Below are 230,686 nucleotides of genomic sequence, written 5' to 3'. Positions count from 1 at the left end.
ATCTGGACGGTCGCTTTAATTAGTGCTGCAACCATTGACGTATTATTTGTTTTTATTTGTTCAGTCTTATTTGAAATTACGCACCTTTAGGCATGTTGCGGTTTTTTTTTGCTGCTATTGCTGTCCAAATCAAAGAGTCGCAACTACGGGCGGCCTCTTCACTGGATATCTTTCAGGTAATTAGAAAGTGCAATAAGCGGCGTATCAAGCTGCTCCAACGTCCTTGCATTGCTGAAATCACCTGCCACCCGAAGCAGCTCCCGACCCAACGGTGTATCAAAACCGCCGATAGCGCCCAACGCCAAACCCACACAATGCGCCACTCGAAACTGAATCCCCTCAACATCTCCCTTGCGCACCAGCAACCCAAACACCTCCCTCTCATAATCACTCATGATCGGATCATCCCGAAGAATCGGACTCGACCCTTCCGTCTCATAAGCCAGCTTGAGACAGAACAAAGCAACAGTTTCCAGCAGCAGTTCCATGGGGTGAATCCTTGAGAATTGTCGTACCCGCCGAAACAAGCGAGGAGATCAAAAGCATCGCCAGCAAGCCGGCTCCTACAGGACGGCGGGGCGTCAGCCACTTTATCGCAGACGAAAAAAAAGGCCTTGCCAAAGCAAGACCTTTCTTAATTTTGGTGCCCCGAGGGAGACTCGAACTCCCACTCCTTTCGAAAACGGATTTTGAATCCGCCGCGTCTACCAATTCCGCCATCAGGGCTCAATGGCGGCGAAGTATAGAGATGAGATTACCGTCGGTCAATCAGGGACATAGAGAATTTTCACTATTTCGGCTAGACTTCCGGCCCCTGCTAGACGAACCCCATCATGCGCGTTGCTGACTTTACTTTCGAACTCCCTGATTCGCTGATTGCTCGCCACCCTTTGGCCGAGCGTCGCAACAGTCGCCTGTTGACCCTTGATGGGGTCAGCGGCGCCCTGGCGCACCGTCAATTCACTGATTTGCTCGAGCATTTGCGCCCGGGCGATTTGATGGTGTTCAACAATACCCGGGTGATTCCGGCGCGGCTGTTTGGCCAGAAGGCTTCCGGCGGCAAGCTGGAAATCCTGGTGGAGCGGGTGCTCGACAGTCATCGCGTGCTGGCCCATGTGCGGTCCAGCAAGTCGCCGAAGCCGGGGTCGAAGATCCTGATCGACGGCGGTGGCGAAGCCGAGATGCTGGCGCGTCACGATGCGTTGTTCGAGTTGGGGTTTGCCGAAGAGGTGTTGCCGCTGCTCGATCGCGTCGGGCACATGCCGTTGCCTCCTTATATAGATCGCCCGGACGAAGGCTCGGACCGCGAGCGATATCAGACGGTGTACGCCGAGCGCCTGGGCGCGGTGGCGGCGCCGACGGCGGGGCTGCATTTCGATCAGCCGCTGATGGAGGCGATTGCAGCCAAGGGCGTCGAGACGGCGTTCGTGACCTTGCACGTCGGCGCGGGTACGTTCCAGCCGGTGCGGGTCGAGAAGATCGAAGATCACCACATGCACAGCGAATGGCTGGAAGTCGGCCAGGACGTGGTGGATGCCGTCGCGGCTTGCCGCGCTCGCGGTGGTCGGGTGATCGCTGTGGGGACCACCAGCGTGCGTTCCCTCGAAAGTGCCGCGCGCGATGGCGTGCTCAAGCCGTTCAGTGGCGATACAGACATCTTTATCTACCCGGGCCGGCCGTTTCATGTGGTCGATGCCCTGGTCACCAACTTTCATTTACCCGAATCCACGCTGTTGATGCTGGTTTCGGCGTTCGCCGGTTATCCCGAAGCCATGGCCGCTTATAAAGCCGCCGTCGAGCATCAATACCGCTTTTTCAGCTACGGTGATGCGATGTTTATCACCCGTAACCCCGCACCACGTGGCCCTGAGGACAAAGAATGAGTCGCCAAAGTCGTATGTCGTTTGAGTTGCTTGCTACTGACGGCAAGGCTCGTCGCGGTCGTTTGACCTTCCCGCGCGGTACCGTCGAGACCCCGGCGTTCATGCCGGTCGGTACTTACGGCACCGTGAAAGGCATGCTGCCGCGGGACATCACCGCGACCGGCGCGGAAATCATTCTGGGTAACACCTTCCACTTGTGGCTGCGCCCTGGCACCGAAGTGATCAAGAAGCACGGCGACCTGCACGATTTCATGCAGTGGAAAGGCCCGATTCTGACCGACTCCGGCGGTTTTCAGGTGTTCAGCCTGGGCGCGATGCGCAAGATCAAGGAGGAGGGCGTGACCTTCGCTTCTCCGGTTGATGGCGCCAAAGTGTTCATGGGCCCGGAAGAGTCGATGCAGGTCCAGCGTGACCTGGGCTCGGACATCGTGATGATTTTCGACGAATGCACGCCGTACCCGGCTGATGAAGACGTCGCGCGGATTTCCATGGAGCTGTCATTGCGTTGGGCCAAGCGTTCGAAAGAAGCCCATGGCGACAACACGGCGGCGCTGTTCGGTATCGTTCAGGGCGGCATGCACCAGGATCTGCGCATGCGCTCCCTGGAAGGCCTCGACAATATCGGCTTTGATGGCCTGGCCATTGGCGGTCTGTCGGTGGGCGAGCCGAAGCACGAGATGATCAAGGTGCTGGATTACCTGCCAGGCCAGATGCCGGCTGACAAACCTCGTTACCTTATGGGCGTTGGCAAACCGGAAGATCTGGTTGAGGGTGTGCGCCGCGGTGTGGACATGTTCGATTGCGTGATGCCAACCCGTAATGCCCGCAATGGGCATCTGTTCATTGATACAGGCGTGCTGAAGATCCGAAACGCGTTCCATCGCCATGATGATTCGCCGCTCGATCCAACCTGCGATTGCTACACCTGCCAGAACTTTTCCCGCGCTTATCTGCATCACCTGGACAAGTGCGGCGAAATGCTGGGGAGCATGCTCAATACCATCCATAACTTGCGTCATTATCAAGTGCTTATGGCTGGTTTGCGCGAGGCTATTCAACAGGGTACATTGGCCGCCTTTGTCGATGCCTTCTACGCCAAACGCGGGTTACCTGTTCCGCCTTTGGACTGAGTTTTCTGACCCCAAGATTCAACATTTGCAACTGGAGTGCTAAATGAGCTTTTTTATCTCTAATGCCATGGCTGACGCTGCTGCACCGGCTGCTGCCGGCCCAATGGGTGGCGGTTTTGAGTGGATTTTCCTGGTCGGTTTCCTGGTCATCTTCTACCTGATGATCTGGCGTCCACAGGCCAAGCGCGCCAAAGAGCAGAAAACCCTGCTGGGCAGCCTGCAAAAAGGCGATGAAGTTGTGACCACCGGCGGCATCGCCGGCAAGATCACTAAAGTGGCTGATGATTTCGTGGTGCTGGAAGTCTCCGATACCGTCGAAATGAAGTTCCAGAAAGGCGCCATTGCCGCCACGCTGCCAAAAGGCACGCTCAAAGCGATCTAAGTTTCAACTTCTACTCAATCGACGGGGCGCGCAAGGCGCCCCGCGTCATAAGCGGGCGGCGTGATGCTGAACAAATACCCTCTGTGGAAATACATTCTGATCCTGGCGGTGCTGGCGGTCGGTCTGATTTATTCCGCTCCCAATTTATATCCTGATGACCCGGCCATTCAGGTCAGCGGTGCAAGCACTGCGCTGCAAGTCAATCAGGCTGATCTGGATCGTGTGAGCACTGCGCTCAAGGAGTCCGGGATCAACGTCAAGGCGGCCACTCTGGCTGCGAATGGCAAGGGCGGCCTGATACGTCTGACCAAGGCTGAAGATCAGCTGCCGGCCAAAGACGTCGTGCGCAAGGCATTGGGTGATGACTACGTCGTCGCGCTGAACCTGGCGCAAACCACCCCGCAATGGCTGCGCAACCTCGCCGCGCACCCGATGAAGCTGGGCCTGGACTTGTCCGGTGGTGTGCACTTTCTGCTCGAAGTGGACATGGACAAAGCTCTCGACGCACGCTTGAAAGTGTACGAAGGCGATGTGAAGAGCCTGTTGCGTAAAGAGAAACTGCGCTATCGCAGCCTGCCGCAAATCGACGGTGCCATTCAGTTGGGCTTCACCGATGAGGCCGCTCGCGAGCAAGCCCGCACGCTGATCCGCAAGAACTTCAACGATTTCGACATTGTTCCGGCCGACCTCAATGGTCAACCGGTGCTTCGTCTGGCGATGACCCCGGCCAAGCTGGCGGAAATCCGCGAATACTCCATCAAGCAGAACTTGACCACGGTACGTAACCGCGTCAACGAGCTGGGTGTTGCCGAACCGATCGTTCAGCGTCAGGGCGCCAACCGCATTGTGGTCGAGCTGCCGGGCGTGCAGGACACCGCAGAAGCCAAGCGTATCCTCGGCAAGACGGCCAACCTTGAGTTCCGTCTGGCGGCTGAGCCTGGTGCGTCGAAAGCTACCTCGGAAAGCTTCGAATTTCGTGAAGGCAATCGTCCGCCGGCACAGATCGAGCGCGGTCTGATCATCACCGGTGACCAGGTTACCGATGCCAAAGCTGGCTTCGGTGAGCAAGGCACGCCGGAAGTGAACATCCGTCTGGATGGCCACGGTGGCGAGCTGATGAGTCGTGCGACTCGCAGCAACGTCGGTCGCAGCATGGCGGTGATCTTCATCGAGCAACGTCCGGTCACCACTTACGTCAAGCAAATGGTTAACGGCGTCGAGAAAGACGTTCCGGTTCAAACCTTCAAAGAAGAGAAGAAGATCATCAGTCTGGCGACCATTCAGTCGCCGCTGGGTGCTCAATTCCGCATCACTGGCCTGAACGGTCAGGGCGAGTCGTCCGAACTGGCGCTGCTGTTGCGTGCCGGTGGTCTGGCTGCACCGATGTACTTCGCTGAAGAGCGCACCATTGGCCCGAGCCTGGGTGCGGACAACATCGTCAAAGGTATCGATGCATCGCTGTGGGGCATGCTGTTTGTCTCGCTGTTCATCATCGCCATCTACCGCTTCTTCGGCATCATTGCCACCGTCGCGCTGACCGTGAACATGGTGTTGCTGCTGGCCCTGATGTCGCTGCTGGGTGCAACGCTGACCCTGCCGGGTATCGCCGGTATCGTATTGACCATGGGTATGGCGGTCGACGCCAACGTACTGATCTTCTCGCGGATTCGTGAAGAGATCGCGGCGGGCATGACCGTACAGCGGGCAATCAACGAAGGCTTCGGCCGGGCATTCACCGCGATTCTCGACGCCAACCTGACTACGTTGCTGGTCGGCGGGATTCTCTTTGCGATGGGCACCGGTCCCGTCAAAGGTTTCGCAGTGACCATGTCCCTCGGGATCTTTACCTCGATGTTCACGGCCATCATGGTGACCCGCGCGATGGTCAACCTGATCTTCGGCGGTCGTGACTTCAAGAAGTTGTGGATTTAAGGGGCTGCCATGTTACGTACAATCAACTTCATGGGCGTTCGCAACTTTGCGTTCGGCGTCACATTGTTCCTTACTGCGCTGGCATTGTTCAGTGTTGCCACCAAAGGCATGAACTGGGGTCTGGACTTCACCGGCGGTACGCTCATCGAGCTGACCTACGAGCGTCCGGCCGATGTCACCAAGGTGCGTGAGCAACTGGCCACCTCGGGTTATCACGACGCCATCGTGCAGAGCTTCGGTGCGACTACCGATTTGCTGGTGCGCATGCCGGGTGAAGATCCGCAGTTGGGTCATCAAGTGGCAGAAGCGCTGCTGAAAGTCGGCGGAGACAACCCGGCGACGGTCAAGCGCGTCGAGTTCGTCGGCCCGCAGGTCGGTGAAGAACTGCGCGACCAGGGCGGCCTCGGCATGCTGATGGCGCTTGGCGGTATCCTGATCTACCTGGCTTTCCGCTTTCAGTGGAAGTTCGCGGTCGGTGCCATCGTTTCGCTGATCCACGACGTGATCGTGACCATCGGAATCCTGTCGTTCTTCCAGATCACCTTCGACCTGACGGTGCTGGCGGCGGTACTGGCGATCATTGGTTACTCGCTCAACGACACCATCGTGGTATTCGACCGGGTTCGTGAGAACTTCCGTGTGCTGCGCAAGGCCAGCCTGATCGAGAACATCAACATCTCGACCACGCAAACCCTGCTGCGGACCATGGCAACGTCGATCTCCACCTTGCTGGCGATCGCGGCCCTGCTGTTCTTTGGTGGCGACAACCTGTTCGGCTTCTCCATTGCCCTGTTTATCGGTGTTCTGGCGGGTACTTACTCGTCGATCTACATCGCGAACGTGGTGCTGATCTGGCTGAACCTGAGCACTGAGGATCTGATTCCTACAGTGGCTACCGATAAGGAAGTCGACGACCGTCCATAACGGCCATCGTTTTTCCAGCAGTCAGCCGAAAAAGGCGCGAGTTGAACTCGCGCCTTTTTTTATGCTCCAAGGCTGGGAGAAGCGCGGACATGTTTCGCGGGTGATGGTCAGGAGGTTCATGTGAACAAGTCGTTGCTGGTTGGTGCGGTATTGGGTGCTGTCGGTGTAACTGCCGGGGGTGCTGTTGCCACCTACAGCCTGGTTAAAAGCGGCCCTGAGTATGCGCAAGTGCTAGCCGTTGAACCGGTCAAGACACAAATCAAGACGCCACGTGAAGTGTGCAAGGATGTAGCGGTGACCCGGCAGGCGCCGGTGAAAGATCAACACCAGATCGCCGGTACGGTGGTGGGTGCGCTGGCAGGCGGTCTGCTGGGTAACCAGATCGGCGGCGGCACCGGTAAGAAAATTGCCACGGTTGCAGGCGCGGTTGGCGGCGGATATGCCGGCAACAAGGTTCAGGAGGGCATGCAGGAGCGTGACACCTACACCACGACGCAAACTCGCTGTAACACGGTGAATGACATCAGCGACAAGGTCGTTGGCTATGACGTTCGTTATTCGCTGGATGGCAAAGAAGGCAAGGTGCGGATGGATCGCGATCCGGGTAACCAGATTCCGGTCGACAAGGAAGGCAAGCTGGTTCTGTCGCAGAATGAGCAGGCTCACTAAAAAGCTGAAATTCAGATTCAAAAAGAAGCACCCTGCGGGGTGCTTTTTTTATGCCTGGAATGCAGGCTCGAAGTCACCACGAGACCCTGTGGGAGCGGGCTTGCCCGCGATAGCGGAGTTGCAGTCGCCATTAATGGTGCAGTTGATGGCGCCATCGCGGGCAGCCCGCTCCCACAGGGGTATGCAGTGATCTGAAGGACGAATCCCAGGCATAAAAAAAAGCACCCCGAAGGGTGCTTTTTTGTGGCTGGTCGCTTAGCGTTTCAGCGAGGCTGGCAGGTGCGGCTGGATGGCCGTCAATACTGCTTTGAAGCACTTGGTGTTACCGGCAACGATGTGGCCTTTCTCAAGGAAGTCGTGCCCGCCGGTGAAGTCGCTCACCAAGCCACCAGCTTCCTGGATCAGCAGGGCGCCTGCCGCCATGTCCCACTCGGACAGGCCTGATTCCCAGAAAGCGTCGAAACGGCCGGCAGCCACGTAGGCCAGGTCCAGGCTCGCCGAACCTGCGCGGCGGATGCCGGCGGTCTGGCCCACCAGGGCGCGGAACATGCCCAGATAGTTGTCGAGGTTGTCCATCTGGTCATCACGGAACGGGAAGCCGGTACCCAACAGGGCGCCGTCGAGGCTGGTGCGGCCGCTGACGCGCAGGCGACGACCGTTCAGTTGAGCGCCGCGACCACGGCTGGCGGTGAATTCTTCCTGGCGAACCGGGTCCAGAACAACAGCGTGTTCCAGGCGACCGCGGTATTTGCAGGCGATGCTGACAGCGAAGTGAGGAATGCCGCGCAGGAAGTTGGTGGTGCCGTCCAGCGGATCGATGATCCACAGGTATTCTTCGCCTTCGATCCCGGTGCCGGCGTGCATGCCGGTTTCTTCACCCCTGATCGAGTGATTCGGGTAGGCCTTGCGCAACGCGTCGATGATTTTCTGTTCGGCAGCGCGATCAACCTCGGATACGTAATCCTTGGCGTCTTTTTCGTCGACCTTGATGGTATCCAAGCGCTCGATGGAGCGGAAGATCAATTCACTGGCGCTGCGGGCGGCGCGCAGCGCGATATTCAGCATGGGCTGCATGGATGTGTCACCTAAGGTTGTTAAAGAAAGCCGGGCATTCTATCAGAACTTTTCTACAGGTGAAGGTCGGTGTTCGCTTTCATAGCTTAACGGTGTGTCCCGCCTCGAAAATACGTTCACATTTTGACGAGTGGTCAATGTTGGCAGGCAAGGCGCCGCGCCGACTCATAGCTTGCTATGGGGAGAAGCGGCAACGCAGCATGCCAACATTGAACGCCGTCAAAAGTGAACAGTTATTTTTGAGGCGGGACACCCCGATGCTCTGTAAGATTCTGCCCCCTAATTCAGTGTTCGAGAGCGCCTACCTTGCTGCATAACATTCGTGTCGTCCTGGTCAATACCAGCCATCCCGGCAACATCGGCGGGGCTGCGCGTGCCATGAAGAACATGGGCCTGTCGCGGCTGGTGCTGGTTGAACCGCGGCTGTTCCCGCACCACGAGGCCGATGCTCGCGCTTCCGGCGCCGGGGACATCCTTGAAAACGCGCAAGTCGTCGCCACCTTGGAAGATGCCTTGGTCGGCTGCAATCTGGTGCTCGGCACCAGCGCCCGTGACCGTCGCATTCCCTGGCCGTTGCTTGATCCCCGCGAGTGCGGTGTGAAAGTGGTCGAGGAAGCCACGTCGGGCGCCGAGATTGCCTTGGTCTTTGGTCGTGAAGATTCCGGCCTGACCAATGAAGAGCTGCAGCGATGTCATTATCACGTGCACATCCCATCAGACCCTGAGTTCAGTTCGCTGAACCTCGGGGCAGCGGTGCAGGTGTTGAGCTATGAAGTGCGGATGTCCTGGCTCGCGGCCCAAGGCCAGCCGAGCAAGGTTGAGAAGGATGAAGTGGCGTCCACCAAGAGTGGTGAGCTGGCGACCATGGATGAGCTGGAGCGATTCTATGAACACCTGGAGCAAACCCTGGTGGCCATCGAATTCCTCGATCCGGAAAAGCCTCGGCACTTGATGGCGCGCCTGCGCCGGTTGTACGGTCGAAGCTCGGTCAGCCGGGCGGAAATGAATATATTGCGTGGCATCCTCACGGAAACCCAGAAAGCGGCCCGTGGCGAGCTTCTAAAGCGGAAGGATTAAAAATGTTCGAGCGTTTGCGTGAAGATATCCAGAGTGTTTTCCATCGTGACCCGGCTGCGCGCAACGCCTTTGAAGTTCTGACCTGCTACCCGGGCATGCACGCCATCTGGATCCATCGCCTGTCGTCGGCCCTGTGGGGTATGGGCTGGAAATGGCTGGCGCGGCTGGTGTCGAACTTCGGTCGCTGGTTGACCGGGATCGAAATCCATCCTGGCGCCAAGGTCGGTCGTCGCTTCTTTATTGACCATGGAATGGGCATTGTCATCGGTGAAACTGCCGAGATCGGCAATGACGTCACCCTTTATCAGGGTGTGACCCTTGGCGGTACCAGCTGGAACAAGGGCAAGCGGCACCCGACATTGGAAGATGGCGTGGTGGTAGGCGCAGGCGCCAAGGTGCTCGGTCCTTTCACGGTGGGCGCGGGTGCCAAGGTCGGTTCCAATGCTGTCGTCACCAAGGCTGTACCGGCCGGGGCGACAGTGGTCGGCATTCCGGGGCGGATCATCGTCAAATCCGATGAAGAGCAGGACGCCAAGCGCAAGGCCATGGCCGAGAAGATCGGCTTCGATGCCTACGGTGTCGGTGAAGACATGCCCGACCCAGTGGCGCGTGCCATTAACCAATTGCTGGATCACTTGCAGGCGGTCGATGGTCGTCTGGAGGGGATGTGCGGGGCGTTGAAGGATCTGGGCAGTAATTACTGTGCGAAAGATCTGCCTGAGCTGCGTGAAGAAGACTTTGCCTGTGTAAAGGACAAGGATCAGAGTCAGGCCAGCTAGACCGAGTCGACTTCAATCGCGGGCAAGCCCGCTCCCACATGAATTGCGCCATGCATGCCATCGAAGGCAGACAAAGGCCCCTGTGGGAGCGGGCTTGCCCGCGATGAACGATAACGCGCAATTGCTGGCTGTAACCGGTCGGCTTTTGCTATAATGCGGCCGCTCTTTTGCGGGTAATCCTGACTAAAGTACTAGGTCTTATAGTTGACTTAAATACTCGGGAATTGCATACTCGCCCCATTCCGAACTCCGTGGTAATTGTCCATGCGACTGACTACAAAAGGCCGATACGCCGTAACCGCCATGCTCGACCTGGCGTTGCACGCGCAGCACGGGCCGGTGTCCCTGGCCGATATCTCCGAGCGCCAAGGCATCTCCCTGTCCTACCTCGAACAGCTTTTCGCCAAATTGCGCCGCAGCAATCTGGTCTCCAGCGTTCGCGGTCCGGGCGGTGGCTACCAACTGTCCCGCGACATGCAGGGCATCCAGGTCGCCCAGGTGATCGATGCGGTAAACGAATCGGTCGATGCCACCAAATGCCAGGGCCAGGGTGATTGCCATCAAGGCGATACCTGCCTGACCCACCACTTGTGGTGCGATCTGAGCCTGCAGATTCACGAATTTCTGAGCGGTATCAGCTTGGCTGATCTTGTCACTCGCCGTGAGGTACAAGAAGTAGCCCAGCGTCAGGACCAGCGTCGTTGCAACAGCAAGACGCCACGCCTGGACAAGATTGAAGCGTCCGCCGTCGAATGACAGCCAAAGAGCTAGCGGCACGCCAGCCAGCCTGATTTAGGAGATAGTCCATGAAATTGCCGATTTACCTTGATTACTCTGCGACCACCCCGGTTGATCCGCGTGTTGCGCAAAAGATGAGTGAATGCCTGCTGGTCGACGGAAACTTCGGTAACCCGGCGTCCCGTTCCCACGTGTTTGGCTGGAAAGCTGAAGAGTCCGTCGAAAACGCTCGTCGTCAGGTCGCAGACCTGGTCAACGCCGATCCGCGTGAAATCGTCTGGACCTCCGGTGCCACCGAGTCCGACAACCTGGCAATCAAGGGTGCGGCGCATTTCTACGCCACTAAAGGCAAACACCTGATCACCACCAAGATTGAGCACAAGGCTGTCCTCGACACCATGCGCCAACTGGAGCGTGAAGGTTTCGAAGTGACCTACCTCGAGCCTCAGACCGATGGTCTGGTGACCCCGGCGATGATCGAAGCCGCCCTGCGCGACGACACCATCCTGGTCTCGGTCATGCACGTGAACAACGAAATCGGCACCATCAACGACATCGAAGCCATCGGCGAACTGACCCGCTCCAGGGGCATTCTGTTCCACGTTGACGCCGCTCAGTCCACCGGTAAGGTCGAGATCGACCTGTCGAAGCTGAAAGTCGACCTGATGTCGTTCTCCGCCCACAAAACCTACGGCCCTAAAGGCATCGGCGCACTGTACGTCAGCCGCAAGCCGCGTGTTCGCATCGAAGCGACCATGCATGGCGGCGGTCACGAACGTGGCATGCGTTCCGGCACCTTGGCGACCCACCAGATCGTCGGCATGGGCGAAGCGTTCCGCGTAGCCAAGGAAGACATGGCGGCCGAGAACATTCGCATCAAAGCCTTGAGCGACCGTTTCTTCAAGCAGGTCGAAGACCTGGAAGAGCTGTACATCAACGGCAGCATGACCGCCCGCGTACCGCACAACCTGAACCTGAGCTTTAACTACGTTGAGGGCGAGTCGCTGATCATGGCGCTCAAGGACCTGGCGGTTTCGTCCGGTTCGGCCTGCACCTCGGCATCGCTTGAGCCTTCGTACGTTCTGCGCGCCCTGGGCCGCAACGACGAACTGGCACACAGCTCGATTCGCTTCACCTTCGGCCGTTTCACCACCGAAGAAGAAATCGACTACGCCGCGCAGAAAGTCTGCGAGGCCGTTACCAAGCTGCGCACCTTGTCGCCGCTGTGGGACATGTACAAAGACGGTGTCGACATTTCGAAAATCGAGTGGGCGGCACACTGATTTCAAGTCGCCGCAAACCGGCCCTGCAGGACTTCGGTTCGCAGGGCTCAAGAGCGACTCTCTGATGAGTGAGGATTAAGAATCATGGCTTACAGCGAAAAGGTCATCGACCACTACGAGAACCCGCGCAACGTCGGCAAGATGGACGCGGAAGACCCTGATGTCGGCACCGGCATGGTCGGCGCTCCGGCGTGCGGCGACGTGATGCGCCTGCAGATCAAGGTCAACGAACAAGGCATCATCGAAGACGCCAAGTTCAAGACCTACGGTTGCGGTTCGGCGATCGCCTCCAGCTCCCTGGCGACCGAGTGGATGAAAGGCAAGACTCTGGATGAAGCAGAGACCATCAAGAACACTCAGCTGGCCGAAGAACTGGCCCTGCCGCCAGTAAAAATTCACTGCTCCGTACTTGCTGAAGACGCTATCAAAGCGGCCGTTCGCGACTACAAGCAGAAGAAAGGCTTGATCTAAGCATTAAGCGACGAGTAAGGAGTCAACGATGGCTATCAGCATGACAGAAGCGGCTGCTCGACACGTGCGACGCTCCCTTGACGGGCGCGGCAAAGGTGAGGGGATTCGTCTGGGTGTTCGCACCACGGGCTGTTCCGGCCTTGCCTACGTGCTGGAGTTTGTCGACGAGGTGGTTGCAGAGGATCAGGTGTTCGAAAGTCACGGCGAGAAAGTGATCATCGACCCGAAAAGCCTGTCCTACCTGGACGGCACCGAACTAGATTTCGTCAAGGAAGGGTTGAACGAAGGCTTCAAGTTCAACAACCCCAACGTACGCGGTGAATGTGGCTGCGGCGAAAGCTTCAACATCTGAGGCTGCTCGTGGGTACTCCTTGTCATTACGCTTTATTTGAACTGCAACCGAGCTTCCGTCTGGATCTCGATCAGTTGGCCACGCGCTATCGTGAGTTGGCGCGAGGTGTTCATCCGGACCGTTTTGCGGACGCTTCCGAGCGTGAGCAACGGCTGGCGCTAGAGCAATCCGCGAGCCTCAACGAGGCCTATCAGACGCTCAAAAGTCCCCCAAAGCGCGCGCGATACCTGCTCGCCATGGGTGGTCGCGAGCTGCCGCTGGAGGTCACGGTGCATGATCCGGAGTTTCTTCTGCAGCAGATGGAGCTGCGTGAAGAGCTCGAAGACCTGCAAGACAGCGCCGACCTGGCGGGTGTTGCAGTGTTCAAGCGTCGGCTGAAGACGGCCCAGGATGAACTGAACGAAAGCTTCGCAGCCTGTTGGGATGATGCCGCGCAACGTGAACAGGCCGAACGCCTGATGCGGCGCATGCAGTTCCTCGACAAGCTCACCTACGAAGTGCGCCAGTTAGAAGAGCGCCTCGACGATTAACCCAGTGCCGCTCCGGTCGCACGCCTGATATACAGATAAGTCCTGATAACGATGGCCCTACTGCAGATCGCCGAACCCGGCCAAAGTCCACAACCGCACCAGCGTCGTCTGGCTGTGGGGATCGACTTGGGCACTACCAATTCGCTGGTCGCTGCATTGCGCAGTGGTCTTTCCGAGCCTCTGGCCGACGCTGACGGGCAGGTCATCCTGCCGTCTGCCGTGCGCTACCACGCCGATCGCGTCGAAGTCGGCGAGTCGGCCAAGCTGGCGGCCGCGACCGATCCTTTGAACACCGTGCTGTCGGTCAAGCGCTTGATGGGTCGTGGTCTGTCCGACGTCAAGCAATTGGGCGATCAACTGCCGTACCGCTTTGTCGGCGGCGAGTCGCACATGCCGTTCATCGACACCATTCAGGGCCCGAAAAGCCCGGTCGAAGTCTCTGCCGATATCCTGAAAGTGCTGCGTCAGCGCGCTGAAGAGGCATTGGGCGGCGAACTGGTGGGCGCGGTGATCACCGTTCCGGCCTATTTCGACGATGCTCAGCGTCAAGCCACCAAGGATGCGGCCAAGCTGGCCGGTCTGAACGTGTTGCGTTTGCTCAATGAGCCGACCGCTGCCGCAGTGGCTTACGGTCTGGATCAACACGCCGAAGGCCTGGTCGCGATTTACGACCTGGGCGGTGGTACGTTCGATATTTCGATCCTGCGCCTGACCGGCGGTGTGTTCGAAGTGCTGGCCACCGGCGGCGACAGCGCCCTGGGTGGCGATGACTTCGATCACGCCATCGCTGGCTGGATCATCGAGAACGCCGGTTTGTCGGCTGACCTCGATCCGGGCGCGCAGCGCCATCTGCTGCAAACCGCTTGCGCTGCCAAAGAAGCGCTGACCAATGTCGCAGCTGTTGAAGTTGCTTGCGGTGACTGGAAAGCGCAACTGACTCGCGAAGCCTTCGACGCGCTGATCGAGCCAATGGTTGCTCGCAGCCTGAAAGCCTGCCGCCGCGCGGTGCGTGATTCAGGCATCGAGCTGGAAGAAGTGCACGCCGTGGTCATGGTCGGCGGCTCGACGCGCGTGCCTCGCGTTCGCGAAGCCGTCGCTGAAGCTTTCGGTCGTCAGCCGCTGACTGAAATCGATCCGGATCAAGTGGTGGCCATTGGTGCTGCGATCCAGGCCGATACGTTGGCTGGCAACAAGCGTGATGGCGGCGAATTGCTCTTGCTCGACGTGATTCCGTTGTCCCTGGGGCTGGAAACCATGGGCGGCCTGATGGAGAAGGTGATTCCGCGCAACACCACCATCCCCGTTGCCCGCGCCCAGGACTTCACCACTTACAAAGACGGCCAATCGGCCATGGCGATCCATGTGTTGCAGGGCGAGCGTGAGCTGATCAGCGACTGCCGTTCCCTGGCGCGCTTCGAATTGCGTGGCATACCGGCAATGGTCGCCGGTGCCGCGAAAATTCGCGTGACGTTCCAGGTCGATGCCGACGGTCTGCTCAGTGTTTCCGCCCGCGAACTGGGTTCGGGTGTCGAGGCCAGCATTCAGGTCAAGCCGTCCTACGGTCTGACCGACGGCGAAATCGCCAAGATGCTCAAGGAATCGTTCCAGCACGCCAGCGACGACAAGGTTGCCCGTGTGCTGCGTGAGCAGCAGGTCGATGCCCAGCGCCTGATCGAAGCGGTGCAGGCCGCCCTTGATGTCGACGGTGAGCGCTTGCTCGACGCCGAAGAGCGCACGGTGATCGAGCTGCAGATGCAGGAACTGACCGAACTGATGAAAGGTACTGATGGTTACGCCATCGAGCAGCAGACCAAGCGTCTGTCGCAAGTGACCGACGCTTTTGCTGCCCGCCGCCTTGATTCGACGGTGAAAGCCGCGCTGGCGGGGCGCAACCTGAATGAGATTGAGGAATAACGATGCCGCAGGTCATTTTTCTGCCACACGAAAAGTTTTGCCCGGAAGGCATGGTCGTGGAGGCTGAGACCGGTACGTCCATCCTCGAACTGGCGCATGAGCACCATATCGAGATGGAAAGTGCCTGTGGCGGCGTCTGCGCCTGCACCACCTGCCATTGCCTGATCCGTGAGGGCTTTGACTCGCTGGAAGAGGCTGATGAGCTGGAAGAAGACTATCTTGATAAGGCTTGGGGGCTGGAAGCTCAGTCGCGCCTGGCCTGTCAGGCAAAAGTCGGGACTGAAGACCTGACCGTCGAAATTCCGAAATACTCGCTCAACCATGCGGCCGAAGCGCCGCACTGATTCAAGGAAGCGTCATGAGTCTGAAATGGGTTGATGTGCTGGAAATCGCGATCCAACTGGCTGAATCCAAGCCGGATGTGGACCCGCGTTACGTGAACTTCGTCGATCTGCACAAATGGGTGCTGGCATTGCCGGAGTTCAGTGATGATCCGACCCGCGGTGGCGAGAAGGTGCTTGAAGCCATTCAGGCCGCCTGGATCGAAGAAGCAGACTGAGTCTGCGCCGTACGCAGTTAGGCAATACCAAAGAACCCGCGTATAATTCGCGGGTTTAATTTTTCGCAAATTACCGTTTCTGGAGTTACACCATGGCTGTTCAACGTACTTTCTCCATCATCAAGCCTGACGCTGTTGCAAAAAACGTCATCGGCGAGATCACCACTCGTTTCGAAAAAGCAGGCCTGCGCGTTGTAGCTTCGAAACTGAAGCAACTGTCCAAAGCTGAAGCTGAAGGCTTCTACGCTGAACACAGCGCTCGTGGTTTCTTCGGCGACCTGGTTGCTTTCATGATCTCCGGTCCGGTTGTCGTTCAGGTTCTGGAAGGCGAAAACGCTATCGCTCTGAACCGTGAGCTGATGGGCGCTACCAACCCTAAAGAAGCTGCTGCTGGCACCATCCGCGCTGACTTCGCTGATTCCATCGACGCCAACGCTGTACACGGTTCGGACTCCGAAGCCGCTGCTGCTCGCGAAATCTCGTACTTCTTCGCAGCTACTGAAGTAACCACTCGCTAAGCATTGGCTTATGAGTGAAGGTGAATCCATGACTACATCGACTGTAAAAACTAACCTGCTGGGTCTGACTCAGCAGGAAATGGAAAAATTCTTCGACTCAATCGGGGAGAAGCGTTTCCGTGCCGGTCAGGTAATGAAATGGATTCACCACCTTGGCGTCGATGATTTCGACGCCATGACGAACGTCAGCAAGGCCTTGCGCGACAAGCTCAAGGTCATTGCCGAAGTTCGCGGTCCTGAAGTGGTCAGCGAGGACATCTCCACCGACGGCACCCGTAAATGGGTGGTGCGCGTGGCGTCCGGCAGCTGCGTCGAGACCGTATACATTCCCCAAGGCAAACGCGGCACTCTGTGCGTTTCGTCCCAGGCAGGCTGTGCCCTGGATTGCAGTTTCTGCTCCACCGGCAAGCAAGGTTTCAACAGCAACCTCACCACCGCCGAAGTCATCGGTCAGGTGTGGATTGCCAATAAATCGTTCGGCAGCATCCCGGCGACCGCCGACCGTGCCATCACCAACGTGGTGATGATGGGCATGGGCGAGCCGCTGCTGAACTTCGACAACGTCGTGGCCGCCATGCATCTGATGATGGATGACCTGGGCTACGGGATCTCCAAGCGCCGCGTGACCCTGTCCACTTCGGGCGTGGTGCCGATGATCGATGAGCTGTCCAAGCACATTGACGTCTCCCTGGCGTTGTCGCTGCACGCACCAAACGACGCATTGCGTAACCAATTGGTGCCGATCAACAAGAAATATCCGCTTAAGATGCTGCTCGAGTCGTGCCAGCGCTACATGTCGTCCCTGGGCGAAAAGCGCGTGCTGACCATCGAGTACACCTTGCTCAAGGACATCAACGACAAGGTTGAACATGCCGTTGAGATGATCGAGTTGCTCAAGAACATTCCGTGCAAGATCAACCTGATTCCGTTCAACCCGTTCCCGCATTCCGGTTACGAGCGCCCGAGCAACAACGCGATTCGCCGTTTCCAGGATCAGCTTCACCATGCAGGCTTCAATGTCACCGTACGCACCACCCGCGGTGAAGACATCGATGCCGCGTGTGGCCAATTGGTAGGGCAGGTGCTGGATCGCACCCGTCGCAGCGAACGTTATATCGCCGTGCGCGAATTGAGCGCCGAGAACGATATGGCGCAAAACGCCGCGAAATAAATCAAGAGAGGATCTCTATGTCCCTGCGCTTCGCGCTGCTTTTGCTATTGGCCAGCCTGTGTGCTGGCTGCGTCCTGTCGGGCGATTTCAACCCGATGAAGACCAGCAAAGGGCGCGATGAAGCGCGTACGGCCTACGTGCAATTGGGCTTGGGATACTTGCAGCAAGGCATGACCGAACGGGCCAAAGTGCCGTTGAAGAAAGCCCTGGATCTGGATGAATCGGACCCGGATGCCAATGCGGCGCTCGGGCTGGTGTTTCAGGCTGAAATGGAGCCTGAGCTTGCCGACCAGCACTTTCGCAAGGCGCTGTCTTCCCGTCCCAACGATGCACGAATCCTGAATAACTACGGCAGCTTTCTTTTCGAAGAAAAACGTTACAAAGAGGCCTACGAGCGCTTTGAGCAGGCCGCCGCCGATACCCTGTATCCTGAACGTTCGCGGGTGTTCGAGAACCTGGGCATGACCGCTTCGAAGCTGGGTCAGCGTGATCTGGCGCAGCAGCAACTGGAAAAAGCCCTGCGTTTGAACCGCCAACAACCGCGTGCATTGCTGGAAATGGCTGAGTTGTCCTTCGAAGACAGGCATTATGTGCCCGCGCGTGACTATTACGACCGTTTTAGCCTGCTCACCGAGCAAAATGCACGTAGTCTATTGCTCGGCGTTCGGCTGGCAAAAGTGTTTGAAGATCGCGACAAGGCCGCCAGTTTTGGCCTGCAACTAAAACGACTCTATCCCGGTACGCCGGAATATCAGCAATACCTGTCGGAGCAATGATGAAAGCGGCGCATCCCGAAGTTGTAGCAGCGAATCGCGTTAACCCCGGTGAGACTTTGCGCCAGGCCCGCGAAAGCAATGGCTGGTCGCTGGCCGAAGTGGCCCTCAAGCTCAACCTCACCGTTAATTCCTTGAGCAATCTGGAAGCCGGCGCGTTCGACAAGCTGCCTGGGCATACCTTTGCTCGCGGTTATATTCGCGCGTACGCCAAGTTGTTGGGCATGGATCAGACCGTTCTGGTCCAGCAGTTCGACCAATCCACCGGCACCGACTCCCAGGGCAGCAATGTCCACAGCCTGGGTCGTATCGAAGAACCGGTTCGGGTTTCCCACACTATTTTGCGCATTGTCAGCCTGCTGTTGCTGATTGCCGTGATTGGCGGTGGTTTTATCTGGTGGCAGGATCAAACCTCCCTGCGTACCAAAGACCTGATCAGTCCGAGTCCGGAGCACGTCGAAGTCGAAGGCGCCGATGGCACCACTCAGATTCATCCGCTGGACGAGCCGGAAGACCAGGCCGTCGCGGAAGGTCAGACTGAAGGCGCAACCGCGCTTGCATTGCCGCAAGCCGAGACTTCGGCTGAAGCACCGTCCGAAGCTGAAGCGACCGCGCCTGCGGCTCCGACTGCACCGGCGCCTGCCTCGCCAGCCCCTGTTGCACCGACGCACAGCACCGCTCCGGTTGTCGCGACACCGGTCGCGCCAGCCCCGACGGCTCCTGTTGTGTCGACCCCGACTGCCAGCGCATCGGTCACTCCGACCATCCCCGCTCAAGCGGCAGCTGCTCCGGTGGCCGGCCAAGGCCAGGTTCAACTGCAGTTCACCGCCGATTGCTGGACCCAGGTGACCGATGGCACCGGCAAGGTGCTGTTGAGTGGCCTCAAGCGTAAAGGCGAAAATGTTTCCGTCAGCGGCAAACCGCCGTTTTCCGTACGTCTGGGCTTCGCCCGTGGCGCGCAGGTCAGCTACAACGGGCAGGCGGTCGATGTCGCTCCGTTCACCAGTGGCGAGACTGCTCGCCTGAAGTTGGGTCAATAAGTCATGCACGGCGAATCTCCAATCAAACGTCGCGAATCCCGCAAGATCTGGGTCGGTAACGTGCCTGTTGGCGGCGATGCGCCCATCGCTGTTCAGAGCATGACCAACAGCGACACCAATGACGTGGCCGCCACCGTGGCCCAGATCAATCGTCTGGAAGCGGCTGGCGTCGATATCGTGCGCATTTCCGTGCCGGACATGGACGCCGCCGAAGCCTTCGGCAAGATCAAGAAACTGGTCAAGGTGCCGTTGGTGGCCGACATCCACTTCGACTACAAGATTGCGCTGCGCGTAGCCGAACTGGGCGTTGATTGCCTGCGAATCAACCCGGGCAACATCGGTCGTGAAGACCGCGTGCGCGCGGTGGTCGATGCCGCCCGCGATCGCGGGATCCCGATCCGCATCGGCGTCAATGCCGGCTCCCTGGAAAAAGACCTGCAAAAGAAATACGGCGAGCCGACCCCGGCAGCGCTGGTCGAGTCTGCCTTGCGTCACGTCGAGCACCTCGAACGCCTGAATTTTCAGGACTTCAAAGTCAGCGTGAAGGCCTCCGACGTGTTCATGGCCGTCGCCGCCTACCGCCTGCTGGCCAAGGAAATCGTCCAGCCGCTGCATTTGGGCATCACCGAAGCCGGTGGTTTGCGCTCAGGCACAGTGAAATCCGCCGTGGGCCTCGGTATGCTGCTCGCCGAAGGGATTGGCGATACTATTCGCATCTCGTTGGCGGCTGACCCGGTCGAGGAAGTGAAAGTCGGCTACGACATTCTCAAATCCCTGCACCTGCGTTCCCGTGGCATCAACTTCATCGCCTGCCCGAGTTGCTCGCGGCAGAACTTCGATGTGGTCAAGACCATGAACGAGCTGGAAGGGCGCCTCGAAGATCTGCTGGTGCCGCTGGATGTCGCGGTCATCGGTTGCGTGGTCAACGGGCCGGGTGAAGCCAAGGAAGCCCATATCGGCTTGACCGGCGGCACGCCAAACCTGATTTACATCGACGGCAAGCCGGCGCAGAAACTGACGAATGACAATCTGGTGGATGAGCTTGAACGCTTGATCCGCCAGAAAGCGGCCGAAAAGGTCGAAGCCGACGCGGCAGTAATCGCCCGCGGCTGATCGAACGAATTTAAGGATTTATAGTGAGCAAGTCTCTGCAAGCCATACGTGGCATGAACGACATCCTGCCCGAGCAGACTCCTCTGTGGCGTCATTTCGAGGGTACCGTCTCGCGTCTGCTGGATAACTACGGTTACAAGCAGATCCGCATGCCGATCGTCGAGTTCACCGAGCTGTTCAAGCGCTCCATCGGTGAAGTGACCGACATCGTCGAAAAAGAGATGTACACCTTCGACGACCGCAACGGCGATTCCCTGACCCTGCGCCCTGAAGGCACAGCGGCCTGCGTGCGTGCGGTGCTCGAGCACGGCATCACCGGCGGTGGCCAAGTGCAGAAGCTTTGGTACATCGGCCCGATGTTCCGTCACGAACGTCCGCAGAAAGGCCGTTATCGCCAGTTCCACCAGATCGGTGTCGAGGTGTTCAACCTCGACGGTCCGGACATCGACGCCGAGCTGATCGTGCTGACCTGGCGCCTGTGGGGCGAGCTGGGCATCCGTGATGCGGTCAAGCTCGAACTCAACAGCCTGGGCACCAGCGAATCCCGTGGTCGTTACCGCGAAGCGCTGGTCGAGTTCCTGTCCGCTCACCTGGACAAGCTGGACGAAGACAGCCAACGCCGTCTGAAGACCAACCCTTTGCGGGTACTCGATACCAAGAACGCCGACACTCAAGCGGTCCTGGTCGACGCGCCGAAAATGGCCGACTACCTCGACGACGAATCCCGCGTGCACTTCGAGGGCCTGAAGGCTCGTCTGGACGCCGCCGGCATTCCTTACGTGATCAACCCGAAGCTGGTCCGCGGGCTGGATTACTACAGCAAGACCGTTTTCGAATGGGTCACCGACAAGTTGGGCGCCCAGGGCACCGTGTGTGCCGGCGGTCGTTACGACGGTCTGGTGGAGCAGATGGGCGGTAAGCCGACAACGGGCGTTGGTTTCGCCATGGGCATCGAGCGTCTGGTGCTGCTTCTGGAAACCCTGGAGCAGATCCCGGAAGAGATTTCCCGTCAGGTCGACGTCTACCTCTGCGCATTCGGTGAGGCCGCCGAACTGGCCGCCCTGACGTTGAGTGAGAAGGTTCGTGATCAATTGCCCAACCTGCGCCTGCAAGTCAATGCCGGCGCCGGCAGCTTCAAAAGCCAGTTCAAGAAGGCCGACAAGAGCGGTGCGCTGTATGCGCTGATCCTCGGTGACGATGAAATGGCCCAGCAAGTGGTAGGTTTCAAACCCCTGCGTGGCCAGGGCGAACAACAAAGCATTGCCTGGGATGCGCTTGCTGCACACCTGGCCACCTGCGTCGTGCAGGGTTGAAGCTGTCATAAACAGCCGATTTAGCGATTAAGGAGTATTGGGGTGTCGAGTACCGAAGACGAAAACCTGGCGGATTTGAAGGACTGGTGGACACGCAACGGCAAGCCGCTGGTCACTGGCGGCCTGTTGGCGCTGGTCATCGTGTTCGGCTGGCAGGCCTTTCACAAGTATCAGAGCAATCAGTCGCAAGGCGCCTCGATTCTCTACCAGCAACTGCTGGAAACCACGCTGACGCCTGACGGCAAGCCTGATGCCGCCCGTGTTTCGGACCTGGCCGGCAAGCTCAACAGCGAGTTCGGCGGTAGCGCTTATGCGCAGTACGGCAGCCTGTTCGTGGCGAAAGTCGCGGTCGACAGCGGCAAGCTGGACGACGCAGCCAGCGAGCTGAAAGCTATCGTCGACAAACCGGCCAACCCGGCGCTGGGCGAAATTGCCCGTCAGCGTCTGGCGCAGGTACTGGCCGCGCAGAACAAGGTCGAAGAAGCCCTGAAGCTGCTCGAAGGCGATGCCGACAAGGCGTTCCTGGCCACTCGCGAAGAGCTCAAGGGTGACCTGCTGGTGCAGTTGGGTCGTACCGACGAAGCGAACGCGGCGTATCAAAAAGCCAAGGCGGCACTGTCGGATGAAGCGGCGGTCGGTGGCCTACAAATCAAGCTGGACGACCTGGCCAAAGGGGATGCGTGACGTGATTCGTTGGAAACATGCAGCATTGCTGGCTCTGGCCGTTTTGGCCGCGGGTTGCAGCAGCAACAGCAAAAAAGAATTGCCACCGGCCGAGTTGACCGACTTCAAAGAAGAAGTGGTTCTGCAAAAGCAGTGGAGTCGTTCGATCGGTGACGGTCAGGGCGAAACCTACAACATGCTGGTGCCGGCGATCGATGGCGATACCATCTACGCCGCCGACGTCACGGGTGAAGTCGTGGCGATGGATCGCAGCAACGGCGACGTCAAATGGAAGAAGGACCTTGATCTGCCTGTTTCCGGCGCCGTTGGCGTAGGTTACGGTCTGCTCACGATCGGTACCATCAAGGGCGAAATCGTTGCCCTGGATGCGATCAACGGTGAAGAGAAATGGCGCGCTCGCGTGTCCAGCGAAGTCCTCGCACCGCCAGCCAACAACGGTGACGTAGTTGTGGTTCAGACTCAGGATGACCGTCTGATCGGTCTGGATGCCGCCACCGGCAACCAGCGCTGGTTGTATGACAGCACGCCTGCGGTCCTGACTCTGCGCGGCACGAGTGCACCGATCGTCACCAACCGCCTCGCGGTGGCTGGCCTGTCGACCGGTAAAGTGGTCGCTCTCGATATTTCCAACGGCGTGCCGGTGTGGGAACAACGTGTTGCGATTCCTCAAGGCCGTTCGGAACTGGAACGTGTGGTCGATATCGACGGCGGCTTGCTGCTGTCCGGCGGTACTCTGTATGTCGCCAGCTATCAGGGTCGCGTTGCGGCGCTGGACCTGGAAAGCGGTCGTCAACTCTGGCAGCGTGATGCTTCCAGCTATGCCGGCGTTGCTCAGGGTTTCGGCAGTGTTTACGTGAGCCTGTCTTCGGGCACAGTTGAAGGCGTCGACGAACGTTCCACCACGGCTTTGTGGAGCAACGATTCGCTGGCCCGTCGTCAACTGTCGGCTCCGGAAGTGTTCTCCAGCTATGTTGCAGTCGGTGATATGGAAGGCTACCTGCACCTGCTGAGTCAGGTGGACGGTCGTTTCGTCGGCCGCGAACGCATCGACAGCGACGGCCTGCGTGCCCGTCCGCTGGTGGTGGGTGACACGATTTATGTGTATGGCAACAGTGGCAAACTGGAAGCCCTGACCATCAAGTAAAGATTTGACTATGCTTGGGGTTTAACCCCCAAGCGGCTTCACCGTTTGTTGGACTGTAGGAGCGAGCCTGCTCGCGATGGACGTCAACGATTACGTTGGTGTCCTGAATAAACGCGGTGTATTGGCGTTTATCGCGAGCAGGCTCGCTCCCACAGACAAGCACACAGTGATTGCCCCGAGCACCAGCCGCTGCCTCGCAGCGGCTTTTGTATTTTCTGAAATAACGAAGTGGAGAGCCGCATGGTTCCCGTAATCGCCCTGGTGGGCCGACCGAACGTCGGCAAGTCCACCTTGTTCAACCGCCTGACCAGGACTCGCGACGCCATTGTCGGCGACTTGTCCGGTCTGACCCGTGATCGCCAATACGGTGAGGCCAAGTGGCAAGGGCGTTCCTACATTCTGGTCGACACCGGCGGTATCTCCGGTGACGAGCACGGTATGGACGAAAAAATGGCCGAGCAGTCGCTGCTGGCCATTGAAGAAGCCGATGTCGTTCTGTTCCTGGTAGATGCCAAGGCCGGTTTCACTGCCGCCGACCAGATGATCGCCGAGCATTTGCGCAAACGTAACAAGCGTTCTTACGTGGTTGCCAACAAGGTTGACAACATCGACCCTGAAATGGCCCGCGCCGAATTCGCCCCGTTGGGCATGGGCCACGCGATCCCGATCGCCGGTGCTCATGGTCGTGGCATCACCCAAATGCTGGAAATCGCCCTGAGCGACTTCCCGAAAGACGATGACGAGCTGGAAGAAGGCGAGGAAGAGATCGTTGCCGAAGGCGAGGAAGCCAAGCGCATTCCTGGCCCAAGCGAAAAAGACGGGATCAAGATCGCTATCATCGGCCGTCCAAACGTCGGCAAGTCGACCCTGGTCAACCGCATGCTCGGTGAAGACCGGGTAATCGTCTATGACGAGCCCGGCACCACCCGCGACAGTATCTACATCCCGTTCGAGCGTAACGACGAGAAGTACACGCTGATCGACACCGCCGGTGTACGCAAGCGCGGCAAGATCCACGAAGAAGTCGAAAAATTCTCCGTGGTCAAGACCCTGCAAGCGATCAAAGACGCCAACGTGGTGATCTTCGTGATGGACGCCCGCGAAGGCGTCGTGGACCACGACCTCAACCTGCTGGGCTTTGCCATTGAGTCGGGTCGTGCGCTGGTGATCGCGATCAACAAGTGGGACGGCATGACGCCGAGCGAGCGTGACTTCGTGAAGGTCGAGCTGCAACGTCGACTGTTCTTCGTTGACTACGCCGACATCCACTTCATCTCGGCCCTGCACGGCACGGGCGTGGGCAACCTCTACGCCTCCGTACAGAACTCGTTCAAGTCTGCGGTCACCCGCTGGCCGACCAACCGCCTGACCACGATTCTGGAAGATGCGGTGGGTGAGCACGCGCCACCGATGGTCAACAACCGTCGGATCAAGCTGCGTTATGCCCACTTGGGTGGTGCTAACCCGCCGATTATCGTGATCCACGGTAACCAGATCGAGAAAGTGCCGAAGTCGTATGTCCGTTACCTGGAAAACACTTACCGTCGTGTGCTCAAACTGGTCGGTACGCCGATCCGTATCGAGTTCAAGGGCGGCGAGAACCCGTACGAAGGCAACAAGACCTCGCTCACCGACCGTCAGGTCAACAAGAAGCGTCGCATGATGTCGCACCACAAGAAGGCCGACAAAAAGCGCCGCGACAAGCGCTGATTTGGTTTCCCACACCTTTGTGTATGGGGCTTTTGTGGCGAGGGGGCTTGCCCCCGTTCGGCTGCGGAGCAGTCGTAAAACCTACACCGCGGTTTATCTGACAGACCGCAGTGGATGATTTAGGGGCGGCTACGCCACCCAACGGGGGCAAGCCCCCTCGCCACAAGGTTATGTGTTGGTCATTAGAAGAGGGGCGCCAGCGGGCGCCCTTTTTTTATGGGCGCCGGATGGGCTATCCTCGGGCTCTCCCGCGCCGCCGTTAGAGCCGGGTGTAGAGCAGGGAATCACCGATGATCACCAGTAAGCTGCCGAATGTCGGCATCACTATCTTCACTCAGATGTCTCAGCTCGCGGCGCAAACCGGGGCGATCAACCTGTCCCAGGGTTTTCCCGATTTCGATGCCCCGCAAGCCCTGTGCGATGCGGTCGGTCGGCACATCGCCAGTGGCCACAACCAATATTCACCGATGACCGGCCTGCCGGCGCTGCGCCAGCAGATTTCGGCGAAGATCGCCCGCAGCTACGGCGTCAACGTGGATGCCGACCATGAAGTGACGGTCACACCCGGCGCCACTCAAGCAATCTTCTGTGCGATTCAGGCGGTTATCCACAGCGGCGACGAAGTGATCGTGTTCGATCCGTGCTACGACAGTTACGAGCCGTCGGTGGAACTGGCGGGTGGTCGTTGCGTGCATGTGCAACTCGGTCTGAATGACTTTGCCATCGACTTTGAAAAACTCGCCGAAGCGATTACGCCGCGCACCCGGATGATCGTTCTCAACTCCCCGCATAACCCGAGTGGCGCGCTGATAAATCGTGCCGAACTGGATCAGTTGGCGGCGTTGATTCGGGATCGCGACATCTACATCGTCAGCGACGAAGTCTACGAACATCTGGTCTTCGACGACGTGCCTCACGTCAGCGTACTGAACCACGAAGAGCTGTATCAACGCGCCTTCGTGGTCAGTTCCTTCGGCAAGACCTACCACGTCACCGGCTGGAAAACCGGCTACGTGGTCGCCCCGCCGGCGCTCACCGCCGAGCTACGCAAGGTTCACCAGTACGTCAGTTTCTGCGGCGTGACCCCACTGCAATACGCTTTGGCCGACTTCATGGCCGAGCATCCTGAGCACGTCGAAGAATTGCCGGGTTTCTACCAGACCAAGCGCGATCTGTTCTGCGATCTGCTGGCGCCGTCGCGTTTCAGCTTTCAGCGGGTGACCGGCACGTATTTCCAGTTGGTCGATTATTCGCAGATTCGCCCGGACCTCAATGACGTCGAGATGGCGCTGTGGATGACCCGTGAACATGGCGTGGCGAGCATCCCGATCTCGGTGTTCTACCAGACGCCACCCGAGGGCCAGCGTCTGGTGCGCCTGTGCTTCGCCAAACGCGAGGAGACGTTGCGTGAAGCAGCGGCAAAACTATGCGTGATCTGAGTGCACTGCCCAATCTGAATGTCGCGCTGATCCAGACCACCCTGGCCTGGCATGACCGCCAGGCCAACCTGGAGCATTTCGAGCAATTGCTTGAGCAGGCTCGCGGGGCTGACCTGATTATCCTGCCGGAAATGTTCACCACCGGTTTTTCCATGGAATCGGAAACCCTCGCCGAAGCGGAAAACGGTCCGACCAGCAAATGGCTGCGCGTCCAGGCGGCAAAACTCGACGCGGTGATTACCGGTAGCGTCATCGTCCAGGCCGCCGATGGCAGCCATCGCAATCGACTGCTGTGGGCGCGGCCGGACGGCGAAGTCTGGCACTACGACAAGCGTCATCTGTTTCGCATGGCCGGCGAGCACAACCACTACACGCCGGGCGAGCGCCAGGTGCAGTTCGAGCTCAAGGGCTGGCGAGTGCGGCCGCTGATTTGCTACGACCTGCGTTTCCCGGTCTGGAGCCGCGATGCCCAGGACACCGACTTGCTGCTCTACACCGCGAACTGGCCCGGAGCACGCCGCCAGCACTGGAACCGTTTGCTGCCGGCCCGGGCGATTGAAAACCTTTGCTACGTGGCTGCGGTGAATCGCATCGGTACTGACGGTAAAGGGTTTGCATACACCGGTGACAGCCAGGTGCTGGATTTCCAGGGTGAGACATTGCTCAGTGCCGGCGAAGCCGATGGCGTGTTTCAGGTCGTGCTGAATGCGGCGGATCTTCAGGCCTACCGCACGCGTTTCCCGGCCAATCTCGATGCCGATACGTTCGAATTCACCTGAGATTTCCGCTGCCTTACAGGACCTCATCGCGGGCAAGCCCGCTCCCACAAGGATTGGTGGTGTACATGAAAATCATGTTCACCCCGATCACTGTGGGAGCGGGCTTGCCCGCGATGAGGCCATGACGGGCGACACAAAAACCGAAGATCAAAAAAGGCCCCGAGGTTCGCACCTAGGGGCCTTTTGCATTGCCGCGAACGCTTACGCCGCTTTCGCTTCCGGCTGGCTCAGGGAGCGGTTCAGCGCGCTGAACAGGGCCTTGAAGCTCGCGGTGGTGATGTTTTCATCGATACCGACGCCATGCACCGCACGTTCACCATTCACGCGCAGTTCAATGTAGGCCGCAGCCTTGGCATTGGTGCCCGCGCCGATTGCGTGTTCGTTGTAGTCCATGATTTCCACCGGAATTGGCAGACCGGCGACCAGGGCTTCCAGCGCACCGTTGCCCTTGCCGCGCCAGTGCAGGTTGGTTTCGCCTTGGCCTTTGCCCGAGACTTCCACTTCCACGGCGCTGTGACCGTTTTCTTCCTGCAGGCGATGGCTGACCAGCGCATACGGGGTGTTGGCCTGCAGATACTCGCTGTGCAGCAAGGCGTGGATCTGTTGGGCGGTCATCTCAAGGCCCAGGCGATCGGTTTCACGCTGCACGACCTGGCTGAACTCGATCTGCATGCGACGCGGCAAGCTGATGCCGTATTCCTGTTCCAGCAGGTAAGCGATACCGCCCTTGCCCGACTGGCTGTTGACGCGGATCACTGCCTCGTAGCTGCGGCCGATGTCGGCCGGGTCGATCGGCAAGTACGGTACTTCCCACAATTCGTCCGGTTTCTGCTGGGCGAAGCCCTTGCGGATCGCATCCTGGTGCGAGCCGGAGAACGCGGTGTGAACCAGGTCGCCGACGTACGGGTGACGTGGGTGCACCTGGATCTGGTTGCACTCCTCGACGACTTTGCGCACGCCGTCGATGTCGGAGAAGTCCAGCTCAGGGTGAATGCCCTGGGTGTAGAGGTTCAGCGCCACGGTCACGAGGTCGACGTTACCGGTACGCTCGCCGTTGCCGAACAGGCAGCCTTCGACACGGTCGGCGCCGGCCATCAGGCCCAGTTCGGTAGCGGCAACGCCGGTGCCACGGTCATTGTGGGTATGCAGGCTGATGATCACGCTGTCACGGCGGTTGATGTGACGACCGAACCATTCGATCTGGTCGGCATAGATGTTCGGGGTCGCGCATTCGACGGTGGCTGGCAAGTTGAGAATCATCTTGTGCTCAGGCGTCGGGTTCCAGACTTCGATCACCGCGTCGCAGACTTCCTTGGCGAATTCGAGTTCGGTCGCGCTGAAGGTTTCCGGCGAGTATTCGAAGGTCCACTCGGTGTTCGGCTGCTGGGCCGCGTATTTGACGAACAGCTTGGCGGCGTTCACGGCGATGGCCATGACCCCTTCCTTGTCCTGATTGAAGACAATACGGCGGAAGGACGGGGAGGTCGCGTTGTACAGGTGAACGATGGCTTTCTTCGCCCCACGCAAGGATTCGAAGGTGCGCTCGATCAAGTCTTCACGGCCCTGGGTCAGCACCTGAATGGTGGTGTCGTCCGGGATGTGGTTGCCTTCGATCAGGGTACGCACAAAGTCGAAGTCGGTTTGCGAAGCGGCCGGGAACGAGGCTTCGATCTCTTTCACACCGACCTGCACCAGGGTTTTCCAGAAGCGCAGCTTCTTGACCGCGTCCATTGGCTCGATCAGCGACTGGTTGCCGTCACGAAGGTCGGAACTGCACCAGATCGGCGCTGCGGTGATGGTCTTCGATGGCCAAGTGCGGTCCGGGATATCGATGGTCGGGAACGCGCGGTATTTCGAAGACGGGTCTTTGAGCATGCTCATCGGGAAATCCTTATTGTGTGGGCCGAAAAAAGGCGGCCTGCCGGTGGATCAAATGTTCTTGGGGAAAAGCGTGGGGCGAGGCACCGCGATTCAGCCTGGCAGTCGTGCGCTGACGAGGCACAGGCTGCGGTGCTGGCGAAGCTGAATGAGGGTGTGCGAGGTTTTCATGCCCTCAACCCTAACCGCCGTGGTTGAGGATGGCAAGCAGTCGAAAAAAATTGAGAGGAATACTCGAAAAAGCGCTTATGCCGCGATTTTATTGCTTCGAATTGGCGTGATTGTTTTGATGTTTGCGCAAGGTTTGATCGTTGCGCAATTGAAAGTAGGCGGTCTTGTCTCGGTGGGCGCAGCTATTCTTAAAGCCTCAACCAGGCGACTGGAATGCAGGAGTCGGCAATGAACGAGTCGGATTGGAAGCTTTACAGCGCGCTGCGCCCGAAGGCGCATGAACGGATGTGTATCCGGATCATGGAGGAGGTCGAGCGTACGGTTCTCGACAGAAGCCAGGCGCCATATGATCGGATAGAAGCCAGCGAAGAACTGCTGAAGGCCGGGCAGAAAGAGCTGTATTGGGCGTTTGGCGTTTTCAGGTTTTCACGGCATGAGGCCCGATCTCACCTGCTGGGGTTGTGTGCCCGCGAGTTGATTACGGCGGAAGAGTTGGCTGGTTTCTCGGAAGAAACTCAAACCTGGATCAACCATTGTCTGGCAGACCGGGAAGTCCATGGGATTGAGGACCTGGATGCTGAATAAGCGGCGTCCTTGAGATCGCCTTCGCGGGCAAGCCTCGCTCCTACAGATTTGCGTCGTGCCCAAATTGTGTGATCAGGACATATCTGTAGGAGCGAGGCTTGCCCGCGAAGAGGCCGGCAGCCTCAACGACTATTTATGGCTGAAATGCCCCAATAAAGATGGCCGGATCCACCCGTGCATCATTCAGACTGACATTCCAGTGCATATGCGGCCCGGTCGCCCGGCCGGTGGCGCCAACCTTCCCGACCACTCCACCACGCGCCAGTTGCTGCCCCACCTTCACATCAATCTTCGACATATGGCAGAACATGCTGATAAAGCCCTGCCCATGGTCGACAAACACCGTATTGCCGTTGAAAAAGTAGTTGCCGATCAGAATCACCTTGCCCGCCGCCGGGGTCTTGATCGGTGTGCCGGCACCCACGGCAAAATCCAGGCCTGAGTGAGGATTGCGCTCTTCACCGTTAAAGAACCGGCGTACGCCGAACTTGCTCGACAGCGGCCCGTTGACCGGTTTGTCCAGCAGCAGGTTGCTTGGCGTGTTCGGGCTGAACGTGCGGTAGGCAGCGATCTGCTCGGCCAGTTCGCCTTCGATACGCTTCAGATTCTCCGGGTTCGGATTGACCTGCTGCGTGTTCTTCAGGGTGATGTGCTGTTCCGGGTACTTCTTGCTGCCGACCGTGAAACTCAGATTACGACCGCCGCTGCTGACCTGCTGCGTCCCCGGTTTAACCGTCAACGGCACGCCGACAATCGCCAGCCAATTGCTCTGTTCCTTGACCACCAGCACCGATTTGCCTTGATAACTGGCTTTTGGCGCCTGGGCGGAAGTGCCCAGATCCACCACGGCCACGCCCCCCGGCACCGGTTTGTTCAGCAGGCGGGTGATGTAACTGTCGGCGTGGGCATTGAAGGTCAGGCACAACAACAGCAGCGGAGCTAAAAAACGCGGCATGGATCAATCCAGTAAAGAAAGGGTGACAGGCGTCAGGTGATTGTCTTCGACCCGGACTTGCAGCTCGCCGTCGCCCAGTTTGGCTTTCAGCCGTTGACCGGTGTGGGTTTGCTCGGCGCTGCGAATCGCGTTGCCGCGTTCGTCCAGCAGAATGCTGTAGCCACGGGCCAGCGTCGCGAGTGGGCTGACCACCTGCAGCGTCTGCACCTGACTTTGCAGCTGCAGACGACGGGACTTGAGCCCTTCGCGCATGGCACGCGGCAGGCGTTCGGCAAAGCTGTCTAGGCGCTGACGAAGCATCGCCAGTTGCCGTCCCGGGTGTTGCCCGGCGAGGCGGGTTTCCAGACGAATCAGTCGTTCACGGCGGGTGGTGAGGTTGCGTTCGAAAGCGCGGCGCATGCGCATGTCCAGGTCGTCCAGACGTTGCGCTTGTTGGCGCAGGCGTTCTCCAGGATGACGCAGGCGGCGGGACATGCCTTCCAGGCGCAAGCGGTCGCGCATCAAGCGGTCACGGATGCGCATGACCAGACGTCGATGCAGGCTCTCCACCCGGCGCACCAGGTCGCTGGAATCCGGTGCGAGCAATTCGGCGGCAGCGGACGGCGTCGGGGCGCGGACGTCGGCCACGAAGTCACTGATCGAGACGTCGGTTTCATGGCCGACGGCGCTGACAATCGGCGTCACGCAGGCATCCACGGCGCGGGCCACGGCTTCTTCGTTGAAGCACCAGAGGTCTTCCAGCGAACCGCCGCCACGGGCGAGGATCAACGCATCGAAACCGCGGGCGTCCGCCAGTTTCAGTGCGCGGACGATCTGCGCAGTCGCTTCGCGGCCCTGCACAGCGGTCGGGATCAGCGTCAGCTGGATCTGCGGCGCGCGGCGGCGAAATACACTGATGATGTCGCGAATCACCGCGCCAGTCGGCGAACTGATAATACCGATGCGTTGCGGGTGCGCCGGCAACGGCACTTTGCGCTCGGCGCTGAACAGGCCTTCGGCGCTGAGTTTTTCCTTCAATGCATCGAAGGCCAGACGCAGGGCACCGTCACCGGCCGGCTCTACGGTGTCGAGGATCAACTGATAGTCGCCACGCCCCTCGAACAGCGAAACCTTGCCGCGCACCTTGACCGCCAGCCCGTCTTTCAACGCCTGGCGAACCCGCGCCGCGTTCTGCCGGAACAGCGCGCAACGCACCTGGGCGCCGCTGTCCTTGAGGGTGAAATACACGTGGCCGGACGCCGGCCGGGCGAGGTTGGATATTTCGCCTTCGACCCAGATGTTGCTGAACACGTCTTCGAGCAACACCCGCGCGCGGCCGTTGAGCTGGCTGACAGTCAGGACTTCACGGTCCAGGCCGAGTCTTGCAAAGGGATCTTTAATCATGGGGCGCAGTTTAAAGGCATTCGATGAGCAATCTCCATGACCCAGCGAAAATCCCCTTGTAGGAGTGAGCCTGCTCGCGATGGCGGTGTGTCAGTCGACATGGATGTTGAATGTTGGACCGCTATCGCGAGCAGGCTCGCTCCTACAGGGTTTTGTGCAGGTGTTGATGAAGTGTTGAACCAGCGCGGTGGGATTTTGCTTGCTGGCGAGGGCGACGGTGCTGTGGCAATCCGGATCGTTCAGGGGCAGGAAATGGATGTCGGGCGGCGCAATGTCTCGCATCGACTCCGGCAGCAGGGCGATGCCGAAACCGGCCTGTATCAGTTGCAGTTGCGTGGTTTTGCGCGACACCACCCGCGCCGCTTTCGGGAAGAATCCCTGACGCATGCACAACTCGGCGGACAAATAACTCAACCCGCCACGCTGAGGATGAGGAATGGAGATAAACGCCTCATCCTTCAGTTGCGCCAGATCGATGCCTTGAGCGGACTTATCCACAGCCAGCCGATGATTGGGGGGAACGGCCAGCAGCAATCGTTCGCTATACAAAGGAACAATCTGCACGCCTTCACGTTGGCGCAAGACCGGCAGGCGCAGCAGTCCGACATCCAGCCGACCGTCGGCCAACGCTTCAAGTTGCACTTCGGAAGACAGCTTGGCGATGTCCATGGACACGCCGACATGCTGATCCAGATAGTCGCTGATGCCTCGCAGCAGGCGGCCACTCATGGGCACGGTGCTGGAGTGGCTGAGGCGCAAGGTGCCGAGTTCGCCATTGCCGACCTGGGTGGCTATCTCGCTGGCTTTGGTCAGTTCGTTCAGCAGGTTTCTCGCCCGGGGCAGGAAGGCTTCACCGGCCGCCGTCAGTCGGGGCTGGCGTGCGGTGCGCTCGAACAATGGCGTTTGCAGGCGGGTTTCCATGTCCTTTATTTGCCGGCTCAGGGCCGACTGGGCAATGAACAGTCGTTCTGCGGCCGCGCTGAAACTCCCGCAGTCGGCGATTTCCACGAAGTAACGCAATTGGCGGGTTGAAAGCACCAGGCATGCCTTTTTGAGATGGGTGGATGGCTTTGAAGATATTAGTCGCAAGACTCGGTGCTGGCTAAAGTCATCCCAGGTATTCAAGGAAGCCGTGCAGATGAATGTGCTTGAGATGTTGAACCAATGGCCATTCGGCGCCACGGATTGGCTGGTGATTGGATTGGGCATTGCCCTGGCGTACATCGTGTTTGGCATCGCCGGGTTTGGTACCGCGTTGGTGGCGGGGCCGATTCTGATTCTGTTCATGCCGCTGTCGAAGATCGTGCCGTTGCTGGTGCTGCTGGATTTCGTCGCAGCCTTCGGCAATCTGCTGCCTTCGCGGCGGGAGGTGGCGAAACCCGAGTTGCTGTGGCTCCTGCCGTGCATGGCGGTGGGTTGCACGCTGGGGGTGATCTTTCTGCTGAACCTCAAATCCGATGTGTTGCTACTGCTGATGGGGCTGTTTATCAGCGCCTATGCGATTTACAGCTTGTGGGTCAAAACCCGGCCTGCGCAATTGTCCGCCGGTTGGGCCGTGCCGATGGGGACAGTGGGCGGAATGTTCGGGGCGTTGTTTGGCAGTGGCGGCTTTTTATATGCGATCTATTTGAACAGTCGGTTACCGAAAGAGGCGGCGCGGGCGACCCAGAGTGCGCTGATCAGCTGCAGCACCGTGGTGCGCCTGAGTCTGTTTGCCGTCGCGGGTGTCTATGCCGAGCTACCCTTGTTGGTATTGGCATTGTGTTTGTTGCCGGCCATGGCCTTGGGGCTGTGGATCGGGCGGCGGTTGACCATGAAATTGTCCCGCGAGGCGTTCGTGCGGCTGGTGACCTGGTTGGTGCTGGCGAGCGGGATTGCATTGATCGCGCGTTATTTGAGTACTTGACCGGATTTCGCCAGGGATTAAGCTGCCGGCCGCGCCGACGCCTTCGCGGGCAAGCCTCGCTCCTACAGTGGATTTATGTCGTTGACACCGGTCCTGTAGGAGCGAGGCTTGCCCGCGAAAGCGTCAGCCGGTACGCCGCAGAAACATCCATTTGACGCAGCAGGCTTGCACCATGAATTCGCAAAGCATCATCGTCCCGAAAATCTCCACGCTGCCGGTGCATGAACCTCGGGCCCGGGCGGTTGTGCGCTGGCTGGTGCGCAAGAACATCATCAAGGAAGAACTGACCACCTGTGGCCGCACGGGTAATCGCATGGCCCACGCCATCGCCGACGGTGCCCGCGCGGTGGTGTTGCATCCACAAGCGCTGCCGTTCAGTGAGCCGATCAATGGCCTGGAGATCATCACCAAGCGTTGCATCTATACGCCGGCCAAGGGATTCCTTGAGGAAGCGGGCTGCGCCGAGTGCCGCAAGGAAGTCGGCGAAGCGCTGTTCGACAGCCTGGAAGACTGGATGCCGGGGCGCACCGATAACTTCACCTGCCCGGAATGCGGGCATGAAGACGACATCAACGGCTTTCTTTTCCTGCAGGAATGCGGTTTTTCCAACCTGGGGTTCATCTTTAACAACTGGGCCGAGGCCGGGTTCAAGCAGAGCTTTATCGATGAGTTTGCCGAATGGCTGGATCAGCCTGTCAGCTGGGTGAAGGTCGAGTTGTAACCGAAACCGTAGGAGCGAGGCTTGCCCGCGAACCTTTTAGCGTCAGTGATGACGCCTTCGCGGGCAAGCCTCGCTCCTACAGGATTTGCGTTCCAGACCCCCGTCGATCACTGCATCGATAATAGACAGAGTTTTACATTGAACCCGAGGGGGTGTCTGACTATAATGGCGCGCTTCCATTTTCCCGCTCGGGAGCCCCCGCGATGCTGCGTATCAGCCAAGAAGCTCTGACATTCGACGACATTCTCCTAGTGCCTGGTTATTCCGAGGTGCTTCCTAACGAAGTCAGTCTCAAGACCCGCCTAACCCGTGGCATCGAGCTGAATATTCCTCTGGTTTCTGCTGCCATGGACACCGTCACTGAAGCCCGTCTGGCAATCGCCATGGCTCAGGAAGGTGGCATCGGCATCATCCACAAGAACATGACCATCGAGCAGCAAGCTGCCGAAGTTCGCAAGGTCAAGCGTTACGAAGCCGGCGTGGTCAAGGACCCGATCACTATCGAGGCCGACGCCACGGTTCGTGAGCTGTTCGAACTTACCCGCCAGCACAACATTTCCGGCGTTCCGGTTTTGCACAATGGCGACCTGGTCGGCATCGTCACTTCCCGTGACGTGCGTTTCGAAAATCGTCTGGAAGCCACTGTCCGCGAAGTGATGACGCCTAAAGAGCGTCTGGTCACGGTCAAGGAAGGCGCCGACAAGAACGACGTTCGCGAGTTGCTGCACAAGCACCGCATCGAACGCGTCCTGATCGTCGACGACAAATTTGCCCTCAAAGGCATGATGACCGTCAACGACATCGAAAAAGCCAAGGCTTACCCGCTGGCCAGCAAGGACGATCAAGGTCGTCTGCGCGTTGGCGCTGCAGTCGGTACCGGTAAAGACACCGGTGACCGCGTAGCCGCCCTGGTCAATGCCGGCGTTGACGTGGTGGTGGTCGACACCGCACACGGTCACTCCAAAGGCGTGATCGACCGCGTTCGCTGGGTCAAACAGAATTTCCCTGAAGTGCAGGTCATCGGCGGCAACATCGCCACCGGCGCTGCCGCCAAGGCTCTGGCCGAAGCCGGCGCTGACGCAGTCAAGGTCGGTATCGGCCCGGGTTCGATCTGCACCACCCGTATCGTCGCCGGTGTCGGCGTCCCGCAAATCAGTGCCATCGCCAACGTCGCCGCTGCCCTTGAAGGCACAGGCGTTCCGTTGATCGCCGACGGCGGCATCCGTTTCTCCGGTGACCTGTCCAAGGCCATCGTAGCCGGTGCTTCCTGCGTGATGATGGGCTCGATGTTCGCCGGTACTGAAGAAGCGCCAGGTGAGATCGAACTGTTCCAGGGTCGTTCGTACAAGGCTTACCGTGGGATGGGTTCGCTGGGCGCCATGTCCCAGGCTCAAGGTTCCTCCGACCGTTACTTCCAGGACTCCTCGGCAGGCGCCGAGAAACTGGTTCCGGAAGGCATCGAAGGGCGTGTTCCGTACAAGGGCAGCCTGAGCGCCATCATCCATCAACTGATGGGCGGCCTGCGTTCCTCGATGGGCTACACCGGCAGTGCCGACATCGAAGAAATGCGCACCAAGCCTGAGTTCGTGCGGATCACCGGCGCCGGTATGGCCGAGTCCCACGTCCACGACGTACAGATCACCAAAGAAGCGCCAAACTATCGGGTCGGCTGACGCCTCCAGCTACGAGCCACAAGCTATAAGCTGCAAGCGGTACTGCGTTCAAGCAGCTACCGCGCAGCTTCCGACTACTTGCAGCTTGCAGCTTGAAGCTTGCAACTGCTTTTCAGAGTTTCTCTCATGGCCCTCGACATTCACGCTCACCGCATCCTGATCCTCGATTTCGGTTCCCAGTACACCCAGCTGATTGCCCGCCGCGTGCGTGAAATCGGCGTGTACTGCGAACTGCATCCGTTCGATATGGATGAAGACGCGATTCGCGAATTCGCTCCAAAAGGCGTCATTCTCGCCGGCGGCCCCGAGTCCGTGCACGAAGCCAACAGCCCTCGCTGCCCGCAAGCAGTGTTCGACCTGGGCGTACCGGTCTTCGGTATTTGCTACGGCATGCAGACCATGGCTGAACAGCTGGGTGGCAAGGTTGAAGGTTCCGAACTGCGTGAGTTCGGTTACGCCCGTGTCGACGTGGTCGGCAAGAGCCGCCTGCTCGACGGCATCGAAGACCACATCGACGCCGACGGCCTGTTCGGCCTCGACGTGTGGATGAGCCACGGTGACAAGGTCACCAAGATGCCGCAGGAATTCCACATCCTGGCCAGCACCCCGAGCTGCCCGATCGCCGGCATGTTCGACGACGCTCGCGGTTACTACGGTGTGCAGTTCCACCCGGAAGTGACCCACACCAAGCAGGGCGGTCGGATCCTGTCGCGCTTCATCCTCGACATCTGCGGCTGTGAAGCGCTGTGGACGCCGTCGAAAATTGCTGAAGACGCCATCGCTCAGGTTCGCGCCCAGGTCGGCACCGACAACGTCTTGCTCGGCTTGTCCGGCGGCGTTGACTCCTCGGTGGTTGCCGCGCTGTTGCACAAAGCCATTGGCGACCAGTTGACCTGCGTCTTCGTCGACAACGGCCTGCTGCGTCTGCACGAAGGCGAGCAAGTGATGGCCATGTTCGCCGAGAACATGGGCGTCAAAGTGATCCGCGCTAATGCCGAAGATCAGTTCCTCGACAATCTGGCAGGCGAGTCCGACCCAGAGAAAAAACGCAAGATCATCGGCCGTACCTTCATCGACGTATTCGATGCCCAGTCCAACAAACTGGACAACATCAAGTACCTCGCCCAAGGCACCATCTACCCTGACGTGATCGAGTCTGCTGGCGCGAAAAGCGGCAAGGCTCACGTGATCAAGTCGCACCACAACGTGGGTGGCCTGCCGGAAGAAATGAACCTCAAGCTGGTTGAACCCCTGCGCGAGCTGTTCAAGGACGAAGTCCGTCGTCTGGGCCTGGAACTCGGCCTGCCGTACGACATGGTCTACCGTCACCCGTTCCCGGGCCCGGGCCTGGGCGTGCGGATCCTCGGTGAAGTGAAGAAGGAATACGCCGACCTGCTGCGTCGCGCCGATCACATCTTCATCGAAGAACTGCGCAAGGCCGACTGGTACCACAAAGTCAGTCAGGCATTCGTGGTGTTCCAGCCGGTGAAATCGGTTGGCGTGGTCGGCGATGGCCGTCGTTACGCCTGGGTGGTTGCCCTGCGTGCCGTGGAAACCATCGACTTCATGACTGCGCGTTGGGCACACCTGCCTTACGAACTGCTGGAAACCGTCAGCGGCCGGATCATCAACGAAATCGAAGGCATCTCCCGTGTCACCTACGACGTGTCGAGCAAGCCGCCAGCGACGATCGAGTGGGAGTGATCCCGGTTTCAACTGATCGTCCGTAGCACCTGAAAGGCCCCGTGAGCTTATGTTCACGGGGCCTTTTGCGTACCAGAGTCTGCTGGGTTACACCGGCAGACGCCCTTCAAGCGTCATGCCCATGCGATTGAGTGCTCGCGCAAGCAGGCCAATATTCTGGAAGTTGACCTGATGCACATCGGTCCAGGCAGGACGGTTGATCAGAACGCCGCCACCCTCTGTTCGCTCAATCATCGTCCGAACAATCTCGCCGGTCCTGCTGCGATGGATCAACGTCCAGAAGTCCTCTGATTGCTCGATGGTGAACATACCGGGACGGTACAGGAGCCGGAGGAGTGCTTCCTGTGTTCGTTGAATGACAGGAGTAGGCATTTCCAGGCTGACGTCCGCATACAAGGTGTCGAAGTCTCCGCTCATTTGCGGCTGTGGCGGCTGAACGTCGCGGCCCACCTCGATGCCATGGTCGATCTCGATGTGCAGATTCTGGTCAGGAGCAACCTCTTCGATCCGCAAACCGATACCTCCCTCCGTTTCGCTGATGCCGGCAATGCCCCTGAACGTGTTGGTGTTTTCCTGGTCGGTCAGCGCCACCCATTTTCCAGGGTTGTAGGCTTCGTTGGCCTGAATGATCGTGTGAGTGAGGTAGTTCTTGATGGATTGTTGAGACATCGTGCCAAAGGACGCGCCTTCGTATCGATAGCTTGCCAGGCAATCAGTGGCCTGGATTCGAATGCCGTACTGTTGGGCCGTACGGACAACTTCCAGTGGTGTGAACTGCCCGGCGGGATCGCTCTGAAGCTGTTTCAAATACAGTCCCAGCATGCCGTCCATTTTTCCTGTTTCGGCGAAATTGTTCAGGTCGACTTGACTGAAGTCGTTAAGCAAACGGTGCATGTAGATCGTCTTGACGCCTTGTTTCGACAGCGTCTCCATGTTTTCGATGAGGAACCGCATGCTGGCAATACGATCCTGACTTTCACCGACGACTAACCCGGGCGCGGCGTCGAATATTTTCTCGATAAGTTCCGGGACGGTCGTGGATGGGGTGATGACGGGCTGTACCGGACGTGCTGGCAATGAGGCGAAAAAGTTTCCTGGAGAGTGAAATGTGCGCGCATCTCTTACCAGGGCCGTGCGCCGTGCGGCGATGTATTCATCGTACGCAGTCACCCCTTTGAGGGTCCCATCGGGAAGGTTGACGATTTTGACGTGTGTTTCTTTTTCGCCCAGTGCAATTTGGTTCATTGAACGTCCATTGGGGGCATCGTATTTCGTCAGGTGTCGAAACAAATCAGCCGGTGGCCGGGCTTGGGTGGTTCCCGTGGAAGATCCGGGAACGGGTTCGACGAGGTCCTTGCCGCCGCCCTTTAATCCACTTTTCGGCGCCAGTTCCCATTCACCCTCGGCATTCAGGCGTACCGGCATTGATCCTGAAGTAGCGAGCGGTTTTTCCGGATCGATGATGGCCCACGTACCGCCGCCGTTGATGTCGGCTTCGTAGCGCACGAAGTAAGCCTGGTCGTTCATCAGAATAGCGGTGGAAGGGTTTGAGTCCAGCGAGTAGATGCCCTGGAATTTTCCGCTCGTGGCCAGGGGCGCTTGGCTTTCGAGGATTTCATTGCTCTGCCAGTGCTCGGGAACTTCTAATACTTGCCCGGAGTCTTTCGGCAGGGGAGTGAACTCCTCAAGTTGACGGATTATTCCCTGAGCATCATCGGACGCTTGTGTTGATTGCGCACCGACAGGTTCATCCGGATGACCGGCCGCTCTCAGGTCTGCCATCTCAGCCGCTTCGGCTGCGTCGACCGAAGCTCCTGCTTCCTCCAGCACGTCGACGTCCTTGAGCAGCGGGATATTGAACAGGGCATTGATGCCATCGAGCACCGCGCCAATCACGCCTGCCTTGCGTTCCGCCGCCGTTTTGCCATTGACCGCTTTGTCGATGTTCAAACCCATCGCCGCGACACTGGCCCCGATCACCGGCAACGCGATCGGCCAGCCCAGAACCGTCAATGGCCCAAATACATGCAGACCGGCAGTCAGGTAACCCAGCCAAAGCTGTTTGCGCATTTGCCCGTGGGTTACTAGCGTCAGGTCGGCCTCTTCCAGCATCGTGCTCTGGACCGCCCGGCTCTGCCAGGTGAAAGCATCGCCGTTGATGGTGATGTTTTTCTGATTGATCAAGTGGTGGTCGTATTGACCCCAGGTGCCGACCAGCTGGTTCATCAACGGGGTGATGTTGTCATGGACTTCTTTACGGACCGACAGCGGGAAATGGGTCATGAACTCGGTGCGTGGCTGCTCTTCGTTCATTTGCAGCAAGATCCACCAGTGCATGTCCGTCAGTGTCGGGTGCACCTGGAAGGGCTGTGCGGCGCCGGGGACGTAAGTGATCTGCCGATCTTTTTGGTCGACGATGCGCAGAATATCGGTGGCGACATGCCCTGCGACATCAAGGGCGCAGACACGAAGATCCGCAGGCGAAGCGGTTTGCGACTGCAGGGTCGCAAGGCTGATTGGCCAGGCCGCGCCACCGACGACGGCTCTTACGACGGTCTGAAAATCCTCCTCGTCCAGTTGACCGATTTGCCGTGCCTCGACGGCTTTGCTGAGGTAGTTACATTTGGCGAGGGCCCGGAAGTCATCGAAATGAGTCGTCCAGAAAGCGTTCAATTTATTCAGATAGCGTTCACTGAGGTTCATCTCCCACAGGTCCGTCAGGACCTTGCTGGGGTACATCCGCACTTCATTGGTTTCATTGAAAATACTGGCGTTTGCATCCGCAGTGTAAAACCCGCCATTACTGTTGAGTTCGAGGGCGTCGTCTTGATCGGTCACGCGGTACCCATGGATGACCAGTTGCGTCAGGGTCAATGATTCACAGGGTTTGGGGGCGTGCTCCCAACTCAGAAAAGCCTTGGTGCTGCTGGCCGAGACGTTGTCGAACCGATGCCACCAGACCTGATCCGGGTCCATATTGGTGATGCCGTGTTTTTTCAGGATTTCGCTGGCGACCGCGTGGGCTTCTTCTTTCAAGCCCGGGCAGGCTGTCACGACGACGGGGGCAATCGTTAACAGTTGCTCCTTGTCGGCGGCATTGGGTAACGCTTCAGTACTCTGATCAACGGGCATGCTCTCGCTCCTTGAGAAATGGGCCGTGAGGATTACCCATTTGCTCAAGGCAAGTGCACTACATAGTTATGCCCACATGCATTTCGTGACCGTGTAGGGTCAGCGCCGTGCCACATCCGAAAAGTAGAATTTGTCGAGGGTGTGCCGTGATTCGGTGTACTCGAACTGGCGACCGTCCTGCAGGAAAGTCTGGTTGCTGACCACGATCACATGGCTCTGGCCGTCGAGGTCCAGGTGGTGCTGGTCGTCCTTGCTCCGGGGTACCGCTTCGATGGTGCGCTGGGCGTAGGCGATTTGCAGTTGCAGGGTCTGCTCGATGAAGGCGTAGATCGACTGCTCGGCGATCTCGCGGGACAAGCCGGGAATCACGTCGCTGACAAAATGGTTGATGTCGAGGATCACGCGTTTGCCGTCGATCCGCCGAACTCGCTTGATCCGCGTGATCAGGCTGCCTTCTTCAGCCTTGATGTGTTCGAGCAGCGCGCCTTCGAGGGGGATTTGTGAGAATTCGACCACCTCGGTGCTGACGTCGTTGCCCAGTCGCGGGTAAGTCTCCTGGAAGCTGACGATGCCGCCCAACTGGAATTCGATCGGGTTGGTCGACAGCACGAAGGTGCCTTTACCGTGGACTTTCTGGGCGAAACCGCGCTCCTGCAATTGCTCGATGGCCTTGCGCACGGTGCCGCGGCTGGCTTGATAGCTGTCCATCAATTCGGTTTCGGAAGGCAACCGGGCGCCGCGTTCCAGACGTTCGGTCGTGATGCTGGCAAGCAGATCGCTGTAGATCTGGTTGTATTTACTCATGGGTATGGCTCTGTGCCGCGATGTGCTCAAGGTTTCGAACCTTAAGGGCAGGGTAGGGGTTTGTCCATGCGGGTTTAGGTTTCATCGTTCCGGGGTGTAGGAAAAGTCGCCGACTGTCGGGCTTTAGGTAAACAAAACCAAACTCGTCTGTACGAGTTGTTGCTTTAACTCGTACAGACGAGTACTTTTCGCTTCGGCGTGCTGCCAAAACAAAAAACTACAGCGGAAGAAAAGCATGAGCCACGACTATCCGAACATCGCCAGCGAGCTGCTGCAAAGCCTCGGCGGCAGCGACAACCTCGAGCAGGCCGCGCACTGCGTCACACGCCTGCGCCTGGCCCTCAAGGACCCGAGCCTGGTCGACAGCGCCACGCTGAACCAGATCGACCTGGTGAAAGGCTCGTTCTTCACCGGAGGCCTGTTCCAGGTGGTCATCGGCCCCGGCGAGGTTGAAAAGGTGTATGCCGAACTGCGCCGCCAAACCGGTCTCGCCGCATCAACCATCGCCGACGTTAAACAAAAAAGCGCCGACAAGATAAACGCCATGCAGCGTCTGGTGCGGGTGTTCTCCGACGTGTTCATGCCGATCCTGCCGGCGTTGATCATTGCGGGGTTGTTGATGGGTATCAACAACCTGATTGGCGCCAAAGGCATGTTCATCGAGGGCCAGACCCTGCTGGACGCCTACCCGAGACTCGACGGACTCTGGAGCCTGATCAACCTGATGGCCAACACTTCGTTTGTGTTCCTCCCGGCGCTGGTGGGCTGGTCGGCGGCCAAGCGGTTCGGTGGCAGCGAAATCCTTGGCATCGTGCTCGGCCTGATGCTGGTTCACCCCGATCTGCTCAATGCCTGGAACTACGGCAAGGCAGTCGCGGGTCTCGAAGGGCAGAGCCTGCCGTACTTCGACATCCTCGGGCTGTTCCAGATCGAGAAGGTCGGTTACCAGGGACAAATCCTGCCGATCCTGCTGGCGGCCTACGTGATGAGCGTCATCGAAAAATGGCTGCGGGCGCGGGTGCCGAACGCGGTGCAATTGCTGGTTGTGCCGATCACCACCATCGTCGTCACTGGCGTGCTGGCACTGGCCGTGATTGGCCCGGTGACCCGGCATCTGGGGATTCTCATCACCGAAGGCGTGGTGACCCTGTTTGACCTGGCTCCGATGGTCGGTGGCGCGATTTTCGGTTTGCTCTACGCGCCGCTGGTGATAACCGGCATGCACCACATGTTCCTCGCGGTCGACTTGCAGCTGATCTCCACCCAGGGCGGCACCTTCATTTGGCCGATGATCGTCATGTCCAACCTCGCCCAGGGCAGCGCGGCATTGGCGGTGTTCTACATGACCCGCAATGTGCGCGACAAAAGCATGGCCTCGACCTCGGCGATTTCCGCTTATTTCGGCATCACCGAGCCGGCGATGTTCGGGGTCAACCTGCGCTACAAGTTTCCGTTCTATGCGGCTCTGACCGGCTCGGCCCTAGGCTGCATCTTCCTGTCGCTGAACAAAGTCCAGGCCTCGGCCATCGGTGTCGGTGGCTTGCCCGGTTTCATCTCGATCATTCCGCAGTTCATTCCGATGTTCGTGATCGGGATGGTCATCGCCATGGTTGTGCCGTTTGTTTTGACCTGCGGGTTGAGTATGAAAATTGTTCGTCCCGGCTATCGGGTTGCCTGACGGTCGCCACATCAATTTGTTGAAGGAATAGCGCCATGCAAGACTGGCAACGTTCGGTGATCTACCAGATCTACCCGAAGAGTTTTCACAGCCACGCCGGCAACCCCACGGGTGATTTGCTCGGCGTCGTGGCCAAGCTCGATTACCTGCACTGGCTGGGTGTCGATAGCCTGTGGATTACGCCGTTCCTGCGTTCACCCCAGCGTGACAATGGTTACGACATCAGCGATTACTACGCCATCGATCCGAGCTACGGGACCATGGCCGACTGTGAGTTGCTGATCGCCGAGGCCGGCAAGCGCGGGATCAAGCTGATGCTCGACATTGTGGTCAACCACACCTCGATCGAACACACCTGGTTCCAGCAGGCCCGCAGTAGCCTCGACAACCCCTATCGCGACTTCTACATCTGGCGCGATCAGCCCAACAACTGGGAATCCAAGTTCGGCGGTTCGGCGTGGGAATATGAGGCGCAGACCGGTCAGTACTTCCTGCACCTGTTCGATCACACCCAGGCCGACCTGAATTGGGACAACCCAACGGTACGCGCCGAAGTCTTCAAAATGATGCGTTTCTGGCGCGATAAAGGCGTGGGCGGTTTCCGTCTGGATGTGATCAATCTGATCTCCAAACCGGCGGATTTCCCCGAGGACAACACCGACGGTCGACGCTTCTACACCGACGGCCCGAACGTGCATGAGTACTTGCATCAAATGCACCGCGAAGTCTTCGAAGGCCACGACCTGATCAACGTCGGCGAGATGTCCTCCACCAGCCTGGAGCACTGCATTCGCTACTCGAAACCGGATTCGAAAGAACTGTCGATGACCTTCAACTTCCACCACCTGAAGGTCGATTACCCGAACCTGCAGAAGTGGATTCGCGCCGACTTCGACTTCCTCCAGCTCAAGCGCATCCTGTCCGACTGGCAGACCGGCATGCAGGCTGGCGGCGGCTGGAACGCGCTGTTCTGGTGTAACCACGACCAGCCGCGCGTGGTCTCGCGTTTTGGCGATGACGGCGAACATCGCGTGGTGTCGGCGAAGATGCTCGGCACCGCGCTGCATTTCCTTCAGGGCACACCGTTTGTGTACCAGGGCGAAGAGTTGGGCATGACCAATCCGGGGTTTGATCACATTGATCAGTACCGCGATGTCGAGACGCTGAACATCTTCCGGCTCAAGCGCGAAGCCGGTGCGAGTGATGCCGACAACATGGCGGCGATCATGCAGAAGTCCCGGGACAACGGCCGTACGCCGATGCACTGGAACGCCGAGCCGAACGCCGGATTCAGTGCGGCAGAACCCTGGATTGGCGTGCCGGCCAACGCGACCCAGATCAACGTCGCCACTCAGTTCGACGACCCGGACTCCGTGCTGCATCACTACCGTCAGTTGATTGCCCTGCGCCGCAGTGAAGCGCTGATCTCCGATGGCGTCTATCGGCAATTGTTGCCGGAGCACACGCAAATCTGGGCGTATGTGCGTGAAGGAAATGGCGAGCGTTTGCTGGTACTGAACAACTTCTATGGCACGCCGTGCGAAATGGAACTGGCGGATGAAGTGATCAGCGACGCGATGGCTCAACGCGTGGTTATCAGCAATTACCCGGACTGTCCGCCGCGAAACCGACAGATTTTGTTAAGGCCCTATGAGTCATTCGTTTTGCACCTGACCGACTGACCGACCACTAAAAAAACACCGACTTAAAAAACACGCAGAACGCTGCGCGGAGGAGTTTTGCGCGCCGAATTTGCGGAACAACACAATAAAAATAATGGGGTGGTTCTTGAAAACAACAATAAATCGCAGCCTTGTCGCCGCGAGCGTGTGCCTGGCGTTGCCGTTGTCGGCCCAGGCCCTGGAATTCGGCGGTTACCTGCGCAGCGGCGTCGGGACATCGGTCAACAGTGGTAAACAGCAGTGTTTCCAGCTGCCTGGGGCGCAGACCAAATACCGCTTGGGCAACGAATGTGAGCAGTACGCCGAACTCGAACTACGTCAGGATTTGTACACCCTGGACGACGGTTCGGTGCTGAGCGTCGACGGCATGGCTTCGCTGTATAACCAGTACGACAAGGACCTGACGTTCAACGGCGATAACGGCTCGGTGCGTATGCCGCAGCTGTATGCGCAGTGGTCGAACATGCCCAGCCTCAACGGTGGTTCGCTGTGGGCCGGTCGGCGTTATTACAAGCGGAACGACATCCACATTTCCGACTTCTACTACTGGAACCAGAGTGCCACGGGCGGTGGTATCGAGGATGTGCGGATCGGCGGTCTGAAGTACAGCTACGCTTTTTCACGCAAAGACAACCTGTACCAGAAGGACTACATCAACCGTCACGATTTCAACGTCGCCGGCTTCGACACCAACCCCGGTGGTGAACTGGAACTCGGGCTGAGCTACATCGATAAACCCGACAGCCGAGAGGCTCATCGCGGTTGGGCAATCACCACCCAGCATGTGCAGAAAGGCTTTCTGGGCGGCAAGAACAAACTGGCCTTCCAATATGGCGAAGGCCCGGGCACCGGGTTGGGCTATACCGGTAACGTGAAGCTGGACGACAGCAACAAAAGTTACCGGGTCGTGGAGTTTTTCGACTGGCAAGTGACGCCACGGTTTGGCGGGCAAGTCGAGGCGGTTTACCAGAAAGACATTCGCCCGGACGGTGCCGATCAAAACTGGCTTTCTCTAGGGATTCGCCCGGCGTACGCGATCACCGAGCAGTTCAAACTGGTGTCCGAGCTGGGTCACGATCAGGTCGAAGCCACGGGCGGCACGCGCAAGCTGAGCAAGTTCACCTTCGCGCCGACGTGGTCGCCCAAAGGCCCGGAATTCTGGGCTCGGCCCGAGGTGCGTCTGTATTACACCTATGCCAGCTGGAACGAGGCGGCCAAACGGGCGGCCAATGAACTGGCGGCGGGTTCGGCGTTGTCCGATACCGGCGCCTTCGGCACGGCGCGCCACGGTTCGAATGTCGGATTGCAGGTCGAGTACTGGTGGAAATAAGCGATGCTGTCGGAGCCTCGCGCTCCATCGGCACTTCAAAGAACAAAACAGCAGGTGACGTCATGGCCACACCCCAACAATTGCAACTGCACGCCCCCCTGTCCGGCGTACTGGTGCCACTGGACCTCGTACCCGATCCGGTGTTTTCGAGCCGGGTCATCGGCGATGGCCTGTGCATCGATCCGACTTCAACGACCCTGTGCGCGCCCCTGGCAGGGTTTGTCAGCAATGTGCAGGCAAGTGGGCATGCGGTCAGCATCACCGGCGAAAATGGCGTGCAGGTGTTGCTGCACATCGGCCTCGACACGGTGAACCTGGCAGGGAAGGGGTTTACGCGGCTGGTGGAGGAGGGGCAGCAAGTTGACGTTGGGCAATCGCTGATCGAGTTCGATCCCGATTTTGTTGCATTAAATGCCCGCAGCCTGCTGACTTTGATGCTGGTGGTCAGCGGGGAGACGTTCACCTGGCTGACGCCGGAAACGGGTCTGGTAGACAGTGGCCAGCCGCTCCTGAGTTTGAACCCTGTCGAGAAAACAATGGATGCGCCGGTAGCGGAAGAGGACGAAGCACTGTTTTCAAAACCGCTGACACTGGCCAACCTGAATGGCTTGCACGCCCGTCCGGCAGCGGTGTTCGCCCAGGCGGCAAAAGGATTTTCGGCGAGCATTTACCTGCATAAAAAGCAGGAGAGCGCGAACGCGAAATCCTTGGTGGCGATCATGGCATTGCAGACGGCTCACGGTGATGTATTGCAAGTCAGCGCAGTCGGCCCGGATGCTGAAACGGCGATCAAGACGCTGACCGAACTGCTGGCGAGTGGATGTGGTGAAGCGGTAGTGGTCTCGGCGCAGGCCGAGGTGAATACGACTGAGGCGTCATCACTGACGGTGCTACGCGGGGTTTGCGCATCGCCCGGATCGGCGTTTGGCCACGTGGTGCAGATAGCCGAGCAAAACCTCGAAGTAAAAGAACTCGGCACCACACCGCAGGTTGAACGCGATCAGCTGTCTCGCGCCTTGGCGGAGGCGCTGGTGGCCCTGCAACAATTGCGTGACAACGCCATTGGCGACGCCCAGGCAGGCATCTTCAAGGCGCATCAGGAACTGCTCGAAGACCCGGGTTTGCTGGAAGTGGCTCACGTGCTGATCAACGAAGGCAAAAGCGCCGGGTTTGCCTGGCGCGCGGCCACCGAGTCGACAGCCAACTTGTTCAAAAGCCTGGGCAATGCCTTGCTCGCGGAGCGGGCGGCGGACCTGGCCGATGTGGGACAGCGGGTGCTCAAGCTGATCCTCGGCGTACGGGATCAGGCGATGGAGCTCCCTGAGGGGGCGATCCTGATTGCCGAACAGCTGACACCTTCACAAACCGCCGGACTCGACACCCGTAAGGTGCTGGGTTTCGCCACGGTCGGCGGCGGCGCCACCAGCCACGTCGCGATCCTCGCCCGGGCGTTCGGTTTGCCGGCCATCTGCGGGCTGCCTGTGCAAGTGCTGGCGCTGGTCAACGGAACACAGGTGTTGCTCGATGCCGACAAGGGCGAGCTGCAGCTGGATCCGGATCTGCAGGCCATTGAACAACTGCAAGCCAGGCGGCAGATTCAACAGCAACGCCAGCAGCATGAGTTGGCGCACGCAACGTTGGCCGCCTGTACCCGCGATGGTCATCATTTTGAAGTGACGGCCAACATCGCGTCGTTGGCTGAAGCCGAGCAGGCCATGGCACTGGGAGGCGAGGGCGTCGGTTTGTTGCGCTCGGAGTTTCTTTATCTGGACCGCAATCATGCGCCAAGCCTTGACGAGCAGACGTGCACCTACGGCGCCATCGCCAGGGCGCTGGGGCCGACGCGTAATCTGGTGGTGCGCACGCTGGACGTCGGTGGCGACAAGCCTCTGGCCTACGTGCCGATGGACAGCGAAACCAACCCCTTCCTGGGCATGCGCGGGATTCGGTTGTGCCTGGAGCGTCCGCAGCTGTTGCGCGATCAGTTCAAGGCCATCCTGAGCAGCGCCGGGCTGGCCCGGCTGCACATCATGCTGCCGATGGTCACGCAGCTTTCGGAGTTGCGCCTGGCCCGGCAACTGCTTGAAGAAGAGGCGCTGGCATTGGGACTCACGGCACTGCCCAAGCTGGGCATCATGATCGAAGTGCCGGCGGCGGCGCTGATGGCTGATTTGTTTGCACCCGAGGTGGATTTCTTCTCTATCGGCACTAACGACCTCACGCAATACACCCTGGCCATGGATCGCGATCACCCGCGTCTGGCCAGTCAGGCCGACAGCTTTCATCCGGCGGTGCTGCGCTTGATTGCCAGCACCGTGAAGGCCGCGCACGCCCACGGCAAATGGGTTGGCGTGTGTGGCGCCATGGCCTCCGAAACGCTGGCCGTGCCGTTGTTGCTGGGGCTTGGGGTGGATGAGCTGTCAGTGAGCGTGCCGTTGATTCCGGCCATCAAGGCAGCGGTTCGCGAAGTGGACCTGGTGGACTGCCAGGCCATCGCGCAGCAAGTGCTAGGCCTGGAAAGTGCGGAACAAGTGCGCGAAGCGTTGCGCCTGTATCACGAAGCGACGGTCGATACTTCACTGGTTCTGGAGAACTGAACATGTTCGAGAAAATGCAGCGAGCGTTCTGGAAAGCGTTGACGCCGGATCTGGTAGTGGATGAGCCGAAGGTGATTGCTCAGCCTGTTTTCGGGCTGGCGCCGGATATCGTAGCCGCGCTGGGTGGTGTGGATAACCTCAAGTCGCAGCAGCCTGTGGCGCTGACCCGGGTGCGGGTTGAGTTGCGAGATGTGGGGCGGATGGATCGGCAGGCTTTGAGCGTGGCAGGTGTGCCGGGCGTGATGATGCTGGATGACGGGGTGGTGCATCTGATCACCGGCCTCCAGCCGTAACCGGAACCCTGTGGCGAGGGGGCTTGCCCCCGTTCGGCTGCGAAGCAGTCGTAAACCATTCGGCGCGGTGTATCTGGTGGAAATGCGGTTGCAGGTTTTAGGGCTGCTTCGCACCCCAACGGGGGCAAGCCCCCTCGCCACAGGGTATTGCCAACCATACCTTGAGTGCGGCCATCCGCCGCGCCGGCCTTACTGTTTCTCAACCGCAGGTGTATCGTATTCGCCTTTTACAGGCCCACGGGCCTGTCGCTGATACGTGAGGTAGTTGAGTTCATGTCCTTTACCCGTCGCCAAATCCTCGGTGGCCTGGCCGGTCTTGTTGTCGTTGGTGTCGGAGTGGGGGGCGCGTCGAGGTATTGGCTGGGCAAGATGGCCGACGCTGACGCCGGCCATGACTATGAGCTGATCGCGGCACCGCTGGACGTCGAGCTGGTCGCCGGGCACAAGACTCCAGCCTGGGCGTTCGGTCCGTCGGCGCCGGGCACTGAACTGCGGGTTCGTCAGGGCGAATGGCTGCGAGTGCGCTTCATTAACCATCTGCCGGTGGCGACCACCATTCACTGGCACGGCATCCGACTGCCACTGGAAATGGACGGCGTGCCCTACGTATCGCAGCTTCCGGTATTGCCGGGCGAATACTTCGACTACAAATTCCGCGTGCCGGACGCTGGCAGCTACTGGTATCACCCGCACGTGAACAGCAGCGAAGAACTCGGCCGCGGCCTTGTCGGCCCGCTGATCATCGAAGAGCGTGAGCCCACCGGTTTCAAGTACGAGAAAACCCTGAGCCTGAAGAGCTGGCACGTCGATGAAGAAGGCGCTTTCGTGGCCTTCAGCATTCCTCGTGAAGCCGCCCGTGGCGGCACCGCGGGGCGCCTTTCGACCATCAATGGTGTCTCGCAAGCGGTGATCGACTTGCCCGCCGGGCAAATCACCCGCGTGCGTTTGCTCAACCTCGATAACACGCTGACGTATCGCCTCAACATTCCCGGCGTCGAAGCGCAGATCTACGCGCTGGACGGCAATCCCGTGGAACCGCGCCCCATGGGCAAGGAATACTGGCTCGGCCCGGGCATGCGCATCTGCCTGGCGATCAAGGCGCCGCCCGCCGGTGAAGAATTGTCCCTGCGCAACGGCCCGGTTCGCCTGGGCACGTTCCGTTCGGTGGCGAACACGGAGGCACCCACCGAATGGCCGGCCGCGCTGCCTGCCAACCCGGTGGCCGAGCCGGACCTGGCCAATGCCGAGAAACTCAACTTCAATTTCGAATGGGTGGGCTCGGTGTCGGTCAACGTCGACAACGGCAAACCGCCGAGCCTGTGGCAGATTAACGGCAAGGCCTGGGACATCACGGACAAGACCTGCGCCGACCGCCCGATTGCCAAGCTCGAGAAGGGCAAGAGCTACATTTTCGAATTGAAGAACATGACTCAGTATCAGCACCCAATTCACCTGCACGGCATGAGCTTCAAAGTCATCGCCTCGAACCGGCACAAGGTCATCCCGTACTTCACCGACACCTACCTGTTGGGCAAGAACGAGCGTGCGCAAGTCGCGTTGGTGGCGGATAACCCCGGCGTGTGGATGTTCCATTGCCATGTGATCGACCACATGGAAACCGGCCTGATGGCCGCCATCGAGGTGGCCTGATGCGTCAGATACGTCCCGCCGTGATCATCGACCGCAGCCGCGACCGCGACTTCATGCGCGAAGCACTGGCCCTGGCGGCACAAGGCGCGGCGCTGGGTGAAGTGCCGGTGGGCGCGGTGCTGGTGCAAGATGGTGAGATCATCGGTCGAGGCTTCAATTGCCCGATCAGCGGTCACGACCCGAGCGCTCATGCCGAGATGGTCGCGATCCGCGCTGCGGCGTTGGCGGCCAGCAACTATCGCCTGCCGGGCAGCACGCTGTACGTGACACTTGAGCCGTGCAGCATGTGCGCCGGGCTGATCGTGCATTCGCGGATTGCGCGGGTGGTATATGGCGCTTTGGAGCCGAAAGCGGGGATCGTGCAGAGTCAGGGGCAGTTTTTTACCCAAGGGTTCTTGAATCACCGGGTGCTCTATGAAGGTGGGGTATTGGCGGAGGAGTGCGGGGCTGTTCTCAGCGAGTTCTTCAAGGCCCGACGCGCGAAACCAACAGAATAAACACCAAATCCCTGTGGGAGCGGGCTTGCCCGCGATGGCGTCGGCACATCAAACATTGATTCCGACTGAACCACCGCTATCGCGGGCAAGCCCGCTCCCACAGGTTTATCTGGTGTCTGGGAAAATGGGGTTTATTTACGGGCCACGATAACGGCACGCATCGGCGCCGGCAAACCTTCCACTGTCTTGCTGTGGTCTTCAGGATCTAGAAAATCACTCAACGACTGATACTTCATCCACTCCGTCCCGCGCTGTTCCTCGACCGTGGTCACGCTCACGTCGACGCAGCGAACATCCGTGAACCCGGCACGTCGCAACCACAATTCCAGCGCCGGCACCGACGGCAAAAACCACACGTTACGCATCTGCGCATAGCGGTCTTCCGGCACCAGCACCTGCTGCTGATCGCCTTCAATCACCAGCGTCTCCAGCACCAGTTCACCGCCCTTGACCAGGCAATCCTTCAGCGCCAGCAAATGCTCGATCGGCGAACGACGGTGGTAGAACACACCCATGGAAAACACCGTGTCGAAGCCTTCCATGTTCGGCGGCAGGTCTTCGAAAGGGAACGGCAGGTGCCAGGCATTGGGTTCTGACAAGTAACGCTGCACTGCCTGGAACTGGCAGAAGAACAGCCAGTTCGGATCGACACCGATCACGCTGTCCGCGCCAGCACCGAGCATGCGCCACATGTAGTAACCATTGCCGCAACCCACATCCAGGATGCGTTTACCCTTCAAGTCCAGATGCGGAGCCACCCGCGACCACTTCCAGTCCGAGCGCCATTCCGTGTCGACATGCACACCAAACAGATCAAACGGCCCTTTGCGCCACGGCGACAAACCCATCAGCGCGGTACGCATTTGCGCACGGGTTTCATCGTCGCAATCAGTGTCCAGTGTCAGACCGTTGAGCAAATCAACTTCACTCGGTTGAATCTTCGGTAAGGCATCCAGCGCACTTTGCCAGCGTTCCAGGTCGCCATGACCCTTTTCCATTTTCTTGTCGAGTTGCGCTTGCAGGGTGTTGGCCCAGTCGGCCAGCGGGGTGCCCGCCAGACGGCGGGCGAGGGGGGACAGATCAATCATGGCAAGGCAATCAACGAGGCAAAGTTAAGACACTGGAACCACGGCACGACTTTCGAGAACCCGGCAGCCAACAGGCGCTCGCGGTGTTCTTCGAGGCTGTCGGGCTTCATGACGTTTTCGATGGCGCTGCGCTTCTGGGCGATTTCCAGCTCGCTGTAACCGTTGGCGCGTTTGAACGCGACATGCAGGTCCGTGAGCAGCGCGTGTTCTTCGAGGTCGTTGAAGCGCAGCTTCTCCGACAGAATCAACGCGCCACCGGGCAGCAGCGATTGGCGGATGCGTGAGAGCAACGCAGTGCGCTGGTCCGGGGCGATGAATTGCAGGGTGAAGTTCAGCGCCACCACCGAGGCTGGCTGGAAGTCGAGGGCAAGGATGTCGCCTTCGATCACCTCAACGGGCAGCAACTCCTGGAACATCGAGTCCTGACCGTTAAGGTATTCGCGGCAGCGCTCGACCATCGCCGCGGAGTTATCCACAGCGATGACGCGGCAACCATCGGTGCGCACATGGCGGCGCAACGCCTGAGTCACGGCGCCCAGGGACGAGCCGAGGTCGTAGAGCACGCTGTTGGGCTGAGCGAATTGCGCGGCGAGCACGCCGAGGTTCTCGACGATGGTCGGATAACCCGGCACCGAGCGCTTGATCATGTCCGGGAACACCCGCACCACGTCCTCGTTAAAGGCGAAGTCAGGCACCTGGGCCAAAGGCTGGGCGAAAAGGCGATCGGGGTCTTTGCTCACGGCGGTTCCGGCGACGAAGGTGGAAAAGGCCGGCATTTTAGCCAAATTGACGGGGGGATGCGCGGGTTGTCTGATAAACCGCTGGGCAGGCTGTGAGGTCTGTGTGTTCAGTGATACCGCCTTCGCGGGCAAGCCCGCTCCCACAATGATTGCGCTGAACCTGTGGGAGCGAGCTTGCTCGCGATGAATTCAACGCGATTTCGGGCCAAACGCTGAGGCTGTAATCCCCCACTGTCCCAACCAATAGCTGAGGATGATCACATAAGGCGCCGCATCGAATGGCGCAACAAAGCGGTTGATGCCGATCACGCTGTCGGAGAACACAAACGCCACCGCACCGGCTGCCGCCAGCAGCGCCGAGCGTTTGGGCACTTCCGTCCCGAGCCGGGCCAGCGCTCGCCAGAGCATCGCGCTGATGGCCAAACCGTAAACAATCACCGGGATTAACAACGGGCCCAGCCCGTGGGAAATCAAAATCCCCAGCAGCACCGCGCCAACACCCAGGGCAATCACCAATGGCCACAACGCCAACCGCCGGCAATCGCTCAAGTAGGCTTTCAGGTACGCCAGATGGGCGACCAAAAAAGCCCCCAGACCAAACACAAACAAATCCCCAGGCCACGCCAGCAACACATCGCCGAGCAGGGAAAAAATCAATCCAAGACTGATCCAGCGCCGGTACTCACTGGGCGGCGCGTCGTGCATCCAGCCGAGCAAGGCCAACACCGGCAAGGGTTTGACCAGCAGACAAAGCAGCGCAGCATGCACACTCAAGCCATACAGAAAGGTCACCGCGCCCATCAGCGCCAGAATCAGCCAACCCACGATCAGTTAACCGCGATTGCGCAGTCGAAGGTTTTCACTGCCGGTACTTCCGGTGCCCATGGCTGTGAATAGGTCAGACGCAACCGGCCGGTCCCGGCGGTAAACGCCTGAAAGCGCCAGGTCGAAATATCGGCGCTGCCGACGATGCCGGCGTCTTCCGGGTTGCTGTACACCTCAGGGCTGAGCGCATGCAACACGCCACCGGCCGAATCCTGGATCGCCCAGCGATAACCCGTGGTCGGGTTGCTCGGCAAAGTCACGATCAGGTTCTGTCCGTTGCGCATTTGCACCGGGCATTCGCTTTGTTTTTCCACGGTCAGGTTCTGTTTTGGTTGCGTGGAGCACGCAGCCAGCAGGGAGAGGGCGAGAGGGACAAACAGGCGAGTGGGGGACATAAGGTCAGTGGCTCCGGCGTTCACGACGAACGGCGAGCATAACTGAAGATGAGACAAAGTGTGACGGTGCAGAGTGAGAAACGATGCCACTGGGCAGCCAAACAAGTGTCGTGGCATCTACATTTTCAATGAGGATAGAATTTTTAGAGGTTTCTCTCGTATCCATAAAATTTAAGAAGCTGTTGGATACTCTTTTATATAAAAATCAAAAGTCCCTTTCAGTAGCAGTGATTCTTCATTGAATTTTGAGTAGGCCGTAACTTCAAATGAGGTCACGTCATAATGGCGGTAGCCTGAACTCAACTCCGTGACTGTTATCGTTAAGGTGCCTTCACTTGCTAAGTATTGATAAGAGTGCGCCTCTGCGCTGCGGTGGAGATGTTCTATGTAATCGGCTGCAATGAAATTGCCATCTTTTAGGTTGTATGTGCCTGTTTTGATTTCTGGGTTCAGGGTGAAGCCTGCAGAGCGTTTGCTGCCGCCGTCATTATTATTAACTTGGTAGTTAATTGTAAGGCCAGGAAATATTACATCGGGGGTTACACTGGTCGATTCAAATCTAACCCGGCGTGGCGCATCAAACGCAATTTTTCCGCTGATGAATATTGAACGTCTAATGGTGGCGTCTGTTTGTACGGCTGTCATGGCTTGCTTCCTCGATTGTAGATGACTTGTTGAACGGGAAGCCTAAGTAATGAATGCGCAAACAGCTACTGTAATATATGACAGTTTTTTATAATAAAACGCTATAGCAGTGAGCCAAATCGCGCTGCCGGTATGCACCGGCAACGCTTGGATGTACCACTCAGAACAAAATCTTAGCCACATCCGCAAACCGCTTGGCGAAATGCACGGTAATCCCTTCCTTCAGGTAATCCGGCAATTCATCAAAGCTTCCACGGTTAGGCTCCGGCAAAATCAACTCAAAAATCTTCTGCCGCCGCGCCGCGATCACCTTCTCACGTACCCCGCCAATCGGCAGTACATGCCCGGTCAGTGTCAGTTCGCCCGTCATGGCCACGCCTTTTTTCGGCGGCTGGTTGCGGGCGAGGGAGAGCAGGGCGCTGGCCATGGTCACGCCGGCGCTCGGGCCGTCTTTCGGGGTGGCGCCTTCGGGGACGTGCAGGTGAACGAAAGCTTCGTCGAAGAACTTCGGATCACCGCCAAACGACTTCAGGTTGGAGCTGACGTAGCTGTAGGCGATTTCCGCTGATTCTTTCATTACGTCACCGAGTTGCCCGGTGAGTTTGAAGCCACGGTTCAGGGTGTGGATGCGCGTGGCTTCGATCGGTAGAGTCGCGCCGCCCATGCTGGTCCAGGCCAGACCCGTGATGACGCCGGTGCCGGACAGCACTTGTTCATTGCGGAACACCGGATGGCCGAGTGAGGCTTCGAGGTCTTTCGGGCCGATTTTGATCACCGCTTTCGGCTCGTCGATCAATTTCACCACGGCCTTGCGCACCAGTTTGCCCAGTTCTTTTTCCAGGTGGCGCACCCCGGCTTCACGGGCATAACCGTCGATCAAGGCTTTCAAGGCGCTGTCGCTGATGCTCAGGCTGCCTTTGGACACGCCGGCTTTTTCCAGCTGCTTGGGCCACAAGTGGCGCTTGGCAATCGCGATTTTTTCTTCGGTGATGTAGCCCGAGAGGCGAATCACTTCCATCCGGTCCAGCAACGGGCCGGGGATCGAGTCCAGGGTGTTGGCGGTGCAGACGAACAGCACTTTCGACAGATCCAGACGCAGGTCCAGGTAGTGGTCGAGGAATTCGACGTTCTGTTCCGGGTCGAGGGTTTCGAGCAGCGCCGAGGCCGGGTCGCCCTGGTAGCTTTGGCCCATCTTGTCGATCTCGTCGAGCATGATTACCGGGTTCATCACTTCGACGTCTTTCAACGCCTGCACGAGTTTGCCCGGTTGCGCGCCGATGTAGGTGCGGCGGTGGCCCTTGATCTCGGCTTCGTCGCGCATGCCGCCGAGGCTGAAGCGGTAGAACGGACGGCCGAGGGATTCGGCGATGGACTTGCCGACGCTGGTTTTACCCACGCCGGGCGGGCCGACCAGCAATACGATGGAACCGCTGATCTCGCCTTTATAGGCACCGACGGCGAGGAATTCGAGGATGCGGTCCTTGATGTCGTCGAGGCCGGCGTGGTGTTTGTCGAGCACCTTGCGCGCGTGTTTGAGGTCGAGTTTGTCCTCGCCGAACACGCCCCACGGCACCGAGGTCGCCCAGTCGAGGTAGTTGCGGGTAACCGCATACTCCGGCGAGCCGGTCTCGAGGATCGACAGCTTGTTCATTTCCTCTTCGATGCGTTTTTGCGCCTGGGGCGGCAGCACTTTGCCCGTGAGGCGTTGCTCGAACTGTTCGAGGTCGGCGCTGCGGTCATCTTTGGTCAAGCCCAGCTCTTGCTGAATGACCTTGAGCTGTTCCTTAAGGAAGAACTCGCGCTGGTGCTCGCCGATCTTGCGGTTAACTTCGGCGGAAATCTCTTTCTGCAAACGTGCGACTTCGACTTCTTTGCGCAGCATCGGCAAGACTTTTTCCATGCGCTTGAGCATCGGCACGCAGTCGAGCACTTCTTGCAGCTCGTTGCCGGTGGCCGAGGTGAGGGCGGCGGCGAAGTCGGTCAGCGGCGACGGATCGTTGGGGCTGAAGCGGTTGAGGTAGTTTTTCAGCTCTTCACTGTATAGCGGGTTGAGGGGCAGCAATTCCTTGATCGCGTTGATCAGTGCCATGCCGTAGGCCTTGACCTCGTCGGTCGGCTCGGTGGGCTGGTGCGGGTATTCGACCTCCACCAGGTACGGCGGGCGGTGGTGTTTGAGCCAGGTGCGGATACGCACGCGGGTCAGGCCTTGGGCGACGAATTGCAGTTTGCCGTTTTCGCGACTGGCGTGGTGCACCTTGACCAGCGTGCCGTAGAGCGGCAGGGCGGAGGTGTCGAAATGGCGCGGATCTTCCTGGGGCGTGTCCATGTAGAACAGGGCCAGGGAGTGGTGATCGGATTTGCTGACCAGGTCGAGGGTTTCGGCCCACGGTTCTTCATTGACGATGACCGGCAGCACTTGGGCCGGGAAGAACGGGCGGTTGTGGATCGGGATGATGTAGACCTTGTCCGGCAGGTTCTGGCCGGGCAGGGCGAGGCCTTTGCCGGTGGAAGGGTGTTCGGCGTTCTCTGGGTCGGCGTAGTCGCTCGGGTCTTCGGGGAATTCTTGCTGGTCGCTCATGGGGCACCTGCGCAATGGGGTATGGGTCTTAGATGGGGCAGGTGGGGGGTGGTTTCAATGGGGCGGGATATTTCTGGGTGTGTGTTCAGGGTTTGGACAGGTGCTTCTTTTGACCTTGACCGACAGCCGAACCAGATTGTTCAGAGGTACACGAAGCCCTGTAGGAGCGAGGCTTGCCCGCGAAGGCGGCCTGACAGCCGACCAATATCTTGCTGATGTACCCAATTTAATTGTGGGAGCGAGCTTGCTCGCGATGGCGATTGTTCATTCAACATTTATGTCGATTGACACACCGCTTTCGCGGGCAAGCCTCGCTCCTACAGTGGATCAACTGTGTGGCGAGGGTTTTGGTACGGCGACGTTATCGAGCATCCGGTTTGCTGCCAGTTCCGCCAGCATGACGATCTGTTGAATCGCCATTGTCTTGTGCCGGTGCGGGCCTTCCAGGTAATCGGCGAAATCACTTGCCATCACACTGGCCTGGGCCAATGACTCGCAGGTATGGGCCAATAGGTCTTCGTCTTTGATATCCGGGGCAATCAAAAACATCGTGCTGGGTTTGCGAATGGCGAGGGATTTGAGGGCGGCGGGATTGAGGTAGTGATCCAGCGCGCGCTCGGCGGCGTCGTTGAGTTTTTTGGAATCGAAGGATTCGTAGGGGGAAACGTCATCGGTTTGCGGGGGATTCGGGGTTTCTTTGAACATGGTGAAGCTCCATTCGGGGACAGGGAGTTCGCCACGACTGCGACCAAGCAGTTGGGTGGCGAACCGTACGCAGGTTGGTCGACCAGGGAATGGAACCCGGCAGGGCCGAAGCCCTCCCACGCACAGCTCGCCATGAAGCAAGCACGAAAAGTGCGCCATTCTAAACCTGGGCGACCAAACCCGGCCGCTGAATTTGCAGCGACCTCGAAAGCCTATCGTCCGGGCTTCTGACACGACAACCGATAGAACCTGTCGGAATCCTCCTCCAACACAGCGACGGCTGTAGGACGTTGGAAAAAATATTCAGGCCCGACACGATCCAATGTGGGAGCGAGCCTGCTCGCGATGGCTGTTTAACATTCAACATCCAGGGTGGCTGACAGTCCGCCATCGCGAGCAGGCTCGCTCCCACATTTGTTCAGTGGTGTGGCAATAAAAAATTGGCGGCCACAAAAAAAGGCGACCCCCTTACAGGAATCACCTTTCCTTTAACCGCCGCTAAACCTTACTCGGACAGTTTGTACGCAATCACATAGTCACCTTGCTTGGTGCCCAGCGAACCGTGACCGCCCGCAACGACGAGCACGTATTGCTTGCCGTCCTTGCCGGTGTAGGTCATCGGCGTGGTTTGCGCGCCGGCTGGCAGGCGGCCTTCCCACAGTTGCTTGCCGTTTTTTACGTCGTAGGCGCGCAGGTACTGGTCGAGCGTGCCGCTCAGGAAGCCAACGCCACCGGCAGTGGTGAAGGGGCCGCCCAGGCTAGGCACGCCCATGCTCAGCGGGATCGGAACCGGAGAGCTGTCGCGCACGGTGCCGTTCTTGTGCTTCCACAGGACTTTCGACGTGGTCAGGTCGATTGCCGCCACGTAGCCCCAGGCCGGTGCCTGGCACGGCAGACCCATTGGCGAGAGCAGGGCTTCGAGGACGACGCCGTATGGCGCGCCTTTGTTCGGCTGCACGCCTTCGGTTTCGCTTTTGCGCGGGCCTTGGGCGGCGATTTCGGCGGCCGGGATCATTTTCGATTTGAACGCCATGTAGCTTGGGTTCACGAACGCGATCTGACGCACCGGGTCAACCGAGATGCCGCCCCAGTCAAACACGCCGAAGTTGCCTGGATAAACGATCGAACCCTGCAGCGATGGCGGCGTGAACGGGCCGTCGTAGCGCATGGATTTGAAGTCGATCCGGCAGATCAGCTGATCAAACGGGGTCACGCCCCACATGTCGCGCTCTTGCAGCGGCGGCGGCATCAGGTTGAGGTCGGATTTCGGTTGGGTCGGCGAGGTGTGATCACCTTCGACAGGGCCTTGCGGAACCGGCACTTCGTTGATTGGCACGATCGCCTGGCCGGTGCTGCGGTCCAGCACGTAGATGCTGCCTTGCTTGGTGGACACGAGTACCGCCGGCTTCACGCCGTCAGCGGTTTTCAGGTCCATCAGGGTTGGCTGGCCACCGACGTCCATGTCCCACAGGTCATGGTGGGTTAACTGCATGTGCCAGCGCACTTTGCCGGTGGCGATGTCGAGGGCGGTCAGGCCCGCAGCGTGCAATTCCGATTCAGGGGTACGCGCGCCGCCGAACTGGTCCGGGGTCTGGTTGCCCATCGGCAGGTAGAGCATGCCGAGTTTTTCGTCGACGGCGAACATGGACCACATGTTCGGCGAGTTGCGGGTGTAGACCTTGCCTTCGGCAATCGGCGTGGTGTCGTCCGGGTTGCCGCTGTCCCAGTTCCACACCAATGCGCCGGTGTGTACGTCGAACGCACGGATCACGCCGCTTGGCTCGTCGATGGAAACGTTGTCGGTGACGTGGCCGCCAATCACCACCAGGTCTTTAGTGACGGCTGGAGGCGAGGTGGAGTAGTAACCGCCGGCGTTGAAGCCGCCGATGTTGGCGGAGAGATCAACCTGGCCTTTGTTGCCGAAGTCTTCGCACATTTTGCCGGTGTCGGCGTCGAGGGCGATCAGGCGGGTGTCGGCTGTTGGCAGGAAGATCCGGCGTGGGCAGACCGTGCTGACCGGCGCAGGGCTGGCGGTGCCCGTCGGGCTCTGCTCGGACGCGTAAGCGGCGTCATCGTGATACGTCACGCCACGGCAGGTCATGTGCGCCCAACCCTTGAAGTTCGCCGCGTTCTGCGTGGAGAGCTTCGGATCGAAACGCCAGATTTCCTTGCCGGTGTCCGGGTCCAGGGCGATCACCTGGCTGTGCGGCGTGCACACGTAGAGCATGCCGTTGACTTTCAGCGGGGTGTTTTCGGCGGTGGTTTCGCCCGGGTCGTTCGGCCCTGGCAGGTCGCCGGTGCGATAGGTCCAGGCTGGAACCAGTTTGTTCACGTTTTGCGGAGTGATCTGCGCCAATGGCGAGTAACGATCGCCATGGGCGCTGCGGCCGTAGGAATTCCAGTCACCGTCGGGCATGGCCGGGGCGGTGTTGGTCATGCCGGGGACGCTTTCGCGGTCCAGTTGGCCTTTGATTTCACCGGGGTTGGTGAACTGGCTGGCCAGCGCAGCAACGCCAGCGAGCACCACCGCCACGCTCAGTGCGCCGGTGCCCATCGGCGAAGGGCCGGTGATCAGCAGCGGACGGCGGAACCACGGCAGCAACATGACGAGGCCCAGCGCAAACAGCATCGCCAGACGCGGCACCAGTTGCCACCAATCGAGGCCGACTTCCCACAGGGCCCACACGGTACTGGCAAACAGCACCAGTGCGTAAAGGCCCAGCGCAGCGCGTCGGGCCAGAATCAGCAGCACGCCGGTCAGCGTCAGGCCGATACCGGCCAGCAGGTAATACAGCGAGCCGCCGAGCAGGCTCAGCTTGATCCCGCCGGCCAGCATGGCCAGGCCCATTAGCAGAAGCAGAATGCCGAGCAGGGTCGGCAATAGACGGCTTCGACTCAAAGCACCATCAGTGCTCATAGTGTGGTTCTCCGTGACGTTTCAAGTAGTCCCGCGCAGGTTCACTGTAGATGACGATCCTGTGCGGGCATGGTTCAGATAAAAAAGGTTTGGTTGCTGCTGTCCTTGTAGGAGCGAGGCTTGCCCGCGAAGGCGATCTCACATTCAACATTGATTTCGACAGTGAAGCCGCCTTCGCGGGCAAGCCTCGCTCCTACAGGAACCGCGTTGTTCTTTAGAACTGCGACTGGATCTTGATCCCGCCAATCAGTGCGTCATCGACCTTGTCCACGCCACCGGGGTGGCGGATGTATTGCAGGTTCGGGCGTACGGTCAGCCAGTTCGTGACGTGCACGCCGTAATAGAGTTCGGCGCTGTATTCGGTGTCCTGGGGCGGCAGGAACGAGGGGGCGTCGTAGTCGAAGACGGCTCGGGCCTGATTGGTCGCTTCGGCGTTCTTGCGATAGGCCGGGTTGACGTGAACCCGGGCGAGGGCAAATCCGATGTCGTCCTTGGCGCGAGCATCGAACAGGCCTTTATAGACGACGCCTGCCTGGACATAGTTGTCGATGGCGTTGGTCTTCTTGTCGTGCATCGTGCCGTTGGCGAACATGCTCAAGCCGCGCGAATTGTCGCTGGCTCGGCTGGTGATCTGCTGCTGCACACCCAGCCACACACCGTGCTTGCTCGACGCGCTGCGGTAAGCCTCGCCGCTCAGGGCCGCGGGCTGACCGTTGCTGTCTTTGTAGGCATCCGTGGCTTTCGCATTGCTGTAGTAATAACCGGCGCGGTATTCGCCCGGCAGGCCGTTGAGCTTGGGCGACCACACCAGCTCGACCGGTAAAATCGCGCCTTGGGTGCCGCTGCCGCTGAGCTTGAAGCCGTTGTCGCGATCGAGGTTCGACGGGTTCTGCTCATACGCGCCGACTTGCGCGTACAGCTCAGGCGTCAGGTGATATTTGACGCGCATCGCCCATTGACTGACCGGCCAGTTGTACCAGATGCCGCCGACCCAGTTGCCGACCTGCGAACCGCAAAACGCCAGGTTCTGGAAGTCGCAGGGGAAGCTGTTGAAGTCCTCGCCTTCGCCGAAACGGCCGACCTTGATGTCGAGCTTCTGGTCGAAGAATTTCTGCTGATACCACATCTGCGTCAGGCGCCAGGTTTGCCCACGGCCCCAGACTTCCTGAGCCGAGGTGAAGCCGCCGACGCGTGGATCGTTGATCCGGTCGTTGCTGATGTTATTGCCGTTGCGCTCGGTGATGGTCAGCTGAAATTCAGCGTCGTCCCAGCCCAGAATTTTCTGCAAGTCCAGATGCGTGCCGAAACCAAACTGGTCGCTGTAGCGCGCGGTGCGATCGTGGTCGTAGCCGCCGTGCAGGTTGCTGCCCATTTCGCCGGTGTAATCGACTTTGAAGTCGTAGCCTTTTTCCGAAAGCTCGGTGCGCGTGCCGTTCCAGTCGCCGAGCATCCAGGGGGATTCGCTATCGAAAGCAGGAGCGGCCTGGGTGCAGGTGGCAAGGCCAAAAACGCTGAATCCAGCGATCAGGTTCAGGGCTTTTCGGCTGGCAATAGCGGTGCAGACAGCGCTGTCTCGCGGAGTTTGGAAATCAGGCATAGAGAAGGAGTTCTTGATCTTTTTCTGGGGGAGTGAATCGAAAGCGGCACTATGTCGCGGGCAGATGAAGCGTTTCAGCTTGACGGGCGCAAGGATAATGTCCTGTTACAAATAGAGAAAGCGCTTTTGCTGACATGGAGCGTTTCGGATTTGGTAACAGTCCGTGGGAAAAGATCGTAGCCTCGTTTTACTCGACAGCTCCTACAGGTGAACTCCAATGCAGGCGCTGTCGAGTAAAACGAGGCTGCGATTTTTTGCGTTTCACCTACATTTAGCTGACAGCACACAGATCGCTTCCCCCCAGGGAAGCCCTCGGCTAAGGTGCGCGGCTTCCCATCCTTACATCGCTCGAAGGCCCGGCATGACCGAACAGAACAACAACCCGCTGCACGACGTGACGCTGGAGCAAATCCTCAACGCCCTGGTTGAACATTACGAATGGTCGGGGCTGGCCGAGCGCATCGATATCCGCTGTTTCAAGAGCGATCCGAGCATCAAGTCGAGCCTGACCTTCCTGCGCAAAACCCCGTGGGCCCGGGAGAAGGTCGAACACTTGTACGTGAAGCTGATGCGCACCAAGCGCCCGCTCTGAACATGGGCCCGCTATCGACGCCAGGTTCTGCCGCGAGGCGTCGTTTTGTTGCGGTGGCCGCGGTGCTGGGCTGGTCGGGGCTGGCCATTCAGCTGTACCTGATTCTCTACTCACGCTGGACGCTGGAAGCCAGTTTGCTGGGTGGGTTGATGAGCTTTTTCAGCTACTTCACCGTGCTGACCAATACGTTGGTGGCGGTGGTGCTGACCTGTGAGTGGACCACTCGTGAATCGGCGACGCGTCGCTGGTTTTTGCAACCGTGGGTCAGCAGCGCGATTGCCGTGAGCATCGTTGTCGTCGGTCTCGCCTACAGCCTGTTGCTGCGCCACTTGTGGCATCCCGAAGGCTGGCAGTTGCTGGCCGATGAACTGATGCACGACGTCATGCCGCTGCTGTTTGTGGCGTATTGGTGGTTCTGTGTGCCCAAAGGCACATTGCGGCTGCGGCATATCGGCCTGTGGGTGATTTATCCACTGGTGTACTTCGCCTATTCACTGCTGCGTGGGCACGAGTTGGCGGTTTATCCCTATCCGTTCATAGATGTCGGCACGTTGGGTTATCCAGAGGTGTTTTTGAATGCAGGGGGATTGTTGGCGGGGTTTGTGGTGATTGCTCTAATTACTATCGCGTTGGATAGGTGGCGTGGCCGATGAACACTTGATGGTTATGCAGAGCGCTTTTGTGGCGAGGGAGCTTGCTCCCGCTCGGCTGCGAAGCAGTCGTAAAATCAGCATACGCGGTGTTTCAGGTAAAATTCGGTTGCTGGTTTTAGCACTGCTGCGCAGCGCAACGGGAGCAAGCTCCCTCGCCACAATATTGATTCGCGATCACTCCTCGTCGCTGTCATCCAGACGCCAGTAACCCACTGCTTTGACAAACTGCTCGTTCAAACCGTGCTCATCAAGCAACACCCGGCGGATCTGCCGTGACACCTTGGCCTCGGTCGCCACCCACGCATACAGATTGCCGCTCGGCACTTGCAGTTGCTTCACCGTGGTCAGCAAATTGTCTTTGCCACCGTCGCGCAAGACCCAGATCACATTGACCTGCGCAGCGCTTTCCAGGCGCTGCTGCTCTGCGCCGTTCTCCACTTCCACAATCACCAGCGCACGCCGATTGGCAGCCAAACCTTCGAGCCGGCGGGCGATGGCGGGCAGGGCGGTTTCGTCGCCGATCAGCAGGTAGCTGTCGAACATGTCCGGCACGATCATCGAGCCGCGTGGCCCACCGATGTGCAGGAACTGGCCGGGACTGGCCTGCTCGGCCCAAGTCGCGGCGGGGCCGTCGCCGTGCAGCACGAAGTCGATGTCCAGTTCCAACGTGTCGAGGTCGTAACGACGGGGCGTGTAGTCGCGCATCGCCGGCATCGGCCCGTTGTCTTTAACGGCGCCGAGCACCAGGGTTTCCAGTGCCGCGTGTTCTGCCGCGTTCTGCGGGAACAGCAGTTTGACGTGGTCGTCCGTGCCCAGGCTGACGAAGCCGGCCAGTTCCGGGCCGCCCAGGGTAATCCGGCGCATCCGCGGGGTCAGGTCAACCACGCGCAGCACTTCCAGACGACGGCGTTTGATCTCATGCATGACACGGTGGATGGATTGCACGATCACTTCAGTCATTCGGCTTTCTCCTGGACGGGTTGAACGGCAGGGCCATCGACGATGGCTTTGGCGGTGTTGTTGAGCAGGTCGCGAACCCGCAGGATTTCTTCCGGGCTCCAGCGGCCGTGGTGCATTTGCAAGGCGTGACGCAAGTTGTGCACCGCCTCGTGGATCTCGGCCGGACGATCATGGCCGCGCAATGAGCGCTTGCTGACCTCGATGCGCATCCGCACGCCGTCCAGCGCAATCGCCTGATCGGTCAACGACAGACGTCCTGCGTCGGTGATGCTGTAGCGTTTTTTACCGCCCTCGGCGTCGCCCAGAATCATTTCGCTTTCTTCGAGAAAGGTCAGGGTCGGGTAGATCACGCCGGGGCTGGGGCTGTAGGCGCCGTCGAACATGCTTTCGATCTGGCGGATCAGGTCATAGCCGTGGCAGGGCTGCTCGGCGATCAAGGCCAACAGCAGCAATTTCAAGTCGCCGGGGGCGAACACCCGGGGTCCGCGCCCGCCGCGCTCACGGCCAGGACCAGGGCGTTTTTCGAAGCCGTCGCGGCTGTCGTTGTGCTCTCGATGGGAATGATGGTCTCTCATTTGAGTCTTCTCTCGTCGTGTTTAGATACAACTTAAGATATATCTTTAGGCTTGCGCAAGCGTTCTGGACCAACGGTCGGAAATCATGTCCGCCTCGGTCACCGCTTGGGTGTCAGGCGCAATGAGCGACGAGGAAGAATGCACCGGTTGCTCTTTTAGAGTAATTGAACTAATTATAGAAGTTCGTCGATTGATATTTAGTACATTGTCATGAGATAAGTAGTCCGAGTCTTACGGAAGTTTAATTAGTTCTGGTCTGTGTGCTTTTTCAGGTAAAACTGTGTGTAGTATTTCTCTGAGGGTAAAACAATAAAATTATTGTTTTGCCCACTTTTTTCCTGCACTTCGAAAGCCGTTGTTACTACATGTTCTTCGGAAGTTACGTACTTACTTTCTCAAAGGATTGGACGATCATTCTCCGGCGTCGAAAGTTAAGCGAAATCGCCAGCACAGGAGTGAATGGCGATAGCTTGTTCAAACTTTCCTCGGCCCAATCCTTTGAAAAAGACAGGTACTCAATAATGTTCAAGAAGTTTGCAATCGCCGTTCCGATGACCCTCCTGGCCCTGAGCGCTTCGATGGCGTTCGCTGCGGAAGAATCGCGCACCTCCATCAACATTACCGCTGAAATTCCGAGCCGGGTTTTCCATGCTCAACCTGTAGACAAAGACTTCGGTAAAGACGAAAGAATGCAGTATGTCGTCGGTTCCGGCACCTTGTCGGAGGTCCGTGGCACCTTTGATATTCAACACACCAATGGCTCGGTGGGCGCTTACGTCGTAGGCGGTCCTACGCCACTGTTCAACGGTAATGCCACCTTGAACATTCCTCTGACCTACACCTTCAACGGCACGGAATTGACTGCCGATTCTCAGGAAGTGGTCGGTGACGTGGAGTCCAACGGTGGCATGCGCGCAGACCTGGTCATTACGGCCGCTAAACCGGGCAACAATCAGGTGGGAACCTACACTGCCAATCCGGTCGTTATGTTTGATGCCATTCCGCGCATCTAAACCAAAGCGCGTTCTGTAAGTAAGTTCTCTCTTGCTTGCTGACGTTCACCGATCGTCAGGGCCGCCTCCCTGTCGATCGGGTTCCACCGTCTTTATCCATAGAGTATTTCTTTCATGTTCCCGATGACTCCCATCGCGACGGCGCTTGCCCTATGTTTGTGTGCAACTGCCCTGGCCGCGCCAATGGACAACGGTACTACGCCTCGAAGTTTGCTTGCGCAGGCCAAGGGTTTGCCGAGCGAGTTCGAAGAGCACTTCTTTGATGTGCCACTGGCGGTGCGCGTGGAACTTGATCAACAGTTTCTCGGTGAGGCGATGGTCGTGCTGACCCGCGACGATCGCATCACCCTCGTTGACTTCTCCGATGTCAGCGACAGCACGATCAAGCCCAGTGAGCGCGACATCTGGGCCAATTATCTGAAACAAGGCGTGGTGCTGGGCGCCTGCCAGGCCAACTGCCCCGAAGAACTGCTGGCCGTACACTACAGTCTTGAAAACTCGCTGGTGACGATCCTTACGGAAAACGCCGAACGCGATGATCAGGTGCAGCTCTATTACAACCAGCCCGAAGGTGGCAGCACCGGGTTGATCGTGCGCAACCAGCTGAACCTCAATGGCGGCCAGAACCAGGACCTCGGTGGTCGTTACGGCCTGGAAGCCAGCAGCAGCCTGGGCAATTGGACCCAGGCCGTCAATGTGCAGCTGTCCCGCTTGGGCGGTGTGGACAACCAGACCTATCACGCCGTGCAAGAACTCTTCACCCAGCGCGAACTGGAAGGCACCTTTCTACGCCTGGGCTTATTCACACCCACCTCGGAAGGCCTGACCCGTCAGCCGCGCTCCTTTGGTGCCAGCCCCGACACTGCGGTGGGCGTCATGTACGGCAGCTCCGACAGCCTGGCCATCAACAACCCGAAACCGGCGGTCTACCCGATCTACGTCACGGCCAATCGCCAGGGCTCGGTGGAAATCTATCGAGATGGTTTGCTGATCAATACCCAGGCGATGCCGGCCGGTTTGCAAACCCTCGATACGCGGCCGTTGCCCGGTGGCATCTATGAAGTGGAAGTGCGCCTGATCGAAGACGGCCAGATCACCTCCAGCACTCAGGAGCTGGTCTACAAGCCCAACAACTGGCGCAATCATGACGAGCGCTGGCGCTACAACCTGTTCGCCGGGCGTGAATCGAAAGTGCTCAGCAACTGGGATGAGCAGGCCGATGGCGACATGACCGCCGGCGCCGCCTTCAACTTCCTGTTGCACCCGCGGGTGATCCTCGGCCTGTCGGGTCGACAGGTGAAAGACACCCTGCAATACGGCACGTCGGTCGACTGGGCCATCGTCAACAACGCCAGCGTCTATGCCAACGTCTACAAAACCCAGGACTACGGCACCGGCCTCGATGTGCAGGGTCTTTATTCCTACGGCAGCGGCAGCATCGTCGCCAGCCATAACCGCAGCTGGCTCGACACTACGCGACTTTACGACACACTGCCCGATGGCACGCGAGTGCGGCAGCGCAACGTGTTTATCGGCCAGACCAGCAACTCGTCGTTGTCGGTGAATCATCGACTCACCAGCAAAAGCTCGGTCAATGCCCGGGTGTCCCACAGCGAAGGCAACACCGAAGGCGTCGGCGTCGATCTGGGCTGGACCCAACGTACGCAACTGTTCGGCAGCGACGCCAATTGGCGCCTGTCGCTGTTCGACAGGCCGGGCAGTTTCAGCTCCGGAGATGATCGAAATCGTGGCCTTGATTTGAGCGTGAACATCGCGCTGGGTGGTCCGGGAGAACAACTCTCCGGCAGCATCGGCACCCGTACCGATCGCGACGGCGGGCGCGATAACAATGCCTCGATCACCTACCGCAAAAGCTTGCAGGATCACCTGCTGCAAAGCGTTTCCGCCACGGCCATCACCGACACCTATGGCATCGGTTTGAACGCGCTGGCGACGATGCAATCGGACGTGGTCAACGGCGACGGCTTTATCCAGCGCTCGTCCTACAACAACGACATCACCGGCGGCCTGAACCTCGATAGCACCGTGGCGGTCGGCGGGCAAAAAATGATCATGACCAGCCAATACCACCGCAACGGTGCGGGCATGATCATCGATGTCGAATCGGACATCGACGACATCACATTGCGCGCCGACGATTTGAGCGGCGGCAGCGCGGTCCTCAAACCCGGGCGCAATTTCGTGCCGATCACAGCTTACAAAAGCAGCTCCGTCAGTTTCGATTTCGAAGGCAATGACGTGCCGGCCGCGACCATCCAGCCGGCCCGTTCCAGCTACCACCTGAACAAGGGCGGCGTGGATTATCGGCAGATTCGTGTGATGCGAACCCTCACCGTACTCGGCCGCCTGATCGACCCTCAAGGCAATCCGCTCAAGGGCCACCACATCATCAACCACGCCAGTCGCGGGGTGAGTGAGGTGGACGGCTTCTTCTCCATGGAAATGAACGCCGGTTCACCGACCCTGGAAGTGCGCCACGGCAACCAATTGCTGTGCCAGTTCCGACTCGATACGAGCAGCGGTCGCACGGAAAACAATGTGCTGATGATCGGCGATCTGCGTTGCACGCCTGACACATTGGCGGACCTGACGCTTGAGACGCCGACGGCAGGCTGATGCCCGGCACAACGCATTTTTTTACGAGGTAAATGACGATGAAACGTCGGTTGGCACTGATTGGTTTTTGTTTGTTCACCCAGACGGCGCACGCCGGGCCGAGCATCAATATCGGCACGGTTTACGACTACCTGGACGGTGACAAAAGTACGTTTTTGAAACGCGTCTTCAATGGCGGCGACAGCACGGCATTCGTGAAGGTCAACATCCTTGAGATCCTCTACGACGCCGAGGGCAAATCCCGGGAAGTGCCGCTCAAATCCAGTGCCGACGGCACCGCCCGGGACGGCTTGATGGCCAGCCCGGCGCGGCTGATCGTGCCCGCCAGTGGCATGCAAGGCACGCGATTGCTGTACATGGGCGAACGCGATAAAGAGCGCTATTTCCGTGTGCGATTCGTGCCGGTGGTGCCTGAAAAAGAAGACGAATTCGCGGTCTCCGGCGAGGAACGTGAGGAATACAAGAAAACCCTGTCCGCCGGGGTCACGGTGCTGGCCGGTTATGGCGCGGTGTTTTTCGTCCGACCCAAGGACACGCGTTACGCCAGCGTGATCGAGAATGACGCGGCCCGTTACCGGATCCGCAACAACGGCAACACCGTGGTGGTGATTGATGAGTTCAAGGATTGTTCGGTCAAGAACGAGCAGGAGTGCCAGCCAACCACCAAGCACCACATCCTGGCCGGGCGCAGTTTCGAGTTCGAGAAACAGGCCGGCCGCGAGTACCGCTTCACGCTGGTTGAAGGCGAGAGCAGCAAGAAACTCGATGTGAAGGGCTGATGAACATGTTCAGAAAACTGACGGTTCTGATGGTGGCGGCAGTGGCTTGCCATTCGGCGTTTGCCGCCCGCGAAGTGCAGCATTTCGAAGTGTTCGTGACGATTCCGAGCCAGGCGTTCTATGTCATTCCCGCAGACCCCGACTGGATTCACCGCGAACAGCAATTGCCGTGGAATCTGGCGACCTCGACCTTGGGCGGCTTGCGCAAGTATTTCGATGTGAAAAATGAAGCCGGTTCCATCGAAGCCCGGCTTGAGGGCAGGCCCTATTTGTCCAACGGGACCGACGCCCATGACATTGGTTTGCGTGTCCTGTTCAACGACAAGCTGTTGAGCGAGGGGGAAAGCAGCGAGGTGGTTTCGTTGAGTGAAGCGGCGCAGGGCAAGCGGGTTTTACTGCAAATCGTGCCGGTGCCACCTGCCGATGGGGTTTATAAGCCCGGCAATTATTTTGGCAGCGTCAACATGGTTTTCAACGCGGTGATGCCGGGCGCGTGATGCTAAGTGGACCGGACATCGAGCGCAGATCTCAACGGTTTCAGGAGGAAAAATGATTCTTTTGCGGGTTCTTCGTCCAATGATGCATGTGTGCGTCGCTGCGGGATGTTTACTGGGGATGACAGGCACCCCGGCTTGGGCGGAAGAAGTATCGATTCTGGCGTCGTTCAGACCGGATTCCGCAAACCCTCAGCAGAACAGATTCAAGAATGACACGCCTCCCAGTGGTTATTGCGCGAATTATCCTGCCCAGTGCAGCGACAACGAAATGTTCAGCCTGCGCGTGCCTATTCAGTTCAACTCCAATGCGCCGATTCAAGCGCGTCATGAATCGCCTCGCCAGGGCGCGACTATCCAGGTGCCTGCTCAGTGGCGGGCATTGTCCGTGGTCCATGCCACGACGGGTGAACCCGAGACGGTTAGTGTTCGGATTGCAGGTGTGGGGTCCAGGTATCGCACAGAGGACGTTCTCAGTCTTGTGGGCGGCGGGAGCGACTATCGATTCGCCCACAATCAATTGTGGGGCGCCAGTTGGGTGAATGCACCTGCTCCCTGCCTGTACAGCGGTGTAGGGCATTTCAGTACCACGACTTACGGTTTTTTTTGGAAAACACCGACACAGGGGAGTTGTTCGAAGCAGGCACAGTTCGACGTGCCCTGGTTGCGCTACGACTATCTGGATTTCGCTTATGAACTGGTCACACCCAACCCGTTGGGTATGTCTTCGGGCCGCTACTTGGGAAGCCTGACCTACAGCGTGGGACCAAACGGCGATTTCGACATGGGCGATGTCATGCTGCCAAACGATTCGACACTGACGCTCAATTTCACTCTTGAAGTGCAACACACGCTCAAGGTCGAAGTCCCACCCGGTGGCAATCGCGTCGAACTGGTCCCGCAGGGTGGCTGGCAGGCTTGGCTGACCCGGGGGCGCAAGCCGACGCGGCTGTTCCGGGATCAGACGTTCACTATCTCTTCGTCGAGTCGGTTCAAGATGAATCTGGCGTGCCAGTACGGCTTCGATGCGGATACCTGCGCTTTGCTTGACCCCGTTTCCCGCCACACCGTTCCGATAAACGTCAGCGTTACCTTGCCCAATGGCCTGGTGGATGTCGCCGCTCAGCCGGTCAATCGCCGGCTGCTACGGCGCGGTAACAGCGGCGCCGAGATCTTCCAGCCACACCTTTATGTCGATCGCAAACCTGCAACGTTGCACTTCGAGATTGCACAGGATCAGGTCGGCGAAATGCTCAAGCCGAATGTCGCCAGTACCTACTCAGGCCTTGTCACTGTTATCTGGGATTCAGAGGTTTAGCCAGCGCCTGGATGACCCGTTCAGGAAGTCTGAGTATCAATATGGACTTTGAAGGAATGACAATGCGTTTTTTACGTGGAATATCAGTTCGACTATTGAGCAGCCTTGCATGCGCTGCGCTTGCATTGCCCCTGCAGGCAGCCGTTATGGAGATCGAAGCGGTGTTCGAGCCAGACTCTTCGAAGCCGAATAAAAACGTATTCGTCAACATGACGCCGTCCGAGGGATTTTGTCGGCAGATACCGCAAGCCTGTGCGCCCTATAACCTGTTCAGTCTTGTCGCGCCGATTTCGTTCACGGCGAACGCGCCAATCCTGGCCAACCATGCGGACCCGCGGCAAGGAGGAATGGCCCGTGTTCCCTCTGCGTGGAAGGAAGTGGTGGTTACCCATGAGTCGGGTGATACACAAGTCCTTTCCATACGCATCGGCGGGATCGGGCACGAAGCCGCAACCCCCCGTCCCGTCAATGAGTTGACCGGGGGAGGATGGTGGGACGACCTGTGGGTAGGGGGTGGATGGAGAAATGCTCCACCACCCTGTGCAGGTGTCGGCTGGTACTCGGCGGGGTCCTCTGGTTACAACAGTTTCTGGAGAGTCCCCAACGGGGCGGGGGTGTGCAGCAAAAAGGCAAGGTTCGATATCCCGCTTTCTTTTCGCTACCTGTACTTCGTTTTTGCCTATGAACTGCGAACGCCTGACCCCCTGAACATGAAGTCGGGCAAGTACACCGGCACCATGTCTTACACGGTCGGTCCGCATCAGGACTTCGACATGGGCGATGTCATGATTCCCAATGACAACCAACTGACCCTCAACTTCTCTCTGGATGTTCGGCACACCCTCAAGGTCGAGATTCCGCCGGGCGGCAATCGCGTCGAACTGGTCCCGCAGGGCGGTTGGCAAGCCTGGCTGACGCAGGGGCGCAAGCCGACACGGCTGTTTCGTGATCAGACATTCAATGTGTCTTCGTCGAGTCGCTTCAAGATGAGTCTGGACTGCCAGTACAGCCTGGATGGCAACCGCTGCTCGGTGCGCGACCCGGTTTCTGGTCATGTCGTGCCGCTCGACGTCAGCCTGACCCTGCCCAATGGCCTGGTGGATGCAGCGTCCCAACCGGTCAGCCGCCGGCCGTTGCTGCGCGATGGCAGTGGTACCGAGTTGTTCCAGCCGCGCTTTTATGTCGATCGCCAACCCGGAACGTTGCATTTCGAGATTGCCCGGGACGAGGTCGGTGAAATGCTCAAGCCCGGTGTCGCCAGGTCCTACTCGGGTAATGTAACGGTGGTCTGGGATTCTGAAGTGGGTTAAGGCTTGAACCCTGATGCATCACCCGATGCATCAGGGGTTGCCGTTTTACTGCTGTGCGTCTTTTTGCAGCGCTGCGCGGGTCAGCTTTCTGCTCAACTCTTTTTCTTCGTAGCCCATGTCGTGAAGCAATCGGCCGTAGACCTCATCGGGCATGTCTTGATCCGTCAGCACCACGCTCTCATCGACATCCAGTCGCCGGGCGAGGTCCAGCAGACGCTGCTTGAGGGCTCGGCGCTGCGCAATTAGCTGGCCCTTGGAGCTGGCCCAGGCCTGTTGTGTTTCGCGCAATTCATCCAGCAAGTCACTCTTGGTTTCGTACAGCCGGGTATTGCGACTGAACTCGTTCGGGTAGGTGTCGCGCAAGTATTTCTGCCAGAACGGTTGTTCGATCATGTCGTTGACCAGCCCGTCGCCGTCCTCCATCGACATTACCGTATCGAAGGCGGTGTCGAGGGTATTGGCGCTCACATTGGCCAGAGGGCGAAACAGCATCGACTCCGATTGCCACGGCAAGCCGAGGCGTTGAGCCAGGCCGGTTTCGTAAGCGAGGTACACTTCCACCTCATCGGGATTGCCCGCACGGCTGCCGAAATCGGCCCGGGCAATGGCATCGACGCGTGCGAGGCGAGCGGCACCTTTTGCCAGGTTCACCAATTTGCTTTCAAGGACGGCGTTGGACGTCGATAAGGCATAGGCTTCGGAGGCGAGCACCTTGATGCCCATGTGGTTGAACACCTGAGCCCCGGCATCGGCGCAGGTGGTGGGCGCCTTGGCCATTTCGAACAGTTCCTTGCGCAACTCGGTGTCCAGATCGATCGCTTCGACCATGCGCCACACCCGGCTGCTGAGCTGTTGACGCAAATCACCACCGGCCAGGTAATCGGCCGAACGTGTCTGTTTCTGGATCAAGGCAAAAAAATCTTCAGAGCCAGGCTCGGTCATCAAATCGTGCCAGGCTTCCTCCCGGAAAGTACCCAGCCCTGAGACTTCGGCACTCCACCAGACAGAGTCGTCCTTCGTTGGCCACAGGTTCATCGCGTCGGTTGCGGCGTTGGCGTAGACCTGTTTGGTAGCGATGCCGACTGACCGTCGATAGGCCTTGAAAATGACCTGGTTTGCGTCCGAGAGATGCTTTTCATACAAGCGGGTTCGCGCCACAAGGAAGGCATCCTCCGAGCCGGGCACGACGGTCGGAATCACGCTGATGGGGTTCTCCTGCAAATCCAGAAAGAAGCCCCGCGGGCGACGCTTGCTGGAGGGGCCGAGAAGGCCGTCGGGCCAGCGGGTTGCTCCGGTGTTGCTCAAACTCAGGATTCTCAGTTTGGGCATCCGTCCGACGTTCGGGAGCAAACCCAATTTCGTGTTGTCATCAAGCCTGAGTGTTTCCATATGGGTCAGGTTTCGCAGTTGCTCGACCGCCGACGGCGTCAACGTGATTTCGTTGTTCATCAGCCGCAAGGTTCGCAAGTAGTGCATCTTGCCGATGGTGTCGGGGAGTCGCGTCAACCCGCAACTGCGGGCGCTCAGTTGCCGAAGATGAGGGAAGTCGCTCAACAGGCCGGAGGCGGTTTCGGAAAAGTTCGTGCGGTCCAGATTCAAGGTGCTGATCTGATCGAGGTAGTGCTTGATATCCGGCAGTTCCTTCCACCAGCGTTCGAGATCGGGCACATCGAACTCTACGGACAGGTCCAGTGCATAACCGCCGTCGGCCGTGATACTGCGTTCACCAAATACAGTGGACTTTCGTTTGAAACAATCGATGAGTCGTTCGGCAAGATGCAGCCCGCCACCGTTCACGAACCCTTGTCGATCAGGCCCCCACGTATCAGGTCGCTGTTTTTGCCACCGGTGGAGAATCACGCGCAGGTCATCGAGCTCTCGATCCAGCCTCGTCAATGTTTGGCGCCCTTGCTCTGGCGAACCCAGGGATCGAACGAAGGTATTGACCTCTCGTTCGTTGAAGTGGGGGTATATATCCTGCACCCGTTCGGTGAGCGTGGCGGCGGTGGTCGAGAAGCCGGGACCGCGCAACAGCATCATGTCTTCATGGTCCGCCATCGAGCGGATCGGCGGTGCAGCGAGTGCGGTGCGGCGCTGGGCAGGTGTCTCGGTCTTTGCCATCACCCATTGCTTGAAAAATTCACCCTGGCCCGGCCGATAACCGAGTTGGGCTCGCTTGTTTTTCGGCAAGGCGTTGAGGACGGCTTCGTAAAAATCAGCGGCTTCGTGCAGTTTGTGGTTGTCGGCGTCCCAGACTTCAAACAGGTCCCCCTCATCCTTGACCAGCACCCGAACCGTCGACGCGTCCTGCATACCCACGCTGCTGCGCAGGGGGCCGGCATCGCTGCCTTCGCGAACCTCGATACGTAAATCAGCGAACGCGTCGGTATGAATCCTCAGCGCGTTCAGCACCAGACTCTCGGTTTCCGCCACCCACTGCGCGCCGTCGTGAAAACCTTCATAGGCATGGTTCGTCCGGGCTTCGAAAGCAGCTTCACGCGCGCGGCTCTTGATGCTCAGCGGTAGACGCTGTTCCTGGTTCATGCGCTGGAGGTCGGCCGCGTCTGCACTGTTGAGCAACGTCTCTGCCGCACGGGTGGGCAGTTCGGGAAATGTCTGGCGGATGAGTCGGATCTGCGGATCGTCGGACGCTTCTGCGCCGTGGTAAAGCTGATTGACGATGTCAGCGTCCAGTCGACTGGCTTCATCCGCCAGTCGATTACGTAACGCTTGCACCCGTTCACTGTTGGCGGTTGAACGACCGAGCAGGGTTTGCAGCTCTTCTTCGCTGAGAAAGTCGACAAGGCTGGGCGCAAATTGCTCGCTCATGAGGTTGGACAAACTGGTGGACAGCGTCTGCTCATCGCTCGCATCGGGATTGCCGTACTGGCGGAACCGGCCGGTCCTGTCGACGTTTTCGTAGACCCTCAGGGCCTTTTCCGCAGGCCAGCCGTCCAGGTAAGTCGCCAGCGGTTCAAACCAGTAGGAAGACGGATCCAGAGGCTGACCTGATCGAATCTTTTCTATGGCCTGGCGGGTCTGACGCTGGATTTTCAAGCGTGTGAGGCTGTCGTCCAGTAACGGTGGCGGGGCCGTGTTGTCGACGTACATCCGGCGCAGCGCAGCGTCGTCGGTGCCGCTGGCGATACGAATGTCCTCGAGTTCTGCGTCGCTGAAGCCGTCAACGGAGTGGCCCAGACGCCGCATCAATGTCGGGCGATCCCATGCTCGCGGGTTTTCTGCTTCGTGGGTCCAGGCGCCGCGGCCGTTGTGTTTCAACTCGGGTAAATAGGCAGTGTCGCGATGGGGGTGTTTGATGCGGTAGTTGCCGGTTTGCGGGTCCTTTTGCACGGCGTAGTGCTTGTCATCCAGCGGCAGAATGTCCTGGCCTTCGTGGGCGTGAAGCCCCTGCGCGTCAGGGCTGGAATCAGCCGGTAGCTTCACATCGGGTAGCTCGTAAGGTGTGAGGTCGGGGTTCCACAGCCGTGGTTCGCCATTGGGCAGTGTCACCGGTTTCATGCCTTCGATCAGCGGCGACAGTTTCAGGCGTGCAAGCTCACCGATCTTCGCACCGGCGGCGAACGCCACCAGCGAAAGAAAGTCTGTAACCGCTCCGGCAATATGTTCGCCGGCTTCGGTTCGCAGTCCCAGGGTCAGGTCGACGATGCCTTCGATCACGTCGCTGGTCATCTGATACACGGAGTAGACCATCATCAATTCGCCCAGCCCCGGCACGAACGGCGTGACGACCATCAGGGCGATGTTGAAGATGTCCGAGACGATTTTCTTGAAGTTTTCCCACCAGGCCCATCGGGCATTGGTATCGGCATCGGCGGTGGACACCGCAATGTGCCGGGCGTCGTTGAGGACCTTGTTGAGCTTTTGCTGGAAGAGGTACTCCCAGAGTTCGCCGGGGATCGGTGTGGCTTTGAAATGCAGATAGGGGTCGGTGACCGCTACTTCCCGCCAGCTCGGACCTTGATCCAATGGTTCTTTCTGATGCCATTTCACTTCGAACAGGCGTTGTTGCAGCCCGCCGAAAAAATGCCCTCGGTCTGATTGATCGACGAACCGGCTGAAGTATTGCTGGTAGGTCATGCCGGTGGAGGACACGATGTCGTTGTCGCGCAGTTGTCGCGTCAGTTCATCCATGAAGGCGACGGTCGAGGGGTACTCTTTCAGTGGGTGCTCGGGGTCTTGCGGGACGTAAACAATCACCGGTGTCACGTCACGGATGCGTTGTTCCGGCCTCGGCGTGATCAACACGATGCCGGTCAGCAGGCTGTCGAGGATGGACAACTCGGCAAATTGCATTACCCGGCCTTTGCGGGTGAGGTTGCGCTGGCCATCGAGCATTTTCAGGATCATGTCACTGGCATCGGCGTCGATGTCGCCCGTCAGAACGGCCAGTTGAGCGGCCGCTTTGAATGCGGCTTTCTCGCTCTCGACGATTTTGAGTTTCAAGTAACCCTGGGCGAGGCCGTCGCTGGGCAGCAACTGTTCTTCGAGGTATTTCGTGTAGCGCGCGCCAATGTCCAGATCGCGACACAGGGTCTGGAACTGGGCGATGGACATTTTGCGTTTGATCGGCAGGATATCGAAGTGCCCGCGTGCATCGGGCTGGCTGATGAAGTTCGAGTCTGCCTCGCAGGTTTCATGGCTCGCGAAGTTGTGCAGGGCGGCGTCCAGCAGTGAAACGGTTCGCGTAACGACACCGCCCAGGTCGCTGGCATACCAAGGCAGTTTTTTCGGTAGATAGAGAAACAAACAAGTTGTCGTGACATCGACGTTGACACCGTACTGCTTCAGCAACGCGTCGGTCAGTAACGGTTCGGCAAACTCATAGACGCCTTGTACCTTATCCAATACACGGTCGACTGTGTTTTGAGCGGACCAGAGTTCAAGGTTGGCGTCTTGTAACGGCGTGTGATCGAAATCTTTGGTGGTTTGTACCCAATGCCCTGAAGCCGTTTGTGTGAGGCTCAGTTCCCGAATCCGTTGCAGTGAAGCGCCTTTGAACGTTGGGTTGATTCGGCTGTTGATGAACCCGTAGTGGCGACCTTTACTGTTGTCGGCCCCGGGTGCCGGTAGCGCTGATATACGTCCGTGTAAGTCAGTCATGCTTTTAATAAACCTTGAGCGTTAAGTGGAGTGACCAGCCTAACGCCCGAGGCTCAAAGTAAAAGTCTCAATTACAGCTGCTTAACAAGTGTTCGTCCTCGTAAAGCATTGGAATTTTCAATGCCGAAAACAACTAATTACCGCCATTGTTTATCAGCGTCGCGCTACCTCCACCGGCAGGCATTGCGTATGCGTACCCGGTTGCAGATACGGCGTGAGAATCGGTGCCATGCCCTTGAGTACCTGCACGGGCAGCGCCGAGGTGAACTTGAAGGCTTCGGCGGTGCGCCCCGGTACGAATGCGGTCAGCGTTCCGAAGTGGTTGTCACCGATGAAAAACACGAAGGTGGCCGTGCGGTTGATCGACTTCGAACTCAGGATCCGCCCGCCGGAACCAATGGCTTCGATGCGGTTATCCCCGGTCCCGGTCTTGCCGCCCATGGCCAATGGTTTGCCATCTGGGGTGATGAAACTGCCGGAAACACGTTTGGCCGTACCGGCGTCCACCACTTGCGACAAGGCCTCGCGCATGGCCGTGGCCACTTCGGACGGCATCACCCGTTTGCCGGCGTCCGGGTCATTGATCAGTTTGGTTTCGTAAGGCGTATTGGCCGCGAAGTGCAGGGTGTCGATGCGCAATGTCGGCATGCGCACACCGTCGTTGAGGATGGTGCCGATCAACTCGCCCAGCGCCGCAGGACGGTCGCCGGAGCTGCCGATGGCAGTGGCCAGCGACGGCACCAGGTGATCGAACGGGTAACCGACTTTCTGCCAGCGCTGATGAATGTCGAGGAAGGCTTCGATCTCCAGCATGGTGCGGATACGGCTGTCGCGGGCGCCCTTGTGACGACTTTTGAACAGCCAGCTGTAGACTTCCTGACGCTCGAAATGGCTGGCTTTGACAATCTGGCTCCATTTCGCATCCGGGTTATTCAGCAGGTAGCCCATCAGCCACAGGTCCAGCGGGTGAACCTTGGCAATGAAGCCCTGATCCGGCAGGTCGTAGGCGCCGGGGCTGTAATTGTCGTAGAGCCGTTGCAGGCGTTCGTCCGTGAGTTTTTCAGTGAGCTTGGCGCCTTTGAGGTGCGAGCGTACGAAGGTGTTGAAGCTTTCCTGGCTGGCCTGTGGCAACAGATAACGGTGCACCGCCGCCATGCGGATCGGGGTCGGGCGCATGCTGTCGAGGAAGGTATCGAGCCGCGCCTGGGTGTCCTTGTTTTTGTATTTCTTCCAGAACTTGAGCAGGAAAGAGGTGCCTTCGCGATCGGCGAAACTGGCCAGGTATTCCTGACGCCGCGGGTCACGATCGTCCTTGAGCAATTCGGCGCTGTTGTTTGGGCCGGAATACGTGGTGTAGCGCACCAGGTCACGCATCAGCCGAATGAACGGCAGGTTGATCGATTCGCGCAGCGCATCGCGCAAGGTCGGAATGCGGCCGTTGTCTTCCTTGCGGAAGTTGACGAAGGTGTGCAGCCCGCCACCGGTGAAAAAGGCTTCGCCGGGGCTGGCGGAATATTTACGGTCCAGCGCGGCGCCCAGCATGGCTGACAGATTGCGGTCCTTGTTCTGAATCAGGTAATCGACGGCCCAGCGGCTCAGGCGATCCTGATCCGGGACGTCGACTTTCTTCAATTCCGGAACGGTCATTTCGGCGTACTTATCGTGCAGCTCGGCCATGATTTGCAGGTAGGTGGTAAGCACGCGCATTTTCGCGGTGGAGCCCAGTTCCAGCTTGCTGCCTTCGTTGATGTCGAATGGCTGGTCGGTGCTGTCGGTCTGCACTCGCACGCGCGCGCCGTCTGGTGTCTGCTCGAATAACGTGAAGCTGTAGCGTACCTGGGTGGTGCTGGTGGGGGTGAGCAAGCGTTCGCCCATCAGACCTATTTGCGTCGCAAACGCCGGGTCGGCCAGGTGCTTGAGGTACTCGGTGGTCTGGGTTTGCAAGACGCCTTGCAGGGTGCTGGTGGCGGAGAGGTCGAGGCGGTCGAGATCGTACAGGGGACGATTGAGCAGCCCGCCCAGGCGGCTGCGCGCCACGCTGATGCCTTTGTTGGTTTCGATTGGCTGAATGGTCGGCTGGGTTTGCCAGTCGCGGTAGGTCACTTTGCTGGCGAGGGCTGCCGCTGCGAAAGGCGCATCGATCACACCATTCGCCGCCAGCAGGCGGATGTGGCTGTCGGTGAGGTCGGCCAGTTCATCATGGCCCTTGGTCAGGTAGTGGGAAGGGCGGCGCTGGGCGATCATCAGCGAGAGCATTTCACGCAGGGCCAGGCCTTTTTCGGCCATGCTCTTGGGATCCGTTTCGGTGCTGGCCAGCCGTTCGTTGGCTTTGTTGAAATCGGCGCCGTACCAGACGCGCAACCCTTCGGCCATGCCATGCACTTCACCGTGGCCCGGTACCGCCGACAGCGGCACGCTGTTGAGGTAATCGCGAACCACATTTTGCCGGGCCTGCAAGGTTTCCGGGCCCGCTTGATAAGCACGCACTGTGGCGGAAATCATCTGCCGGATCTTTTCCGCGCCCGACACCGTCAGGCCATCGGGCGAGTGCCGATACTTTTCAAGTTGCGTCGCCAGTGTACTGCCGCCCGCCGACTGGCCCGGCAGGTGTATCAGCTTGGCAACTTGCGACCAAACTGCCATGCCGAACCGCGGCCAGTCCACGGCGGGGTTGGCCAAGGGCTGACGAGGATCGAGCAAAAAGCGGTTTTCAATAAACAGCAGGCTGCTGACCACCACCGGCGGGATCGCGTCGAAGCTTGAATAGAGTTGTTGTGGGTATTTGTACTGGTACAGCGGTGCCGCACGGCAATCGGTAATCGACAATCCCGCCTGTATTTTCTCCGCGTAGGGCACGAAAAAGCCGTTGTCGGTGTAGTCCATCAGCTTTTGGGAAAAACGGGTTTGTGACGCAATGACGTAGTCACGCTTGATCAAACGCGGCAGGAATTCACCCATGGAGCTGTAGCCCAGACGCAAATCGAAAGGGCCTGCGCCTGGATAGCGAATGGCGTCGCTGGGGCCGGGTTTCATTTCGTAACTCAAGGAAGCGGCGAATTTGCTCGCCTCACGGGATTGAAACTTCGAGGTGCGCATCTCCTTGGCGGCGGCGAGCCCCAGGACAATCAGGATTATCACAAGCAACAACCAAAACGCCCCCCAACCATGCGTCGTACGACTGCTAGAGGGTTTTTCAGGTATAGGCGCTTCATCCACACGTTCAGTCGGAACCACAGTTTTACTCGTATCGGTTTGCCATAACGCGCCCATAGTCGACTGATCCATTCACGCAGATTGATCGGACTTGTCTGAAGCTTAGTCGGTGGTTGGCGATGGTGAAAAAATTGTGAACATACAAATCTCGAATTCTCATCGTTAAGTGTCTGTGGAAAGGAGCTTTTGTGGTGAGGAGGTTTATGTGGCAAGTGGGCTTTATGTGGTGAGGAGGCTTAAGTGGCAAGTGGGCTTTATGTGGTGAGGAGGATTTTTGTGGCGAGGGGATTTATCCCCGTTCGGTTGCGCAGCAGCCGCCAGTCTGATGAATGCGGTTTTACCGAATGGATACCGGTGATCGGTTTGGGGCGGCTGCGCCACCCAACGGGGATAAATCCCCTCGCCACAAAAAACCTCCTCACCACGGGGAGTTCGGTCGCCACAGAAGGGGAGTGACGCTACAACCAGCAGACATCCCAGAGCGGGTAATCGCCGATCTTATCTACGAGCCCTGCTCTCAACGGGTTTGCAACTATGTAACGAGCGAACGGCAGAAGCTCTTCGCCATCACGAATGGTCCGGTCGTGATAGCCGGTTTGCCACAAAGAGCCACTTCGGCCGGTCGTTTTGTTCACTGCCTGGGCGCATCGTGCTTTGGTAGCACCGATGACATTCCCTAAATTGCCGTCTTGCAGTTGCATCAGCCAATGAAAGTGATCGGGCATAACCACCCAGGCTATCGAGTCCACCAGGCCTGCGTCGTGTGCCCGTCGCAGTTCTGCGACGAGCAGGCGACCTAATTGCCAGTCAGAGAAAATGGGTTGGCGATCATGGATGACTGCGGTGATGAGATAGGCACGACCGGTTTCGGAATGTCGGCCCAAGCGCAAACGATGAGATTTAGGTTGAATAGGCAATCCATTGCTTCCTTGCATGATGATTAAGTGACGATTGCAGGCTAGTGGGCAGTGAACTGTGTCGACGCTGAGACTGCTGAGTGAAATTTCTGATTCTTTTGCAGGACTCATCGAACTAATTGGCAAAGTCTTTGTAACTGTAGGGTTTTTGTGGCGAGGGGGCTTGTCGGAACGCCGCATCGCCCCGTTGGGTGGCGCAGCCGCCCCAAAACCAGCAATCGCGGTGTATCAGGTGTACCGAGTGCAATGGATTTACGACTGCTGCGCAGCCGAACGGGGGCAAGCCCCCTCGCCACAACAGCTCTTTTGCCTAAAGACCGGTGAGTGCGCCTGAAAAGCTTGGATTAGAGCCATCTGGCAGTAAATATCGCCCGAGCAGGGACATGACGATGCACCAATGCTGTGCAATACTCGGCGGCGTTTCAGTCGGCGAAAAATCCTACAAAAGCCAGGTAATGCCCCTCCGCAAACCGGGCTTTTCCCGAGAGTTCTGGCTGAATGTTGTGGTTTATAGAGTGAAAAGCACTGTACGAAGCTTTTTATACTGCACGCCCCGCTGATCTTGCAGGTGTTGTCCTGCAAGGCGGGTTTGCTCACGAAGCAGGCCCGGTTTCTCAGAAGCAATGGCTTACCGGTCAGCGCTTTGTTACTCGGTGGTCATATCCAATAACAAGACGAGGTTGTACCCCTATGCCAGTCGGCAATCACCTGCCCCACGGCGAGACCGCTCAGGGCGGCCCGCTTAAACGCGAACTCGGCGAACGGCATATTCGCTTGATGGCGCTCGGTGCCTGTATCGGCGTCGGCCTGTTCCTCGGTTCGGCCAAGGCCATCGAAATGGCCGGCCCTGCAATCATGCTGTCCTACATCATTGGCGGTCTGGCGATCCTGGTGATCATGCGCGCCCTCGGCGAGATGGCCGTGCACAACCCGGTCGCCGGCTCCTTCAGCCGCTACGCCCAAGACTACCTCGGCCCGTTGGCGGGCTTCCTGACTGGCTGGAATTACTGGTTCCTGTGGCTAGTGACCTGTGTCGCGGAAATCACCGCCGTGGCGGTGTACATGGGCGTCTGGTTCCCCGATGTGCCGCGCTGGATCTGGGCACTCGCGGCGTTGATCAGCATGGGTTCGATCAACCTGATCGCAGTCAAAGCCTTCGGTGAATTCGAGTTCTGGTTCGCCCTGATCAAGATCGTCACCATCATCGCGATGGTGATCGGTGGCATCGGCGTAATCGCGTTCGGCTTCGGCAACGACGGCGTAGCGCTGGGGATTTCCAATCTCTGGGCTCACGGCGGCTTCATGCCCAACGGCGTCCAAGGCGTGTTGATGTCCCTGCAAATGGTGATGTTCGCCTACCTCGGCGTCGAGATGATCGGCCTGACTGCCGGTGAAGCGAAGAACCCGCAGAAGACCATTCCTAATGCGATCGGCTCGGTGTTCTGGCGGATCCTGCTGTTCTACGTCGGCGCGTTGTTTGTGATCCTGTCGATCTACCCGTGGAATGAGATTGGCACTCAGGGCAGTCCGTTCGTGATGACGTTCGAACGCCTGGGCATCAAGACCGCGGCCGGCATCATCAACTTCGTGGTGATCACCGCGGCGCTGTCGTCCTGCAACGGCGGCATTTTCAGCACCGGGCGCATGCTCTACAGCCTGGCGCAGAATGGCCAGGCCCCGGCCGGATTCGCCAAGACCTCGAACAACGGCGTACCGCGTCGTGCGCTGCTGCTGTCGATCGGTGCGTTGTTGTTGGGCGTGTTGCTCAACTATTTGGTGCCTGAGAAAGTCTTCGTTTGGGTGACGGCGATTGCCACCTTCGGCGCGATCTGGACCTGGGTGATGATCCTGCTGGCCCAGCTCAAGTTCCGCAAAGGCCTGAGTGCCAGCGAACGTGCCGGTCTGAAATACAAGATGTGGCTGTACCCGGTCAGCTCGTACCTGGCGCTGGCGTTCCTGGTGCTGGTGGTCGGCCTGATGGCGTACTTCCCGGACACCCGTGTGGCGCTGTATGTCGGCCCGGCGTTCCTGGTATTGCTGACGGTATTGTTCTACGTTTTCAAGCTGCAACCGACCAATGTGTCGCAAGGTGCGGTGCGTTCGGCTTAATAAACCGTAACGCCTGAAACGCAAAAGCCCCGGTCCATTGGCCGTAATGCTGTTCACTTAAGTATTTGAGTCCAAGCCGGGCTTATCCGAAAATCCGATGCCAGACCTCTGGCATCGGATTTTTTATGTCTGTTCAACAAGATCTGCTCGACCTCGGCGACCTTTTCAACTTCTGCGACCTGAGCACCTTCACCCAAAACATTCCCATCGAGTGGGTAGCGTCTGCGCTGGATCTTTCCAGTCAGGCGACCATTCGCCGACGTCGCCTGCCCGCTGACCAAGTGCTCTGGTTGGTACTCGGCATGGCCTTGTTTCGTGACGAGCCGGTTCATGAGGTGGCCAGACGATTGAACATCTGCGCTCAAGGCCTGGCCACCGACCACTTGTTGGCCCGCAGTGGTGTGACCGAGGCGCGCAAGCGACTCGGTGCCGATCCTGTTGAGTGGTTATTCCGCAAGACCGGGACCCAATGGGGCGCGGAGCGCTATGACGATGATACCTGGCATGATCTGCAGGTATTCGCGGTGGACGGTGCACTTTTGCGTACTCCGGATACGCCCGAGCTTCGAGATCACTTCGGGTCGGGAAACACTCCAAGCGACCGCCAGACGCCGTTTCCGATGCTGCGCTTGGTGGCCCTGATGAATGTGCGTTCGCACGTGATCATGGATGCTCAATTGAGCCCTTATCGACGCAGTGAAATGCGCTTGGCCGACGAATTTTTGCAGCAGATACCCGACCACTCGGTGACGCTGTTCGACAAAGGTTTTTGGGGTGCCGAGCTGCTGTCGAGCCTGAGCGGAGCAGGCATCAACCGTCATTGGTTGATCCCGGCAAAAAAGGGACTGGTCTGCGAGGAAGTGGCCCGTTACAGCCAGCACGACAGGTTAGTGCGTATGAAAGTCTCACCGCAGGCCAGAAAGCGAAACCCGGTTCTTCCAACGCACTGGGAAGTACGCGAAGTCAGTTATGAAATCAAAGGCAAGGTGAAGACCGTCATGACGTCGTTGCCGGCCAAGACCTACAACACTCAAGCCGTTGCCAAACTTTACCAAGAGCGTTGGGAAATCGAATTGGGCTTCAGGGACATCAAGAGTTCGATGCAACAGAACGCAATGACCTTGCGCAGCAAAAAAGTCGAGCTGATCTATCAGGAAGTGTGGGGGCTATTGCTGGCTTATAACGTGATTCGTCGAGAGGCCAGTCAGGCGGCGGTGGCGTTTGGCCGACCACCCTCGGACATCCGTTTCAAACCCGTTTGTCAGTACATCGCCGTGCAACTGATCGTGATGGCGGCGGCTAATCCGATTTCAGCCACAGGAAGACGCTTGGCTGAGTTGAGAGCAGGGATAGGGGGATTGTTTCTGGATCACCGCCCAAGGCCTTCGAGACCAAGGACGGTGAAAATTTCGAAAACCCGATTTCCAGTGGACCGTAAGGCTGCTCCGCTTAAGTGAACAGCATTAGGTCCATTGGCCGGGGCTTTTTATTGGCTGGCGAGATTCCTGTGGCGAGGGGGTTTACCCCCGTTCGGCTGCGCAGCAGTCGTATAACCTGCGGATGCGGTGTCACTGAAAGGACAAGGGGAGCGCTTCGCACTCCAACGGGGATAAATCCCCTCGCCACAAAGGCTTGGCGTTCCTCAATTGACCGGCACCGTTTGAATCGGTGCGGTCAGGCGTTTGTTGAAATCCAGCCAAACCCCCAGCAACCCCATCAACCCGGCCCCCACCAACGCGGTGAATATTTGCATGGCAATCGCATCGTTGGTCAAGGCATTGACCATGTCGGCCAGCGGCGCGAGCAACACCCCGAGGCAGAACACTTCCAGCGAATAACGCCCCATGCGACTGCATTGCTGTGCCAGCCAGTTCTGTGTCCAGCCAGTGTCCGGCAAAAGCTTCGCCGTGACATACGCCAGCGCCAGAAAGTGCAGCAGCCGCACGGGCGACAGGTCGGTCTTGCTGATCGGATACAACAGATTGCTCAGGCTGGTCGGTACCATCGCATCATGCAGTTGCGGCCACCGCCACAATACGGTCAGTACACCGGCAACGCCTGCGTATAACGCCGCACTCACAAACACTGGCTGGCGCAGCAACGAGCGCCTGTCGGGCAAGCGTGGGCGCTGCGCGTGAATCGCAGCGGCACCGCCGAGTACGAACAGCAGTTGCCAGGCGACGGGGTTGAAATACCACACGCCGTCCTTGATGGCAGCCAAGTTCCAGCCGAACAACGGCACCGTCAGGTACACCGCAAACGACATCGCCACCACCACCCATGGTTTGCGTACAAATATCGGCAGCACCAGCGGCAAACCTGCCAGCAGCACGATGTAGAGCGGCAACGGGTCCATCAGGTTCGGTTTGAAGCGCAACAGCAACTCATCGATCAAGGCTTGCTGCGGGTTGCTGATGAAGTGGTGCATGCCCATCTCCTCCACCAGATCGCGGGTTTCCACATGGCTGTTGGCGAAGAACACGATGCCCATCAGCATTGCCAACAGGAAAATATGCACCACATACAGCACCCAGGCACGGCGCAGGATTTTCACGCAGGCAATCAGGTAACCGTCGCGGGCCAGGATCTTGCCGTAGGCCAGGACCGCCGCGTAGCCGGCGAGAAACACGAAGATTTCGGCGGCATCACTGAAGCCGAAGTTACGCAGGGTGATCTGGCCCAGCGGGTTGTGGGGCACGTGATCCCAGAAAATGAAGATCAGTGCCAGGCCACGGAAAAAGTCGATCCGGTGATCGCGTTCAGTCGTCATGGCGGCGGGCTCTTGAACGGGTTTTTAAGTCGGAGCGCCGGCGATACAAAAGGTTGCGCGCCCCACATTGGCGGCGCGCAGGGTGCAGGGATTCGCCGGCAATTGCAAAGTGCGGATATTACGGAATGTCTCTGTGCATCGCCGAGGGGGCAACCGCTTGTCTAAAAGCTGCGCAGGTCGGCGATCTCTGACTACTGTCGAGATTCAAAGCTCTATCGATTGAAGGCGAAATTCCCAAGAGGCGCCGGCATGCGGATCAGCGAATGGCTCGACAAAGAGCTCACAGGCCGTCAGGTCGGGTTGTTGTTTCTCTTTGCGACGCTGCTTTACATCCTCCCGCTGATCCTCGCAGATTTTCCTTACATTGATGACAACTGGCGTACCCTGGCCGCCGGTACAGGTTGGGCGCAGGAGGGCCGGCTGTTCGCGCAGTGGTTCTACAACCTGCTGACCTTCAGCGGTGCCGCGCCGAATATCTTCCCGTTACCGCTGTTGATCGCCACGCTGGCGATGAGTTTGGCCCTGACCCGGCTCACGTTCCACTACTTCCCTGAACCGACGTTTGCCCATTGTCTGGTGTTGCTGCCGCTTTGGTACAACCCGTTTTTCCTGCAAAACCTGTCGTATCAATACGACGGGCCGACCATGGCGCTAAGCCTGGTGGCGGTGATCTACGCGATCACGTTTCGAAGCCCTTCGCGCATCCGGCAACTGCTGATCCCCGCCGCGCTGATTGCATTGGCCATCGGGCTTTATCAGGTCAGCTTCAATGTGTTTCTCGGGCTCTGTTGCCTGGAGTGGTTGCGGGGGGTGAACGACAAATTGGCATGGCCTGCGTGCTACCGATTGATCGGCAGCAAAGTCGCACAAGTGGGGCTGGCCGGGTTGATCTATTACGCCACCGCCTATTCCTTCATGACTCAAGGCCGTACTGCGTTGTTGAACGGGGCAGCGGCTCCGTTGCAGCAAATTGAAACCAATGCGGGGAGGGTGCTGGAAAAAATCGTGCTGTTGTTCCATGGCGGCTTTACCTGGGTGTTCGCCGCGTTGTTGCTGTGCGCCATCGTCGGTGCCGTGCACGTAGGACAACGTGTACTGGAGCGAGAGGATACGGGGCTGACAAAAACCGTGATCGGCTTGCTGTGCCTGTTGATCTTGCCCGTCCTGATGTTGCTGGTGCCTGGGGCCTCGCTATTTTTCCGTGACTTCAATGAAGGCGCCCGCACCTTGATGGGCTTTGCTGTCGTGCTGGTATTGCTGTTCTACCTGAGTCATCGGGCGCTGGCGCCGGTGCATGAAAAACTGCCGTTGCTGTTGCTGGTTCCGCTCATTGCGATGCTCTCGCTTGCCTTCGCTTATGGACGGGTGCTGACGTTACAAAAGACGTTCGCGAGCCAGGCGCTGTATACCTTGAGTGCCGACATTGCATCTCGTCCGGCGTTGCGCGAAGCCAAGCGTATTTACATGTCGGTGACTTACTCCGATCACTGGCTGATTGGGGCTGCCGGGTCGTTCAGGCAGATGCCGGTTTTGCATTACCTGCTGAACAACGACTTTTTCATGCTCGCGGAAAACCTGCCCAAAGCAGGTATTACCAATGTGGTCAGGGAAAAGGAACGGCGTAACGCCACGCTGATGGGATACCAGGGTTATCCACCGCTGGTGGACAGCCTGTTCTATCGGATTTATCTGCTGGGCGATTACGGCTTTATTGTCATGAAAGAACCCGCCCGTATTCCCTCCCTCCAGTGGTGAACTCCGTGACCATTGGTCTGGAATGCCGCGCTACCTGTTAGTTCTTACAGTAGACGCACACCTGCCCCCGACTTTAGGTTTGACACCTACCTGAAACGGGAACAGTTCAAGGAACGAACATGAAAGCCTTATGGAAAGCACTCTCCACTTACGCGGTCGTTGGCGTGGCCAATACGCTGATTCATTGGCAGATATTTTACGTACTGACTACAGCGGCCGAGTTTAGCCAGGCCTCCAGCAATTTTTCGGCGTTTTGTGTGGCAGCGACGTTCTCATTCTATGTGCATGCGCTTTACACGTTTGAGGCCGGAGCGTCGGTTCTTCGTTATCTGATGTATGTGTTCTTTATGGGGGTAGTGAGTTTCGTGGTCGGACATTACGCCGATGTCTGGAAAATCCACGGGTTGGTGACCGTCGCATCGTTTTCACTGTTGAGTCTGATCTGCGGGTTCTTCTTTTCCAGATTTGTCCTGTATAGCGAGCGTGAAGCGTGAAGGTTCGTTAATGCCAGCCTGTCCATAAGGCTGGCATGCAGAGCAATTTTTACGCAGCAATCACCTCGTTAGGCTCAAAACTATCCGCCCGCGCCATCTGCCACATCCGCGAGTAAAACTCGCCATTCACCTCTCCCGTCAGCAACTCCCCTGGTTTCAAAAACACATGCAACTGCGAGAACAACTTGATCTCGGTCGCCGACATGCGCCGTACCAGATGCTTGGCCGACAGCTGGGAAGGATGATCGAGGCCGGCGGCCGCGAGCATTTCTGCCAGGGCCTTGAGCGTGTTGCGGTGAAAGTTGAAGACGCGCTGGGCCTTGTCCGGGACCACCAACGCACGCTGGCGCAGGGTGTCTTGAGTGGCGACGCCAGTCGGGCATTTGTTGGTGTGGCAGCTTTGCGACTGGATGCAGCCGATGGCAAACATGAAGCCGCGCGCCGAGTTGGCCCAATCGGCGCCGATGGCCAGGACGCTGGCGATGTCGAAGGCGCTGACGATCTTGCCGCTGGCGCCGAGTTTGATTTTGTCACGCAGGTTCAGGCCCACCAGCGTGTTGTGGACGAACAACAAACCTTCGCGCATCGGCACGCCGATGTGGTCGGTGAACTCCACGGGCGCGGCGCCGGTGCCACCTTCCTTGCCGTCGACGACGATGAAGTCCGGGAGAATGCCGGTTTCCAGCATGGCCTTGGCGATGCCCATGAATTCCCACGGGTGGCCGAGACAGAACTTGAAGCCCACCGGTTTACCGCCGGACAGTTCACGCAGTTGCTGGATAAAGTGCATCAGTTCGATCGGCGTGGAAAACGCGCTGTGCCGCGACGGCGAGATACAGTCTTCGCCCATCAGGATGCCGCGGGTTTCGGCGATCTCTTTGGTGACCTTGTGCTTGGGCAAAATGCCGCCGTGACCGGGTTTGGCGCCTTGGCTCATTTTGATTTCGATCATCCGCACTTGCGGCGTTTGTGCTTGTGCAGCGAAGCGCTCCGGGTCGAAGCGCCCGTCTGCGGTGCGGCAACCGAAGTAGCCGCTGCCGAGTTCCCAGGTCAGGTCGCCGCCGTTTTCCCGGTGATAAGCGCTGATGCTGCCTTCGCCGGTGTCGTGGGCGAAGTTGCCGAGTTTGGCGCCCTGGTTCAACGCGCGAATGGCGTTGGCGCTGAGCGAGCCGAAGCTCATGGCCGAGATGTTGAACACCGACGCCGAGTACGGCTGAGTACACTGCGGTCCGCCAACGATGACGCGAAAAGCACTCGGATCGCTCAACGGCGCCGGGCGCATCGAGTGGCCGATGAATTCGAAACCCGATTGGTACACATCGATCAGCGTGCCGAAGGGTTTGTCGGCGCTTTCATTCTTGGCCCGGGAATAGACCAGCGAGCGCTGGGCCCGGGAGAAGGGCAGGGCGTCGCTGTCGGATTCGAGCAGGTATTGGCGGATCTCCGGGCGAATGCCCTCCACCAGATAACGAATATTGCCCAGGATCGGGTAGTTGCGACGCACCGCGTGAGGGCTTTGCAACAGATCGAACAGGCCCACGAGGCTCAAGACACCGGTCACGGCGGTGATCGGCCAGAGCCAGTCGTGTTCCAGGAAGGGCAGGCTGGCAAGGGTGAATATCACACAGGCAGCAAAGAAGGCGTAGCGGCTCAGGAGTGACAGGCTCATACGGTTTCCTTGGGTTCGGACTCGGTTAGCAGGTACACACCGACCCTGTAGGAGCGAAGCTTGCTCGCGAAGAGGCCATTACATTCAACATTGATATTGGCTGACACACCGCTTTCGCGAGCAAGCTTCGCTCCTACAGGACCGTGCTATGTCAGGCATTCTGCGCCTGGAGGAAAATCGAAAACAGCTCGGACTGGGATTTGATCCCCAGCTTGCTGTACATGTGTTTCTTATGGACTTTCACGGTTTCAGCAGAGATTTCCAGCTTACGGGCGATTTCTTTACTGGAGCAACCGCTGAGCATCAATCGGCCGACGTCCAGCTCCCGGGCGGTCAATTGCGCGCCCTTGAGTTGTTGCACCGACGCTTCTAGCTGCACCCGCCAGTCGCCCTGGACCGGCGCCGGCGCGAGGGCCACGGCTTCGTTGATTTCGTAGGGCAGGCGCTGGCGCAACAGGCCGAGCACCCAAGGCTGGATCAGCGACAGCAAGGCAATCTGCTGGCCGCTGAAACGTTGCTTGCTGCCCAGTGACAAGCACAGCGTGCGCTCACCTTCGAGCTGGCAATTGAACTGGATTTCATCAGCCACCACATTCAGACAAAAGTAGCGTTGGTAATACTCGGTCAGCTCGAAGTGCTCCGGGGCCACTTCCGACAAGCGATAGAGTCCGGTGCGCGACTGCTCGCGGCAAGCGATGTAGAACGGGTCAAGCAGGTACAGGCCGCGCAGGTAGTCCTGGAACAGCTGATCGGGGCTGCCGTCCTCGCCTGGGCATTCGGCGAATACTTGCGGGCGCTGATCCGCGCTGAAAAGCAGGGCCACCCAGCTGTCGAAGGTCACGTACTGATCCAGCAGGCGCACCAGTTGCGTCCAGAAATTGGGCTTGTCCAAGGCGTCGATCAGTTGCCCGACCGAGCGGTGCCAAGCGATATCGTCTAATGAAAGTGTCATGCCTCTACCCCTATCGGGTTACCCCAGCGGCGTGATTCCCCGGCCGGTGGCTTGCTGCGCATACTGGCGCACAGACACAGACCGGGCAATCTTTCTGCCGTCCGGCCCATAACAAGGACTCCCCATGAAAGTCGAACTCGCCCAGTTGGCAGGCCGTGACAACGGCACCGCGTACAACCTCGAACGGGCCTTGGCCGCCATCGCTGCCTGCAACACCGACACGCAGCTGATCGTGTTCCCGGAAACCCACCTGATGGGCTTTCCGTCCGCCGCCACCGTGGCCCAAACCGCCGAACCACTGGACGGACCAACGGTCAGCGCCATCGTGGCGGCTGCCCGCGAGCGCAACATCGCCGTAGTGATCGGCATGGCCGAGAACGACAACGGACGCTTCTACAACACCACGCTGCTGATTACCCCTGAAGGCATCGCCCTGAAATACCGCAAGACCCACCTGTGGGCGTCGGATCGCGGCGTGTTCGAGGCGGGCGACCGTTACGCCACCTGCGAGTGGAACGGCGTGCGGGTCGGCCTGCTGATTTGCTACGACATCGAATTCCCGGAAACCGCCCGCGCCTTGGCGCAACTGGGTGCCGAACTGCTGATCGTCACCAACGGCAATATGGACCCTTACGGCCCGACTCACCGCACCGCGATCATGGCGCGGGCCCAGGAAAACCAGGCGTTTGCGCTGATGGTTAACCGTGTGGAAGAGAGCGACGACGGGTTGGTGTTTGCCGGTGGCAGTGCGCTGGTGGATCCGCTGGGCACCTTGTTGTTCGAGGCCGGGCGGGAGGAAGGGCAGTTTGCGGTTGAGCTGGATCTGAATCAGCTGACGGCGGCGCGGCAGGATTATCGGTATCTGGATGATCAGCGATTGAAGTTGCCGGGTGAGATTGTCGAGCGGGCTTCTGGCGTGCGGGAGTTGCTGATTCCTTCGCGTTGATCCGAATTCCGTGTCGTCAGTGTGGACGCCTTCGCGGGCAAGCCCGCTCCCACAGGTTCTTCGGGGGGACACACATTCTGTGTACGACTGAAATCCCTGTGGGAGCGGGCTTGCCCGCGAAGGGGCCATGACAAACGCCACACATGTTTGACCTTGCACTCAATTACAACAACACAACACCCGAAATGTTTGCGCCGAACTCGGCTCTGCCCATAAATCTAATAAATTCGGAGTAGTCGCTCATGGCTCGTTTGCAACGCACCCTGTCATTGGGTTCGGTGGTGCTGTTCGGCATCGCCTACATGACGCCGATCATTGTGCTCGGCACGTTTGGCATCCTCGCTCAATCCACCGCCGGCATGGTTCCGGCCGCGTATCTGGCGGCGCTGGTGGCGATGTTTTTCACCGCCATGAGCTATGGCCGAATGGCCTCGGCGTTCCCCGTCGCAGGCTCGGCCTACAGCTATGTCCGCAAGGCCATCAGCCCGAAACTCGGCTTCATCGCCGGCTGGGCGGTGCTGCTCGACTACCTGTTTCTGCCCATGGCGATCTGGCTGATCGGCGCCGCCTACCTCAACTCCGCGTTCCCGGCCGTGCCGCAGTGGATCTGGGTGCTGGCGTTCATTGGCATCACCAGCGCGATCAACATCGTCGGCCTGAAACTGGCCAACGGCATCAATGCCTTGCTGATGCTGGTGCAGTTCCTGGTGCTGATCGCCTTCGTCGCGCTGTGCGTCCACTACGTCGGTGGCGATGCCAGCACGCCGTTGTGGTCGATCAAACCGTTCTTCAACGGCGACATGCAGATGCCGCTGATCATGAGCGGCGCGGCCATCGCCTGTTACTCGTTCCTCGGTTTCGACGCGGTCAGCACCCTGACTGAAGAAACCCGCGACCCGCGCCGCACCATCCCGCGGGCGATCATGCTGATTACCCTGATCGGCGGGCTGATCTTCGTCAGCGTCTCGTACTTCGTGCAGATCGCGCATCCATCGTTCCAGTTCGACAGCGTCGACTCGGCAGCCTATGAAATTGCCCGCAACATCGGTGGTGACCTGTTCGTGTCGATCTTCCTGATCGGCCTGATAGTCGGCCAGTTCGCGTCGGGCCTGTCGGCTCAGGCCAGCGGTTCGCGTCTGTTGTTTGCCATGGGGCGCGACGGTGTGCTGCCAAAATCCTTCTTCGGCACCTTGCACGAACGCTTCGGCACCCCGGTCAACAGCATCCTGTTGTGCGCCGTGGTGGCGTTGCTGGCACTGAAACTGGACGTCACCACCTCGACTTCGTTCATCAACTTCGGCGCGTTCCTGGCGTTCAGTCTGGTGAACCTGTCGGTGATCTTTCACTACTGGATTGGCGGCGAGAACAAAGGCCTGCGGGAGTTCGTGCTGTTCCTGTTGTTCCCGTTCATTGGCCTGGCGGCAGATTTGTGGCTGATGGTCAGCCTCGATCACCTGGCGATTTACCTCGGCCTGAGTTGGCTGGCGATTGGCGTGGTGTACCTGGCGGTGCTGACCGGTGGTTTCCGCCGCCAGCCACCGGAGATGGATTTCCAGGAGGCCACATAACCCACACCAATCCCTGAACCCTGAACCTGATCCCTGTAGGAGCTGTCGAGTGAAACGAGGCTGCGATCTTTTGATCTTGCTTTTAATAAAACAAAGTCAAAAGATCGCAGCCTCGTTTCACTCGACAGCTCCTACAAAGGGTGTGTTCAGGGGGGAGGGGTGTTCAGGCGGCTGGTTTTGTCTGGTGCACGGGCAACTCAACCCGGAACGTACTCCCTGCACCCACTTCACTGCGCACCGAAATATCCCCCCCATGCTTCTTCACAATCCCATAAGACAGCGACAACCCAAGCCCTGTCCCCTGGCCCACCGGTTTGGTGGTGAAGAACGGATCGAAGATTTTCTGCAGGCTGTCCGGCGCAATACCCGACCCGGTATCTGCCACTTCAATCCACACCCGTTCACCCTCAACCCCCGTACGCAGGGTGATGGTGCCGCGCTGCGGGCCCATCGCCTGGGACGCGTTGACGATCAGGTTCATGATCACCTGATTGATTTGCGACGGCAGGCACTCGATGTCGGGCAGCGGCTGATACTCCTTCACCACGTCGGCCTTGTACTTGAGTTCATTGGCGACGATGTTCAGAGTCGATTCGATGCCCTGTTGCAGATTGGTCCACTGCCATTCCTGGTTGGAGTCCACGCGGGAGAAGTCCTTCAGGTCTTTGACGATCTGCCCGACGCGGTTGATGCCCTCCTTGGATTCCTTGATCAGCAACGGGATGTCGTCGCGCAGAAATTCCAGTTCGATCCGTTCACTTAACTGCCCGAGCCGTTCGATCACCTCGTTTGAAACAATCGCTTCTTCGGCCTCGCGGTAGGCGTCGAGCATTTCCTGCAGTTGCTTGAAGTAGCCATCAAGGCTGCCGAGGTTGGAGGAAATGAAGCCGATAGGGTTGTTGATTTCATGGGCGACACCGGCGGCCAATTGCCCCAGGGAGGCGAGTTTTTCCGATTGCACCAGTTGCGATTCAAGCTGTTTACGCTCGTCGATTTCCCGCTGCAATGCCTCGCTGGCCTGTTTGAATTCGGTGGTGCGCTGGTCCACCAGATGTTCCAGGTGGCTCATCTGCACAAACGCGCGTTCGGTCATCTCCCACTTGGTCAGCAGGGTGTTGGCCATCTGCTGGACTTCGATGTTGTCGAACGGTTTTTTCAGGATCAGCAAGCGGTCATGGGCCTGTAGACGGTCCAGCAGTTCATCCCAGGAATAGTCGGAATACGCGGTACACACCACCACTTGCAGGCGCGGGTCTTCCTGCCAAAGATGCTCGATGGTCTGCGCGCCGTCCCAACCCTCAGGCATGCGCATGTCGACGAACGCGAGCGCGTAGGGGCGGCTTTCCTGCAACGCCTGAGTGAGTTTGCCCAGGCCTTCCTGGCCGCCATAGGCCGAATCCAGTTCGAACAGCGCACCGGCGGATTTGACTTCACTGCCAAACAGCGTGGCTTCCATTTCGTCCAGTTCGACGTGCTGCACCGAAACCGGTGTGAGGATCTTGCGAAAGTCATCATGAATCGACGGCGTGTCGTCGATCAGCAGAATGCGCCGGTTCGCAAGTTCACTCATGCCTCCTCCGGGACGGTTTTCAGCGGGATCTGCAGGGTGAACTGCGCGCCCTTGCCAGGCCCGTCACTGTGGGCGCTGAGATGGCCGTTCATTTCGATAGCCGCCAGCGCGCAGCTGTGCAGACCAAAGCCGTGACCTTCCTTGCGGGTGGTAAAACCGTGGGCAAAGATGCGTGTCATGTTCTCCGGCGCGATGCCTTCGCCATCATCCTTGACGCTGATTTGCAGGGTGGCGTCTTCGACGATTTTCACCCCCAGGGTCATTTGTCGCGGACGATTGCTGAGGTCGGACATAGCGTATTTCGCATTGCTGATGAGGTTGATCAGGATCAGCAGCAAGCGGTGCTTGTCCCCCATGACCTGCGGCACCTCGTTGTACTCCTTGACCACCGTGACGTGATGCCGGGTCAGGGCGCCAGAGTTCATGCGCAAGGCGTCTTCCAGCAGTTCGCTGATGTGCAGCGGTTCCATCAGGCTGTTGGCGCCGGCATAGGACTGCTGGGTGGCGACGATGTCCTTGATGTGATCGACGCTTTTGGTCAGTTGGGCGAGTTCCTCGGTCATGCTTTGTTGTTCGAGCGCAATGGCGTCGACCAGTTGATTCAGGTAACCGGGCAGCAACTTGCCTTTCTCGTCCTGGGTCAAAAAGGTGCCCAGGTCGCCTTGATGTTCGTTGATCAGCTGCATGGCCTTGCCCAGCCCCTGAGCCTTGCTGCTGCGCAGTTTGCGACTGACCAGGTCGGCGGAAATGTTCACGCTGTTGAGCACGTTGCCAACGTTGTGCAGCACATTGGTAGCGATTTCGGCCATGCCGGCCTGGCGCGCGGTGTCCAGCAATTCGCTCTGGGTATCCTTGAGCTCGCGGGTACGCTCTTCGACCCGTTTTTCGAGGTCATCATTGGCAGTTTTCAAGTCTTTGTTGACGCGATTGATCACCGTGAAACTGCGCATCAGGTGAATCGCCAGGTACACCAGCAACAGCACCAGCAGCACCGAAAACGCCAGCATGTAGAAGTGATAACGCTGGTCGATCGCATCGGTGCGCTGTTGATCGTTGTTCAGCAGATCGGTGATGTCGTCCAGCCGTTCAGCCACGGGAATGGCCTCGATGTTTTCCAGCAAGTGGTTGACCACCGGCTGTTCACGCAGGATCAACTCAATGTGGTTGTTGAGAATATCCAGCGGACTGTGGAACTGCTTTGGCAGTCGCAGTTTGTTCACTTTCAATTTGCTCAGGCCCACCAGAATTTCGGCGGCCTTGTCGTCGGAGGTGACCATGGCGAACTCCATGGTGCTGAGTACCAGGTCATAGGTGTCGTTGGCGATGTGTTGCAGTTGCAGTTTGTCTCCGTCCTGCAGCTGGGCGAGGGGTTCCTGAATGTCGTCTTCGGCGGTCGGCAGAAACGCCAGTGAGTTGCGCAACACGGCATTGTGGGACTTGAACTGTTCCACCAACCGGGTCTTTTCCTCGATGGCACTCAGGTACGCATCATGGCTGGTGAGCCACATGGGCGAGTCGTTGCGGCCGTGATTCGACTCCATCGTGTTGAACCGTTCCCACAGTTGCGTCATCTCGGTCAGCGGTGCGACCAGCGGATCGTAGTTATGGTTGATGGCAATCCTGGCCTTGAGGATTTCCGTTTCCCATTGCGCGTTCAGCTGTTTCATCCGGGACACCAGATCCCGGGATTCGGTGTAGGTCGACGTCTGGTTCGAGCTGGATTTGAGGTACAGAAACAGCAGTATCGAGGCCAGTATCAGGGCCACGATTCCGAGGAGCGCCAGGCTGCGTCGACGGGATGTTTTCATAACGGTTTGCCCTCCCATTCACCGGTCAGGGTCTTGAGGAACTGGATGATCAGCACCTTGTCCTCGTTGGAGGGAATGCGCCCCAGCTGAAACGTGAACATCACGTCCACGGCCTCTTCGAGGGTTTTGGCCGAACCGTCGTGAAAGTAAGGTGCGGTCACGGCGACGTTACGCAGGCTCGGAACCTTGAACACGTTGCGGTCCTCTTCGTCCTTGGTCACCAGGTAGCGGCCCAGGTCGGATTCGGTCGCGTTGCCTCGCGTCTTGAAGTAGTCGCCCATCACCCCGAATTTCTGGAACATGTTGCCGCCGATGTTGATCCCCTGATGGCAGGTGATGCAGCCGTAGTCCTTGAAGCGTTGATAACCGTACTTCTCCTCGTGGGTGAGGATGTCGGTATCGCCCCGCAGGTATTGGTCGAAACGCGAGTTGGCGCTGATCAGCGTGCGCTCGTAGGTGGCCAGGGCGTTTTGCACATTGTTCATGGTCACGCCGTCCGGGTAGGCGTCGCCGAACGCGGTTTGATAAGCCGGATCGGCAGACAGCGTTTGCACCACGTGTTCCCAGTTGCTGCCCATTTCACTGGGGCTCTGCACCACGGTGTGGATTTGGGTTTCCAGGGTGTCGGCGCGGCCGTTCCAGAACTGCCGGAAGTTCAGGCTGGCGTTGAACACGCTGGGGGTGTTCATGGCGACTGGAAGACCGTTGAAGCCGATGGAAAACGCCTTGTTGTCGGCGCCGCCGCTCTCCAGGCGATGGCAACTGGCGCAGGACAGGCTGTTGTTGACCGACAAACGCGGCTCATTGAACAACTGGCGACCCAATTCGACCCGCAGAGGGTTTTGCTGTGGGACGGCCGGCAGCGGTTTGAGCGGTTCGTTTAGTGGCGCGCCGCTGGCCGTCAGGCAAAGCCCGAGCAAAGGCAGCAGAAGAAGACGGTGGAAGTATGGCGACATCTGATAATTCCTTGGCTGATAGCCCGTGTGTCGCTGCTTATCGGTCATGTGGTGGCAGGAGGAGGGGATTTCACCGACGTCAGGTACTGCACAAAGTCATCCGGCGCCACGGCTTTGCTGAAGTAGTAACCCTGGCCTTCCTCGCACTGATGGGCCTTGAGGAAATCCAGCTGTTCGAGGGTTTCCACCCCTTCGGCGATGATGGTCAGCTTGAGGCTCTTGCCCAGGCTGATGATGGCGCTGACCAGCGCCGCGTCGTTGCTGTCCCGGCTCAGGCCACGAATGAACGACTGATCGATTTTCAGCACGTCGATGGGAAAACGCCGCAGGTAACTCAGGCTGGAATAACCGGTGCCGAAGTCGTCAATGGCCAGCCGCACCCCCAGTGCCTTGATCCGGTTCAGGGCGGTGACCGTGGCATCGATGTTCTGCATCAACACGCCTTCGGTGATTTCCAGCTCCAGCAATGACGGGTCCAGACCGGTTTGTTCGAGGACCTGTTCAATGCCTTCGACGAAACCTCGTTGGCGAAAATCGATGGCCGACACATTCACCGACATGCACAGCCTCGGCAGCCCCGCTGCCTGCCAGGCGCAGGCTTGTCGACAGGCCTGAGCCAGCACCCATTTGCTCAACGGCACGATCAAGCCGCTGTCTTCGGCCACACCAATGAAATCCGACGGGTAAACCCAGCCATGCCCCGGTTTCTGCCAGCGAATCAAGGCCTCTGCACCGACCACCTCGCCGGTGCTCAGGTCCAGTTTTGGCTGGTAATGCAGGACAAATTCGTCCCGCTCCAGTGCCAGGCGAATACCCGACTCGATGCTCTGCTGATCCCGGGCGCGCTGGTTCATCTCGTCGATGAAAAAGCGGAAGTCATTGGGGCCGCTTTCCTTGACGTTGCGCATCGCGGTTTCGGCTTTCTTGATCAGTGCGATGGCATCGAAGCCGTCATCGGGGTAGATGCTGATGCCCAGGCTGGCGGTCACGCTCAGGTCATGGCCGGCGATGTGCTGGGGCGTGCAGATGGCGTTCAAGAGTTTTTCGGCGATGCCTTTGGTCTGTTGGGGATGGCGGATATCGGCGAGGATCACCACGAATTCGTCAGCGCCGTAGCGAAACACCGAATCGGACTCGCGCACCGTGGACACCAGGCTATGCCCGACCCGTTTGAGCATCTCGTCACCGGCCGGATGGCCCAAGGCATTATTGATGCGCTTGAAGCGATCAAGGCCCAGAAACATCACCGCCAGTTGCTTGTCATGGCGGCGGGACAACGCCAGGGACTGGTTCAGCCGATCACCGAGCAGCGTGCTGTTGGGCAGATCGGTCAACACGTCGTATTGCAACAGGTGAGACACCTTGAGCAATTCGTGGACCCGCGCCTCGATGGTTTGCTCCAGGCTTTGCACTTTCGTTTCCGCGTCGTGCGTCATCTGCCATTTCCAGGTCAGGGCACTGGCCATCTGGCGGATTTCCAGACTGTCGAAGGGCTTTTTCAATACCAGCAACTGGTCGCCGAACTCCAGCCGTTCAGCCATGTCTTCCCAGCTGTAATCGGAAAAGGCGGTGCACAGCGCGATTTGCAGATGCGGGTCGATCTTCCAGAGTTGTTCGATGGTTTCCAGCCCGTCCCAACCCGGCGGCATGCGCATGTCGGTGAACGCCATGGCGTAGGGGCGCCCTTCGGCCTGGGCACGCTTGACCAGTTCGAGGGCTTCCTGACCCTGATAGGCGGAATCGAGCTGGAAGGTGAGCCGAGCCCGTTGTTGCGTGCCGAACAACGCCTCTTCGGTACCGGCCAGGGTCTGTTCACCTTCGGTATCGGGGCCGAGGATCTTGCGAAAGTCCTGATGGATCGAGGGCGTGTCGTCGATGATCAGGATGCGCCGGTTGGTCTGGACGGACGAAGTTTTCATCCCTGGCCCTCCGTGGTGTGCGGGTTGTCCAGAGTCGGCCCGTTTGTATTGCTTGTAGGTACGATAATGCCGGTTTTGAGCAATTGAGCGGCCTGTTGGCTGCTGACCGCTTTACTGAAGAAATAACCCTGAGCGTTCATTGGCGAGCCTGTGGCCATCAGCGAACTGCGCTGTTCCTGGGTTTCGACACCTTCAGCGATGATTCCGATCCCCACATCTCGAGCGAAATTGATAATCGCGCGCAACGTGTTGGCGCTGGCCGGGTCGCGGGCCGCGGTGTCGATGAAGGCCTGGGCGAGTTTCAGGTGATTGACCTGGTAGGTCTTGAGGTAGTCGAACGAGGAGTATTCGGTGCCGAAGTCGTCAATGGCGATCTTCACCCCCAGCTCCCGCAAGCGCGGCAGCACGTCGTTGTGGGTCCATTTGGTCTGGGCCAGGGTCGCTTCGGTGACATCGAAGCGCAGGTCCCAGGCGCACAGTTCCCAGCGCGCGGTGGTGCGCAGCACGTCATAGATCAGTTCTGGCCCGCTTTTAAGCTGGGCCAGGGACAGCTTGATGGCAATCACCGGCGGGGCCATGCCTTCATCGCGCCACTGGCGCATTTGCTGGCAGGCGCGATCCAGCACCCAGTGACCGAGGGCGATAATGGCGCCGGTTTTTTCCGCCGCCGGCAGGAACGCCGGCGCTTCCAGTAATCCACGCTCGGGGTGGTTCCAGCTGACCTGGGCTTCCATGCCGAGGATCTTGCCGCTGCTCAGGTCAACTTCCGGCCAGTAATTGAGCTCGAGTTCATCATGCTCAATGGCGGTTTTCAGATCGTTGGCGATGGTCATGCGCTCGACCACCTCCTGATTGATCTCCTCGGAGTGGAAGTGATACTGGTTGCGGCCCTTTTCCTTGGAGCGATAGAGCGCCATGTCGGCCTGGTTCAGCAGGCCTTCTGCGCTGGTGATGAGCGGCGAATAGCTGCTGATGCCGATGCTGACCGAAACGCGTACGTCATTGCCGGCCAGGGAATAGGGGAGCACCAGCGCATCGCGGACCTTGGCGGCCAACGACGCGGACTGGGTCGGGTCGCCGACATCCAGTTGCAGGATGGCGAACTCGTCGCCGCCGAGGCGGGCGACCACATCGTTTTCGCGCACACAGGCCTTGATGCGCCGGGCGACTTCCTGCAGCAACAGGTCGCCCACCGGATGACCGAGGGTATCGTTGATGCGTTTGAAGTGATCCAGGTCCAGGTAAAACATCGCAAACGGTGTGGCGCCGCGACGCGCGGCGGCGAACGCCTGGTGTAGGCGCTCGATCAAGGTGGCACGGTTGGCCAGCCCCGTGAGCCCGTCGGTGCGGGCCAGGAGGGCGATTTTCTCCTCGGCGACCTTGCGTTCCGTGACATCGATGATGATGCCTTCGACTTCCAGCAAGCGTCCTTCATCGTCACGCACCGGAATATAGCGGTTTTCGACCCAGCGCCAGGCACCGTCTCCGGTGCGCATCCGGAACTCGATGGACGCGCCTGCCGCATGGCGGTCCAGAACCCGGGCCATGGCCGTGTCGACCTTCGATTGGTCGTCCGGGTGGATCAACTCCTGGGCCCAGTTGGCCGAGGCCACCAGGTTCGCCGCGACGTGACCGTACTTAGTGATGTTGTGGGAGATGTACATCAGCGGAAACAACGGTTCGCCCCGCAGGCGATACAGAATGGTCGGGCTGTTCTGCACGATGATGTTGGCGTCGGACAGCTCCCGGGTGCGTTCTTCGACGGCCTGTTCCAGTAGCGACATCTTCAGCTCGGCGTCTTCGGTCATCTGCCACTTGGCGGTCAATGCGCTGGCCATCTGCCGGATTTCAATGGCGTCGAAGGGTTTTTTCAGAATCAGCAGGCGATCGCCCAGCTCCAGGCGTTCATCGATGTCTTCCCAGGAATAGTCGGAATAGGCGGTACACAGCGCCACTTGCAGCTTGGGGTCGACCTGCCACAGCCGTTCGATGGTTTGCAGACCGTCCCAGCCCGGTGGCATGCGCATGTCGATGAAGGCCATCGCGTAAGGCAGGTCGTTGGCCAACGCTCGCTCGACCTTGTCCAGTGCTTCGAGGCCCTGATATGCCGAATCGAGCATGAAACTTTGCAGGGTGGCCGTCGCTTGAGTCCCGAACAGGGCGTTTTCGGCGCTGATCAGCTCGTCGTCATCTATCGATGGCGGGCTGAGGATCTTGATGAAGTCGGCATGAATGGAAGCAGTGTCGTCGACGATAAGAATCCGACGGTTGGTGCGCGCCAGCAGCGTATTCATAGGCATACGCCGGGAGCGGTGGCAGTGTGGAGCGGTGTGCTCATAGGGGCATCCTTTCCCTGATCACGTGGCAACGGTACAGATAATGGATCCGAGTTACCTGAGCATAGTCGCCCGTGCAGCACTTCGCCCGGTCGACTGAGACGAATCATTTCCAGGGGCCTTGCTGGAAATCATCTAGCCTGTAGTTCAGGCAGGGCCAGAAACGGAATGTTTTGGCTGATGACTGACGCAACAACGCCCGTTTCGCTTGAGGTAATGCCATGGAAGAGCAACTCCCCACGACTGCCACCGCTAAACCCATGATTCTGCTGGTCGACGATGAGGAATCGATCCTCAACAGTCTGCGCCGGCTCTTGCGCGGCCAACCCTACGAAGTGCTGCTGGCCACCAGCGGTGCCCAGGCTCTGCAAATCATGGCCAAACAGCCCGTCGACCTGGTGATGAGCGATGCGCGCATGCCCAATATGGACGGCGCGACGCTGCTGGCGCACATTCACCAGCACCATCCCGGCACGCTGCGCATTTTGCTGACTGGTTATGCCGACCCGACAATGATGGTCAAAGCGATTAACGATGGGCAGATTTACCGCTACATCAGCAAGCCCTGGCACGATGAGGAGTTGGTATTGACGTTGCGACAATCCCTCGCCTACCAGCATTCCGAGCGCGAACGGTTGCGCCTGGTGCAGGAGACGTGGGATCGCAACGAGGAATTGAAGCTGCTCAACGCGACCCTGGAAAAACACGTTGCGTCCCGTACCTCGGAGCTGCAACAGACCGCCGACATGCTCGACCTGGCCTACGAAGAGCTCAAACACAGCTATGTCACCGGCACCGAGGTGTTTTCGTTGCTGGCCAACCTGCGTTTACCGCCGGCCAAGCAGACTAACCGACAGATCATCGAGCTGGTGCGGGTGTACTGCAAACTCCATGGCCTGGACGAGGGCAGTACCCGCGACCTGACCATGGCCGCGGCGCTCTACAACATCGGCAAGCTGAGCTGGACCGACAGCATGATGACCGCGCCTGCGGACCTGCTGCACCACAGCGATCAGGAGCGCTATCGCGGTTATCCGAAGCAGAGTGAATCGTTGCTGATGACCCTCGACCCGATGAAAGATGCCGCCCGCCTGATCCTTCACCATCAGGAACGCTGGGATGGCACTGGTTTCCCCGACCGGCTCAAGGGCGAGGCGATTCCGCTGGGTTCGCGGTGGCTGAAACTGGCGGTGGATTTCATCGAGTTGCAGCGTGGGCTGATCCTTGAGCGCCAGATGAACAGCGATGAAGCGCTGGTCTATATCCGCCAGTACGCCGGCCGACTCTACGATCCGGCGCTGGTCGAGGACTTCATTAAGGTTTGCGCCGCGTACTTGAGCGATGTGTCGCTGGCCGATCCGACGGTCAAGGTGTTAACCACTCGGGATCTGGCGGCGGGCATGGTTCTGGCGCACAACCTCAATGCCGATAACGGCATGCTGCTGCTCAATGCGGGCAAGGTGCTAAGTGGGCCGCTGGTGGAGAAGCTGATCGCTTTCGAGGCGATGGAAGGGGCGAAGTACAGTGTTTTTGTGAAGGTGCTGGAGGAGCCTGCGGCTGCGATTCTCGAAGCGCCAGAGGTCGTCCAGCCGCACTGATCCTCTGTGGGAGCGTGGCTTGCCCGCGATGAACGATGACGCGGTATGCGTGATAGACCGCGGCGCCTGAATCGCGGGCAAGCCACGCTCCCACAGAGGGATCAGTACCGTGCAGAGATTTTTTCGGGGTGACGCAGAACCCATACCCATGTGATCCTTCGCGCCTTCACCCAAGGCCCTTTCCGATCCATGACCCTTCCCACCGCAACTTCCCCCCTCATCATCCGCATTGCCGCCGCCTTGCTGATCGGCCCTGACGGTCGCACGCTGCTGGTCCGCAAGCGCGGCACCGAAGCCTTCATGCAACCCGGCGGCAAGATCGAGGCCCACGAGCAACCGGTTCATGCCCTGGCCCGTGAACTGGAAGAAGAGCTTGGGCTGGTCATCGACCCCGCGCACGCCACCTACCTGGGACCTTTCTCGGCACCGGCCGCCAACGAGCCGGGTTTTGTCGTACAGGCCGAACTCTTTCAGCTGACCATCGATTCAGACGTAACGCCTGCGGCGGAGATCGAAGAGGTGCGCTGGATCGATCCGGCCACCGACGGCAATCTCACGCTGGCGCCATTGACACGGGACCTGATCCTGCCGTTTTATCGAGCTTCGCTGACTGCGACCCTCTGATCATTTACGGACCAGGACTGCCCCCCATGATCCCGCTTCAAGATTTGCTGATATTCGCCGCTGCCGCGTTGCTGATGGTGCTGACGCCGGGGCCGAACATGATTTACCTGATCTCCCGTTCGATCTGTCAGGGGCGCAAGGCCGGCGTGACCTCGTTGTTCGGTGTGGTCGCGGGGTTTTTCGTGCACCTGTTCGCCGCCGCGGCCGGTTTGACCGCGGTGTTTCTGGCGGTGCCGATGGCTTACGAAGTGCTGAAGTGGGCCGGCGCGTTGTACCTGGTGTGGCTGGCCTGGCAGGCGGTCAAACCCGGGGCGCGTTCACCGTTCGAAGCGCAGCAGTTGCCGCCGGACTCGTCGCGCAAACTGATCACCATGGGCTTTCTCACCAGTGCCTTAAACCCGAAGATTGCGGTGTTTTACCTGTCGGTGTTTCCGCAGTTCATCTCGCCTGAACATGGCTCGGTGTTCACCCAAAGCATCGTGCTGGGCCTGACCCAGATCAGCGTCAGTTTCTGCGTCAATCTGCTGATCGCGATCTTCGCTGCGGGCATCGCGTCGTGGTTCGTCAACAACCCGACCTGGCTGGCGGTGCAGCGTTATTTCATGGGCTTTGTCCTGTCGGCGCTAGCGGTGCGGCTGATGCTTGAGCAACGACGGACGGCTTGATCATGTGGATTGAACGACTGGATGCCAGCCATGCCCTGGACTATCGGGCACTGATGCTTGAAGCCTACGACCTGCATCCGCAAGCGTTTACTTCCAGCGTACGCGAGCGCGCCGCGATGCCGCTGAGTTGGTGGGAATCGCGCCTGACCAGCCAACTGGATGTGGTGCTCGGGGCGTTTGAACAGGGCAAGTTGGCGGGCATCGTCGGCCTGGCCTTCGAACCCCGGGAAAAGGCCCGGCACAAGGCGACGTTGTTTGGCATGTACGTGTCTGGAAAAGTCCGGCAGCGTGGGTTGGGTCAGCAACTGGTGCAAGCTGCCCTGGCCGAAGCGCAGAACCATCAAGGCCTGCGGTTGATCCAGCTGACCGTCACCGCTGGCAACGAAGCCGCGTTCAACCTGTACCAGCGTTGCGGCTTCATCCAGTTCGGCCTCGAACCCATGGCGGTACGCGTCGGCGAAGACTACTTCGACAAAATCCACATGTGGCGTGAAATCTAAACCCACCACAGACCCTGTAGGAGCGAGGCTTGCCCGCGAAGGCGTCGTGACTGTCGACATCTACTTGGCTGATACACCGCTTTCGCGGGCAAGCCTCGCTCCTACAGGTGTTGTGGTGCGTCAGCGGACGGCGCTGACCCCGTCCAGTGTCGAGAACGATGTGTCTTTGGCCGTCAGCAAGAAATCGCGCATGTACGGCGCATCCAGCATGTCCGCGCGAATCCCCGCATACAGCGTCGCAAACAATCCCTTCTCACCCAGCCGCTTGGCCTTCACGTAACTCCGCGAGCTGTATTCGTGCAGCGCCCAGTGGGGCATGCCGCACACGCCGCGACCGCTGGCCACCAGTTGCATCATCATCACCGTCAGTTCCGAGGTGCGGACCTGCGCCGGTTCGATGTCAGCCGGTTCGAGGAAACGGGTGAAGATGTCCAGCCGATCGCGTTCCACCGGGTAGGTGATCAGGGTTTCCGTGAGCAAATCTTCCGGAACGATGTAGGCCTTGTTCGCCAAACGGTGCTGGTTGGCCACCGCGAGCATCGCTTCATAGGTGAATAACGGCACGTAAGTTATTCCGGCCAGTTCCAGTGGATCCGAGGTCACCACCAGATCCAGATCGCCACGGGCCAGGGCCGGCAGCGGGGCGAAGGAGAAGCCCGAGGCCAGGTCCAGTTCGACTTCCGGCCAGGCATCGCGGAACTGGTCGATGGTCGGCATCAGCCACTGGAAGCAACTGTGGCACTCGATCGCCATGTGCAAACGGCCCGCCGTGCCGCCGGCCAGGCGCGCAATATCGCGCTCGGCACCGCGCAACAGCGGCAGGGTCGCGTCCGCCAGTTGCAGCAGGCGCAAACCGGCGCTGGTGAAGCGCACCGGTTTGGTTTTGCGCACGAACAACGGCATCCCCAGCCGTTCCTCAAGCTCCTTGAATTGGTGCGACAGGGCGGACTGCGTCAGGTGCAGGCGGTCGGCGGCATCGACCAGGCTGTCCGCTTCGCGCAAGGCGTGCAGGGTCTTCAGGTGACGGATTTCAAGCACCGGATGGCTCCATGAGGAAAACTTGTGATCAACACGAAAAGGTTGAGTTTGTCTCATGTTGGGTTGGCTGTCGACAATGGCGCCATGTTTTACAGCTTCTTTTATAGAGAGAAACTCACCATGGCTCTGGCCCACACACTTGGTTTTCCGCGCATCGGCGCTGACCGCGAACTGAAAAAAGCCCTCGAATCCTTCTGGAAGGGCGATCTCGATCAGGACGCACTGAAAAGCGTCGGCCGCCAACTGCGCGCCACCCACTGGCAGTTGCAGAAAGACGCCGGCATCGACCTGCTGCCCGTCGGCGACTTCGCCTGGTATGACCAGGTCCTGACCCATTCCCTGACCTTCGGCGTGATCCCCGAGCGTTTCGACAGTGCCAAGGACTCGCGCGGCTTGCCGACCCTCGACACCTTGTTCGCTATGGCCCGAGGCGCCACGGCCTCCTGCTGCGGCGGTGAACATGCCAAGGCGCAATACTCCCAAGAGCTAACCAAGTGGTTCGACACCAACTACCACTACCTGGTCCCGGAATTCAGCGCCGACCAACAATTTAAACTGAGCTGGGAACAGCTGTTCGACGAAGTCGACGAAGCCAAGGCGCTGGGCCACAACGTCAAACCGGTGATCATCGGCCCGCTGACTTACCTGTGGCTGGGCAAGGCCAAAGGCAACGATTTCGACAAGCTTGATCTGCTGGAACGCTTGCTGCCGATCTACGGTGAAATCCTCGGCCGCCTCGCCGCTCAAGGCGTGGAATGGGTGCAGATCGACGAACCGATCCTGACCCTCGACCTGCCGCAAGCCTGGAAAAACGCCTTCGAACGCGCTTATCACATCCTTCAATATTCGCCGCTGAAAAAACTCGTGGCCACCTACTTCAGTGGCCTGGAAGACAACCTCGGCCTGGCGGTCGGCCTGCCGGTGCAAGGCCTGCACATCGACGCCGTGCGTGCGCCGGATCAACTCGGCCAGGTGTTGGATCGTCTGCCGACCTACAAGATTCTGTCGGTGGGCCTGGTCAACGGCCGCAACGTCTGGCGCTGCGAACTGGAGCAAGTGCTCGCGCAAATGCAACCGGCCCAGGAACGCTTCGGCGACAACCTGTGGGTCAGCAGTTCCTGCTCGTTGCTGCACAGCCCGGTGGACCTGGAACGCGAAGACAAACTCGATCCGGAACTGAAAAGCTGGCTGGCCTTTGCCGTGCAGAAGTGCGGTGAAATCGCCGTGCTGCGCGATGCCCTCAACGACCCGCAATCGCCCAAGGTGCGAACCGCACTCGCCGAGAGTCGAGCGGTTCAGACCAGCCGCGCCGAGTCGCCGCGTATCCATAAAGCCCAAGTGCAGGCACGGATAAACGCCATCAGTGACAAGGACAGCCAACGCCACTCGCCGTTTGTCAAACGCATCGAGCAGCAACGTGCACGCTTGAAGCTGCCGGCATTCCCAACCACCACCATCGGCTCGTTCCCGCAGACCGGTTCGATCCGTCTGGCACGTCAGGCCTTCAAGCAAGGCAAGCTGTCGGCCAACGATTACACCGACGCCATGCACAGTGAAATCCGCCACGCGGTGCAAGTCCAGGAACGCCTGGGCCTGGACGTGCTGGTGCACGGCGAAGCCGAACGCAACGACATGGTCGAGTACTTCGCCGAGCAACTGGACGGCTACCTGTTCACCCGTTTCGGCTGGGTGCAGAGCTACGGGTCGCGCTGCGTCAAACCGGCGATCATCTACGGCGACCTGAGCCGCCCGAACGCCATGACCGTCGACTGGATCACTTATGCACAGAGCCTGACCGACAAGGTCATGAAAGGCATGCTCACCGGTCCCGTGACCATGTTGATGTGGTCGTTCCCCCGGGAAGACGTCTCGCGCAAAATCCAGGCGCAGCAGTTGGCCCTGGCCCTGCGTGATGAAGTGGTCGACCTGGAAAACGCCGGCATCAAGATCGTGCAGATCGACGAAGCCGCTTTCCGCGAAGGCTTGCCGCTGCGCCGGGCGCAATGGCAGGAATATCTGGATTGGGCGGTGGAAGCCTTCCGCTTGAGCGCCTCCGGCGTGCGGGACGAAACCCAGATCCACACCCACATGTGCTACAGCGAATTCAACGACGTGATCGAGTCCATCGCGGCGATGGATGCCGACGTGATCACCATCGAAACCTCGCGTTCGGACATGGAATTGCTGGAAGCCTTCGAAGCGTTCGACTACCCGAACGACATCGGGCCGGGTGTTTATGACATCCACTCACCACGGGTGCCGGACACGGCCGAGATGGTCAAGTTGATAAGCAAAGCCGTGAAGCGCATTCCGGCGGAGCGGTTGTGGGTGAACCCCGATTGCGGGTTGAAGACCCGGGCCTGGCCGGAGACTGAGGCGGCGTTGGTGAACATGGTGGCGGCGGCGCGGCAGTTGCGTAGCGTACTGGCATAATCATTGGCTCATCAGGCGCACTAAAAAACAAAACCCGCTGCACGGGAACGGCAGCGGGTTTTTTATGGGGTCAATTCAGTTTGCCAATACGAAAGCATGTGTTGGTTATGAACAACGTCGAATCTATACCCAATAAATCTATATTTCCGAAAAAACCTGTCAGATCTGACAGTAGGCGGAGCGAGGCTTGTAAAGCCTAATAACAAACAGTTCGGGAAACTGAGAGTTATCGGCATGAGATGTTTTTTTGGAGGGGGACTTAGAAATATCCACACAGTAATTAAGCCCTGGTTGTTATTGGCAACTATAGGTTGCTTGCTGTTGTCTGGGTGTGCGGGGCAGTCTTCTGATTTAGCGATGGGTCATGTTGAACGCTCTCGTGATCGGCCTGGAGAGATCGTGGCTGAGAACCTGACTAGACGATACAACGACAAACGTGCGAATTGTGGGAGTGCGACTTCGCCTGCATTTCTTTGTACGGGTGTAATGTTAAGGATCACCAAAACCAGTAATAACTACGATCCGTGGGATCATAGTGATTTTTCAAGAACGACGGATGCCGTATCATTTTCTTACTTGAGGATTGACTCTAACTTTTCAAGCACACCTTGGGGTCGCGGTAATGGCTTCATATTTTTTCCTGTCCTTGCCACGCCTGCTGACAGGTCTAAGTTCGAAATAAAATGTTATTACCCGTTGGATGGAGCAACTTTTTACAGGACAGCAGCAGGTCAATTTGGGTGTCGGGATAGCGTTATTACCTATCCATTTCCAGAGGCTAGCAAGCCTTGTCGCGAACAGGGGATTATCACCGCGGAACAATGGCTCGCCCATTACCAAAAACCGAGCGGTAGTGTCCGGCCTAATGCCTATTCCTGTTCGTTCATGGTGACATCCGACTTGAATGCAGAGGCCGTTACTGCTTTCAACGAGGGCATACGATTACGAGCAGAACTCATTCCACAAAAGGCTTTTATTGAACACAACGAGTTTAGAATCAAGGCGTGGCCAGAAACAGATCCAAGCAAGCTACCGATCGAGGCTTTTTTCTATATTGGCGGTGGCGTGGATAACGCAAAAATAGACCAGAAGAAATTCTTTGATAGAACCGGTGGGCTTGTTTCGCCGATTATTCGTCTTACATTACCTGCGAGTTATACAGGCAAGTCCGCGTTCCAGTATTTTCCAAGTGATCAGGCGGTATTGCCCGAGGTCCCGGATCCGGACAGGCCAAAACCGTCTGTGCCGAAAGCCTATGATTCTGCGGGTGAACATTTAAGGATAAGTGATATTTATAATGATGATGGTCTGGATGTTGAGGTTCCTCATTATCCAGGTATGGCGGCGACTAATACGTTTATGGTTCGTTGGAATGGGAGGGTCAGGTACAACAGTTCTATTGTTGAGGTTGGAACACCCCCAGGGAAAAGAACGGTGAGAATTCCAAGGTTAGAGGTGTTGGACAATATAGGGTTATCTGTAAAAGTAAATTACACAGTAAAGGAAGTGCCTGGAGGAGCGACGCTGGAATCGGAAGAACTGACACTTCATATAGATCCTCAAACGCTGATATTGCCGGCCCCCACTATTTCCGGTAATACGGTCACCGTGAATTTTGCTGGTCAGACAGGGTATCAAGTCCGGGTACGCTGGACGGGAAGCATCACTCGCAATACTGAGTGGCAAGACGTAAATCCCAACGTAGCCAATATTTTCGCCATTACGCAAAACTGGCGTGATGAAAACCGGGGCCGCACGGTTTTGATCAATTACTCGGTTAAGCGCACCACTGGCGTCAGCCCATTGATGTTTTCACACGTTCTGAGGCTCGCGATTCCTTAGGTCATCGCATCAAGGTCATTATCCTGGGTGACTCGATACGACCGTTCAGCACTCTTCATCAAACTGTCACGTAACTGTGGCAGCGCGCTTGATCAAACTTCATCAAACTCGCGCTCTACTGGGGTTCTGCGTTTCGGTGTTTTTTCATGCGTGCACGATTTTTATCAACAGCGGCCTTCCTGGCCGCGTTGTTGTTTGGATTACCGTCTTTCGCGGCGTCTCGTTGCGATGTCAATGTTCCCACCCAACAGGCCGATCTGGCGCAGGTGAGCCTGGCGTACCAAAGCATCGGCCGTGCGTCCGACCCGGCGTTGCTGTTGGTGATGGGCCTGGGCGGGCAGTTGATTCACTGGCCGGACGAGGTGGTGGTCGCGTTGTGTCAGCAAGGTTTTCGGGTGATTCGCTATGACAATCGCGACGTCGGCCTCTCGACCTGGCGGCAAGCGCCCGCCGACGCCAACCTGACCTTCGAAGTGCTGCGCTACAAACTCGGTTTGCCGGTGGCGGCGCCGTACACCCTGACGGACATGGCGGATGATGCCTTTGGCCTGATGGATGCGTTGAAGGTTGAGCAATTCCACGTATTGGGCGCGAGCATGGGCGGGATGATTGCCCAGCACATGGCGGCAATGGCGCCGCAGCGGGTCGAGAGCCTGACCCTGATCATGACCACCTCCGGGGCCGAAGGCTTGCCGGCGCCGAGTGCAGCGTTGGTGCAGTTGTTGTCCCGTCGTGGCGCGCCTAACCGCGAAGTGGCGCTGGAGCAACAGGCGGACTTGCTGGCGGCGCTGGGCAGCCCGACCGTGAGCGATGATCGGCAGGCGCTGCTGCATCAAGCGGCGCTGTCCTATGACCGCGCGTTCAACCCGGAAGGCGTGAAGCGCCAGATCATGGCGATCCTCGCTGAGCGCAGTCGCGTGGCGTTGCTTAACCAACTGCGCGTTCCGACGCTGGTGGTCCATGGAACCGCCGATCCGCTGTTGCCGGTGATGCATGGCGTGCACCTGGCGGCGCATATTCGCGGCAGTCAGTTGAAGCTGATTCCGGGGTTGGCGCATCGATTTCAGGAAGCGTTCAAGGCGCCGTTGCTGGCGGCGGTGTTGCCGTACTTGCAGGCCCATCGCGAAGACACTTCGCATTGGGCGCAGATCGATCCGGTGCCAACCCCGAATCTCCTGTAATCCCCAATTCAACCTGTGACACATAGCCCTGTGGCGAGGGGGCTTGCCCCCGTTCGGCTGCGCAGCAGTCGCAAAACCTGTAGACACGGTTTTTGAATCACTGCGATGGCTGATTTTTTGGGGCGGCTTCGCCACCCAACGGGGGCAAGCCCCCTCGCCACAAAGGCTCCCTTGTCTCCGTTGGTTATGTCGATGGAACGAAGTTATCCAGCATCCGGTTCACCGCCAGTTCACCCAACATCACGGACTGCTGAATGCCCAGTACGGTATTGCGCTGCGGGCCTTCCATCAATGCGGCGAAATCACTGAGCATCACGCTAGCCGACGCAAGGGATTCGCAGGCGTTGGCCAGCAGGGTTTCGTGATCAATGTCGGGGGCGATGGTGTAAATGGTGCTGGGCCGGCGTGGGGTGTCTTTGGGGATGACCGGTTTGAGGTAGTAATCGAGGGCGCGGTCGGCGGCTTCGTTGAGTTTTTTGGAGTCTGGGGTTTCGTAGGGCGAGACGTCGTCGGTTTCTGGTGGGTTAGGTGTGATCTTGAACATTGGATTGGTACTCCTGTTAGTAGAGCCGCAACCTGTCTCGCTACTAAACGGAAGGGTGGCAGCTGTGCGCAAGTTAGTAGACCGGCCACCAACCCAAAACCGGCGCGTCCGAGAACGCCATGCGCACAGCTACCATCAAGTGCAGGCGAATGCCTGACCAGAAGACGCTTGTACGTCCGGGTTGGGAAAGCCGGGCTACTAAACCCGATCACTGGGAATCAGTGACACGAACCAAGTTACCGACGGTCCCCCAGGCGCACAAGCCGGCGGATTCTGACGTTGTTGTAGGCGACGGCGCAAGGCGCTGTAGCTTTCAGGAAGTAACCTTAAACAGAACTAAACACGCCTTCCCAAACACTGCAAAACTTGTGGGAGCGGGCTTGCCCGCGATGGCGGTGTACCAGTCAAAGCAGATATCGACTGACACGACGCCATCGCGGGCAAGCCCGCTCCCACAGGAGTAGTGGAATGACTGCCACCTCGGCCTCGTCAGGTGTATCTTTCAAACTTTCCGCCGCCTTTCCAGCCTGCGAGGTGAATGATGAGTACCCCCCTGAAAATCGATTTCGTCAGCGACGTGTCCTGCCCGTGGTGCGTGGTTGGCCTGTACGGCCTGACCCGGGCGCTGGAGGTGCTGCGTGATGAGGTCCAGGCCGAGATCCGTTTTCAGCCGTTCGAACTGAACCCGAAAATGGGGCCACAGGGGCAGAACATCACCGAACACATCACTGAAAAGTACGGCTCGACCCCTGAGCAATCGCAGAAAAACCGCGAGATGATCCGCGCCCGTGGCGCCGAGGTCGGGTTTGCGTTTCGCACCGATGGCAACAGCCGCATCTACAACACTTTTGACGCCCATCGGTTGCTGTTCTGGGCGGGGCTGGAAGGGTTGCAGTTCAATTTGAAGGAAGCGCTGTTCAAGGCGTATTTCACTGATGGCGGCAATCCGTCCGATCACCCGCAGTTGGCGCAGATTGCGGAAAGCGTCGGGCTGGACCGGCAGCGGGCGGCGGCGATTCTGGCGTCCGATGAGTTTGCCAAAGAGGTGCTTGAAGAAGAGCAGCTGTGGCTGTCACGCGGGGTGAGTTCGGTGCCGACGGTGGTGTTTAACGGGCAGTATGCGGTGAGCGGTGGGCAGCCGGTTGAGACCTTTGTCGGAGCCATTCGGCAGATCATGAGCGAGTCAAAAGGCGGGACCGTTAGCTGATCGTATGGCGAGCCGAATAACTGTGGGAGCGAGCCTTTGTGGCGAGGGGGCTTGCCCCCGTTGGGTCGCGAAGCGGCCCCAAAAATGGGACTGCTGCGCAGTCCAACGGGGGCAAGCCCCCTCGCCACATAGGCTCACTCCTACAGGGGTTTTGTGTGTGGCGGGAATTACCTGACGATTTTGTCTACGTGGATGCCCAGCTTTTTCAGCCGATACCAGAAGCTGCGCTCGGAGATTCCGATCAACTGCGCCGCCGCGGCCTGCACGCCATTGCTCTGCGCAAGCGCCGCCAGAATGTAGGCCTTTTCGACCTCGGCCAACGCCGCTTCCAGATCCGCCGGCACGTTGCCTTCAGTGATCACGGCACCGCTGCTGGCAGAATTTGAGGCAAACAAATAAGCCGGCAAATCTTCCTCTTGAATCACCGCCCCCGACGCCACAATCGTCGCCCGCTCCACACAGTTCTGCAGTTCACGAATATTCCCCGGCCACGAATAATTGGCCATCGCCTGCAAGGCTTCCGGACTGAATCCGGTAAAACGCTTGCCCGCTGTGGCGCCCAAAGTGTGAGCAAAATGTCGGGCCAGCGGCGCGATGTCTTCCACCCGTTCACGCAGGGCCGGCAGCGGAATCGGGAACACGTTAAGGCGGTAGTAAAGATCCTCGCGAAACTCCTTGTTGGCCACCGCGTCCAGCAGGTTCTTGTTGGTCGCGGCAATCACGCGTACATCCACTTTACGCTCGCGCGGATCGCCCACCGGCTCGATCACCCGTTCCTGCAACGCCCGGAGGATTTTCGCCTGCAAGGCCAGGGGCATTTCGCCGATTTCGTCGAGGAACAGCGTGCCCTTGTCGGCCTGCATGAAACGCCCGACGCGATCCGCCACCGCGCCGGTAAACGCGCCTTTGCGGTGGCCGAACATTTCGCTTTCCAGCAGCCCTTCCGGGATCGCCGCACAGTTGACCGCGACGAAAGGCTTGTCGGCGCGGTTGCCGTGTTTGTGGATTGCCCGGGCAACCATTTCCTTGCCGGTGCCGCTTTCGCCGGTCAGCAGAATCGTCGCGTTGCTTTCGCGCACCGAATCGATCGCGTGCAGCACTCGGCGAAAACTCGGGCTGTCGCCGATCAGGCTGTCGATCTGCTGATGCTCATCGAGCTCGGCGCGCATGCGCTGGTTGTCTTTGAGGATGTCGCGAAATTGCAGGGCCTTGGCGACGGTGATGTCCAGTTCATCGATGTCGAACGGCTTGGCGATGTAGTCGAAGGCGCCGTTGCGCATCGACTGCACGGCGTTTTTCACCGTGCTGTAGGCGGTCATGACGATCACCGGCAACTGCGGAAAACGGTTTTTGATTTCCGCCAGCAATTGCGGGCCGTCCATGCCGGGCATGCGCCAGTCGCTGATCACCAGGTCGATGTCCTCGCACTCCAGCACCTTGAGCGCGTGCAGGCCATTGCCAGCGGTGAACACCTGAATGCCGTTCTGACCCAGGGCCGATGCCAGCAAGTCGCAGAGCTTGGGCTCGTCGTCGACCACCAGTACGTTATGTGTCATCGCTGCCCTCGTCGAAGTCTTCACCGTTGGCCGGAATGTACAGCGTGAAGGTGGTCCCGGCATCTTTTTCGCTGACGCATTCGATGCGCCCGTCATGACTTTCCATGATCGAGAACACCTTCGCCAGCCCCAGCCCGGTGCCCGAGGCCTTGGTGGTGACGAACGGTGTGAAGATCCGTTCGAGCATGTCCGGCTCGATGCCCTGGCCGGTGTCGCAGACGCTGATCACGGTGTAGTGCTCGTCGCTGCTGATCCCGACCGTCAGCCGCCCGCCGTCGGGCATGGCGTCGATGGCGTTGACGATCAGGTTCAGGCCGGCTTGCTTGAGTTGTCGCGCATCGGCGTGAAGGGTTGCGCCGGGTGCCTGATCGTCGATTCGCACATCGATGTTGTGGCTGGCCAATTCCGGGGCGCAGAAACCGATCAGTTCATCCACCAGCGGTCGCGCCGCCTGGGTCGAACGCATCGGCGCGCTGGGCTTGGCGAAGTCGAGGAAATCGGTGATCAGGTCGTTGATGCGGCTGACTTCGCTGACCACGTATTCCAGGTGACGCTTGTCGGTCTCGGGCAAATCGGCGCGGCGATGCAGCAATTGCGTGGCGGTTTTGATGATGCCCAGCGGGTTGCGGATTTCATGGGCCAGGCCCATCGCGACCTCGCCCAGCGCATGCAGACGGTCGCGGCGGCGCAGTTGCGATTCCAGGTGCTGCAACTCGGCGAGGCGTTCGCTCATGTGGTTGAAGGTGCTGCTCAGTTCCGCCAGTTCGTCGCCGCCAGTGACGGCCAGACGCTGGCGGTAATCCCCGGCAATCACCGCTTGCACGCCTTTGGACAGCCCGCGCAACGGCTTGGTCAAGCGTTGAGAGACAAACCAGCCGACAGCCAGGGATGCCGCCGAGCTGAGCAGGAAAATCAGGATGAACAGGTTGCTCTGGTTCACCAGCCCGACCAGGCTGGTGTGGCGCAGCAAACCGCTGAAGATCACGCCTTGCAGCTCACCGTTTTCGTTGAGGATCGGCCGGTAGATGCCGCTGTAGCGATTGGTGAATTGTTCGATCGGCTGCTTAGTGTCGCGCAGGATCTGTTCGATTTTCTCAGGCACGGCGGCCGGGTGGTCTTCGAAGCGCTGGGTGGAGAAGATCTCCGAGAAGTCATTGGCCTTGGCCAGGTACAGGCGCAGGTCGAGGGAATGCACATCCGCGACGCTGGTGAGGAAACTGCTGTCCAGGTACGTGGCGACGACCAGTTTGTAATCGACGCCGTCCTGATCGGTCTCGAAGGTTGACACCACGGTGCCGGTTGCGACGCCGCCGACTTGCAGGGTCTGCAACACCGCTTTGGGCTCGGTGCTGATCTGCCGGACGATGTCATCGGCGGCGGTGCTGAACACCACGTTGTGATCGCTGTTGCGCACTAGCGCCACGACGTCGATGCCCATGGAGTCGGCGATGTCGCTGGTCAATTTGTCGTGTTTGCTCGACAACCGATCCGTGGGCGGGCGGGTGTAGCGCAGGAACAACTGCGCGGCCCGGGCGTTGTCCCGCAGGATTTCGGTGATCTCGTCCTCGACGATCTGGGTCGATTCCTGGAGCCAGATCCGCACGTTGCTGTCGAAAATCTGCGACAGGGTGGTGGCCGCCAGTTCCGCGGCGATCATCGTCGGGATCACGCTGACCAGCCAGAACGCGAGCACCAGTTTGCGCTGCAGGCTCCAGCCGGAGAGGGCGAAAGGTCGGGCGGTGGCGGGGCGGTCTTTTATCATTGGGTTTCGCTTATCGCAGCAGCCATGGCGGAGTCGGAGCGGTCCGGTCGAATGAATATTTTCACCAGTCGCAACAGGCCGTCGAACACCCGGTTGCGATGGCGGAAAAACACGGTGTTGCCGGTAAACGAGCAACCCAGGCGCAGCTTACTGGCATAGCCGGCCTGACCGCACGCGTAGATCGGGATGCCGTGTTCAATACAGTAGTCGACATTGGCCAGCCAGCTGCGCACGTACAGGTTGTGATCGCGGGTTCGGCTCAGGTCGTGGGCGAAGAATTTGTCGACCAGACGTTGTTCGTCCAGCAGCACCAGGTTGAATGCGACCAGCTCTTCGCCGACCCAGTAGAGCACGCACGCGGCGCGTTGATCGAGGTGTTCAAGGACCTGGCGAAAGTAGTCCGGCGGCAGGCGTTCAAAGGTCAGGTCGCTGCGCTCAAGGGTGGCTTCGTACAGCGCCATCATTCTCGGGAGCAGGTCTTCGACGGAGCGCCGCCATTCGATGCGCGGACCTTGCCCGCGCAATGTACGGCGCAGGTCTTTACGCGTGGATTTGCCGAGGGTGCCGAGGTACGCGTCCACGGAGCCAAAACGGATCGGCAGTTCAGCGCTGGGCAGACCGGGCATGCTTTGCAGGCCAGCGTCCTGGCACACCTGCAACCACTGCGGATCGCGGTGGGAAGCGTCCTTGACCGCCAGCAGACCGATGCCGGCTTGATCGGCGTCGTTGCGGGCCAGGGTCAATAATTGCTCAAGCAAGGCCGGGCGCCGGGCGGGGTCGATCTGGCGTGCGGTCCCGACATGGCATTGCTCGGCCACCGGCGAACCGAGGGCGTAGAGGCGCACGTCGAACAGCCCCGGCCACCAGCGGCGCAATTGTTCGGTGACGCGTTTGCCCGAACCTTGGACCGTGGTGTCCAGCGAATACGCGGTGGTGAACGCCACCGCCGCCGCGACCAGGATCTGGTTCTCGTACAGCGCCAGATAACGCCACTGAAAATCCGCAATGCCCGCCTGTTCAACGGCCCGGTAATACTCCCAGCCCTCCAGTTCAGCGGGGAAACACTCATTCCAGGCACCGCGGTCGATGGCTTCGATCGTCGAAAAGGCAAGGGCAGTGATCACATCGGTTCCTTAAAATTTCTCTTACTGGCGGGCCTTTTCCGATCCGTACAGTTTTCCGACGTTGCACGATCCCTGTAGCAGCTGGCGAAGCCTGCGTTCGGCTGCGAAGCAGTCGTGAAATCAGACTCCGCGGTGTTTCAGGCAAACCGAGTTGTCAGGGTTTACGACTGCTTCGCAGCCGAACGCAGGCTTCGCCAGCTGCTACAGGGATTGTGCGAGGTTCGATATTCCTGTCAGGCCAGCTGTCGGTATTCCTGGCGCACGGGTTGCGGGGCGGATACCTGTTGCATGAACCGGTGCTGGATGAAGTCTGCGCTCAGCTCCACGACACGGCGGTATTGCAGGTCGACGGTGATCATGTGGTAGCAGTCGTCGAGCAGGATCTTCACCACCGGGCCACCGAGTTTTCGTTCCACATAATCAGCGTTCCAGCGGCTGGTGATGTCGTCTTCGCGCGAGTGCAAAACCAGCGCTTGAGTGGTGATCTGCGGCATGCGCTTTTTCACCGCGGCCACCAGCCGATGCAGTTCCCGGACACTCACCCCGGACATCGTCAGCAGCCCGGCATTGCTGCTTTCACCGGCCTTCATCTGCCGCTCGACAATCGCGCGCAAGCGTTCGTCCTTGATGCCGAACGGTGATTTTTCGTTGAAGCGGCACAGGTGGACGCCATACGGAATCGCCATCAGCAACGGTGTGAGCACCGCGACTTTGGGCATGTTCCAGCCGTCGTAGCGCAGGGTCGTCGAATACAACAGCAAGCCTTCGATCTGCCCCGGATGCTCGGCGGCCAGGTACATCGACAGCACTGCACCCATCGACAAGCCGCCGACGAACACATGCTGATGTTTGCGCCGAACACCGATGAAGGTGTTGCGCGCGCTCTCGTACCAGTCGCGCCAACCGGTGGCTTGCAGGTCGGCGTTGTCCCCGCAGTGGCCGGCCAGGGTCGGCACGTACACCGTGCAACCGGCCTTCGCCAGGCCCATCGCGACACGACGCAACTCGGTCGGCGTGCCGGTGAGGCCGTGGATCAACAACACCGCGACCTCCCCGTTGCCGAGAACGAAACCGGCGCTGCCTTCGCCCATGTCGATCTCAGCTGCACTTGAAAAAAAGTCGTTCATCGTTTCATCGCCCGATGCAGCAGACGGTCGAGCAGGGCGATGCCCAAGTCGATTTCCGGGTAGCTGATTTCCAGCGACGGCGCGAGGGTGATCACGTTCTTGTAGTAACCGCCCACATCGAGGATCAGGCCCAGGCGTTTGCCGTCGATTTCGATGTCGCCCTTCATGCCTTCTTCGACCATGAAATCGAGGGTGGCCTTGTCCGGCGTGAAACCGTCCAGGCCACAGATTTCACAGCGCAAGGCCAGGCCCAGACCGTCGACGTCGCCGATGATCGGGTAGCGTTTCTGCAAGTCTTTCAGGCCTTCGAGGAAGTATTTGCCCTTGTTCATGACCATCGCACCGTAGTCGACTTCGCTGGTCATCTTGAACATTTCCAGACCCACCGCCGTGCCCAACGGGTTGGAGGCGAAGGTGGAGTGGGTCGAGCCTGGCGGGAAGATTTTCGGGTTGATCAACTCTTCCTTGGCCCAGATCCCGCCCAATGGATTGAGGCCATTGGTCAGTGCTTTGCCGAAGACGATGACGTCCGGTTTGACGTCGAAGTGCTCGATCGACCACAGCTTGCCGGTGCGATAGAAGCCCATCTGGATTTCGTCGACCACCATCAAGATGCCGTGCTGATCCAGCACATGCTTGAGTTCGCTGTAGAAGTTCATCGGAGGAATCACGTAGCCGCCGGTGCCCTGGATCGGCTCGACGTAGAACGCAGCGTATTCACTCTGGCCGACTTTTGGGTCCCAGACGCCGTTGTATTCGGTCTCGAACAGGCGGGCGAATTGCTGCACGCAATGGCTGCCGTACTCTTCCTTGGTCATGCCTTTCGGGCCACGGAAGTGGTACGGGAACGGGATGAAGTTGGCGCGCTCGCCGAAGTGGCCGTAACGGCGGCGATAGCGGTAGCTGGAGGTGATCGACGACGCGCCGAGGGTCCGACCGTGGTAACCGCCCTCGAAGGCGAACATCAGGCTTTTGCCGTTGGTGGCGTTACGCACGACTTTCAGCGAGTCCTCGATGGACTGCGAACCGCCGACGTTGAAGTGCACACGACCGTCGAGGCCGAACTTGTTCTTCGCGTCCACGGCGATCATTTCCGAGAGCTCGATCTTGCCTTTGTGCAGGTACTGGCTGGCAATCTGCGGCAGGGTGTCGATCTGCTGTTTCAGCGCATTGTTCAGGCGCGGGTTGGCGTAACCGAAGTTCACCGCCGAGTACCACATTTGCAAGTCGAGGTAGGCCTGGTCTTCGGTGTCCCAGACGTAGGAACCTTCGCAGCGGCTGAAGATGCGCGGCGGATCGATGTAGTGAACGGTGTCGCCGTAGGAGCAGTATTTGGCTTCCTTATCCAGAAGGATTTGGTCTTCAGGCGTAGCGATTCGAATATCAGACATGGTGGAGGAGTTCCTTTTTTTCCGCGTTGAAAGTTTCTACGTTGAAAGAGGTGGCGTTGGCGGCGCTGGCGCTTGGCAGGACGGCGAGCAACGCAGGCAGTTCGGCGAAGCTGTCAAAGCGTGCGTAGGCGATGCCGTTTCGCTCGCAGTGCTCGGCCAGGCGATCCTTGGCGAACACGAAATCGGCGGTGGAAGCCACGCACATGTCGGACTGGCCGTCGCCGATCACCAGCACCCGTTTGGCGCTGGGGGTGGATTTGCATTTGCAGTTGCCGGAGGCGGCGCGGCAGGCGTCGCTGGCATGCGGGAAGTCGATGCGCCAGCTCTGGTGGTCGAGTTGCCGCAAGCGGTTGGCGAGGATCGGCAAGAGGCTGACGTAGTTGCGCGCCAGGATCCGTGCGATGCCTTGCTCAATGCCGTCACTGACCACTTCAAGGGAAGCGCCGAGGCCGATGACGTGGTCGACGAAGTCGGGGAAATCCGGGTCGATCTCTATGGTGTCGAAGAACCCGAGCAGCTCGGAAGGTGTGGCCTTGACCAGCGAGAGCTGGCGGCTGAGGCATTCACGGGAACCGATGTCACCCGCCAGCCACTCGTTTTCGATCGCTTCCCAGCTCGGGTCGGCGAACCGCTGGAGGATGCTGTCGATCACGTCGGTGCGGGTGATGGTCCCGTCGAAATCACACACGATATGCCAGTCAATCATCTCTGTACCTTTCTTGGATAAAGCGAGCGCAGAACGCGCTGTTTGCGCTGCAAAGGAGGTAGAGCAGGGACTGTGCCAACCGGGTTCGGCCCAGCGGGGCTGGGGTTCTGGCGTGTGTTTGTGTCGGCGAAGCTACAATTTTTGTAGGTCGCTACAAACAACATGAGTGCTTGCGCGGGAGGTGCGATTCGGGGATTGATGCGCGCATGTCCAGCTGAAGGAATTGCCTCATGTCGAGGATTACTGTTGCTCTATTTGCCGCGCTGACGTGCCTTTCGGCCAACGTTTCAGCGGACGGCATCACCGGTGAGGCAGGGGTTGGCCTCAGTTATCAGCCACACGACCCGACCGGTAGCCGATACGAAACGCGGCCGGTGCCGTATCTCGATCTGGACTGGGGCGATGTCAGTCTCAGCACGGATGACGGGCTGACCTGGGACGCGTTGAAGGCCAATGGTTTCAGCGCCGGGCCGTTCGTGAATTACCTGCCGGGGCGCACCTCCAATGGCGAGCTGCATGGCTTGCGCGACGTGCCGGACATGGGCGAGGTGGGCGGCTACGTGCAGTACGCGCCGGCTGATTTCTGGCGGGTGTTTGCGTCGGTCGGGCAAGCGGTTGGCGGGCGCGGCGGGCAGGGCGGGGTGTTGGGGCGTGTCGGTGGTGAGGTGGGTTATCCACTGGGTGGCGGGGTGATCGGCAGTTCCAATCTAACCGCGCATTTTGCGGATGCGCGGCAGAATCAGACGTTTTTTGGGGTGAGTGGCGAAGAGTCTCAGGCTTCAGGGATTCGGCCGTATAACGCGGGCGGTGGATTGCAGAATGTGGCGTTGACCCAGAGCTTCGAGTTCCCGCTGGCGCCGCGGTGGTCGTTGCTGACGAGCGCGAGCTGGATTCACCTGACGGGTTCGGCGGCGGATAGCAGCATTGTCAAAGAGGTCGGGGATACCAACCAGGGGGAAGTGCAGGCGGCGGTTGCTTACACGTTTGATTAGATTTTTGTGTGGGGCTGTTAGATCGACCCCTCACCCCAGCCCTCTCCCCACGGGGGAGAGGGGGAGAGGGGGAGAGGGAGCCGACCGCATGCTATTCAAAACCTGAGTTCGACTCGATTTTTCAGGTCGATGTAACTCGAAGAACACCTCGGTCAGTCCCCTCGCCCCTTGGGAGAGGGTTAGGGTGAGGGGTGTTTTTCAGCCATATCCTCACCCTCGGCCAGCAACGCAATCCCCCCCATGATCACCGCCACACCCACCCAGTGCAGCACGCTGATCTGCTCCCCCAGCCCCAGCCACGACCCGAGTAAAACCCCGACAAACACCAGCGAACTCAGGGGAAACGCCAGGGACAAACTGCTGCGCCGCAAGATCAGCATCCACACGAAAAACGCGCCGATGTAGCAGGCAATCGCAAACCACACCCCCGGATTCACCGCCACGGCCAGCAGCCATTGCAGGTTGAAATCCATCTGCCCCAGCTGATCTCCACCGACCTTGGTGGCGATCTGGCCGGCGCTTTCAAAGCCGATCAACAGCCCCCACAGCACCACCGTACCGAGGCGTTCATGCAGCCAGTCGGTCTTGCCTCTGATCATCGATTGAGCCTCATGCATGGGCGACACACACGAGCATCACGCCCGCCGTAATTACCAGGGTGCCGAGCCAGCGCCGGCGGCTGACGGTCTCGCCGAGGATCAGCTTGCCGGCCAGTACCACGCCGCAATACGCCAGCGCCGCCGCCGGAAACAACAGGCTCAGGGGCGCCCGGGACAGGGCTTCGAGCCAGACGAAAAATTCGATCACGTAAGCGCCGATTCCGCACCACAACAGCGGCGCGTTGAACACCTGGCCCCAAAACGCATTCAGTCGAAACCCGCCTTCGAGTCCCGGCAAACGGTCCAGGCCGAGCTTGAAACAGAGCTGGCCGATGACGTCCAGCACGATGGAAAACGCCACCAGCACAATCACCGCGTAGGTCATGGAAACAGCTCCTCGAACAGATCGATCAGCGCCTGATTGGTCGCCGAGTTACGCAGCAGATCGGCTTCGCTCCAGCGCTCGGCCGGGGGCTGGTCAGACTTGGCTTCCCAGCGCTTGAGGGCGTTGCTGAAGGCCGGGCGGGCGTACTCGCCGCAGATGTCGATGCCGATGATTCGCTTGTTGGCCGCCAAGGCTCTGATGGCTTGCAGCAAATGGCTCAGGCGCATGCCGCCCTGGTCCCAATTGGTCGCCGCGTCTTCGCTGGCCAATACGTCCTTGTCGATGGTGATCCACACCGCTCGGGTGGGCAGGCTGGCGATCATCTGATCGAGAAACACTGGCCAGTCGAGTTCCGCCAGATTGCGCCAGTGCAGCAGGTTTTCCTGCTGTTGATGCCCGGCGCCGTCACCGACCCGCCCCCAGACTTTCGAGGGCGGGTGCTGCCACGGAAACAGCTGCAACACGCCGCGTTTGAGCGCTTTTACGTTGCCGCCCTTGAGCTGCGGATTTTGCAGGTCGTCGCTGCACGGGCCGAGGGTGACGATGCGCTGGACGTTCGGCAGTTTCAGCGCCTGGTTGACCCACGAACCACAATGCCTACGCGGCGCGAAGCGGACCCAGTCGGGGTGGTTGTCAAAGTGGATCAGGCTCACCGGCTCCGGCAAATCGGTCAGAAACGCCGGGGTCAGGTGGTGGTAATCACCGGAGCCGACGAAGAAGATTTCCGGCTGCGGGCCGCTGTGCCGGGGCCGTTGTTGCAAGCGTTCGGCGAAGCGGCGCCAGGTCCGTTCACTGGACCACAGGCGCAGTTTCGGGCCGAGGTCGAGCAGGTCGAGGCGTTTGGCACGGCCGCTGTCGAGCAGCCACTTGATGGGCGCCTGGGCAGTCAGGCTGTGGTCGAGATCTAAAATGTTCAAGGTCGCAATTCACCCTTGGCAGACCCTCCCAGACACCGGCTTCATCGATCATGAAGGCCGGCCGAGGGGGCTTTTGGGGGTAAATGCAAGGGACGGGCCAGCCACCAACGATCAGACACTGCTGAACCTGTAGGAGCGAGGCTTGCCCGCGAAGAGGCCGGTACATCCGATGCATCTCCTGCGGCAGGAACACCGTCTTCGCGGGCAAGCCTCGCTCCTACACGGGGAAGTGCTAGGCGTGGAGGCGGACCCAGACGGTGACGAGGAGGGTGGCCGCCATCAGCCATGCGACGGCCGCGACGGCCAACGAAGCTTCCAACCGCATCCGGTCGACCATCACATACAACGTCGCCAGATAAACGAAGTACGGAATGATCGACCACATCCCGAACACGATGGTGGTCTTCAAATCATCCAGCGAGCGGCCCTTGCCCACTATGTAATGCGCAATCAGCGCAAAGGTCGGAAACAGCGGCACCAGGCCTGCGATGTAATAGTTTTTGGTCTTGGCCAGCGCAGCGAGGATGACGACGACTGCCGCACCCAGCGCCGCTTTCAGCATCAGGTCCATCAGTGGCTCAGCCCGTACTTTTTGACTTTGTCGAACAGCGTGGTCTTGGCCATCCCCAGCTCCAGGCTGGCCTGGGTCAGGTTGCCGCTGCTGCGTTGCAACGCATCGCCGAGCAAATTACGTTCGAACGCTTCCACTGCTTCGGCGAAGGCCAGGCCCTGATTGCTGCCGCTGGCGCCGGACTTCTTGAACGCAGGCAGACCGAGGGCAAAACGCTCGGCGACGTTGCGCAGTTCGCGCACGTTGCCGGGCCAGTCGTGGCTCATCAGGTTCGACAGGGTCTGGTTGTCCAGCTCTGGCACGGCGCGGTCGAAGCGCAGGGACGATTGCTGAAGGAAGTGTTCAAACAGTTGCAGGATGTCTTCGCGACGTTCGCGCAAGGGCGGCAGTTCCAGGGTCACCACGTTCAGGCGGTAATACAGATCGCTACGAAACTCGCCAGCCTTGCTCGACTCGTCGAGGTCGGACTTGGTCGCCGCAATGACCCGGCAATCCACGGCCACGCTCTGGTTCGAACCCAGGCGTTCAAGGGTGCGTTCCTGCAACACCCGCAGCAATTTGATCTGCAAGGGCAGGGGCATGCTTTCGACTTCGTCGAGGAACAGGGTGCCGCCATCGGCGTGTTCGATCTTGCCGATCCGCCGTTTGCCGGCACCGGTGAAGGCGTTGGCTTCATGGCCGAAGATTTCACTTTCGAAAAGGTTTTCCGGCAGGCCGCCGCAGTTCAGCGCGACGAACTGTTTGGTGTGCCGACGGCTGAAGTCGTGCAGGCAGCGTGCAACCAATTCCTTGCCGGTGCCGGTTTCGCCTTCGATCAGCACGTTGGCCGACGTATCGGCGACGTTGGCGATCAGCTCGCGCAAGTTCTGCATGGCCGGCGAGCGGCCGATGATTCGGCCTTCCAGGGAGTCGCGCTCTGCCAGTTGCCGACGCAACGAAGAGACTTCCCGGGCCAGGCTGCGTTGCTCAAGCGCGCGACGGGCGACATCCACCAGGCGTTCCGGCGAGAAGGGTTTCTCCATGAAGTCATAGGCGCCTTTCTGCATCGCGCCGACGGCCATGGAAATGTCGCCGTGACCGGTGATCAACACCACCGGCAGGCTGCGATCACGGGCCTTAAGTCGGGTCAACAGTTCCAGGCCATCGATGCCAGGCAGGCGAATGTCGCTGATGACGATGCCGGCAAAGTTGTCGCCGACCCGCTCCAGCGCTTCTTCGGCACTGCCCACGCCGACGCAGGGAATGTCTTCCAGGGTCAGCGCCTGCTGGCAGCCGAGCAGCACATGGGGGTCGTCTTCGACGATCAGCACACTAAGGTCGTTGTTCATATTGGCTCGGCGTGAGTGGGGCTTACCAACGGTAAACTGAGGACGAATGTGGTGCCACCGCTTGCCGGGTGTTCGACACCCAGATGCCCGCCGGTGGCAGCGGCCAGGCTGGCGGAAAGGGTCAGGCCGAGGCCCAGGCCTTGCTCGCCGGGTTTGGTGGTGAAGAACGGTTCGAACAAATGCTTGCGTGCTTCGGCGTCGATGCCGTGGCCGTTATCGCGTACCCGCAGGCGATATTTGCCATCGAATGCTTCGCCTTCCAGCCACAGCTCGGGCAACGGTTGGGCCTGCATGGCGTCGAGGGCGTTGCCGATCAGGTTGACCAGAATTTGCTCGAGGCGGGTCTGGTCGATCTGCACCTGCATATCGCCGAATTCGCGATGCACTTTCAGGTGGACGCTTTCGACTCGACCACCCAGCAGTTGCAGCGCGGCATCCACGGCTTTGCCGAGGCAGGCTTGCCCCTTGTCGTCACCGCGACGGGCGAAGGAACGCAGGCTGGCGGTGATCCGGCCCATGCGGTCGATCAATTCGTTAATGGTCTTGAGGTTGGTGCTGGCGACGTCCAGTTGACCGCGCTCAAGAAAGCGCACGGTGTTGCCGGACAAGGTGCGCAGCGCCGCCAGCGGCTGGTTCAGTTCGTGGGCAATGCTGGTGGACATCTGCCCGATGGCCGCGAGTTTACCGGCCTGCACCAGTTCATCCTGGGCGCGGCGCAACGTCTCTTCGGCCTGACGCCGTTCGCGGATCTGGCCTTTGAGGCGCTCGTTGCTGGCGCGCAGGTCGGTGGTGCGTTCGGTAATCCGACGCTCCAGTTGATTGTTGGCTTCCTGCAGGGCTTCACGGGCGGCGAGGCGGGTGGCGATCACTTTGCGCCGCTCGTTCCAGGCGATCAGCAGGAACGCCACCAGGGCAAACGCCACCGCCACCAGAATCCCCTGATTGATCGCTTCACGGCGCAAATCCTGTAGTGGCGTGAGCAGGGTGAAGTTCCACGGGGTGTCGCTTAGCGGACGGGTTTGCGAGAGGTAGCTGATGTCCTCTTCATCTGATTCCACTTCGCTGTTGGCGGGGAAGGTCAGTTTTTCCTCGCCTTCGGCCAGTTGTTCCCGGGCCAGCGGTTGCAGTTCGTTCAGCGGGAACCAGTAGTACTGCAGGCTGCGGGCGAGTTTTTCTTTGGTTTCGTCGCTCAACGGCACAACCGACTTGAGCCGTCGCGCCGGATCGCTGGAGAGAATGATGATGCCGTTCTCGTCGCTGACGAAGGCTTCGAGGCGAGCGCGCTGCCAGCGTTCTTCCATGGCTTCGAGGCGCACCTTGACCACCGCGACGCCGATGATCTTGCCGTGTTCTTCAAGGCCGTGGGCCAGGTAGTAACCGGGTTCGCCGTTGGTGCTGCCGATGCCGTAGAAGCGCCCCGGTTGACCGCGCACGGCGTTCTGGAAATAGGCGCGAAAGGACAGGTCTTCGCCCAGGTAACTGTCGACATCGCGCCAGTTGCTGGTGGCCATGACGCGGCCGGTGGTGTCCATCACGTAGATAGCCCGACTGCGGCTGCGCCGGTTCAGGCCTTCGAGGTAGTCGTTGACGGTCTGCCGGTGTTCCGGTGACGGGTCGGCCAGCAGTTTTGAAACACTGGATTCAAGTTCCAGCAGGCTGGGGAGGTAGGTGTACTTGCTGATCTCGCTCTCGACGGCGCGGGCGTGCAGTTCGAGCTGACGCTGGCCGTTCTCGCTGAGGCTGCGAATCCCGTAGTGTTCACTGACCCAGAAGCCGAGGTAACCCAATCCGATCATCAGGGCGATGACCAGCGGCGGCAGGAACAGATGGCGAATCAGACGGGGTTTCACGGCGAGTGATGGCGGCGCGGCGCGATAGAGAGTGGGGTCGCATTTCATCACAGATGCCTTGGGTCAACCAGCATGGCAACAGGCTTGTCTGGTTTCCAGTCGAACGCGGAACCTGTGGCGAGGGAGCTTGCTCCCGCTCGGCTGCGAAGCAGTCGTAAACCGGTCAATGCGGTGTGTCTGACATCATGCATTGGCAGGTTTTGGGGCCGCTGCGCGACCCAGCGGGAGCAAGCTCCCTCGCCACAAGGGCAAGCCAGTACCGTCTTAGTGCTGCAGAATCTTGTTAAGGAAATGCTGTGTCCGCTCGGCGCGGTGGCTGATGTCGCCGAAGAAGTCTTCTTTCTTGCAGTCTTCGATGATCTTGCCCTGGTCCATGAAGATCACGCGATCCGCCACTTTGCGGGCGAAGCCCATTTCGTGGGTCACGCACATCATGGTCATGCCTTCGTGGGCCAGTTGCACCATCACGTCGAGCACTTCGTTGACCATTTCAGGGTCCAGCGCCGAGGTCGGTTCGTCGAACAGCATGACGATCGGGTCCATCGCCAGCGCACGGGCAATTGCCACACGCTGTTGCTGGCCACCGGAGAGCTGGCCCGGGTGCTTGTGGGCGTGAGCCGATAGGCCGACGCGCTCAAGCAGTTGCAGGCCTTTCTTGGTGGCTTCTTCCTTGCTGCGGCCCAACACCTTGATCTGCGCGATGGTCAGGTTTTCGGTGATGGTCAGGTGCGGGAACAGTTCGAAATGCTGGAACACCATGCCGACGCGCGAGCGCAGTTTCGGCAGGTTGGTCTTCGGGTCGGCGATGGACGTGCCATCGACCACCACGTCGCCTTTCTGGAACGGTTCCAGTGCGTTGACGCATTTGATCAGGGTGGATTTGCCGGAGCCGGACGGCCCGCACACCACGATCACTTCGCCTTTTTTGACCTCGGTGCTGCAGTCAGTCAGTACCTGGAAGTCGCCATACCACTTGTTGACATTCTTGATAGAGATCATACGGCAAACCTTTTTTGCAGACGCTTGACCAGCAGCGAGGCGGCAAAGCTGATTGTGAAGTACACGAGACCTGCGAAGATCAGGAACTCATTGGAGCGACCGATGATGTCGCCACTGGCACGCGAGGCATTGAGGAAGTCCACCAGGCCGACCGCGTAGACCAGCGAAGTGTCCTGAAACAGGATGATGCTCTGTTGCAGCAACAGCGGGGTCATCTTGCGGAACGCTTGCGGCAGGATGATCAAACGCATCATCTGGCCATAGCTCATGCCCAGGGCCTGGGCTGCACCCATCTGGCCCTTGGGAATCGACTGCACGCCGGCCCGGACGATTTCGCAGAAGTACGCCGCTTCGAACATCATGAAAGCCACGATGCAGGAGGCGAATGCGCCGATCGGGGTGTCTTCGCCGGTGATCCAGCGCAGCACGAACGGCACCGCCAGGTAGAACCAGGTGATGACCAGCAGCAACGGGATCGAACGGAAGTAGTTAACGTAGGCGCCGGCAATGTTCGACAGCACCTTGCTGTGGGACAGGCGCATCAGGGCCAGGATGGTGCCGAGGATGATCCCGCCGACGACGCCCAGCGCCATCAGTTGCAGGGTCATGACCATGCCGTTCCACAGGCCCGGCAGGGACGGGATGATGCCCGAGAAGTCGAATTCCATCATTTACCCCCTACGGAGATCAGGCCCGGTACGGCGACTTTCTTCTCGACCCCACGCATCAGCAGCATCAGGCTCATGTTCAGGGTGAAGTAGATCAGCGTCGCCAGGGTGAAAGCTTCGAACAGGTTCGCGGAAAACTCGGCGGTCTGTTTGGTCTGTGCGAGCAATTCCATCAGGCCGATCAGCGAGGCGACGGAGGTGTTCTTGAACACGTTCAAGAATTCCGAGGTGAGCGGCGGAATGATGATCCGGTAGGCCTGGGGCAGCAGCACGTTCCAGTAGATCTGTGGCAGCTTGAAGCCCATGGCGCGAGCGGCCGCTTCCTGGCCTTTGGGCAGCGCCTGAATGCCGGTGCGCACTTGTTCGCAAACGCGGGCGGTGGTGAACAGGCCCAGGCAGACAACAACGCTGAGGAACGCCGAGGTGGTCGGGTTCAGGTCCTGTTTGTACCAGTCCTGCAGGTTTTGTGGCAGCAGATCAGGTACCAGGAAGTACCAGATGAACAGCTGAACCAGCAGCGGCACATTACGGAAGAGTTCGACGTAGCAGGTCGCGATGCCCGATACGATGCGATTCGGCACGGTGCGCATGACGCCCAGAATCGAGCCCAGCGTCAGCGCGATGATCCAGGCCACGATGGCGATGGCGATGGTCCAGCCCAAACCGGTGAGGTACCAGTCGAGATAAATCTCGCTGCCCACGCCGGTGGACTTGAAGAACACGCCCCAGTCCCAGTTGTAATTCATTAGGGTCTCCCCTCAGATCGATCGATGTACAAGTGCCCGCCTGGGGAAGCTCCGTTCCCGCCCTGATCTTGTTGATCAGGCACACACGAGCGGCTCGACAGCCACCGGTTCGAGTGTTTCCAAAAATGCCAGCAGGGAGTGACTATCTCCTGAAAGGGCAGCGGCCCTCTCAGGAGATAAGGTTAGTCAGAAATCAGGATTTCTTGTCGTCAGCCGCTTTATCGGTCGGATTGGCGATCAGGGCCTTGAGCTCGTCGCTCATCGGGAAGTTCAGGTTCAGGTTTTTTGGCGGGATTGGCGACATGAACCATTTTTTGTAGATTTCGTTGATCTCGCCCGACTTGTAGGTCGCAACAATCGCGTCGTCCACGGCTTTCTTGAACGGTGCGTCGCCCTTGCGAACCATGCAGCCGTAGATTTCGTAGGACTGCGGGTCACCGGTCACTTCCCAGTCACTCGCCTTCTTGGCTTTTGCGGCTTCACCGGCCAGCAGTGCGTCGTCCATCATGAACGCGACGGCACGGCCCGATTCCAGCATCTGGAAGGACTCGCCGTGGTCTTTGGCGGAGATGACGTTCATGCCCATCTGCTTGTCGGCGTTCATCGACTTGAGGAGGCGCTCGGACGTGGTGCCCGCGGTGGTCACGACGTTCTTGCCTTTCAGGTCGTCGAAATTCTTGTACGTGGAGTCTTTCTTGGAGAGAAGACGCGTACCGATTTCGAAGATGCCGACGGAGAAGTCAACTTGCTGCTGACGTTCCACGTTGTTGGTGGTGGAGCCGCACTCGACGTCCACGGTGCCGTTCTGCACCAGCGGGATACGGGTTTGCGAAGTCACGAGGTTGTATTTGACCTGAAGGTTTGGCATGTCCAGGTCTTTCTTGATGGCTTCGACGATTTTCAGCTGGATATCGTGGGAGTAGCCGACCGGTTTACCGGAAGCATCCGCAATATAGGAAAACGGAATGGAAGCGTCACGATGCCCGAGGGTGATCACGCCGGACTCTTTGATCTTCTTCAGTGTGCCGGTGAGCTCGGCAGCGAAAACTGGAGTGCTAATCAGAGCGGCAGCAATGGCTGCGCCCAGGATATGGGGAACGATGCGCATCAAATTTTCCTCGACATTGTTTTTTTTATGGAGCCAGTTCATCGGCCCTTTTGTGCTTCGAATGCCTGACGGCTCCTGAAGTGGGGTGCACCAAGCATTCGTCCAAGAGTGTAGAGCATGACTCGTGCCAGGTCAGGTGATATAGATCAAGTTGTTGATTTATAAGGGTATTAAATATTTATGGCGTTAATTTTCGCAAAGGATAATCCGGTTAACCGAATCGACCGACAGGTCGTGTTCGGAAAACCGAATGGTGTTCGGGGCAGCTAATGCTATTGATCAGGTAATAGAAGCGACAATGATTGTGTCGTTCACCTAAAAATCAGCTTTCCTGGCTTAGCGGCGTTTCATGCAGGTAGATCCATTGGGCGTTGTGGTGATGCAGGCCAATGATCGCCACCGATATCCGTGAGCTTTCGCGCTGGTCGAGGCGATGGGTTTCCTTGTAGCGGATCGCCACGCTGCTGCCTTCTTGCCATACCGTTTGCAGGTCGCTGATGACGATTTCCAGGCCTGGTTTGGCGCCGATTGCACCCTTGAACATCTGTTCGACCGTCGCCCGGCTGACGATGGCGGCCGAGGTGGTGACCATGGTGAAGTGCTCGGCGAATGCCGACATCAGCGGCTCGAACGCAGCCTGCCCCTTACCGTTGGCGTCGGTGAACAGGGTGTGGATCAGCTCGTGCACGTGATGAATGCTGTGGTGCGCCTGTTCAACTATTTTGTTGTGCATGACAGTCCTTTTGAGTGTTCAACTGACTCAGTTGAAAGAGGGGGAACAGGCCCACCAGCGCGGCAGTGGCGAACGTCACGTGGTAGGCCTGGGTGGTATCGAAATGCTTCAGGAGCAGGTTGAAAACCATCAGGAAGAGCGCGGCGCCGATGCTGAATGACATCTGTCGGTTGATGTTCCAGATGACACTGGCCTTGTGCGTGTCACTGCCCTCGAAATCCATCAACGACGTGGTTTGTGCTGTGTTGGCTCCGATGCCGCCGCCGATCCCCATCAAGCTGTAGGCGATGACAATCACCAGAAGGTCTGAGGGATTGCTCACCAGTAACAGGGTGGCGATGCCGGCGCTGTGCAACAGCATGCCGAGGGCAAACAGGCGCTTTGCGCCCATCCGGTTGTAGACCCGGCCACAGATCAGCATCGCGATGAACGCGCCGATGGCGTAGAGGATCATGAACATCCCTGTCAGGCGGGCGCTGAAGTGCAGGGTGTTTTGCAGGAAGAAGATGCTCATCAAGTTGACCCCCGTGAACACACCGGGGATCGCGTAATAGATAAAGATGGAGGTGCTGAGTTTTTTGCTTTTGAGCAGGCTCAGTTCAATGATCGGGTTTTTGCATGTGCGGTAATGCAGCCCGTACAACGCGACGAAAGCAACGCCGGCCATGACGAAGAGGGCGGCCACCCATGTCGGAGCGTCGCCGCCATACAGCGACATGCCCATCAGCAGGCAGCCGAGTGCCGCGCTGACCAGCAGCAAACCCTTGATGTCGGGCCGGGGCAAACTCGTCGGCCGCGCTTCGTTGATCCAGAACCAGGACAGCAATGCCGCGATCAGCGAAAACGGGATATTGCTGTAGAACACCCACCGCCAGGAGCTGCTGTCGACGATGATGCCGCCGATGGTCGGTGAAATGGCGGGCGCTATCAGGGCAACGGCCATGACCAAGGTGGATATTTTCGCCCGCTGCTCACCCTTGAACAGGTTGAACGTCAGCGCCTGGCCGACTGGAATCAACAGGCCACCGCCAATCCCCTGGACGAAGCGCCAGATCACCAGCTCGTTGAAACTGTTGGCCAGCCCGCACATCCACACGGAGCCGGTGAACACGATCATCGAGGCGGTGAGGATTTCCCGGCTGCCAAAACGACCGGCCAGCCAGGTGCTGACCGGAATGATCAGCGTCAGCCCCAGAATATAAGCATTAGCCACCCAGGCAACGTCTGAAGTACTAACGTGCAGCGCCGCCGATATACTCGGCAATGCGACCGCTGACATAAAGATGTTAATGCAGTCGATAAAAAATCCGATCAAAAATATCAGTGCAACTTTGTAGCGATAAGTCTGGTGTTTCCCCTTTGCCGCAAAGCATAGGGGCGGTGGACTTGAACTGTCGATACGACTATCCTTGAAACAATGTTTGACAGGATTTAACAGTGAGTCATATTGCTATGCACACTCATCTTAATCGGGTCCAGACATTTCTGGCGGTGGTTGATTTTGGTTCTTACACCAAGGCAGCCAATTACCTGAGCATCAGCAAAGCCATGGCCAGCCTGCATGTCAAGGCGCTGGAGGACGTACTGTCAGCGACGCTGCTGATTAGAAATACCCGAAATATATCCCTCACCGAAATTGGTCAGGACTTTTATGAAGAGTTCAAAGGCATTGTCGAGGATATCGATAATGCCTTTGATAATGTATTAAAAGGGCATAACCGAGTTTCCGGAAAGTTGCGTTTAAGTTCCACCATTGAATACGGTGAAGCGTATATTCTGCCGTTGATTCCGCAATTCATAGAGCGCTATCCGGAGATAAAACTCTGTTATAACTTTAACTCGTCACTCAATGACCTGGTGGCGGAAAAGTTAGATCTGGTTATCCGTTTGGGCAACTTGGCGGACTCGGCGTTCAAGAGCCGTAAACTGGCGGATTATGAAATTGTCCTAGTGGCTACCGAGGCGTTTCTTGCGCGTTACCCGGTGCAAAATCCTCAAGACCTGAATGCGCTGCCGTGGATTGCCAACAGCAACTTGCAGGCACCGACTCAGTGGATGTTGCGCCATCAACAATTGGGGACCGTCGAGATCAACGGGATCAATCAGTTTGAATCCAACTCTTCCACGGCCATCCGCTCCATGACGTTGTCGTCGCTGGGCGTTTCGGTGCTGCCCGCGTGGGTGGTCAAGGATGACATCGCCAGCGGGCGGTTGATCCGCCTGTTGCCCGACTACTCGCTGCCCTCGCAGTCCGTCAACGTAGTGTTCCCCAACAGCCCGCATCTGCCCCACAAATCGAGGGCGTTCATTGATTTCCTGCTGCTGCATCTGGCGCAATGAGCACCTACGAAAAAGCCCCTGAATCGTGAGATTCAGGGGCTTTCGTTCAAGCGGATCGGCGATCAGGCCGCTTCGATCTTGCTGCGGTTTTGCTCGACCTTGCTCAGGTAATCCGCCAGTTTCTGCTGTTCGGCGGGGGTGGTGAACAAGCCAAGCTTGCTGCGACGCCACAGAATGTCATGGGCGGTGGTCGCCCACTCTTCGCTGCAAAGGTAATCGACTTCGCGGGTGTAGAGACCGCCGCCGATGTGTTCGCCCAGATCGCTGAGGTTCTGCACGCCTTCCATCATGCGCCAGGTGCGGCTGCCATAAGTGGTGGCCCAGCGGCGTGAAATTTCAGTCGGCACCCAGTCGAACTTGTCGCGAATCAGCGAGCTCAACGCCTGCGGGGTGGTCATGTCTTCACCGCCCGGCAATGTAGCGCTGACGGTCCACGTCGGCTTGATGTGCGTGAAGTACGGCGCCAGTTGTGCCAGCGCCGACTCGGCCAGTTTGCGGTAGGTGGTCAGCTTGCCGCCGAACACCGACAGCAACGGCGCTTCTTCGCCAGTGCCCGACAGTGCCAGGGTGTAGTCGCGGGTGACGGCCGATGGGTTGTCGGATTCGTCGTTGCACAGCGGCCGAACGCCGGAATAGCTGTGCAGGATGTCGTCGCGGCTGATCCGCTTCTTGAAGTGGGCGTTGACCACTTTGAGCAGGTAATCGGTTTCGCCTTCGGTGATCGCTACTTTTGCTGGATCGCCGGTGTATTCGCGGTCGGTGGTGCCAATCAGGGTGAAATGGTTCAGGTACGGAATGGTGAACACGATGCGCTGATCTTCGTTTTGCAGAATGTGCGCGTGTTCGCCTTCATACAGTTTCGGCACGATCAGGTGGCTGCCCTGGATCAGGCGGATGCCGTACGGCGATTCCATCTTCAAGTCATCACGAATGAACTTGGCGACCCATGGGCCGGCAGCGTTCACCAGGGCCTTGGCACGAATCGAAAACAGGCTGCCATCGGCGCGTTCCAGGTGCAGGTGCCACAAGCCCTTGGTACGACGGGCGCTGACGCAACGGGTCTGGGTGTGGACGTGGGCGCCTTTCTCGCGGGCGGCCATGGCATTCAGCACCACCAGACGCGCATCGTCGACCCAGCAATCGGAGTATTCGAAGCCTTTGGTGATTTCGCTTTTCAGCGGGCTGTCCGGACCGAACTTCAGGCTTTTCGAACCTTCGAGTTTTTCCCGCTTGCCGAGGTTGTCATACAGGAACAGGCCGGCGCGGATCATCCACGCTGGACGCAGGTGCGGACGGTGCGGCAACACGAAGCGCATTTGCTTGACGATGTGCGGCGCCTTGGCCAGCAACACTTCGCGTTCGGCGAGGGCTTCGCGTACGAGGCGGAATTCGTAATGTTCGAGGTAGCGCAGGCCACCGTGGATCAGCTTGCTGCTGGCCGACGAAGTGTGGCTGGCCAGGTCATCCTTTTCGCAAAGGAACACCGAAAGACCGCGGCCGGCGGCATCCGCTGCAATCCCCACGCCATTGATCCCGCCACCGATGACGGCGATGTCGTAGACCTCAGCGAGAGGGGGCGTAGGCAAGGTAGAAGTGGGCATCGGCTGGCCTCGGGCTCTTGATTTTCTGTATTGGAATACGAACATTAATGTTCATTTGCGAAAATAGTAGCCCATTAAACCGCCCACAGCCAGTCAACTTCGATTGAAAATACTGATCGAAGGGCCGTTAAAGGAAAATTTACGAACATTGAACGTGGAGAGGAGGGGGAGGTGGCGCGTGCTGTTGTAGGAGCCAGGCTTGCCGGCGAAGGCGTACTCAAGGCCGCCTTCGCCGGCAAGCCTGGCTCCTACGAGGTTGTTTAACCGCCTTCGGTGTTAAACAACCTCCAGCCGAATCTTGTGCTGACTCAACAACTGCGCCAACGCCGGCACAGGCTGCTGATCGGTGACCAGGCAATCAATCAGGCTGATCGGGCCCAGGCGAATCATGGCGTTGCGCCCGAATTTGCTGGAGTCAGCTGCCAGAATCACTTGCCGGGCATTGGCGATGATCGCCTGTGACACCCGCACTTCCTGGTAATCGAAGTCCAGCAGGCTACCGTCTTCATCGATACCGCTGATGCCGACCAGGGCAAAGTCGACCTTGAACTGGTTAATGAAGTCGACACTCGCCTGACCGACCACACCGCCGTCGCGCCGCACATTGCCACCGGTCAGCAGAACGTCGAAGTCGTCCTTGGCGCTTAGCATCGAGGCCACATGGAGGTTGTTGGTGATGATTTTCAGGTGGTTGTGGTTGAGCAGCGCCCGGGCAATCGATTCGGTGGTGGTGCCGATATTGATGAACAGCGAGGCGTGATCCGGGATCTGGGCCGCAATGGCTTCACCGATACGCTGCTTTTCATCGCGCATCTGGTCGGCGCGCATGGCGTAGGCGGTGTTTTCGACACTGGAATCGTAGGCGGCGCCGCCATGGTAGCGACGCAACAAATTGGCTTCCGCGAGCTGATTGATATCGCGGCGGATGGTCTGCGGTGTAACGACGAACAGCGTAGCCATTTCCTCGATGCTGACGTAGCCGCGCTCGCGGACCAGTTCGAGGATTTGCTGCTGACGGGGAGGCAGATTCATGGGGCTTCCTTTGGGCTGCCGTGCAAAAATTTGCCCATGATGCCGCAGGAATCTGCTCCCGACCAGTTACATACCGATACGAGTACTCAGGTTGGCTTATTCAGCGCCTTCATGCGGTTCCCAGTCGCGGGTGCGGCTGACGGCTTTTTTCCAGCCGGCGTAGAGTTTTTCCTTGGCGGTTTCGTCCAGGGTCGGTTCGAATTCGCGTTCGATCACCGCCTTGCCGCGCAACTCATCCAGGCTGCCCCAGAAGCCGCACGCCAGGCCGGCCAGGTAAGCCGCGCCCAATGCGGTGGTTTCGCGCATTTGCGGACGCTCGACCTGAGTGCCGAGAATGTCGGCCTGGAACTGCATCAGGAAATTGTTCGCGACCGCGCCGCCGTCCACGCGCAGGGATTTCAAGCGTTCGCCTGAATCCTGTTGCATGGCGTCCAGAACGTCGCGGGTCTGGTAGGCAATCGACTCCAGCGCTGCACGAATAATGTGATCCACGCGTACGCCGCGGGTCAGGCCGAACAGGGCGCCACGGGCATACGGGTCCCAGTACGGTGCGCCGAGACCGGTAAAGGCTGGCACCAGGTACACGCCATTGCTGTCCTTGACCTTGTTGGCGAAGTATTCGGTGTCGTGGGCGTCGTTGATGATCTTCAGTTCGTCACGCAGCCACTGAACGGTCGAACCACCGTTGAACACCGCGCCTTCCAGCGCGTAAGCCACTTCGCCGCGCGGGCCGCAGGCGATGGTGGTGAGCATGCCGTGCTTGGACTTCACGGCTTTGTCGCCAGTGTTCATCAGCAGGAAGCAGCCGGTGCCGTAAGTGTTTTTCGCCTGGCCGGGCTCGACGCACATCTGGCCGAAGAGGGCCGCTTGCTGGTCGCCGGCGATACCGCCGATGGCAATGCCGCTTTTGGTGTGGCCGTAGATTTCGGACGAGGACTTCACTTGCGGCAGCATCTCGCGCGGAATATCCAGCACCTCCAGCATCTTCGCGTCCCACTCAAGCGTGTGGATGTTGAAGAGCATGGTGCGAGAGGCGTTGGTGTAGTCGGTAACGTGGACCTTGCCGCCGGTAAATTTCCAGATCAGCCAGCTGTCGACGGTACCGAACAGCAATTCACCTTTGCGCGCACGCTCGCGGCTGCCTTCGACGTTGTCGAGGATCCACTTGAGTTTGGTGCCGGAGAAGTACGGGTCGGTGACCAGGCCGGTGGTGTCGCTGATGTATTGCTCGTGGCCGTCGCGCTTGAGCTGCTGGCAGATCTCGGTGCTGCGGCGGCACTGCCAGACGATCGCGTTGTAGATCGGGCGGCCGGTGGTCTTGTCCCAGACCACGGTGGTTTCGCGCTGGTTGGTGATGCCGATGGCCGCGACCTGGTCGTGATGCAGGCCGGCTTGAGCCAGGGCCTCGACCATCACGGCGCTTTGGGTGGCGAAGATTTCCATCGGGTCGTGTTCGACCCAACCGGCTTGCGGGTAGTGCTGGACGAATTCGCGCTGGGCGGTGCAGACCACGTTCGCGTCACGATCGAAAATGATCGCGCGGGAGCTGGTCGTACCCTGATCGAGGGCAATGATGTAGTTCTTATTCTGAATGTCGGTCATGTCGATTGCCTTGGACGAAAAAAGGGAGAGAGGTCCGGCGCGCGATCTTATGGGCAGGATCACGCGCCTACGGTATCAAGAAGTTCTTGGTTTGCCGTCAATGGCCGGTGCTGCGTCCTTTGTAGCAGGTGTGGCGTTGGGCAGATGGCGGGCAATCAGCCCGCGATACGCGGCAGCGCCGAGGCAGGCACCGACAATCGGTGCAAAAATCGGAATCAGGAAATACGGGATATCGCGGCCGCCAGTGAGGGAAATTTCACCCCAGCCGGTGAAGAAAGTCATCAGCTTCGGACCGAAATCACGCGCCGGGTTCATCGCAAAACCGGTCAGCGGGCCCATCGAGCTGCCAATCACTGCAATCAGCAATCCGATCAGCAACGGTGCCAGTGGCCCCTTTGGCAGACCGTTGTTGTCGTCGGTCAGGGACATGATCACGCCCATCAGAATGGCGGTGATGATCACTTCAACCAGGAAAGCCTGGGCGGTGGACAGGGCCGGGTTGGGGAAGGTGGAGAACACCGACGCCAATTCGAGGCTGGCCTGGGTGCCACGAACCATATGGTGAGTTTGTTCGAAATCGAAGAATAAATTGCTGTACAGCGTGTAGACCAAAAATGCCCCGCAGAACGCGCCAGCAATTTGAGAGAGGATATAAAACGGCAGTTTGCGCTTTTCGAAGTCAGCGAAAATGCTCAGGGCAATGCTCACGGCAGGATTGAGATGAGCCCCGGAGACCCCGGCGGTCAGGTAGATCGCCATGCTCACGCCGACGCCCCAGATGATGCTGATTTCCCATAAGCCAAAGCTGGCACCCGCGACCTTGAGCGCAGCAACGCAACCGGTGCCGAAAAAGATAAGCAGTGCAGTGCCCAGAAACTCGGCCATGCATTGGCTTGAGAGCGACGGTTGTTGTAAAGCAGTTGTCATTGAAAACCTCGTTTTTGTTGTTGTCTGGCGCTTCTTTCGTCATGGCCAAAGCGCGTTTTCCACCGAGGCAGAATCCCCATCCTGCTCTCGGCCTGCTGCTGGGTGCTGCGATGACACATTCGTACAGTATTCAGATTCGAAAAAATATAGACAAGAAACGCCGCTGTCAAAGGTCGAAAGTGAACTGTCAGTCACAATTCAACTATTAGTCACGTGAATGAACGTATCGTTCACGCGGCTGGCCAAGGGCGGACGAGCGGCGGGTAGCGCTGCCAAGCCTTTGAAACAGCGGCGCGATAGAGTCTTTTGCCAATCAATGTCCTAGAATCCAGCGCAGGATTTTTCTACTGCGCCCAGTCTGGAGCTGCCATGACCCCCGCATTGGATTTGTTGAAAAAAGTTCGAGCCGAACATCGCGTGCACAGTTATGAACATGATCCGAAGGCTGCGTCCTATGGGCTGGAGGCCGCGGAGAAGCTGGGACTGGACCCGGCGCAAGTGTTCAAGACCCTGCTGGCGGCCAGTGAGAAAGGTGAGTTGTTGGTGGCCGTGGTGCCGGTCGTCGGAAGTCTGGACTTGAAGCATCTGGCTCACGCTGCGGGCGTGAAAAAAGTCGAAATGGCCGATCCTGCCGCTGCGCAGCGAGCGACGGGCTATTTGCTGGGGGGCATCAGTCCGCTGGGGCAGAAAAAGCGTTTGCGCACCTTCATCGACAACTCGGCTCAGCCCTTTGCCAGCATTTTTGTCAGCGCTGGTCGGCGCGGTCTGGAAGTTGAATTGGCGCCGGCCGTGTTGGCCGAACACACCCGGGCAACGTTTGTCGACATAGGTCGCAGCTGAGTCGGGGATGGGTAAGTCGAGCCTCAGCGCTTATCAGTGCTCGAAGCGAGGCGGGGAGGGCGAAGATTGGCGGGAATGCGACGTTGGTTGCGAGCGGCACCCTTATTCTCGCCTGATATCCTGTAGGAGCGAGGCTTGCCCGCGAAGGCGTAGTGTCAGTCAATTGTGATGTCGACTGACATACGCCTTCGCGGGCAAGCCTCGCTCCTACAAATCCAGGTATCAGCCAGCAGTGCTGTAGCGGCGGACGCCCGACTCGGTGGCCGGAATCTGCGCCGCCGTGCTGCCCGACGCCTGGAACAGCACCAAGTGTTCAGCCGCGACGCGAATACCGACTTCGGCACCGACTTGATGATCAGCATGGCTCGGGAAAATCGATTCCAGCTGTGCACCAGTCGGCATCTGCAACCGGTACAACGTCGACGCACCCTGGAAAGACTTGCCGACAATCCGCGCCTTCAAACCGCTGTCCGGTGCATAAACGATATCGTCCGGACGTAGCAGCACGTCTACCGCACCGCCAACTGGCCAGGTGTAGGCGCGATTACCGCGTAACTCACCCAATTCAGTCTGTACCGACTCGGGGCTGCTCAACTGGCCGCGAATGAAATAACCCTGGCCAATGAAGCTGGCCACAAACGGTGTCAGCGGTTCGTGATACAGGTTGTAGGGCGTGTCCCACTGCTCCAGCCGACCTTCCCTGAAAACCCCCACGTGATCGCTCACTGCAAAGGCTTCTTCCTGGTCGTGGGTCACCAGAATCGCGCTGGTGCCGCGGGCCTTGAGAATGTCGCGCACTTCATGGCTGAGCTTGCGCCGCAGTTCGCCATCGAGGTTGGAGAACGGTTCGTCAAGCAGCAGCAATTGCGGTTCCGGCGCCAGTGCGCGGGCCAGTGCGACACGCTGCTGCTGACCGCCGGACAACTCATGCGGGAAGCGCTTGCCAAGGTTTTTCAGGTTGACCAGTTCGAGCAATTCTTCGGTGACGCGATCCTTTTGCGGATGCTTGCGGATTCCGAAGGCGATGTTTTCGGCCACGCTCAAATGCGGAAACAGCGCGTAGTCCTGGAACACCATGCCGATCCGCCGTTTCTCCGGGGCGAGGGTGAAACCGGCGCGGGAGAGGGTCTCGCCCGCCAGCGTGATTTCACCTTCGTGCACCGGTTCGAAACCGGCAATCGCCCGTAGCGTGGTGGTCTTGCCGCAGCCCGAAGAGCCCAGCAGGCAACCGATATCGCCGGCATTCAAATGCAGATTGAGGTTCTGCACGACTCGCTGGTTCTGGTAGCCGCAGGCGAGGTTGCGCAGGTTAAGCAGTAATGGATGGCTCATGCGTGGTGGTACGAAGGCGGGACGAGAAACTCGAGCAGGGCCTTTTGTGCGTGAAGGCGGTTTTCCGCTTGATCCCAGGCCACGGAGCGCTTGTCATCAAGCACGTCGAGGCTGATTTCCTCGCCACGGTGGGCCGGCAGGCAGTGCATGAACAGCACATCCTCGGCAGCCAGGTCGAGCAGGTCGCGGGTGACCTGAAACGGCGCGAACAGCTTCAGGCGCTTGGCGGTTTCTTCTTCCTGGCCCATGGAGGTCCAGACGTCGGTGCTCACAAGATGAGCACCGCGCACGGCCTCCTTCGGATCGCGGACGATGGTCACGCGATCACCGGCCTTGGCCACGAATTGCGCGTTGGGTTCAAAACCTTCAGGGCAGGCGATGCGCAACTGGAAGTCGAACTGGATCGCAGCTTCTATATAGCTGTTGCACATGTTGTTGCCGTCGCCGATCCAGGCCACGGTCTTGCCCTGGATCGAGCCACGATGTTCGAGGAAGGTTTGCATGTCGGCCAGCAACTGGCACGGGTGCAGGTCATCGGACAGGCCGTTGATCAGCGGGACGCGCGAATTGGCGGCGAATTCGGTCAATGTGCTGTGGGAAAACGTGCGGATCATCACCGCATCGAGCATGCTCGACATGACAATGGCGGCGTCGCCGATCGGTTCGCCACGGCCCAGCTGCGTGTCGCGCGGCGACAGGAAGATCGCCTGACCGCCGAGCTGGATCATGCCGGCTTCGAACGAGATCCGGGTACGGGTCGAGGACTTCTCGAAAATCATCCCGAGCACGCGGTTTTTCAGAGGCTCGAACAGTACGCCGCGGTTACGCAGGTCCTTGAGCTCAACGCCTCGACGGATCACGCTGACCAGCTCTTCGGGCGTGCAATCCATCAGGGAGAGAAAGTGCCTTGCGCTCATCATTGACTACCTTTTTGCAACAGACCGCAGATACTCAAAGCCTTGTTTAACTGAAAAACGGGCGAGACCTGCGGCGTAAGCCGCACAGGGCGACGAAATAGGGGGAGGCGCGATATTGACATTAAATGTCGCGTTTTTCCAATAGGGGCTGTTTTTACAGCTTCCAACATGTTTCAAGCTTTACAACCGGTTGACCTGTGCACCGTGGCATTGATCCAGGTTGCGCAGGCCCGGAGCAACATTTGTACACGGTGCCGAAGCTGGAATGCAATAAATGCCGTGATCAGACTTATCATCCGCCGAAGAGTGGCAGACCCGCTGAGCAGCGCTTTCTGCCCTCGAACTGCGCTGCGTCAATAGCGCCGTTTCAAAGTGGCGGAGTCGTTTGCTGTTACGTTTTCAGGTGCCGGGTATCGGGCTGCGCTCAGGTATTATCCGCCCCATTGCGGATTCTCGACTGAGTAAAGTCAAACACTCCCAGGGAGGGAGCGCTGTATGGCGATGAATAAAACCGGACACACTGGCCTTACACGACTTCGTCGTGTTTCTCCGGCATTCGATATGGCTGTGATTTCCACGGTCATGGGCTTCGCGATTATCGCCAGCACGATATACCCGGGCGTTCCGAGTGCGGTGGTTGGCGCTATCGTCGGCGCTTTTATCGGCGTGAAGAATTTCAAGGATGACGCGATTGCAGATTGATTCGACCCAGTTTTTGGTATTGGGGGGATTGATCGCAATTGGAATCTATCTGGGGGCTTCGTTACTCGCTCGATCGACGCCCGACCTGAAGCATGGCGCTGCCTTGGTGGTCGCGTGGTTCACCGTGGTGAGCGTCATTGATATTGCGTTGCAGGTCTATCAAGCCGAGCCTCATCAGCTGGGCATCCTGGCAAACCAGAAAGCGATCATCCTGATCGGGTCCGGCGTCATGCTTTGGCTGGCTGTCGGTGGAATATGGACGGCATTGACCTCACCTCTTAAAAAGAAGGCGTTGAAGATTTCTCAGCCTCAGTGAGTCTGTCTGTGCGGCCGCACTCATGTTTTGACAAAGCGTCAATGCACCGGCCGTCACTGTGTCTGGCCTGAAACATTTGCTTATGCAAAGTGCTGGGTTATAACTAACTCACGAGTGACGCAGGAAGCCTTCGGAATGGAATCGAAAGAACAGCTGTTAATGGATTTACTCGGCCTCACGGCCCGCTCCTTGACCCACCTCACTGCTTCCATGACGTCGATGTCCTTCGAATTGATGCGCAGTGAAGACGAAGTGACCAAGGCGGCCGGTCGACGCATGATCGACCGTATGGCGACCATCAGCGCCGGGCTCGACGAGCACTGGCGACTGATTGGCGAGCTCACCGGCGTACATGTCGCCCAGGAACAGATCGAAACCATTCAGGAAATCCAGTTGCAGGCGCCGCCCCGGTTGCCGCCGAACTGATTGGTGTGCGGCCATCGGCTGGCCTGATGGTGGCCGATTCACAAGACGAACGTCGCTGGCGCAGTCGCGGGTCACGCGCCATAGTTTTGTTCCCGCGGCTGATATTGCCCGCCCAGAACAAAACAGAGACTGGCCATGACCAAGACTCTCCATCACCGTGCCTGCCACCTGTGTGAAGCCATCTGCGGCCTGACCATCGAGACCTCCGAGGTCGAGGGCGGCGGCGTGCAGATCACCTCGATCAAGGGCGATCCGCTGGATACGTTCAGCCGTGGGCACATCTGCCCCAAAGCGGTTGCCCTGCAAGACATTCAGAATGACCCGGATCGCCTGCGTCAGCCGATGTTGCGAGTGGGCAGCGAATGGCAGCCTATCGAATGGGAAGACGCCTTCAGCCTTGTCGCTGAACGCCTGGCCGCGATTCAGGAGCATCACGGGCAGAATGCAGTGGCGGTTTATCAAGGCAACCCCAGCGTGCACAACTACGGGTTGATGACCCACAGCAATTATTTCCTGGGCCTGCTGAAAACCCGCAACCGGTTTTCCGCGACCTCCGTCGATCAGCTGCCTCATCACCTCACCAGTCATTTGATGTACGGACACGGCTTGCTGTTGCCGATTCCGGACATCGACCATACCGATTTCATGCTGATCCTCGGCGGTAATCCACTGGCCTCCAACGGCAGCATCATGACCGTGCCGGATGTGGAAAAACGCCTCAAGGCGATTCAGGCCCGGGGCGGTAAAGTGGTGGTGGTCGATCCGCGCCGCAGTGAAACGGCAGCGATCGCCGATCAGCATCTGTTCGTGCGCCCCGGTGGCGATGCGGCGCTGTTGTTCGGGTTGCTCAACACCTTGTTCACCGAAGGCCTGACCAGCGACAGCCATTTACCGGTGGACGGACTGGAAGACGTGCGTCAGGCGATCGCAACATTCACCGCCGAAACCATGAGCCCCTTGTGCGCGGTGCCGGCAGAACAGATTCGCCAACTGGCCCGGGATTTTGCGGCGGCGCCGACAGCGGTCTGCTATGGCCGGATGGGCGTCTCGACCCAGGCCTTCGGCACGCTGTGTCATTGGCTGGTGCAACTGATCAACCTGGTCACCGGCAACCTCGACCGCGTCGGCGGTGCGTTGTGCACCGAGCCTGCGGTGGATCTGGTGGCCTCGACGTCGGGCGGGCATTTCAATCTGTGGCAGAGCCGCGTGTCCGGGCGTCCCGAGTACGGCGGCGAGTTGCCGGTGTCGGCCCTGGCGGAAGAGATGCTGACGGGCGGGGAAGGGCAGGTCCGTGCGCTGATCACCGTGGCCGGCAATCCGGTGCTGTCCACACCTAATGGCCGGCAACTGGAACAGGCGCTGGACGGGCTGGAGTTTATGGTCAGCATCGACCTGTACATCAATGAAACCACGCGCTATGCCGATCTGATCCTGCCGTCGACTTCGGCGTTGGAAAACGATCACTACGACACCACGTTCAACATGTTCGCGGTGCGTAACGTGACCCGTTTCAACCGGGCGATCCTGGGCAAACCCGAAGGTGCGTTGCATGACTGGGAGATTTTTGTCGGCCTGGCCCAGGCTTTTGCCGCGAAGACCGGCAAGGAGTTGAAGCCGACCATTCCACCCGCGCAGATGATCGATCGTGGTCTGCGGATGGGGTTTTATGGTGATGCCTCGCCACACAAGCTTTCGTTGGCGACTCTGTTCGATCACCCGCATGGCGTCGATCTGGGCGCGCTCAAATCCAACCTGGCCCCGCGTTTGAAAACCGCTAACCAGCGAGTCCAGGCCGCGCCGGCCGCGATCCTCGCCGACCTGGCACGCTTCGCCGCGCTGCAAGCACCGGCCGCCGACGAATTGTTGATGATTGGCCGCCGTCATGTGCGCAGCAACAACTCGTGGATGCACAACTATCACCGTCTGGTGAAGGGCAAGCCGCGTCATCAATTGTTGATGCACCCGGACGACCTGGGCAGTCGTGGACTCAGCGATGGGCAGCGTGTGCGGGTCACTTCGCGGGTCGGCATGATCGAAGTTGAAGTGGTCGCCAGCCTGGATATGATGAAAGGCGTGGTCAGCCTTCCTCACGGTTGGGGCCATGCGCGCCCGGGCGTGCAGATGACGATCGCCAGTGGTCAGCCGGGCTCCAGCGCCAATGACCTGACCGATGAATGTCAGCTCGACGAGTTGTCGGGGAATGCGGCGTTGAACGGTGTTCCGGTGACCGTGGCGGCGGCTTGATAGTGTCTGTCGGGGAGACCGAGCATGGCGCTCGGGTTTCCGTTACAATGCGCCACCGTGCCGACCCTTGAGTCGGAAAGTTCAGCCGAGGTGCTCCATGGATATCATCGAAACGATTAAAGAGCAGATTGCTAACAACACCATTCTGCTTTACATGAAAGGTTCGCCGAATGCCCCGCAGTGTGGCTTCTCCGCCAAAGCCGCGCAGGCCGTGATGGCATGTGGTGAAAAGTTTGCGTACGTGGACATCCTGCAGAACCCGGAAATCCGCGCCAACCTGCCAAAATACGCCAACTGGCCAACCTTCCCGCAACTGTGGGTTGGTGGTGAGCTGGTCGGCGGTAGCGACATCATGACCGAGATGGCTGCTGACGGTTCGTTGCAGACCACGATCAAGACGGCTGTTGAAGCGGCTGCTGCCAACAAGACCGAAGCCTGATTCGGTATCTTTTGTAGGAGCGAGGCTTGCCCGCGAAAAGGGCGCCTCGGTCTATCAGGAAATACCGCGTCATCGTTCTTCGCGAGCAAGCATCGCTCCTACAAGAGCGATCATTAAAAAGCCCCGCCTCTTTAAAAGAGCGCGGGGCTTTTTATTGTCTCGAATTTAGCGGGTACTAACTTACTCGTCTTCGCCCATCTGCGATTGCAGATAGTTCTCAAGACCGATTTTATCGATCAGGCCCAGTTGGGTTTCCAGCCAGTCGATATGTTCTTCTTCGGATTCAAGAATGTCTTCGAGCAGTTCGCGGCTACCGAAGTCGCCAACGGTTTCGCAATGAGCGATAGCGACCTTGAGGTCGGCATGACCGGTTTTTTCGATACGCAGGTCACACTCAAGCATTTCCTGGGTGTGTTCGCCGATCTGCAGCTTGCCCAGGTCCTGGACGTTCGGCAGGCCTTCAAGGAACAGGATGCGCTTGATCAGCTTGTCAGCGTGTTTCATCTCGTCGATGGATTCGTGGTATTCGTGCTTTCCGAGCTTGTTCAGACCCCAATCTTCGTACATGCGCGCATGCAGAAAGTATTGATTGATCGCGACCAGCTCATTGGCAAGGATCTTGTTGAGATGCTGGATGACTGTAATGTCGCCTTTCATGATGGGGTCCTGCCCTGTATTAGCTGTCTATAAGGCAGAGTTTGGGCCGCACAACTAAGAGTGTCAAACCTAAGTTATTGAAACTTAAGTGAAAATTAATCGGAATAAGAATGTTTGTGTTCCGCGTCTGGAGCGTAAGCAGTTGATTTTCAGGCATAAAAAAACCGGACATCAAGTCCGGTTCTTTGGAATACGGTTTTTACGCGGCAGTAAATTCTACAGGGAAAGGAATCGAAGCCTGGGCCGATTGTAATTTGGTCAGGGTTTCACGCACCACTTCCTTGGCAAGGCAGGCGCATTTACCGCATTGGCTGGCTACGCCGGTAGCCTGGCGGACTTCCTTATAGCTGCAGCAACCTTCATAGATTGCATCGCGGATTTGACCGTCGGTGACGCCAGTGCAGAGGCAGACATACATAAGTGAGAACCGTCGCTGGTTGTGACTCAATTGCGATGGATCTTAATGTTAACGAGAATGATTGTCAAAGTGGTTTCTGAAAGCTTTGCGTTATAAGCGCCTGAGACTGACGAACGGTTTTCCTCCAGGCGTTCTGCCATTAGCTGGCACGACGGCCAATTTGATGCGCCAGTGAAAAACCGTTGAGGACAGCTCAAAAACGCCGTGTATGATGGTCGGTCCTTGCGAAGGGGGTCGTGTCACAGGGCTGTCGCCTGAGGGTGGCAGGCTGACGCGAACCCAGTTCTTCACGTTAATAGACCAGGAGATATTCAATGAGCGTACTCGTAGGCAAACAAGCCCCGGACTTCACCGTACCGGCCGTACTCGGCAATGGCGAAATCGTAGACAGCTTCACCCTGTCGTCGGCCATCAAAGGCAAATACGGCCTGGTGTTCTTCTACCCACTGGACTTCACCTTCGTTTGCCCGTCCGAGCTGATCGCTCTGGACAACCGCATGTCTGACTTCAAGGCACGCAACGTTGAAGTGATCGCCGTTTCGATCGATTCGCACTTCACCCACAACGCATGGCGCAACACCCCGGTGAACAATGGCGGTATCGGCCAGGTTCGCTACACCATGGCTGCCGACATGAAGCACGAAATTGCCAAGGCCTACGACGTTGAGTCCGAAGGCGGCGTGGCTTTCCGTGGCGCGTTCCTGATCGACGACAAAGGCGTTGTCCGTTCGCAGATCATCAACGACCTGCCGCTGGGCCGTAACATGGAAGAGCTGATCCGTCTGGTCGACGCGCTGCAATTCCACGAAGAGCACGGCGAAGTTTGCCCTGCCAACTGGAAAAAAGGCGACAAAGGCATGAACGCTTCGCCAGAAGGCGTCTCGGCTTACCTGACCGAGCACGCTGCGGCGCTGTAAGCCCAGGCGTCAGGCATAAAAAAACCGGCCGCTGAGGCCGGTTTTTTTATGGACGGGATAAACGCAGGTCCCTGTAGGAGCCGGCTTGCTGGCGATGAACGATGACGCGATCTTCATGTTAAACCGCGTCGCCTGCATCGCGAGCAGGCTCGTTCCCACATCAGTCGTTGAAATCTTCCCAGCCACCCATTTGTTTCCAGCGATTGACGATGCCGCAGAACAGCTCGGCCGTCTTCTCGGTGTCGTATCGTGCCGAGTGAGCCTCGCGACCATCAAAGTCGATGTCCGCCGCCTGGCAAGCCTTGGCCAGTACGGTTTGACCGTAAGCCAGGCCGGCGAGGGTCGCGGTATCGAAGCTGGAGAACGGATGAAACGGGTTACGTTTCATGTCCAGACGCGCCACAGCTGCGTTGAGGAAACCCAGGTCGAAGCTGCTGTTGTGCCCGACCAGAATGGCCCGTTTGCAGCCGTTGGCTTTCAGGGCCTTGCGGATGCCGCGGAAGATGTCGGTCAACGCGGCTTCTTCGCTCACCGCCATACGCAGCGGGTGATCGAGCTTGATCCCGGTGAATTCCAGCGCGGCCGCTTCAATGTTCGCGCCTTCAAAAGGCTCGACGCGGAAGAAATAGGTGTGATCGGGATACACAAACCCTTTTTCATCCATGGCGATAGTGGTCGCGGCGATTTCCAGCAAGGCGTCAGTGGCAGAGTTGAAACCACCGGTTTCAACGTCGACAACAACTGGCAGGTACCCACGGAAGCGAGCGGCCATCGGGTGGCGCGAGCCACCTCCGCCGCCTTGACCGTCCTGTTCGTCGTCGAAATGGTCTTCACTCACGCGTGTTCCTCCAGCAGGCGCCAGCGCAGTTTTTCACCGGCGCGCAGCGGGATTACGGTCAGCTCGCCAAATGGCAGGCTGGTTGGGGCGGTCCACTCATCGCGGACCAGGGTGATGCGATCGGTGTTCACCGGCAGGCCATAGAAGCGCGGGCCGTTGAGGCTGGCGAACGCTTCGAGCTTGTCCAGCGCGTTGCGTTGTTCGAAGGCTTCGGCGTACATCTCGATCGCCGCGTAAGCGGTGTAGCAACCGGCACAGCCGCAGGCCGCTTCTTTGGCGTGCTGGGCATGCGGCGCCGAATCGGTGCCGAGGAAGAACTTGTCGCTGCCACTGGTGGCGGCGTCGAGCAGGGCTTCCTGGTGGGTATTGCGCTTGAGGATCGGCAGGCAATAGAAGTGCGGCCGAATCCCGCCCACCAGCATGTGATTGCGGTTGTACAGCAGGTGATGCGCGGTGATGGTCGCGCCAACGTTGGCCGAAGCCTCGTTGACGAACTGCACGGCGTCCGCGGTGGTGATGTGTTCGAACACCACTTTGAGCGTCGGGAAACGCTCGACCACACGACGCATGTGCTCATCGATGAAGAGCTTTTCGCGGTCGAACACATCGACATCGCCACGGGTGACTTCACCGTGAATCAGCAAGGGCATCCCGACTTCGGCCATGGCCTCGAGTGCAGGGAAGATCTTGTCGATACTGGTGACGCCAGAGTCCGAGTTGGTGGTTGCGCCGGCCGGGTACAGCTTGGCGGCGTAAACGAAACCGCTGGCCTTGGCCTCACGAATTTCTTCGGGCTGGGTACGGTCGGTCAGGTACAGCACCATCAACGGTTCGAAACGACTGCCGGCCGGGCGTGCAGCGAGAATCCGCTGGCGATAGCCGTCGGCTTCAGCGGCGTTACGCACCGGAGGTACCAGGTTGGGCATGATGATGGCGCGACCAAAGGTGCGCGCGACATCCGCAACGGTATTGGTCAACACAGCACCATCGCGAAGATGAATATGCCAGTCGTCGGGACGCAGCAGGGTCAGGCGGTCGGACATGAGGGGATTCCAGGCGGGTCAAACTGAGGGGAATGCTACCGGAAAAGACTCTCTCAGGCACTCGCTATCAAGTTTTGCAGGAACCTTCCGATATCCAACAGGTATGCCGTAAATATGTGTGTCGGTCTTTTTGTTGTAGAAGCCAGTGGAGCCTCCCGTGCGCCAGCGTTATTTAGCCTTGCTCAGTGTGTTTGCCAGCCTCCCTGCGATGGCGCTCACTTTCCAGACACGTCTGGAGAGCATCGAGTGGACGGTCGAAGGTGACAAGTTCGAGTGCCGCCTGACTCAACCGATTACCGATTTCGGTTCGGGTGAATTCGTGCGCCGTGCCGGCGAGCAGGCGACGTTTCGTCTGAAAGCCTACAACGCGATGATCGGCGGCGGGTCCGCGACCCTGCTGGCGGCCGCTGCGCCGTGGCAGCCGGGACGTGGCGACATCAACCTGGGCTCGGTGCGAATCGGCAGCGGCAGCGTGTTGTTCAACAGTTCGCAAGTTCAGGCCGGGCGCCTGATCAGCGGGCTGATGGACGGCCGCAGTCCGGTCATTCGGCATTCCTCAGGCGATGGCCGCGTGTCTGAAGTGCGCCTGTTGCCGGTCAAGTTCAGCAAGGCCTTCAACGACTATCAGGGTTGCGTTGCGAAACTGCTGCCGAAGAATTTCGAGCAGGTCAAACAGTCCGAGATCGGCTTCCCGGGTGAAGGCGTCGATCTCGATCCGCAAGCCAAGGTGCAGTTGCAGGTGATGCTGGAGTTCATGAAGGCGGATCCGACGGTCAATCACATCGAGCTCGACGGGCACTCGGACAACAGCGGCAATCGCCTGACCAACCGCGAGCTGTCACGCCGCCGGGCGTTGGCGGTGATGGACTTTTTCAAGGCCAATGGCATTCAGGAATCGCAGATCACCATGCGTTTCCACGGTGAACGATACCCTGTGGCACCAAACACCAACGCCACCAACCGCGCGAAGAATCGCCGGGTCGCAGTGCGCCTCGATCGGGTAGCACCGACCGAGAAAGTGGCGCCTCAAACCACGACGCCTGGAAGCGCCCCGGCGACCACCTGAACCCGCCGAAATCGTCGCTCGCTCGACAGAATCTGTCGCTTCGTCGTCATAAGCTGTCGCGCCTCTGTAAATTATTCCGTATGACCGGTAGACTTCACGGCTTTCCGTAGAACCCCGTGGAGTGATGGCATGGCGGACGTAAACAAGGTCGTTCTGGCGTATTCCGGCGGCCTGGACACTTCGGTGATCCTCAAGTGGCTGCAGGATACTTATAACTGTGAAGTGGTGACCTTTACCGCTGACCTGGGTCAGGGCGAAGAGGTCGAACCTGCACGCGCCAAGGCTCAGGCCATGGGCGTGAAAGAGATCTACATCGACGATCTGCGCGAAGAGTTCGTGCGCGATTTCGTTTTCCCGATGTTCCGCGCCAACACCGTTTACGAAGGCGAGTACCTGCTGGGTACTTCCATCGCTCGTCCGTTGATCGCCAAACGCCTGATCGAAATCGCCAACGAAACCGGGGCTGACGCCATTTCCCACGGCGCCACCGGCAAGGGTAACGACCAGGTTCGTTTCGAGCTGGGCGCCTACGCCTTGAAGCCAGGGGTGAAAGTGATCGCTCCGTGGCGCGAGTGGGACCTGCTCTCCCGTGAAAAGCTGATGGATTACGCTGAAAAGCACAACATCCCGATTGAGCGCCACGGCAAGAAAAAATCCCCGTACTCGATGGATGCCAACCTGCTGCACATCTCCTATGAAGGCGGCGTGCTGGAAGACACCTGGACCGAGCACGAAGAAGACATGTGGAAATGGACCGTCTCCCCGGAGAAGGCTCCTGACAAGGCGCAATACCTGGAACTGACCTACCGCAACGGCGACATCGTTGCACTGGACGGCGTCGAAATGACTCCGGCCACCGTGCTGGCGACCCTGAACCGTATCGGTGGCGAACACGGTATCGGTCGTCTCGACATCGTCGAGAACCGTTACGTGGGCATGAAGTCCCGTGGCTGCTACGAAACCCCTGGCGGCACCATCATGCTGCGCGCTCACCGTGCGATCGAATCGATCACCCTGGACCGCGAAGTGGCTCACCTCAAAGACGAGCTGATGCCTAAATACGCCAGCCTGATCTACACCGGTTACTGGTGGAGCCCTGAGCGTCTGATGCTGCAACAGATGATCGATGCGTCCCAGGCACACGTGAACGGCGTTGTGCGCCTGAAGCTGTACAAGGGCAATGTGATCGTCACCGGTCGCAAGTCCGACGAATCGTTGTTCGATGCCAACATCGCGACCTTCGAAGAAGACGGCGGCGCCTACAACCAGGCCGACGCAGCGGGCTTTATCAAGCTCAACGCCTTGCGCATGCGCATTGCTGCGAACAAAGGCCGGAAGCTTTTCTGAGACCTTTGAAGCTGCAACGACGGTAATGGAAATGTGGCCTTGTCGATGACAAGGCCACATATCTGAAAAAGGGAATATTCCTGCCGGGCATTATGTTTCAGCTTTCTTGTTGTTGTGATTTAGTCTGCCTTTGCTCTCTGATCGTCCCTTCGAGAGCTGTCTTCTGCTATCGGTATTCAAGCCATAGTCGTCATGCCATGTGAGCTCAAATTGTAAGCAATCCAGAACGTGGTACTGTTGCGTTTCCTGGTTTGTTTCGAATGCTTGTGTGCGCCTTCCTTCAACAATGCCTCTGAATCGGTGCACGTGAGAAACACGATCACGCGTGCAGGGTTTTCCTGTGGTTGCTGGACCTTCTCCATCAAGGTGTTGAAATCCACTTTGTTACTCATCCATCGTGCGTCGACGATGTGCAGATCCTTTAGCAACACCGTTGAGCGTACGTGATGGTCAGTCACATGCTCTGGTGTGTTGCTTTGCGAGTGATCGGCATCGGTCATGGCCTTTATGAAATGCTTTCCTTTCTCAAAATCCGAGGGCGCGTAAAGCGACCGATAGTTGAAGTTGAGTGTTGCGAAGAATAGAAAGAGCAAATAAAAAGGGAAGCTGATAAGGAACCAGATATAGATCTCTCGTTCCTCATTATCGAGAAAGGGAAGAGAAATAGCGGCCGATGTTTCAGACAATGTTGCAAATATCGCAATGATTGTCATGGGGTTGGTAATTCTTGTTTTGAATTTGATCATGTTTTTTGCTCATGAAAGATTGTCTTTTCTCGATCGATTTATGGAGAGGCTCCAGGTGTTGGTAAGTTAAGGTGTGGCAGGGAAGGGCTTATACTGTTTTTGTGGTTTCCTGTTAGTTGGTTTTTAGTGGGTGCCATAGTAGCTGTATTGTTTGCGAGTCGGGTACTGTTGTTGTGCTTGTTTTAATAAGTGTATGTTGGTTTCCTGTTTTTGAGTGTTGCCTGGTGTTAATTTTGTGGGGGTTGGTTTATTTGGTGAGTTGCGGTTTTAACTATCTGGTGTGAATCTTGATTTGACAAGACCGGTTACTTTTTAAGCGTAGCTCAATCGTCAGCGCCTTGTAGGATCGCTCGGATAGAATCCTGTTTCTTTGGATTCCTGATGTAAAACGATACAAAAATATTGTAAAACGCACAGCGCTGACTGAGCGGTAAAATTTAAGACACACAGTATTCGTCTGATTTTTTGTAAGACTTATCCTTTTTGTTTGTAGGGAATGTCTCTCGGTGCCGGTGGCTGAGGGGGCCGGCATGCCACGGATGAAACGACTAGGCTATTGTGCGGGCTCTAAAAATTCGAACAGCGAAATTGGACTTGCCCATGAATAAAGTGCTGATCGTGGATGATCACCCCGTCATTCGTCTTGCGGTACGTATGCTGATGGAGCGTCATGGCTACGAAGTCATTGCAGAAACAGATAACGGCGTGGATGCATTACAACTAGCCCGCGAACTTATGCCGGATATTGTCATTCTGGATATTGGAATACCCAAGCTGGATGGGCTGGAAGTCATAGCTCGCCTGACATCGACGGCGATGCCTCTTAAAGTTCTTATATTGACCTCTCAGGCTCCCGGACATTTTTCCATGCGTTGCATGCAGTCGGGTGCTGCCGGATATGTCTGCAAGCAGCAGGATCTCACTGAGTTGCTCAGTGCGATAAAGGCCGTGCTTTCTGGCTACAGTTACTTTCCAAATCAAGCGCTGCATACCGTGCGCTCCAGTCTTGGGAATGCCAGTGAAGCCGATATGGTTGATCGTCTGTCCGGGCGCGAAATGATGGTGCTGCAACAGTTGGCCCGAGGAAAGACAAACAAGGAGATTGCCGATGGAATGTTTCTCAGCAATAAAACCGTCAGTACTTACAAGACCCGCCTGTTGTTGAAGCTCAATGCTCGCTCCCTGGTCGACCTGATTGAGCTGGCTCAACGCAATGGACTGGTATGAGTGCACTGGCGATTGAGGGTTTGGCACTTAGTAAAAAGCCTCCGTTTCGGGAGGCTTTTAGGTGTCACAAATCAAAATCGTAATCGGCCAATTGCTTTTGCAGTCGGCGCTCCTCCAGCAGATTGTCGATGGTGCGGCGTTTGCTCAGGTTGGTCTTCGCCACTTCAACCACCGGTTCAGCGTCATCGGCCTCAACGGGTGTGAAGTCGTCTTCTACGTCCAATTGCTCTTTGCCAGTGCTCATAAGGTTAACTCCAGGCTAAGACTGCCTTTGGCGCCCCTTATATCGACAATCTCTCGGCGGGTAAAAAAGATTTTTTCAATCGATGGATCAATAAATCTAATAGCGCCTCAATCGTCCGAGGTCTTTTGCTTGTATTCGCACAGGTCTTCGATCCGGCAGCTACCGCAACGTGGCTTGCGGGCCAGGCAAACGTAGCGTCCATGAAGGATCAACCAATGGTGGGAATCGAGCAGGTATGGCTTGGGGACAACCTTCATCAGCTTCATCTCCACCTCCACCACATTCTTGCCTGGCGCAATGCCTGTGCGGTTGCTGACCCGGAAAATGTGGGTGTCCACGGCCATGGTCAGTTGGCGAAAAGCGGTATTGAGCACCACATTGGCGGTCTTGCGGCCGACGCCGGGTAGCGCTTCCAGCTCCTCTCGGGTTTGCGGTACTTCGCCGCCATGGCGCTCCACCAGCAAACGACAGGTTTCGATCACGTTTTTCGCTTTGCTGTTAAACAGGCCGATGGTCTTGATGTATTCAGACAGCCCTTCAACCCCCAACGCATGAATCGCCGCTGGCGTATTGGCCACCGGGTAGAGTTTGGCGGTGGCCTTGTTCACGCCGACATCGGTCGACTGGGCAGAGAGAATGACGGCAATCAGCAATTCGAACGGCGAGGAATAGGCCAGTTCGGTCTTCGGTTCCGGGTTGTCTTCGTGAAACCTGCGGAAAATTTCCAGACGTTTTGCGGCATTCATGGGCAGTGCGTTTCCTCGAAATCAGTCAGTGTGAGGGAGTCGGGCGGTGCCAGGCCTGCCAGGCGGCAATCAGCAGACCCAGCAGAATGAAACCGCCTGGGGCCAGCGTGGCCAAGTGCAGGCCGCCGTTGCCGATAAGCTCGCGCAGCAGGCCAAGGCCCACCATCAGCGCACCAAACAGGCCACACAAGCGCAGGCGATCAAGTCGCGATTCCTGGAAAAACCCGTTGTGTTCCAGCACCACGCATTGCGCGGCGATCAATCCTGCATAGATCCCCACGTGCTGATGCCATTGAAGTGACCCCACCTGCGCAGCAAGCTCCGCACAACTGGTCAATGTGGCAGCCAGCAGGACGCTGGCAAGCAAGCGGGTGGACGGGATCAACCGTGATCGCAAGGCGCCCATGCTGACGCCATAAGCACCGATTACCACGATGAACATCAGCCAAAGGCCCAGGGCCGTCAGCCAGGCGTCCGTAGCGCCGATCAGAGGCGCAAGCATCAGTGAGTTGCGCAGCGTTGCTGACTTATTCATGAGCGCTGCTCCCGATCAGCTGTTGCGGATGCTCATCGAAGTAGCGCAACGCGTCATGGACGGCGCTGATCACCGCTCTTGAAGAAATGGTCGCGCCCGCTATCTGATCGAATTGGCCCTGGTCTTTTTTCAAGGCCCAGCCCGTGTCACCAGGGTCGGTTCGAGACTTGCCGGTGAATACCTGAAGCCAGGCATTGGGCCAGTCTGCGATTTTGCCGCCCAGCGCAGGGGTTTCCGATTGCTTGAGGGTTTTGACCCCCAGCAACTTGCCGTTTGCACCGATGGCGACCAGCAACTCGATGGAGCCCTCGTAGCCCAGCGTCTGGCTGCGTAGCAACACCGCGCAAGGTTCGCCAGTCTTGGTCGCCAGATAGCCACCCAGCAGCATGCTGTTAGCCAAGCGGATGTCTTTGAGGGCGAGCGGCTGGTCCAGCGGTTGATTGTCGTAGCTGTCCGGCGGTAGCAGGTCTAGCAGGTTGCGGCTGTCGATCAAGCGCTGTTGCGCGCTGATGCGCGATTCGCTGGCGTGTTGCGCGAAGTACGTCGCGCCGATCCCCAGCCCGGCCAGCAACACCAGCATCACAATACTCGTCGCTCGGTTCATGGGGCAACCTGCTCCTGCCTGGACGCGACAAACCGCTCCAGCGCCGGGACACAAAGGTTCATCAGCAACACGGCAAACGCTACGCCGTCCGGGTAACCGCCCCAGGTTCGAATGAGGTAGGTGAGTAATCCCACGCCGGCACCGAACAGGAGTCGGGCACCGGGACTTTTCGCGCCGGACACCGGCTCAGTGGCAATAAAGAATGCACCCAGCATGGTCGCGCCGGTGAGCAGGTGAAACAGCGGCGAGCCATGGGAGTCGGAGCCCGAACCGTTCCAGCACAGCAGGCTGATTATGAACAGGCTGGAGAGCATGCCGACCGGTGCGTGCCAAGTGAACACCCGCCGTTGCAGAAGAAACGCGCCACCAGCGAGAAAAGCCAGGTTGACCCATTCCACGCCGCGTCCGCCGAAATGGCCGAACGCCGGGTGGCCGGCGAAGAGTTCGTCCATGGTCAGGCTTTTGTTGATCCGCAGGCTGTCCAGCGCCGTGGCCTGGACCCAGGCATCCGGGGTCTGGCCGAAGCCGAAGACCTGCTGCAAACCACCGAGCAGATTCATGCCGTGTGACGACGGCCAGAGGGTCATCTGCTGGGGAAAGGCCACCAGCACCAGGGCAAAACCGAGCATCGCCGGGTTGAACGGGTTCTTGCCGACGCCGCCGTAGAGGTGTTTGCCGAGCAGCGCGAACGCCGCCGCACTGACCGTCAGCCACCACGGGCAGTAAGGTGGCAAGGCCAGTGCCAGCAGTGTCGCGCTGACCAGGGCGCTGCCGTCGCTCAAGGTCGGTTTGATGGCTCGCTTGCGCAGTTGCAACACCGCTGCTTCAACGGCCAATGCCGTGACGGCCGCGAGAATCAAGTTGATCAACACACCCCAGCCATACAACCAGAACAACACCAGCATCCCCGGCACGGTGGCCAGCAACACCAGCTTCATGGCCTGCTGAAGGCGTTCGTCCACCGATTCAAGGGGCAGCATAGGCATCCACCTGGCGCTCGGCGTCCTTTACCGCGAGTTCCAGCGCTGCAATCTGTTCAACCGCTGCTTCGCTGGTTCGCGCTTTGTTGAGTTCGGCACGGCGCATGGCCAGCTGGATCTTCGCCCGTTTAAGTTCGGCATCCTTCGCTGGAGCGGCTGGCGCGACCGGCGCCGGGGTTGTCGGTGCGCTGCTTTCCAACTGCGCCAAGGCTTGCTCGGCCGCTTCGAACTGCTGTTGCAGTACGATCAGTTGCGACTGTTGTTCGAAGGTCGGTGGATGCCCGAACGCCTTGAGCGACTTGTTCAGTTGCGCGCGACTCATCGCCACATCGATCTTGGCTTTTTTCAACGCCGCATCGGCGTTTGCCGCTTTCTGCGCACGCACCCGCTCAAGCGCAGCCTGAACCGGGTCGAGCGTCGTCACTTCGTTTTGCGGCACGGCGCGTTGGGCGCGGGCGTGGCGTTCGGCGAGTTTCTGTTCTTCGTCACGCAGCAAGCGGGCGTTGCGCTGTTCGAAGCGGCGCCGCGCATGATTGCGTTTGGCGGTGCGCGTCTTTTGTTCCTCAAGGCTGAACGCCAGGCCACCGACAATCGGCAGCACCGTGGCCAAGGGCAGTGGCCGCATCTCGATGCAGTCCACCGGGCAGGGCGCGACACACAGGTCGCAACCGGTGCATTCGTCGACGATCACGGTGTGCATCAATTTGGCCGCGCCGACGATCGCATCCACCGGGCACGCCTGAATGCACTTGGTGCAGCCAATACACTCCGCTTCACGAATATAGGCGATCTGCGCCGGGGCCGAGCCGCGACTGACGTCCAGTTCCAGCACCGGCACTTTCAGCAAGTCAGCCAGCGCCGAGATGGTTTCGCTGCCGCCCGGCGGGCACTTGTTGATCGGCTCACCGCTGGCGATGCCTTCGGCGTACGGCTTGCATCCGGGGTGGCCGCACTTGCCGCATTGGGTCTGCGGCAAGAGGGCGTCGATGCGTTGAATCAGACTCATGTTTTGATCAGTCCGCTGAATCCGAGAAAAGCCACTGCGATCAGTCCGGCGCCGATCAACTCGATCGGCAAGCCACGAAAGGGCAGGGGGACATCGTTGTCGAGAGTGCGCTGGCGCAAGTCGCTGAACAGGCTCAGCACCAGCCAGAACCCCAGCCCGGCGCCGAGGCACAGGGCAGTGGCGTGAAAGATTCCCTGGTCGTCCCCGGCGTTGAGCAATGCCAGCCCAAGCACGCCCGCGTTGCCCAGCAGCAGCGGCCAGAGGCCATCGAACGCAAGCTGGGGAAGTAACCGCGACATCAGCTTCAACAGTGGGCCAATCAGCAGAACGCTCAATGGCAGGAACACGAAAAGACGCAGCGAAGTCAGTTCCAGCGGCACCAACAGCCAGTGATAAGCCAAGTAGCTCAAGATGCCGACAACCAGCATCAGACAGGTCGTGGCAATGCCTAAGGCATGAACCTGATCGCGCTCACTGCCCAAAAGCGGATCGACGCCCAGCGGCCAGTGCAACACGAGGTTGTTGATCAGGGCAGCGCTGATAAGGGTAAGAAGCATCTCGGTCATGATCGTGCCGGTAGAAATAGGGCTTTTTAACAGAGCGGTTTAAAAAGCTTAGGCATTATCCGGCAAGGACGGAGGGTGGGGCCAGATATGAAAATCCCACAGTCGCGCCAGGCACGACTGTGGGATCGATTTACCGCAGAACCTTACTTGATGCGCTGACCCGGCTTGGCGCCGCTGTCGGGGCTGAGCAGGTAGATTTCTTCACCACCAGGACCGGCGGCCATCACCATGCCTTCGGAGATGCCGAACTTCATTTTGCGCGGCTTGAGGTTGGCGATCATCATAGTCAGGCGGCCATCGAGCTTGGACGGATCCGGATAAGCACTCTTGATCCCTGAGAACACGTTGCGTTGCTCGTCACCGATGTCTAGGGTCAGGCGCAGCAGTTTGTCGGCCCCTTCCACGTGTTCGGCCTTGATGATCAGGGCCACGCGCAGATCGATAGCAGCAAAGGCGTCGAACTCGATTTCCGGCGACAGCGGATCCTTGGCCAGTTCGCCGTTGCCGGCAGGCGTAGCGTCACCTGTGTCGGTCTGACTGGCGGTCAGGTCTTCTTTCGAGGCGTCGCTCATGGCTTGCACTTTTACCGGGTCGATACGGGTCATCAACGGCTTGAACTCGTTCAGCTGATGGTTGCTGAGCAGGGTGGCGTGGTCGTCCCAGGTCAGCGGCGCGACGTTCAAGAACGCCTCGGCATCGGCGGCCAGCAACGGCAGAACCGGTTTGAGGAAGATCACCAGTTGGCGGAACAGGTTCACGCCCAGGGCGCAGATGGCCTGGACTTCGTCCTGCTTGCCTTCCTGTTTGTTCAGCGACCACGGCGCCTTGTCGGCGATCCAGGCGTTGGCACGGTCGGCCAGGCCCATGATCTCGCGCATGGCACGGGCGAAGTCACGAGCCTCGTAGGCCTCGGCAATGCTCGGTGCTGCAGCGAGGAACGCTTCGGTCAATTCTGGCGCTGCGTTGCCGGCCACCAGCAAACCGCCGTTACCCTTTTGGATAAATCCGGCGCAACGGCTGGCGATGTTGACGACTTTGCCGACCAGGTCGGAGTTGACCTTCTGCACGAAGTCTTCGAGGTTCAGGTCAAGGTCGTCGACGCCACGGCTCAGCTTGGCCGCGTAGTAGTAGCGCAGGTATTCCGGCGACAGGTGGTCCAGGTAAGTCCGGGCCTTGATGAAGGTGCCGCGGGACTTGGACATTTTTTGACCGTTGACGGTCAGGTAGCCGTGCACGTTGATGCCGGTCGGCTTGCGGAAGCCGGCGCCTTCGAGCATTGCTGGCCAGAACAGGGCGTGGAAGTTGACGATGTCCTTGCCGATGAAATGGTACAGCTCGGCGGTGGAGTCCTTGCCCCAGAACGCGTCGAAGTCCAGCTCCGGCGTGCGATCGCAGAGGTTCTTGAAGCTCGCCATGTAGCCGATTGGTGCGTCCAGCCAGACGTAGAAGTACTTGCCTGGCTCGTCGGGGATCTCGAAACCGAAGTACGGCGCATCGCGGGAGATGTCCCACTGTTGCAGGCCGGCATCCAGCCATTCGGCGATCTTGTTCGCGACGGCTTCTTGCAACGTGCCGCTGCGAGTCCAGGCCTGCAGCATTTCCTGGAAGTCCGGCAGCTTGAAGAAGAAGTGCTGGGAATCCTTGAGCACCGGGGTGGCGCCAGAGATCGCCGACTTCGGATCCTTCAGGTCGGTCGGTGCGTAGGTTGCACCGCATTTTTCGCAGTTGTCGCCGTACTGGTCTTCAGTGCCGCATTTCGGGCAGGTGCCCTTGATGAAGCGGTCGGCCAGGAACATTTTCTTTTCCGGGTCGAAATACTGAGTGATCGAGCGCTGGGCGATGTGCCCGGCGTCACGCAGCTTCAGGTAGATCTGGCTCGACAGCTCACGGTTTTCTTCGGCGTGAGTGGAGTGGAAGTTGTCGAAGTCCACCAGGAACTCGGCAAAGTCGGCGCTGTGTTCAGCCTGGACGTTGGCGATCAGTTGTTCCGGGGTGATGCCTTCCTTTTCCGCGCGCAGCATGATGGCCGAACCGTGGGCGTCGTCGGCGCAGACATAAATGCATTGATTGCCGCGGTGCTTCTGGAAGCGCACCCACATATCGGTCTGGATGTATTCCAGCATGTGGCCAAGATGGATCGAACCATTGGCATAGGGCAGGGCGCTGGTGACGAGGATCTTGCGTGGCTCGGACATGGGGCTCGGCTACTTGATGAAACGGAGGTCGGCCACTATAAAGCGCCGGCGCATATTTTTCACCCCCGCGACTGGCATCCACGGACCCTTGTAGCAGCTGGCGAAGCCTGCGTTCGGCTCCGCAGCAGTCGCAAATTCAGACAACTCGGACTACCTGAGGCACCGCGGCGTCTGGTTTTACGACTGCTTCGCAGCCGAACGCAGGCTTCGCCAGCTGCTACAGGTATTGGGTATTCGTCACATTCTGAAAGCATGCCGTCCAGGCCATAGAACGGTTAGGATACCCGCCTGATTTTCCAGTCTTGCTATCGGAGTTGCCCATGAGCGTCGTCAATCGCGCAGCGGTGGAAGCCGTCCTTCGCCAATACACCGACCCTTATCTGAACCAGGACCCGGTCAGCGCCGGGTGCGTGCGCGGCATCGACATCCAGGGCGATCGCGTCAGCGTTCAGCTGGAGCTGGGTTATGCCGCCGGTCTGTTCAAAAGTGGCTGGTCGCAGATGCTGCAAATGGCGATCGAAGGCCTCGACGGCGTGACGAGCGCTCGCGTTGACATCACCAGTGTGATCGCCGCGCACAAGGCCCAGGCGCAGATTCCGGGCCTGGCCAACGTCAAGAACGTAGTGGCCGTAGCTTCCGGCAAGGGTGGAGTGGGCAAATCCACCACCGCCGCCAACCTCGCACTGGCCCTGGCCCGTGAAGGCGCCAAGGTCGGGATTCTCGACGCGGACATCTACGGTCCGAGCCAGGGCATCATGTTCGGCATCCCTGAAGGCACCCGACCGAAGGTCAAGGATCAGAAGTGGTTCGTGCCGATCGAATCCCATGGCGTCGAGGTGATGTCCATGGCTTTCCTGACCGACGACAACACCCCGATGGTCTGGCGCGGGCCAATGGTCTCCGGCGCGCTGTTGCAATTGGTCACGCAAACCGCCTGGGGCGATCTGGATTACCTGGTCATCGACATGCCGCCAGGCACCGGTGACATCCAGTTGACCCTCGCGCAGAAAGTCCCGGTGGCCGGTGCTGTCATCGTCACCACCCCGCAAGACCTGGCGCTGCTGGACGCGCGCAAAGGTGTGGAGATGTTCCGCAAGGTCAACATTCCGGTACTGGGCGTGGTGGAAAACATGGCCGTGCACATCTGCTCCAACTGCGGGCATGCCGAGCATCTGTTCGGTGAAGGTGGCGGGGTGAAGCTGGCCAATCAATACGGCGTCGAATTGCTGGCGTCGTTGCCGCTGGCAATGGCTATCCGCGAACAAGCCGATGGCGGCAAGCCAACGGTGATCGCCGAGCCGGACAGCCCGATTGCGCTGGTGTACCAGGAACTCGCCCGCCACGTCGGCGCGCGGATTGTGTTGCAGGAAGCGGCGACGCCGGCGATGCCGAATATTACCATCAGCGACGATTGATGATCTGAAACACAATCAACTGTGGGAGCTAGCCTGCTAGCGATAGCGGATTCGCATTCAACAAATATGTTGGCTGAACCACCGCAATCGCTAGCAGGCTAGCTCCCACATTGATCTATGGGGGCCTTAGATCCGCAACCCGCCATCCATTTCCAGAATCCGGCCGGTGTAGTAGTCGTTCTCGAAAATGTACGCCGCCGAATGGGCGATCTCTTCCGGTTTGCCCATGCGCTTGAGCGGAATCCCGGCCGTCATCTTCTCCAAGGCTTCAGGCTTCATGCCCAGCGTCATCTCGGTTTCGATAAAGCCCGGCGCAATGCCTGCCACGCGAATGCCATAACGCGCCAGTTCCTTGGCCCAGGTCACGGTCGCTGCGGCCACGCCAGCCTTGGCGGCGGAATAGTTGGTCTGGCCGACGTTGCCGGCACGGGAGATCGAGGAGATATTGATGATCGCGCCGCTGTTGTTCAGCTCGACCATTTTTGCCGCGACTTCACGGGTGCACAGGAACACGCCGGTCAGGTTGACGTCGATAACGGCCTGCCATTGGGCCAGGCTCATTTTGGTCATTTCGCCATCCTTGACCTTCAGCAGCAGGCCATCGCGCAGGATCCCGGCGTTGTTGATCAGGCCATGAATCGCGCCGAAATCTTCGGCCACCTGGGCGACCATGTGCGTCACTTGTTCTTCATTGGCGACGTTGCACAGGTAAGCCCGCGCCTCTACGCCCTTGGCTTTGCACGCCGCGACGGTGTCGTCGAGCTTTTCCTGGTTCAGGTCCACCAGCGCCAGCTTCGCGCCTTTACCCGCGAAATACTCGGCCATGGAACGGCCTAAACCCTGGCAACCGCCAGTAATAATGATTACTTTGTCAGTGAGTTGCATTCGCATGCCCCAATAGCAGGTTCAGAGTGGTTTCCTTCCTAGAGGGCCTCTCGATCTGCACCTGATGCGGCCTGGTTGCACATGAGAACTGCCCCGATGGCGTACTGGAACTTATCCCCAGGCGCCTGTCCGTTTTTTTGACGGATTCTATATAAGGAGTCATAAATTGAGCGTTGAAGCGGCCAAGAATGCCCGAGAATTGCTTCTCAAGGAATACCGTGGGGTGCTGTCGACGCACTCCAAGTCGATGCCCGGTTTCCCGTTTGGCTCCGTGGTTCCGTATTGCCTGGACGAGCAGGGCCGGCCCCTGATCCTGATCAGCCGCATCGCCCAGCACACCCACAATCTGCAGAAGGATCCGAAATGCTCGCTGTTTGTAGGCGAGCGCGAGGCCGACGATGTTCAAGCCGTTGGTCGCCTGACTTACCTCGCCGAAGCAGTAAAGCTCGAAGACGAAGCCGCGATCGAAGCGGCGGCCGAGCGTTACTACCGCTATTTCCCTGATTCGCAGAGCTACCACAAGGCCCACGATTTCGATTTCTGGGTACTCACGCCTGTGCGTCACCGCTACATCGGCGGTTTCGGCGCGATTCACTGGGTCGACCAAGTGACCTTGGCCAACCCGTTCGCCGGCAAGGCCGAACTGAGCATGGTCGAGCACATGAATGCCGATCACGCTAAAGCCATCGCCCATTACGTCGAACTGGCGGGGCTGCCGAAAACCGAGCCAGCGCAGCTGGCCGGCATCGACAGCGAAGGCATGCACCTGCGCATTGGCCAGGCCCTGTACTGGCTACCGTTCCAGGCAACCTGTAATACGCCGACACAAGTACGCGAAGCCTTGGTTTTCCTGGCTCACGCCGAGCATTGGCCGAAAAATGAAGTGGCCGACGCTTGAATTCACGAAACGGCGACGTCATCTAGGGAAGACTGGCAAGGCATTCTTGCGTTGAGGAACCATTTGATGCGCCCTTTTTTATTGCTCTTTGTACTGTTTCCGGTGTTGGAGCTGTTCGTATTCGTCAAGGTCAGCGGGGCGATCGGGTTTTTCCCGGCCCTGCTGCTGATCATTCTCGGCTCGATGCTCGGCGTGTTCGTGCTGCGGATCGCCGGTCTGGCTACCGCGTTGCGTGCTCGTGAAAGCCTGAACCGCGGCGAGCTGCCGGCCCAGACCATGCTGGAAGGTTTGATGCTGGCCTTGGCGGGCGGTCTGTTGATCCTGCCGGGCTTCGTCACTGACGTGCTGGGTCTGATCATGCTGCTGCCGATCTCCCGTCGACTGCTGGCCAATAAAATGCGCCAGCGCGCCGAAGAAGCGGCGATCCGTCAGCGTGCGTTTGCCGACGATCTTCAGCCACGTGGCGGTCCTGCTCCGCAGCAGCCACTGGGTCGTGAGCCCAACGTGATCGAAGGCGAGTACGAACACCGCGATTCCAAGTAAAGCGTTTCAGCTGCACGGCACCTTCGGGTGCCGTGTTCTTTTTCAGGGCATTGATGCAAAAAATTTCGATCCTCGCCCTTGTAATAAGCTTATGCGCCCTTATGTAACGGTCACCGCAAGGTTTCTGGCGATCATGCCAGACAGACTTCCGCGGTTCGCTTGACGAACCGCACCCGGCACCGCCGGATTTGTTAAACCCGCCGGGAATACACCGGCCGATGAAAACCACAATTAGGAGAGATCGACAATGAAGCTTCGTCCTCTGCATGACCGCGTCGTCGTCCGTCGCAGCGAAGAAGAAAAGAAAACCGCTGGCGGTATCGTCCTGCCAGGTTCGGCTGCTGAAAAGCCAAACCAGGGCGAAGTCCTCGCTGTAGGCCCAGGCAAAGTTCTGGACAACGGTGAAGTGCGTGCGCTGTCCGTAAAAGTGGGTGACAAGGTTGTGTTCGGCCCTTACTCCGGCAGCAACACTGTGAAAGTTGACGGCGAAGACCTGCTGGTTATCGGCGAGAGCGAAATCCTCGCTGTAGTCGAAGGCTGATTCCCCGCTCATTTTCCCGCTACTACAAAGTATTTAAGGAATATCGATCATGGCTGCTAAAGAAGTTAAATTCGGCGATTCCGCCCGTAAGAAAATGCTCGCCGGTGTGAACGTCCTGGCTGACGCAGTAAAAGCGACCCTGGGCCCTAAAGGCCGTAACGTGATCATCGAGAAGAGCTTCGGCGCTCCGACCATCACCAAGGACGGCGTGTCCGTTGCCAAAGAAATCGAGCTGAAAGATCGCTTCGAAAACATGGGCGCGCAGCTGGTCAAAGACGTTGCCTCCCGTGCCAACGATGACGCAGGCGACGGCACCACCACCGCTACCGTTCTGGCTCAATCGATCGTCAACGAAGGCCTGAAAGCCGTCGCTGCCGGCATGAACCCGATGGATCTGAAGCGCGGTATCGACAAAGCGACCATCGCGATCGTCAAAGAACTGAAAGCCCTGTCCAAGCCTTGCGCTGACACCAAGGCCATCGCTCAGGTCGGCACCATCTCGGCCAACTCCGACAGCTCCATCGGCGACATCATTGCCGAAGCCATGGAAAAAGTCGGTAAAGAAGGCGTGATCACCGTTGAAGAAGGCTCGGGCCTGGAAAACGAACTGTCGGTTGTTGAAGGCATGCAGTTCGACCGTGGCTACCTGTCCCCGTACTTCGTCAACAAGCCAGAGACCATGACTGCCGAGCTGGACGGTCCGCTGATCCTGCTGGTCGACAAAAAGATCTCGAACATCCGCGAAATGCTGCCAGTACTGGAAGCCGTTGCCAAAGCCGGCCGTCCACTGCTGATCGTGGCCGAAGACGTTGAAGGCGAAGCCCTGGCGACTCTGGTTGTGAACAACATGCGTGGCATCGTTAAAGTCGCAGCCGTCAAGGCTCCAGGCTTCGGCGACCGTCGCAAGGCCATGCTGCAGGACATCGCTGTCCTGACAGGCGGTACCGTTATCTCCGAAGAGATCGGTCTGAGCCTGGAAAGCACTACCCTGGAACACCTGGGTAATGCCAAGCGCGTGATCCTGTCCAAAGAAAACACCACCGTGATCGACGGCTCCGGCGTTGAAGCTGATATCCAGGCTCGCGTTCTGCAAATCCGTCAACAAGTGGCTGACACTTCGTCCGACTACGACCGTGAAAAACTGCAAGAGCGTCTGGCCAAGCTGTCCGGCGGCGTTGCAGTGATCAAGGTTGGCGCTGGTTCCGAAGTTGAAATGAAAGAGAAGAAAGCCCGCGTTGAAGACGCCCTGCACGCAACCCGTGCAGCCGTTGAAGAAGGCGTGGTACCTGGCGGCGGCGTGGCACTGGTTCGCGCTCTGCAGGCTATCTCCGAGCTGAAAGGCGACAACGATGACCAGAACGTTGGCATCCAGTTGCTGCGTCGCGCTGTTGAAGCGCCACTGCGCCAGATCGTTGCCAACTCCGGCGACGAGCCAAGCGTAGTGGTCGACAAGGTCAAGCAGGGTTCGGGTAACTACGGTTACAACGCTGCGACCGGTGAATACGGCGACATGATCGAAATGGGTATCCTGGACCCGGCTAAAGTGACTCGTTCGGCTCTGCAAGCGGCTTCGTCGATTGCCAGCCTGATGATCACCACCGAAGCCATGATCGCCGAGATCAAGGAAGACGGCCCAGCTGGTGGCGGCATGCCAGACATGGGCGGTATGGGCGGCATGGGCGGCATGATGTAAGCCAGCCTTACCCCGTACAAGCTTACCCCTATAAAAAGCCCCGCCGGCGATGAGCCGGCGGGGTTTTTTATTGCCTTCATTTTGGTATGTCAGAAGACAGAGGCGCGGCCATCGCGGGCAAGCCCGCTCCCACAGGATCGCATCAATCCTGTGGGAGCGGGCTTGCCCGCGATGACGTCAGATCAAGCGCTGACAGGTTCTGTCTTGGTGACTTGATCAGCCTTCGCCTCCGGGCGATACAGGATGTAGTAATACGACCCCAGACAAATCAACCAGCAAAAAATCGCCGTCCAGACGTTATGCGAAAAAAAGTGCGCCCCCTGCATCATCCGGCTCACCGAAAACACCGTCCCCAGTGCAAACGCAAACACAAATGCCTGGCGCGCCAGACGCGGACGCCGGTCACGCAATACAAAGAACAGCGCAAACAGCGTAAACCCGGTTGCCGCATGACCCCCGGGCCAGCAACGGCCAGGCTTGTCGGTGGGCGGGCGCGGGCTGAGCAGTTCGCTGTAGGTTTCGTGGCCGCCGAATTGCTCGAGACTCCACGGGCATTGCACCGCTGTTACCGCTTTGACCGGCGTCACGAACGAGGTCGCCAGCGCCAGAGACAACACCAGGCAGCCCAGTTCACGTTTGAACGGTTTGAGCCTGTCCACGAAAAAGGCGCCAATAAAGCCGAAGATGGCAAACACCGAAAACGCGATGACCACTTGCTTGGCGCGGTCATGCAGAATGTTTTCAAGGAAGTAACTGTGGCGCCCGATGAAATCCCCGGCGACCGGGTCGTAGGACAGCTTGGCCAGGTCCAAGTCCAAAGACGTCAGTTCAAGCAGCACCAAAATGATCGCTGTGATAGCGGGCACACCCAGGCACACCCAGAAATTGAGCGGTCTGGAAGCGGGGCGGGCAGCGGTCGAAGCCATGGCAATTCCTTGGTCGGTGAAGGGTTCTGGAGAGCGCATCCGCGCGGAGTCTGAGCCCGGTGCTGTCGTCAACGTGTGAATCGATAGTGAAAAACTTGTTAAGCCGTCATCGGCTTTTTCTTTCCGATTTACAACTGCACGCAGTCCTAGCCCTGAGCCACACTTGGCCTTAAGCTGCGCGGGCCACGACGGCCGTTACTGTGTACGGAGGAGGTGCCCATGCGAATTCTATTGGTTGAAGACAACCGCGATATCCTGGCCAATCTGGCCGATTACCTGGGGCTCAAAGGCTACACCGTGGATTGCGCGCAGGACGGTTTGTCGGGCCTGCACTTGGCGGCCACCGAGCACTACGACTTGATCGTGCTCGACATCATGTTGCCCGGCATCGACGGCTACACCCTGTGCAAACGCCTGCGCGAAGACGCCCGCCGTGACACGCCGGTGATCATGCTCACCGCGCGCGATCAGCTGGACGACCGGTTGCAGGGCTTCAAGTCCGGTGCCGATGACTACCTGATCAAGCCGTTCGCCCTGTCCGAACTGGCGGCGCGCATCGAGGCGGTCATGCGTCGTGCCCAGGGTGGCGGTCGTCGAACCTTGCAGGTTGGCGATCTGAGCTACGACCTCGACACCCTGGAGGTGACCCGCGAAGGTCGTCTGCTGAAACTCAACCCGGTCGGGTTGAAGTTGCTGGCCGTGCTGATGCAGAAAAGCCCGCATGTACTGCGCCGCGAAATTCTCGAAGAAGCCCTGTGGGGCGATGACTGCCCGGACAGCGACAGCTTGCGCAGCCACGTCCATCAATTGCGTCAGGTGATCGACAAGCCATTCGCCAAGCCCTTGCTGCACACCGTGCACGGTGTGGGTTATCGCTTGGCCGAGGGTCGTGATGGAGTTTAAGCAGAGCCTTGCCCAGCGGATCATCATCGCCTTTGCGTTGATGAGCGCACTGGTGGCAGGCGCCTTCGCCATGGGCATCGTGGCGACCGTGCACCTGGTGGAAGAAAAGCTGATTTCGGCCGGGTTGGGCGGCGATTTGCAACGTCTGTTGCTGATGGACAGCGTCTCGGACTGGAGCCATCGCCCCGAGCCGGACCAGCTGTTCTATTTCAGCGGAGGGCCAGGGGATTTCGAGTTGCCCAAGGATTTGCGGCACCTGGACTCCGGCTTTCACGAGGTCTTTCGCGAGCAGCTGTCGTATCACGCGATGGTCGAAATCGTCGATGGCCGGCGTTACGTACTGCTTCAGGACCAAAGCGATTTCGAAGAGCGTGAGCGGGTGCTGTTTGCCGTGGTGCTGGTGGGCTTCGTGCTGAGCCTGGCGCTGGCGGTCTTTCTCGGCTGGGTCCTGGCGCGCAAAGTGATGGCCCCAGTGGTGCGGCTGGCCCGCCAGGTGCGTCATCGCGATCAATTGCTGGGTCTGGCGCCGCCTCTGGCACCGGATTATGCCGCCGACGAAGTGGGTGAGCTGGCCGTTGCCTTCGACGCCACCCTTGGTCGTTTGCGCCAGGCGTTGACCCGTGAGCGATTGTTTACCAGTGACGTCAGCCACGAACTGCGCACGCCGTTGATGGTGCTGGCCAGTTCCTGTGAGCTGCTGTTGGAAAACCCCGGTATCGATCAGCGTGGTCGAGCCCAGGTCGAGCGAATCGCCCGCGCGTGCGCAGAGATGCGCGAGTTGGTGCAAACGTTTCTGATGTTGGCCCGGACCCAGCGCGAAGACGCCAGCATTGCGCCGCAGCAGTCGCTGAGTCAGGTCGCCGATGGGCTGCTCAACCAGTGGCGCGAACCGATTGAAGCCAAGGGCCTGAATTTGATCTTCGAGCCGGGCAATCCGCTTGACACCTGCTACAACGCAACGCTCTTGCACGCCGTCATGGGCAACCTGTTGCGTAACGCACTGCATTACACCGAACACGGGTTTATCCGCTTGACCCTCTCGGCCACAGGTTTCACGGTCGAGGACAGCGGCGTGGGCATTCCCGAGGAAAAACGCGAGGCAATGTTCGAACCTTTCGTGCGCGGCAGCGAAAAGCGCGGCGAGGGCCTGGGGCTTGGGCTGTCATTGGTGCAGCGGATCTGCGAGAACCAGGGCTGGAACGTCAGCCTGACCAACATGGAACCCCATGGCTGTCGTTTTGAGGTGGCGTTGAGTCAAGAATAGAGGTGCCCAAAGCTAAAGGCTCGGCTCGTGACTGTCGTCCTGAAAAACCTTGAAATGATTGCGTGTTTACATGACAATTTTTTCACAAAGGCATGACCTGACGCTGACACTACGCTACATAAGGTAGATGTCATCAGAAGTACAGGAGACCTTGATGATGGACGGCCCGATCAAACTAGATTTTTCCGAAAAATACGACGACCAGCACGCTCAACGATACTTGCAAAAACATCAGGATGGCCTCGGCCGTCGACTGTCCCACTGGCGTGACGAGCAGCTGGCGCGAAAGGCGCTGGCGCTGGTCGGTGAGCCTGGGCTGGTCCTGGATTTGCCTTGTGGCGCGGGGCGTTTCTGGCCATTGCTGGCGGAAAAGGCCAATCGCGCGATCATCGGGGCCGACAACTCCGAGTCAATGCTGAAAATTGCCACCCAGGCGCAACCTGCCGACGTCGTAAAACGGGTACAACCCTTGCACACGTCTGCATTCGACATTGCCTTACCCGATAACGCCGTCGACAGCATTTTCTGCATGCGCTTGCTGCATCACATCGGTGAAGCCGAGCATCGACTGGCCATTCTGCGAGAATTTGAACGAGTCACGCGTGACAGCGTGATCCTTTCGTTGTGGGTGGACGGTAATTTCAAAGCCTGGAAACGCAAGCGCTCAGAGCGGCGGCGTGGGCAGGAAGGTTATCAAAACCGATTTGTGTTACCGGCGGCCACGGTAGAAAAGGAATTCGAACAGGCAGGGTTTCGTATCCAGGAACAACTGGACTTTTTACCGCTCTATGCCATGTGGCGAGTTTACGTATTACGCAAGAGGTAACAGGATGGCAGTGCAATGTGCAGCAGAAACGGATGTCGCTTCTCAGGACCGCTTCGACTATTTCTGGAATCAGCGCGGTGAATGGGTAGAAGAACCCAACGTCCGTCGCGGTGGAGAAAGTGGCGTGGAGCGTGTCATGGGCAGTGATGGCCAGCTGCTCTACGCCAAGCGGCAGACCGGGCATATCTATCGCAGCTGGCAGCACCCGTTCGGCCGCCCGACTGTGTTGCGCGAGCAAGATGCGCTCATTGGCCTGCGCGCGCTTGATGTGCGAGTTCCGGAAATCGTTTTCTGCGGCGCACAGCGCGACCCTGTGCACAAATGGCGCGCATTGCTGGTGACCAAGTCGCTGGACGGCTTTGAGGAACTCGAACACTGGTACGCCGGCGGCGGTCGCGAGCGCCACGGCGAGGTGGTGCATGATCGCGTCTTGAAGGAACTGGCCGACAATCTGGCCCGCATGCACAAGGGCCGTTGGCAGCACAGCTGCATCTACATCAAGCACGTATTCGTGCGGGTTACCGCCGAAGATGACACGGCTAACGTCGAGATTGCCTTGATCGACCTGGAGAAATGCCGACAGCGTTTGACCGCCTATCGGGCAGCCGCCCATGACCTGAAGCAACTGCGTCGCCACTCGTCGTTCAGCACGACAGACTGGCGCAAACTCGTCTATTTTTATGAGACGGCGTTTGGCAGCGCTATCAAAGGTTTATAGCAATGAAACTAGAAATTGCACGAGGTGTTTTTTTCATAGGAGCCTTGGCAGTTGCTTCATTGGCGGTGGCGGCGTGGGAGCAGCCCCGCACGCAAGTCCTCAGTTCAGTGAGCGCTGATGATCACTGTCCGTTGCCACGGGTTGCCAAGGCATCCGTGGCATCCCAACCCGATCATGATTTATTGCTGTTCATGTTCGGACTTTCTCAGGGAATGAGGCCACAGAGTTGAACAGATTGAAGCCGAAAAAAAAGGCCTCGCCTAAAATGCGAGGCCTTTTTTTGTGCCCGAACTTAAAGCCTTGCACCAGACCAATGTGGGAGCCAGCCTGCTGGCGATAGCGGTCCGCCATTCAGCGCTGTGTTGAATGACACACCGCCATCGCCAGCAGGCTGGCTCCCACAGGGGTTACTGGTGTTCCTTAGCATCGTGTTTGGCTAGAAGGGTATAGATGCACGGCAGTACAAACAGCGTGAACAACGTGCCGATCGACATCCCCGTTGCGATCACCATGCCGATATCGAACCGGCTGACCGCACCCGCACCCGTGGCAATGATCAACGGCACCATACCGAACACCATCGCCGCCGTGGTCATCAACACCGGACGCAGCCGAATCGCCGCCGCTTCTTCCACCGCCTCGCGCGGAGTCAGCCCCTTTTCTTTGCGCAGCTGGTTGGCGAACTCGACGATCAAGATGCCGTGCTTGCTGATCAGCCCGATCAAGGTCACCAGCCCCACCTGGGTATAAATGTTCATGCTCGACCAACCCAGGAACAGCGGAATCAACGCGCCGCAGATCGACAGCGGCACCGTCACCAGGATCACCAGCGGATCACGGAAGCTTTCGAACTGGGCCGCCAGCACCAGGAAAATGATCGCCAGCGCCAGGGCGAAGGTCACCCACAGCGCGCTGCCTTCCTGAACGTATTGCCGCGACGCGCCGGCGTAGTCCATGGCAAATCCGGCCGGCGCTTCTTCCAGTGTGATCTGCCGCACGCTGTCGATGGCTTCACCCATGCTGACCAGCGGGACCCCAGACAGAATGGCTGAGTTAAGTTGCTGGAACTGGTTCAGCTGCCGTGGTCGCGCGCGGTCGGTGACGGTGATCAGGGTCGACAGGGCCAGCAGTTCGCCCTGAGTGTTCTTCACGTAATAGTTGTTCAACCAGTCCGGGTTGTCCCGGAAAGCTCGTTCGACCTGAGCGATGACTTTGTAGCTGCGACCCTCAATGGTGAAACGGTTGATCTCCGCCTGTCCCAGCAACGTCGCCAGTGTTCCACCGAGGTCCTGCATGGACACGCCCATCTGCGCAGCCTTGGCACGGTCGATATCCACGACGACTTCGGGTTTGTCGAAGGCCAGGTCGACGTCGACGAAGGCGAACTTACCGGACTCCATCGCCCGTTTTTTCACCCGGTCCATCACTTGCAGCAGCGCTTCGTAATCGTTGGCCGTGTTGATCACGAACTGAAACGGCAACCCTTCGCCAGTGCCGGGCAGGGAGGGCAGGTTGAAACCGAAGATCTGCAAACCCGAGATGCTCTCCAGTTTGCGCTGGACCTCGGGCAGGATTGCCATCTGCGTGCGGTCGCGTTCGTTCCACGGTTTGAGCAGGAAACCCCCGATCCCCGATTGCACGCCGCTGAATCCATTGATCTGGAATGAGGAGTAGTACTCGGGAAACTCCTTGAAGATCGTGATGAATTCGTCGGTGTAGGTGTTCAGGTAGTCGAGGTTGGCCGGTTGCGGGGCGTTGGCCAGCATGAAAATGATGCCCTGATCCTCGTCGGGCGCCAGTTCCGACTTGGTGAACTTGAGCAGCACCGGAATCAGGCACAGCACGATCACCGCAAACACCAGCACTACCGGCCGAGTGTTGAGGGTGCCGTGGAGCATGCTTTGGTAGCGGCGCTTGAGGCCTTCGAAAATCAGGTCCAGGCGATGAGCCAGACCGCTCGGGTTTTCATCGTGGCGCAGGAGCAGGGCGCACATCATCGGCGACAGGGTCAGTGCGACCACACCGGAGATCACCACCGCGCCGGCCAGCGTAAGGGCGAATTCCTTGAACAACGCCCCCGTGAGCCCGGTCAGGAAACCGATGGGTGCATAAACCGCCGCCAGGGTGATGGTCATCGAGACCACCGGCATGGCGATCTCCCGGGCGCCCTCGAGGGCCGCATCCAGCGGCGTCTTGCCTTCCTCGATGTGCCGGTGAATGTTTTCCACCACCACAATGGCATCGTCCACCACCAACCCGATGGCCAGCACCATCGCCAGCAGGGTCAGCAAGTTGATCGAGTACCCCATCATCTGCATGAAGAACATCACGCCGATCATCGACAGCGGAATGGTCACCACCGGGATCACCACCGAACGCAGCGCCCCGAGAAACAGAAACACCACCACGATCACGATCAGCACGGCTTCGAAGAGGGTTTTCACCACTTCATCGATCGAGGCCTGGATGAACAGCGTGGCGTCGTAGGCAATTTCACCCTTGAGGTTGGGCGGCAGCTGGGCTTCCAGGTCCGGCATGATCTTGCGCACTTCCTTGATCACGTCCAGCGGGTTGGCGCCCGGCGTGGCCTTTATACCGATGTACACCGAGGGTGTCCCACCGAAGGAACTGATGGAATCGTAGTTTTCCGCGCCCATCTCGACCCGCGCAACATCGCTGAGCAGCACGCGACTGTCGCCATCGACCTTGAGCGGAATCGCGGCAAACGCTTCGGCGGATTTCAGCTCGGTGTTGGCATTGATGCTGGTGACGACGTACTCGCCTTTCACTTCACCGGCGGCGGAAAGGAAGTTGTACTGGCGCACCGCGTTGGTCACGTCGCTGGCGCTCAGGCCGAAACCGGCCAGCTTCACCGGGTCCAGCCACAGACGCATGGCGAACACCTGGTTGCCGAGAATCTCGGCTTCAGCCATGCCCGGCAGGGTCGCCAGTTTCGGCTGGATGACCCGCGACAAGTAATCCGTAATCTGCGGGTTGCTCAGCTCCTTGCTGAAGAAACTGATGTACATCAGTGCCGAGGCGTCAGCCGCTTCCTTGCTCAGCACCGGGTCTTCGGCGTCCTGAGGCAGCTGGTTTTTCACCTCGTTGGCCTTGGCCAGCAGCTCGGTGAACAAGCGGTCGCTGTTGGAACCGATGCGCGCGTAGATCGAGATCACCGAGAAGTTCTGGCGACTGACCGAGGTCATGTAGTCGATGCCCTCGGCGCTGGCCAGGCTTTGCTGCATCGGTTGGGTGATATAGCCCTGAATGGTTTCGGCGTTGGCCCCGGGGTACGCCGTGGTCACCGTGATCAGGGCGTTTTCCATTTGCGGGTATTGGCGCAGCGGCAGCTTGCTCCAAGCCTGGAAGCCCAGCAGCACAATCAACAGGCTGACCACGGTGGCGAGCACCGGGCGGCGGATGAACGGGTCAGTAAAAGCCATGTGGATTCCTTGATCAGTCAACGCGAGGCTGACTGCTCTTCTCGGCTAGGGTCTTGTCGTCGCTGATGGCAATGTGTGCGCCGTTGTCCAGTTTGATCTGACCGGCCGTGACCACTTTTTCGCCGTTCTGCACGCCTTTGGTAATCATCACCAGCCCGTCGCGGCGCTCGCCGGTTTCGATGAAACGCCGTTCGGCGATCAGGATCGGCTGGCCTTTGTCGTCTTTTTCGAGGCTGCCGTCTTCGGCTTTTTTCTGCGCGACGACGTAGAGCGAGTTGCCGTACAACGTGTACGTGATCGCGCTTTCCGGCACGACGATGCGCAGCTGAGGGTCGGGCAGCATCACTTGCAGGCTGGCGAACATGCCCGGCAGCAGTTTGCCGTCAGGGTTGGCCAGGGTCGCGCGAACCTGCACGTTGCGGGTGCTGTTTTCGACTTTCGGGTTGATGGCGCTGATGGTGCCGGGGAAGGTCTGTGTCGGATAGGCCGAGACAATGATCTGCACCGACTGGCCGATGCCGATCTTCGGCACCGACTGCTCGGGCACGAAGAAGTCGACGTAGAGGCTGCTGAGGTCTTGCAGGGTGGCAATCATGGTGCCGCTGGCCACGTAGTCGCCGACGTCCACCTGACGAATACCGATGGTGCCGCTGAACGGGGCGAGAATGCGCTTTTTCGCCAGCGATGCCTTGAGCTGGTTGACCGTGGCCTGATCCTTTTTCATGATCGCCGTGAGTCGGTCGAACTCACCTTTGGAGATCGCCTGGCTGCCCACCAGTTGGCTGCCGCGGTTGTAATTCACTGTCGACAGCCCGAGGTCCGCCATCGCGGTTTCCAGCAAAGCCTTTTCCACGCCGCTGTCGAGCTGCACGATCGGCTGGCCGGCCTTGACCTGCTGCCCGGACTCGAACTGCACATCCATGACGGTGCCGGCGATTTCCAGGCTCAGGTCAACCCCTTGCAGCGCCTTGAGGGTGCCAACGGACGGCAAGCGGGCTTGCCACGGGCGTTCGGCGGCAGTGGTCGCGGCGACACTGATCGGCGGTTTCGGCGCGGAAAAGCCTTGAATCATCGTGTAGATGGAGAAGGCTTTGTAACCGGCCAGGACCAGCACGATCAGCAGAACAACACCCAACATGATCAGCATGCGGCGACGCAGCATATTTCCACTTCCTTGGAGAAAATCAGGTGAGACAGTGGGGCACATTACTCCGAGTGTGGCAGTGAATCCAACTGCCACTTATTACAGGATGGCGCAAAACCCGTAGGAGCGAAGCTTGCTCGCGAAAGCGGTGTATCAGTCAGCATTTAAGTTGGCCGACATACCGCTTTCGCGAGCAAGCTTCGCTCCTACAAGGGCGGGGGTATCAGATCAGGTGGAGGTGGTTGTCCCAGAGCCCTGCGGGTAGCTCCAGCGGTTTTGCAACCAGATTTGTCTGGCGGCAATCGTAGTACCGGCAGCGTCCCTGACCCGAGGTCACGACAAACCCATCCTCTACCGCGCCAACCCCGGCGCAATCGGGAAGCGGCGCATCCAGGCGCACTTCGCCGCTGTCCATGTCCCAGATGAAAAAGCGGTTGCCGCGCGGCGCGGTCAACGCGACCAGCCGCAACTCACTGTGGACCGCAACGCTGGCGGTGTAATGCCCCATCGCCTGCAACTGATGCTCCGGCACCGGAAACGCCACGAACGGTTGGCCGGGACGTTTGATCGCCAGCAATTCCGAAGACTCGTGAGACGGCCCCATGAATTGCTGACCCGCGACGATGGTGCCATCGCTGGCGATCCCCAGATGACGCACGCTGTTCATCTGCTGGGCGAGGGTGTCCTTGCTGAGCAGCGTGCCGTCCCGTTGCATCAGCACCAGGCTCGGCTCCATGGCGTTGAGGTTCATCTCGACCCGGCTTTCAGCCTCGGTGCGAATGCCGCCGTTGGCCACCACCAGCGTCTCGCCATCCGGCATCCACGACACCTGATGCGGGCCGATGCCATGGGTGGAAATCTCGCCGCTGTGCACCAGCCGTTCACCTTCGAACTTATACACACCTAGCAGTCCGCGACCCGGATCAGAGGTGTCGTTCTCGGTGGCGTACAGCCAGTCGCCGCTCTTGTGAATCACCGCGTGACCATAGAAGTGTCGGTTCGGCAGCGAGGCCACGGTTTGCAGCAGCGTGCCGTCGCGCAGGTCGATCAGGTAACTCTCGGTGCCCGGACGCCGGGCAACAAACAGCGCGATCGGCAGCGTCGGGTGGTTGATGATGTCGTGGCAACGCTGGCCGACCTGAGTGGCGAACACCCGGGTGCCGTCCAGCCGATAACCGACGGCGTAATGCTTGCCGTCGCCATCATCCCGCGCCGAAAGCAGCAGCGGGCTCTTGTCCTTTTGCTTGAACAGCGTCCAGCCGCCCAGTGTCACTGCTCCCAGCAGCAAACTACCTAAAGTCAGAGCCTGACGTCGCAGCATGGCACTCGCCCTCATCAGTCACCGTCGTTGGCGTTGAAGCCCAGTTGGATGCCCAGCGCCTTGGCCAGTTCGCCTTCGTGCAGGCGATGGACGACGTTGAGGCTGTCGTAGATATCGTTGAGTTGCTGGCGACCAGCGTCCTCGTTGAGCATCTCGGTCAGCGGGCGCTGATTGCTGGCGAACAGTTTCAGGGACGCGGCATAAGCGGCATCGATCTTGTCGGCCAACGGTTTCTGCTCGCTCGGCAACAGGCCGCGCAGGCCTTTGTTGTCGACGCCTTCCCAGACGGTTTTGGCGGCAGCGAGGCTGGCTTCAAGGCCGGTCAGGGACGACTGGCTGCGCCATGCATCGGCCTGGAACGGTTGCGGCACGCCCTTGCTCTGGCGGCCCATCGGCGTGCCGAGTTTTTTCTTCAAGGTGTCGAGGGCGGTGACCTGGACACGCAGCAGATCGGCGATGGCTTCGTGGGAGTCGGCGTAACGCTGGTTGGGGAATTTGCTCATCTGCGCGAGCATGCCGTCGGTGTTGTTCCAGCTTTGCAGAATCTCTTCGGCCAGCAGTTTCTGACGCTCGCCAATCGCCTTCAGCAGCGGGCAGTACTTGGCTTTTTGTGCGTCGTTGGCCACGTCCGGCTTGCTGTCGAACAGGATGTATTCATAGGCCGAGAGGCCTTGCACCACGACGCTGGACTTGGCCAGGGCGGCGGCGTCGATCTGCGGCTGCGCGGTGACCAGTTGCTCGACCTGACGGCCAACGAGGTTTTTCTTGTCCGGCCAGAACTGCACCTGCCAGGCACGATTGCCTTCGGCCAGCGGCCCGATCAGCAGCGGTTGCAGCTCGGCCCAGGCTTTCTGCGCGTGCAGGAAGTCGGCGCGGGCGGTGTCGAGGTTTTCCTTGCCCTCGCAGTAGGCGAGTGCGCTGACAGCCAATTGGCGATCGGCTTCAACCCAACGGGTGTAAGTCGGCAGGATCACCGATTTGGCGATGGCGGCCGAGGTGACGGCTTGCGGGTCCTGTGGCGAGCAAGCGCCGAGGGCGAGTGCTGCAAGGCTGGTGAACAACAATTTGGGACGGAACATGTCGGGCTCCCGCTATGGAATACGTATTAAAGGGAATTCAAAAACGCCAGCAACGCAGCGCGCTGCTCGGCATTGAAAGACAAAACCTGTTGCTGGGCCGCTTGCGCTTCGCCGCCATGCCAGAGCACGGCTTCAAGCAGATTGCGCGCGCGGCCGTCATGCAAGAACTGGGTGTGGCCACTGACCGCCTGCGTCAGGCCGATGCCCCACAACGGCGGCGTGCGCCAGTCGCGGCCACTGGCCTGGAATTCGCTGCGGTTGTCGGCCAGACCGTCGCCCATGTCGTGCAGCAGCAGATCGCTGTAAGGGCGAATCACTTGATTGGCCAATTCAGGTTCTGCGGCGTTGGCGGCGGTGGTGTATTTCGGTGTGTGACAGGACTGGCAGCCGGCCTGGAAAAACAGGTTCTTGCCGGCCAGCACTTCGGGCGCGTTGACGTCGCGGCGGGCCGGTACGGCGAGGTTGCGGCTATAGAACAGCACCAGGCGCAGGATGTTATCGCTGACCTCCGGCTCACCATTCGGGCCGTTGCCATTGGGTGCCTGTTTGCAGGCGGTTTGTGCGTCGGTGCAGTCGTCGAAGGGGCGCAGGCTAGTGGTCAGGCCCATGTCGCCGGAAAACGCGTGAACGTTCTGCTGATTGAGGTTCGGTTGCCCGGCTTTCCAGCCGAATCGACCAAGCACGGTCTTCTGTTGCACGTCGTCCCAGACTCGGTTCGGACGTCCGGCGATGCCGTTTTTATCCTTGGCCTGCGCCTCGGCGTTGGCGAGGATCGCCTCGTCGGGGATGGCTTCGAGCAAGCCCAAGCCAATCATCGGCGGGGCCACGCGCGCCGAGAAACGGGTGTCGGGGTGCATCGGGCCGTAACCCAGCTGGGTGATGTTCAGGCTGGGCTTGCGTAACTCGATTTCGGTGCCGTCCTTGAAGCGGATCGGAACGGGTGTGTAGTCGACGCGCACTTTGCCTTCCGGGGTGACGCCGGGCACGGCCATGTCCTGGAACTGGCCGCCGTAGACCGGCTCGGGGACCACACCGAGCTGCTCGATGACCTTGGCATACGCCGGCGCGTCCGGGATCGACAGGCGCACCAGCATCGATACTGCGTTCACGGCATCGGGCGTCGGAGGATGACCGCGACCGTCCTTGATGTGGCAGCCCTGACAGGCGTTGGTATTGAACAGCGGACCGAGGCCGTCCCGGGCGGTAGTGGTCGACGGGGCGATCACCCAGGGGTTGCGGAAGAAGCTGTTGCCGACGCTGAAATCCACACGCCGTGACGGCGACAGGTTCGCGGAGGGCAGGGAGAAAGCGTTCTGATCGGTCTTGCGCACGGTCGCTGCGCCACCTGACCGGGCTTCACCGGGTTCGGCCTTGGTAAAACGCGGGGCGTCATCGCAGGCACTCAGGCCCAGGGCCAGAAACAGTGCGGACAAGCGAAGAAGCAGCGAGGGCATCAGACATCCTGCAAGACGAGCAAAACAAGGGCGCAAAGTCTAACAGGGCAGGGGAGATTGAATAAGAGGAATTATCGTTTGGTTGATGTGGGGCAGGTTTTCACAGAAGACCGAGGCGCGGCCATCGCGAGCAAGCTTCGCTCCTACCAGAAACAGTTTTGGGCGGGTATGAAAAAGGCGACCCGAAGGTCGCCTCTTTAGTCACTCAGCCAGCGCTGATCAGAACTCGTGATCAGCGTTGTCCGGGTTCAGGTCGGTGATGCCCAGTTTGCCAGCGGCGGCTTCGATCGAACCGGTCTGCTTGACCAGGGATGCGATAGCGTCACGGACGATCTGGTTGCCAGCGGTGTTGCCGGCGGCGATCAGCTGGTCGTAGTGCTCACCCTTGTTGGCGTGATCGACGATGACCTGCATCTTGGCTTCAGTGGCGGCCAGATCAGCTTTCAGTGCGGTGTCGGCAGCCGGGTCGGCTTTGGCCACCAGGGACGACAGGCTGGCGCCGGTCATTTTGGTGCCGTCGACACGGGTGTATTCGCCCAGGTAGACGTTGCGAACACCCTTGGCATCGTAGAACTGCGAGTTATGGGTGTTGTCGCTGAAGCAATCGTGTTCGTCTTCAGGGGAGTTGGCTTCCAGGGAAACCTTCATGCGCTCGCCCGCCAGTTCGCCTAGGGACAGGCTGCCCATGCCGAACAGCATTTTGCGCAGGCCGGTATCAACCGGTTCGGCTTCCAGGGTGGCGCGGTAGTTGTCGGCCACGTTCGGCTTCCAGTTACCGACCATTTCTTCCAGGTCGCTGACCAGCAGCTGGGTCACGGATTTCAGGTAAGCGCGGCGACGATCGTTGTGACCGCCGGTGGCGCCTTTGCCTTCCAGGTAATCGGAGGCTGGACGTTTGCCGGCGCCAGGGCCGGTGCCGTTCAGGTCCTGGCCCCAGAGCAGGAATTCGATGGCGTGGTAGCCGGTGGCGACGTTGGCCTCGGAACCGCCCAGCTCGTTCAGGCTGGCGAGTTTTTCCGGGGTGATGTCTTTGACGTCGATCTTGTCTTCGCCGACCTGAACTTGAACGTTGGCGATGATATTGGCCGTGGCACCTGGGTTACCCAGTGCGTGCTCGTAGGATTTGTCGACATAGTCGATCAGGCCTTCGTCCAGTGGCCAGGCGTTCACCTGACCTTCCCAATCGTCGATGATGGTGTTGCCGAAGCGGAACACTTCGCTCTGCAGGTAAGGAACGCGGGCAGCAACCCAGGCAGCCTTGGCGGCTTTCAGGGTGTCGGCGTTCGGCTTGGCGAGGAAGGCGTCGACGGCGGTTTGCAGGGTTTTCGCGGTGGATTCGGCATCGCTGTAAACGGCGAAGACGATGTCGGCGTAATGCGCGACAACGGCTTTGGCGGCGGCTTCGTCGACTTTGCTGGTAGCGGCAGGTGCGGTGGCGGGAGCCGGCGCGGTCGTGCTGGCGGCCGGCGTAGGCGCTGGAGCTGCAGCTTTGTCTTTGCCTTCGCCACAACCGGCGAGGGAAATAGCGATGGCCAACAGACTGGCGGTAGCCAGAGGCATACGAATCATGGCGAACATCCTGCTTCGAGAGGGGGTGGTATGGCGCAGCGAGTGCGCAAAACTGCGACATAATGCAAATCTTTCGCATTATGTGTAAAGGGTTGTAGCTGGAAATATTTCTTATTCACACAAGAGTTGTGTCGTGGATCAAAAGATCGCAGCCTCGTTTCACTCGACAGCTGCTACGCAAGCACATGGACCCGTAGCAGCTGTCGAGTGAAACGAGGCTGCGATCTTTTGATATCTACAAAATAGCCGCGTTAGTGCGCTGTGCCTGTTTAAGGTAGGCGCTCAGTTCCCGTGCCGGCAACGGTTTGCTGTAGTGGTAGCCCTGACCTTCGTGGCAGCCTTCGGAGATGATGTAGGCCTCTTGCTCGGCGGTCTCCACGCCTTCGGCAATCACCTGCATGCCCAGGCTCTTGCCCAGCTGGATGATCGCCCGAACGATGGTGGCATCGTCGTCGTCATCGAGCAGGTCCTGCACGAAGCTCTTGTCGATCTTGATCTTGTCCAGCGGCAGGCTTTTCAGATAGCTCAAGGACGAATAACCGGTGCCGAAATCGTCGATCGCAATCAATGCGCCGGAGCGACGCAGGCTCAACAGATGCTGGGCGGCGGTGCTGATGTCTTCCATCAGGCCGGTTTCGGTGACTTCCAGTTCCAGGCTGCGGGGTGGAAGGCGGTACATCTGCAGCAGGTTGTTGACCACTCGCGGCAGCTCGGCGTGGTGCAGTTGCACCGTAGACAGGTTCACCGCCATGCGCAGGTCGACGAAACCCTGGTCATGCCATTCGCGCAGTTGTTTGCAGGCCTGATCCAGCACCCATTCGCCGATGGCGATGATGGTGCCGTTCTGCTCGGCCAACGGGATGAACAGGTCGGGCGGTACCAGGCCATGCTCGGGATGCTGCCAGCGAATCAGCGCTTCAACGCCCACCACCCGGTGATCGCGGTAGCTGATTTGCGGTTGGTAGACGAGGTAGAACTGGTCCCGGCGCAGGGCGTCGCGCAGATCTTTTTCCAGTTCCCGGCGGCGGCGCATCTCGGTGTCGACGCTGGCGATGTAGAACTGATAGCGGTTGCGCGAGCGGGTTTTCGCCAGCGTCATGGTCTGCTCGGCTTTTTGCAGCAGTTTCTCGGTGCTGTCGCCGTCCTCGGGAAACAGGGTGATGCCGATGGTCGCGCGCAGGCGGATTTCCTGATGATCGAGGGCAAACGCCGCTTCCAGGTCATCGAGAATGCTTTGCGCCAGTTCAGCGGCTTCATAAGGTTGTTCGATATTGGCCTGGACCAGGGCGAACTGGTCGCCACCGAGACGGGCGAGGGAGCCGAGGCGACCGCTGTGAGCGCGCAGGCGATCGGCCAAGGCCAGCAGCAGTTGGTCGCCGGTCTGATAGCTGAACTGTTCGTTGATCCCTTTGAAGTCGTCCAGACCCACCACCAGAACCGCAACCCGACGTTGCAATTTGCCGGCGTCGACGAGGATCTTGTCCAGTTGCTGCTGTAATTGCTGACGGTTCGGCAGGCCGGTGAGGAAGTCGTATTGGGCCATGCGCAGCAGACTGTTTTCCGCTTCGTGGCGCAGGTGGGTGTTGCGTTCGATGGATTCGAGCAATTGGTTGGCGGTGTTGATCCAGATACCCAGTTCGTTCTTTTCGTGGCCCTTGAGCAGCGGAATCTTGTGTGCGCTGGGGCGGTCCGGATTGATCTCGGTCAGGTGTTCGATGATTCGCGACAGCGGTTTGGTCAGCAGCCAGTGGTAGACCAGGTACAGCACCAGGCCCATGGCCAGGGCGCGTAACACGCCGGAGATGAAGATGATGACCGAGCTGACGATGAAACCCTGCCCGTAGGTGGCGGTGTCGAGGGTGATGCTCAGGTCGCCGTAATATTCGCTGTACGGGCCGCGACCGACCAGTTGGGTGGTGAAGGTGCGCTCTTTGCCGAGGATCAGGTCGGTTAGCCAGCGGCTGTTTGAATGCTGCAACTCACGGGATTTTTGCGCGAGCATGGCTTCGTTGGGATGGCCGATGGAGGCCTGGCGCACGGCGTCGTCCTGGAACAGGCCTTCGATGACCTGCATGCCCATTTCCCGGTCCAGGCTGTAGACGGCTTGGGTGGAGGGGTCGCGGAACATGTCGAGGATGCGCTCGGCATCGTTGGCCACGGCCTGGCGTGTTTTATAGGCATCGAAAACGATCTGCGCGCAGCTCAAGACCACGCCGACGATCAATGCCGACAGGAGCACGACCCGGAGCAACTTCACCGACAAGCTGTTCTTGAGTTCCAGCTTCAAAGGGTTATTCCTTGTTCCGTGCGGGTAGCATCAAGTTGCCATGAGTATTGGCAATCCCGTGATGGCAGTCAAAGGGACAATCAATCTCAGGGTTTTTTGCCGGTAGCTTGGCCGAAATGCTGTTGTTTTGAGTATTTGTCCTATTAGTACTGTGTCGGTTGTTGGGTCCTTCAACTTGAGGGGGATTGGGACTATTTTTCCGTTTGTTGATGGTAGCCTGCTGTGGCGTGGGGGCAAGGAGCTGAACGCTGGTTTCATTGTCGGATATTGGCTTGGTTACTTGGCGGCGTTCCTTCGCTCCGGCATTCATCTGGGGGCATCGCCTCCGGTCGGCTTCGCTTCGACCTCCTCTCGATGTGTTCGACTTCGTCGAACGGCGCTACGCGCCTACCCCCCAGATGAACGCCTCCACTCAGCCTCCCGACGGGGCGGGCAGATCAAAATCAAAAGCAGGCGAGCTAACGCTCGGCCTATTGAGTGGTGAGAAGCGAAGCGTGTACGCCGATCCATTGTGGGAGCTGGCCTGCCAGCGATGGCGGCCTGACAGCCGACCAATTTCTTGCAGGTGTACACCGACCCCTGTGGGAGCTGGCCTGCCAGCGAAGGCGGCCTGACAGCCGACCAATTTCTTGCAGGTGTACACCGACCCCTGTGGGAGCTGGCTTGCCAGCGATAGCGGCCTGACAGCCGACCAATTTCTTGCAGGTGTACACCGACCCCTGTGGGAGCTGGCCTGCCAGCGATGGCGACCTGACAGCCGACCAATTTCTTGCAGGTGTACACCGACCCCTGTGGGAGCTGGCCTGCCAGCGATGGCGACCTGACAGCCGACCAATTTCTTGCAGGTGTACACCGAACCCTGTGGGAGCTGGCCTGCCAGCGATGGCGACCTGACAGCCGACCAATTTCTTGCAGGTGTACACCGAACCCTGTGGGAGCTGGCCTGCCAGCGATGGCGGCCTGACAGCCGACCAATTTCTTGCAGGTGTACACCGAACCCTGTGGGAGCTGGCTTGCCTGCGAAGGCGGCCTGACAGCCGACCAATTTCTTCCTGCTTCCCCCCGATTGATCGTTCCCTACGCTCCGCGTGGGAATGCCGCCTGGGACGCTCCGCGTTCCATTTTTGTGTGTTGAAAGTTGTGTAAGAAACACAGCGATTTCCCACGCATTTTTCAGGTTGCCGGGTAGGAAGCAGTCTCTCTAACCTCTGGCTGTCGCTGAAAACTCAGCGACCGGGTGTGAGAGCCCGTAGAGGTTTTAATACAGCTCCAGTACCACCATAATTGCCGCCAGCTTATCCGCTGCCTGCAATGTTCAATGGCGGCTGTGTGCGGGCAGACTTCGGTCTGGCCGGGTGTATTCCTCTACCGGTTTCTCACTCCGCACATAGCTGCCACCACTCCGTCGCGTGAGAAACGACAGGTGATGGCTCCAGTTCGATTAGAGGATTTTTAGTTTGGATAAGTTAATCCCCGATCCACCCGTCAACACCGCACCCACTTCCGAAACCCCCGAAGCCGAAGCGCTCTTCAGGGACCGCGAAGCCATAAAACGCGCTCTCGATTACTACCTCGACCCGCCAGACCAATACATCCCCAAACCCCGTCGCCCCAGCACGATGTTCATGATCGCCCCCGACATGGACAGCGAAAGCCTCCTGGCCCAAGCCTGTGAGTCACTGGCCTCGGCCAGTGTCATGGCCAGTGATTTCGCCGCGAACCTGATCGGCCCGCAGCGTCATACGGCGCTGGCGATTCAGCAGATCATCATGCTGGCAGAGTTGGCGGTGAACCGGGCGCTGGATAACGTCGATCCGGCGTAACCTTTCAAAACCGCGTTATCGTTCATCGCGAGCAAGCTCGCTCCCACAGGGTGCGATGGCGTTCACAAACTCGGCGTACGACGCAAATTAGCCAATGTGGGAGCGAGCTTGCTCCGGGCGGCGTTCCGACGATGGCGGGCGGACAGCCGACCCATTTTTCAAGGCCGCTCAGGGCTCTCTGATTTTTCTCCAGCCCATAAAAAAACCCGGCATAAAAGCCGGGTTTCTTGTCTGGCGTCGAGCTTAAGCCTTGAAGGTTTTGCCTTCAAATTGCTCAGCCACGAATTTCCAGTTGACCAGGTTCCAGAACGCTTCGACGTATTTCGGACGAACGTTGCGGTAGTCGATGTAGTAAGCGTGTTCCCAGACGTCGCAGGTCAGCAGCGGGGTGTCGCCGCTGGTCAGCGGGTTGCCGGCGCCGATGGTGCTGGCCAGGGCCAGGGAACCGTCAGCCTTTTTCACCAGCCAGCCCCAACCGGAACCGAAGGTGCCGATGGAGGTTTTGCTGAATTCTTCTTTGAACTTGTCGAACGAACCGAAAGAAGCGTTGATGGCTTCAGCCAGCGCGCCGGTTGGTTGACCGCCGGCGTTTGGCGCCAGGCAGTTCCAGTAGAAAGTGTGGTTCCAGACCTGAGCGGCGTTGTTGAAGATACCGCCCGAGGAAGATTTGACGATTTCTTCCAGAGTCTTGCCTTCGAACTCGGTGCCTGGCACCAGGTTGTTCAGGTTCACGACGTAGGTGTTGTGGTGCTTGTCGTGGTGGTATTCCAGAGTTTCCTTGGAAATGTGCGGCTGCAGGGCATCGTGTGCGTAAGGCAGCGGCGGCAATTCGAAAGCCATGATGATTCTCCTAATCAGGTCAGTTGCGGTGAGCGCAAGGCCGATCACGGGCGGCCAGACAAGCGCCGGGGAGTTTGTACTCTTTGCGGCGCATCGGATCGGATCATAGCACCGGGGGTGCGGCATAACCACGCAACAACTGTGTGGAATAGAGGTTCCAGAGCCTTTTGGAATAATCAGCCGGCAACGATTAATTGAAACGCCACTGCAAACATCATCACCGCCACCAACAGATCGAGAATCCGCCAGGTGCTGGGCCGGGCCAGCCAGGGCGCCAACCAGGCGGCGCCCAGTGCCAGGGTGAAAAACCACAGCAACGACGCGCTCGCGGCCCCGACCACATAAGCGCCGGGCTCGGTTTGTTGCGCGCCGAGAGAGCCAATCAGCAACACTGTATCCAGATAAACGTGCGGGTTGAGCAGGGTCACGGCCAAGGCGCTGAGCATCACCGCGCGTAGTGAACGAACCGTCTGGTTTTCACCCTGTTGCAGGCTTTGTTTCGAACAGGCCCGACGCAGCGCCTGAGTGCCATACCAAATCAGAAATACAGCGCCACCCCAGCGGGCGACCGCCAACAGGGTCGGGTTTTGCGCCAGCACCGTCGCCAGCCCGAACACCCCGGCGGCAACCAATAAGGCATCGCAGGTTACGCACAACGCCGCCACCGGCAGGTGATGTTCACGCCGAAGGCTTTGCGCCAGCACAAACGCATTCTGAGTGCCGATCGCCATGATCAGCCCGGCGGCCACCAGCAGGCCGTTCACATAGCTTTGCCACATAAGGTTTACTCCGCGTTGGCTGCGAGGTCCCGCAGTACTTGCAGGGCGCGTTGGGCATCGGTCTGACCGACGAACAGGTGATCGTGGTAGTAGCCGGCAATCACGTTGCAACTGATGCCGGCCTGGCCCAGTGCCGTGGCGAACGCGGCGGTCAGGCCGACGGCTTCGAGGGCCGAATGCACGTTCAAGGTGATCCATGCCGCGACGTAGTCGAAGCTGAAACCGGCCTGTTCCGCGTGGGAACGTTCCAGAATCACTGTCAGGCCTTCCTGCTCGCGAAAGCTGCCGACGATCTCGAGACCGGCGGGTAATTTGCCGTCGCGCAGCGTGCAGAACACGTATTCGCCGTCGTTGAGCTGCGGGCTCATGCTGCGCAGCAGCGTTGCCAATGATGTTTCGCCAGCCATGTCGGTGATCCTTGTTCAAGAGTTCTTGCTGGCCATTCTCCGGTGCAACGCTGTATAAGAAAAACCAATCATGCTGATCGCTCATTAGGAAAACTGATGTTCGACTATAAATTGCTTTCTGCCTTGGCCGCAGTGGTCGAGCAGGCCGGATTTGAACGCGCCGCGCAGGTGCTGGGTTTGTCGCAATCGGCGATCTCCCAGCGCATCAAACTGCTGGAGGCGCGGATCGGCCAGCCGGTGTTGGTGCGAGTCACGCCGCCAGCCCCGACTGAAATCGGTCGGCGGTTGCTCAACCATGTCCAGCAGGTGCGTTTGCTGGAGCGGGATCTACAAACGCTGGTTCCGGCGCTGGACGAAGAAGGGCTGCCGGAACGTCTGCGCATCGCCCTGAATGCCGACAGTCTGGCGACGTGGTGGGCCGCAGCCGTCAGTGATTTCTGCGCCGAGCAACACCTGCTGCTGGATCTGGTGGTCGAAGACCAGACGGTCGGCCTTAAACGCATGCGCGCTGGCGAAGTGGCCGCGTGCATCTGCGCCAGCGAGCGCCCGGTGGCTGGCGCGCGCAGCGTGTTATTGGGCGCCATGCGCTATCGGGCGCTGGCCAGTCCCGCGTTCATCGCCCGGCATTTTCCTGTAGGGGTGCGTGCTGATCTGTTGGCGAAAACCCCGGCGCTGGTGTTTGGCCCGGACGATTTCCTACAGCATCGCTACCTCGCGTCCCTCGGTGTCGATGGCGGTTTCGAACACCATTTGTGCCCATCGTCTGAAGGCTTCATTCGCTTGACCGAAGCCGGACTAGGCTGGGGCCTGGTGCCTGAATTGCAGGTGCGCGAGCAACTGGAACGCGGTGTTTTACTGGAGCTTTTGCCAGATAAGCCCATCGATGTGCCGCTGTACTGGCATCATTGGCGCAACGGCGGTCAGCTGCTGGGGTTGTTGACCGATCAATTGGTGCGTTCGTCGAAGCAATGGCTGGTGCCCTGGAAGCAGTCATAAGCGTCAAGCTGCAAGCTGCAAGTGAAGCGCTTGCGGACCGTTTTTAACTTGCAGCTTGTAGCTTGAAGCTCACAGCTGCATTTGTTGGAGCTCTACATGAAAATTCTGGTCACCGGCGCAAGCGGCTTCATTGGCGGACGCTTTGCGCGTTTTGCCCTGGAGCAGGGCCTGGACGTGCGGGTCAACGGTCGCCGGGCCGAAAGCGTCGAACACCTGGTGCGCCGTGGCGCCGAGTTTATCCCGGGCGACTTGAGCGACCCGGAACTGGCGCGCGAGCTGTGTTCCGATGTCGAAGCGGTGGTGCATTGCGCCGGCGCGGTCGGTGTGTGGGGGCGTTATCAGGACTTTCATCAAGGTAACGTGCAGGTCACCGAAAACGTGGTCGAGGCCTGTCTGAAGCAGCGCGTTCGGCGCCTGGTGCATTTGTCGTCGCCGTCGATCTACTTCGATGGCCGTGATCACTTGGAGCTGACCGAAGAACAGGTGCCTAAACGGTTCAAGCATCCCTACGCCGCCACCAAATTCCTCGCCGAGCAAAAAGTCTTTGGTGCCCAGGAATTCGGCCTCGAAACCCTGGCCCTGCGCCCGCGCTTCGTGACGGGGGCGGGTGACATGAGCATCTTCCCGCGACTGCTGAATATGCAGCGCAAGGGACGCCTGGCGATCATCGGCAACGGCCTGAACAAGGTCGATTTCACCAGCATGCAAAACCTCAATGAAGCGTTGCTCAGCAGCTTGCTGGCCAGCGGTTCGGCACTGGGCAAGGCCTACAACATCAGCAACGGTACGCCGGTGCCGTTGTGGGACGTGGTCAATTACGTCATGCGCAAGATGGAAGTCCCACAAGTGACGCGCTACCGTTCCTACGGTCTGGCCTACAGCGTTGCCGCGCTCAACGAAGGGGTGTGCAAGTTGTGGCCGGGGCGCCCCGAGCCGACGCTGTCGCGACTGGGCATGCAGGTCATGAACAAAAATTTCACCCTGGACATCAGCCGCGCCCGGCATTATCTGGATTACGATCCAAAAGTCAGTCTCTGGACGGCCCTCGATGAGTTCTGCGGCTGGTGGAAGGCCCAGGACATTCGCTGACTTTCCAGTTGCCCGTCTGCCAGCACTGAACCGAGTTTGGCGTTGAGGGTCAATCGGTGCGGCAGTGGGGTTTATACTCGCCGCATACAACCATCACCGCGTTCCACAAAGGTTGACTCAATGTCCATGCGTAACGATGCCAACGACGACTTCGATTTACCGAGCCTGCGCGCAGACGTCCCCGATGACGATGATTTTCCGACCACTACTCGCACCTCCGTGCATTCGCGGACGGCACCGGTGGTCAAAGTCAAAAGCGCCAGCACCGGTCCTCTCTGGGCCTTGGTCGGCGCTTTGTTCTTTGCGTTCGCCGGCCTTGCCTGGTGGAGCTTTCAGCAGATTTCGCTGATGGAACAGCAACTGGTGGCCACCCAGGAAAGTTTCGCGCGTATCAGTGAGGATGCGGCGGGGCGCTTGCAGGATATTTCCGGCAAGGTGGTCGCCAGCCAGACAAATGTCACCAGCGACAGCGAAGCCCTGAAGCTGCAAATCAAGCAACTGGAAACCCAACTGCTGGATCAAGGCAAGCAGCAGCAGGGTGTTGTCGGTCAGACCAGCGATCTGGACAAGCGTCTGGCACAGATGACCGCGCAAACCACAGATCTGGACAAGCGCCTGGCGCAGATGACCGCCCAGAGCACCGAACACCAGACCGCCAACACGCAATTGCAGGCGCAGGTCAAAGACTTGAGCACTGAGTTGGCCGCGCTGAAAAGCGCCCCGGACGACAGCAGCAAATTCGACGCCCAGCTCAAAAGCCTCGGCGCCGACATCGTCGCGCTGAAGAAACAGGGCAACCCGAGCGCCGCGATCGAGCGTCTGGAACAGGACATCATCGTGCTCAAAAGCGAACAGGACAACCGCCCGTCTCCTGCGCAAGGCGCCACCAATACGGCGGAGTTCGACGCTTTCCGCGGGCAAACCACCCGCAACATCAACACCCTTCAGGCGCAGATCCAGAATCTGCAACAACAACTCCGCGCCAGACAGTAAACCCTGTGTAGCAGCTGTCGGACCTGTAGCAGCTGTCGAGCCCCGGCGAGGCTGCGTTCGGCTGCGAAGCAGTCGTCAATCCAATCAACTCGGTTTACCTGAAACACCGCGCTGGCTGATTTTACGACTGCTACGCAGCCGAACGCAGCCTCGCTGGGGCTCGACAGCTGCTACAGGTCCGACAGCTGCTACAGGGTTCTGAATGTTCGTACATATCCCATTGCCGTCTACGCTCTTGAAACACCGAAAAGAACGAGGGATGCATTATGGGGGGGCTGCACAAATTAGCCGTGCTGGGCGGGATGCTGTTGCTGTGTCTGGGGCAGGTTCAGGCCGCCACGGCGGAAAAGGATGACAGCCAGGCCGCCAAAGCCTTGCTGGAAAAAGCCCTGGCCTATTACCACGACAACGGCGACAAGGCCTTCGCAGCCTTCAGCCGCCAGGGCGAGTTTGTCGACAAGGATCGTTACGTCTTCGTGGTCGATACCAAGGGCGTGATGCTCGCCAGCGGCGGGCCGTCTTCGGCGCTGATCGGGCGCGATGTGTCTGAAACCCTCGGGCCGGATTTGCAGAAAGCCTTCAAGGACGCCTTGAACGTGCCGGAGGGCAATGGCATTCAGCAAGCTGAATACCGCTGGCAGAACTGGTCCGACGGCAAGGTCGAGCGCAAGCACGTGTTTTATCAGCGCGTTGGCCAGCGGATTCTGGCCGTGGGTTACTACCTGCCACGGGCGTCAGCGGAGCAGGCGATGGCCTTGCTGAACAAAGCGTCGACGGATCTCGCCAAGGACGAAAAGGGCACGCTGACCGCGATCAATTCCCTCAAGGGCGGTTACTTGCAGGATGACCTGTACGTGTTCATCGTCGACCTGAACACCCAGCGTTATGTGGCCCACGGCACCAACCTGCGGCTGATCAACACCGACTTCGGCAAGATCAAGGACCCAGAAGGCAAACCGGTGGGCGAGCCGATCCTGGCACTGATCGCCAAACAGGATAACGGCGAATACGAATACCGCTGGAAAAACCCGGTGACCGGCAAGGTTGAAGACAAGCATGCCTACCTGAAAAAGGTCGGGCATTTTCTGGTTGCGGTCGGGTATTACAGCCCTTGATTCTTTGGTGTCTGTGAGGACGCCTTCGCGGGCAAGCCTCGCTCCTACGGGGATTACGCTGTACCTGTAGGAGCGAGGCTTGCCCGCGATGGCCGCGACTCGGTCTATCTATCGAACCTTATCTTCCCGCCCCCGCAACAACATATTCGGCATCGCAACCGCCGCCGCCAACCCCAGCAGCGACACCGCCGCACTGACCATCAACAAATGCTGGAAGGTCAGCAGCAACTCGGCACGCAAGGCGTTCTGCGCATCTCCCGGCGCGGCATTCAATCCATCCAGCAACACATTCCCCGAACTGCCCTCGGCAATCAGCGACGAGCCGGCCAGGTGGGCGAAGCTCGAATCCTGCAGCAACGCCAGCAGCAGCGCCGACATCAACGCCACCCCCACCGCCCCACCCAGCGAGCGGAACAGGTTGGTGGTGCTGGTGGCGACGCCGATATCCCGTTGTTCCACCGAGTTCTGCGTCCCGACCAGGGACGTCGGGAATTGCATGCCGCTGGCGATCCCGCTGAGCAACATGAACAGGCTGCTGAGCACGAAAGCCTGGGGCGGACTGAACGCCATGCCGAGAATCGAGATCGGCATGAGGATGGCGCCGGTCAGGATCATCGGTTTGTAGCGCCCGGTCACCGAGGTCCGGCGTCCGGCGAAATAAGCCCCGATCGGCAAGCCCATGGCCAGTGGCAACAAGTGCAGCGCGGCGCTGTCGGCCCCGGCGCCGGTGACGCTCTGGAAGCGCAGCGGCATCAGCACGATCAGCGAGATGGCCTGGAAACTGGTGAAGAAAATCGTGCACCAGCACAGGATCGCGTTGCGGTTGGCGAACAGGTGCATCGGCAGCAACGGCTCCCGCGCCCGGCGTTCATGCCAGACGAACAGCGCCAGCACCAACACCGCACACCCGAGCAGGCCCAGCACTTCGGCGCTGCGCCATGAGTGGCCCTGGCCGACTTGGGTGATGCCCAGCAACAAAGCGGTCAAGCCGATAATCATCAGCAGCGTGCCGAGGTAATCGATGATCGGTTTGCGTTGTGGCACGGGCAAACCCACCAGCGTGCGATTGGCCACCAGCCAGGCACCGAGGCCCAGCGGCAGGTTGATCAAAAATACCCAGCGCCAGGACAGGTATTCAGTCATGTAGCCGCCGAGCACCGGGCCGGCGACACTGGCCACGGCGTACATGCTGCTGAAATAACCTTGATAGCGACCGCGCTCCCGGGGCGGGACGATGTCGCCGATGATCGCCTGGCTGACCGAAATCATCCCGCCCGCGCCGATGCCTTGAATGATCCGCGCCAGCACCAGTTGCTCCATGCTCTGGGCCATGCCGCAGAACAACGAGGCAAGGGTGAACAGGCCCATGCCGAACAGCATCAACTTGCGTCGGCCGTACAGATCGCCGAGTTTGCCGTAGATCGGCACCGCCACGGTCATTGCCACCATGTAGCCGGAAATCACCCAGGCCAGCAGGCTGACGTCCTTGAATTGCGCGGAGATGGCCGGCATTGAAACGGCGACGATGGTCTGGTCCAGTGCGCCAAGAAAGATCGCCAGCATTAGGGCGATCAACACGCTGCGAATGGCCGGTTTAGGCGTTTCAGGCTGGTTGAGATTGGTCACGGGTAAAAACCTGCGGGCAATGATGACCCGCAAAAGCAAGGCGAGCGGGGATGCTCGCCAGTGTATCAGGGCGTGTCATCCATTATTTCCCGCGTCGCGTTGCCGCCTGAAAGCGGGCCAGGCAAGGCGAAGTCCGAAGGTAAGGGTTGTTTCCTTGCCGAGGACTTCAACGCAGCATGGCCCGCTTTCAGGCGACAACCCGAAGGGCCGGGCGTGCTGTTGCGCAGGGCTGCGTTGCTCGGAGCTTATTTGGAATGACCAAACCGCGCTCCTCGCGCCTTGCCCTGCGCAACAGCACACCCGGCGCGACGCGGGAAATAATGGATGACACGCCCTCGGGTAGCAGGCTATTCGATAGCCTCATACGGAAGTCCGACGTAATTCTCTGCAATGGTTTTTCGACCCGCTTCAGAGTGGACGAAGTAGTCAAGCTCCGACTCGCTGATGCGCTGACTGAAGGCGTCGTTTTCATCGAAACGGTGCAGCATCGAGGTCATCCACCAGGAAAACCGTTCGGCTTTCCAGACCCGGCGCAGGCAGATCTCGGAGTATTTTTCCAGCAAATCCAGACGCCCTTCACTGTAAACCTTCAGCAAAATCGTGAACAAGGTGCTGACGTCGCTGGCCGCCAGGTTCAGGCCTTTGGCGCCGGTAGGCGGGACGATGTGCGCCGCGTCGCCGACCAGGAACATCCGCCCGTACTGCATCGGTTCCACCACGAAACTGCGTAGCGGCGCGATGCTCTTTTCGATAGACGGCCCGGTCACTAGGACGTTGGCGAGCTCAGAAGGCAGACGCGATTTGAGCTCATCCCAGAAGCGCTGATCCGGCCATTCCTCGACTTTCTCGTCCGCCGGCACCTGGAGGTAGTAACGCGTGCGGGTCGCGGAGCGCATGCTGCACAGGGCAAAACCACGCTCGTGGCGGGCATAGACCAACTCCTCGTGGACCGGCGGCGTATCGGCGAGAATGCCGAGCCAGCCAAACGGATAGACCCGCTCGAAAACCTTCAGGCAATCCGCGGGAATCGACTGCCGCGACACGCCATGGAAGCCGTCACACCCGGCGATGTAGTCGCAATCGAGGCGATACGTTTCACCATCCTTCACGAACGTCACGAACGGTTCTGCGGTTTTCATCCCGTGCGGTACGACGTTGTCGGCCTGGTAAATGGTCTGTGCGCCAGCCTCCCGACGAGCGGCCATCAGGTCGCGGGTGACTTCGGTCTGGCCATAGATCATCACGGTTTTGCCACCGGTCAGGGCTTGCAGATCGATGTGCACCCGGCGCCCGTCGAGGGCCATTTCGAAACCGCCATGGACCAGCCCTTCGGCGTCCATGCGCTGACCCACCCCTGCCTGCCGCAACAGCTCTACCATGCCTTGTTCAAGGACTCCGGCGCGAATGCGGCCGAGCACATAACCCGGGGTCTGGCGTTCGAGGATCAGGGTGTCGATTCCGTGGTTATGCAGCAACTGGCCGAGCAGCAAACCGGAGGGGCCGGCGCCGATGATAGCGACTTGGGTTTTCAGCATTTTCATTGTTGTTATGACTCGCAAGCTTCACGCGACCACGGCCGGTGAATGATTTTTATGGATCGAGTGCTTGCATTTTTCCCTTGCGGGTCTGTCAATTGAAGGTGAAAACTGAGCCGATACCTGTACATTCTGCCAATCGGTGCGATTATCGCCCGTAACCCTTTGAGGCCTGGATTGAAGTGATGAACAAGCCTGACCTGCCTTCGATTCCAGTGTTCAAGCTCTACGGTGAAAGCCTGGACTGGCCGACCCCCGACTTGCTGCACTGTGAAACCATTTCCAAACGCAGCCGCGAACACCAATGGGAAATCAAACCCCACCGTCACGCTGATTTATGCCAGTTGCTCTTCGTATTCAAAGGTCAGGCAGAGCTTGAAATCGAAGGCAAACAGACGCAACTGACTGAACCGGCAATCCTGATCCTGCCGCCGTTATCGGTGCATGGTTACCGGTTTTCCGAGGACGTCGAAGGATTCGTCGTGACCCTCGCCGCGCCGCTGGTTGCCCATCTTCAGGCGCAACTGGGCAACTCGGTTAGCGCACTGGCCCAGGCCGAAAGTTACCCGGCGGGCAAGGAAAGCGACTACCTCAACAGTCTGTTTTCGGCGCTGCAAGACGAATACACCGGCCACCAGCCCGCGCGCGAGATGCTCATGCATTCGCTGGTCAGCGTGATCATGGTGTGGGTCAGCCGTCAGGTGATTTCGCGCCGCGCCGCCAGTCAGCGTCCGCAACGGGCCCGGGAATACCTCAACGGATTTATCCAGTTGGTGGAAGAGACGTACCGCCAGCACGTCAAGGTCGAGGATCTGGCACACCGGCTAGGGATTTCCGTGTCCCACCTCAATGGCACCTGCCGTGAGCTGGCGGGGCAACCGGCGTTGCAGATCATGCACGAGCGCCAGCTGCTGGAGGCCAAGCGCTTGCTGACCTACACCAGCATGACCATTTACGAAATGTCCGATGTGTTGGGATTTTCCGATCCAACCAACTTCACGCGCCTGTTCCGACGCCGGGTGGGGATCTCGCCCAAGGCTTTTCGCGACCGCTTGAAGGCCGATCAGGACAACGAAGCCTGACCGCCTTCGTTACCGAAGGGCATTGAGGGTCGCGTTGTGGGGAATGCAATGCTCGTAGTTACAACTCGCGGTTTCACGGGGCAGTTGTCGCAACTGCTCGACACGCCAGGCGGCGGTGCCATACAGCGCCAACGTCGCGGCGCAGGTGACGAAAATGGCGAGGTATCTTCTTGTTTTGATGTTCATGGCGTTGACCTCTGAACGAATACCCTTCGGTACTCCTTTCAGCATAGGTCAGCGCGGGTGAGATGCCAGTCACACGTCCTGCGTATGTAACCCGTCATTCAGAACACTGATATCCCCTGTAGGAGTGAGCCTGCTCGCGATAGCGGACTGTCAGTCAGCATCATTGTCGGATGTGACGACGCCATCGCAGGCAAGCCAGCTCCCACAAGGGATTGTGTCGAGCACAAAAGCTGCGGTATCCCCCATCAAACTGTGGGAGTGAGCCTGCTCGCGATAGCGGAGTGTCAGGCAACAGTGATGTTGAATGTCAGACCGTCATCGCGAGCAGGCTCACTCCCACAGTTTGATGTGGTTACAGGCCTATATCCCACGCCGGTTCTTCGGGGAATCTGAGCACCAGGAAATCCAGCATGCTACGTAGCGCCGCCGGCATGTGCTTGCGTGAGGCGTACACCGCGTACACGTTCATCTGCCGCGGCTCGGCCTGGGGCAGCAGGCGAATCAGCTCGCCACTGTGGATATGAACGCCCGCCTGATAACTGGGCAGCATCGCCACGCCAGCCCCGGCGAGGGTTGCGCGCAGCAGCGTACTGGCTTCATTGGCGCTGATATTGCCCTGTACCGGCACCGACACCGGCTCGCCGTCCTCCTCGAAATGCCAGAGGCTTTTGCCGAAGTAGGAATGGGTCAGGCAATTGTGCTGGCTCAGGTCCTCGACCCGTTGCGGCGTCGGGTGTTCGCGCAGGTAAGCGGGGGAGGCGCAGATCACCGATCGGCAGACTGTCAGCCGCCGAGCAATCAGGTTTGGGTCCAGGTCGTTGCTGGTGCGGATCGCCAGGTCGATGCGCTCATCCACCAGGTTCACCGTGCGGTCGAGCATCTGCATGTCGATGCTGACACCGGGATAGCGTTTGACGAAAGCCGCCATGGCATCCGCCAGTTGCGCCTGGCCGAATGAGGTGCTGACGCTGATGCGCAGCAGGCCGCGGGGCGCCTCGTCCGGCTCGCTGACGGCGGCTTGCATGTCGGTGGACAGGTCGAGCATCTGCCGACAGCGGGGCAGGATTTCGCTGCCGGCGGCGGTCAGGCTCAATTTGCGCGTGGTGCGGTGCATCAGGCGTGCGCCGACCCAATCTTCCAGCTCCGCCAGATAACGCGAAACCACTGGCCGTGACAGGTCCAGATGATCGGCGGCGGCCGATTGGCTGCCGAGGTCGACCACTGAGACAAACACCCGCATTGCTTGTAGACGATCCATGATTTGCCCGCTTTCAGAAACAAACTATGTTCAAGCATCGCATTTTTTGTACTGAGTCAGGCAACTAAGCTCTGTCCCCATCGCCAGACACGGCATTCGGACCACGGAGCAACAGATGATCGGCTTCACCTCTCTCAAGCGCATTTTGCTGGCCACCGCCACTCTCGGCTTCGCGGCCCACGCCGCGGCGGCATCGACCCTGACCCTGGACGTGTATAACCCGGGTGACAAGGCGATCTTCCCGGTGACCTCGGTCCTGGTCAGCGGCGAAAAAGAAGCGATTCTGATCGACGCGCAATTCGGCATATCCCAGGCCGAACAAGTGGTCGAGAAGATCCGCGCCAGCGGCAAGCAACTGACCACCATCTACATCAGCCACGGTGACCCGGATTACTACTTCGGCCTCGACACCCTGACCGCCGCGTTCCCGAGCGCCAAAGTGCTCGCCTCGCAGCCCACCGTTGATCACATCAAACACACCGTCGACGGCAAACTGGCGTTCTGGGGGCCGAAAATGGGCGCCGACGTGCCGGCCAAAACCATCGTGCCTGGCGTACTCAAGGGCGACAGCCTGATGCTCGAAGGGCAGAAGTTGCAGGTGGTGGGCCTGGACGGCAAGCAGCCGGACCGGACCTTTGTGTGGATCCCGTCGATCAAGGCTGTCGTCGGTGGTGTGGTGGTCGCAGAAAACATCCACGTGTGGATGGCTGATACGCAAACCGCGCAATCCCACGCCGATTGGTTGACTACGCTGCACTCCATCGAAACCCTGAAACCGAAAACCATCGTGCCGGGGCATTACCTGGGTGAGAGTGCCCGTTCGCTGGCCGCCGTGCAGTTCACCGCCGATTACATCAAGGCCTTCGACGAAGAAACCGCCAAGACCAAGGACTCCGCCGCGCTGATCGCCGCCATGAAAAAACGCTTTCCGGCAGTGGGCGAAGTGAGCTCGCTGGAGCTGAGCGCGAAAGTCGCCAAGGGCGAGATGAAGTGGGGTGAGTGAATTTATACCGTGAACACGGACACCTGTGGCGAGGGGATTTATCCCCGTTGGACTGCGAAGCAGTCCCAAGCTTTGACGACTGCTTCGCAGCCGAACGGGGATAAATCCCCTCGCCACAAAAGCCCTTTTGCCACGCAAATTTGCAAAGATTCACCCAAGCCAACTGGAGAACATCATGAGCAAAATCGCAATCATCGGTGCCACCGGCCGTGCCGGCAGCCAACTGCTGGAAGAAGCCCTGCGTCGTGGTCATAGCGTCACTGCTATCGCCCGCGACACCTCGAAGATCAGCCAGCGTGCCGGTGTGGTCACCAGGAACGTCGATGCCCTTGATGCCGAAGCGTTGCAAGTTGCCGTCGAGGGTCATGACGTGGTGATCAGCGCGGCACACTTTTCGACCCTTCCGGCCAGCGCCGTTGTCGGGCCGGTGAAAAAGGCCGGGGTGAAACGTCTGCTGGTGGTGGGCGGTGCGGGTTCGTTGTTGCTGCCGGACGGCACTCGCGTCATCGACAGCACGGGCTTTCCGGAGGCGTACAAGGCTGAGGCCAGTGCCGGGGCTTTGTTTCTGGAGAACCTGCGTCAGGAAAACGATCTGGACTGGACCTTTCTGTCGCCGTCGGCGGAGTTTGTCGAAGGTGAGCGCACGGGGGCGTTTCGGGTTGGGAAGGATGATTTGCTGGTGAGCGGTGCAGGGCGGAGCTGGATCACGTTCGCCGATTATGCGATTGCGATGATCGATGAAGTGGAAGTGTCGAAGCACTCCCGGCAGCGGTTCACCATCGGGTATTGATCCGCGCAACACCACAAACTTGTAGCAGCTGGCGAAGCCTGCGTTCGGCTGCGCAGCAGTCGTAAACCCTGTATCCACGATTTTCCTGGCACACCGCGGTGTATGGTTTTACGACTGCTTCGCAGCCGAACGCAGGCTTCGCCAGCTGCTACAGGGGGCAATTCAGCGCAAGGCTCAGCGCGCTTGTGCCTGCTCCACCAACCACCCCATCAATTCGCGCAACTTCGGCGAAGGCCCGGGTTTTTCCGGGAACACCAGGTAATACGCCAAACCCGTTTTCACCTTCAATTCAAACGGCATGACCAGCCGCCCGGCGCTCAGGTCGTCGCCAATCAACGACCAATCCCCAATCGCCACACCGGTCCCCTGGGACGCCATCGACATCGCTAAATCCAGGGTTTCGAAATGCTGTCCCTTGCCGACATTGCTCAAGCGAATATCCGCGCTGGCCAGCCAGGCTTTCCAGTCGCGTTCATCCCGGGTCGGATGCAACAGCATGTGTTGTTCCAGATCCTCCGGCGCCTGCAACGGCACCGGCCCATCGAGATACGGCCGAGAGCAGACCGGCGTCAGTTGCTCATCGAACAGCCGATGGGACGTCAGTGACGTCTCCGGCGGTACGCCATAGATCACCGCTGCATCGAACTGCTCGCGATGAAAATCCACGCCGTGTTTCACCGTGGTGGTCAATTCCACTGGCACATCCGGGCGCTCCCGTTGCCACTGCACCAGGCGCGGCAACAACCAGCGCATCACGCAGGTCGGCGCCTTGAGTTGCAGGGTTTTGCGCTTCTCGCCGATCTGCTCCACCGCTTCGTCGATCAAACCGAAAATCTGCTGCACCCGTGGCAGCCACTCCCGTCCTTCGGCGGTCAAGTCGAGGCCCCGCGCCTGGCGGATAAACAGTTCATAACCCAGATGTTCTTCCAGCCCGGCGATCTGCCGACTCACCGCGCCCTGGGTGATGTACAGCTGTTCGGCGGCCCGGGTGAAGTTACAGCACTGCGCGGTGATCAGAAAAGTGTGCAGCGCCGGCAGGGGAGGCAATCGTTTCATTGGGATCCAAGGTATGACGTGAGGACATGGCTAGTATGACTTTTTATCCATTGTTGCGGCGACGTGTCGCCCGTTCCAATGAGGCCATCCCTGGACCTGCCCACGCATCATAAACACTGCGCAGGCCCGGCGTCTCAAACGAACAAAAAGGGCAAAGACATGGCGACGTGCGGCGAAGTATTGGTCAAGTTACTCGAAGGTTACGGGGTCGAGCAGGTGTTCGGCATTCCCGGGGTGCATACCGTGGAGCTGTATCGCGGGCTGGCCCGTTCGAGCATCAACCACGTCACGCCGCGTCACGAACAGGGCGCCGGTTTCATGGCCGACGGTTATGCGCGCACCAGCGGCAAACCGGGTGTGTGCTTCATCATCACCGGCCCTGGCATGACCAACATCACCACCGCGATGGGCCAGGCTTATGCCGACTCGATCCCGATGCTGGTGATCTCTAGCGTGCAATCGCGCAGCCAGTTGGGCGGCGGTCGCGGCAAGCTCCACGAGCTGCCGAACCAGAGCGCACTGGTCGGCGGCGTGGCGGCGTTCTCCCACACCCTGATGTCGGCGGCTGAATTGCCGGGCGTGCTGGCGCGTGCGTTTGCATTGTTCCAGGCCGGTCGTCCGCGTCCTGTTCACATCGAAATTCCGCTGGACGTTTTGGTCGAAGAAGCCGACGACTTGCTCACCAGTCTGCCGGTCAACATCGACCGCGCCGGTGCTTCGCCGAGCGCCATCAGCCGCATGACCGCGCTGCTGGCCGGTGCCAAGCGCCCGCTGATTCTAGCCGGTGGCGGTGCCATCGATGCGGCCGCCGAGCTGACGGAACTGGCCGAACTGCTGGACGCGCCAGTGGCCCTGACCATCAATGCCAAAGGCATGCTCGAATCCAGTCACCCGTTGCTGATCGGTTCAACCCAAAGCCTGGTCGCGACCCGTGCCTTGGTGGCCGAGGCCGACGTGGTATTGGCCATCGGCACCGAACTCGCCGAGACCGATTACGACGTCACGTTTGCCGGCGGCTTCGAGATTCCCGGCGTGCTGCTGCGAGTGGACATCGACCCCGATCAGACCGTGCGCAACTACCCGCCGAAAGTCGCCCTGGTGGCTGACTCGCGCAACGCCGCGCAAGCCTTGCTGAGTGAGCTGTCCAAACACTCGCTGGCCGAGCGCCGCAACGATTGGGGCCAGGTCCGCGCTGCCCGTCTGCGCGAAGACCTCGCCGCCACTTGGGATGCGCCGACCCTGGCCCAGACCCGCTTCCTGGAAACCGTCCTGCACGAACTGCCGGACGCGGTCTTCGTCGGTGATTCGACCCAACCGGTGTACACCGGCAACCTGACCTTCAACCCGGAACGCCCGCGTCGCTGGTTTAACTCGTCCACCGGGTACGGCACCCTCGGTTACGCCTTGCCGGCGGCGATTGGCGCCTGGCTCGGCGGCAGCGTTGAAGGCGGCGCGCGTCCTCCGGTGGTGTGCCTGATCGGCGACGGCGGCCTGCAATTCACTCTGCCGGAACTGGCCAGTGCCGTTGAAGCGCGCACCCCGGTAATCGTCCTGCTGTGGAATAACCAGGGCTACGAAGAGATCAAGAAATACATGGTCAACCGCGCCATCGAGCCGGTGGGCGTGGACATTTACACCCCGGACTTCATTGGTGTGGCCAAGGCGCTGGGCTGTGCAGCCGAAGCGGTCAACGGTGTCGAGCAACTGCGCAGTGCACTGCGCGTCGCCGCTGATCGCCAAGGCCCGACCCTCATTGAAATCGATCAGACCCAGTGGATGAAGGCGGTGTCGAAATGAGCTTTCCGACGACTCTGGACGGCCTTTATATCAATGGCCAATGGTTGGCGGGCAACGAACATTTGCGCGTGATCAACCCAGCCACCGAAGCCCTGTTGACCACCGTGAATGGCGGCGATGAAAAAGCCGTCGATCAAGCCGTCACTGCCGCCACCCAGGCGGTCGGCGAATGGTCGAAAACCACCGGCACCGAGCGCGGCGCGATCCTGCGCAGAATCGCTGCGGGTGTTCAGGCCGGGCGTGAACACCTGATGAAGTTGCAGTCGAGCAACAACGGCAAACCGCTGTTTGAAGCCGCCATCGACGTCGATGACGTGATCGCCACGTTCGAGTATTACGCAGGTCTGGCCGAAGGCCTCGATGCCAAACAAGACAGCAACGTCGAGCTGCCCACCGACGATTTCAGCGCTCGTGTGCGCCGTGAGCCGTGCGGTGTGGTCGGCCTGATCGTGCCGTGGAATTTCCCGATGGTCACCACCGCCTGGAAACTCGCCCCGGCCCTGGCGGCCGGTTGCTGCGTGGTACTCAAGCCTTCCGAAGTCACGCCGCTGCCAGAGCTGGAACTGGCGACGATCATCGCCGAAGCAGGCTTGCCCGCCGGTGTGTTCAACCTGGTTTGTGGCACCGGCCTGGCCGTCGGCGCACCGCTGTCGGCCGACCCGCGTATCGCCAAGATCTCCTTCACCGGCAGCAACGCGGTCGGGGTCCAGGTCATGCAACGCGCAGCAGAAACCGTCAAAGGCGTGAGCCTGGAACTGGGCGGAAAATCCTCGCTGCTGGTGTTGGCCGATGCCGACATCGGACTGGCCGTGGAAGTGGCCTGTGGCGGCGGTTTCTTCAACGCCGGCCAGATGTGTTCGGCCACCAGCCGCGTGCTGGTCGCTGACGAACTGGCGGATGAATTCCTCATTCGTTTGAAGGCCCGTGCCGAAGCCATTCGCGTGGCCGACCCGTTCGACCCGAACGTTGAAATGGGCGCCCTGGTCAATCAGGCGCAATACCAGCGTGTGTTGGGCCACATCGATCGTGGTTTGAGTGCGGGCGCCAAACTGATTTGCGGCGGCAATCGTCCCGCAGACCTGTCCCGCGGTTATTTTTTGCAGCCGACGATTTTCACCGAAGTGCCCCTCGACAGTGCGTTGTGGTGTGAAGAGATTTTCGGCCCGGTGATCTGCGTACGCAGTTTTGCTTCCGAAGACGAGGCAATTGCCTTGGCCAACGACAGCCAGTTCGGTCTGGTCGCCAGCGTAGTCACCCGTGACAACGAAGCGGCCGACCGGGTCGCCAACGCCTTGCAGGCGGGGCTCGTGTGGATCAACGCGCCGCAGGTGATCTTTCCGCAGACCGCCTGGGGTGGCTACAAACAGAGCAGCATCGGCCGCGAATTGGGGCCGTGGGGTTTGCAGGCTTTCCAGGAAATCAAACACGTGATTCGAGCGGTCTGACGGCTCGAAAAGGGTCAGCGCATGCCTCGCGATGAGGCATGCGCTGGCGTCATGGCTTCAATGAGTTTTTATCGATAGTCAGGTGTTTTGCACGACTTCAGGATGAACCCGCTGGTTCAGCCAAGCCCCCGAAAATACGAGGGATACCGCTGATCCGGCCGCGCGGATGCAACAGTTTCGACCTGCCTTATACCTACAAAAACAAAGGGAGTCCGTAATGGGCGAGCATGATCTGAACAGACGTCAATTCATCAAAACCGTGGGCGTGGCCTCGGTGGCAGCGGCGGCCATGAGCTTGCCCTTCGTCAAGGCCAATGCCAGCGACACGCGCTTCCAGGGCAAGACCCTGCGCTTGCTGACCTGGTCCGATGACACGGGCCTGGCCGCATTGCGCAACATCGCGGCAACCTTCGAAGACAAGTACGGCTGCAAGGTCATCGCTGACCGCACCGGCAGTACGTCGGAAATGGTCGCCAAACTCAAGGCAGCGGGTGATCGTCCGCAGTACGACATCATCACCCTGGCCGGCGTCGGCGCCGAAGGCCTGGCCGCGGCCAACCTGCTGGAAAAACCCGACCTCAACCGCATTCCCAACCTGGTCGACGTACCGGAGAAATACCGCACCGGCGCCAATGGCCACGGCATCGGTTACCTGTTGTGGTGCAACAGCCTGGTCTACAGCACCCGCACCATCAAGGAAGCCCCGGACAGTTACGCCGCCCTGTGGGACGCCGAGCTGTCGCCGAACATCTTCCTGCCGCCGCCGAACTGGACCGAAGCGATGGACCTGATCATCATCGCCGCCAAACTGGCCGGTGGTGACGAGCACAACATCGAGCCGGGCTTCAAGAAACTCGCCGAGCTGAAAGATCGTGTGGTGACCCTGGGTGAAAACCCGAACCAGATTGCCGAACTGTTCCGCACCGGTTCCCTGGACATGGGCGGCCTGTACGCGCCGGCCTTCTTCCCGAAACAGATTCGCGATCCGGCCTACGGCCTGGGCGCCACGTTTGGCATGAAGGAAGGTTTCTACACCGACCTGATGCTCTCGGTGATGCCGAAGAATCGTCCGGGCGATACCGACCTGGTCTACGCCTTCATCAACCACTCTCTGGACCCGCTGGTGCAGGGCAAGATGGCCGAGGACATTTACAACGGTCCGGTCAACGCCAAGGCGATCATCTCCGCCGAAGCGCGCAAGAGCCCGTACATCCTCACCCCGGAGCAGATTGCCGAGAAAGCGATCATGCACGACAACGCCTTCCTGGCCTCCGTGCATGACCAATGGATTCGTCGTTACACGGAAATCTTTTCTTCCTGATCGAGTGGCGAACACAAGTCTTCAGAACACTGCAAATCCCTGTGGGAGCTAGCCTGCTAGCGATTGCGGTCTGACATTCAGCATTGATGTCGACTGACGGATCGCTATCGCTAGCAGGCTAGCTCCCACAAGGGGCCAAGGTGATTTTGAGGGCTGTGTTTGCCAGCTGCTTTCCATTGACGAGACCCTTGCTATGGAACACCAACCTCTGACTCATCCGGTCGCCGCCGCTCCATCGCGCGCCAACCGGGGTGTTTCGCCGACGGCGCGTGCCTGGTTTTTCCTCACGCCGTCGATGCTGTTTCTGGGCGTGCTGATTGCCGCCAGTCTGCTGGTGCTGCGCATGAGCGTGGGCACCAAAGGCGCGGAGTGGACCGGGTTCAGCCTGGCCAGTTACGCCCAATTGCTCGAACCCTATTACCTCAAGTCCTTGCTGCTGACCCTGCGCCTGGCGCTGATCAGCGCGGTGATCGCGGTGGTGTTGGCGATCCCGGTGGCCTATACCATGTCGCGCCTGACCTCGCCATTTGTGCGACGGATCTTCCTCGCCGCGGTGCTGCTGCCATTGCTGGTCAACCTGCTGCTGCAAAGCTACGGCTGGCTGGTGATTCTCGGCCCGGGGGGGATGCTCAATCAGGCGCTGATGGGGCTGGGCCTGATCAAGCGCCCGATCATGCTGCTCTACAACCAGAACGGCGTGCTGATGGGGCTGGTGCAAACCGCGTTCCCGCTGGCCGTGCTGCCGATTGCCAGCGCCATGCGCGGCGTTGCGCGTACGTATGAAGAAGCCGCCGCCACCCTCGGTGCGAGCCGCTTCCAGGTGTTCCGCCAAGTGGTGTTGCCGATGAGCATGCCGGGGATCATCACCGGTGCGACGTTGGTATTTGCCTACAACGCCAGCAGCTTCGTGGTGCCTTTACTGCTCGGGGGGCGTCGCGTGCCAATGCTGGCGGTGATGGTGCATGACCAGATCGCGCCGCTGATGAACTGGCCCGCCGCGTCGGCTGCCGGCGTAGTGCTGATCGTCACCACCCTCGCGATCATGACCTTGTCCGAATTCATCACTGGCCGTCGTCGGCGCATGCTGGAGGCTTCCCAATGAGCACGTTGACCAAGAAACGTTATGGGCTGCTGCCCGGCGAGACCGGCAAGTTTGCCGGCATCCTCTCAGGCTTCATCCTGCTGTTGGCGGTGTTGCCGATCCTGACCATGATTGTCATGTCGTTCAGCGGTGCGTCGAACCTCGACTTCCCGCCGAGCAGTTACAGCCTGCAATGGTACAAGGCCGCCTGGCACACCTTCGTGTCGCCGGATTCCAGCGATGTGCTGAGCCTGGGCAAAGCCATGACCACCAGCCTGATGGTGGCGTGCCTGACCATGGTCTTCGCGACCATTGTGGCGGTGCCGGCAGCCTACGCGCTGACCCGTTGCGAGTTCCGCGGCAAAGCCGTGGCACTGCAACTGATGTCGCTGCCGCTGGTGTTTCCGATGGTGGTGTTGGGCCTGGCGTTGCTGCTGGTGTTCGACAGCCTGCCGTTCCAGATGACCACCTCACGGCTGGTGATTGCTCATGTGATTCTGGCGCTGCCGTTCGTGGTGAAGAACTGCACCGCGGCGATGCTCTCCATCGGCAGCGAAGTCGAAGAGGCCGCGCAAATGCTTGGCGCTTCACCGCTGCGGGCGATTATCGATGTGGTGGTGCCGTTGATGAAGTCGGGGATTCTGGCAGGCATGCTGCTGGCGTTCATTGTCTCGTTCAACGAATTCACCGTGACCTATTTCCTCTACACCATCGACGTCATGACCGTGCCGATCTGGATGTACAGCCGCACTGTCTCTTCGCTCGACCCCACCGTATTTTCGTTTGCCGTGCTGATCGTGCTGATCGACTTCGTCCTGATCTGGGCGTTGGAGAAGCTGGTTGGTGAAGGTGGCGTTTCGTTCTGATTTCTTGAGGTGATTCATATGTCTGGTCTGATTCTGGAAAACGTCGAGAAATATTACGGCTCGGCCTGCGCGGTAAAGGATGTAAACCTGCATTTGCCTGAGGGCAAACTGGTGTGTTTCCTCGGCCCGTCGGGCTGCGGTAAAACCACTTTGCTGCGAATGATCGCCGGGCTCGAAACCCTCAGCGGCGGCGAGATTCGCCTGGACGGTGAAGACATCGGCCATACGCCTGCGCATCAGCGCAATTTCGGCATGGTGTTCCAGTCCCTGGCGCTGTTTCCGCACATGACGGTGGGGGAGAACATCGCCTATCCGCTGAAACTGCGGGGCGTCAGCAAGGCTGATCAGCAGGCGCGGGTGGTGGAGTTGCTGGAGCTTATTCAGCTGAGCGAGATGATTGACCGCCCGGTGGCCAAACTCTCCGGCGGGCAACGTCAGCGCGTGGCGATTGCCCGGGCGATTGCCAACCACCCGAAAATCCTCCTGCTGGATGAACCGCTGTCGGCGCTCGACGCCAAGCTGCGCGAGTCGATGCAGGTGGAAATCCGTCAGCTGCAACAGCGCCTGAACATCACCACGATCATGGTGACCCACGATCAGCGCGAAGCCATGACCATGGCCGATATCGTGGTGGTGCTGGGTGAGCATCGGGTGCAGCAAGTGGGCACGCCGATTGAAATCTACCGGCACCCGGCCAATGAGTTTGTGGCGGACTTTATCGGTTCGGGCAACATCTTCCCGGCCACGGCGCTGGGCAACGGCAAGATTGGATTGCCGGGTGGCGATGCGCTGGAAGTGCCGATCTGCAGCAGCATTGTGGTCGGTGAGAAGGTGAAAATGCTGATTCGCCCCGAAGACCTGCAACTGTCGCATCCGCAAGCGACGGCGGGGAACCGGTTGCTCGGTACGGTGACGTTTGTGCGCGATATCGGCGCGACGATTGAAACGACGGTCGAGTGTTCCGGGGTGTCGTTTACCGCATTGAGCACGCCGTGTCAGGGGTTTGGGTTGAGCATTGGCAATCCGGTGTCGGTGACCTTGCCGGCCGAGGCGTGCCGCGTGCTCAGCGCCTGATCCAGATTTGATGTCGGCCTTACTGGCCCCATCGCTGGCAGGCCGGCTCCCACAGGTTGCATCGGTGTTCACTTGATTGTGTGAGCACTCACAATCCCTGTGGGAGCTGGCCTGCCAGCGATGAGGCCATCAGTTACACCCTCAAGGCTGAATCAGACACTCAACCTCAACCGAGCCAAATCCCGGAGCGGCGGCGCGCCGAATAACCGGCTGTATTCCCGGCTGAATTGCGAAGGGCTTTCATACCCCACCCGATACCCCGCCGCCGAGGCTTCCAGCCCTTCGGCCAGCATCAACCGCCGCGCTTCCTGCAAGCGCAGCTGCTTCTGATACTGCAACGGACTCATCGCCGTCATCGCCTTGAACCGGTGATGCAGCGTCGACACGCTCAGGTTCACTTCCTTCGCCAGATCATCGATGCGCAGCGGTTGCTCATAGTTGCCGTTGAGCCACTTGATAGCCTGGCTGATGCGGTGGCTCTGGCTATTGGCGATCGCGATTTCATACAGCCGATGCCCTTGCTGGCTGCGCAGTAACCGATAAAGAATCTCCCGACGAATCAGTGGCGCGAGCATGGCGATGTCTTTCGGGGTTTCCAGCAACCGGGCCAGACGCAACACTGCGTCGAGCATGGCCGTATCGATCCGTTCGACATACAAGCCTCGCCCCGTTGGCCGGGTGGGCACACCGAGCGGGCCGGCGTCGGCAATCAGCGCGGTGATTTCCGTCGGGTCGATGTCCAGCCGCACCGCGAGGATTGGCTCTTCAGACGTGACGTTCACCACTCGTCCGCTCAAGGGCATCGAGACCGACACCACCAGGTAGTTCAGCGGATCGTAATTGAAGTATTCGTCGGCCAGCCTGACCTCTTTACGGCCTTGCGCCATGATGCACAACGCCGGTTGGGCCAGCACCGGGGCAAAGTCATGAGACTTGCTGTGTTTAGACATGAACAGCGAGCCGACGGCAGTCGCATAATTGCCATCGTCCGTGGTGTTGCGACGGATGATAGCGGCCAGTTCCGCGCGCTGTTTCTCCATGTCGGCATCCAGCGGGGCTTGAAAGTGATCGAGCGACGACATGCAAGGCATCCTCGGCGGTGCGTTGGTAATGGGGCGAGCTTAAGTTTGTGCAAGACGATGTGGTAGACACATCCTGCCTCAAGCTTGCCTGATTCTGCATTGAGTGGATTAGCGGTGCCTCTACGGCTGCCCCAACCAAGGCAAACTTGCTTGATAGCCGTGTTTAATCGATACGGACGCTTTTACAGGTTGTTACAGGTTATTCGAAACGCTGCGCAGGATTGTGCAAAAAGCCGGCAGGAATCGACTAACCGCACTTCCACCTGCGCGCTTAACCTTTGATCCTGTCGCAGCCCGTCCCACGGCTGCCACTCGAGTACCTGGGAGGGTTGAACATGTCTACGCAGATCCCCGTCAGTCATATGGCTTTTGTTCGTGCCCGCGCCGGACGTTCGGCGGAGCTCGGTGTGCGCCTGAGCGCCTTGATCGAGCCGTCCCGCAGCGCGCCGGGTTGCCTGAGCTTTTCCCTGCAGCATTCGCAATGCGATCCGGAGTTGTGGCTGGTGTCCGGTTTCTGGACTCACCAGCAAGCGATGACCGCTTATTTCGGCACCCCTGCGATGGAGATTTTCGCCGAGCTGGTGCAGGAGCTGGTGGTCAACAGCCTGGATTTTCATACATTCAAGGATGTATCGGCCGACCAGGCGCTGTGGCAGTCCCGGTCACGGGTACACAAAATGGCGGGTTGAGGGTTTAATGGCTCCATTCTCAATCAGCCAGGATCCGCGACATGGCACGTAAAGCCTTTGAAACCTTCGAAGCCGTATCCGCCGTAGTACCGGGCGAGGGTGGTTACCACGCCGCGATCGCCGTCAAAGCCATCGGTGGTACCGGTGCGCCACGTTTTCACAAAGTGCTTGAAGGGCAAATCTTCAAGACTGCCAACGAGGCTGATCTGGCCGCCGCCAAAGAGCTGACCCGCCTCAAAGACGTCAAAGAAGACGCCGACCTGCTCTGGTAATCACTTGACCGCCCCCGGGCGATACATCTTGAACAATGCCTCTGGCCCCAGCTGAAAGTAATCCGCTGGCCCGCCGCCGCGCAGAATCGGTTCTGCCGCGGCGGTGTCGTACACCCCGTCCTTCAACAGCCACTTGGCGATATGCACGGCGACCACTTCGCCCAGAATCAGCCAGCTCGGCACCACGTTCCCGTCCGCCCGCTGCAACTGAATGATCTGCGTGACCTTGCATTCGAAGGACACCGGGCTTTCGGCCACACGTGGTACTTGAATGATTTTCGAGGCGACCGGGGTCAACCCTGACAATTCGAACTCGTTGACCTCGGGCGGGACCATGGCGCAGCTCTGGTTCATCTGCTCGGCCAGCGGACGCGTGGCGAGGTTCCAGGCGAATTCACCGGTCTGCTCGATGTTGTTCAGGCTGTCTTTACGGCCGACGCTGGAAAACCCGATGATTGGCGGAATGTAGTTGAAGGCGTTGAAGAAGCTGTAAGGCGCCAGGTTCAAGCGGCCGTTGGCATCCTGTGAGGAAATCCAGCCGATGGGGCGGGGGCCGACGATGGCGTTGAACGGGTCATGCGGCAAGCCGTGGCCGTTGGCGGGTTCGTAGAAGTGGATGTCGTCGGGCATGGGCGCGGGTTCCAGAAGCATTATTCTTGGGCGCTCATAGTGCTGGGACGAACAGATAATTTCCAGCGACGCGATCCCTGTAGGAGCGAGGCTTGCCCGCGAAGGCGGTGTATCAGTCAACCAAGGTGTTGAATGTAACGACGCCTTCGCGGGCAAGTCGGATCGCCGCACCGCTCGCTCCTACAGGTTCTGTGTCGGCAATGAAAAAAGGGCAGACCCGCTAAGGTCTGCCCCTGTTTTTTATTGCGCGGGCTGACTCAGTCCGTCTCGATCCGCGAATGCTTGCGGGTGTCTTTCATGGTGATGTACACCAGCAACGACACGGCGATACACGCCGTCACATACCAGTAGTAACCGGTTTCCATACCAATGCTCTTGAACCACAGCGCGATGTATTCAGCGGTGCCGCCGAAGATCGACACGGTCAGCGCGTACGGCAGGCCGACGCCCAGCGCACGAATCTCGGTCGGGAACAGTTCGGCTTTGACCACCGCGTTGATCGAGGTGTAACCGCTGACGATGATCAGCGCCGCCATGATCAGGAAGAACGCGCCCCACCAGCTCTGAATCGTGTGCAGGGTGGTCAGGATCGGCACGGTGAACAGTGTCCCGAGAACACCGAAGGCGATCAGGATCGGCCGACGGCCGACTTTATCCGACAGCCCGCCAATGATCGGTTGCAGGCACATGAACAGGAACAGCGTGGCGGCGGAAATGGTGGTGGAGTCGGAGATGCTCATGCCGACGGTGTTCACCAGGTATTTCTGCATGTACGTGGTGTAGGTGTAGAACGCCAGGGTGCCGCCCATGGTCAGGCCGACCACGGTCATCAGTTCCTTGGGGTGGCGCATCAAGGTGCGCATCGCGCTTTCCTTGGCCTTCTCTTTCTTGGTGAACGACTCGGTTTCTTCCATGCCACGACGCAGGTACAGCGCGACCACGGCACACAGCGCGCCGATGGCGAACGGGATGCGCCAGCCCCAGGCGTACAGCTCTTCGGTGGTCAGGACTTGTTGCAGCACGATCAACACCGCCAACGCGATGAGCTGGCCCGAAATCAGGGTCACGTACTGGAAGCTGGAGTAAAACCCGCGACGTTCCTTGGTCGCCATTTCGCTGAGGTAGGTCGCCGAAGTGCCGTACTCGCCGCCGACCGACAGGCCTTGCAGCAGGCGGGCGAAAATCAGCAGGATCGGTGCGCCGATGCCAATGGTTTCATAACCGGGGCTCAGGGCAATCAGCAGCGAGCCGAAACACATCAGGTACACCGAAGCCATCAGTGCTTTCTTGCGACCGGCCTTGTCGGCGTACAAGCCCATCAGCCAGCCACCAATCGGGCGCATCAGGAAGCCCACGGCGAAGATCGCGGCGGTGTTCAGCAGTTGTGCCGTGGTGTCGCCTTTCGGGAAGAAGGCCTTGGCGAAATACAGGGAGAAGGCAGCGTAGACGTACCAGTCGTACCACTCGACCATGTTGCCGACAGAGCCGCTGAAGATCGACTTGATGCGACTGGTGGTAGTTCTTTCTTTGGCGGGCACGGCAGCCGACCCAAGGGGCAGGGCGTTGGAGTTATCCATTGAAGGATCCTTCGTTTAATTGTTTTTGTGGAGCGCGTTGAAACGCAGCCTGAATGGGCTATAGCAGGAGGTGTGCCATATCAAAGAGGGCTGGTTTAGAGGGGTTGCGCGGATCTGGTGAGCGGAAATCCGCTCATGGTGGAATGGGTGTGAGCGGAAAACTGCTTATAGGCCGGGATGTGCGTTGCCTGTGCCGGCCCATTCGCGGGCAAGCCTCGCTCCTACAGGGTTTGCGTCGTTTTCAATGTTTTCGAGCGACGCAACTACCGTAGGAGCGAGGCTTGCCCGCGAAGAGGCCGGTACAGACGCTATAAAAACATCTCGCGAGTAAGGCCATGCCGCTGCATCTTTTCATTAAAGGTCCGACGCGGCAGTTGCAGTTCTTCAAGCACCGCTTTCACATCGCCCTTATGCCGGGTCAACGCCGCACGCAGACAATGCGCTTCAAACGCTTCCTGCTGCGCCGCCAGCGACTGCCCGGGATCGATGCCAATCGGTTCAGGCTCGCCCAGCCCCAACACCTGACGTTCAGCGACGTTCGCCAATTCACGCACATTGCCCGGCCAGTCGTGGCTCAGCAGATGGCTCAACTGCGGGCCACTCAACGGTGGAAAAGTCCGGCCCAGGCGCTCGGCGGCATTCTGCGCAAACGATTCGAACAACAACGGAATGTCTTCACGCCGTTCGCGCAAGGGCGGCAGGCGCAATTCAGCCACGTTCAACCGATACGCCAGGTCTTCACGAAACCGACCGGCCCGCGCTTCATCCAGCAGATCCGGCTTGGTTGCGGCGATGATCCGCAGATCCACGCGAATGCTCTGATTGGAACCCAATCGCTCAAGCTTCTGCTCCTGCAACACCCGCAGCAGTTTCACTTGCTGGGCCAGCGGCATGCTTTCGATTTCATCGAGAAACAGCGTGCCGCCATCTGCGTATTCAAGCTTGCCGATACGCTTACCCGAAGCGCCGGTGAACGCGCCGCTCTCATGGCCGAACAGCTCGGCTTCGAACAACTGCTCGGGAATCGCTGCGCAGTTCAACGCCACAAACGGCTTGTCGGCGCGCGGCCCGAAGTCGTGCAGGCAGCGGGCGACCAGCTCTTTGCCGCTGCCGGTTTCACCCCGGATCAACACGTTGACCGGCAACGCCGCCAGATCCAGCACCTGCCGACGCAACGTCTGCAAGCCACGGGACACGCCCAGCAGCGTCGCGTCGAGTTTGGCGCGGTTGTCCGCCAGCTCATGCAGCGCGCGGTTTTCCAGCACCAGCCGGCGCTTGTCCAAGGCCCTGCGCAAACTGCTCAGCAGGGTTTCCGGGCTGAAGGGTTTTTCGAGGAAGTCATAGGCGCCGTCGCGCATCGCTTCGACCGCCATCGGCACATCGCCGTGGCCGGTCAGCAGAATCACTGGCAAGTCGGCATCGCGTCGCTGAACTTCGGCCAGCAGCTCAAGCCCGTTCATGCCGGGCATGCGCACGTCGCTGAGGATCACGCCCGGGAAATGGCTGGGCAATTGCGCCAGGCACTCGTCGGCGCGGCTGAACAACTGCACCTCGAAACCTGACAGGCTCAGCCATTGTTCAACGGCGCTGCGAATGCTGCTTTCGTCGTCGACCACCATCACTGAATTCAGCATGGGCTGTGAGCCTCCAGGTCGATGGGCAAGGTCATGGTGAACACCGCACCATTGGCATGATTGTCGGCGCTCAAGCGACCGCCCGATTCGTGAACGATGGCAAAGGATACGGCCAAGCCAAGGCCCAGGCCATCACCCACCGGTTTGGTGGTGAAGAACGGATCGAACACGTTCGGCAGATGCTCTTCGGCGATGCCGCCGCCGTTGTCGGTGACGGTCAGGCGCCAGAGTTGCTCGTCGGCTTCGAGGCGGATTTCCAGGCGTTTGCAGGGTTTGTCCTGCACTGCATCCAGCGCATTGCGCAGCAGATTGATCAACACCTGTTCCAGGCGAATCGCATCGCCGCGCACCCACGCCGGACGCGTCAGGTGCAGCACGGTGCTGACCTGCTCATCACGAAGGCGCGCGTCGAGCAATTGCAGCGATTGGTCGACCACTGCCGCCAGATCAAGACGTTCGCGCAAGCCGCTGGGACTTTTGCGAGCGAAAGTTTTCAGGTGGCCGGTGAGGGCGGCCATGCGCGTCAGCATGTCGTCCACTGGTTTCAACGCCTTGTAGGCGTCGTCGACCCGGCCGTGATCGAGCAGCAGCCTCAGAGTCGCAAGCTGCATGCGCTGGGCGGTCAGCGGCTGATTGATTTCATGGGCGAGCGCGGCGGACATCTGGCCGAGTGCCGCGAGTTTGGCCGATTGCACCAGACCGTCCTGAGCGGTGCGCAGGTCGCGGGTGCGTTCTTCCACCAATTGTTCGAGTTCTTCACGGCTGCGCTGGCGCATTTTTGCCAGGCGCCAGCGCTGGTTGAGGAACAGCAACAGAAACACCAGCGCCAGCCACAGCCCGGCAGCGGCGAGCGCGGCGTTGCGGCTGTCTTCGAACGCGACTTGCGGGCGGCGCAGCAGGTGCAAGGTCCAGCCTTCCGTGGTCAGCGGCAGGGATTCCCACAGGTAATTCGCCGTGCCGTCAGGACCGACGACGCGGGCCAGATCACTGTTGTCGTCGAAGCGCTGCAGCGATTGATAATCCAGCGGTGTCAGCGGTTGTTTGTCGTATTGGCGAGTGACCTTGAGCTCGGCGTGATCGCTGTCGCTCAAGGGCTTCAACAAGCGATAGCGCCAGCCCGGCTGGTTGGCGATGAAGATGATTCCGCGGGCGTCGCTGACCAGCAGCGTGTCGCTGCCCTGACGCCATTCGCGCTCCAGTTCCGGAAACTCCAGTTTGACCACCATCGCGCCGAGGAACTCGCCGCTGTCGCTGGTCACCGCGCTGGACAGGAAATACCCCGGAATGCCGCTGGTGACGCCCACCGCGTAAAAACGCCCGGTGCCCTGGGTGCGGGTCTGGCTGAAGTAGGGGCGAAAACCGTAGTTGTGGCCGACGTAACTGCTGGGCAACCGCCAATTGCTGGCAGCCACAGCGAGGCCGGTACGGTCGAGCAGTTCCAGGGTCGAGGACTGCGCAGCGCCGTTGATTTTTTCCAGTTTGCGGTTCAGTGCGTCCTGTTGTTCAGGCGTTACCGAGCCATTGAGCGCGGCACGAAGCTCCGGGTCCAGCGCTAGCACGGCGGGGAGGGCGCGGTAGCGATCAATCAGGGTGTGCAGGGAATTGGCGTAGAGCGCCAATTGCTGATTGGCACGCGCGGCGTCTTCGACCAGCGCCTGGCGCTCGGCGTGACGCAGGGCAAAACCGGCGGCCAGTGCGGCACCGGCGATGATCAGCAAGGTGTACAGCGTCAGGCGTAACGTGCGCGAACGAGCAAGCATGGTGTCTGAAACAATCAGCAATAGGGGCGCGCACCATAACATGCGGGCTTTGTACAGTTAGAGCTCCAACGATCAAACTCAACTGCTCATGCAGCATCTTTATTTTTGCTTCTATGGGTTCGGGATGCTTGCAGTACTTCGTTCAGAAGCCCCGTGACTTCGCTGGATTTTTCCTTCAGTGCCTCAATATCAATGCCACCGATTGCGTTGACGGAAAGTGCATTGGCCTGCTCAATTATGTTATTCATCCCTGAATCAATGGCGCCTATCAGCTCGATAATACCGCTTTCGAACTGCTCCAGTTTTGCGCTCGATTTTCCATCCGACGCCCCTAATACTTCATGGATTATTTCCGGCACACCCACCAGGACGCCGACACCGCTACTCAATGCCCCCACTGCTTCTGACGGTAAATGCCCAAGCGTCGCCTTCAATACTTCACTGGCCCCCATGGAAGTTACCTCTTTGGATAATTTCAACTGTGACTTCTGAGAACTGAGATTCATATTTTTGTATTTCGTTGCGACGTACGCTGGGAGCTCCATCGTCTTATATTCAGCTTTTTTTATGATTTTCTCCGAGGTCAGTTTGCTGGTTTTCAAGTTTACCGAGGCGCTGAGACCTGTTCGCTCAGCCACATAATCCACGGCTGCACTGACGGCAATCTTGGCCGAGAACCCGATGGCCACGCCTGCCACATTTCCGACACCCGGGGCAACTGCGCCCAAGGCTTGAGCACCCAGTCCCACGAGAATTCCTGTGCCAAAACTGAGTGCCTTCCCCGCAACGAGAACTCCCGCCCTGCGTGCTGCCGATAGGGCGATGTCCGTGCCTGACCCCATCGTTTCAATCTGTTGTCTGGCGTCCTGCGCCCGCCGCTTCGATATCCCGAGAATATTGATATGGCGGTCAATGGCGTCCGACAAACCCCTTCTGGCGACAGATAGCGCTTGCCTGGCGGCGCTGTCGGTTTTGCGTGTATCCCGTTGTTCAGGCGATTCAACAAACTGATCCATGAAGGCGCCTACCCCCAGCCCGCCGATGTCGACAAAGTTCACGGGATTGTTTTTCACGAACGCATACAGATTCAACCCATCCACATCGCCTGCCGGGTCGGGACAGACCCAGCGCTGCAACCACGGTGCGTAATATCTCGCGCCATAGTAATAAAGTCCGCTGCAGTCCATTTCCTTGCCTGAATACCGAATGGTTTTGTAATCGGCCTCCACCTCTGAACGCGCCGCCCACCACGCCGTACCGCCAAACGCGTAATAGAACTCAAGACTAATCAAGGCGCCATGGCGATCCAGTTCCATTGCGCAGGAACCCAGGTGGTCGTCGAGGCTGTAGCGCAGTTGATCAGGCTCCAGATCACCCGGGCCACCGCTGGCCCAGTGCAGGCACCGGACGCTGCCAAAGGCGAGCGGCAGAGTAATGACGTGCAACACTCGACCGTCGTCGCGGGTGTGAATGTCCAGCCCCGGCAGGTAAAGGACCTCCCGGCTGTGTGTCATTGACCGGGTGTGGGTGACGTGACGTTTGCAGACCCGTTCACCCTGGCTGTAGAGGTAGCTTTCGGTATCGTCCGCCAGGCCATTGCTGTGGGTGAGCAAGGTCACTTTTTCCAGTTGATCGCGGGCGTTCCAGGTCAGGGGTTGTGCGCCGTCCTGCAGATACAGCTGGTTGCCATGCGGGTCGAACTGCTCCTCGAAAACGGGCTCCGGGTCGCCTGTTTTCCAGCGTACGCCACGGTTACTGCCAGGATCGATGCGCATGTGCAGGGTGAAGTTATGGCCGTCGCGCTGATGGCGCAGTTCGGTCAGATTGTTGCCCGTGTCGTAGGTGAAGTATTCGGAGTAGCCATAGCGGCGGCCGGGATCGACAGGCTGAATCAGCTCTGGCAAACCGGGTTTTGGATGGGGGACTTCTGCCTCGAAACCGCTGGCGCTGATCAGCCGGTACAGTGAGTCGTAGGCAAATTCCCGATGGCCATCGATGCGCTGGTTGGCGAAGTACACCGTGGTCAGGGTGTGATCCTCGATGCGCAGGATGTTGCCCATCCGGTCATAGAAGTAGTGAAGATTCTGCTGTAAGGCCTCGTCGGGTTTACCGGACTTGAGCGTACTGAGGCGACCATCCGCGGGGCAGTACGTCCATCGGCTGATCACACCATTACCGGCCGTTTGCATCGTGATCTGGCCGGCAGCGTTGTACTGCGCATCCTGCAGGACGCATTGCGGGTCGTCAGCACTGAGTTGCAGAACAACCTGCTTGAGCTGTCCCGCAATGTCGTAGTGCATGCACTGCTGATGCCCACCCGCGTCGGTCTGGATCAGCACGTTGCCCAAAGGGCCATGAGTTCGACTGCTGCTGAAGGCGCCCGCACCAGCGATCGTTCGGGTTTCACTCAGAGCCGATCCCTGGAGGCTGAAACTTTTCAATTCGAGTGAGCCTGCTTGATCGACATGCTTGATCATCTGGCCACGCAAGTTGAAGTCGGCGTCAGCCGATGTGCCGGCATAGGTGAAGGTTTCATCGTCCGGTTTACCGTTTTCCTCAACGGCGACTACACGTAATTGATTGTCATAGGTGGTGCGCCAATGGTTGTTACGTTGGTCCCAACGTTGGAACTCTTCACCTGTCAAACCACGCAGGATCATACGTCGGCCGGCATCGACGCTGTCGATTCTGATCGCGTCGCCGGTGAGTCGATAAACATTGCTCAGATTAGGCGTCAGGGCCGTGCCGAACAGCCGTGCATCCCATTGCTCAGACAGGCTTGCGTGGGCGTCATATGTTTGTCGGGTGATGAGTGTTTCCACTTCACCACCGACCACTTGGCGCAGGTAGGCAACCTGACGGATTGGCAGGCCTCTGGGATCTGTGGCCGTAAGGTCCGGGGTTCTGGCATAAACAGTGTCGGTCATGGTTCATGCGGCCTTTTTTTGCGTTCGAGAGGCTGCGCGTGATTGCCGTGATAATAACTGATTGTCCGTGGTGCCCATCTCTTTGTAATAGGCCATGCCTTTTTGAGCGCGACTGATGTAATCGAGGGTTTTTTTAGTGGCTTGCTGCAACCCTGATCGCGTAATCGTCTGCTTGGCAAGCATGCCCCCATGGCTGATGACATCTGTGCCCAATGCATCGAAAGCCGCTTCTGCCCCAGCCCATCGTTGCTCGACAGCCCCTTTCCAATCAGCAAGCATCGTTTCGATTTTGCCAACTTTGACCGGGTCGAGCCCGTTCTTGATGTCTTCGGCTTCCACAGCCCGGGCGAACAAACTGAGGGTGGCGGGAATGATCGATATCCACGACGACATCACTCTGTTCATGATGAAATCAGGATTGAGGACTTTATTGAGTGCCGGATGGATGACTTTATTTTTTACGTCCTTCCAGCTGTTGATTGATTTTCCAACGGGCTTAGCGATACCCAATGAGCTATCGATCGCCTCAACGGACATCGTCGAGGTTTGCGGTATGAGCGGTCCCGTCATCGGTAAGCGGTTTGTTATCGGAGCTGCCACCGCACCTGCAATATCCCCGGCAATGTTGCCACCGATCAACGCATTCGGGTCCAGGAACTGGAGTGTATGAGGGACACTCGGAAGAATGTGGCTCGCCAGTTCGGTACCTACAAGTCCGGCCTCATAGCCGGCGACCCCGTTGGCTACCTCGACTACAAAATTAGCCGCCAAATTTCTTTTAAGGTTCTTTTGATGAATGATGTTGTCGATTTGTCCGAGTGTCCGCTCAGCGTGGCCACCAACGGCGGAAATAAAACCTGAATAGTTGCGAATGACGGCTTCGCCGCTTTCCTGTCCGTCGCTATCCACATAGCGCAACGGATTGTTCTTCACAAACGCATACAGATTCAGCCCGTCAACGTCCCCCGCCGGGTCAGCGCTCACCCAACGCTGCAACCAAGGCGCGTAGTAACGAGCGCCGTAGTAATAAAGCCCGCATTCATCCATTTCCTTGCCCGAATAACGGATGGTTTTATAGCTGACTTCCAGTAAAGAAACCGCCGTCAGCCAGGCGCTGCCGCAGAACGGGTAATAACCTTCATGGCTGATCAGTCGGGCGTCCTGGTCAAGTTCCATGAGGCAGGAACCCAGTTCGTCATCGAGGCTGTAGCGCAGTTGATTCTGTTCGATACCGTCGGGTTTTTTGGCGACCCAATGCAGGCAACGCACGCTGCCACGGCCACCCGGCAAGGTGATGACGTGCAGCGTTTCACCGTTGTCGCGGGTGCGGATTTCCAGTCCCGGCAAGTAGACCACTTGGTGAAAATGCGTGAGGGTCGCGGCCTGCCATTCATGGCGCTTGAACACCCGTACGCCCTGGCTGTAGCGAAAGACTTCTTCATCGTTCGTGCCGTTGTCCCTTTCAACCAGCGTCGCGCGGGTCAGTTGATCGCGGCTGTTCCAGTACAGGGGGCGTCCTGGAGCCGAGGCTTTGAGGCCGCCATTGCGGGTGAACAAGGTGTCGAAATCCGGGACAGGGTCACCTTCTTTCCAGGGCACCCCGCGGTTGCTGGTCGGGTCGATGAACATTTCGTGGGTGTAACCGCCCACCGCACGTTCATGAATCAACTTGATCAGGTTGCCGCCGGTGTCGTACTCGTATTTCTGTGTGTAGTTGAGGTGATTGTCGGGATCACTTGGCGAAGGGCGGCCGGGCAGATCAGTACTCGGGGCGGCGTCATGGCCGGTGGCGCTGGTCAGCTGATAGATCGAGTTGTAGGTGAATGCGCGGTGGCCATCGATGAGCTGGTTGGCGAAGTACACCGTTTTAAACGTCAGATCATCGATGCGCACGACGTTCCCGACCCGGTCATTCACGTACTGGAAATGCTGAAGCAGATCCTGCCCGGGCACGCCGGCCTTCAACGTGGTGAGCCGGCCATCGGCGTCGTCATAGGTCCAGGCGCTGACCACCTTGTTGCCGGCGTGTTGTTCGATGATCTGGCCGGCTGCGTTGTAGCGGGCGTCTTCAAGGACCGGCTGCCAGGCTTCGGTGGGAGCGAGCTGCAGCTGAACCTGTCGCAGCTGCCCGGCGCGGTCGTAAAACATGCGTTGCCGATGATTACCGGCATCGGTCTGGGTCAGCAGCGCACCGAGCGGGCTATAAGTCTGGCTGCTGACGAAAGTGCCGGCATCGGTGATCGTTCGGCTGTCGCGCAGCGGTTGGCCGTGCAGGCTGAAACTGCTGAAATCGACTGTGCCGGACGGATCGACTTGCCTGATCAGCTGGCCGCACAGGTTGAACGCTTTATCTGCTGTGGCATCGGCATAGCTGAAGGTTTCGACATTCGGCTGGTCGTTTTCATTCATGGCAATTACGCGCAATTGATCGTCGTAAACGCTGCGCCAATGGTTGTCCTGTGCGTCCCAGCGCCGGAGGATTTCACCGGCCAACCCTGTCAGGCTTATCCGCCAGCCGGCGTCCACGCTGTCGACCTTGAGCGGTTGCTCGGAAAGGCCATAGACGTTACTCAGATTGGGCCTGAGAGCATCGGCCAGTCGCGGGTCCCGTTGCTCCACCCTCTGCCCGATGACATTGTAGGCGCTCTGGGTGAAGAGGGTTTGCAAGGCGCCGTCGGCGACCCTGCGCAAGTATTCCATCTGGCGCACGGGCAGGCCGCGCGGGTCAATGGACGTCACCGATGGCGTGTTCCAATGCACAGAGACCGTCATGGCGTGTCGGCCTTGCTGGCCTGAGAGGACGGCTCAACATAGGTGTCATTGAAGTCCAGACTGGTCTTGTACCAGGGGTGGATGATGGTGAACGCGACGTCGCCTTTGGCGTTGATGACCTTGATCAGGCGACCCAGCACATCGTAGAAACTTCTATCGTGAGGGCCGAAATCCTTGAAGCAAGCGTCATCGATGTAGCCGTAAGCGTTGGCGAAATAGGGTCGATAGGTGCGTACGGGTAATCCCTTGTTGTTGTATTCCACGCGTTCGCTGATGCGCCAGCGCGTGGCGGCGTGCGCCATCTTTGGCTTGCCGTTTTCGATCACCAGTTTGCCGCCTTCCACGACATAGGCATCCCCCGGCTCAACCTGTTGCTGGGTTTGCAGTGGCCGTCCGAAACCGTCGAAAAACGACAGAATGATTTGAATTTGCGCAGCAATCTCATCACTTGGGTACCGGTCCGCGCTAAGGGCGACGCTGTGCACCGGGATTCGCGCGACGCTGAGCAGCGCTTCCCACAACGCCTGCTCGGCCGACGTCCGGGACTTGAGCCTGCTCAGGCGCAGTCGGGCACTGGCTCGGATGTGCAGGCTTGGCAACACGTAACCTTTAGCGGTCCATTCGTTCAGCCAGTCGAGTGTTTGCCTGACGGAGTCGGGGAGTTGGCCCATCCAGCTGAACAGGTCCTTGCGAAAGGTACTGGCGGCTTGTTGGAGCGCGTCCTCGGGGAATTCGATGGCCGTGCCCGGGCTTGCGTCGTCGGGGCGGATGTAGTCGGCGATGGGCTTGAAACCGGCGGGAGCGCCGGATTCTGTTCCGTGATGGGTGACGGTGAGCGGACCGGACGGGTCGTAAAGGGCTTCTTCATCGTTGCCGTTGGGATCGGTGATGCACAGCGATTGCAACGAGCAATAGTCAAACTCGGCGCTCGTGATGCAACCATCCGGCCGCGTAACGCTGATGAGCATCAGGCTGTAGTCATCGTACTGCGCCCTGGTAATGCCGTGGCTGAGCGTTTCGTTGTATTCCATCACCCTGTAGAAGTGATCGAGGTCTGCGTAGCTGGCAAACGTGTATAAGGCGGACCAAAGATTTCGCTGTTTATCCTCTTCTTCGTCCGCCTCTTTATCCGTACCAAGAAACAGCTTCATAAACAGATAGCCAATCTTCGTCAGCTCTTCCCGGATATCGATCGGTGGATCGACGTCGCCGTAAACGTCCAGCGCTGTCTTGTTCAGTTGCGCGATTTCCATCGCCCCCCTCAAGGCCTCGAATCCGGCAGTGCCTTCAGGTAACGATTCGTTGCTCGTATTGACGTAGCGTTGCACCGATTGCGATGTCAACTCCCGCTGAGCCACCCATTCGGCTGATGCGAACAGTTCGAGAAACTGCTCATACGAAATCCCCTGCGGTTCAAGACCTCCCGCGGCTGGTTTCTTGGGCAATACCAGAGCATTGCCACGTTGCCGCCAGGGCAGGCCGAGCCTCCAGCCTTGCAGGTCAGCCAGGTGAATAAACTCGCCGCGGGTTTCGCTCAAATAGTAAAACTGCTGAGCCGGATCATGGGCATCAGTCCACCATTTCCTTTCATCGACATCAGTAAACGGTGGCTCGTCGTTCTCGGTCCGGCGCCGGGCATAGCTGACCGTGATGCTGTGGGTCGTCAGCCCATAGGCGTCCCGGCTCAAGTGGAGGACATGACGGCACAGCGGGTCTGTGACAAAACGCTCGTAGTGGTAGCTGATTTCTTCCAGCGGCGACGCCAGCAACACCGCATCGGGATAGTATTCGCCGCGCTCGCGCACTTCACGGATGATGTATCGGTTCTCGACAACCAGGAAGGGAAACGCCGGGAGCTGGTCATCCGCGGCATAGGTTTCCACTCTGAGTACTGAGCCTGCGAGGGCTCGGGCGATTTCGTGAGCGGCGGCTTCATCGGCAGGCGTAATGAGTTCTTCGTATTCGTCGCTCGGGTGATAACGACAAAACAGCGTGTCGCCCGGCGGATGTGCTTCATCATCAAGATCGAAGTAACCGTCGCGAGGCATATCGATCTGCCTGCCGGTATGAAACCAGGTGCGCACCAATGCCGGGTCGGTGAAGCTTTCGTCTTCGCCCGAGCCGGTTTCGCTGTCGGTCTGGTCCAGCCGCCCGAAGCCACGCAATTCCCGGTCCTGAGGGTCGTACCAGGCCTCGAAGTAACTGAAAAACTGATTCAGGCAATTGCCGGTAATTTCATCCCGCTGGGTTTGCTGGCTGACCACTTGCAGAGCGAAAGGCAGGTGACAGACCGGCAGGCGCTTGAGCTTGAGAATCTGCTGTTTTTCGTCCAGCCAGTACTGCGCCGAACTTCTATGCACCACCTCGGTTCTGCACCCCATGTTGTTATTGCTGGCGATCATCAAGTACGGCTTGGTGCTGACAAAGTCATAGCGCCAGTGTCGAGGCTTCATGTGCGGCACGGTGAGGATCAGGCTGGCACAGCCCAGGCCTTGCAGGTCGGCGAAAGTGACCTGGCACAGGTTGTCGTAACGCACGCCTTCGGGCCAGGGCACCGAAATGGGCGTTTGTTCAAACCCATTGCCGCCGTGGTTGAGGTAAATGTCAAAGCCATCGGAATTCAGATAAATGAGCTCGGAAGCACCGTCTCCGTTCAGATCCGCGATCCGCACCCGCGCGGCGTCGAACGTTGCATACTCGAAACGCGGGCTACTGATGACGAAGCTCGTGCCGAACTTTCCGTGGCCCAGGTTTGGCCAGCATCTGATTTCGTTGTGACGAATGCGGCACAACTCTGGCATGTCGCTGCCCAGCAGATTGCTTAAAGCCACCAATTCGTTGCGTGAGTCGCTGAACAATGGCAAGCGGTCGTCTGCCGGCTCATGAGTTACATCCTCGCCCTTGGCAAAGCCGTCTGCACGCTGATTGGCGTAAAGGCGCACGGAGTTGGGACCGATCAGCACCAGCGAGCTGAGACCTTCGCCCGTCAAATCGCCCAGCTGCGAAAGGAGGTTGAAAAACTCGATCGGGAAGGCTGAAAACGGTATGAAGCCTGACCAGGTGCGATCCGGGTTCAGCGTATAAAAACCACACATTCCGGGTTGGGCGATAATCCAGTCCAGACGACCGTCGCCGGTCATATCCATGAGGGCTTGATGCGAGGGTTTATTGCGGTCGGCCACCGGGATTTTCGTCAGCGCTGTCCACGGTCCGTAGTGGATGTCGTCGGGGCCTGTGGTGGCACGCAAGGGCTCGCGGTAGTACCAGCATTGGTCATAGCGACACAGAAAACCCGGCAGGCCTTCACCGAACAGGTCGACGCATTGATAGAGTCCGCCGTCTTCGATACCCGGCATGTTCTCGAACGGGAAGAAGGCACTCGGCTCTGTATTGAGTTCGAAAGTTGAATAGTCGAACTCCACCGGCGGCATGTTCTCCACGGTGCCGCTGGCGTCATACGCCTGATAATGTGCGGCCGCGATCAGGTTAAAGGGCAAGGGGGCTGTGTTGGCCGTGTACTCCAGCAGCAAGCGACGGACCAGCACCTGTTCGGCACCCAGTTCCGGAAACTGGTGAAACATCAGCACTTGCTGACAGAGGCGGCGAGTGCCCACTTCGAAGCCCTGTCGATAGGACGAGAAGGGGTCGTTGCGGATCAGCCAGGGCTTGAGCGTCGAGCCGTCATAGACAGGTTTTTCAGTCAGGTCCTGCGTGCGTTCGCCGTAGTCGAACACCAGGTGGAAATGCCAGGCAGGCGTCGGCGTTGCCGGCGTGTTCCAGCCATACAATTGGTCGTACGCCGCGACATTGCCATACAGCACGCGATGCAAATAGCGCTGAGCCCGATAGTCATGGGGGGCAGACTCTTCGTCAGGGTCATCGTCTTTGAGGTATTCGAAGCAGATATGCTCGCCCCGGGCATTCATGCTCTCCTGCAACAACCAGGCAACAATCCGCTCGGGATTGAGTGGGTCAGCCTTGCGGGTACTCTCGATTTTGCCGAACAGATGCAGGCTGCCATCGGCCCCATGCACCAACCAGAAACCTTCGGGGGTCGTATCGGAGCGCCAGAATTCGATCAGATTAAACGTGCTTTCCACCCGTGGCCAATATCGCACCACGCTGTGCTTGCCAACGGGCATGCCACGGTATTCAGAGATTTCACTTTTCTTGATCTCACCGTTGGCGTCGCGCTCAGCCATCATCTCCTCGCCCGAGGGGGCAAGGCACACATCACCTTCGGTATAACGCGGTACACCTTTGCTGGTCTGGCGGGTGATGGCGCTGAGGTTCAACTGCCAACCGATGCCGAACGGTCCGTTGCCCGACTGGCTGCTGTAACTCAAGGAGGGATCGGGATCCCAGCCGCGTCCGGGGGACAACGGCAGCGACAGCTTGAAGGAAGCAGCTCCCGTCCAGCCGACCTTGCCCCATTCCTTACCGATCGTGGCGATCGAAGCACTCTTGGTTATAGAGGGTTCGTTAATTATCGGGGACGCTTGGTCTTCCATGGAGCTGATCCTGTTTTGGCCTGGCGCACGCCCGTGGCAACGGTGTCGCTTGATGCATCAGACGCTAACAAGAGGGGCGCCGTACGTAACCTGTCAGATCTGACAGGTCAGGACGGTTTTTCTATATCAAATGGCTTTAAACGGAGGGGTTTTAATGCCATTGGTGTTTTTCGTAAGCAAAAAAACGGCCGGGTCGTCCATTCAGACGAGCCGGCCGTATTTGGAAGTTGAAGCGCTTATTGCACTTCGACCGCCAGGCTTTCACTGATCTTTTGCTGCCAGATGGCAGGACCGGTGATGTGAACCGACTCACCCTTGCTGTCCACTGCAACGGTCACCGGCATGTCTTTCACATCGAACTCGTAGATCGCTTCCATGCCCAGTTCGGCGAACGCCACCACGCGGGATTTCTTGATGGCTTGCGCCACCAGGTAAGCCGCGCCGCCCACCGCCATCAAGTAAACGGCTTTGTGGTCCTTGATCGCTTCGATTGCGGTCGGGCCGCGCTCGGATTTGCCGATCATGCCCAGCAGGCCGGTTTGCTCGAGGATCTGACGGGTGAACTTGTCCATCCGCGTCGCGGTGGTCGGGCCAGCAGGGCCCACCACTTCTTCGCGCACTGGATCAACCGGGCCGACGTAGTAGATGAAGCGACCTTTGAGGTCCACCGGCAGGGTTTCACCCTTGTTCAGCATCTCGACCATGCGCTTGTGCGCGGCGTCGCGACCGGTGAGCATTTTGCCGTTGAGCAGGACGGTTTCGCCCGGCTTCCAGCTCTGCACGTCTTCCGGGGTCAGGGTGTCGAGGTTGACGCGACGGGCCGACGGGCCGGCTTCCCAGACGATTTCCGGGTAGGCGTCCAGCGGTGGCGCTTCCAGGGAGGCCGGGCCGGAACCGTCTAGCACGAAGTGCGCGTGACGGGTGGCGGCGCAGTTCGGGATCATGCACACCGGCAACGAAGCGGCGTGGGTCGGGTAATCCATGATCTTCACGTCGAGCACGGTGGTCAGGCCACCCAGGCCCTGGGCGCCGATGCCCAGTTGGTTGACCTTCTCGAACAGCTCCAGGCGCATCTCTTCGATACGGTTGGACGGGCCGCGCTTTTTCAGCTCGTGAATGTCGATGGATTCCATCAACACTTCCTTGGCCATGACCGCGGCTTTCTCGGCGGTGCCGCCGATGCCGATGCCCAGCATGCCCGGTGGGCACCAGCCGGCGCCCATGGTCGGAACAGTCTTCAACACCCAGTCGACGATCGAGTCGGACGGGTTGAGCATGGCCATTTTCGACTTGTTCTCGGAACCGCCGCCCTTGGCCGCCACGTCCACTTCCACGGTGTTACCCGGAACGATGGAGTAGTGGATCACGGCCGGGGTGTTGTCCTTGGTGTTTTTACGAGCGCCCGCCGGGTCGGCGAGGATCGAGGCACGCAGGACGTTTTCCGGCAGGTTGTAAGCCCGGCGCACGCCTTCGTTGATCATGTCGTCCAGGCCCATGGTGGCGCCATCCCAACGCACGTCCATGCCCACGCGGACGAAGACGGTAACGATGCCGGTGTCCTGGCAGATCGGGCGGTGGCCGGTGGCGCACATGCGCGAGTTGATCAGGATTTGCGCCATCGAATCGCGAGCTGCCGGCGATTCTTCGCGCAGGTAGGCCTCGTGCATCGCCTGGATGAAGTCAACGGGGTGGTAATAGGAAATGAACTGCAGGGCGTCGGCAACGCTCTGAATCAGGTCGTCTTGCTTGATCACGGTCATGAGTCGCGCT

General features: G+C 59.1%; 196 protein-coding genes, 1 tRNA gene and 2 pseudogenes (1 of these 199 cut by a window edge). 103 read left to right on the top strand and 96 right to left on the bottom strand.

Annotation, left to right across the window (positions count from 1 at the left end; all coding sequences use genetic code 11):
- Window positions 1–19: the final stretch of an LOG family protein gene (locus tag ACYZT6_RS21740; protein WP_462028579.1), read on the top strand. The gene continues 542 nt to the left of window position 1, outside the view; the window shows 19 of its 561 coding nt (coding positions 543–561); its start codon lies beyond the left edge, outside the window; it ends in the stop codon at window positions 17–19.
- A gap of 139 nt (window positions 20–158) precedes the next feature.
- Here ACYZT6_RS21740 and ACYZT6_RS21735 read toward each other — a convergent pair whose 3' ends face one another.
- Both ACYZT6_RS21735 and ACYZT6_RS21730 read right to left on the bottom strand, forming a co-directional pair.
- Window positions 159–488, bottom strand: coding sequence for a hypothetical protein (locus ACYZT6_RS21735; RefSeq protein WP_462028578.1), 330 nt, complete (start codon window positions 486–488; stop codon window positions 159–161).
- 153 nt (window positions 489–641) lie between these two features.
- Window positions 642–726, bottom strand: a tRNA-Leu gene (locus ACYZT6_RS21730).
- A 107-nt stretch (window positions 727–833) separates the two neighbouring features.
- Here ACYZT6_RS21730 and queA point away from each other — a divergent pair.
- The 6 genes from queA to ACYZT6_RS21700 all read left to right on the top strand — a co-directional run bounded on the left by queA (window position 834) and on the right by ACYZT6_RS21700 (window position 6,920).
- Entirely contained in the window at window positions 834–1,883 is a 1,050-nt protein-coding gene (gene queA, locus ACYZT6_RS21725) for a tRNA preQ1(34) S-adenosylmethionine ribosyltransferase-isomerase QueA (RefSeq protein ID WP_461955570.1), read from the top strand.
- Between the two features lie 14 nt (window positions 1,884–1,897).
- A complete protein-coding gene (gene tgt, locus ACYZT6_RS21720) occupies window positions 1,898–3,013 on the top strand; it encodes a tRNA guanosine(34) transglycosylase Tgt (RefSeq protein WP_283184523.1) in 1,116 nt (371 codons plus the stop codon).
- Window positions 3,014–3,056: 43 nt separating this feature from the next.
- Window positions 3,057–3,395 (top strand): preprotein translocase subunit YajC, encoded by a 339-nt coding sequence (yajC, locus tag ACYZT6_RS21715; protein WP_131059389.1) that lies wholly within the window; start codon window positions 3,057–3,059, stop codon window positions 3,393–3,395.
- A 63-nt stretch (window positions 3,396–3,458) separates the two neighbouring features.
- Window positions 3,459–5,327: a protein translocase subunit SecD gene (gene secD / locus ACYZT6_RS21710; RefSeq protein WP_462028577.1), complete on the top strand. Its 1,869-nt coding sequence runs from the start codon at window positions 3,459–3,461 to the stop codon at window positions 5,325–5,327.
- 9 nt (window positions 5,328–5,336) lie between these two features.
- Window positions 5,337–6,251: a protein translocase subunit SecF gene (secF, locus tag ACYZT6_RS21705; RefSeq protein WP_462028576.1), complete on the top strand. Its 915-nt coding sequence runs from the start codon at window positions 5,337–5,339 to the stop codon at window positions 6,249–6,251.
- Window positions 6,252–6,371: 120 nt separating this feature from the next.
- A complete protein-coding gene (locus ACYZT6_RS21700) occupies window positions 6,372–6,920 on the top strand; it encodes a glycine zipper 2TM domain-containing protein (protein WP_010457893.1) in 549 nt (182 codons plus the stop codon).
- Between the two features lie 255 nt (window positions 6,921–7,175).
- On the opposite strand, the gene suhB is transcribed toward ACYZT6_RS21700, so the two are convergent.
- Window positions 7,176–7,994 (bottom strand): type III secretion system regulator SuhB, encoded by an 819-nt coding sequence (suhB, locus tag ACYZT6_RS21695; protein WP_137218382.1) that lies wholly within the window; start codon window positions 7,992–7,994, stop codon window positions 7,176–7,178.
- Window positions 7,995–8,300: 306 nt separating this feature from the next.
- On the opposite strand from suhB, the gene trmJ reads away from it, so the two are divergent.
- From trmJ to ACYZT6_RS21590, 21 genes are all read left to right on the top strand, one after another.
- On the top strand, window positions 8,301–9,071 hold the full coding sequence (gene trmJ, locus ACYZT6_RS21690; protein ID WP_462028575.1) for a tRNA (cytosine(32)/uridine(32)-2'-O)-methyltransferase TrmJ: 771 nt from the start codon (window positions 8,301–8,303) through the stop codon (window positions 9,069–9,071).
- A gap of 2 nt (window positions 9,072–9,073) precedes the next feature.
- Entirely contained in the window at window positions 9,074–9,850 is a 777-nt protein-coding gene (gene cysE / locus ACYZT6_RS21685) for a serine O-acetyltransferase (RefSeq protein ID WP_033061461.1), read from the top strand.
- A gap of 264 nt (window positions 9,851–10,114) precedes the next feature.
- Complete coding sequence (gene iscR, locus ACYZT6_RS21680; protein ID WP_008042436.1) at window positions 10,115–10,606, top strand: Fe-S cluster assembly transcriptional regulator IscR; 492 nt, start codon at window positions 10,115–10,117, stop codon at window positions 10,604–10,606.
- A 50-nt stretch (window positions 10,607–10,656) separates the two neighbouring features.
- Window positions 10,657–11,871 (top strand): IscS subfamily cysteine desulfurase, encoded by a 1,215-nt coding sequence (locus ACYZT6_RS21675; RefSeq protein ID WP_462028574.1) that lies wholly within the window; start codon window positions 10,657–10,659, stop codon window positions 11,869–11,871.
- An 84-nt stretch (window positions 11,872–11,955) separates the two neighbouring features.
- Window positions 11,956–12,342, top strand: coding sequence for a Fe-S cluster assembly scaffold IscU (iscU, locus tag ACYZT6_RS21670; RefSeq protein ID WP_003443374.1), 387 nt, complete (start codon window positions 11,956–11,958; stop codon window positions 12,340–12,342).
- A 28-nt stretch (window positions 12,343–12,370) separates the two neighbouring features.
- On the top strand, window positions 12,371–12,694 hold the full coding sequence (gene iscA, locus ACYZT6_RS21665; RefSeq protein WP_028620147.1) for an iron-sulfur cluster assembly protein IscA: 324 nt from the start codon (window positions 12,371–12,373) through the stop codon (window positions 12,692–12,694).
- A gap of 8 nt (window positions 12,695–12,702) precedes the next feature.
- Window positions 12,703–13,224, top strand: coding sequence for a co-chaperone HscB (gene hscB, locus ACYZT6_RS21660; protein ID WP_131059383.1), 522 nt, complete (start codon window positions 12,703–12,705; stop codon window positions 13,222–13,224).
- A 51-nt stretch (window positions 13,225–13,275) separates the two neighbouring features.
- Complete coding sequence (gene hscA, locus ACYZT6_RS21655) at window positions 13,276–15,138, top strand: Fe-S protein assembly chaperone HscA (RefSeq protein ID WP_462028573.1); 1,863 nt, start codon at window positions 13,276–13,278, stop codon at window positions 15,136–15,138.
- A 2-nt stretch (window positions 15,139–15,140) separates the two neighbouring features.
- Entirely contained in the window at window positions 15,141–15,482 is a 342-nt protein-coding gene (gene fdx, locus ACYZT6_RS21650) for an ISC system 2Fe-2S type ferredoxin (RefSeq protein ID WP_110660899.1), read from the top strand.
- 14 nt (window positions 15,483–15,496) lie between these two features.
- The gene (gene iscX, locus ACYZT6_RS21645) at window positions 15,497–15,697 is read left to right on the top strand and encodes a Fe-S cluster assembly protein IscX (protein WP_008147746.1); all 201 of its coding nucleotides are present in this window, start codon (window positions 15,497–15,499) and stop codon (window positions 15,695–15,697) included.
- A 92-nt stretch (window positions 15,698–15,789) separates the two neighbouring features.
- A complete protein-coding gene (ndk, locus tag ACYZT6_RS21640; RefSeq protein WP_007916882.1) occupies window positions 15,790–16,215 on the top strand; it encodes a nucleoside-diphosphate kinase in 426 nt (141 codons plus the stop codon).
- A gap of 28 nt (window positions 16,216–16,243) precedes the next feature.
- A complete protein-coding gene (rlmN, locus tag ACYZT6_RS21635; RefSeq protein ID WP_462028572.1) occupies window positions 16,244–17,386 on the top strand; it encodes a dual-specificity RNA methyltransferase RlmN in 1,143 nt (380 codons plus the stop codon).
- Window positions 17,387–17,403: 17 nt separating this feature from the next.
- Window positions 17,404–18,162, top strand: coding sequence for a type IV pilus biogenesis/stability protein PilW (gene pilW / locus ACYZT6_RS21630; protein ID WP_462028571.1), 759 nt, complete (start codon window positions 17,404–17,406; stop codon window positions 18,160–18,162).
- Window positions 18,162–19,199, top strand: coding sequence for a RodZ domain-containing protein (locus tag ACYZT6_RS21625; protein WP_462028570.1), 1,038 nt, complete (start codon window positions 18,162–18,164; stop codon window positions 19,197–19,199). Before pilW ends, ACYZT6_RS21625 begins: the two co-directional genes overlap by 1 nt.
- A 3-nt stretch (window positions 19,200–19,202) precedes the next feature.
- On the top strand, window positions 19,203–20,312 hold the full coding sequence (gene ispG / locus ACYZT6_RS21620; protein ID WP_162438253.1) for a flavodoxin-dependent (E)-4-hydroxy-3-methylbut-2-enyl-diphosphate synthase: 1,110 nt from the start codon (window positions 19,203–19,205) through the stop codon (window positions 20,310–20,312).
- 23 nt (window positions 20,313–20,335) lie between these two features.
- Entirely contained in the window at window positions 20,336–21,625 is a 1,290-nt protein-coding gene (gene hisS / locus ACYZT6_RS21615; protein WP_462028569.1) for a histidine--tRNA ligase, read from the top strand.
- Window positions 21,626–21,667: 42 nt separating this feature from the next.
- The gene (locus ACYZT6_RS21610) at window positions 21,668–22,309 is read left to right on the top strand and encodes a tetratricopeptide repeat protein (protein WP_462028568.1); all 642 of its coding nucleotides are present in this window, start codon (window positions 21,668–21,670) and stop codon (window positions 22,307–22,309) included.
- Complete coding sequence (gene bamB, locus ACYZT6_RS21605) at window positions 22,302–23,453, top strand: outer membrane protein assembly factor BamB (RefSeq protein ID WP_462028567.1); 1,152 nt, start codon at window positions 22,302–22,304, stop codon at window positions 23,451–23,453. Before ACYZT6_RS21610 ends, bamB begins: the two co-directional genes overlap by 8 nt.
- Before the next feature lie 240 nt (window positions 23,454–23,693).
- Window positions 23,694–25,163: a ribosome biogenesis GTPase Der gene (gene der / locus ACYZT6_RS21600; RefSeq protein ID WP_008147761.1), complete on the top strand. Its 1,470-nt coding sequence runs from the start codon at window positions 23,694–23,696 to the stop codon at window positions 25,161–25,163.
- Between the two features lie 290 nt (window positions 25,164–25,453).
- Window positions 25,454–26,602, top strand: coding sequence for a pyridoxal phosphate-dependent aminotransferase (locus ACYZT6_RS21595; RefSeq protein WP_462028566.1), 1,149 nt, complete (start codon window positions 25,454–25,456; stop codon window positions 26,600–26,602).
- Entirely contained in the window at window positions 26,590–27,381 is a 792-nt protein-coding gene (locus tag ACYZT6_RS21590; protein ID WP_109634599.1) for an amidohydrolase, read from the top strand. Before ACYZT6_RS21595 ends, ACYZT6_RS21590 begins: the two co-directional genes overlap by 13 nt.
- A 201-nt stretch (window positions 27,382–27,582) precedes the next feature.
- Here ACYZT6_RS21590 and leuA read toward each other — a convergent pair whose 3' ends face one another.
- Entirely contained in the window at window positions 27,583–29,262 is a 1,680-nt protein-coding gene (gene leuA, locus ACYZT6_RS21585; protein ID WP_462028565.1) for a 2-isopropylmalate synthase, read from the bottom strand.
- Window positions 29,263–29,428: 166 nt separating this feature from the next.
- On the opposite strand from leuA, the gene ACYZT6_RS21580 reads away from it, so the two are divergent.
- Together ACYZT6_RS21580 and ACYZT6_RS21575 are read left to right on the top strand one after the other, a co-directional pair.
- Window positions 29,429–29,662 (top strand): hypothetical protein, encoded by a 234-nt coding sequence (locus ACYZT6_RS21580; protein ID WP_462028564.1) that lies wholly within the window; start codon window positions 29,429–29,431, stop codon window positions 29,660–29,662.
- The gene (locus ACYZT6_RS21575; protein ID WP_462028563.1) at window positions 29,659–30,015 is read left to right on the top strand and encodes a hypothetical protein; all 357 of its coding nucleotides are present in this window, start codon (window positions 29,659–29,661) and stop codon (window positions 30,013–30,015) included. Before ACYZT6_RS21580 ends, ACYZT6_RS21575 begins: the two co-directional genes overlap by 4 nt.
- 133 nt (window positions 30,016–30,148) lie before the next feature.
- Here ACYZT6_RS21575 and ACYZT6_RS21570 read toward each other — a convergent pair whose 3' ends face one another.
- The 3 genes from ACYZT6_RS21570 to ACYZT6_RS21560 form a co-directional block, all read right to left on the bottom strand.
- Entirely contained in the window at window positions 30,149–30,970 is an 822-nt protein-coding gene (locus ACYZT6_RS21570; protein ID WP_462028562.1) for a peptidoglycan DD-metalloendopeptidase family protein, read from the bottom strand.
- Between the two features lie 3 nt (window positions 30,971–30,973).
- Window positions 30,974–32,353, bottom strand: a complete 1,380-nt coding sequence (gene xseA / locus ACYZT6_RS21565; protein WP_462028561.1) for an exodeoxyribonuclease VII large subunit — start codon at window positions 32,351–32,353, stop codon at window positions 30,974–30,976.
- Window positions 32,354–32,443: 90 nt separating this feature from the next.
- On the bottom strand, window positions 32,444–33,391 hold the full coding sequence (locus ACYZT6_RS21560) for a LysR family transcriptional regulator (protein ID WP_462028560.1): 948 nt from the start codon (window positions 33,389–33,391) through the stop codon (window positions 32,444–32,446).
- Window positions 33,392–33,491: 100 nt separating this feature from the next.
- Here ACYZT6_RS21560 and ACYZT6_RS21555 point away from each other — a divergent pair, with 100 nt between their 5' ends.
- The 4 genes from ACYZT6_RS21555 (at window position 33,492) to guaA (ending at window position 38,357) form a co-directional block, all read left to right on the top strand.
- Window positions 33,492–34,259 (top strand): sulfite exporter TauE/SafE family protein, encoded by a 768-nt coding sequence (locus ACYZT6_RS21555; RefSeq protein ID WP_462028559.1) that lies wholly within the window; start codon window positions 33,492–33,494, stop codon window positions 34,257–34,259.
- Window positions 34,260–34,431: 172 nt separating this feature from the next.
- Window positions 34,432–34,980, top strand: a complete 549-nt coding sequence (locus ACYZT6_RS21550) for a sugar ABC transporter ATPase (protein ID WP_462028558.1) — start codon at window positions 34,432–34,434, stop codon at window positions 34,978–34,980.
- A 203-nt stretch (window positions 34,981–35,183) separates the two neighbouring features.
- Window positions 35,184–36,653, top strand: a complete 1,470-nt coding sequence (gene guaB, locus ACYZT6_RS21545; RefSeq protein WP_109634587.1) for an IMP dehydrogenase — start codon at window positions 35,184–35,186, stop codon at window positions 36,651–36,653.
- Window positions 36,654–36,779: 126 nt separating this feature from the next.
- Window positions 36,780–38,357, top strand: a complete 1,578-nt coding sequence (guaA, locus tag ACYZT6_RS21540; protein ID WP_266016673.1) for a glutamine-hydrolyzing GMP synthase — start codon at window positions 36,780–36,782, stop codon at window positions 38,355–38,357.
- 87 nt (window positions 38,358–38,444) lie between these two features.
- Here guaA and ACYZT6_RS21535 read toward each other — a convergent pair whose 3' ends face one another.
- Together ACYZT6_RS21535 and treR are read right to left on the bottom strand one after the other, a co-directional pair.
- A complete protein-coding gene (locus tag ACYZT6_RS21535; RefSeq protein ID WP_462028557.1) occupies window positions 38,445–41,489 on the bottom strand; it encodes a membrane-targeted effector domain-containing toxin in 3,045 nt (1,014 codons plus the stop codon).
- 99 nt (window positions 41,490–41,588) lie between these two features.
- On the bottom strand, window positions 41,589–42,293 hold the full coding sequence (gene treR, locus ACYZT6_RS21530; RefSeq protein ID WP_462028556.1) for a trehalose operon repressor: 705 nt from the start codon (window positions 42,291–42,293) through the stop codon (window positions 41,589–41,591).
- Window positions 42,294–42,528: 235 nt separating this feature from the next.
- On the opposite strand from treR, the gene treP reads away from it, so the two are divergent.
- The 7 genes from treP to tadA all read left to right on the top strand — a co-directional run bounded on the left by treP (window position 42,529) and on the right by tadA (window position 52,020).
- Window positions 42,529–43,971 carry a PTS system trehalose-specific EIIBC component gene (gene treP / locus ACYZT6_RS21525; RefSeq protein WP_462028555.1) on the top strand — a complete coding sequence of 481 codons (1,443 nt, stop codon included), beginning with the start codon at window positions 42,529–42,531 and terminating at the stop codon, window positions 43,969–43,971.
- Between the two features lie 35 nt (window positions 43,972–44,006).
- Entirely contained in the window at window positions 44,007–45,653 is a 1,647-nt protein-coding gene (gene treC / locus ACYZT6_RS21520; RefSeq protein ID WP_462028554.1) for an alpha,alpha-phosphotrehalase, read from the top strand.
- 106 nt (window positions 45,654–45,759) lie between these two features.
- On the top strand, window positions 45,760–46,983 hold the full coding sequence (locus ACYZT6_RS21515; protein ID WP_462028553.1) for a carbohydrate porin: 1,224 nt from the start codon (window positions 45,760–45,762) through the stop codon (window positions 46,981–46,983).
- A 62-nt stretch (window positions 46,984–47,045) separates the two neighbouring features.
- Complete coding sequence (gene ptsP, locus ACYZT6_RS21510) at window positions 47,046–49,580, top strand: phosphoenolpyruvate--protein phosphotransferase (RefSeq protein WP_462028552.1); 2,535 nt, start codon at window positions 47,046–47,048, stop codon at window positions 49,578–49,580.
- Between the two features lie 2 nt (window positions 49,581–49,582).
- Window positions 49,583–49,873, top strand: a complete 291-nt coding sequence (locus ACYZT6_RS21505; RefSeq protein ID WP_462028551.1) for a PTS transporter subunit EIIB — start codon at window positions 49,583–49,585, stop codon at window positions 49,871–49,873.
- Window positions 49,874–50,146: 273 nt separating this feature from the next.
- The gene (locus ACYZT6_RS21500; RefSeq protein ID WP_462028550.1) at window positions 50,147–51,523 is read left to right on the top strand and encodes a multicopper oxidase family protein; all 1,377 of its coding nucleotides are present in this window, start codon (window positions 50,147–50,149) and stop codon (window positions 51,521–51,523) included.
- Window positions 51,523–52,020 carry a tRNA adenosine(34) deaminase TadA gene (gene tadA / locus ACYZT6_RS21495; RefSeq protein ID WP_462028549.1) on the top strand — a complete coding sequence of 166 codons (498 nt, stop codon included), beginning with the start codon at window positions 51,523–51,525 and terminating at the stop codon, window positions 52,018–52,020. Before ACYZT6_RS21500 ends, tadA begins: the two co-directional genes overlap by 1 nt.
- A gap of 131 nt (window positions 52,021–52,151) precedes the next feature.
- Here the strand turns inward: tadA and cmoB are convergent, their stop codons facing one another.
- From cmoB to ACYZT6_RS21455, 8 genes are all read right to left on the bottom strand, one after another.
- Entirely contained in the window at window positions 52,152–53,108 is a 957-nt protein-coding gene (cmoB, locus tag ACYZT6_RS21490; protein ID WP_046049261.1) for a tRNA 5-methoxyuridine(34)/uridine 5-oxyacetic acid(34) synthase CmoB, read from the bottom strand.
- Window positions 53,105–53,884, bottom strand: coding sequence for a carboxy-S-adenosyl-L-methionine synthase CmoA (gene cmoA / locus ACYZT6_RS21485; protein ID WP_461955541.1), 780 nt, complete (start codon window positions 53,882–53,884; stop codon window positions 53,105–53,107). The genes cmoB and cmoA overlap by 4 nt, the downstream gene beginning before the upstream one ends.
- Before the next feature lie 153 nt (window positions 53,885–54,037).
- On the bottom strand, window positions 54,038–54,673 hold the full coding sequence (locus ACYZT6_RS21480; RefSeq protein WP_462028548.1) for a lysoplasmalogenase: 636 nt from the start codon (window positions 54,671–54,673) through the stop codon (window positions 54,038–54,040).
- 2 nt (window positions 54,674–54,675) lie between these two features.
- The gene (locus ACYZT6_RS21475) at window positions 54,676–55,068 is read right to left on the bottom strand and encodes a protease inhibitor I42 family protein (RefSeq protein WP_462028547.1); all 393 of its coding nucleotides are present in this window, start codon (window positions 55,066–55,068) and stop codon (window positions 54,676–54,678) included.
- Window positions 55,069–55,239: 171 nt separating this feature from the next.
- Complete coding sequence (locus tag ACYZT6_RS21470) at window positions 55,240–55,713, bottom strand: hypothetical protein (protein ID WP_462028546.1); 474 nt, start codon at window positions 55,711–55,713, stop codon at window positions 55,240–55,242.
- A 160-nt stretch (window positions 55,714–55,873) separates the two neighbouring features.
- Window positions 55,874–58,291: an endopeptidase La gene (gene lon, locus ACYZT6_RS21465; protein WP_462028545.1), complete on the bottom strand. Its 2,418-nt coding sequence runs from the start codon at window positions 58,289–58,291 to the stop codon at window positions 55,874–55,876.
- Between the two features lie 327 nt (window positions 58,292–58,618).
- Window positions 58,619–58,996: a DUF6124 family protein gene (locus ACYZT6_RS21460; RefSeq protein WP_462028544.1), complete on the bottom strand. Its 378-nt coding sequence runs from the start codon at window positions 58,994–58,996 to the stop codon at window positions 58,619–58,621.
- A gap of 505 nt (window positions 58,997–59,501) precedes the next feature.
- Complete coding sequence (locus tag ACYZT6_RS21455) at window positions 59,502–61,913, bottom strand: glucose/quinate/shikimate family membrane-bound PQQ-dependent dehydrogenase (protein ID WP_462028543.1); 2,412 nt, start codon at window positions 61,911–61,913, stop codon at window positions 59,502–59,504.
- A gap of 50 nt (window positions 61,914–61,963) precedes the next feature.
- On the opposite strand from ACYZT6_RS21455, the gene ACYZT6_RS21450 reads away from it, so the two are divergent.
- Window positions 61,964–62,131 carry a hypothetical protein gene (locus ACYZT6_RS21450; RefSeq protein WP_462028542.1) on the top strand — a complete coding sequence of 56 codons (168 nt, stop codon included), beginning with the start codon at window positions 61,964–61,966 and terminating at the stop codon, window positions 62,129–62,131.
- Here ACYZT6_RS21450 and ACYZT6_RS21445 read toward each other — a convergent pair.
- Entirely contained in the window at window positions 62,128–63,510 is a 1,383-nt protein-coding gene (locus ACYZT6_RS21445; RefSeq protein WP_462028541.1) for a carbohydrate porin, read from the bottom strand. The genes ACYZT6_RS21450 and ACYZT6_RS21445 overlap by 4 nt on opposite strands.
- Before the next feature lie 361 nt (window positions 63,511–63,871).
- Here ACYZT6_RS21445 and ACYZT6_RS21440 point away from each other — a divergent pair, with 361 nt between their 5' ends.
- Together ACYZT6_RS21440 and ACYZT6_RS21435 are read left to right on the top strand one after the other, a co-directional pair.
- A complete protein-coding gene (locus tag ACYZT6_RS21440) occupies window positions 63,872–64,102 on the top strand; it encodes a VF530 family protein (RefSeq protein WP_462028540.1) in 231 nt (76 codons plus the stop codon).
- Between the two features lie 2 nt (window positions 64,103–64,104).
- Entirely contained in the window at window positions 64,105–64,755 is a 651-nt protein-coding gene (locus ACYZT6_RS21435; RefSeq protein WP_462028539.1) for a Pr6Pr family membrane protein, read from the top strand.
- Window positions 64,756–64,929: 174 nt separating this feature from the next.
- On the opposite strand, the gene ACYZT6_RS21430 is transcribed toward ACYZT6_RS21435, so the two are convergent.
- Entirely contained in the window at window positions 64,930–65,715 is a 786-nt protein-coding gene (locus ACYZT6_RS21430; RefSeq protein WP_462028538.1) for a siderophore-interacting protein, read from the bottom strand.
- Window positions 65,712–66,290 (bottom strand): PadR family transcriptional regulator, encoded by a 579-nt coding sequence (locus ACYZT6_RS21425; protein ID WP_462028537.1) that lies wholly within the window; start codon window positions 66,288–66,290, stop codon window positions 65,712–65,714. Before ACYZT6_RS21425 ends, ACYZT6_RS21430 begins: the two co-directional genes overlap by 4 nt.
- 521 nt (window positions 66,291–66,811) lie before the next feature.
- On the opposite strand from ACYZT6_RS21425, the gene ACYZT6_RS21420 reads away from it, so the two are divergent.
- From ACYZT6_RS21420 to ACYZT6_RS21395, 6 genes are all read left to right on the top strand, one after another.
- On the top strand, window positions 66,812–67,303 hold the full coding sequence (locus ACYZT6_RS21420; protein ID WP_462028536.1) for a CS1 type fimbrial major subunit: 492 nt from the start codon (window positions 66,812–66,814) through the stop codon (window positions 67,301–67,303).
- A gap of 114 nt (window positions 67,304–67,417) precedes the next feature.
- Window positions 67,418–69,940 carry a TcfC E-set like domain-containing protein gene (locus tag ACYZT6_RS21415; protein WP_462028535.1) on the top strand — a complete coding sequence of 841 codons (2,523 nt, stop codon included), beginning with the start codon at window positions 67,418–67,420 and terminating at the stop codon, window positions 69,938–69,940.
- 38 nt (window positions 69,941–69,978) lie between these two features.
- Window positions 69,979–70,719, top strand: a complete 741-nt coding sequence (locus ACYZT6_RS21410) for a molecular chaperone (protein WP_462028534.1) — start codon at window positions 69,979–69,981, stop codon at window positions 70,717–70,719.
- A gap of 5 nt (window positions 70,720–70,724) precedes the next feature.
- Complete coding sequence (locus tag ACYZT6_RS21405) at window positions 70,725–71,216, top strand: CS1 type fimbrial major subunit (protein ID WP_462028533.1); 492 nt, start codon at window positions 70,725–70,727, stop codon at window positions 71,214–71,216.
- 52 nt (window positions 71,217–71,268) lie between these two features.
- Complete coding sequence (locus ACYZT6_RS21400; protein ID WP_462028532.1) at window positions 71,269–72,531, top strand: hypothetical protein; 1,263 nt, start codon at window positions 71,269–71,271, stop codon at window positions 72,529–72,531.
- Window positions 72,532–72,593: 62 nt separating this feature from the next.
- On the top strand, window positions 72,594–73,841 hold the full coding sequence (locus tag ACYZT6_RS21395) for a hypothetical protein (RefSeq protein ID WP_462028531.1): 1,248 nt from the start codon (window positions 72,594–72,596) through the stop codon (window positions 73,839–73,841).
- Between the two features lie 45 nt (window positions 73,842–73,886).
- Here ACYZT6_RS21395 and ACYZT6_RS21390 read toward each other — a convergent pair whose 3' ends face one another.
- The 3 genes from ACYZT6_RS21390 to ACYZT6_RS21380 form a co-directional block, all read right to left on the bottom strand.
- Window positions 73,887–78,962 (bottom strand): NEL-type E3 ubiquitin ligase domain-containing protein, encoded by a 5,076-nt coding sequence (locus ACYZT6_RS21390; RefSeq protein ID WP_462028530.1) that lies wholly within the window; start codon window positions 78,960–78,962, stop codon window positions 73,887–73,889.
- Between the two features lie 153 nt (window positions 78,963–79,115).
- A complete protein-coding gene (locus tag ACYZT6_RS21385; RefSeq protein WP_462029996.1) occupies window positions 79,116–82,232 on the bottom strand; it encodes a transglycosylase domain-containing protein in 3,117 nt (1,038 codons plus the stop codon).
- A 401-nt stretch (window positions 82,233–82,633) separates the two neighbouring features.
- Window positions 82,634–83,092: an REP-associated tyrosine transposase gene (locus tag ACYZT6_RS21380; RefSeq protein ID WP_462028529.1), complete on the bottom strand. Its 459-nt coding sequence runs from the start codon at window positions 83,090–83,092 to the stop codon at window positions 82,634–82,636.
- A gap of 690 nt (window positions 83,093–83,782) precedes the next feature.
- On the opposite strand from ACYZT6_RS21380, the gene ACYZT6_RS21375 reads away from it, so the two are divergent.
- Together ACYZT6_RS21375 and ACYZT6_RS21370 are read left to right on the top strand one after the other, a co-directional pair.
- Entirely contained in the window at window positions 83,783–85,201 is a 1,419-nt protein-coding gene (locus ACYZT6_RS21375; RefSeq protein ID WP_462028528.1) for an amino acid permease, read from the top strand.
- A 125-nt stretch (window positions 85,202–85,326) separates the two neighbouring features.
- Entirely contained in the window at window positions 85,327–86,658 is a 1,332-nt protein-coding gene (locus ACYZT6_RS21370; RefSeq protein WP_462027613.1) for an IS4 family transposase, read from the top strand.
- Window positions 86,659–86,843: 185 nt separating this feature from the next.
- Here ACYZT6_RS21370 and ACYZT6_RS21365 read toward each other — a convergent pair whose 3' ends face one another.
- A complete protein-coding gene (locus ACYZT6_RS21365; protein ID WP_462028527.1) occupies window positions 86,844–87,971 on the bottom strand; it encodes an OpgC family protein in 1,128 nt (375 codons plus the stop codon).
- A gap of 249 nt (window positions 87,972–88,220) precedes the next feature.
- Between ACYZT6_RS21365 and ACYZT6_RS21360 the strand changes: the two genes are divergently transcribed.
- Entirely contained in the window at window positions 88,221–89,726 is a 1,506-nt protein-coding gene (locus ACYZT6_RS21360) for a glucosyltransferase domain-containing protein (protein ID WP_462028526.1), read from the top strand.
- A gap of 119 nt (window positions 89,727–89,845) precedes the next feature.
- Entirely contained in the window at window positions 89,846–90,220 is a 375-nt protein-coding gene (locus ACYZT6_RS21355; RefSeq protein ID WP_462028525.1) for a GtrA family protein, read from the top strand.
- Between the two features lie 49 nt (window positions 90,221–90,269).
- On the opposite strand, the gene ACYZT6_RS21350 is transcribed toward ACYZT6_RS21355, so the two are convergent.
- Window positions 90,270–91,889 (bottom strand): FMN-binding glutamate synthase family protein, encoded by a 1,620-nt coding sequence (locus ACYZT6_RS21350; RefSeq protein ID WP_462028524.1) that lies wholly within the window; start codon window positions 91,887–91,889, stop codon window positions 90,270–90,272.
- A gap of 151 nt (window positions 91,890–92,040) precedes the next feature.
- Complete coding sequence (locus tag ACYZT6_RS21345) at window positions 92,041–92,841, bottom strand: helix-turn-helix transcriptional regulator (RefSeq protein ID WP_462028523.1); 801 nt, start codon at window positions 92,839–92,841, stop codon at window positions 92,041–92,043.
- 124 nt (window positions 92,842–92,965) lie between these two features.
- Between ACYZT6_RS21345 and ACYZT6_RS21340 the strand changes: the two genes are divergently transcribed.
- Window positions 92,966–93,787, top strand: a complete 822-nt coding sequence (locus ACYZT6_RS21340; RefSeq protein WP_462028522.1) for a carbon-nitrogen hydrolase family protein — start codon at window positions 92,966–92,968, stop codon at window positions 93,785–93,787.
- Between the two features lie 242 nt (window positions 93,788–94,029).
- Window positions 94,030–95,355, top strand: a complete 1,326-nt coding sequence (locus ACYZT6_RS21335; protein ID WP_462028521.1) for an APC family permease — start codon at window positions 94,030–94,032, stop codon at window positions 95,353–95,355.
- Window positions 95,356–95,518: 163 nt separating this feature from the next.
- On the opposite strand, the gene ACYZT6_RS21330 is transcribed toward ACYZT6_RS21335, so the two are convergent.
- From ACYZT6_RS21330 to ACYZT6_RS21310, 5 genes are read right to left on the bottom strand one after another with little or no spacing between them, the layout of a single operon-like run.
- Window positions 95,519–96,925, bottom strand: a complete 1,407-nt coding sequence (locus tag ACYZT6_RS21330) for an ATP-binding protein (RefSeq protein WP_462028520.1) — start codon at window positions 96,923–96,925, stop codon at window positions 95,519–95,521.
- Window positions 96,922–98,733, bottom strand: a complete 1,812-nt coding sequence (locus ACYZT6_RS21325) for a DAHL domain-containing protein (RefSeq protein ID WP_462028519.1) — start codon at window positions 98,731–98,733, stop codon at window positions 96,922–96,924. The genes ACYZT6_RS21330 and ACYZT6_RS21325 overlap by 4 nt, the downstream gene beginning before the upstream one ends.
- Window positions 98,730–99,689: a cytochrome-c peroxidase gene (locus ACYZT6_RS21320; protein ID WP_462028518.1), complete on the bottom strand. Its 960-nt coding sequence runs from the start codon at window positions 99,687–99,689 to the stop codon at window positions 98,730–98,732. Before ACYZT6_RS21320 ends, ACYZT6_RS21325 begins: the two co-directional genes overlap by 4 nt.
- Before the next feature lie 44 nt (window positions 99,690–99,733).
- A complete protein-coding gene (locus ACYZT6_RS21315; protein WP_462028517.1) occupies window positions 99,734–101,608 on the bottom strand; it encodes a putative bifunctional diguanylate cyclase/phosphodiesterase in 1,875 nt (624 codons plus the stop codon).
- Window positions 101,605–103,908: an EAL domain-containing protein gene (locus ACYZT6_RS21310; protein WP_462028516.1), complete on the bottom strand. Its 2,304-nt coding sequence runs from the start codon at window positions 103,906–103,908 to the stop codon at window positions 101,605–101,607. The genes ACYZT6_RS21315 and ACYZT6_RS21310 overlap by 4 nt, the downstream gene beginning before the upstream one ends.
- Window positions 103,909–104,165: 257 nt before the next feature.
- Between ACYZT6_RS21310 and ACYZT6_RS21305 the strand changes: the two genes are divergently transcribed.
- From ACYZT6_RS21305 to ACYZT6_RS21290, 4 genes are all read left to right on the top strand, one after another.
- Window positions 104,166–105,542: an HD domain-containing phosphohydrolase gene (locus tag ACYZT6_RS21305; RefSeq protein ID WP_462028515.1), complete on the top strand. Its 1,377-nt coding sequence runs from the start codon at window positions 104,166–104,168 to the stop codon at window positions 105,540–105,542.
- Between the two features lie 189 nt (window positions 105,543–105,731).
- A complete protein-coding gene (locus ACYZT6_RS21300) occupies window positions 105,732–106,166 on the top strand; it encodes an NUDIX hydrolase (RefSeq protein WP_462028514.1) in 435 nt (144 codons plus the stop codon).
- Between the two features lie 26 nt (window positions 106,167–106,192).
- Window positions 106,193–106,831: a LysE family translocator gene (locus ACYZT6_RS21295; protein WP_462028513.1), complete on the top strand. Its 639-nt coding sequence runs from the start codon at window positions 106,193–106,195 to the stop codon at window positions 106,829–106,831.
- Window positions 106,832–106,833: 2 nt separating this feature from the next.
- Window positions 106,834–107,331 carry a GNAT family N-acetyltransferase gene (locus ACYZT6_RS21290; protein ID WP_462028512.1) on the top strand — a complete coding sequence of 166 codons (498 nt, stop codon included), beginning with the start codon at window positions 106,834–106,836 and terminating at the stop codon, window positions 107,329–107,331.
- A gap of 120 nt (window positions 107,332–107,451) precedes the next feature.
- On the opposite strand, the gene metR is transcribed toward ACYZT6_RS21290, so the two are convergent.
- On the bottom strand, window positions 107,452–108,369 hold the full coding sequence (gene metR / locus ACYZT6_RS21285; protein ID WP_462028511.1) for a transcriptional regulator MetR: 918 nt from the start codon (window positions 108,367–108,369) through the stop codon (window positions 107,452–107,454).
- 120 nt (window positions 108,370–108,489) lie between these two features.
- On the opposite strand from metR, the gene metE reads away from it, so the two are divergent.
- From metE to ACYZT6_RS21270, 3 genes are all read left to right on the top strand, one after another.
- A complete protein-coding gene (gene metE / locus ACYZT6_RS21280) occupies window positions 108,490–110,802 on the top strand; it encodes a 5-methyltetrahydropteroyltriglutamate--homocysteine S-methyltransferase (RefSeq protein ID WP_462028510.1) in 2,313 nt (770 codons plus the stop codon).
- A gap of 399 nt (window positions 110,803–111,201) precedes the next feature.
- A complete protein-coding gene (locus ACYZT6_RS21275; protein WP_462028509.1) occupies window positions 111,202–112,644 on the top strand; it encodes a hypothetical protein in 1,443 nt (480 codons plus the stop codon).
- A 146-nt stretch (window positions 112,645–112,790) separates the two neighbouring features.
- The gene (locus ACYZT6_RS21270; protein ID WP_462028508.1) at window positions 112,791–113,825 is read left to right on the top strand and encodes an alpha/beta fold hydrolase; all 1,035 of its coding nucleotides are present in this window, start codon (window positions 112,791–112,793) and stop codon (window positions 113,823–113,825) included.
- Window positions 113,826–114,009: 184 nt separating this feature from the next.
- Here ACYZT6_RS21270 and ACYZT6_RS21265 read toward each other — a convergent pair whose 3' ends face one another.
- Window positions 114,010–114,369 (bottom strand): DUF6124 family protein, encoded by a 360-nt coding sequence (locus tag ACYZT6_RS21265; protein WP_462028507.1) that lies wholly within the window; start codon window positions 114,367–114,369, stop codon window positions 114,010–114,012.
- Between the two features lie 541 nt (window positions 114,370–114,910).
- On the opposite strand from ACYZT6_RS21265, the gene ACYZT6_RS21260 reads away from it, so the two are divergent.
- Window positions 114,911–115,576 (top strand): DsbA family oxidoreductase, encoded by a 666-nt coding sequence (locus ACYZT6_RS21260; protein ID WP_462028506.1) that lies wholly within the window; start codon window positions 114,911–114,913, stop codon window positions 115,574–115,576.
- 167 nt (window positions 115,577–115,743) lie between these two features.
- On the opposite strand, the gene ACYZT6_RS21255 is transcribed toward ACYZT6_RS21260, so the two are convergent.
- The 6 genes from ACYZT6_RS21255 to ACYZT6_RS21230 form a co-directional block, all read right to left on the bottom strand.
- Window positions 115,744–117,132 (bottom strand): sigma-54-dependent transcriptional regulator, encoded by a 1,389-nt coding sequence (locus ACYZT6_RS21255; RefSeq protein ID WP_462028505.1) that lies wholly within the window; start codon window positions 117,130–117,132, stop codon window positions 115,744–115,746.
- Window positions 117,122–118,894 carry a sensor histidine kinase gene (locus ACYZT6_RS21250; RefSeq protein WP_462028504.1) on the bottom strand — a complete coding sequence of 591 codons (1,773 nt, stop codon included), beginning with the start codon at window positions 118,892–118,894 and terminating at the stop codon, window positions 117,122–117,124. Before ACYZT6_RS21250 ends, ACYZT6_RS21255 begins: the two co-directional genes overlap by 11 nt.
- Window positions 118,891–120,018 (bottom strand): GNAT family N-acetyltransferase, encoded by a 1,128-nt coding sequence (locus ACYZT6_RS21245; RefSeq protein ID WP_462028503.1) that lies wholly within the window; start codon window positions 120,016–120,018, stop codon window positions 118,891–118,893. Before ACYZT6_RS21245 ends, ACYZT6_RS21250 begins: the two co-directional genes overlap by 4 nt.
- A 233-nt stretch (window positions 120,019–120,251) precedes the next feature.
- Entirely contained in the window at window positions 120,252–121,145 is an 894-nt protein-coding gene (locus ACYZT6_RS21240) for an alpha/beta hydrolase (protein ID WP_462028502.1), read from the bottom strand.
- Window positions 121,142–122,536, bottom strand: coding sequence for an aspartate aminotransferase family protein (locus ACYZT6_RS21235; RefSeq protein ID WP_462028501.1), 1,395 nt, complete (start codon window positions 122,534–122,536; stop codon window positions 121,142–121,144). Before ACYZT6_RS21235 ends, ACYZT6_RS21240 begins: the two co-directional genes overlap by 4 nt.
- Window positions 122,529–123,242 (bottom strand): MtnX-like HAD-IB family phosphatase, encoded by a 714-nt coding sequence (locus ACYZT6_RS21230; RefSeq protein ID WP_462028500.1) that lies wholly within the window; start codon window positions 123,240–123,242, stop codon window positions 122,529–122,531. Before ACYZT6_RS21230 ends, ACYZT6_RS21235 begins: the two co-directional genes overlap by 8 nt.
- 230 nt (window positions 123,243–123,472) lie before the next feature.
- On the opposite strand from ACYZT6_RS21230, the gene ACYZT6_RS21225 reads away from it, so the two are divergent.
- Window positions 123,473–124,234 (top strand): MipA/OmpV family protein, encoded by a 762-nt coding sequence (locus tag ACYZT6_RS21225; RefSeq protein WP_462028499.1) that lies wholly within the window; start codon window positions 123,473–123,475, stop codon window positions 124,232–124,234.
- A gap of 179 nt (window positions 124,235–124,413) precedes the next feature.
- Here ACYZT6_RS21225 and ACYZT6_RS21220 read toward each other — a convergent pair whose 3' ends face one another.
- The 12 genes from ACYZT6_RS21220 to ACYZT6_RS21165 all read right to left on the bottom strand — a co-directional run bounded on the left by ACYZT6_RS21220 (window position 124,414) and on the right by ACYZT6_RS21165 (window position 135,537).
- Window positions 124,414–124,833, bottom strand: a complete 420-nt coding sequence (locus ACYZT6_RS21220) for a DMT family transporter (protein WP_462028498.1) — start codon at window positions 124,831–124,833, stop codon at window positions 124,414–124,416.
- Window positions 124,834–124,843: 10 nt separating this feature from the next.
- Entirely contained in the window at window positions 124,844–125,218 is a 375-nt protein-coding gene (locus ACYZT6_RS21215; protein ID WP_462028497.1) for a DMT family transporter, read from the bottom strand.
- Window positions 125,215–126,135 carry an arginase family protein gene (locus tag ACYZT6_RS21210; protein WP_462028496.1) on the bottom strand — a complete coding sequence of 307 codons (921 nt, stop codon included), beginning with the start codon at window positions 126,133–126,135 and terminating at the stop codon, window positions 125,215–125,217. Before ACYZT6_RS21210 ends, ACYZT6_RS21215 begins: the two co-directional genes overlap by 4 nt.
- A gap of 232 nt (window positions 126,136–126,367) precedes the next feature.
- Entirely contained in the window at window positions 126,368–126,697 is a 330-nt protein-coding gene (locus ACYZT6_RS21205; protein WP_462029995.1) for a GlpM family protein, read from the bottom strand.
- Between the two features lie 8 nt (window positions 126,698–126,705).
- Window positions 126,706–128,034 carry a two-component response regulator AauR gene (gene aauR, locus ACYZT6_RS21200; RefSeq protein ID WP_462028495.1) on the bottom strand — a complete coding sequence of 443 codons (1,329 nt, stop codon included), beginning with the start codon at window positions 128,032–128,034 and terminating at the stop codon, window positions 126,706–126,708.
- The gene (aauS, locus tag ACYZT6_RS21195; protein ID WP_462028494.1) at window positions 128,031–129,932 is read right to left on the bottom strand and encodes a two-component sensor histidine kinase AauS; all 1,902 of its coding nucleotides are present in this window, start codon (window positions 129,930–129,932) and stop codon (window positions 128,031–128,033) included. Before aauS ends, aauR begins: the two co-directional genes overlap by 4 nt.
- A gap of 216 nt (window positions 129,933–130,148) precedes the next feature.
- Complete coding sequence (locus ACYZT6_RS21190) at window positions 130,149–130,883, bottom strand: amino acid ABC transporter ATP-binding protein (protein WP_438662327.1); 735 nt, start codon at window positions 130,881–130,883, stop codon at window positions 130,149–130,151.
- Window positions 130,880–131,551 (bottom strand): amino acid ABC transporter permease, encoded by a 672-nt coding sequence (locus ACYZT6_RS21185; protein WP_192420023.1) that lies wholly within the window; start codon window positions 131,549–131,551, stop codon window positions 130,880–130,882. Before ACYZT6_RS21185 ends, ACYZT6_RS21190 begins: the two co-directional genes overlap by 4 nt.
- Window positions 131,551–132,297, bottom strand: a complete 747-nt coding sequence (locus ACYZT6_RS21180; protein ID WP_131060898.1) for an amino acid ABC transporter permease — start codon at window positions 132,295–132,297, stop codon at window positions 131,551–131,553. The genes ACYZT6_RS21185 and ACYZT6_RS21180 overlap by 1 nt, the downstream gene beginning before the upstream one ends.
- Window positions 132,298–132,490: 193 nt before the next feature.
- Window positions 132,491–133,405 (bottom strand): glutamate/aspartate ABC transporter substrate-binding protein, encoded by a 915-nt coding sequence (locus ACYZT6_RS21175; protein WP_462028493.1) that lies wholly within the window; start codon window positions 133,403–133,405, stop codon window positions 132,491–132,493.
- Window positions 133,406–133,727: 322 nt separating this feature from the next.
- Window positions 133,728–134,138: a DUF4440 domain-containing protein gene (locus ACYZT6_RS21170; protein ID WP_462028492.1), complete on the bottom strand. Its 411-nt coding sequence runs from the start codon at window positions 134,136–134,138 to the stop codon at window positions 133,728–133,730.
- The gene (locus ACYZT6_RS21165) at window positions 134,119–135,537 is read right to left on the bottom strand and encodes an MFS transporter (protein WP_462029994.1); all 1,419 of its coding nucleotides are present in this window, start codon (window positions 135,535–135,537) and stop codon (window positions 134,119–134,121) included. The genes ACYZT6_RS21170 and ACYZT6_RS21165 overlap by 20 nt, the downstream gene beginning before the upstream one ends.
- 53 nt (window positions 135,538–135,590) lie before the next feature.
- On the opposite strand from ACYZT6_RS21165, the gene ACYZT6_RS21160 reads away from it, so the two are divergent.
- On the top strand, window positions 135,591–136,478 hold the full coding sequence (locus ACYZT6_RS21160; RefSeq protein WP_462029993.1) for a LysR family transcriptional regulator: 888 nt from the start codon (window positions 135,591–135,593) through the stop codon (window positions 136,476–136,478).
- Between the two features lie 62 nt (window positions 136,479–136,540).
- Here ACYZT6_RS21160 and glpD read toward each other — a convergent pair whose 3' ends face one another.
- From glpD to ACYZT6_RS21140, 4 genes are all read right to left on the bottom strand, one after another.
- On the bottom strand, window positions 136,541–138,079 hold the full coding sequence (gene glpD, locus ACYZT6_RS21155) for a glycerol-3-phosphate dehydrogenase (RefSeq protein ID WP_462028491.1): 1,539 nt from the start codon (window positions 138,077–138,079) through the stop codon (window positions 136,541–136,543).
- A 276-nt stretch (window positions 138,080–138,355) separates the two neighbouring features.
- Window positions 138,356–139,111: a DeoR/GlpR family transcriptional regulator gene (locus tag ACYZT6_RS21150; RefSeq protein WP_007916700.1), complete on the bottom strand. Its 756-nt coding sequence runs from the start codon at window positions 139,109–139,111 to the stop codon at window positions 138,356–138,358.
- A gap of 96 nt (window positions 139,112–139,207) precedes the next feature.
- Window positions 139,208–140,713: a glycerol kinase GlpK gene (glpK, locus tag ACYZT6_RS21145; RefSeq protein WP_462028490.1), complete on the bottom strand. Its 1,506-nt coding sequence runs from the start codon at window positions 140,711–140,713 to the stop codon at window positions 139,208–139,210.
- A gap of 75 nt (window positions 140,714–140,788) precedes the next feature.
- Window positions 140,789–141,640, bottom strand: coding sequence for an MIP/aquaporin family protein (locus ACYZT6_RS21140; RefSeq protein ID WP_462028489.1), 852 nt, complete (start codon window positions 141,638–141,640; stop codon window positions 140,789–140,791).
- Between the two features lie 369 nt (window positions 141,641–142,009).
- Between ACYZT6_RS21140 and ybaK the strand changes: the two genes are divergently transcribed.
- A complete protein-coding gene (gene ybaK / locus ACYZT6_RS21135; protein ID WP_462028488.1) occupies window positions 142,010–142,480 on the top strand; it encodes a Cys-tRNA(Pro) deacylase in 471 nt (156 codons plus the stop codon).
- 7 nt (window positions 142,481–142,487) lie between these two features.
- Window positions 142,488–142,596, top strand: a pseudogene (locus ACYZT6_RS21130) (isomerase); the annotation flags it as partial.
- A gap of 106 nt (window positions 142,597–142,702) precedes the next feature.
- Here ACYZT6_RS21130 and ACYZT6_RS21125 read toward each other — a convergent pair.
- Together ACYZT6_RS21125 and argF are read right to left on the bottom strand one after the other, a co-directional pair.
- A complete protein-coding gene (locus ACYZT6_RS21125; RefSeq protein WP_462028487.1) occupies window positions 142,703–143,812 on the bottom strand; it encodes an ABC transporter ATP-binding protein in 1,110 nt (369 codons plus the stop codon).
- Window positions 143,809–144,729, bottom strand: coding sequence for an ornithine carbamoyltransferase (gene argF / locus ACYZT6_RS21120; protein ID WP_462028486.1), 921 nt, complete (start codon window positions 144,727–144,729; stop codon window positions 143,809–143,811). The genes ACYZT6_RS21125 and argF overlap by 4 nt, the downstream gene beginning before the upstream one ends.
- Before the next feature lie 495 nt (window positions 144,730–145,224).
- Between argF and ACYZT6_RS21115 the strand changes: the two genes are divergently transcribed.
- The 5 genes from ACYZT6_RS21115 to grxD all read left to right on the top strand — a co-directional run bounded on the left by ACYZT6_RS21115 (window position 145,225) and on the right by grxD (window position 148,856).
- A complete protein-coding gene (locus ACYZT6_RS21115; protein ID WP_462028485.1) occupies window positions 145,225–145,431 on the top strand; it encodes a hypothetical protein in 207 nt (68 codons plus the stop codon).
- A complete protein-coding gene (locus ACYZT6_RS21110) occupies window positions 145,421–145,747 on the top strand; it encodes a hypothetical protein (RefSeq protein ID WP_461955483.1) in 327 nt (108 codons plus the stop codon). Before ACYZT6_RS21115 ends, ACYZT6_RS21110 begins: the two co-directional genes overlap by 11 nt.
- 135 nt (window positions 145,748–145,882) lie before the next feature.
- Window positions 145,883–146,173, top strand: coding sequence for a hypothetical protein (locus ACYZT6_RS21105; RefSeq protein WP_462028484.1), 291 nt, complete (start codon window positions 145,883–145,885; stop codon window positions 146,171–146,173).
- Between the two features lie 135 nt (window positions 146,174–146,308).
- Complete coding sequence (locus ACYZT6_RS21100) at window positions 146,309–148,417, top strand: molybdopterin oxidoreductase family protein (protein ID WP_462028483.1); 2,109 nt, start codon at window positions 146,309–146,311, stop codon at window positions 148,415–148,417.
- A gap of 97 nt (window positions 148,418–148,514) precedes the next feature.
- Window positions 148,515–148,856 carry a Grx4 family monothiol glutaredoxin gene (gene grxD, locus ACYZT6_RS21095; RefSeq protein ID WP_140668353.1) on the top strand — a complete coding sequence of 114 codons (342 nt, stop codon included), beginning with the start codon at window positions 148,515–148,517 and terminating at the stop codon, window positions 148,854–148,856.
- Window positions 148,857–149,036: 180 nt separating this feature from the next.
- Here the strand turns inward: grxD and bfr are convergent, their stop codons facing one another.
- Both bfr and ACYZT6_RS21085 read right to left on the bottom strand, forming a co-directional pair.
- Window positions 149,037–149,513, bottom strand: a complete 477-nt coding sequence (gene bfr, locus ACYZT6_RS21090) for a bacterioferritin (RefSeq protein ID WP_461976357.1) — start codon at window positions 149,511–149,513, stop codon at window positions 149,037–149,039.
- 199 nt (window positions 149,514–149,712) lie between these two features.
- Window positions 149,713–149,931 (bottom strand): bacterioferritin-associated ferredoxin, encoded by a 219-nt coding sequence (locus ACYZT6_RS21085; protein WP_462028482.1) that lies wholly within the window; start codon window positions 149,929–149,931, stop codon window positions 149,713–149,715.
- A 314-nt stretch (window positions 149,932–150,245) separates the two neighbouring features.
- Here ACYZT6_RS21085 and ACYZT6_RS21080 point away from each other — a divergent pair, with 314 nt between their 5' ends.
- Window positions 150,246–150,848 (top strand): peroxiredoxin C, encoded by a 603-nt coding sequence (locus ACYZT6_RS21080; RefSeq protein WP_462028481.1) that lies wholly within the window; start codon window positions 150,246–150,248, stop codon window positions 150,846–150,848.
- Between the two features lie 160 nt (window positions 150,849–151,008).
- Here ACYZT6_RS21080 and rnt read toward each other — a convergent pair whose 3' ends face one another.
- Both rnt and pyrC read right to left on the bottom strand, forming a co-directional pair.
- On the bottom strand, window positions 151,009–151,686 hold the full coding sequence (gene rnt, locus ACYZT6_RS21075; RefSeq protein WP_461955478.1) for a ribonuclease T: 678 nt from the start codon (window positions 151,684–151,686) through the stop codon (window positions 151,009–151,011).
- A complete protein-coding gene (pyrC, locus tag ACYZT6_RS21070) occupies window positions 151,683–152,729 on the bottom strand; it encodes a dihydroorotase (RefSeq protein WP_438662440.1) in 1,047 nt (348 codons plus the stop codon). Before pyrC ends, rnt begins: the two co-directional genes overlap by 4 nt.
- 157 nt (window positions 152,730–152,886) lie before the next feature.
- Here pyrC and ACYZT6_RS21065 point away from each other — a divergent pair, with 157 nt between their 5' ends.
- On the top strand, window positions 152,887–153,795 hold the full coding sequence (locus ACYZT6_RS21065) for a flagellar protein MotY (RefSeq protein ID WP_462028480.1): 909 nt from the start codon (window positions 152,887–152,889) through the stop codon (window positions 153,793–153,795).
- Window positions 153,796–153,924: 129 nt separating this feature from the next.
- Window positions 153,925–155,142 carry an argininosuccinate synthase gene (locus tag ACYZT6_RS21060; protein ID WP_007898502.1) on the top strand — a complete coding sequence of 406 codons (1,218 nt, stop codon included), beginning with the start codon at window positions 153,925–153,927 and terminating at the stop codon, window positions 155,140–155,142.
- 176 nt (window positions 155,143–155,318) lie between these two features.
- Here the strand turns inward: ACYZT6_RS21060 and ACYZT6_RS21055 are convergent, their stop codons facing one another.
- Window positions 155,319–155,888, bottom strand: coding sequence for a hypothetical protein (locus ACYZT6_RS21055; protein ID WP_462028479.1), 570 nt, complete (start codon window positions 155,886–155,888; stop codon window positions 155,319–155,321).
- 600 nt (window positions 155,889–156,488) lie between these two features.
- Between ACYZT6_RS21055 and ACYZT6_RS21050 the strand changes: the two genes are divergently transcribed.
- Entirely contained in the window at window positions 156,489–157,115 is a 627-nt protein-coding gene (locus ACYZT6_RS21050) for a response regulator transcription factor (protein ID WP_007943575.1), read from the top strand.
- A 64-nt stretch (window positions 157,116–157,179) separates the two neighbouring features.
- Here ACYZT6_RS21050 and ACYZT6_RS21045 read toward each other — a convergent pair whose 3' ends face one another.
- The 8 genes and pseudogenes from ACYZT6_RS21045 to metG form a co-directional block, all read right to left on the bottom strand.
- On the bottom strand, window positions 157,180–157,359 hold the full coding sequence (locus tag ACYZT6_RS21045) for a PA3496 family putative envelope integrity protein (protein ID WP_007898493.1): 180 nt from the start codon (window positions 157,357–157,359) through the stop codon (window positions 157,180–157,182).
- Between the two features lie 107 nt (window positions 157,360–157,466).
- On the bottom strand, window positions 157,467–158,105 hold the full coding sequence (gene nth / locus ACYZT6_RS21040) for an endonuclease III (protein WP_462028478.1): 639 nt from the start codon (window positions 158,103–158,105) through the stop codon (window positions 157,467–157,469).
- A 25-nt stretch (window positions 158,106–158,130) separates the two neighbouring features.
- Complete coding sequence (locus tag ACYZT6_RS21035; protein ID WP_462028477.1) at window positions 158,131–158,640, bottom strand: Rnf-Nqr domain containing protein; 510 nt, start codon at window positions 158,638–158,640, stop codon at window positions 158,131–158,133.
- On the bottom strand, window positions 158,633–159,244 hold the full coding sequence (locus tag ACYZT6_RS21030) for an RnfABCDGE type electron transport complex subunit G (RefSeq protein ID WP_462028476.1): 612 nt from the start codon (window positions 159,242–159,244) through the stop codon (window positions 158,633–158,635). Before ACYZT6_RS21030 ends, ACYZT6_RS21035 begins: the two co-directional genes overlap by 8 nt.
- A complete protein-coding gene (locus ACYZT6_RS21025) occupies window positions 159,241–160,224 on the bottom strand; it encodes an RnfABCDGE type electron transport complex subunit D (protein ID WP_462028475.1) in 984 nt (327 codons plus the stop codon). The genes ACYZT6_RS21030 and ACYZT6_RS21025 overlap by 4 nt, the downstream gene beginning before the upstream one ends.
- 610 nt (window positions 160,225–160,834) lie before the next feature.
- Window positions 160,835–161,209 (bottom strand): annotated as a pseudogene (rsxB, locus tag ACYZT6_RS21020) (electron transport complex subunit RsxB); the annotation flags it as partial.
- A gap of 17 nt (window positions 161,210–161,226) precedes the next feature.
- On the bottom strand, window positions 161,227–161,796 hold the full coding sequence (locus ACYZT6_RS21015; protein WP_462028474.1) for an electron transport complex protein RnfA: 570 nt from the start codon (window positions 161,794–161,796) through the stop codon (window positions 161,227–161,229).
- Between the two features lie 143 nt (window positions 161,797–161,939).
- Window positions 161,940–163,991 (bottom strand): methionine--tRNA ligase, encoded by a 2,052-nt coding sequence (gene metG, locus ACYZT6_RS21010; RefSeq protein ID WP_462028473.1) that lies wholly within the window; start codon window positions 163,989–163,991, stop codon window positions 161,940–161,942.
- Between the two features lie 320 nt (window positions 163,992–164,311).
- On the opposite strand from metG, the gene apbC reads away from it, so the two are divergent.
- Window positions 164,312–165,406 carry an iron-sulfur cluster carrier protein ApbC gene (gene apbC / locus ACYZT6_RS21005; protein WP_438662431.1) on the top strand — a complete coding sequence of 365 codons (1,095 nt, stop codon included), beginning with the start codon at window positions 164,312–164,314 and terminating at the stop codon, window positions 165,404–165,406.
- A gap of 126 nt (window positions 165,407–165,532) precedes the next feature.
- Here apbC and ACYZT6_RS21000 read toward each other — a convergent pair whose 3' ends face one another.
- The gene (locus ACYZT6_RS21000) at window positions 165,533–166,291 is read right to left on the bottom strand and encodes an SDR family oxidoreductase (RefSeq protein ID WP_077749886.1); all 759 of its coding nucleotides are present in this window, start codon (window positions 166,289–166,291) and stop codon (window positions 165,533–165,535) included.
- 166 nt (window positions 166,292–166,457) lie between these two features.
- On the opposite strand from ACYZT6_RS21000, the gene ACYZT6_RS20995 reads away from it, so the two are divergent.
- The 4 genes from ACYZT6_RS20995 (at window position 166,458) to groL (ending at window position 169,966) form a co-directional block, all read left to right on the top strand.
- Window positions 166,458–167,189: a HugZ family pyridoxamine 5'-phosphate oxidase gene (locus ACYZT6_RS20995; protein ID WP_462028472.1), complete on the top strand. Its 732-nt coding sequence runs from the start codon at window positions 166,458–166,460 to the stop codon at window positions 167,187–167,189.
- Between the two features lie 66 nt (window positions 167,190–167,255).
- Window positions 167,256–167,732: an FxsA family protein gene (locus ACYZT6_RS20990; RefSeq protein WP_462028471.1), complete on the top strand. Its 477-nt coding sequence runs from the start codon at window positions 167,256–167,258 to the stop codon at window positions 167,730–167,732.
- A gap of 247 nt (window positions 167,733–167,979) precedes the next feature.
- Window positions 167,980–168,273: a co-chaperone GroES gene (locus ACYZT6_RS20985; RefSeq protein ID WP_007948593.1), complete on the top strand. Its 294-nt coding sequence runs from the start codon at window positions 167,980–167,982 to the stop codon at window positions 168,271–168,273.
- Window positions 168,274–168,322: 49 nt separating this feature from the next.
- Entirely contained in the window at window positions 168,323–169,966 is a 1,644-nt protein-coding gene (groL, locus tag ACYZT6_RS20980) for a chaperonin GroEL (protein ID WP_008009270.1), read from the top strand.
- 182 nt (window positions 169,967–170,148) lie between these two features.
- Here the strand turns inward: groL and ACYZT6_RS20975 are convergent, their stop codons facing one another.
- Window positions 170,149–170,892, bottom strand: coding sequence for a phosphatase PAP2 family protein (locus ACYZT6_RS20975; protein ID WP_462028470.1), 744 nt, complete (start codon window positions 170,890–170,892; stop codon window positions 170,149–170,151).
- A gap of 219 nt (window positions 170,893–171,111) precedes the next feature.
- On the opposite strand from ACYZT6_RS20975, the gene colR reads away from it, so the two are divergent.
- From colR to ACYZT6_RS20950, 5 genes are all read left to right on the top strand, one after another.
- Window positions 171,112–171,795 (top strand): two-component system response regulator ColR, encoded by a 684-nt coding sequence (colR, locus tag ACYZT6_RS20970; protein WP_064679461.1) that lies wholly within the window; start codon window positions 171,112–171,114, stop codon window positions 171,793–171,795.
- Window positions 171,785–173,059 (top strand): sensor histidine kinase, encoded by a 1,275-nt coding sequence (locus ACYZT6_RS20965; protein ID WP_462028469.1) that lies wholly within the window; start codon window positions 171,785–171,787, stop codon window positions 173,057–173,059. The genes colR and ACYZT6_RS20965 overlap by 11 nt, the downstream gene beginning before the upstream one ends.
- Window positions 173,060–173,216: 157 nt before the next feature.
- Complete coding sequence (locus ACYZT6_RS20960) at window positions 173,217–173,885, top strand: class I SAM-dependent methyltransferase (protein ID WP_462029992.1); 669 nt, start codon at window positions 173,217–173,219, stop codon at window positions 173,883–173,885.
- Between the two features lie 4 nt (window positions 173,886–173,889).
- Window positions 173,890–174,603, top strand: a complete 714-nt coding sequence (locus ACYZT6_RS20955) for a lipopolysaccharide kinase InaA family protein (protein WP_462028468.1) — start codon at window positions 173,890–173,892, stop codon at window positions 174,601–174,603.
- Between the two features lie 2 nt (window positions 174,604–174,605).
- Complete coding sequence (locus tag ACYZT6_RS20950; protein WP_462028467.1) at window positions 174,606–174,833, top strand: hypothetical protein; 228 nt, start codon at window positions 174,606–174,608, stop codon at window positions 174,831–174,833.
- A gap of 177 nt (window positions 174,834–175,010) precedes the next feature.
- Here ACYZT6_RS20950 and ACYZT6_RS20945 read toward each other — a convergent pair whose 3' ends face one another.
- The 7 genes from ACYZT6_RS20945 to ACYZT6_RS20915 all read right to left on the bottom strand — a co-directional run bounded on the left by ACYZT6_RS20945 (window position 175,011) and on the right by ACYZT6_RS20915 (window position 186,900).
- On the bottom strand, window positions 175,011–178,046 hold the full coding sequence (locus ACYZT6_RS20945; protein ID WP_462028466.1) for a multidrug efflux RND transporter permease subunit: 3,036 nt from the start codon (window positions 178,044–178,046) through the stop codon (window positions 175,011–175,013).
- A 13-nt stretch (window positions 178,047–178,059) separates the two neighbouring features.
- Window positions 178,060–179,208: an efflux RND transporter periplasmic adaptor subunit gene (locus ACYZT6_RS20940; RefSeq protein WP_462028465.1), complete on the bottom strand. Its 1,149-nt coding sequence runs from the start codon at window positions 179,206–179,208 to the stop codon at window positions 178,060–178,062.
- 205 nt (window positions 179,209–179,413) lie between these two features.
- Window positions 179,414–180,511, bottom strand: a complete 1,098-nt coding sequence (locus ACYZT6_RS20935) for a DUF1513 domain-containing protein (protein ID WP_462028464.1) — start codon at window positions 180,509–180,511, stop codon at window positions 179,414–179,416.
- 14 nt (window positions 180,512–180,525) lie between these two features.
- Window positions 180,526–181,590, bottom strand: a complete 1,065-nt coding sequence (locus ACYZT6_RS20930; RefSeq protein ID WP_462028463.1) for an imelysin family protein — start codon at window positions 181,588–181,590, stop codon at window positions 180,526–180,528.
- A gap of 26 nt (window positions 181,591–181,616) precedes the next feature.
- Complete coding sequence (locus ACYZT6_RS20925) at window positions 181,617–183,044, bottom strand: di-heme oxidoreductase family protein (RefSeq protein ID WP_462028462.1); 1,428 nt, start codon at window positions 183,042–183,044, stop codon at window positions 181,617–181,619.
- A gap of 219 nt (window positions 183,045–183,263) precedes the next feature.
- Window positions 183,264–184,613 carry an imelysin family protein gene (locus ACYZT6_RS20920; RefSeq protein ID WP_461955456.1) on the bottom strand — a complete coding sequence of 450 codons (1,350 nt, stop codon included), beginning with the start codon at window positions 184,611–184,613 and terminating at the stop codon, window positions 183,264–183,266.
- A gap of 235 nt (window positions 184,614–184,848) precedes the next feature.
- On the bottom strand, window positions 184,849–186,900 hold the full coding sequence (locus tag ACYZT6_RS20915; protein WP_462028461.1) for a putative bifunctional diguanylate cyclase/phosphodiesterase: 2,052 nt from the start codon (window positions 186,898–186,900) through the stop codon (window positions 184,849–184,851).
- Between the two features lie 1,457 nt (window positions 186,901–188,357).
- Here ACYZT6_RS20915 and ACYZT6_RS20910 point away from each other — a divergent pair.
- A complete protein-coding gene (locus tag ACYZT6_RS20910) occupies window positions 188,358–188,723 on the top strand; it encodes a DUF6124 family protein (RefSeq protein ID WP_462028460.1) in 366 nt (121 codons plus the stop codon).
- A gap of 243 nt (window positions 188,724–188,966) precedes the next feature.
- Here the strand turns inward: ACYZT6_RS20910 and ACYZT6_RS20905 are convergent, their stop codons facing one another.
- The 3 genes from ACYZT6_RS20905 to ACYZT6_RS20895 all read right to left on the bottom strand — a co-directional run bounded on the left by ACYZT6_RS20905 (window position 188,967) and on the right by ACYZT6_RS20895 (window position 190,749).
- The gene (locus ACYZT6_RS20905) at window positions 188,967–189,563 is read right to left on the bottom strand and encodes a superoxide dismutase (protein WP_010457614.1); all 597 of its coding nucleotides are present in this window, start codon (window positions 189,561–189,563) and stop codon (window positions 188,967–188,969) included.
- Between the two features lie 176 nt (window positions 189,564–189,739).
- On the bottom strand, window positions 189,740–190,342 hold the full coding sequence (locus ACYZT6_RS20900; RefSeq protein ID WP_462028459.1) for a LysE/ArgO family amino acid transporter: 603 nt from the start codon (window positions 190,340–190,342) through the stop codon (window positions 189,740–189,742).
- A gap of 5 nt (window positions 190,343–190,347) precedes the next feature.
- Window positions 190,348–190,749 carry an ACT domain-containing protein gene (locus tag ACYZT6_RS20895; RefSeq protein WP_462028458.1) on the bottom strand — a complete coding sequence of 134 codons (402 nt, stop codon included), beginning with the start codon at window positions 190,747–190,749 and terminating at the stop codon, window positions 190,348–190,350.
- A 96-nt stretch (window positions 190,750–190,845) separates the two neighbouring features.
- Between ACYZT6_RS20895 and ACYZT6_RS20890 the strand changes: the two genes are divergently transcribed.
- The 4 genes from ACYZT6_RS20890 to ACYZT6_RS20875 all read left to right on the top strand — a co-directional run bounded on the left by ACYZT6_RS20890 (window position 190,846) and on the right by ACYZT6_RS20875 (window position 194,942).
- On the top strand, window positions 190,846–191,745 hold the full coding sequence (locus ACYZT6_RS20890) for a LysR family transcriptional regulator ArgP (protein ID WP_462028457.1): 900 nt from the start codon (window positions 190,846–190,848) through the stop codon (window positions 191,743–191,745).
- Window positions 191,746–191,841: 96 nt separating this feature from the next.
- Window positions 191,842–192,834, top strand: coding sequence for an NAD-dependent epimerase/dehydratase family protein (locus ACYZT6_RS20885; RefSeq protein WP_462028456.1), 993 nt, complete (start codon window positions 191,842–191,844; stop codon window positions 192,832–192,834).
- Window positions 192,835–192,954: 120 nt separating this feature from the next.
- The gene (locus ACYZT6_RS20880; protein ID WP_462028455.1) at window positions 192,955–193,827 is read left to right on the top strand and encodes an ATPase; all 873 of its coding nucleotides are present in this window, start codon (window positions 192,955–192,957) and stop codon (window positions 193,825–193,827) included.
- 266 nt (window positions 193,828–194,093) lie between these two features.
- Window positions 194,094–194,942, top strand: coding sequence for a cache domain-containing protein (locus tag ACYZT6_RS20875; protein WP_462028454.1), 849 nt, complete (start codon window positions 194,094–194,096; stop codon window positions 194,940–194,942).
- 108 nt (window positions 194,943–195,050) lie between these two features.
- Here ACYZT6_RS20875 and ACYZT6_RS20870 read toward each other — a convergent pair whose 3' ends face one another.
- Both ACYZT6_RS20870 and pobA read right to left on the bottom strand, forming a co-directional pair.
- A complete protein-coding gene (locus tag ACYZT6_RS20870; RefSeq protein ID WP_462028453.1) occupies window positions 195,051–196,568 on the bottom strand; it encodes an MDR family MFS transporter in 1,518 nt (505 codons plus the stop codon).
- 347 nt (window positions 196,569–196,915) lie between these two features.
- Window positions 196,916–198,100, bottom strand: a complete 1,185-nt coding sequence (gene pobA, locus ACYZT6_RS20865; RefSeq protein WP_462029991.1) for a 4-hydroxybenzoate 3-monooxygenase — start codon at window positions 198,098–198,100, stop codon at window positions 196,916–196,918.
- Between the two features lie 188 nt (window positions 198,101–198,288).
- Here pobA and ACYZT6_RS20860 point away from each other — a divergent pair, with 188 nt between their 5' ends.
- Window positions 198,289–199,185, top strand: coding sequence for a helix-turn-helix domain-containing protein (locus ACYZT6_RS20860; RefSeq protein WP_461976296.1), 897 nt, complete (start codon window positions 198,289–198,291; stop codon window positions 199,183–199,185).
- A gap of 9 nt (window positions 199,186–199,194) precedes the next feature.
- Here ACYZT6_RS20860 and ACYZT6_RS20855 read toward each other — a convergent pair whose 3' ends face one another.
- The gene (locus ACYZT6_RS20855) at window positions 199,195–199,371 is read right to left on the bottom strand and encodes a hypothetical protein (RefSeq protein WP_462028452.1); all 177 of its coding nucleotides are present in this window, start codon (window positions 199,369–199,371) and stop codon (window positions 199,195–199,197) included.
- A gap of 352 nt (window positions 199,372–199,723) precedes the next feature.
- On the bottom strand, window positions 199,724–200,629 hold the full coding sequence (locus tag ACYZT6_RS20850; protein ID WP_462028451.1) for a LysR family transcriptional regulator: 906 nt from the start codon (window positions 200,627–200,629) through the stop codon (window positions 199,724–199,726).
- Between the two features lie 115 nt (window positions 200,630–200,744).
- Between ACYZT6_RS20850 and ACYZT6_RS20845 the strand changes: the two genes are divergently transcribed.
- Window positions 200,745–201,632, top strand: a complete 888-nt coding sequence (locus ACYZT6_RS20845) for an MBL fold metallo-hydrolase (RefSeq protein WP_462028450.1) — start codon at window positions 200,745–200,747, stop codon at window positions 201,630–201,632.
- Between the two features lie 175 nt (window positions 201,633–201,807).
- Window positions 201,808–202,422: an NAD(P)-dependent oxidoreductase gene (locus ACYZT6_RS20840; protein WP_462028449.1), complete on the top strand. Its 615-nt coding sequence runs from the start codon at window positions 201,808–201,810 to the stop codon at window positions 202,420–202,422.
- 174 nt (window positions 202,423–202,596) lie between these two features.
- On the opposite strand, the gene ACYZT6_RS20835 is transcribed toward ACYZT6_RS20840, so the two are convergent.
- Window positions 202,597–203,478, bottom strand: a complete 882-nt coding sequence (locus ACYZT6_RS20835) for a LysR substrate-binding domain-containing protein (RefSeq protein ID WP_462028448.1) — start codon at window positions 203,476–203,478, stop codon at window positions 202,597–202,599.
- Between the two features lie 159 nt (window positions 203,479–203,637).
- On the opposite strand from ACYZT6_RS20835, the gene ACYZT6_RS20830 reads away from it, so the two are divergent.
- The 6 genes from ACYZT6_RS20830 (at window position 203,638) to ACYZT6_RS20805 (ending at window position 211,062) form a co-directional block, all read left to right on the top strand.
- The gene (locus ACYZT6_RS20830) at window positions 203,638–205,275 is read left to right on the top strand and encodes a 5-guanidino-2-oxopentanoate decarboxylase (protein ID WP_462028447.1); all 1,638 of its coding nucleotides are present in this window, start codon (window positions 203,638–203,640) and stop codon (window positions 205,273–205,275) included.
- A complete protein-coding gene (locus ACYZT6_RS20825; protein ID WP_462028446.1) occupies window positions 205,272–206,720 on the top strand; it encodes an aldehyde dehydrogenase family protein in 1,449 nt (482 codons plus the stop codon). The genes ACYZT6_RS20830 and ACYZT6_RS20825 overlap by 4 nt, the downstream gene beginning before the upstream one ends.
- Before the next feature lie 217 nt (window positions 206,721–206,937).
- Window positions 206,938–208,041 carry an extracellular solute-binding protein gene (locus ACYZT6_RS20820; protein WP_131063254.1) on the top strand — a complete coding sequence of 368 codons (1,104 nt, stop codon included), beginning with the start codon at window positions 206,938–206,940 and terminating at the stop codon, window positions 208,039–208,041.
- 193 nt (window positions 208,042–208,234) lie between these two features.
- On the top strand, window positions 208,235–209,143 hold the full coding sequence (locus ACYZT6_RS20815) for an ABC transporter permease (protein WP_461976281.1): 909 nt from the start codon (window positions 208,235–208,237) through the stop codon (window positions 209,141–209,143).
- Window positions 209,140–209,988, top strand: a complete 849-nt coding sequence (locus tag ACYZT6_RS20810; RefSeq protein WP_094470951.1) for an ABC transporter permease — start codon at window positions 209,140–209,142, stop codon at window positions 209,986–209,988. The genes ACYZT6_RS20815 and ACYZT6_RS20810 overlap by 4 nt, the downstream gene beginning before the upstream one ends.
- A gap of 18 nt (window positions 209,989–210,006) precedes the next feature.
- On the top strand, window positions 210,007–211,062 hold the full coding sequence (locus ACYZT6_RS20805; protein WP_462028445.1) for an ABC transporter ATP-binding protein: 1,056 nt from the start codon (window positions 210,007–210,009) through the stop codon (window positions 211,060–211,062).
- Window positions 211,063–211,214: 152 nt separating this feature from the next.
- Here ACYZT6_RS20805 and ACYZT6_RS20800 read toward each other — a convergent pair whose 3' ends face one another.
- Window positions 211,215–212,144 carry an AraC family transcriptional regulator gene (locus ACYZT6_RS20800; protein WP_462028444.1) on the bottom strand — a complete coding sequence of 310 codons (930 nt, stop codon included), beginning with the start codon at window positions 212,142–212,144 and terminating at the stop codon, window positions 211,215–211,217.
- Window positions 212,145–212,479: 335 nt separating this feature from the next.
- Between ACYZT6_RS20800 and ACYZT6_RS20795 the strand changes: the two genes are divergently transcribed.
- Complete coding sequence (locus ACYZT6_RS20795) at window positions 212,480–212,833, top strand: antibiotic biosynthesis monooxygenase family protein (RefSeq protein WP_462028443.1); 354 nt, start codon at window positions 212,480–212,482, stop codon at window positions 212,831–212,833.
- Between the two features lie 41 nt (window positions 212,834–212,874).
- Window positions 212,875–213,105, top strand: a complete 231-nt coding sequence (locus ACYZT6_RS20790; protein ID WP_131063248.1) for a hypothetical protein — start codon at window positions 212,875–212,877, stop codon at window positions 213,103–213,105.
- On the opposite strand, the gene ACYZT6_RS20785 is transcribed toward ACYZT6_RS20790, so the two are convergent.
- The 8 genes from ACYZT6_RS20785 to ACYZT6_RS20750 all read right to left on the bottom strand — a co-directional run bounded on the left by ACYZT6_RS20785 (window position 213,106) and on the right by ACYZT6_RS20750 (window position 230,676).
- A complete protein-coding gene (locus tag ACYZT6_RS20785; protein ID WP_462028442.1) occupies window positions 213,106–213,735 on the bottom strand; it encodes a flavin reductase family protein in 630 nt (209 codons plus the stop codon). It lies immediately after the preceding gene.
- Between the two features lie 257 nt (window positions 213,736–213,992).
- A complete protein-coding gene (locus ACYZT6_RS20780) occupies window positions 213,993–215,312 on the bottom strand; it encodes an MFS transporter (RefSeq protein WP_462028441.1) in 1,320 nt (439 codons plus the stop codon).
- A gap of 308 nt (window positions 215,313–215,620) precedes the next feature.
- The gene (locus ACYZT6_RS20775; protein WP_462028440.1) at window positions 215,621–216,946 is read right to left on the bottom strand and encodes a sigma-54-dependent transcriptional regulator; all 1,326 of its coding nucleotides are present in this window, start codon (window positions 216,944–216,946) and stop codon (window positions 215,621–215,623) included.
- Window positions 216,940–218,706: a sensor histidine kinase gene (locus tag ACYZT6_RS20770; RefSeq protein ID WP_462028439.1), complete on the bottom strand. Its 1,767-nt coding sequence runs from the start codon at window positions 218,704–218,706 to the stop codon at window positions 216,940–216,942. The genes ACYZT6_RS20775 and ACYZT6_RS20770 overlap by 7 nt, the downstream gene beginning before the upstream one ends.
- A gap of 86 nt (window positions 218,707–218,792) precedes the next feature.
- On the bottom strand, window positions 218,793–221,633 hold the full coding sequence (locus ACYZT6_RS20765) for an RHS repeat domain-containing protein (RefSeq protein WP_462028438.1): 2,841 nt from the start codon (window positions 221,631–221,633) through the stop codon (window positions 218,793–218,795).
- A 3-nt stretch (window positions 221,634–221,636) separates the two neighbouring features.
- On the bottom strand, window positions 221,637–224,405 hold the full coding sequence (locus ACYZT6_RS20760; RefSeq protein WP_462028437.1) for an RHS repeat-associated core domain-containing protein: 2,769 nt from the start codon (window positions 224,403–224,405) through the stop codon (window positions 221,637–221,639).
- Window positions 224,402–228,916, bottom strand: coding sequence for a SpvB/TcaC N-terminal domain-containing protein (locus tag ACYZT6_RS20755; protein WP_462028436.1), 4,515 nt, complete (start codon window positions 228,914–228,916; stop codon window positions 224,402–224,404). The genes ACYZT6_RS20760 and ACYZT6_RS20755 overlap by 4 nt, the downstream gene beginning before the upstream one ends.
- A gap of 236 nt (window positions 228,917–229,152) precedes the next feature.
- Window positions 229,153–230,676: a fumarate hydratase gene (locus ACYZT6_RS20750; RefSeq protein WP_131062231.1), complete on the bottom strand. Its 1,524-nt coding sequence runs from the start codon at window positions 230,674–230,676 to the stop codon at window positions 229,153–229,155.
- Window positions 230,677–230,686 lie beyond the last annotated feature (10 nt).

The sequence above is a fragment of the Pseudomonas sp. RT6P73 genome, from assembly GCF_054897715.1.
This window is presented reverse-complemented; position numbering and strand designations above follow the sequence as displayed.

Bases quoted from the DNA above. Each gene is read 5' to 3' on its own strand.
- ACYZT6_RS21735 (WP_462028578.1), bottom strand. From the start codon at position 488: ATGGAACTGCTGCTGGAAACTGTTGCTTTGTTCTGTCTCAAGCTGGCT.
- queA (WP_461955570.1), top strand. From the start codon at position 834: ATGCGCGTTGCTGACTTTACTTTCGAACTCCCTGATTCGCTGATTGCT.
- tgt (WP_283184523.1), top strand. From the start codon at position 1,898: ATGTCGTTTGAGTTGCTTGCTACTGACGGCAAGGCTCGTCGCGGTCGT.
- yajC (WP_131059389.1), top strand. From the start codon at position 3,057: ATGAGCTTTTTTATCTCTAATGCCATGGCTGACGCTGCTGCACCGGCT.
- secD (WP_462028577.1), top strand. From the start codon at position 3,459: ATGCTGAACAAATACCCTCTGTGGAAATACATTCTGATCCTGGCGGTG.
- secF (WP_462028576.1), top strand. From the start codon at position 5,337: ATGTTACGTACAATCAACTTCATGGGCGTTCGCAACTTTGCGTTCGGC.
- suhB (WP_137218382.1), bottom strand. From the start codon at position 7,994: ATGCAGCCCATGCTGAATATCGCGCTGCGCGCCGCCCGCAGCGCCAGT.
- cysE (WP_033061461.1), top strand. From the start codon at position 9,074: ATGTTCGAGCGTTTGCGTGAAGATATCCAGAGTGTTTTCCATCGTGAC.
- iscR (WP_008042436.1), top strand. From the start codon at position 10,115: ATGCGACTGACTACAAAAGGCCGATACGCCGTAACCGCCATGCTCGAC.
- ACYZT6_RS21675 (WP_462028574.1), top strand. From the start codon at position 10,657: ATGAAATTGCCGATTTACCTTGATTACTCTGCGACCACCCCGGTTGAT.
- iscU (WP_003443374.1), top strand. From the start codon at position 11,956: ATGGCTTACAGCGAAAAGGTCATCGACCACTACGAGAACCCGCGCAAC.
- iscA (WP_028620147.1), top strand. From the start codon at position 12,371: ATGGCTATCAGCATGACAGAAGCGGCTGCTCGACACGTGCGACGCTCC.
- hscA (WP_462028573.1), top strand. From the start codon at position 13,276: ATGGCCCTACTGCAGATCGCCGAACCCGGCCAAAGTCCACAACCGCAC.
- fdx (WP_110660899.1), top strand. From the start codon at position 15,141: ATGCCGCAGGTCATTTTTCTGCCACACGAAAAGTTTTGCCCGGAAGGC.
- iscX (WP_008147746.1), top strand. From the start codon at position 15,497: ATGAGTCTGAAATGGGTTGATGTGCTGGAAATCGCGATCCAACTGGCT.
- ndk (WP_007916882.1), top strand. From the start codon at position 15,790: ATGGCTGTTCAACGTACTTTCTCCATCATCAAGCCTGACGCTGTTGCA.
- rlmN (WP_462028572.1), top strand. From the start codon at position 16,244: ATGACTACATCGACTGTAAAAACTAACCTGCTGGGTCTGACTCAGCAG.
- pilW (WP_462028571.1), top strand. From the start codon at position 17,404: ATGTCCCTGCGCTTCGCGCTGCTTTTGCTATTGGCCAGCCTGTGTGCT.
- ACYZT6_RS21625 (WP_462028570.1), top strand. From the start codon at position 18,162: ATGAAAGCGGCGCATCCCGAAGTTGTAGCAGCGAATCGCGTTAACCCC.
- ispG (WP_162438253.1), top strand. From the start codon at position 19,203: ATGCACGGCGAATCTCCAATCAAACGTCGCGAATCCCGCAAGATCTGG.
- bamB (WP_462028567.1), top strand. From the start codon at position 22,302: ATGCGTGACGTGATTCGTTGGAAACATGCAGCATTGCTGGCTCTGGCC.
- der (WP_008147761.1), top strand. From the start codon at position 23,694: ATGGTTCCCGTAATCGCCCTGGTGGGCCGACCGAACGTCGGCAAGTCC.
- ACYZT6_RS21595 (WP_462028566.1), top strand. From the start codon at position 25,454: ATGATCACCAGTAAGCTGCCGAATGTCGGCATCACTATCTTCACTCAG.
- ACYZT6_RS21590 (WP_109634599.1), top strand. From the start codon at position 26,590: ATGCGTGATCTGAGTGCACTGCCCAATCTGAATGTCGCGCTGATCCAG.
- leuA (WP_462028565.1), bottom strand. From the start codon at position 29,262: ATGAGCATGCTCAAAGACCCGTCTTCGAAATACCGCGCGTTCCCGACC.
- ACYZT6_RS21580 (WP_462028564.1), top strand. From the start codon at position 29,429: ATGCCCTCAACCCTAACCGCCGTGGTTGAGGATGGCAAGCAGTCGAAA.
- ACYZT6_RS21575 (WP_462028563.1), top strand. From the start codon at position 29,659: ATGAACGAGTCGGATTGGAAGCTTTACAGCGCGCTGCGCCCGAAGGCG.
- ACYZT6_RS21570 (WP_462028562.1), bottom strand. From the start codon at position 30,970: ATGCCGCGTTTTTTAGCTCCGCTGCTGTTGTTGTGCCTGACCTTCAAT.
- xseA (WP_462028561.1), bottom strand. From the start codon at position 32,353: ATGATTAAAGATCCCTTTGCAAGACTCGGCCTGGACCGTGAAGTCCTG.
- ACYZT6_RS21555 (WP_462028559.1), top strand. From the start codon at position 33,492: ATGAATGTGCTTGAGATGTTGAACCAATGGCCATTCGGCGCCACGGAT.
- ACYZT6_RS21550 (WP_462028558.1), top strand. From the start codon at position 34,432: ATGAATTCGCAAAGCATCATCGTCCCGAAAATCTCCACGCTGCCGGTG.
- guaB (WP_109634587.1), top strand. From the start codon at position 35,184: ATGCTGCGTATCAGCCAAGAAGCTCTGACATTCGACGACATTCTCCTA.
- guaA (WP_266016673.1), top strand. From the start codon at position 36,780: ATGGCCCTCGACATTCACGCTCACCGCATCCTGATCCTCGATTTCGGT.
- ACYZT6_RS21535 (WP_462028557.1), bottom strand. From the start codon at position 41,489: ATGCCCGTTGATCAGAGTACTGAAGCGTTACCCAATGCCGCCGACAAG.
- treR (WP_462028556.1), bottom strand. From the start codon at position 42,293: ATGAGTAAATACAACCAGATCTACAGCGATCTGCTTGCCAGCATCACG.
- treP (WP_462028555.1), top strand. From the start codon at position 42,529: ATGAGCCACGACTATCCGAACATCGCCAGCGAGCTGCTGCAAAGCCTC.
- treC (WP_462028554.1), top strand. From the start codon at position 44,007: ATGCAAGACTGGCAACGTTCGGTGATCTACCAGATCTACCCGAAGAGT.
- ptsP (WP_462028552.1), top strand. From the start codon at position 47,046: ATGGCCACACCCCAACAATTGCAACTGCACGCCCCCCTGTCCGGCGTA.
- ACYZT6_RS21505 (WP_462028551.1), top strand. From the start codon at position 49,583: ATGTTCGAGAAAATGCAGCGAGCGTTCTGGAAAGCGTTGACGCCGGAT.
- ACYZT6_RS21500 (WP_462028550.1), top strand. From the start codon at position 50,147: ATGTCCTTTACCCGTCGCCAAATCCTCGGTGGCCTGGCCGGTCTTGTT.
- tadA (WP_462028549.1), top strand. From the start codon at position 51,523: ATGCGTCAGATACGTCCCGCCGTGATCATCGACCGCAGCCGCGACCGC.
- cmoB (WP_046049261.1), bottom strand. From the start codon at position 53,108: ATGATTGATCTGTCCCCCCTCGCCCGCCGTCTGGCGGGCACCCCGCTG.
- cmoA (WP_461955541.1), bottom strand. From the start codon at position 53,884: ATGCCGGCCTTTTCCACCTTCGTCGCCGGAACCGCCGTGAGCAAAGAC.
- ACYZT6_RS21475 (WP_462028547.1), bottom strand. From the start codon at position 55,068: ATGTCCCCCACTCGCCTGTTTGTCCCTCTCGCCCTCTCCCTGCTGGCT.
- ACYZT6_RS21470 (WP_462028546.1), bottom strand. From the start codon at position 55,713: ATGACAGCCGTACAAACAGACGCCACCATTAGACGTTCAATATTCATC.
- lon (WP_462028545.1), bottom strand. From the start codon at position 58,291: ATGAGCGACCAGCAAGAATTCCCCGAAGACCCGAGCGACTACGCCGAC.
- ACYZT6_RS21460 (WP_462028544.1), bottom strand. From the start codon at position 58,996: ATGTTCAAAGAAACCCCGAATCCCCCGCAAACCGATGACGTTTCCCCC.
- ACYZT6_RS21455 (WP_462028543.1), bottom strand. From the start codon at position 61,913: ATGAGCACTGATGGTGCTTTGAGTCGAAGCCGTCTATTGCCGACCCTG.
- ACYZT6_RS21450 (WP_462028542.1), top strand. From the start codon at position 61,964: ATGACGATCCTGTGCGGGCATGGTTCAGATAAAAAAGGTTTGGTTGCT.
- ACYZT6_RS21445 (WP_462028541.1), bottom strand. From the start codon at position 63,510: ATGCCTGATTTCCAAACTCCGCGAGACAGCGCTGTCTGCACCGCTATT.
- ACYZT6_RS21440 (WP_462028540.1), top strand. From the start codon at position 63,872: ATGACCGAACAGAACAACAACCCGCTGCACGACGTGACGCTGGAGCAA.
- ACYZT6_RS21435 (WP_462028539.1), top strand. From the start codon at position 64,105: ATGGGCCCGCTATCGACGCCAGGTTCTGCCGCGAGGCGTCGTTTTGTT.
- ACYZT6_RS21430 (WP_462028538.1), bottom strand. From the start codon at position 65,715: ATGACTGAAGTGATCGTGCAATCCATCCACCGTGTCATGCATGAGATC.
- ACYZT6_RS21425 (WP_462028537.1), bottom strand. From the start codon at position 66,290: ATGAGAGACCATCATTCCCATCGAGAGCACAACGACAGCCGCGACGGC.
- ACYZT6_RS21420 (WP_462028536.1), top strand. From the start codon at position 66,812: ATGTTCAAGAAGTTTGCAATCGCCGTTCCGATGACCCTCCTGGCCCTG.
- ACYZT6_RS21415 (WP_462028535.1), top strand. From the start codon at position 67,418: ATGTTCCCGATGACTCCCATCGCGACGGCGCTTGCCCTATGTTTGTGT.
- ACYZT6_RS21410 (WP_462028534.1), top strand. From the start codon at position 69,979: ATGAAACGTCGGTTGGCACTGATTGGTTTTTGTTTGTTCACCCAGACG.
- ACYZT6_RS21405 (WP_462028533.1), top strand. From the start codon at position 70,725: ATGTTCAGAAAACTGACGGTTCTGATGGTGGCGGCAGTGGCTTGCCAT.
- ACYZT6_RS21400 (WP_462028532.1), top strand. From the start codon at position 71,269: ATGATTCTTTTGCGGGTTCTTCGTCCAATGATGCATGTGTGCGTCGCT.
- ACYZT6_RS21395 (WP_462028531.1), top strand. From the start codon at position 72,594: ATGCGTTTTTTACGTGGAATATCAGTTCGACTATTGAGCAGCCTTGCA.
- ACYZT6_RS21390 (WP_462028530.1), bottom strand. From the start codon at position 78,962: ATGACTGACTTACACGGACGTATATCAGCGCTACCGGCACCCGGGGCC.
- ACYZT6_RS21385 (WP_462029996.1), bottom strand. From the start codon at position 82,232: ATGGGCGCGTTATGGCAAACCGATACGAGTAAAACTGTGGTTCCGACT.
- ACYZT6_RS21375 (WP_462028528.1), top strand. From the start codon at position 83,783: ATGCCAGTCGGCAATCACCTGCCCCACGGCGAGACCGCTCAGGGCGGC.
- ACYZT6_RS21370 (WP_462027613.1), top strand. From the start codon at position 85,327: ATGTCTGTTCAACAAGATCTGCTCGACCTCGGCGACCTTTTCAACTTC.
- ACYZT6_RS21365 (WP_462028527.1), bottom strand. From the start codon at position 87,971: ATGACGACTGAACGCGATCACCGGATCGACTTTTTCCGTGGCCTGGCA.
- ACYZT6_RS21360 (WP_462028526.1), top strand. From the start codon at position 88,221: ATGCGGATCAGCGAATGGCTCGACAAAGAGCTCACAGGCCGTCAGGTC.
- ACYZT6_RS21355 (WP_462028525.1), top strand. From the start codon at position 89,846: ATGAAAGCCTTATGGAAAGCACTCTCCACTTACGCGGTCGTTGGCGTG.
- ACYZT6_RS21350 (WP_462028524.1), bottom strand. From the start codon at position 91,889: ATGAGCCTGTCACTCCTGAGCCGCTACGCCTTCTTTGCTGCCTGTGTG.
- ACYZT6_RS21345 (WP_462028523.1), bottom strand. From the start codon at position 92,841: ATGACACTTTCATTAGACGATATCGCTTGGCACCGCTCGGTCGGGCAA.
- ACYZT6_RS21340 (WP_462028522.1), top strand. From the start codon at position 92,966: ATGAAAGTCGAACTCGCCCAGTTGGCAGGCCGTGACAACGGCACCGCG.
- ACYZT6_RS21335 (WP_462028521.1), top strand. From the start codon at position 94,030: ATGGCTCGTTTGCAACGCACCCTGTCATTGGGTTCGGTGGTGCTGTTC.
- ACYZT6_RS21330 (WP_462028520.1), bottom strand. From the start codon at position 96,925: ATGAGTGAACTTGCGAACCGGCGCATTCTGCTGATCGACGACACGCCG.
- ACYZT6_RS21325 (WP_462028519.1), bottom strand. From the start codon at position 98,733: ATGAAAACATCCCGTCGACGCAGCCTGGCGCTCCTCGGAATCGTGGCC.
- ACYZT6_RS21320 (WP_462028518.1), bottom strand. From the start codon at position 99,689: ATGTCGCCATACTTCCACCGTCTTCTTCTGCTGCCTTTGCTCGGGCTT.
- ACYZT6_RS21315 (WP_462028517.1), bottom strand. From the start codon at position 101,608: ATGAAAACTTCGTCCGTCCAGACCAACCGGCGCATCCTGATCATCGAC.
- ACYZT6_RS21310 (WP_462028516.1), bottom strand. From the start codon at position 103,908: ATGCCTATGAATACGCTGCTGGCGCGCACCAACCGTCGGATTCTTATC.
- ACYZT6_RS21305 (WP_462028515.1), top strand. From the start codon at position 104,166: ATGGAAGAGCAACTCCCCACGACTGCCACCGCTAAACCCATGATTCTG.
- ACYZT6_RS21300 (WP_462028514.1), top strand. From the start codon at position 105,732: ATGACCCTTCCCACCGCAACTTCCCCCCTCATCATCCGCATTGCCGCC.
- ACYZT6_RS21295 (WP_462028513.1), top strand. From the start codon at position 106,193: ATGATCCCGCTTCAAGATTTGCTGATATTCGCCGCTGCCGCGTTGCTG.
- ACYZT6_RS21290 (WP_462028512.1), top strand. From the start codon at position 106,834: ATGTGGATTGAACGACTGGATGCCAGCCATGCCCTGGACTATCGGGCA.
- metE (WP_462028510.1), top strand. From the start codon at position 108,490: ATGGCTCTGGCCCACACACTTGGTTTTCCGCGCATCGGCGCTGACCGC.
- ACYZT6_RS21270 (WP_462028508.1), top strand. From the start codon at position 112,791: ATGCGTGCACGATTTTTATCAACAGCGGCCTTCCTGGCCGCGTTGTTG.
- ACYZT6_RS21265 (WP_462028507.1), bottom strand. From the start codon at position 114,369: ATGTTCAAGATCACACCTAACCCACCAGAAACCGACGACGTCTCGCCC.
- ACYZT6_RS21260 (WP_462028506.1), top strand. From the start codon at position 114,911: ATGAGTACCCCCCTGAAAATCGATTTCGTCAGCGACGTGTCCTGCCCG.
- ACYZT6_RS21255 (WP_462028505.1), bottom strand. From the start codon at position 117,132: ATGACACATAACGTACTGGTGGTCGACGACGAGCCCAAGCTCTGCGAC.
- ACYZT6_RS21250 (WP_462028504.1), bottom strand. From the start codon at position 118,894: ATGATAAAAGACCGCCCCGCCACCGCCCGACCTTTCGCCCTCTCCGGC.
- ACYZT6_RS21240 (WP_462028502.1), bottom strand. From the start codon at position 121,145: ATGAACGACTTTTTTTCAAGTGCAGCTGAGATCGACATGGGCGAAGGC.
- ACYZT6_RS21235 (WP_462028501.1), bottom strand. From the start codon at position 122,536: ATGTCTGATATTCGAATCGCTACGCCTGAAGACCAAATCCTTCTGGAT.
- ACYZT6_RS21230 (WP_462028500.1), bottom strand. From the start codon at position 123,242: ATGATTGACTGGCATATCGTGTGTGATTTCGACGGGACCATCACCCGC.
- ACYZT6_RS21225 (WP_462028499.1), top strand. From the start codon at position 123,473: ATGTCGAGGATTACTGTTGCTCTATTTGCCGCGCTGACGTGCCTTTCG.
- ACYZT6_RS21220 (WP_462028498.1), bottom strand. From the start codon at position 124,833: ATGATCAGAGGCAAGACCGACTGGCTGCATGAACGCCTCGGTACGGTG.
- ACYZT6_RS21215 (WP_462028497.1), bottom strand. From the start codon at position 125,218: ATGACCTACGCGGTGATTGTGCTGGTGGCGTTTTCCATCGTGCTGGAC.
- ACYZT6_RS21205 (WP_462029995.1), bottom strand. From the start codon at position 126,697: ATGCTGAAAGCGGCGCTGGGTGCGGCAGTCGTCGTCATCCTCGCTGCG.
- aauR (WP_462028495.1), bottom strand. From the start codon at position 128,034: ATGAACAACGACCTTAGTGTGCTGATCGTCGAAGACGACCCCCATGTG.
- aauS (WP_462028494.1), bottom strand. From the start codon at position 129,932: ATGAAATGCGACCCCACTCTCTATCGCGCCGCGCCGCCATCACTCGCC.
- ACYZT6_RS21190 (WP_438662327.1), bottom strand. From the start codon at position 130,883: ATGATCTCTATCAAGAATGTCAACAAGTGGTATGGCGACTTCCAGGTA.
- ACYZT6_RS21185 (WP_192420023.1), bottom strand. From the start codon at position 131,551: ATGGAATTCGACTTCTCGGGCATCATCCCGTCCCTGCCGGGCCTGTGG.
- ACYZT6_RS21180 (WP_131060898.1), bottom strand. From the start codon at position 132,297: ATGAATTACAACTGGGACTGGGGCGTGTTCTTCAAGTCCACCGGCGTG.
- ACYZT6_RS21175 (WP_462028493.1), bottom strand. From the start codon at position 133,405: ATGCGCATCGTTCCCCATATCCTGGGCGCAGCCATTGCTGCCGCTCTG.
- ACYZT6_RS21170 (WP_462028492.1), bottom strand. From the start codon at position 134,138: ATGCACAACAAAATAGTTGAACAGGCGCACCACAGCATTCATCACGTG.
- ACYZT6_RS21160 (WP_462029993.1), top strand. From the start codon at position 135,591: ATGCACACTCATCTTAATCGGGTCCAGACATTTCTGGCGGTGGTTGAT.
- glpD (WP_462028491.1), bottom strand. From the start codon at position 138,079: ATGCCCACTTCTACCTTGCCTACGCCCCCTCTCGCTGAGGTCTACGAC.
- ACYZT6_RS21150 (WP_007916700.1), bottom strand. From the start codon at position 139,111: ATGAATCTGCCTCCCCGTCAGCAGCAAATCCTCGAACTGGTCCGCGAG.
- glpK (WP_462028490.1), bottom strand. From the start codon at position 140,713: ATGACCGACATTCAGAATAAGAACTACATCATTGCCCTCGATCAGGGT.
- ACYZT6_RS21140 (WP_462028489.1), bottom strand. From the start codon at position 141,640: ATGACAACTGCTTTACAACAACCGTCGCTCTCAAGCCAATGCATGGCC.
- ybaK (WP_462028488.1), top strand. From the start codon at position 142,010: ATGACCCCCGCATTGGATTTGTTGAAAAAAGTTCGAGCCGAACATCGC.
- ACYZT6_RS21125 (WP_462028487.1), bottom strand. From the start codon at position 143,812: ATGAGCCATCCATTACTGCTTAACCTGCGCAACCTCGCCTGCGGCTAC.
- argF (WP_462028486.1), bottom strand. From the start codon at position 144,729: ATGAGCGCAAGGCACTTTCTCTCCCTGATGGATTGCACGCCCGAAGAG.
- ACYZT6_RS21115 (WP_462028485.1), top strand. From the start codon at position 145,225: ATGGCGATGAATAAAACCGGACACACTGGCCTTACACGACTTCGTCGT.
- ACYZT6_RS21105 (WP_462028484.1), top strand. From the start codon at position 145,883: ATGGAATCGAAAGAACAGCTGTTAATGGATTTACTCGGCCTCACGGCC.
- ACYZT6_RS21100 (WP_462028483.1), top strand. From the start codon at position 146,309: ATGACCAAGACTCTCCATCACCGTGCCTGCCACCTGTGTGAAGCCATC.
- grxD (WP_140668353.1), top strand. From the start codon at position 148,515: ATGGATATCATCGAAACGATTAAAGAGCAGATTGCTAACAACACCATT.
- bfr (WP_461976357.1), bottom strand. From the start codon at position 149,513: ATGAAAGGCGACATTACAGTCATCCAGCATCTCAACAAGATCCTTGCC.
- ACYZT6_RS21085 (WP_462028482.1), bottom strand. From the start codon at position 149,931: ATGTATGTCTGCCTCTGCACTGGCGTCACCGACGGTCAAATCCGCGAT.
- ACYZT6_RS21080 (WP_462028481.1), top strand. From the start codon at position 150,246: ATGAGCGTACTCGTAGGCAAACAAGCCCCGGACTTCACCGTACCGGCC.
- pyrC (WP_438662440.1), bottom strand. From the start codon at position 152,729: ATGTCCGACCGCCTGACCCTGCTGCGTCCCGACGACTGGCATATTCAT.
- ACYZT6_RS21060 (WP_007898502.1), top strand. From the start codon at position 153,925: ATGGCGGACGTAAACAAGGTCGTTCTGGCGTATTCCGGCGGCCTGGAC.
- ACYZT6_RS21055 (WP_462028479.1), bottom strand. From the start codon at position 155,888: ATGATCAAATTCAAAACAAGAATTACCAACCCCATGACAATCATTGCG.
- ACYZT6_RS21050 (WP_007943575.1), top strand. From the start codon at position 156,489: ATGAATAAAGTGCTGATCGTGGATGATCACCCCGTCATTCGTCTTGCG.
- ACYZT6_RS21045 (WP_007898493.1), bottom strand. From the start codon at position 157,359: ATGAGCACTGGCAAAGAGCAATTGGACGTAGAAGACGACTTCACACCC.
- nth (WP_462028478.1), bottom strand. From the start codon at position 158,105: ATGAATGCCGCAAAACGTCTGGAAATTTTCCGCAGGTTTCACGAAGAC.
- ACYZT6_RS21035 (WP_462028477.1), bottom strand. From the start codon at position 158,640: ATGAATAAGTCAGCAACGCTGCGCAACTCACTGATGCTTGCGCCTCTG.
- ACYZT6_RS21030 (WP_462028476.1), bottom strand. From the start codon at position 159,244: ATGAACCGAGCGACGAGTATTGTGATGCTGGTGTTGCTGGCCGGGCTG.
- ACYZT6_RS21025 (WP_462028475.1), bottom strand. From the start codon at position 160,224: ATGCTGCCCCTTGAATCGGTGGACGAACGCCTTCAGCAGGCCATGAAG.
- ACYZT6_RS21015 (WP_462028474.1), bottom strand. From the start codon at position 161,796: ATGACCGAGATGCTTCTTACCCTTATCAGCGCTGCCCTGATCAACAAC.
- metG (WP_462028473.1), bottom strand. From the start codon at position 163,991: ATGTCCGAGCCACGCAAGATCCTCGTCACCAGCGCCCTGCCCTATGCC.
- apbC (WP_438662431.1), top strand. From the start codon at position 164,312: ATGAGCGTCGTCAATCGCGCAGCGGTGGAAGCCGTCCTTCGCCAATAC.
- ACYZT6_RS21000 (WP_077749886.1), bottom strand. From the start codon at position 166,291: ATGCAACTCACTGACAAAGTAATCATTATTACTGGCGGTTGCCAGGGT.
- ACYZT6_RS20990 (WP_462028471.1), top strand. From the start codon at position 167,256: ATGCGCCCTTTTTTATTGCTCTTTGTACTGTTTCCGGTGTTGGAGCTG.
- ACYZT6_RS20985 (WP_007948593.1), top strand. From the start codon at position 167,980: ATGAAGCTTCGTCCTCTGCATGACCGCGTCGTCGTCCGTCGCAGCGAA.
- groL (WP_008009270.1), top strand. From the start codon at position 168,323: ATGGCTGCTAAAGAAGTTAAATTCGGCGATTCCGCCCGTAAGAAAATG.
- ACYZT6_RS20975 (WP_462028470.1), bottom strand. From the start codon at position 170,892: ATGGCTTCGACCGCTGCCCGCCCCGCTTCCAGACCGCTCAATTTCTGG.
- colR (WP_064679461.1), top strand. From the start codon at position 171,112: ATGCGAATTCTATTGGTTGAAGACAACCGCGATATCCTGGCCAATCTG.
- ACYZT6_RS20965 (WP_462028469.1), top strand. From the start codon at position 171,785: ATGGAGTTTAAGCAGAGCCTTGCCCAGCGGATCATCATCGCCTTTGCG.
- ACYZT6_RS20960 (WP_462029992.1), top strand. From the start codon at position 173,217: ATGGACGGCCCGATCAAACTAGATTTTTCCGAAAAATACGACGACCAG.
- ACYZT6_RS20955 (WP_462028468.1), top strand. From the start codon at position 173,890: ATGGCAGTGCAATGTGCAGCAGAAACGGATGTCGCTTCTCAGGACCGC.
- ACYZT6_RS20950 (WP_462028467.1), top strand. From the start codon at position 174,606: ATGAAACTAGAAATTGCACGAGGTGTTTTTTTCATAGGAGCCTTGGCA.
- ACYZT6_RS20945 (WP_462028466.1), bottom strand. From the start codon at position 178,046: ATGGCTTTTACTGACCCGTTCATCCGCCGCCCGGTGCTCGCCACCGTG.
- ACYZT6_RS20940 (WP_462028465.1), bottom strand. From the start codon at position 179,208: ATGCTGCGTCGCCGCATGCTGATCATGTTGGGTGTTGTTCTGCTGATC.
- ACYZT6_RS20935 (WP_462028464.1), bottom strand. From the start codon at position 180,511: ATGCTGCGACGTCAGGCTCTGACTTTAGGTAGTTTGCTGCTGGGAGCA.
- ACYZT6_RS20930 (WP_462028463.1), bottom strand. From the start codon at position 181,590: ATGTTCCGTCCCAAATTGTTGTTCACCAGCCTTGCAGCACTCGCCCTC.
- ACYZT6_RS20925 (WP_462028462.1), bottom strand. From the start codon at position 183,044: ATGCCCTCGCTGCTTCTTCGCTTGTCCGCACTGTTTCTGGCCCTGGGC.
- ACYZT6_RS20920 (WP_461955456.1), bottom strand. From the start codon at position 184,613: ATGATTCGTATGCCTCTGGCTACCGCCAGTCTGTTGGCCATCGCTATT.
- ACYZT6_RS20905 (WP_010457614.1), bottom strand. From the start codon at position 189,563: ATGGCTTTCGAATTGCCGCCGCTGCCTTACGCACACGATGCCCTGCAG.
- ACYZT6_RS20900 (WP_462028459.1), bottom strand. From the start codon at position 190,342: ATGTGGCAAAGCTATGTGAACGGCCTGCTGGTGGCCGCCGGGCTGATC.
- ACYZT6_RS20895 (WP_462028458.1), bottom strand. From the start codon at position 190,749: ATGGCTGGCGAAACATCATTGGCAACGCTGCTGCGCAGCATGAGCCCG.
- ACYZT6_RS20890 (WP_462028457.1), top strand. From the start codon at position 190,846: ATGTTCGACTATAAATTGCTTTCTGCCTTGGCCGCAGTGGTCGAGCAG.
- ACYZT6_RS20885 (WP_462028456.1), top strand. From the start codon at position 191,842: ATGAAAATTCTGGTCACCGGCGCAAGCGGCTTCATTGGCGGACGCTTT.
- ACYZT6_RS20880 (WP_462028455.1), top strand. From the start codon at position 192,955: ATGTCCATGCGTAACGATGCCAACGACGACTTCGATTTACCGAGCCTG.
- ACYZT6_RS20875 (WP_462028454.1), top strand. From the start codon at position 194,094: ATGGGGGGGCTGCACAAATTAGCCGTGCTGGGCGGGATGCTGTTGCTG.
- ACYZT6_RS20860 (WP_461976296.1), top strand. From the start codon at position 198,289: ATGAACAAGCCTGACCTGCCTTCGATTCCAGTGTTCAAGCTCTACGGT.
- ACYZT6_RS20855 (WP_462028452.1), bottom strand. From the start codon at position 199,371: ATGAACATCAAAACAAGAAGATACCTCGCCATTTTCGTCACCTGCGCC.
- ACYZT6_RS20850 (WP_462028451.1), bottom strand. From the start codon at position 200,629: ATGGATCGTCTACAAGCAATGCGGGTGTTTGTCTCAGTGGTCGACCTC.
- ACYZT6_RS20845 (WP_462028450.1), top strand. From the start codon at position 200,745: ATGATCGGCTTCACCTCTCTCAAGCGCATTTTGCTGGCCACCGCCACT.
- ACYZT6_RS20840 (WP_462028449.1), top strand. From the start codon at position 201,808: ATGAGCAAAATCGCAATCATCGGTGCCACCGGCCGTGCCGGCAGCCAA.
- ACYZT6_RS20835 (WP_462028448.1), bottom strand. From the start codon at position 203,478: ATGAAACGATTGCCTCCCCTGCCGGCGCTGCACACTTTTCTGATCACC.
- ACYZT6_RS20830 (WP_462028447.1), top strand. From the start codon at position 203,638: ATGGCGACGTGCGGCGAAGTATTGGTCAAGTTACTCGAAGGTTACGGG.
- ACYZT6_RS20825 (WP_462028446.1), top strand. From the start codon at position 205,272: ATGAGCTTTCCGACGACTCTGGACGGCCTTTATATCAATGGCCAATGG.
- ACYZT6_RS20820 (WP_131063254.1), top strand. From the start codon at position 206,938: ATGGGCGAGCATGATCTGAACAGACGTCAATTCATCAAAACCGTGGGC.
- ACYZT6_RS20815 (WP_461976281.1), top strand. From the start codon at position 208,235: ATGGAACACCAACCTCTGACTCATCCGGTCGCCGCCGCTCCATCGCGC.
- ACYZT6_RS20810 (WP_094470951.1), top strand. From the start codon at position 209,140: ATGAGCACGTTGACCAAGAAACGTTATGGGCTGCTGCCCGGCGAGACC.
- ACYZT6_RS20805 (WP_462028445.1), top strand. From the start codon at position 210,007: ATGTCTGGTCTGATTCTGGAAAACGTCGAGAAATATTACGGCTCGGCC.
- ACYZT6_RS20800 (WP_462028444.1), bottom strand. From the start codon at position 212,144: ATGTCGTCGCTCGATCACTTTCAAGCCCCGCTGGATGCCGACATGGAG.
- ACYZT6_RS20795 (WP_462028443.1), top strand. From the start codon at position 212,480: ATGTCTACGCAGATCCCCGTCAGTCATATGGCTTTTGTTCGTGCCCGC.
- ACYZT6_RS20790 (WP_131063248.1), top strand. From the start codon at position 212,875: ATGGCACGTAAAGCCTTTGAAACCTTCGAAGCCGTATCCGCCGTAGTA.
- ACYZT6_RS20785 (WP_462028442.1), bottom strand. From the start codon at position 213,735: ATGCCCGACGACATCCACTTCTACGAACCCGCCAACGGCCACGGCTTG.
- ACYZT6_RS20780 (WP_462028441.1), bottom strand. From the start codon at position 215,312: ATGGATAACTCCAACGCCCTGCCCCTTGGGTCGGCTGCCGTGCCCGCC.
- ACYZT6_RS20775 (WP_462028440.1), bottom strand. From the start codon at position 216,946: ATGCTGAATTCAGTGATGGTGGTCGACGACGAAAGCAGCATTCGCAGC.
- ACYZT6_RS20770 (WP_462028439.1), bottom strand. From the start codon at position 218,706: ATGCTTGCTCGTTCGCGCACGTTACGCCTGACGCTGTACACCTTGCTG.
- ACYZT6_RS20765 (WP_462028438.1), bottom strand. From the start codon at position 221,633: ATGACCGACACTGTTTATGCCAGAACCCCGGACCTTACGGCCACAGAT.
- ACYZT6_RS20760 (WP_462028437.1), bottom strand. From the start codon at position 224,405: ATGACGGTCTCTGTGCATTGGAACACGCCATCGGTGACGTCCATTGAC.
- ACYZT6_RS20755 (WP_462028436.1), bottom strand. From the start codon at position 228,916: ATGGAAGACCAAGCGTCCCCGATAATTAACGAACCCTCTATAACCAAG.
- ACYZT6_RS20750 (WP_131062231.1), bottom strand. From the start codon at position 230,676: ATGACCGTGATCAAGCAAGACGACCTGATTCAGAGCGTTGCCGACGCC.